General features: G+C 62.4%; 192 protein-coding genes, 5 tRNA genes and 1 other RNA gene. 115 read left to right on the top strand and 83 right to left on the bottom strand.

The features are described from left to right. The 6 genes from acs (JQ863_RS13915) to JQ863_RS13890 form a co-directional block, all read right to left on the bottom strand. Positions 1-1,941 (bottom strand): acetate--CoA ligase (acs, locus tag JQ863_RS13915; protein ID WP_204114752.1); only part of this gene is annotated, 1,941 nt, incomplete at its 3' end. 124 nt (positions 1,942-2,065) lie between these two features. Then, on the bottom strand, positions 2,066-2,821 hold the full coding sequence (locus tag JQ863_RS13910) for an ABC transporter ATP-binding protein (protein WP_204114751.1): 756 nt from the start codon (positions 2,819-2,821) through the stop codon (positions 2,066-2,068). Positions 2,822-2,833: 12 nt separating this feature from the next. Then, on the bottom strand, positions 2,834-3,589 hold the full coding sequence (locus JQ863_RS13905; RefSeq protein ID WP_204114750.1) for an ABC transporter ATP-binding protein: 756 nt from the start codon (positions 3,587-3,589) through the stop codon (positions 2,834-2,836). Positions 3,590-3,601: 12 nt separating this feature from the next. Continuing rightward, complete coding sequence (locus JQ863_RS13900; RefSeq protein ID WP_204114749.1) at positions 3,602-4,804, bottom strand: branched-chain amino acid ABC transporter permease; 1,203 nt, start codon at positions 4,802-4,804, stop codon at positions 3,602-3,604. Positions 4,805-4,807: 3 nt separating this feature from the next. Beyond that, positions 4,808-5,830, bottom strand: a complete 1,023-nt coding sequence (locus tag JQ863_RS13895; protein WP_204114748.1) for a branched-chain amino acid ABC transporter permease — start codon at positions 5,828-5,830, stop codon at positions 4,808-4,810. A gap of 103 nt (positions 5,831-5,933) precedes the next feature. Next, on the bottom strand, positions 5,934-7,286 hold the full coding sequence (locus tag JQ863_RS13890) for a substrate-binding protein (protein ID WP_204114747.1): 1,353 nt from the start codon (positions 7,284-7,286) through the stop codon (positions 5,934-5,936). 219 nt (positions 7,287-7,505) lie between these two features. On the opposite strand from JQ863_RS13890, the gene JQ863_RS13885 reads away from it, so the two are divergent. The 5 genes from JQ863_RS13885 (at position 7,506) to JQ863_RS13865 (ending at position 13,329) form a co-directional block, all read left to right on the top strand. Beyond that, positions 7,506-8,804, top strand: a complete 1,299-nt coding sequence (locus JQ863_RS13885; protein ID WP_204114746.1) for a helix-turn-helix domain-containing protein — start codon at positions 7,506-7,508, stop codon at positions 8,802-8,804. 98 nt (positions 8,805-8,902) lie between these two features. Continuing rightward, positions 8,903-9,271 (top strand): response regulator transcription factor, encoded by a 369-nt coding sequence (locus JQ863_RS13880; RefSeq protein ID WP_204114745.1) that lies wholly within the window; start codon positions 8,903-8,905, stop codon positions 9,269-9,271. Next, entirely contained in the window at positions 9,271-9,534 is a 264-nt protein-coding gene (locus JQ863_RS13875) for a hypothetical protein (RefSeq protein WP_204114744.1), read from the top strand. The genes JQ863_RS13880 and JQ863_RS13875 overlap by 1 nt, the downstream gene beginning before the upstream one ends. Further along, complete coding sequence (locus tag JQ863_RS13870) at positions 9,534-12,224, top strand: ATP-binding protein (protein WP_204114743.1); 2,691 nt, start codon at positions 9,534-9,536, stop codon at positions 12,222-12,224. Before JQ863_RS13875 ends, JQ863_RS13870 begins: the two co-directional genes overlap by 1 nt. A gap of 67 nt (positions 12,225-12,291) precedes the next feature. Then, positions 12,292-13,329, top strand: a complete 1,038-nt coding sequence (locus JQ863_RS13865) for a flagellar motor switch protein FliM (RefSeq protein WP_204114742.1) — start codon at positions 12,292-12,294, stop codon at positions 13,327-13,329. Between the two features lie 52 nt (positions 13,330-13,381). Here the strand turns inward: JQ863_RS13865 and JQ863_RS13860 are convergent, their stop codons facing one another. The 4 genes from JQ863_RS13860 to JQ863_RS13845 form a co-directional block, all read right to left on the bottom strand. Further along, complete coding sequence (locus JQ863_RS13860; protein WP_204114741.1) at positions 13,382-13,807, bottom strand: protein tyrosine phosphatase family protein; 426 nt, start codon at positions 13,805-13,807, stop codon at positions 13,382-13,384. Positions 13,808-13,904: 97 nt separating this feature from the next. Continuing rightward, entirely contained in the window at positions 13,905-14,339 is a 435-nt protein-coding gene (locus JQ863_RS13855) for a YeeE/YedE family protein (RefSeq protein WP_204114740.1), read from the bottom strand. Then, entirely contained in the window at positions 14,339-14,764 is a 426-nt protein-coding gene (locus tag JQ863_RS13850; protein WP_204115166.1) for a YeeE/YedE thiosulfate transporter family protein, read from the bottom strand. The genes JQ863_RS13855 and JQ863_RS13850 overlap by 1 nt, the downstream gene beginning before the upstream one ends. Before the next feature lie 95 nt (positions 14,765-14,859). Then, the gene (locus JQ863_RS13845; protein WP_204114739.1) at positions 14,860-15,723 is read right to left on the bottom strand and encodes an MBL fold metallo-hydrolase; all 864 of its coding nucleotides are present in this window, start codon (positions 15,721-15,723) and stop codon (positions 14,860-14,862) included. Positions 15,724-15,856: 133 nt separating this feature from the next. On the opposite strand from JQ863_RS13845, the gene JQ863_RS13840 reads away from it, so the two are divergent. From JQ863_RS13840 to JQ863_RS13830, 3 genes are all read left to right on the top strand, one after another. Continuing rightward, positions 15,857-16,186, top strand: a complete 330-nt coding sequence (locus JQ863_RS13840) for a TraR/DksA family transcriptional regulator (RefSeq protein WP_204114738.1) — start codon at positions 15,857-15,859, stop codon at positions 16,184-16,186. Between the two features lie 29 nt (positions 16,187-16,215). Beyond that, complete coding sequence (locus JQ863_RS13835) at positions 16,216-16,425, top strand: hypothetical protein (protein ID WP_204114737.1); 210 nt, start codon at positions 16,216-16,218, stop codon at positions 16,423-16,425. A 182-nt stretch (positions 16,426-16,607) separates the two neighbouring features. Continuing rightward, positions 16,608-18,707, top strand: coding sequence for a 3-hydroxyacyl-CoA dehydrogenase NAD-binding domain-containing protein (locus JQ863_RS13830; protein WP_204114736.1), 2,100 nt, complete (start codon positions 16,608-16,610; stop codon positions 18,705-18,707). A gap of 56 nt (positions 18,708-18,763) precedes the next feature. Here the strand turns inward: JQ863_RS13830 and JQ863_RS13825 are convergent, their stop codons facing one another. After that, positions 18,764-18,979, bottom strand: coding sequence for a hypothetical protein (locus JQ863_RS13825; protein WP_204114735.1), 216 nt, complete (start codon positions 18,977-18,979; stop codon positions 18,764-18,766). Positions 18,980-19,137: 158 nt separating this feature from the next. Between JQ863_RS13825 and JQ863_RS13820 the strand changes: the two genes are divergently transcribed. From JQ863_RS13820 to JQ863_RS13805, 4 genes are all read left to right on the top strand, one after another. Beyond that, the gene (locus JQ863_RS13820) at positions 19,138-19,401 is read left to right on the top strand and encodes a DUF2312 domain-containing protein (RefSeq protein ID WP_204114734.1); all 264 of its coding nucleotides are present in this window, start codon (positions 19,138-19,140) and stop codon (positions 19,399-19,401) included. Positions 19,402-19,601: 200 nt separating this feature from the next. Continuing rightward, positions 19,602-19,754, top strand: coding sequence for a hypothetical protein (locus JQ863_RS13815; protein ID WP_204114733.1), 153 nt, complete (start codon positions 19,602-19,604; stop codon positions 19,752-19,754). Continuing rightward, a complete protein-coding gene (hemP, locus tag JQ863_RS13810; protein WP_204114732.1) occupies positions 19,751-19,909 on the top strand; it encodes a hemin uptake protein HemP in 159 nt (52 codons plus the stop codon). Before JQ863_RS13815 ends, hemP begins: the two co-directional genes overlap by 4 nt. After that, a complete protein-coding gene (locus JQ863_RS13805) occupies positions 19,906-20,397 on the top strand; it encodes a hypothetical protein (protein ID WP_204114731.1) in 492 nt (163 codons plus the stop codon). The genes hemP and JQ863_RS13805 overlap by 4 nt, the downstream gene beginning before the upstream one ends. Positions 20,398-20,415: 18 nt before the next feature. On the opposite strand, the gene JQ863_RS13800 is transcribed toward JQ863_RS13805, so the two are convergent. Further along, the gene (locus JQ863_RS13800; RefSeq protein WP_204114730.1) at positions 20,416-21,291 is read right to left on the bottom strand and encodes a hypothetical protein; all 876 of its coding nucleotides are present in this window, start codon (positions 21,289-21,291) and stop codon (positions 20,416-20,418) included. An 87-nt stretch (positions 21,292-21,378) separates the two neighbouring features. Here JQ863_RS13800 and JQ863_RS13795 point away from each other — a divergent pair, with 87 nt between their 5' ends. The 5 genes from JQ863_RS13795 (at position 21,379) to JQ863_RS13775 (ending at position 26,029) form a co-directional block, all read left to right on the top strand. After that, entirely contained in the window at positions 21,379-23,052 is a 1,674-nt protein-coding gene (locus JQ863_RS13795) for an ABC transporter permease (RefSeq protein WP_204114729.1), read from the top strand. A gap of 47 nt (positions 23,053-23,099) precedes the next feature. Next, positions 23,100-23,175 (top strand) — tRNA-Thr (locus tag JQ863_RS13790). A gap of 167 nt (positions 23,176-23,342) precedes the next feature. Further along, positions 23,343-23,840 (top strand): flavin reductase family protein, encoded by a 498-nt coding sequence (locus JQ863_RS13785; protein ID WP_204114728.1) that lies wholly within the window; start codon positions 23,343-23,345, stop codon positions 23,838-23,840. 102 nt (positions 23,841-23,942) lie between these two features. Further along, positions 23,943-24,881: a bifunctional enoyl-CoA hydratase/phosphate acetyltransferase gene (locus JQ863_RS13780; protein WP_239113289.1), complete on the top strand. Its 939-nt coding sequence runs from the start codon at positions 23,943-23,945 to the stop codon at positions 24,879-24,881. Then, a complete protein-coding gene (locus JQ863_RS13775; RefSeq protein ID WP_204114726.1) occupies positions 24,878-26,029 on the top strand; it encodes an acetate/propionate family kinase in 1,152 nt (383 codons plus the stop codon). Before JQ863_RS13780 ends, JQ863_RS13775 begins: the two co-directional genes overlap by 4 nt. 154 nt (positions 26,030-26,183) lie before the next feature. Here JQ863_RS13775 and JQ863_RS13770 read toward each other — a convergent pair whose 3' ends face one another. The 7 genes from JQ863_RS13770 to acs (JQ863_RS13740) all read right to left on the bottom strand — a co-directional run bounded on the left by JQ863_RS13770 (position 26,184) and on the right by acs (JQ863_RS13740) (position 34,913). Continuing rightward, positions 26,184-27,596, bottom strand: a complete 1,413-nt coding sequence (locus JQ863_RS13770; RefSeq protein WP_204114725.1) for a 3'-5' exonuclease — start codon at positions 27,594-27,596, stop codon at positions 26,184-26,186. 3 nt (positions 27,597-27,599) lie between these two features. Next, on the bottom strand, positions 27,600-28,118 hold the full coding sequence (locus JQ863_RS13765; RefSeq protein ID WP_204114724.1) for a hypothetical protein: 519 nt from the start codon (positions 28,116-28,118) through the stop codon (positions 27,600-27,602). A gap of 71 nt (positions 28,119-28,189) precedes the next feature. Beyond that, positions 28,190-30,016, bottom strand: a complete 1,827-nt coding sequence (locus JQ863_RS13760) for a DUF294 nucleotidyltransferase-like domain-containing protein (RefSeq protein ID WP_204114723.1) — start codon at positions 30,014-30,016, stop codon at positions 28,190-28,192. A 123-nt stretch (positions 30,017-30,139) separates the two neighbouring features. Beyond that, positions 30,140-31,924 (bottom strand): sodium:solute symporter family protein, encoded by a 1,785-nt coding sequence (locus tag JQ863_RS13755; protein WP_204114722.1) that lies wholly within the window; start codon positions 31,922-31,924, stop codon positions 30,140-30,142. Between the two features lie 15 nt (positions 31,925-31,939). Next, on the bottom strand, positions 31,940-32,197 hold the full coding sequence (locus JQ863_RS13750; protein WP_204114721.1) for a DUF4212 domain-containing protein: 258 nt from the start codon (positions 32,195-32,197) through the stop codon (positions 31,940-31,942). 63 nt (positions 32,198-32,260) lie between these two features. Further along, complete coding sequence (locus JQ863_RS13745; RefSeq protein ID WP_204114720.1) at positions 32,261-32,944, bottom strand: adenylate kinase; 684 nt, start codon at positions 32,942-32,944, stop codon at positions 32,261-32,263. Next, a complete protein-coding gene (acs, locus tag JQ863_RS13740) occupies positions 32,937-34,913 on the bottom strand; it encodes an acetate--CoA ligase (RefSeq protein WP_204114719.1) in 1,977 nt (658 codons plus the stop codon). Before acs (JQ863_RS13740) ends, JQ863_RS13745 begins: the two co-directional genes overlap by 8 nt. A 402-nt stretch (positions 34,914-35,315) precedes the next feature. Here acs (JQ863_RS13740) and JQ863_RS13735 point away from each other — a divergent pair, with 402 nt between their 5' ends. The 4 genes from JQ863_RS13735 to JQ863_RS13720 all read left to right on the top strand — a co-directional run bounded on the left by JQ863_RS13735 (position 35,316) and on the right by JQ863_RS13720 (position 38,991). Then, positions 35,316-36,065 (top strand): TSUP family transporter, encoded by a 750-nt coding sequence (locus JQ863_RS13735; RefSeq protein WP_204114718.1) that lies wholly within the window; start codon positions 35,316-35,318, stop codon positions 36,063-36,065. Positions 36,066-36,168: 103 nt separating this feature from the next. Beyond that, complete coding sequence (gene dusA, locus JQ863_RS13730; protein ID WP_338055524.1) at positions 36,169-37,158, top strand: tRNA dihydrouridine(20/20a) synthase DusA; 990 nt, start codon at positions 36,169-36,171, stop codon at positions 37,156-37,158. A 14-nt stretch (positions 37,159-37,172) separates the two neighbouring features. Then, positions 37,173-37,997, top strand: coding sequence for a sulfite exporter TauE/SafE family protein (locus JQ863_RS13725; protein WP_204114716.1), 825 nt, complete (start codon positions 37,173-37,175; stop codon positions 37,995-37,997). Between the two features lie 130 nt (positions 37,998-38,127). Further along, positions 38,128-38,991 carry a calcium-binding protein gene (locus JQ863_RS13720; RefSeq protein WP_204114715.1) on the top strand — a complete coding sequence of 288 codons (864 nt, stop codon included), beginning with the start codon at positions 38,128-38,130 and terminating at the stop codon, positions 38,989-38,991. A 6-nt stretch (positions 38,992-38,997) separates the two neighbouring features. On the opposite strand, the gene JQ863_RS13715 is transcribed toward JQ863_RS13720, so the two are convergent. From JQ863_RS13715 to ccmI, 3 genes are read right to left on the bottom strand one after another with little or no spacing between them, the layout of a single operon-like run. After that, positions 38,998-39,246, bottom strand: a complete 249-nt coding sequence (locus tag JQ863_RS13715; RefSeq protein ID WP_204114714.1) for a DUF1289 domain-containing protein — start codon at positions 39,244-39,246, stop codon at positions 38,998-39,000. Beyond that, a complete protein-coding gene (gene ruvX / locus JQ863_RS13710; protein WP_204115165.1) occupies positions 39,243-39,674 on the bottom strand; it encodes a Holliday junction resolvase RuvX in 432 nt (143 codons plus the stop codon). Before ruvX ends, JQ863_RS13715 begins: the two co-directional genes overlap by 4 nt. Positions 39,675-39,727: 53 nt before the next feature. Then, on the bottom strand, positions 39,728-40,957 hold the full coding sequence (gene ccmI / locus JQ863_RS13705; RefSeq protein WP_204114713.1) for a c-type cytochrome biogenesis protein CcmI: 1,230 nt from the start codon (positions 40,955-40,957) through the stop codon (positions 39,728-39,730). Positions 40,958-41,152: 195 nt separating this feature from the next. On the opposite strand from ccmI, the gene JQ863_RS13700 reads away from it, so the two are divergent. From JQ863_RS13700 to rarD, 12 genes are all read left to right on the top strand, one after another. After that, the gene (locus tag JQ863_RS13700; RefSeq protein WP_204114712.1) at positions 41,153-42,400 is read left to right on the top strand and encodes a sarcosine oxidase subunit beta family protein; all 1,248 of its coding nucleotides are present in this window, start codon (positions 41,153-41,155) and stop codon (positions 42,398-42,400) included. Beyond that, entirely contained in the window at positions 42,400-42,759 is a 360-nt protein-coding gene (locus JQ863_RS13695; protein ID WP_204114711.1) for a hypothetical protein, read from the top strand. The genes JQ863_RS13700 and JQ863_RS13695 overlap by 1 nt, the downstream gene beginning before the upstream one ends. Further along, positions 42,753-43,082: a sarcosine oxidase subunit delta gene (locus JQ863_RS13690; protein ID WP_204114710.1), complete on the top strand. Its 330-nt coding sequence runs from the start codon at positions 42,753-42,755 to the stop codon at positions 43,080-43,082. Before JQ863_RS13695 ends, JQ863_RS13690 begins: the two co-directional genes overlap by 7 nt. Then, on the top strand, positions 43,079-46,090 hold the full coding sequence (locus tag JQ863_RS13685) for a sarcosine oxidase subunit alpha family protein (RefSeq protein WP_204114709.1): 3,012 nt from the start codon (positions 43,079-43,081) through the stop codon (positions 46,088-46,090). Before JQ863_RS13690 ends, JQ863_RS13685 begins: the two co-directional genes overlap by 4 nt. After that, on the top strand, positions 46,083-46,649 hold the full coding sequence (locus JQ863_RS13680; protein WP_204114708.1) for a sarcosine oxidase subunit gamma: 567 nt from the start codon (positions 46,083-46,085) through the stop codon (positions 46,647-46,649). The genes JQ863_RS13685 and JQ863_RS13680 overlap by 8 nt, the downstream gene beginning before the upstream one ends. Positions 46,650-46,755: 106 nt before the next feature. Further along, positions 46,756-47,172 (top strand): hypothetical protein, encoded by a 417-nt coding sequence (locus JQ863_RS13675; RefSeq protein WP_204114707.1) that lies wholly within the window; start codon positions 46,756-46,758, stop codon positions 47,170-47,172. Positions 47,173-47,329: 157 nt separating this feature from the next. Further along, on the top strand, positions 47,330-47,749 hold the full coding sequence (locus tag JQ863_RS13670) for a hypothetical protein (protein ID WP_204114706.1): 420 nt from the start codon (positions 47,330-47,332) through the stop codon (positions 47,747-47,749). Further along, positions 47,734-48,174, top strand: a complete 441-nt coding sequence (locus JQ863_RS13665; RefSeq protein ID WP_204114705.1) for a hypothetical protein — start codon at positions 47,734-47,736, stop codon at positions 48,172-48,174. The genes JQ863_RS13670 and JQ863_RS13665 overlap by 16 nt, the downstream gene beginning before the upstream one ends. Positions 48,175-48,290: 116 nt before the next feature. Continuing rightward, positions 48,291-48,716 (top strand): hypothetical protein, encoded by a 426-nt coding sequence (locus JQ863_RS13660; protein WP_204114704.1) that lies wholly within the window; start codon positions 48,291-48,293, stop codon positions 48,714-48,716. Positions 48,717-48,744: 28 nt separating this feature from the next. Continuing rightward, on the top strand, positions 48,745-49,206 hold the full coding sequence (locus tag JQ863_RS13655) for a hypothetical protein (protein WP_204114703.1): 462 nt from the start codon (positions 48,745-48,747) through the stop codon (positions 49,204-49,206). A gap of 107 nt (positions 49,207-49,313) precedes the next feature. Next, entirely contained in the window at positions 49,314-49,913 is a 600-nt protein-coding gene (locus JQ863_RS13650) for a superoxide dismutase (protein WP_204114702.1), read from the top strand. A gap of 65 nt (positions 49,914-49,978) precedes the next feature. Continuing rightward, positions 49,979-50,905 (top strand): EamA family transporter RarD, encoded by a 927-nt coding sequence (gene rarD / locus JQ863_RS13645; RefSeq protein ID WP_204114701.1) that lies wholly within the window; start codon positions 49,979-49,981, stop codon positions 50,903-50,905. Here rarD and JQ863_RS13640 read toward each other — a convergent pair. Continuing rightward, positions 50,848-51,399, bottom strand: a complete 552-nt coding sequence (locus tag JQ863_RS13640; RefSeq protein WP_204114700.1) for an LOG family protein — start codon at positions 51,397-51,399, stop codon at positions 50,848-50,850. The genes rarD and JQ863_RS13640 overlap by 58 nt on opposite strands. A gap of 99 nt (positions 51,400-51,498) precedes the next feature. Here JQ863_RS13640 and JQ863_RS19475 point away from each other — a divergent pair, with 99 nt between their 5' ends. Beyond that, a complete protein-coding gene (locus JQ863_RS19475; RefSeq protein ID WP_239113288.1) occupies positions 51,499-53,145 on the top strand; it encodes a LysM peptidoglycan-binding domain-containing protein in 1,647 nt (548 codons plus the stop codon). Positions 53,146-53,242: 97 nt separating this feature from the next. Continuing rightward, positions 53,243-55,063, top strand: a complete 1,821-nt coding sequence (locus tag JQ863_RS13630) for an ABCB family ABC transporter ATP-binding protein/permease (RefSeq protein WP_204114699.1) — start codon at positions 53,243-53,245, stop codon at positions 55,061-55,063. Between the two features lie 6 nt (positions 55,064-55,069). Here JQ863_RS13630 and JQ863_RS13625 read toward each other — a convergent pair whose 3' ends face one another. The 3 genes from JQ863_RS13625 to JQ863_RS13615 all read right to left on the bottom strand — a co-directional run bounded on the left by JQ863_RS13625 (position 55,070) and on the right by JQ863_RS13615 (position 61,186). Next, a complete protein-coding gene (locus JQ863_RS13625; protein WP_204114698.1) occupies positions 55,070-55,873 on the bottom strand; it encodes a GNAT family N-acetyltransferase in 804 nt (267 codons plus the stop codon). Between the two features lie 145 nt (positions 55,874-56,018). After that, entirely contained in the window at positions 56,019-59,948 is a 3,930-nt protein-coding gene (locus JQ863_RS13620) for an efflux RND transporter permease subunit (RefSeq protein ID WP_204114697.1), read from the bottom strand. Then, positions 59,945-61,186 (bottom strand): efflux RND transporter periplasmic adaptor subunit, encoded by a 1,242-nt coding sequence (locus tag JQ863_RS13615; RefSeq protein WP_204114696.1) that lies wholly within the window; start codon positions 61,184-61,186, stop codon positions 59,945-59,947. Before JQ863_RS13615 ends, JQ863_RS13620 begins: the two co-directional genes overlap by 4 nt. A gap of 194 nt (positions 61,187-61,380) precedes the next feature. Between JQ863_RS13615 and JQ863_RS13610 the strand changes: the two genes are divergently transcribed. The 4 genes from JQ863_RS13610 to JQ863_RS13595 all read left to right on the top strand — a co-directional run bounded on the left by JQ863_RS13610 (position 61,381) and on the right by JQ863_RS13595 (position 66,024). Continuing rightward, a complete protein-coding gene (locus JQ863_RS13610; protein WP_204114695.1) occupies positions 61,381-62,052 on the top strand; it encodes a hypothetical protein in 672 nt (223 codons plus the stop codon). A gap of 47 nt (positions 62,053-62,099) precedes the next feature. Continuing rightward, positions 62,100-63,401: an outer membrane protein assembly factor BamB family protein gene (locus tag JQ863_RS13605; RefSeq protein WP_338055523.1), complete on the top strand. Its 1,302-nt coding sequence runs from the start codon at positions 62,100-62,102 to the stop codon at positions 63,399-63,401. Positions 63,402-63,449: 48 nt separating this feature from the next. Then, positions 63,450-64,904, top strand: coding sequence for a ribosome biogenesis GTPase Der (gene der, locus JQ863_RS13600; protein WP_204114694.1), 1,455 nt, complete (start codon positions 63,450-63,452; stop codon positions 64,902-64,904). A gap of 136 nt (positions 64,905-65,040) precedes the next feature. Continuing rightward, positions 65,041-66,024 carry a fatty acid desaturase gene (locus tag JQ863_RS13595; protein WP_204114693.1) on the top strand — a complete coding sequence of 328 codons (984 nt, stop codon included), beginning with the start codon at positions 65,041-65,043 and terminating at the stop codon, positions 66,022-66,024. A gap of 125 nt (positions 66,025-66,149) precedes the next feature. Here the strand turns inward: JQ863_RS13595 and serS are convergent, their stop codons facing one another. Then, entirely contained in the window at positions 66,150-67,442 is a 1,293-nt protein-coding gene (serS, locus tag JQ863_RS13590) for a serine--tRNA ligase (RefSeq protein WP_204114692.1), read from the bottom strand. 227 nt (positions 67,443-67,669) lie between these two features. Between serS and yajC the strand changes: the two genes are divergently transcribed. From yajC to JQ863_RS13545, 10 genes are all read left to right on the top strand, one after another. Next, positions 67,670-67,954 carry a preprotein translocase subunit YajC gene (gene yajC, locus JQ863_RS13585; RefSeq protein WP_204114691.1) on the top strand — a complete coding sequence of 95 codons (285 nt, stop codon included), beginning with the start codon at positions 67,670-67,672 and terminating at the stop codon, positions 67,952-67,954. 35 nt (positions 67,955-67,989) lie between these two features. After that, positions 67,990-69,651 carry a protein translocase subunit SecD gene (gene secD / locus JQ863_RS19470; protein ID WP_239113287.1) on the top strand — a complete coding sequence of 554 codons (1,662 nt, stop codon included), beginning with the start codon at positions 67,990-67,992 and terminating at the stop codon, positions 69,649-69,651. Between the two features lie 3 nt (positions 69,652-69,654). After that, positions 69,655-70,623 (top strand): protein translocase subunit SecF, encoded by a 969-nt coding sequence (gene secF, locus JQ863_RS19465; RefSeq protein WP_239113286.1) that lies wholly within the window; start codon positions 69,655-69,657, stop codon positions 70,621-70,623. Then, positions 70,616-71,365, top strand: coding sequence for a sulfite exporter TauE/SafE family protein (locus tag JQ863_RS13575; RefSeq protein WP_204114690.1), 750 nt, complete (start codon positions 70,616-70,618; stop codon positions 71,363-71,365). The genes secF and JQ863_RS13575 overlap by 8 nt, the downstream gene beginning before the upstream one ends. 6 nt (positions 71,366-71,371) lie before the next feature. Continuing rightward, on the top strand, positions 71,372-71,737 hold the full coding sequence (locus tag JQ863_RS13570; protein ID WP_204114689.1) for an Mth938-like domain-containing protein: 366 nt from the start codon (positions 71,372-71,374) through the stop codon (positions 71,735-71,737). A gap of 60 nt (positions 71,738-71,797) precedes the next feature. Further along, positions 71,798-72,415, top strand: a complete 618-nt coding sequence (gene ccmA, locus JQ863_RS13565) for a heme ABC exporter ATP-binding protein CcmA (RefSeq protein ID WP_204114688.1) — start codon at positions 71,798-71,800, stop codon at positions 72,413-72,415. Continuing rightward, on the top strand, positions 72,412-73,068 hold the full coding sequence (gene ccmB, locus JQ863_RS13560; protein WP_204114687.1) for a heme exporter protein CcmB: 657 nt from the start codon (positions 72,412-72,414) through the stop codon (positions 73,066-73,068). The genes ccmA and ccmB overlap by 4 nt, the downstream gene beginning before the upstream one ends. A gap of 85 nt (positions 73,069-73,153) precedes the next feature. Next, positions 73,154-73,906 carry a heme ABC transporter permease gene (locus JQ863_RS13555; RefSeq protein WP_204114686.1) on the top strand — a complete coding sequence of 251 codons (753 nt, stop codon included), beginning with the start codon at positions 73,154-73,156 and terminating at the stop codon, positions 73,904-73,906. Continuing rightward, on the top strand, positions 73,903-74,055 hold the full coding sequence (gene ccmD, locus JQ863_RS13550) for a heme exporter protein CcmD (RefSeq protein WP_420826274.1): 153 nt from the start codon (positions 73,903-73,905) through the stop codon (positions 74,053-74,055). The genes JQ863_RS13555 and ccmD overlap by 4 nt, the downstream gene beginning before the upstream one ends. After that, positions 74,048-74,587 (top strand): DsbE family thiol:disulfide interchange protein, encoded by a 540-nt coding sequence (locus JQ863_RS13545; protein WP_204114685.1) that lies wholly within the window; start codon positions 74,048-74,050, stop codon positions 74,585-74,587. Before ccmD ends, JQ863_RS13545 begins: the two co-directional genes overlap by 8 nt. A 3-nt stretch (positions 74,588-74,590) precedes the next feature. On the opposite strand, the gene JQ863_RS13540 is transcribed toward JQ863_RS13545, so the two are convergent. The 3 genes from JQ863_RS13540 to acnA all read right to left on the bottom strand — a co-directional run bounded on the left by JQ863_RS13540 (position 74,591) and on the right by acnA (position 77,944). Beyond that, on the bottom strand, positions 74,591-74,881 hold the full coding sequence (locus JQ863_RS13540; RefSeq protein WP_204114684.1) for a CcdB family protein: 291 nt from the start codon (positions 74,879-74,881) through the stop codon (positions 74,591-74,593). Continuing rightward, positions 74,869-75,123 (bottom strand): type II toxin-antitoxin system CcdA family antitoxin, encoded by a 255-nt coding sequence (locus tag JQ863_RS13535; protein WP_204114683.1) that lies wholly within the window; start codon positions 75,121-75,123, stop codon positions 74,869-74,871. The genes JQ863_RS13540 and JQ863_RS13535 overlap by 13 nt, the downstream gene beginning before the upstream one ends. A gap of 136 nt (positions 75,124-75,259) precedes the next feature. After that, positions 75,260-77,944 (bottom strand): aconitate hydratase AcnA, encoded by a 2,685-nt coding sequence (gene acnA, locus JQ863_RS13530; protein WP_204114682.1) that lies wholly within the window; start codon positions 77,942-77,944, stop codon positions 75,260-75,262. Positions 77,945-78,149: 205 nt separating this feature from the next. Between acnA and JQ863_RS13525 the strand changes: the two genes are divergently transcribed. Further along, positions 78,150-78,848, top strand: a complete 699-nt coding sequence (locus tag JQ863_RS13525) for a DUF1223 domain-containing protein (protein WP_204114681.1) — start codon at positions 78,150-78,152, stop codon at positions 78,846-78,848. On the opposite strand, the gene JQ863_RS13520 is transcribed toward JQ863_RS13525, so the two are convergent. The 6 genes from JQ863_RS13520 to purB form a co-directional block, all read right to left on the bottom strand. After that, the gene (locus JQ863_RS13520; protein ID WP_204114680.1) at positions 78,849-79,745 is read right to left on the bottom strand and encodes a lysophospholipid acyltransferase family protein; all 897 of its coding nucleotides are present in this window, start codon (positions 79,743-79,745) and stop codon (positions 78,849-78,851) included. Then, entirely contained in the window at positions 79,742-80,614 is an 873-nt protein-coding gene (locus tag JQ863_RS13515; protein ID WP_204114679.1) for a DMT family transporter, read from the bottom strand. The genes JQ863_RS13520 and JQ863_RS13515 overlap by 4 nt, the downstream gene beginning before the upstream one ends. 44 nt (positions 80,615-80,658) lie before the next feature. After that, positions 80,659-81,714, bottom strand: a complete 1,056-nt coding sequence (locus tag JQ863_RS13510) for a flagellar motor switch protein FliG (protein WP_204114678.1) — start codon at positions 81,712-81,714, stop codon at positions 80,659-80,661. Between the two features lie 76 nt (positions 81,715-81,790). Then, the gene (locus JQ863_RS13505) at positions 81,791-82,333 is read right to left on the bottom strand and encodes a tetratricopeptide repeat protein (RefSeq protein WP_204114677.1); all 543 of its coding nucleotides are present in this window, start codon (positions 82,331-82,333) and stop codon (positions 81,791-81,793) included. A 179-nt stretch (positions 82,334-82,512) separates the two neighbouring features. Continuing rightward, the gene (locus JQ863_RS13500) at positions 82,513-82,677 is read right to left on the bottom strand and encodes a hypothetical protein (protein WP_204114676.1); all 165 of its coding nucleotides are present in this window, start codon (positions 82,675-82,677) and stop codon (positions 82,513-82,515) included. Positions 82,678-82,754: 77 nt separating this feature from the next. Further along, complete coding sequence (purB, locus tag JQ863_RS13495) at positions 82,755-84,062, bottom strand: adenylosuccinate lyase (RefSeq protein ID WP_204114675.1); 1,308 nt, start codon at positions 84,060-84,062, stop codon at positions 82,755-82,757. Between the two features lie 83 nt (positions 84,063-84,145). On the opposite strand from purB, the gene JQ863_RS13490 reads away from it, so the two are divergent. From JQ863_RS13490 to JQ863_RS13480, 3 genes are all read left to right on the top strand, one after another. Next, the gene (locus tag JQ863_RS13490; protein WP_204114674.1) at positions 84,146-84,499 is read left to right on the top strand and encodes a hypothetical protein; all 354 of its coding nucleotides are present in this window, start codon (positions 84,146-84,148) and stop codon (positions 84,497-84,499) included. 74 nt (positions 84,500-84,573) lie between these two features. Continuing rightward, a complete protein-coding gene (locus tag JQ863_RS13485; RefSeq protein WP_204114673.1) occupies positions 84,574-85,131 on the top strand; it encodes a hypothetical protein in 558 nt (185 codons plus the stop codon). Between the two features lie 9 nt (positions 85,132-85,140). After that, on the top strand, positions 85,141-85,458 hold the full coding sequence (locus tag JQ863_RS13480) for a hypothetical protein (RefSeq protein ID WP_204114672.1): 318 nt from the start codon (positions 85,141-85,143) through the stop codon (positions 85,456-85,458). A gap of 28 nt (positions 85,459-85,486) precedes the next feature. Here the strand turns inward: JQ863_RS13480 and JQ863_RS13475 are convergent, their stop codons facing one another. Together JQ863_RS13475 and dddP are read right to left on the bottom strand one after the other, a co-directional pair. Then, positions 85,487-86,707, bottom strand: a complete 1,221-nt coding sequence (locus tag JQ863_RS13475) for a bifunctional alpha/beta hydrolase/OsmC family protein (RefSeq protein ID WP_204114671.1) — start codon at positions 86,705-86,707, stop codon at positions 85,487-85,489. Between the two features lie 92 nt (positions 86,708-86,799). Further along, complete coding sequence (gene dddP, locus JQ863_RS13470) at positions 86,800-88,140, bottom strand: dimethylsulfonioproprionate lyase DddP (protein WP_204114670.1); 1,341 nt, start codon at positions 88,138-88,140, stop codon at positions 86,800-86,802. A gap of 120 nt (positions 88,141-88,260) precedes the next feature. Between dddP and JQ863_RS13465 the strand changes: the two genes are divergently transcribed. Next, positions 88,261-89,010, top strand: coding sequence for a heme-dependent oxidative N-demethylase family protein (locus JQ863_RS13465; RefSeq protein WP_204114669.1), 750 nt, complete (start codon positions 88,261-88,263; stop codon positions 89,008-89,010). 72 nt (positions 89,011-89,082) lie between these two features. Here JQ863_RS13465 and glnA read toward each other — a convergent pair whose 3' ends face one another. Next, a complete protein-coding gene (gene glnA / locus JQ863_RS13460; RefSeq protein ID WP_204114668.1) occupies positions 89,083-90,489 on the bottom strand; it encodes a type I glutamate--ammonia ligase in 1,407 nt (468 codons plus the stop codon). Positions 90,490-90,532: 43 nt separating this feature from the next. Beyond that, positions 90,533-90,871, bottom strand: coding sequence for a P-II family nitrogen regulator (locus JQ863_RS13455; protein ID WP_204114667.1), 339 nt, complete (start codon positions 90,869-90,871; stop codon positions 90,533-90,535). Between the two features lie 171 nt (positions 90,872-91,042). Here JQ863_RS13455 and JQ863_RS13450 point away from each other — a divergent pair, with 171 nt between their 5' ends. From JQ863_RS13450 to JQ863_RS13425, 6 genes are all read left to right on the top strand, one after another. After that, the gene (locus tag JQ863_RS13450; protein WP_204114666.1) at positions 91,043-92,692 is read left to right on the top strand and encodes an NAD(P)H-hydrate dehydratase; all 1,650 of its coding nucleotides are present in this window, start codon (positions 91,043-91,045) and stop codon (positions 92,690-92,692) included. Positions 92,693-92,775: 83 nt separating this feature from the next. Further along, positions 92,776-92,860, top strand: a tRNA-Leu gene (locus tag JQ863_RS13445). Positions 92,861-93,088: 228 nt separating this feature from the next. Continuing rightward, entirely contained in the window at positions 93,089-94,177 is a 1,089-nt protein-coding gene (locus JQ863_RS13440; protein ID WP_204114665.1) for a porin, read from the top strand. Between the two features lie 185 nt (positions 94,178-94,362). Further along, the gene (tig, locus tag JQ863_RS13435; protein ID WP_204114664.1) at positions 94,363-95,697 is read left to right on the top strand and encodes a trigger factor; all 1,335 of its coding nucleotides are present in this window, start codon (positions 94,363-94,365) and stop codon (positions 95,695-95,697) included. Positions 95,698-95,834: 137 nt separating this feature from the next. Further along, complete coding sequence (gene aqpZ, locus JQ863_RS13430) at positions 95,835-96,527, top strand: aquaporin Z (protein ID WP_204114663.1); 693 nt, start codon at positions 95,835-95,837, stop codon at positions 96,525-96,527. Between the two features lie 42 nt (positions 96,528-96,569). After that, the gene (locus tag JQ863_RS13425; RefSeq protein ID WP_239113285.1) at positions 96,570-96,989 is read left to right on the top strand and encodes a DUF1330 domain-containing protein; all 420 of its coding nucleotides are present in this window, start codon (positions 96,570-96,572) and stop codon (positions 96,987-96,989) included. A 70-nt stretch (positions 96,990-97,059) separates the two neighbouring features. On the opposite strand, the gene rplI is transcribed toward JQ863_RS13425, so the two are convergent. Genes rplI through rpsF form a run of 3 tightly spaced genes read right to left on the bottom strand, consistent with a single transcriptional unit; the run spans position 97,060 to position 98,305 of the window. Next, the gene (rplI, locus tag JQ863_RS13420) at positions 97,060-97,686 is read right to left on the bottom strand and encodes a 50S ribosomal protein L9 (RefSeq protein ID WP_204114662.1); all 627 of its coding nucleotides are present in this window, start codon (positions 97,684-97,686) and stop codon (positions 97,060-97,062) included. Between the two features lie 11 nt (positions 97,687-97,697). Further along, the gene (rpsR, locus tag JQ863_RS13415) at positions 97,698-97,925 is read right to left on the bottom strand and encodes a 30S ribosomal protein S18 (RefSeq protein WP_008328567.1); all 228 of its coding nucleotides are present in this window, start codon (positions 97,923-97,925) and stop codon (positions 97,698-97,700) included. Positions 97,926-97,951: 26 nt separating this feature from the next. Then, positions 97,952-98,305: a 30S ribosomal protein S6 gene (rpsF, locus tag JQ863_RS13410; RefSeq protein ID WP_204115160.1), complete on the bottom strand. Its 354-nt coding sequence runs from the start codon at positions 98,303-98,305 to the stop codon at positions 97,952-97,954. A 296-nt stretch (positions 98,306-98,601) separates the two neighbouring features. On the opposite strand from rpsF, the gene JQ863_RS13405 reads away from it, so the two are divergent. The 24 genes from JQ863_RS13405 (at position 98,602) to JQ863_RS13290 (ending at position 118,471) form a co-directional block, all read left to right on the top strand. After that, positions 98,602-99,096 (top strand): hypothetical protein, encoded by a 495-nt coding sequence (locus tag JQ863_RS13405; protein ID WP_204114661.1) that lies wholly within the window; start codon positions 98,602-98,604, stop codon positions 99,094-99,096. A 141-nt stretch (positions 99,097-99,237) separates the two neighbouring features. Next, positions 99,238-100,176 carry an ACP S-malonyltransferase gene (gene fabD, locus JQ863_RS13400; RefSeq protein ID WP_204114660.1) on the top strand — a complete coding sequence of 313 codons (939 nt, stop codon included), beginning with the start codon at positions 99,238-99,240 and terminating at the stop codon, positions 100,174-100,176. A 69-nt stretch (positions 100,177-100,245) separates the two neighbouring features. After that, the gene (gene fabG, locus JQ863_RS13395; protein WP_204114659.1) at positions 100,246-100,983 is read left to right on the top strand and encodes a 3-oxoacyl-[acyl-carrier-protein] reductase; all 738 of its coding nucleotides are present in this window, start codon (positions 100,246-100,248) and stop codon (positions 100,981-100,983) included. 257 nt (positions 100,984-101,240) lie between these two features. Beyond that, positions 101,241-101,474 (top strand): acyl carrier protein, encoded by a 234-nt coding sequence (locus tag JQ863_RS13390; RefSeq protein ID WP_204114658.1) that lies wholly within the window; start codon positions 101,241-101,243, stop codon positions 101,472-101,474. A 156-nt stretch (positions 101,475-101,630) separates the two neighbouring features. Then, positions 101,631-102,890, top strand: coding sequence for a beta-ketoacyl-ACP synthase II (gene fabF, locus JQ863_RS13385; protein ID WP_204114657.1), 1,260 nt, complete (start codon positions 101,631-101,633; stop codon positions 102,888-102,890). Then, positions 102,890-104,047 (top strand): endolytic transglycosylase MltG, encoded by a 1,158-nt coding sequence (mltG, locus tag JQ863_RS13380; protein ID WP_204114656.1) that lies wholly within the window; start codon positions 102,890-102,892, stop codon positions 104,045-104,047. Before fabF ends, mltG begins: the two co-directional genes overlap by 1 nt. Positions 104,048-104,218: 171 nt before the next feature. Continuing rightward, entirely contained in the window at positions 104,219-104,635 is a 417-nt protein-coding gene (locus JQ863_RS13375; protein WP_204114655.1) for a hypothetical protein, read from the top strand. Continuing rightward, on the top strand, positions 104,562-105,842 hold the full coding sequence (locus JQ863_RS13370; protein ID WP_204114654.1) for a DNA-packaging protein: 1,281 nt from the start codon (positions 104,562-104,564) through the stop codon (positions 105,840-105,842). The genes JQ863_RS13375 and JQ863_RS13370 overlap by 74 nt, the downstream gene beginning before the upstream one ends. A 108-nt stretch (positions 105,843-105,950) precedes the next feature. Beyond that, complete coding sequence (locus JQ863_RS13365) at positions 105,951-107,129, top strand: phage portal protein (RefSeq protein ID WP_204114653.1); 1,179 nt, start codon at positions 105,951-105,953, stop codon at positions 107,127-107,129. Continuing rightward, complete coding sequence (locus JQ863_RS13360; RefSeq protein ID WP_204114652.1) at positions 107,122-107,349, top strand: GTA head formation protein, RCAP_rcc01685 family; 228 nt, start codon at positions 107,122-107,124, stop codon at positions 107,347-107,349. Before JQ863_RS13365 ends, JQ863_RS13360 begins: the two co-directional genes overlap by 8 nt. 17 nt (positions 107,350-107,366) lie before the next feature. Beyond that, positions 107,367-107,921: an HK97 family phage prohead protease gene (locus tag JQ863_RS13355; RefSeq protein WP_204114651.1), complete on the top strand. Its 555-nt coding sequence runs from the start codon at positions 107,367-107,369 to the stop codon at positions 107,919-107,921. 33 nt (positions 107,922-107,954) lie between these two features. Further along, entirely contained in the window at positions 107,955-109,133 is a 1,179-nt protein-coding gene (locus JQ863_RS13350) for a phage major capsid protein (RefSeq protein ID WP_204114650.1), read from the top strand. Positions 109,134-109,288: 155 nt separating this feature from the next. After that, positions 109,289-109,882 (top strand): head-tail connector protein, encoded by a 594-nt coding sequence (locus JQ863_RS13345; RefSeq protein WP_204114649.1) that lies wholly within the window; start codon positions 109,289-109,291, stop codon positions 109,880-109,882. Beyond that, positions 109,879-110,232 carry a head-tail adaptor protein gene (locus JQ863_RS13340; RefSeq protein ID WP_204114648.1) on the top strand — a complete coding sequence of 118 codons (354 nt, stop codon included), beginning with the start codon at positions 109,879-109,881 and terminating at the stop codon, positions 110,230-110,232. Before JQ863_RS13345 ends, JQ863_RS13340 begins: the two co-directional genes overlap by 4 nt. Next, positions 110,229-110,648, top strand: a complete 420-nt coding sequence (locus JQ863_RS13335; RefSeq protein ID WP_204114647.1) for a DUF3168 domain-containing protein — start codon at positions 110,229-110,231, stop codon at positions 110,646-110,648. Before JQ863_RS13340 ends, JQ863_RS13335 begins: the two co-directional genes overlap by 4 nt. Positions 110,649-110,662: 14 nt before the next feature. Further along, positions 110,663-111,076, top strand: coding sequence for a phage major tail protein, TP901-1 family (locus tag JQ863_RS13330; RefSeq protein ID WP_204114646.1), 414 nt, complete (start codon positions 110,663-110,665; stop codon positions 111,074-111,076). 2 nt (positions 111,077-111,078) lie between these two features. After that, positions 111,079-111,393: a gene transfer agent family protein gene (locus JQ863_RS13325; protein WP_204114645.1), complete on the top strand. Its 315-nt coding sequence runs from the start codon at positions 111,079-111,081 to the stop codon at positions 111,391-111,393. Next, positions 111,393-111,599, top strand: a complete 207-nt coding sequence (locus JQ863_RS13320; protein WP_204114644.1) for a rcc01693 family protein — start codon at positions 111,393-111,395, stop codon at positions 111,597-111,599. Before JQ863_RS13325 ends, JQ863_RS13320 begins: the two co-directional genes overlap by 1 nt. After that, complete coding sequence (locus tag JQ863_RS13315) at positions 111,592-112,251, top strand: phage tail tape measure protein (RefSeq protein WP_204114643.1); 660 nt, start codon at positions 111,592-111,594, stop codon at positions 112,249-112,251. The genes JQ863_RS13320 and JQ863_RS13315 overlap by 8 nt, the downstream gene beginning before the upstream one ends. 13 nt (positions 112,252-112,264) lie before the next feature. Next, the gene (locus JQ863_RS13310) at positions 112,265-112,897 is read left to right on the top strand and encodes a DUF2460 domain-containing protein (RefSeq protein ID WP_204114642.1); all 633 of its coding nucleotides are present in this window, start codon (positions 112,265-112,267) and stop codon (positions 112,895-112,897) included. Then, entirely contained in the window at positions 112,897-113,781 is an 885-nt protein-coding gene (locus JQ863_RS13305; protein ID WP_204114641.1) for a DUF2163 domain-containing protein, read from the top strand. The genes JQ863_RS13310 and JQ863_RS13305 overlap by 1 nt, the downstream gene beginning before the upstream one ends. Further along, on the top strand, positions 113,778-114,221 hold the full coding sequence (locus tag JQ863_RS13300; RefSeq protein WP_204114640.1) for an NlpC/P60 family protein: 444 nt from the start codon (positions 113,778-113,780) through the stop codon (positions 114,219-114,221). The genes JQ863_RS13305 and JQ863_RS13300 overlap by 4 nt, the downstream gene beginning before the upstream one ends. 3 nt (positions 114,222-114,224) lie before the next feature. After that, on the top strand, positions 114,225-118,145 hold the full coding sequence (locus JQ863_RS13295; protein WP_204114639.1) for a baseplate multidomain protein megatron: 3,921 nt from the start codon (positions 114,225-114,227) through the stop codon (positions 118,143-118,145). Continuing rightward, positions 118,142-118,471: a DUF7742 family protein gene (locus JQ863_RS13290; RefSeq protein WP_204114638.1), complete on the top strand. Its 330-nt coding sequence runs from the start codon at positions 118,142-118,144 to the stop codon at positions 118,469-118,471. The genes JQ863_RS13295 and JQ863_RS13290 overlap by 4 nt, the downstream gene beginning before the upstream one ends. Here JQ863_RS13290 and JQ863_RS13285 read toward each other — a convergent pair. Then, positions 118,440-118,745, bottom strand: a complete 306-nt coding sequence (locus JQ863_RS13285) for a TraR/DksA family transcriptional regulator (RefSeq protein WP_338055522.1) — start codon at positions 118,743-118,745, stop codon at positions 118,440-118,442. The two genes, JQ863_RS13290 and JQ863_RS13285, sit on opposite strands and share 32 nt — an antisense overlap. A gap of 115 nt (positions 118,746-118,860) precedes the next feature. On the opposite strand from JQ863_RS13285, the gene cysE reads away from it, so the two are divergent. After that, the gene (gene cysE / locus JQ863_RS13280) at positions 118,861-119,664 is read left to right on the top strand and encodes a serine O-acetyltransferase (RefSeq protein WP_204114636.1); all 804 of its coding nucleotides are present in this window, start codon (positions 118,861-118,863) and stop codon (positions 119,662-119,664) included. Between the two features lie 225 nt (positions 119,665-119,889). Here cysE and JQ863_RS13275 read toward each other — a convergent pair whose 3' ends face one another. The 10 genes from JQ863_RS13275 to JQ863_RS13230 all read right to left on the bottom strand — a co-directional run bounded on the left by JQ863_RS13275 (position 119,890) and on the right by JQ863_RS13230 (position 128,752). After that, positions 119,890-120,489: a potassium channel family protein gene (locus JQ863_RS13275; RefSeq protein WP_204114635.1), complete on the bottom strand. Its 600-nt coding sequence runs from the start codon at positions 120,487-120,489 to the stop codon at positions 119,890-119,892. Positions 120,490-120,500: 11 nt separating this feature from the next. After that, positions 120,501-121,805 carry a pyruvate dehydrogenase complex dihydrolipoamide acetyltransferase gene (locus JQ863_RS13270; RefSeq protein WP_204114634.1) on the bottom strand — a complete coding sequence of 435 codons (1,305 nt, stop codon included), beginning with the start codon at positions 121,803-121,805 and terminating at the stop codon, positions 120,501-120,503. After that, positions 121,805-122,059 carry a hypothetical protein gene (locus tag JQ863_RS13265; protein WP_204114633.1) on the bottom strand — a complete coding sequence of 85 codons (255 nt, stop codon included), beginning with the start codon at positions 122,057-122,059 and terminating at the stop codon, positions 121,805-121,807. Before JQ863_RS13265 ends, JQ863_RS13270 begins: the two co-directional genes overlap by 1 nt. A 13-nt stretch (positions 122,060-122,072) precedes the next feature. Next, positions 122,073-123,440 carry a pyruvate dehydrogenase complex E1 component subunit beta gene (locus JQ863_RS13260; RefSeq protein ID WP_204114632.1) on the bottom strand — a complete coding sequence of 456 codons (1,368 nt, stop codon included), beginning with the start codon at positions 123,438-123,440 and terminating at the stop codon, positions 122,073-122,075. A 1-nt stretch (position 123,441) separates the two neighbouring features. Further along, the gene (gene pdhA, locus JQ863_RS13255; protein WP_204114631.1) at positions 123,442-124,458 is read right to left on the bottom strand and encodes a pyruvate dehydrogenase (acetyl-transferring) E1 component subunit alpha; all 1,017 of its coding nucleotides are present in this window, start codon (positions 124,456-124,458) and stop codon (positions 123,442-123,444) included. A 115-nt stretch (positions 124,459-124,573) separates the two neighbouring features. Then, the gene (locus JQ863_RS13250) at positions 124,574-124,876 is read right to left on the bottom strand and encodes an FtsB family cell division protein (protein WP_204114630.1); all 303 of its coding nucleotides are present in this window, start codon (positions 124,874-124,876) and stop codon (positions 124,574-124,576) included. 141 nt (positions 124,877-125,017) lie between these two features. Then, positions 125,018-125,599, bottom strand: coding sequence for a retropepsin-like aspartic protease family protein (locus tag JQ863_RS13245; protein ID WP_204114629.1), 582 nt, complete (start codon positions 125,597-125,599; stop codon positions 125,018-125,020). A 31-nt stretch (positions 125,600-125,630) separates the two neighbouring features. Further along, positions 125,631-126,248, bottom strand: a complete 618-nt coding sequence (locus JQ863_RS13240) for a MarC family protein (RefSeq protein WP_204114628.1) — start codon at positions 126,246-126,248, stop codon at positions 125,631-125,633. Between the two features lie 73 nt (positions 126,249-126,321). Next, positions 126,322-126,840 (bottom strand): hypothetical protein, encoded by a 519-nt coding sequence (locus JQ863_RS13235; RefSeq protein WP_204114627.1) that lies wholly within the window; start codon positions 126,838-126,840, stop codon positions 126,322-126,324. 70 nt (positions 126,841-126,910) lie between these two features. Then, positions 126,911-128,752, bottom strand: a complete 1,842-nt coding sequence (locus JQ863_RS13230; RefSeq protein WP_204114626.1) for an ABC-F family ATP-binding cassette domain-containing protein — start codon at positions 128,750-128,752, stop codon at positions 126,911-126,913. Positions 128,753-128,912: 160 nt separating this feature from the next. Between JQ863_RS13230 and ndk the strand changes: the two genes are divergently transcribed. Then, complete coding sequence (gene ndk, locus JQ863_RS13225; RefSeq protein WP_204114625.1) at positions 128,913-129,335, top strand: nucleoside-diphosphate kinase; 423 nt, start codon at positions 128,913-128,915, stop codon at positions 129,333-129,335. 88 nt (positions 129,336-129,423) lie between these two features. Here the strand turns inward: ndk and JQ863_RS13220 are convergent, their stop codons facing one another. After that, positions 129,424-129,756, bottom strand: a complete 333-nt coding sequence (locus JQ863_RS13220) for a TfoX/Sxy family protein (RefSeq protein WP_204114624.1) — start codon at positions 129,754-129,756, stop codon at positions 129,424-129,426. Between the two features lie 253 nt (positions 129,757-130,009). Between JQ863_RS13220 and JQ863_RS19550 the strand changes: the two genes are divergently transcribed. Continuing rightward, positions 130,010-130,138, top strand: coding sequence for a hypothetical protein (locus tag JQ863_RS19550; RefSeq protein WP_275411536.1), 129 nt, complete (start codon positions 130,010-130,012; stop codon positions 130,136-130,138). 40 nt (positions 130,139-130,178) lie between these two features. Next, positions 130,179-130,691 carry a hypothetical protein gene (locus tag JQ863_RS13215; protein WP_204114623.1) on the top strand — a complete coding sequence of 171 codons (513 nt, stop codon included), beginning with the start codon at positions 130,179-130,181 and terminating at the stop codon, positions 130,689-130,691. A gap of 149 nt (positions 130,692-130,840) precedes the next feature. Here the strand turns inward: JQ863_RS13215 and JQ863_RS13210 are convergent. Both JQ863_RS13210 and JQ863_RS13205 read right to left on the bottom strand, forming a co-directional pair. Further along, positions 130,841-130,915: transfer RNA gene (locus JQ863_RS13210), tRNA-Asn, on the bottom strand. 80 nt (positions 130,916-130,995) lie between these two features. Further along, positions 130,996-131,910, bottom strand: coding sequence for an MBL fold metallo-hydrolase (locus JQ863_RS13205; RefSeq protein WP_204114622.1), 915 nt, complete (start codon positions 131,908-131,910; stop codon positions 130,996-130,998). A 50-nt stretch (positions 131,911-131,960) separates the two neighbouring features. On the opposite strand from JQ863_RS13205, the gene JQ863_RS13200 reads away from it, so the two are divergent. Further along, positions 131,961-133,274, top strand: coding sequence for an ATP-binding protein (locus JQ863_RS13200; RefSeq protein WP_204114621.1), 1,314 nt, complete (start codon positions 131,961-131,963; stop codon positions 133,272-133,274). Positions 133,275-133,283: 9 nt separating this feature from the next. Here the strand turns inward: JQ863_RS13200 and JQ863_RS13195 are convergent, their stop codons facing one another. From JQ863_RS13195 to JQ863_RS13170, 6 genes are all read right to left on the bottom strand, one after another. Continuing rightward, positions 133,284-136,484: a 2Fe-2S iron-sulfur cluster-binding protein gene (locus JQ863_RS13195; protein ID WP_204114620.1), complete on the bottom strand. Its 3,201-nt coding sequence runs from the start codon at positions 136,482-136,484 to the stop codon at positions 133,284-133,286. Between the two features lie 120 nt (positions 136,485-136,604). Further along, entirely contained in the window at positions 136,605-137,564 is a 960-nt protein-coding gene (locus tag JQ863_RS13190) for an alpha-L-glutamate ligase-like protein (protein WP_204114619.1), read from the bottom strand. Then, on the bottom strand, positions 137,564-139,093 hold the full coding sequence (locus JQ863_RS13185) for a UUP1 family membrane protein (RefSeq protein ID WP_204114618.1): 1,530 nt from the start codon (positions 139,091-139,093) through the stop codon (positions 137,564-137,566). Before JQ863_RS13185 ends, JQ863_RS13190 begins: the two co-directional genes overlap by 1 nt. A gap of 15 nt (positions 139,094-139,108) precedes the next feature. After that, entirely contained in the window at positions 139,109-139,684 is a 576-nt protein-coding gene (locus tag JQ863_RS13180; protein ID WP_204114617.1) for an ATP-dependent zinc protease family protein, read from the bottom strand. 87 nt (positions 139,685-139,771) lie between these two features. Beyond that, positions 139,772-139,848: transfer RNA gene (locus tag JQ863_RS13175), tRNA-Ile, on the bottom strand. Next, entirely contained in the window at positions 139,839-140,828 is a 990-nt protein-coding gene (locus JQ863_RS13170) for a LysR family transcriptional regulator (RefSeq protein ID WP_204114616.1), read from the bottom strand. The genes JQ863_RS13175 and JQ863_RS13170 overlap by 10 nt, the downstream gene beginning before the upstream one ends. Positions 140,829-140,927: 99 nt before the next feature. Here JQ863_RS13170 and JQ863_RS13165 point away from each other — a divergent pair, with 99 nt between their 5' ends. The 4 genes from JQ863_RS13165 (at position 140,928) to rnd (ending at position 144,934) form a co-directional block, all read left to right on the top strand. Further along, the gene (locus JQ863_RS13165; protein WP_204114615.1) at positions 140,928-141,911 is read left to right on the top strand and encodes an MBL fold metallo-hydrolase; all 984 of its coding nucleotides are present in this window, start codon (positions 140,928-140,930) and stop codon (positions 141,909-141,911) included. 126 nt (positions 141,912-142,037) lie between these two features. Then, positions 142,038-143,084, top strand: a complete 1,047-nt coding sequence (purM, locus tag JQ863_RS13160; protein WP_204114614.1) for a phosphoribosylformylglycinamidine cyclo-ligase — start codon at positions 142,038-142,040, stop codon at positions 143,082-143,084. Beyond that, the gene (gene purN / locus JQ863_RS13155; RefSeq protein WP_204114613.1) at positions 143,081-143,674 is read left to right on the top strand and encodes a phosphoribosylglycinamide formyltransferase; all 594 of its coding nucleotides are present in this window, start codon (positions 143,081-143,083) and stop codon (positions 143,672-143,674) included. Before purM ends, purN begins: the two co-directional genes overlap by 4 nt. Positions 143,675-143,776: 102 nt before the next feature. Continuing rightward, the gene (gene rnd, locus JQ863_RS13150) at positions 143,777-144,934 is read left to right on the top strand and encodes a ribonuclease D (RefSeq protein ID WP_204114612.1); all 1,158 of its coding nucleotides are present in this window, start codon (positions 143,777-143,779) and stop codon (positions 144,932-144,934) included. A gap of 23 nt (positions 144,935-144,957) precedes the next feature. Here the strand turns inward: rnd and JQ863_RS13145 are convergent, their stop codons facing one another. Further along, positions 144,958-145,464 (bottom strand): hypothetical protein, encoded by a 507-nt coding sequence (locus tag JQ863_RS13145; protein WP_204114611.1) that lies wholly within the window; start codon positions 145,462-145,464, stop codon positions 144,958-144,960. Positions 145,465-145,584: 120 nt separating this feature from the next. Here JQ863_RS13145 and JQ863_RS13140 point away from each other — a divergent pair, with 120 nt between their 5' ends. After that, positions 145,585-145,995 (top strand): SufE family protein, encoded by a 411-nt coding sequence (locus JQ863_RS13140; RefSeq protein WP_204114610.1) that lies wholly within the window; start codon positions 145,585-145,587, stop codon positions 145,993-145,995. 36 nt (positions 145,996-146,031) lie between these two features. On the opposite strand, the gene JQ863_RS13135 is transcribed toward JQ863_RS13140, so the two are convergent. From JQ863_RS13135 to JQ863_RS13125, 3 genes are read right to left on the bottom strand one after another with little or no spacing between them, the layout of a single operon-like run. Beyond that, positions 146,032-146,265 (bottom strand): ribbon-helix-helix domain-containing protein, encoded by a 234-nt coding sequence (locus JQ863_RS13135; protein ID WP_204114609.1) that lies wholly within the window; start codon positions 146,263-146,265, stop codon positions 146,032-146,034. Next, positions 146,262-146,435, bottom strand: a complete 174-nt coding sequence (locus JQ863_RS13130) for a DUF4169 family protein (protein WP_204114608.1) — start codon at positions 146,433-146,435, stop codon at positions 146,262-146,264. Before JQ863_RS13130 ends, JQ863_RS13135 begins: the two co-directional genes overlap by 4 nt. Before the next feature lie 49 nt (positions 146,436-146,484). Then, positions 146,485-147,285 (bottom strand): DUF2189 domain-containing protein, encoded by an 801-nt coding sequence (locus JQ863_RS13125; RefSeq protein ID WP_204114607.1) that lies wholly within the window; start codon positions 147,283-147,285, stop codon positions 146,485-146,487. A gap of 803 nt (positions 147,286-148,088) precedes the next feature. Between JQ863_RS13125 and JQ863_RS13120 the strand changes: the two genes are divergently transcribed. Continuing rightward, positions 148,089-148,868 carry a hypothetical protein gene (locus JQ863_RS13120; protein ID WP_204114606.1) on the top strand — a complete coding sequence of 260 codons (780 nt, stop codon included), beginning with the start codon at positions 148,089-148,091 and terminating at the stop codon, positions 148,866-148,868. 314 nt (positions 148,869-149,182) lie between these two features. After that, entirely contained in the window at positions 149,183-150,367 is a 1,185-nt protein-coding gene (locus tag JQ863_RS13115; RefSeq protein WP_204114605.1) for a hypothetical protein, read from the top strand. Positions 150,368-150,596: 229 nt separating this feature from the next. Here the strand turns inward: JQ863_RS13115 and fumC are convergent, their stop codons facing one another. Beyond that, positions 150,597-151,991, bottom strand: a complete 1,395-nt coding sequence (gene fumC / locus JQ863_RS13110; RefSeq protein WP_204115159.1) for a class II fumarate hydratase — start codon at positions 151,989-151,991, stop codon at positions 150,597-150,599. A 219-nt stretch (positions 151,992-152,210) separates the two neighbouring features. Here fumC and JQ863_RS13105 point away from each other — a divergent pair, with 219 nt between their 5' ends. Next, a complete protein-coding gene (locus JQ863_RS13105; protein WP_239113284.1) occupies positions 152,211-152,780 on the top strand; it encodes a hypothetical protein in 570 nt (189 codons plus the stop codon). A gap of 4 nt (positions 152,781-152,784) precedes the next feature. Here JQ863_RS13105 and JQ863_RS13100 read toward each other — a convergent pair whose 3' ends face one another. Beyond that, entirely contained in the window at positions 152,785-153,255 is a 471-nt protein-coding gene (locus JQ863_RS13100; RefSeq protein WP_204114604.1) for an SRPBCC family protein, read from the bottom strand. Between the two features lie 124 nt (positions 153,256-153,379). On the opposite strand from JQ863_RS13100, the gene JQ863_RS13095 reads away from it, so the two are divergent. Further along, complete coding sequence (locus JQ863_RS13095; protein ID WP_204114603.1) at positions 153,380-154,264, top strand: LysR family transcriptional regulator; 885 nt, start codon at positions 153,380-153,382, stop codon at positions 154,262-154,264. Here JQ863_RS13095 and JQ863_RS13090 read toward each other — a convergent pair. From JQ863_RS13090 to ssrA, 4 genes are all read right to left on the bottom strand, one after another. Then, the gene (locus JQ863_RS13090) at positions 154,261-154,731 is read right to left on the bottom strand and encodes an SspB family protein (protein ID WP_204114602.1); all 471 of its coding nucleotides are present in this window, start codon (positions 154,729-154,731) and stop codon (positions 154,261-154,263) included. The genes JQ863_RS13095 and JQ863_RS13090 overlap by 4 nt on opposite strands. 81 nt (positions 154,732-154,812) lie before the next feature. After that, on the bottom strand, positions 154,813-156,066 hold the full coding sequence (gene chrA / locus JQ863_RS13085) for a chromate efflux transporter (RefSeq protein ID WP_420826273.1): 1,254 nt from the start codon (positions 156,064-156,066) through the stop codon (positions 154,813-154,815). Between the two features lie 61 nt (positions 156,067-156,127). After that, on the bottom strand, positions 156,128-156,820 hold the full coding sequence (locus tag JQ863_RS13080; protein ID WP_204114601.1) for a hypothetical protein: 693 nt from the start codon (positions 156,818-156,820) through the stop codon (positions 156,128-156,130). Between the two features lie 215 nt (positions 156,821-157,035). Continuing rightward, positions 157,036-157,389, bottom strand: a transfer-messenger RNA (tmRNA) gene (gene ssrA, locus JQ863_RS13075). A 105-nt stretch (positions 157,390-157,494) separates the two neighbouring features. On the opposite strand from ssrA, the gene JQ863_RS13070 reads away from it, so the two are divergent. Continuing rightward, the gene (locus JQ863_RS13070; RefSeq protein ID WP_204114600.1) at positions 157,495-158,382 is read left to right on the top strand and encodes a hypothetical protein; all 888 of its coding nucleotides are present in this window, start codon (positions 157,495-157,497) and stop codon (positions 158,380-158,382) included. A 19-nt stretch (positions 158,383-158,401) separates the two neighbouring features. Here the strand turns inward: JQ863_RS13070 and JQ863_RS13065 are convergent, their stop codons facing one another. Further along, positions 158,402-159,034, bottom strand: a complete 633-nt coding sequence (locus JQ863_RS13065) for a M23 family metallopeptidase (protein ID WP_204114599.1) — start codon at positions 159,032-159,034, stop codon at positions 158,402-158,404. 57 nt (positions 159,035-159,091) lie between these two features. Beyond that, on the bottom strand, positions 159,092-159,841 hold the full coding sequence (locus JQ863_RS13060) for a FadR/GntR family transcriptional regulator (protein ID WP_204114598.1): 750 nt from the start codon (positions 159,839-159,841) through the stop codon (positions 159,092-159,094). A gap of 83 nt (positions 159,842-159,924) precedes the next feature. Here JQ863_RS13060 and JQ863_RS13055 point away from each other — a divergent pair, with 83 nt between their 5' ends. The 15 genes from JQ863_RS13055 to JQ863_RS12985 all read left to right on the top strand — a co-directional run bounded on the left by JQ863_RS13055 (position 159,925) and on the right by JQ863_RS12985 (position 174,126). Beyond that, the gene (locus JQ863_RS13055) at positions 159,925-160,737 is read left to right on the top strand and encodes a DUF2182 domain-containing protein (protein ID WP_204114597.1); all 813 of its coding nucleotides are present in this window, start codon (positions 159,925-159,927) and stop codon (positions 160,735-160,737) included. Positions 160,738-160,740: 3 nt separating this feature from the next. Continuing rightward, the gene (locus tag JQ863_RS13050; RefSeq protein ID WP_204114596.1) at positions 160,741-161,451 is read left to right on the top strand and encodes a DUF1326 domain-containing protein; all 711 of its coding nucleotides are present in this window, start codon (positions 160,741-160,743) and stop codon (positions 161,449-161,451) included. A 5-nt stretch (positions 161,452-161,456) separates the two neighbouring features. Then, positions 161,457-161,972, top strand: coding sequence for a DinB family protein (locus tag JQ863_RS13045; RefSeq protein WP_338055521.1), 516 nt, complete (start codon positions 161,457-161,459; stop codon positions 161,970-161,972). Between the two features lies 1 nt (position 161,973). Continuing rightward, positions 161,974-163,065: a dimethylsulfoniopropionate demethylase gene (locus tag JQ863_RS13040; protein WP_204114595.1), complete on the top strand. Its 1,092-nt coding sequence runs from the start codon at positions 161,974-161,976 to the stop codon at positions 163,063-163,065. A 70-nt stretch (positions 163,066-163,135) separates the two neighbouring features. Then, positions 163,136-164,128, top strand: coding sequence for an acryloyl-CoA reductase (gene acuI / locus JQ863_RS13035; protein WP_204114594.1), 993 nt, complete (start codon positions 163,136-163,138; stop codon positions 164,126-164,128). 63 nt (positions 164,129-164,191) lie between these two features. Further along, positions 164,192-164,611 (top strand): HIT family protein, encoded by a 420-nt coding sequence (locus JQ863_RS13030; RefSeq protein ID WP_204114593.1) that lies wholly within the window; start codon positions 164,192-164,194, stop codon positions 164,609-164,611. Positions 164,612-164,614: 3 nt separating this feature from the next. Then, positions 164,615-165,514 carry a DMT family transporter gene (locus JQ863_RS13025; RefSeq protein ID WP_204114592.1) on the top strand — a complete coding sequence of 300 codons (900 nt, stop codon included), beginning with the start codon at positions 164,615-164,617 and terminating at the stop codon, positions 165,512-165,514. Between the two features lie 64 nt (positions 165,515-165,578). Continuing rightward, positions 165,579-166,814 carry an aminotransferase class V-fold PLP-dependent enzyme gene (locus JQ863_RS13020; protein ID WP_204114591.1) on the top strand — a complete coding sequence of 412 codons (1,236 nt, stop codon included), beginning with the start codon at positions 165,579-165,581 and terminating at the stop codon, positions 166,812-166,814. Positions 166,815-166,889: 75 nt separating this feature from the next. Continuing rightward, positions 166,890-168,098 carry an SAM-dependent methyltransferase gene (locus tag JQ863_RS13015; RefSeq protein ID WP_204114590.1) on the top strand — a complete coding sequence of 403 codons (1,209 nt, stop codon included), beginning with the start codon at positions 166,890-166,892 and terminating at the stop codon, positions 168,096-168,098. Continuing rightward, positions 168,098-168,538, top strand: a complete 441-nt coding sequence (locus tag JQ863_RS13010; RefSeq protein ID WP_204114589.1) for a TrgA family protein — start codon at positions 168,098-168,100, stop codon at positions 168,536-168,538. Before JQ863_RS13015 ends, JQ863_RS13010 begins: the two co-directional genes overlap by 1 nt. A 3-nt stretch (positions 168,539-168,541) precedes the next feature. After that, complete coding sequence (locus JQ863_RS13005) at positions 168,542-169,669, top strand: NUDIX domain-containing protein (RefSeq protein WP_204114588.1); 1,128 nt, start codon at positions 168,542-168,544, stop codon at positions 169,667-169,669. A gap of 62 nt (positions 169,670-169,731) precedes the next feature. Further along, the gene (locus JQ863_RS13000; protein WP_204114587.1) at positions 169,732-170,763 is read left to right on the top strand and encodes a cysteine synthase A; all 1,032 of its coding nucleotides are present in this window, start codon (positions 169,732-169,734) and stop codon (positions 170,761-170,763) included. 6 nt (positions 170,764-170,769) lie between these two features. Then, complete coding sequence (locus JQ863_RS12995) at positions 170,770-173,229, top strand: DUF3772 domain-containing protein (RefSeq protein WP_204114586.1); 2,460 nt, start codon at positions 170,770-170,772, stop codon at positions 173,227-173,229. Continuing rightward, complete coding sequence (locus JQ863_RS12990; RefSeq protein WP_204114585.1) at positions 173,226-173,942, top strand: alanyl-tRNA editing protein; 717 nt, start codon at positions 173,226-173,228, stop codon at positions 173,940-173,942. Before JQ863_RS12995 ends, JQ863_RS12990 begins: the two co-directional genes overlap by 4 nt. A gap of 94 nt (positions 173,943-174,036) precedes the next feature. Beyond that, positions 174,037-174,126 (top strand) — tRNA-Ser (locus tag JQ863_RS12985). 405 nt (positions 174,127-174,531) lie between these two features. Here the strand turns inward: JQ863_RS12985 and JQ863_RS12980 are convergent. The 8 genes from JQ863_RS12980 to JQ863_RS12945 form a co-directional block, all read right to left on the bottom strand. Continuing rightward, complete coding sequence (locus JQ863_RS12980; RefSeq protein WP_204114584.1) at positions 174,532-174,885, bottom strand: hypothetical protein; 354 nt, start codon at positions 174,883-174,885, stop codon at positions 174,532-174,534. Between the two features lie 231 nt (positions 174,886-175,116). Beyond that, the gene (locus JQ863_RS12975; RefSeq protein WP_204114583.1) at positions 175,117-177,447 is read right to left on the bottom strand and encodes a phospholipase D-like domain-containing protein; all 2,331 of its coding nucleotides are present in this window, start codon (positions 177,445-177,447) and stop codon (positions 175,117-175,119) included. After that, positions 177,444-178,997 carry a hypothetical protein gene (locus JQ863_RS12970; protein WP_204114582.1) on the bottom strand — a complete coding sequence of 518 codons (1,554 nt, stop codon included), beginning with the start codon at positions 178,995-178,997 and terminating at the stop codon, positions 177,444-177,446. Before JQ863_RS12970 ends, JQ863_RS12975 begins: the two co-directional genes overlap by 4 nt. Positions 178,998-179,069: 72 nt before the next feature. Next, a complete protein-coding gene (locus JQ863_RS12965) occupies positions 179,070-179,456 on the bottom strand; it encodes a hypothetical protein (protein ID WP_204114581.1) in 387 nt (128 codons plus the stop codon). Beyond that, entirely contained in the window at positions 179,456-180,775 is a 1,320-nt protein-coding gene (locus JQ863_RS12960) for a recombinase family protein (protein ID WP_204114580.1), read from the bottom strand. Before JQ863_RS12960 ends, JQ863_RS12965 begins: the two co-directional genes overlap by 1 nt. Continuing rightward, positions 180,772-181,188 (bottom strand): DUF2924 domain-containing protein, encoded by a 417-nt coding sequence (locus JQ863_RS12955; RefSeq protein ID WP_239113283.1) that lies wholly within the window; start codon positions 181,186-181,188, stop codon positions 180,772-180,774. Before JQ863_RS12955 ends, JQ863_RS12960 begins: the two co-directional genes overlap by 4 nt. Before the next feature lie 56 nt (positions 181,189-181,244). Then, positions 181,245-181,463 (bottom strand): hypothetical protein, encoded by a 219-nt coding sequence (locus JQ863_RS12950; protein ID WP_204114578.1) that lies wholly within the window; start codon positions 181,461-181,463, stop codon positions 181,245-181,247. A gap of 369 nt (positions 181,464-181,832) precedes the next feature. Beyond that, a protein-coding gene (locus tag JQ863_RS12945; protein ID WP_204114577.1) for an IS3 family transposase occupies positions 181,833-182,959 on the bottom strand; the annotation gives its coding sequence in 2 pieces (ribosomal slippage) (positions 181,833-182,695 and positions 182,695-182,959; 1,128 coding nt in all). Positions 182,960-183,258: 299 nt separating this feature from the next. Between JQ863_RS12945 and JQ863_RS12940 the strand changes: the two genes are divergently transcribed. Then, complete coding sequence (locus JQ863_RS12940) at positions 183,259-183,489, top strand: hypothetical protein (RefSeq protein WP_204114576.1); 231 nt, start codon at positions 183,259-183,261, stop codon at positions 183,487-183,489. Positions 183,490-183,561 lie beyond the last annotated feature (72 nt).

Genomic DNA, 183,561 nt, shown 5'->3' with positions numbered 1-183,561 from the left:
GTTCATCCTGTTCTCGATGAGGTCATCGACGACGGCGGGTTCTGCGAGGGTTGAGGTATCGCCAAGGGCGCCATAGTCGTTTTCGGCGATCTTGCGCAGGATGCGGCGCATGATCTTGCCCGAGCGGGTTTTCGGCAGGCCCGGCGCCCATTGGATCAGGTCGGGGGATGCGATGGGGCCGATCTCGGTGCGGACCCAGCTGCGCAACTCCTTGCGCAGCTCCTCGGTCGGTTCGACCCCGTTCATCAGCGTGACATAGCAATAGATGCCCTGTCCCTTGATGTCATGCGGATAGCCCACGACCGCGGCCTCGGCCACTTTCGCATGCGCCACCAGCGCCGATTCCACCTCGGCCGTGCCCATCCGGTGACCCGAGACGTTGATCACGTCATCGACCCGGCCGGTGATCCAGTAGTCACCGTCCTCGTCCCGGCGGCAGCCGTCGCCGGCAAAGTAATAGCCCTTGTAGTCCGAGAAATAGGTCTTCTCGAACCGCTCATGGTCGCCCCAGACGGTGCGCATCTGGCCGGGCCAGCTATCGGCGATGCACAACACGCCCTCGACCCCGTTGCCGGTGATCTCGACCCCCGATTGCGGGTCCAGCACCACGGGTTTCACCCCGAAGAACGGCTTCATCGCCGCGCCGGGTTTGGTCGCATGCGCACCCGGGAGCGGCGTCATCATGTGGCCGCCGGTCTCAGTCTGCCACCAGGTGTCGACGATCGGGCATTTGCCCTTGCCGACGACGTCATTGTACCAGTTCCAGGCCTCGGGGTTGATCGGTTCGCCGACCGTGCCGAGGATTCGCAGCGAGCTTAGGTCGCATTTGGTTACGAAATCGTTGCCCTGTCCCATCAGCGCACGAATGGCGGTCGGCGCGGTGTAGAACTGGTTCACTTTATGCTTCTCGCAGACCTGCCAGAAGCGGCTGGCATCCGGGTAGGTCGGCACGCCCTCGAACATCACCGTGGTGGCGCCATTGGCGAGCGGGCCATAGACGATATAGCTGTGCCCGGTGACCCAGCCGACATCCGCGGTACACCAGAAAATGTCGCCGTCCTTGTAGTCGAACGTGTACTGATGCGTCATCGCGGCATAGACCAGATAACCACCCGAACAATGCACCACACCCTTGGGCTGCCCCGTCGAACCCGAGGTGTAGAGGATGAACAGCGGGTCTTCGGCACCCATCGGGCGGGGCGGACAATCCGGCGCGGCGGTGTCCATCAGCGCCTTGACGTCCACGTCCCGGCCATCGACCCATGTGGTCTGATCGCCGGTATGCTTGACCACAAGGCAGCGCACCTTTTCGGAACAGTGCAACAGCGCCTGATCGGCATTGGTCTTGAGCGCCGTCTTGCGGCCCCCGCGCGGGGCGGTGTCCGCCGTTATCACCACTTTCGCGTCACAGCCGTTGATCCGCGCCGCCAGCGCGTCAGGCGAAAAGCCCGCAAAGACAATGGAGTGGATCGCGCCGATGCGCGCACAGGCCAGCATCGCATAGGCCGCTTCGGGGATCATTGGCAGGTAGATGATGACCCGATCCCCGCGCATGACGCCCTGCGACAGAAGCACATTGGCCATGCGGCAGGTTTTTTCGTGCAATTCGCGATAGGTGATGTGCTGAGCAGGGGCGTCCGGGTCATCTGGTTCCCAGATGATGGCGGTCTGGTCACCGCGTGTGGCCAGATGACGGTCGATGCAATTGGCCGAGACATTCAAAACACCATCCTCGAACCACTTGATGTCGATATTGCCTGGTTCGAAACTGGTGTTCTTGACCTTTGTGAAGGGCTCTATCCAGTCAATGCGCTGCGCTTCCTTGGCCCAGAACCCCTCGGGGTCGGTCATCGAAGCGGCATACAAGTTTTCATAGGTCGCCGCGTCCGCATAGGCATTGGCCACCATGTCGGCCGAAGGCGGATAGGTCTTGTCAGCCATGTCTCATCTCCCTTTGGTCCCGGTTGCGATCCGGGCGTCTTTTCAGTGCAAACGCGCCAGAGGCCGGATGACCTGTGGCGCGTCCTGGATTTTGGTCCGGTGGCAGGGCGGGGCCCCGACCAGGTCAGATGGCCAGATATTCGGCGCGCAGCTCGGCGTTTTCAAGCACTTCTGCGGCACTGCCGTCAAAAACGATCCCGCCGGTATCGAGGATCACCGACCGGTCGGCCAGTTCCAGTGCGCGCACCGCGTTCTGTTCGACCAGAATCGTGGTGATGCCCTGTTCCTTGATGATGCGCAGCGTCTTTTCGATCTCATCGACGATCACCGGGGCGAGACCCTCATAGGGTTCGTCCAGCAGCAGCACCTTGATGTCCCGCGCCAATGCCCGGGCAATGGCCAGCATCTGCTGTTCCCCACCCGATAGCGTCACGCCTTCCTGCTTGCGGCGTTCGCCGAGACGCGGGAACAGTTCGTAAAGACGTTCCAGCGACCAGCCAATCGGCGGCGCGATCTGGGCCAGTTGCAGGTTTTCTTCGACCGTCAGGCCGGGAATGATGCAGCGATCCTCGGGCACTAGCCCGATTCCGGCGGCGGCGGCCTCGTGGCTTTTCATCAGGTGCAGGGGCTGGTGATCCAGCCAGATTTCGCCATGGGTGACCTGAGGATTGTCCATCCGCGCGATCGACCGCAGGGTCGAGGTCTTGCCCGCCCCGTTGCGGCCCAGAAGCGCCAGGATCTCACCCTCGTGCACGTTGAACGAGATGTTCTGCACGATGTAGCTTTCGCCGTAATAGCTTTCCATGTTCCAGACGGACAGGAAGGCGGGGGCGGTTTCGGCCAGGTTATGGCCCTTGGAGAAGTCCGGTTTTACATTCATCTGAAGTTCTCCTTACGCTGTCTCGCCAAGATACGCTTCGCGCACTTTCGGATGGCCCTTGATGTTTTGCGGCGTGTCCTCGACCAGCGGGGTGCCCTGCGCCAGCACGGTGATCCGCTCGGCGAGCGAGAAGACGACGTGCATGTCGTGTTCGATGATGGCGATGGTGATGTCGCGCTGGTCCTTGATCTCTTTCAGAAGATCAATGGTGTTGTTGGTATCGGCGCGCGCCATGCCTGCCGTCGGTTCGTCGAGCAGCAGCAGGCGCGGTTCCTGTGCCAGGCACATGCCGATTTCCAGCCGCCGCTTGTCACCGCGCGACATCGAGGCGGCATGCATGTGGCGCTTGTCGGCCATGTTCATGTCGACTAGCATCGCCTCGGCCGCTTCCACGATGTCCTTTTCCTTCATCATGTCGCCGATGGCGTTCATCTGGAAGTGACCGTCGCGCTTGGCGAAGACCGGGATCATCATGTTTTCCATCACCGTGAGATCGCCAAAGATCTCAGGGGTCTGGAACACGCGAGAGATGCCCATCTGGTTGATTTCGTAAGGTTTCCGTCCCAGCACCGACTGGCCGTCGAACATGACGGAGCCGGTGTCGGGGATCAGCTTGCCCACGAAACAGTTGAGCAGGGTGGATTTGCCAGCCCCGTTGGGGCCGATGATGGCGTGGACGGTGTTTTCGGCCACGCTGAGGTTGACGTCGCTCAGCGCTTTCAGTCCGCCGAACCGCTTGCTGACGTCCTTGACTTCAAGAATTCCCATCTTTCCGTCTCCTTACTCTGCGGGTTCGATTTTGGCTTTGTCGGTCTCTTCCGACTTGCCACGAGACTTGATCCATTTGCCAAGGCGTTGACCACCTTCGACAAGACCACCGGGCAGGAAGATCACGACCAGCATGAACAGGATACCCAGGGTGAGGTGCCAGCCCTTGCCGACGAAGGGGTGGATGATGAAGACGACGAAGTCCTCCATCCCGTCAGGCAGGAACGCAAACCACTGGTGCAGGACCGCATCGTTGATCTTCGAGAAGATGTTCTCGAAATACTTGATGAAGCCCGCGCCCAGGACCGGGCCGATCAGGGTGCCGGTGCCGCCGAGGATGGTCATCAGCACGACCTCACCCGACGCGGTCCATTGCATCCGTTCCGCACCGGCCAGCGGGTCCATCGCCGCCATCAGGCCACCGGCAAGGCCGGCATAGGCGCCCGAGATCACGAAGGCCGCCAGCGCATAGGGGCGCGGGGAAAGGCCGGTATAGTTCAGGCGGGTCTGGTTCGACTTGATCGCGCGCAGCATCATGCCAAAGGGCGAACGGAAGATGCGGATCGACAGGTAGAAGACAACCATCATCACCACGGCGCAGAGATAGTAGCCCGCGTTGAAGCTGAAGCTCCAGGCGCCGATGTCCAGATCATAGGTCGCGCGCATCGACAGGCCAAAGAGGTGCGGCAGGTCGGGCAGTCCGGCGCGGTGGAACATCTGCGGATCGTCGGCATAGACCTGAAGCCCGGTTTCACCGTTGGTCAGGTTGAACTTGGGGTTCGACAAGACCGAATAGGCCAGCGCGAACATCATCTGGGCAAAGGCCAGCGTCAGGATCGAGAAGTAGATACCCGAGCGCCGCAGCGACACATAGCCCATGGCCAGCGCAAAGATCGACGCGATGATGACCGCAAGGATGACCGCCGGGACGACGTTATAGGTGAACAGCTTGAACACCCAGACCGCCGCGTAAGAGCCGATCCCGAGGAAAGCGGCGTGACCGAAGGACAGGTATCCGGTCAGGCCAAACAGGATGTTGAAGCCGATGGCGAAGATGCCGAACACCACGAAACGCTGCATCAGGTCCGGGTAGCCGGCGTTGAACTGCGCCAGGGCGCTGTCGGCGGGGAAGGGGTTCAGGATGAACGGTGCAAACAGGGTCAGCACCGCCACCACGATCAGGAGTGTGGAGTCTTTTTTGTTCAGTCCAAGCATGTCTTATTCCTCCATCACACCTTTGCGGCCCATCAGTCCGCGCGGGCGGGTGAGAAGCACGATGATTGCGACAAGGTAGATGATGATCTGGTTGATGCCGGGGATCGTGGTCGTCGCCCAGGTGGTCGAGGCGAAGCTTTCAAGGATACCCAGCAGGAAGCCGGCCAGCACCGCACCGGGCAGAGAACCCATGCCGCCGACGACCACCACGACGAAGGACAGGACAAGGAAGTCCATCCCCATGTGATAGTTTGGCGGGTTGATCGGCGCATACATCACCCCCGCAAGACCGGCCACACAGGCGGCGATCGCGAACATGATGGTGAAGCGGCGGTCGATGTTGATACCCAGCAGTCCGACGGTCTCGCGGTCGGCCATACCAGCGCGCACGACCATGCCGAAGGTGGTGAATTGCAGGAAGGCAAACACGGCGAAGATGATCAGCGCGGCAAAGCAGAAATAGACGATCCGCCAGATCGGGTAGGGCAGGTCCAGCCCGAACCACGCGCCCAGGTTGGCAACGCCCAGCAGGGCATCCGGCGGCGGGGTCTGGATCGGGTTGGCGCCGAAGTAATATTTGACGATTTCCTGAAGCACGATGGCCAGGCCGAAGGTCACAAGGATCTGGTCGGCATGCTCACGCTTGTAGAAATGCTTGATCAGCCCGCGTTCCATGAGAAGGCCCAGCGCGATCATGACCGGGATGGCCAGCAGGATGGACAGCGGCACCGCCCAGTCGATGATCGAGGCTCCGATCTCGGGGCCGAACCAGGCTTCGACATAGGGGGTCTCGACCTTCAGGGGGTTGCCGAGGAAGTCCTTCTTCGTCTCGTCGATGGTCACGAAGCTGAGTTGCAACACCTTTGACAGTGTCACCGCGCAGAAGGCGCCCAGCATGAAGATTGCGCCATGCGCAAAGTTCACCACGCCCAGCGTACCGAAAATAAGTGTAAGACCCAGCGCGATCAGCGCATAGGCCGAGCCCTTGTCGAGCCCGTTCAGAATCTGAAGGAGGATCGAGTCCATGTTTCCCACCTGTCACGTTTGGATTGCGATCTCGCGGACTGGTTCCGCGGATGTCGCGATGCCGACCGCGCGTTGGCGCGGTCGGCGGGATGGCGTCCTTTGATCAGGCGCCGGGGTTGCACTCACCCAACGAGGCGTCGTCGCCACCGAACATCGGGTGGTTCGGCTCGTACGAGACCTGAGCGGCCGGGGTGACTTCGACGATTTCCAGCGTGTCGTACTGGTTGGTCGGGTTCTCGGCACCGCGCACAACCAGAACGTCCTTGAAGCACTGGTGATCTTCTGCACGATAGAGCGTCGGGCCGTTGCCCAGACCGTCGAACTCGAAGCCTTCCAGCGCTTCGACGACACCGCAGGGGTTGAAGGTGCCTGCACGCTCGACCGCGTCGGCATAAAGCAGAACCTGTGCATAGCAGGTCTGTGCCGAGTTGGACGGCGGCTTGCCGTACTTCTCGCCGAACGACTTGACGAATGCCGCCGAACCTTCGTTCTGCAGCTGCCAGTTGTAGTTCATCGAACCGAGAACGCCCTTGATGTTCTCGCCCGCACCGGCGGCCATCAGTTCCGAATAAAGCGGAACAATGATCTTGAAGTCCTTGCCGTTCACCTGCTTGTCCAGCAGACCGAACTGAACCGCGTTGGTCAGCGAGTTGATCATGTTGCCGCCGTAGTGGTTCAGAACCAGCGTGTCGGCACCCGAGTTCAGGATCGGCGCGATGTAGGACGAGAAGTCGGTCGATGCCAGCGGGGTCATCACGTTGGTGACGGTATCCCAGCCCATCGCCTCGGTCGCGGCCTGGATCGACTCCTGCTGGGTCCAGCCCCAGGTGTAGTCGGCGGTCAGGTGATAGGCGCGACGATCGGTGCCCATTTCCTTCGCCAGCACCGGTGCCAGCGCAGCGGCGGACATGTAGGCGTTGAAGAAGTGGCGGAAGCCGTTTTTCTTGCGGTCCTTGCCGGTGGTGTCGTTCGAGTGGGTCAGGCCGGCCATGAAGATGACGCCAGCTTCCTGGCAGAGGCCCTGCACGGCAACAGCCACGCCCGAGGACGAGCCGCCGTTGATCATCACGGCGCCGTCTTTTTCGATCATCGACTTGGCCGATGCGCGCGCGGCGTCCGATTTGGTCTGGGTGTCGCCGGTCACGAATTCGACCTTCTTGCCCAGGATGCCGTTCCCCTTCAGCGCCTTCGAGGTGAAGGTGTTGAGGCAGCCGCCATCGCCCATGCCGTTCAGATGCTCGACCGCAAGCTGTTGCGCCAGCAGTTCGTCGTTACCCTCATCCGCGTAAGGACCGGTCTGGGGCACGTTGAAGCCCAGGGTCACGGTGCCGCCGGTGGGTTCGTTGGTGAACGCCGCAGCCGACTGCGCGGTAAAGATGGTGGGCAAGGCAAGGCCTGCGCCAGCCACGGTGCCGGTTTTCAGCACCCCGCGACGAGTGAAATTCGATTTGGACATGTAATCCTCCCGTTTCGTGAAACGCGTTTGCGGGCTCCTCTTCCCGCAAGCGCACGCACTTTTGTGCAAAAGCATTATCGGGCAGGGTCAGAAAACTTCGCAACAACTGCCTTTTGCGAAACAATTTTTTTGTAAAGCAATCGACAGCGTGTAAAAGGGTGTTGTAAATTACTTGTTCTCGCACCGCAGAAAGCCCTTGAAAAGGCCAAGGAAAACCAGATGGCACGCGACACATTGACAGGCAGCCGTATCCGCGAACGCAGGATCATGGCTGGCATCCGCCAATCCGATCTTGCCCGTGATGTCGGGATCTCGGCCTCATATCTCAATCTGATCGAACACAACCGCCGCAGAATCGGCGGCAAACTGCTTGTCGACATCGCGCAGGTGCTTGAGGTTGAGCCGTCTCTGCTGAGCGAAGGCGCTGAGGCCGCGCTGATCGCGACCCTGCGCGAGGCTGCCGCCGACGCGATGGCCGCCGCGCCGGAACTGGACCGGATTGACGAGTTCGCGGGCAGATTTCCCGGCTGGGCGCAGATGATCGCCGACACCCACCGGCGGCTTGGCACGCTGGAACGCACCGTGGCGACGCTGACCGACCGGCTGGCGCACGATCCGCATCTGGCGACCTCGATGCATGAGGTGCTGTCGATGGTCACCGCGATCCGCTCGACCGCCGGCATCCTTGCTGACACCAAGGAAATCGAACCCGAGTGGCGCAACCGCTTTCACCGCAACCTGAACGAGGATAGCCAGCGCCTTGCCGAAAGCTCGCAACAGCTGGTCAGCTATCTCGACGGGGCCGGGGATGCTGGGGCCAGCCTGACCCTGCCGCAGGAAGAGGTCGAGGCGATGCTGTCGGTGCGCGACTATGACCTGCCGTTTCTCGAAGCGGCCGATTTCGACGCCGACGCGTTTGTCCGCGACTGCGCCGAGCTGACATCGGATTCATCGCGCACCATGGCGGCCCAGACCCTGCGGCGGCTGCACGGTGATGTTCAGGCCATGCCCGGCGACCGCCTGCACGAGACACTTGCCGAGGTCGGCGACGACCCCCTGGCGATCGCGCGGGCCTTCCGGGTTGGACTGGCGGCGGTGTTCCGGCGGCTGGCAGTCACGCCCGAGTCGGCGCTGCCGCGTCCCGTGGGGCTGGTGATGTGCGATGCGTCCGGCACGCTCTTGATGCGGCGTCCGCTGGAAGGGTTCCCGGTGCCGCGTTTCAGCGCCGCCTGTCCGAAATGGCCGCTGTTCCAGTCGCTGACCCGGCCCGCGCGACCGATCCGGCAGCGGGTCGAGGTCACGGGCCGCGATGCGCTGCAGTTTGACTGTTTTGCCATCTCCGAGCCAGTTGGCCGCATCGAATTCAACGCCGATCCGCTCTATCACGCGTTCATGCTGGTCATGCCCGCGTCGAAGCGGTCCGCGAATGCGCGCGAGGTCGGTTCGACCTGCCGGGTCTGCCCCAGCCGCACCTGCGAAGGCCGGCGCGAGCCATCGATTCTGGTTGACGGGATATGACCTGCGGCCTGATTTGACTTGGCTTTCTGGCTTGGGTGGATAAGATCGCGAAACGCGAATGTCTCAGTCTGGCATTTGCATGGGGAGGAATAGGCTGCATGACGAAACGTGTGCTTCTGATCGAGGATGAACCGAACATCATCGAAGCCATCAGTTTCATCCTGTCGCGCGACGGCTGGGAGGTTGCGACGCATTCGAATGGCCATGATGCCATGGATGCGGTCCGTCGCCGGTCGCCCGACCTTGTGATCCTTGACGTCATGTTGCCGGGCAAAAGCGGGTTCGAAATCCTGCGCGAATTGCGTGACGATCCCGAAACCGACGGGCTGCCGGTGCTGATGCTCACGGCGCGCGGCCAGAACAAGGACCGCGAAATGGCTGAGAAAGCCGGTGCCAGCCGCTTCATGACCAAGCCGTTCTCGAATTCTGATGTGATCGAGGCGGTGCGCGACCTGGTCGCGGGCTGATGGCGCGGCAGAAGGCGATATTCGTCGAAAGGCGCAGCTATCGCCGCCGCCGCATGATTGACGGGCTGCGCCTGTTGCCGTTCGTGGGGCTGTTTCTGTGGTTTGTGCCGTTGCTCTGGACCGACGCGGGGCCGGACGGGGTCAGCACCGCGGATGCCATCATCTTTATCTTCGGCATATGGGTTTCGCTTGTGGCGGCGACGGCCTTTCTGACGCGACGGGCCTTGGGCGAAGACGACAATCCCCCGACCGGTGACCTGTGATGGCCACGCTTAATGTCCTTGTCGCGGTCTGTCTGGCCTACGTGGCGTTCTTGTTCGCCGTGGCCTTTGCCGCCGAGCGTGCGGCCCTGCGCGGGCGCACGAATTGGTTGCGGTCCCCCATCGTCTATACCCTGTCCCTGTCGATCTACTGCACCGCATGGACCTTTTACGGTGCGGTCGGTTATGCCGCCCGGTCGGGGCTGGAATACCTGACAATCTATATCGGCCCCTCGCTGGTCATGTTCGGATGGTGGTGGATCCTGCGCAAGCTGGTCAGGATCGGGCGCAGCCAGCGCATCACCTCGATCGCCGACCTGATCTCGTCCCGCTATGGCAAGTCGAACCTTCTGGCGGTTGGGGTCACGCTTCTGGCGGTGATCGGCACCACGCCTTATATCGCGCTGCAGCTTCAGTCCGTGACCCTGTCTTTCGAGGTTTTCGCCGATGTGCAGTCGGGCGGGGAAGAGATCGCCGGGCAGGGGTCCAACGCCCTGTTGGTGGCGCTGGGGCTGACCCTGTTCACCATCATCTTCGGCACCCGCAACCTGGATGTGAACGAACGCCACCACGGGGTTGTCATGGCCATCGCGGTCGAGGCGGTGGTCAAGCTGTTTGCACTGCTGGCGGTTGGGGTCTTCGTTGTCTGGGGCATCGGGGGCGGGTTCGCCTCAACGCTTGAGCGGATCGACGCGTCGGAAATCGGCATGTGGCAAATGTCGGGTGACCGCTGGGCGTCGCTGATATTCCTGTCGGCCGCCGCCTTCCTCTGCCTGCCACGCATGTTCCAGGTCATGGTGGTCGAGAACGAGGACGAGGGCCACCTGCGCACCGCATCCTGGGCGTTCCCGGCCTACCTGATGGTAATGAGCCTGTTTGTCGTCCCGATTGCCGTCGTCGGGCTCGAGTTGCTGCCCACCGGGTCGAACCCCGACCTGTTCGTGCTGACCCTGCCGCTGGCGACGGGGAATGAAGGGCTGGCGATGCTGTCCTTCCTCGGCGGATTTTCGTCCGCGACCTCGATGGTGATCGTGGCGGCGCTGGCGCTGGCAACGATGGTGTCGAACCATATCGTGATGCCGATCTGGTTGTCGGCCAATGGCAGTGGCGTGCAGATGTCCGGCGACGTGCGCAACGTGGTCATCATGGCGCGGCGCGTGTCGATCGGGGCCGTGGTCGGGCTGGGCTATCTCTATTACCAGTTCTCGGGCGGTGGCACGGCGCTGGCGTCGATCGGCCTGATTTCCTTTGCTGGCGTGGCCCAGTTCCTGCCTGTCCTCTTGGGCGGCATCTTCTGGCGCGGCGCAACCCGCCCCGGCGCCTTTACCGGGCTGACGGTCGGATTTCTGGTCTGGGCCTATTCGCTGCTGCTTCCCAGTTTCGGCACCGGGGCGATGCTGTCCGAGCAGATCATGACGGCAGGCCCGTTCGGCATCGGTTGGCTGCGGCCGCAGGCGTTTTTTGGCATCGAGGGGCTGGACCCGCTGGTCCACGCCATTTTCTGGTCGATCTCGCTGAACACCTTTGCCTTTGTCGCGGTATCGCTGATCACCTTCCCGTCGCCGCTGGAGCGGTTGCAGGGCGCACAGTTCGTCAATGTCTTTGAACACAGCCAGGGGCCGCGCAGCTGGTCCGGCAGCGTCGGCCAGTCCGAGGACCTGATGATCATGGCCCAGCGCATCATCGGCGCACGAGAGGCACAGGCCCTGTTCGAACGCGAGGCCCAGCGTCAGGGCGTGTCCGGCTTCCTGCCCGAACCCAGCCCGGATTTCCTGCACGCGCTTGAGCGGGAACTCTCTGGTTCGGTTGGGGCGGCCACGGCCCATGCGATGATCGGTCAGATCGTCGGCGGCGCCAGCGTTTCGGTCGAGGACCTGATGGCGGTGGCGGATGAAACCGCGCAGATGATGGAATATTCCAGCCAGCTGGAAGCCAAGTCCGAAGAACAGGCGCGCACCGCACGGCAGTTGCGGCAGGCCAATGAAAAGCTGACCCAGATCTCGGTCCAGAAGGACAACTTCCTCAGTCAGGTCAGCCACGAATTGCGCACGCCGATGACCTCGATCCGGGCGTTTTCGGAAATCCTGCGCGACAGCGACAAGCTGAGCGAGGCCGAGAAGGTCAAATATTCCTCGATCATCCATGACGAGGCCGTGCGCCTGACGCGGCTTCTGGATGACCTTCTGGACCTCAGCGTGCTGGAAAACGGGCAGGTCAACCTGAATGTGCAGAAAGGCATGTTGTCGGACCTGCTGGATCATGCGGTTGCCACCGCGCTGACCGGCAGCGGCATCGACAGCCTGAAGGTCACGCGCCGTCGCGCATCCGAGGCGGTGGCGCTTCACACCGATTTGGAACGTCTGAGCCAGGTCTTCATCAACCTGATCGCCAATGCGCAGAAATACTGCGATGCCGATCAGCCGGAATTGACCATCGAGGTGGGCCGGACCGATGAGACGCTGGTGATCGACTTCATCGACAACGGCGCGGGGATCACCAAGGAAGAACAGGCGGTGATCTTTGAAAAATTCAGCCGCGTCGGGGCGCAAAAGGCCAAGGGCGCGGGGCTTGGCCTGGCGATCTGCCGCGAGGTGATGGCGCGTCTCGACGGGTCGGTCCAGTATTTGCCGGGGCAGGGTGGCGCGGCCTTCCGGGTGACGCTGCCTGACCGGGTGGCGCTGGCGGCGGAGTGACCCCGTCAATAATTTGATAACCACCAGGACCTAGTCTGGCCGCAATTGAGTCAGACAGGTTTTTGCAATGTCCGTCCTGAGAAAACGGCTGGAGGTGGTCGGCAGCGGCGCGGCCCCCCGTGGCATGACCCTGGACCGGGCCTTGCGGCTGGCGGCGGGACGGGCGTTTCGCGCAGATGGCGGGCCGGGGGTACAGGTTGCCGGGGTGACAAGCCGGGCCTGCGATGCCGAGTCCCTTGCCGACGTCTGCCCAGGCACCGCGCTTCTGGCGGTCCTTGACGGGGCCGGTGGTCAGGTGGGCGCGGTTGCGATGTCAGCGCCGCTGGTTCATGCGCTGGTGGGCTTCCAACTGCTTGGCACGATCCCGAAGGCAACCGCAGACGGGCGCAGGGTCACACGGGTCGAGGCGGCGCTGGTCGCGCCCCTTATCGACGGAATTCTGTCCCGGCTGGTCACGGCATGGGACGATGACGATGCGGCCCGCCCCGGCTGGCTTCTGGATTATCGCTTTGGTGCGATGGTGCGCGATCCGCGCGCCTTGGCCCTTGCGTTGGCTCCCGGTGGAGGACAGCTGTTCCGCCTGTCCTGTGTGCTGGGTGAGGGTGAGGCGGAGGGCGAGGTGCTTTTCTTCCTGCCGGACTTGCCGCGCGCCGAAGACAGGCAGAGGGACGAGGATACCAGGTTCCCGGATGCGGTGCGCGCGGCCCCCCTGGTCATGACCGCGATCCTGGCGCGGGTGTCGCTGACGCTGGACGCGGCGCAGGATCTGGCCGTCGGACAAGTGCTTGAGTTGCCACCGGACGCAGCTGCAACCGCTCGCCTTGCCCCGCGCGGAGGCGGATCGGGACTGCGTGTAAAACTGGGCAAAATCAGCGGCATGCGGGCCGTGCGCCTGTTGCAGGATGTTGGGACAGACGGCGACGCAGAGGCGTCTGGGCAGCAACCGTTTGATGGCCCGCCCGGGGCCGACCGCGCCACCGTCGCACCAGCCCCGGCAAGCTTTACCGGAGCGCCGGTCGGCGGGGACGCGGGCAATGACACCCAGGCGGATCTGCTGACCGTCAGCCCACAGCCACCGACGTCGGCATTTGCATCATCCCAATAAGAAAAGCCGGCGCAAATCGCACCGGCCTTCTGTCAATTTCAAACCCGGGGCATCAGCCCTGGGCCAGAGCCTCAAGTCGGGGACGCAGCCCGCCAAGGTCATAACCGCCCGCCGCAGCCGCGCCCAGAATGTCATCCACCGGCATTTCGGCGGCGTGGATCAGCGACCATGCCACGGTGCAGCGCGTGCCGCTGGCGCAATAGGCAAGAACCTTGCCGTCCGCGCTGTCCATCGCGTCTTTCTGACGTCCAAGGTTCTCGGCGTTCATCGTGTCATGCGTCAGCGGGATCGCGACGAAGTCGATGCCCTCTGCCGCCGCGAGGTCCGCCATGACCGACGCATGATGGCTGGGCGGGATCTCGGCATCCGGCCGGTTGCAGATGATGCGGGTGAACCCCGCCGCCTTGATCGCGGCAATGTCGGCCGGGTCAATCTGGGGCGAAACGAAATAGCTGGGCGAGATCTGACGAATATCCATGATCGATGCTTACTGTGACGGCTCTGCGCTGTCCAGCGTCCTTAGTTGAGAGGGAAGGGCGGGGCCGGACCCTCCGGCCCCGTCGTGGATCAGGTGGTTATTCTGCGGGCACCGCGCGATCAACCCGCGCGCGCACCGCAGGTGCCGCGAACATGCCGGCAAGCATGGCGGCGAAGAACACCCAATGCGGCCAGCCGCCATAGGACAGTGACGCCACCGCCGGACCGGGGCACAGCCCCGCCAGTCCCCAGCCCATGCCGAACAGGACCGAGCCAACCACCAGGTTTCGACCCAGTTTCGGTTCCGGTGGGGCGGGGAAATCACCACCGACCAGTGGTTTGCGCCCCTTGGTGAAGGCCCAGGCGATGGCCATGGGAATGATCGCGCCGCCCATCACGAAGGCCAGCGTGGGGTCCCAGTTGCCAAAGACATCCAGCCAGCCCTGCACCTTGGTGGTGTCGGTCATGCCCGAGACGAACAGCCCCGACCCGAACAGCCCCCCGGCGATGAAAGCAAGGATAAGACGTTGCATCAGATCACCCCCAGGATGTGGCGGAACAGGACCACGGTCAGGCCGCCTGCCATGATATAGAAGACAGTGGCGACAATGCCGCGCAGACTGAGCCGCGAGATGCCGCAAACGCCATGACCGGAAGTGCAGCCATTGGCGATACGGGTGCCGATCCCGACCAGCAACCCGGCGGCGACCAGCACTGCGACATTGGTCGTGGCATGGGTTTCAAAGGGTCGGTAAAGCGGATGCAGCACGATCGGCAGCAGGAAGACGGCGGCCAGGAAGACCAGCCGCTCGGCGGCGTTTGAGCGGCCCGAGCCATCGACAAGCCCGCCAATGATGCCGCTGGCGCCCATGATGCGGCCGTTTCCCAGAAGAAAAACGGCTCCGCCAAGGCCGATCATGAGGCCCCCGATCAGACCCCAGATCCAATCGATTGGAATAGATGACATTTTCGCGTTTCCTTATTCGTTCAGTGCGTGATGTTCTGTTGATTGTGTCCGTCCCGGTTTTTTGCCGCCGGGCCCGGCACTTGGTCTTACAGCTTGTTGACCGGCACCTTCAGGAACACGTCGCCCTTTTCATCGGGTTCGGGCATCTGGCCCGCGCGCATGTTCACTTGCAGGGACGGGATAATCAGCTTGGGCATGGCCAGCGTCGCGTCGCGCTCGTCGCGCATCTTGACGAACGCGTCCTTGTCCTTGCCCGAGCCGACATGCACGTTGGCCGCTTTCTGTTCGGCAACCGTGGTCTCCCAGGCATAGTCGTCGCGGCCCGGTGCCTTGTAGTCGTGGCCGACAAAGATGCGGGTCTCGTCCGGCAGGGCAAGGATCTTCTGGATCGAGTTATACAGCACCTCGGACGATCCGCCGGGAAAGTCGCAACGCGCGGTGCCGAAATCGGGCATGAACAACGTGTCGCCGACAAAGGCCGCGTCACCGATCACATAGGTCAGGCAGGCAGGTGTGTGGCCGGGTGTGTGCAGCACGTCGCCGCGCATCTGGCCGATGTGGAAACTGTCGCCTTCCTTGAACAGCGCATCGAACTGGCTGCCGTCACGCTGGAACTCGGTGCCTTCATTGAAGACCTTGCCGAAGGTGTCCTGCACGATGGTGATATTCTCGCCAATGCCGATTTTGCCGCCGACCTGTTCCTGGATATAGGGCGCCGCCGACAGGTGGTCGGCGTGAACATGGCTTTCCAGCAGCCACTCGACCTTGAGGTTGTTGTCTTTCACATAGGCGATGACTTCATCCGCCGAGGCCGTGTCGGTGCGGCCCGAGGAATAGTCGAAGTCCAGCACGCTGTCGATCACCGCGCAACTGCTTGAATTCGGGTCTTTTACCACAAAAGAGATGGTGTTCGTGGCATCGTCGAAAAAGGCTTTTACTTCGGGTTTCATCAGGAATCCTCCATTTGTTGGAGATCATATAACGTTTTTTGCATATGTTGCAAGTGGCAGTCATGTTTGACCAAGGTCAAGGTTGTGTTTTGTCCGCCGTGTCATAATTTCTGTCACAATCAGAGGATACCACATGAAAGACGTTTCGACATACAGGGCGGCGCTGCTCAAGCGTTTGTCCGAACTGGATTCGCGCCTGCATGCAATCGAAGCGGAGTTGGATGCCGAGCATTCCAAGGACTGGGAAGAACTGGCCGTCGAAAGGGAAGGCGACGAGGTGTTGGAACAGCTGGGCCAAAGCGGACAGGATGAAATTCTGCGCATTCGTGCAGCACTTGCCCGCATTCGTGACGGAGAATTCGGCATTTGTGCGCGTTGTGGAGACGATATTTCGGCGGAACGTTTGGCCGTCGTGCCCGACGCCCCATTATGCAAGAACTGTGCGACCGAGGTGGCGCAGTAACAAAAGGATTGAGGAGGACCCTTTTGCTCATGGATATTTTGTTGAACAAAGCCTTTGAACTGGAAGCCCGGATTGCCAATGCGACCGGAGATACCCGGTATCAGCTTCATCAGGACCTGCACCGCACGCTTGAGCGCATCAAGGCCGACGGCGGGCGGGTTCCGGCCCGGCTGCGTGATCTCGATTTCGAACTGGTTGATGAAGAACTGGAAGGTATGTTCGACAACATGCCCGTCTGACGTCCGCGCGGCCTGACAGCAGGAAGCCTGCACTCCAAAAAAAACACGCCCGCGCATGGCTCGCAGGCGTTTTTTCTTGCGTCTTCATCGTCCCGACGGTTGCGCCACACCCGCGCGGGGGTAAAGTTTGGACAGGGGAAGCCGTCCATCCGGTCTGGCGCGGCGGACGACAGGAGGACAGCATGTCGGATGCGGTAATCTATCAGGTCGAAGGTGATGTTGCGGTCCTGGCGGTGAACAATCCGCCAGTCAATGCCTTGTCGCATGCGGTGCGGGTCGGGCTTGTGGAAGGGTTGGACCACGCGCTTGCCGATGACACTGTCCGCGCGATCATGTTGATCGGGATGGGCCGCACCTTTCCGGCCGGGGCGGATATCCGCGAGTTCGTGTCCGCCCCAAAGGACCCCTGGCTGCCCGAGGTGTGCAACCGGCTGGAGGCCGCATCCAAACCGGTCATCGCGGCCGTTCACGGCACCGCGCTCGGCGGCGGGTTCGAGGTGGCGCTGGGCGCGCATTACCGGATCGCCGATGACAAGGCTGCTTTTGGCCTGCCCGAAGTCACGCTGGGCATCCTGCCCGGCGCAGGCGGTACCCAGCGCGCGCCGCGACTGGGCGGCGCCGAGGTCGCGCTTGACCTGATGCTGTCGGGACGCCCGATGAAGGTGACCGACAAGCGCGCCGGGGTGTTCTTTGACAGGGTGGTCAGCGGCGATCTGCGACAGGCCGCGCTGGAGTATGCCGCCGAGATCATCGCGGACGGCGCCAATCCGCGCCCGACGCGGGACATCACCGACGGTTTTCGCGACGCGGCGGATTACCAGTCGGTCGTTCAGGACAAGCTGGCCGAGGTGTCCCGCCGCCCCGAGATCGCGCCGGTCGAAATCGTGCGTTGCGTCGAGGCCGCGGCCCTTCTGCCGTTCGACACCGGAATGGCATTTGAACGCGCGGCGTTCGACACGCTTGTCGCCTCGGACCATTCTGACGCGCTGCGCCACATATTCTTTGCCGAGCGAAAGGCCGCGAAACTGCCGGAGCTGGCACAGGGCACCGCACGCGACATCGACAGGGTCGGCATCGTCGGTGGCGGCACGATGGGGGCAGGGATCGCCGCGGCCTGCCTGTCGGCGGGGCTGCGGGTTATGCTGGTCGAACGTGACGGGACCTTGCTGGACAAGGGGCTGAGCCGCATCCGCGATATCCTGGAACGCGATGTCCGGCGCGGGCGGCTTGGAATTGACCGGTTCGAGGACCACCTGTCGCGTCTGCAGGGGCGAGATGACCTTGTGGCCATGGCGGATATGGACCTCGTCATCGAGGCGGTGATCGAAGAGATGGACGTCAAGCAACAGATCTTTGCCCAGCTTGACGGCATTGTCGGTGAAAACACGGTGCTGGCGACCAATACCTCCTATCTTGATATTAACGAAATTGCCTCGGTGCTGGAGCAGCCCGAGATGCTGGTCGGGCTTCATTTCTTCTCACCTGCCCACGTGATGCGGCTTCTGGAGGTCGTGGTGGGGGAACGGACCGGGGCGGACGCGGTGGCGACAGGTGTCGCGCTGGCCAAAAGGCTGGGCAAAATCCCGGTGCGGTCCGGGGTCTGTGACGGGTTCATCGGCAACTCGGTCTTTGCCGCTTATCGCGCGGTTTGTGATTTCATGATGGAAGACGGTGCCTCGCCCTACGAGATCGACAAGGCAATGCGCAGCTTTGGCATGGCGCTGGGCCCGTTTCAGGTCAGCGACCTTGCCGGGCTGGATATCGCATGGGCGCGGCGCAAGCGGCTGGCGCCGACCCGCGACCCCGCCGACCGCTATGTCGTGGTGGCGGACCGGCTGTGTGAACGGGGCTGGTTCGGACAGAAAACCGGACGCGGTTATTACCGCTATCCCGATGGCGCGCGCAAAGGCGAACCCGACCCCGAAGTGCTGGCCATCATCGAAGCCGAGCGCGCAGTGGCCGGCATTGTGCCGCGCAGCTTTTCGGTCAAAGAGATTCAGCGCCGCGTGCTGGCGGCAATGGCCAACACCGGGGCGCGGCTTCTGCGCGAGGGAATCGCGACCCGGCCCGGCGATATCGACACGGTGCTGGTCCACGGCTATGGCTATCCGCGCTGGCGCGGCGGGCCGATGAAAACGGCGGATCAGGCGGGGCTATTGGCGCTCAAAGCCGACCTTGAGCGTTTCGCGGCGGAATATCCGCGTTTCTGGCAGGTCGAGCCGGTGTTCGACGCGCTTCAGCGCGAAGGCCGCCATTTCAGCGATCTCGACAGAGAAAGCTGAGACGGGAAAGCTGAGACGGGAAAGCTGAGGCCGGAACGCGCAAGGCGGGGCAGAGGTCAGGCCAGGAAAATCCCCAGGATCACCACCATCAGGCCGATGACCGACAGAAAGAGCGAGCCCAGGTTCAGCGGCATTGCCTTTTGCACCGCGACGCGCAATTCCTCGTCCGTCAGGCCGGATTTGCGCGCCTTGTTCACCTTCACGATGGACAGGATCAACCCGCAGAGCCCCAGAAACGAGATCATCGCACCGCCCCAGATCATCCATTGCATCGGTCTTTTCCTTGTCCCGCAAAAGCTTTGGCCACCGCCCTAGGCCAGAACGTACCGATTGGCAAGGCGGGGGCCAAAACCGCGCTTGCCGCGCCGTGGGGCTGCGGCTAGGTTCCGGTCCGAACAAAAGACCAAATGCCAGCCCGGAAAGAGACAACATGAGCGACGAGTATTCCCCCGATTCCAGCTATCGCGTGACCGCCGACGAACTGCGCCAGTTCATCGAACGGTTCGAACGGCTGGACATGGAGAAAAAGGACATTGCCGACCAGCAGAAAGAGGTCATGGCCGAGGCCAAGGCCCGCGGCTATGACACCAAGGTCATGCGCAAGGTCATCGCGCTGCGCAAGCGCGACCGTGACGACATCGCCGAGGAAGAGGCGGTGCTGGAAATGTACAAGGAAGCGCTTGGCATGAGCTAGGCGACGTGACCCGGTCACAGATCGGGTCGACCGCGCAGGCGGTCTGCTGGGCGGCTCCGAAAGGGGCCGCTTTTTCTTTGCCTGCTCAAAACCGCCGATCACATAACCTGACTAAAATTGTCGGATTGACATAACTGAGTGAATCGCTCAGGTTATAGGAGGCAGGTGAACACGCCTGCAACGCAGCAAAGGAAAACGCCATGACCGCTTCAGATGGGATCAATCGCACAGACAGGGACCGTGACGGGCTGCGCCTGTCCGACATGCTGACCGATATCCCGCTGTCCAGCGACTGGTGCCTTGAGATGCTTTTGAACAGGATCGCGAACAGACAAGAGGAGCGGCAGCGATGAGCGCGACACTTCACCCGGCTTCCACCACCACATCGGTACCGGCATGGGTTGCCGAAGACCTGACACAGGGCGGCAACCTTGCCCAGATCCGCCTTGGCAACCAGGAATACTTTCTGCGCATCACCCGCGCCGGCAAGCTGATCCTGACGAAATGAGTGACGGTTTCGGGGCCTCCGCGCGCGGGCAGAAACGCGGCGCGGCGCCGGTCGGGTTTCTGTCAGAGCTTGGGCCTGTCGAGCAGGGCGCGGTGCGTGCCCTGCGCGCCTGGAGCGATGGGCGTGCCGGACTGGAAAACCTTGGCCGGGACATCACCCGGACCGCAGGCGTGGCCCATGCCGATATGGTCCTCCACGCGCTTTCAAACCTGTGTGACCTGTGCGCCCGCCATGGCCGCCGTCCGCTGATGCGTCACCATTCCGCCTGTGCCTGCCTTGGGGCGGATGAAAGCTGTTTTGCCCATTTCGTCGCAGCCGCCGCAGACGGTCAGCGCGAGGATGCGATGTTGCTGGCAACGCTTCTGGTGCGCCCGGATTTCGCACCCAGTCTTGTCGGTCTGGCCGAATACCTTGGCAATGCGCTGCGCCTGGCGGCAAGCGTCCCGCCGCACACCCATCACACGGACAACGTGGTCAAACTGCACTGACCGCTACGCGGTTTCCCGTCAGGGCGTGATCAGGTTCACGCCTGGCATCCGCTCGATCTGATAGACGTCCTCGTCATAGATATCGGTCAGCGTCTCGACGAACTCGTCAGTCCAGCCGGGCAGGTCAAGTTCCTCTTCCAACACATCCTCAAGCGCGAATTTGTCAAGGAAGGCGGCGATCACGCGGCGTTTCTGGACCTCGGTCATACCGGGGTGGCTGTCGAGATAGGCGCGATACCGCGTCATGCCCTCTTTGGACATGATTTCGGCCAGAAGCGCGTCAACACCTTCCAGCTTGACCATCGGATCGACGCCGCTCATTTCGCGCATCAGCTGGTCCCAGATCATCGGTGTATCTTCGTTGCACCAGATCGTGAGCGAAATGGTCGGCAGGTTCTCGCGCAGGCGCGTGACCAATTCCGACCATCGCAAGGCCGTCGGGACCGACCCGTCCGTCAGAGTATCCAGTGACTCGGCCGGGCTGCCGCGCAACAGTGCCGGAAGCAGTGTCGCCGGGTTGCGGATGCCCATGAACATCTCGACCGAGTCGCCGGGAAACAGGCTGCAGAAATCGGCCAGCCGCCCCTCGGCCACGGGATAGAACTTGTTGTCCTTGATCGCGATCTTCGGCACGCCAAAGAAGTTCTCGTTGGAAAACACCACCCGGTCCGGGTCCGGCAGGGTGTTCACCTCGTCCAGAAAGGTCTGCATCACGCCATCGGCCAGCGGCGCCGCCTGGACGTCATGCAGCAGGTCGCGCAGGCGTCGGCGGTATGATTTGGGGCGGGGCAGGGACACGCCCTGCGTGGCCAGAAGATCACGGTTCATCTCGAGGCAGTTCAGAAGCCTGTCCTCGTCTGTGAAATGCGCCCCGGTATGAAGAACGACCTGCATGGTGATTTTTGTCTTTGCCCTTATGCGATCGTGACCATTATAGCTTCGATTCTGGACAGCGAAACCAGATTCAGGCATGGGGACGTTATGACCCAGACCGATTTGCAACAGAGCGCTGCGCAGAAGTCCAAAAACCGCTGGCCCCGGCTGCGTCTTGACCCCTGGTCGCTGGGCGCGGTGTTGATTGCCGCCGTCGTGGTCGCGCCGATTGTTGCAGTGTTTTTCATGGCTTTGACGCCGACCGAAAACATCTGGCCGCACCTGTTGTCGACGACCCTGCCGCGTTACCTGAAGAACACGCTTGTGATGATGATCGGGGTCGGATTCTTTGCCGCCTGCATCGGCACCGGCGCGGCCTGGCTTGTCAGCCGCTACCGTTTTCCCTGGGTCGGGTGGCTGGAGTGGGTGCTGCTGCTGCCCCTGGCGATTCCCGCCTATGTCGGGGCTTATGCGCTGGTGGATTTCCTGGAATATGCCGGCCCGGTCCAGACCTTCCTGCGGTCGCTGTTTGGCTGGGAAACCGCGCGTGACTACTGGTTCCCCGAGATCCGCTCGATCGGGGCCGCGGTCATTGTCCTGACGGCGGCACTGTTTCCCTATGTCTATATTCTTGCCCGCGCCGCCTTCCGCGAACAGTCCGGCGAGGCGGAAGAAGTCGCGCGGTCGCTGGGTGTCGGCGCCATTGGCCGCTTCCTGCGCATCGGCCTGCCGCTGGCCCGCCCCGCCATCGCTGCGGGTGTGGCGGTGGTGATGATGGAAACCGTGAACGATTTTGGCACTGTCGATTATTTCGCCGTGCAGACACTGACCACGGGCATCTTCTCGGTCTGGCTGGAAAGCAACAACGCCGGCGGTGCGGCGCAGCTGTCGTCCGTGGTTCTGGTCCTTGTCGTGCTGCTGGTGACGCTTGAAAAATCCTCGCGCCGGCGGATCAAGTTCTTCTCGCTCTCGTCGCGCCACCGCCCGGTTCAGAAAACCCGGCTGACCGGGTTTGCCGGGTGGTCGGCGACGGCGCTGTGCCTGTTCCCTTTCCTGGTCGGCTTTGTCCTGCCGATGGGGGTCATCATGTCCCATGCGGTGGAAAACGCCGAGCGCTGGCGCGACACCGAGCTGGTCGCCGCCCTGTGGAATACGATAACCGTTGGCGGCATCGCCGCGCTTGTGACCGTGACGCTGGGGGTCTTTCTGGTTTATGGCGTGCGGCTGTCCGGGCGAACCTTGCCGCGCCTTCTGATGCCGTTGACGACGATTGGCTATGCCGCGCCTGGAGCGGTGCTGGCGGTCGGCATCCTGATCCCGCTTGCCGTGATCGACCACAAGCTGGCCGATTTCATCGAATCCATCACCCATGAACGCGCCGGCCTGATTCTGACCGGCAGCGCCTTTGCGCTGGTGCTGGCCTATTGCGTGCGTTTCTTCGCCATTGCGCAGGGCGCAGCGGACGGGGCGCTGGGACGGGTTTCTCCCAGCCTTCCGATGGCGGCCCGCAGCCTTGGCCGCACGCGGGCACAAACGCTGCGGCAGGTCTATTTCCCGCTGATCCGCGGCTCGGTCGGCTCGGCCCTGTTGCTGGTCTTTGTCGATTGCGTCAAGGAACTGCCCGCCACCATGCTGCTGCGCCCGTTCAACTATGACACGCTGGCAACCCGCGTGCATGACCAGGCCAGTCTGGAGAATCTCGGCGACGCCAGCCCGGGCGCGGTGCTGATTGTTCTGGTCGGTCTTGTCGCGGTCGGACTACTGGCGCGCGCCAACCGCTAAATCACCTCTTGCAGTCGACCGACCTTTGCGATTAAACGCGCCCCAGTGCCCCTATAGCTCAGCTGGTAGAGCAACTGATTTGTAATCAGTAGGTCCGCGGTTCGAGTCCGTGTGGGGGCACCATCTTCTTTCCGCCGCATTGGAACGCAAAGCTATCCCCCGGATTCACGTGGCGTGATCACGGGATGCACGGCGGTTCGGTCCAAGAAAAAGCTGGAAATCTCTTGCGTGCGGGCCAGAATGACGTAAACGCGGTGGTTCAACCGTGATCGAGAGCGCAGGACAGGCAGATGGGCACGAGTTTCCGGCCGACCCCGGAGCATTCCACCGAATACCGCGAGGCTTTGGGCTGTTTCGCGACCGGTGTGACCATTGTTACTGCAACGGCCGAGCGGACTCCGATCGGCATGACCGCCAATTCCTTTTCCTCGATCTCGCTGACGCCGCCGCTGGTGCTGTGGTCTCCTTCGAAAACCTCGTTGCGCTATCCCTATTTCGCCGAGGCGCGCCACTTCGCTATCCACGTCCTGCGCGAGGACCAGCGCCCGCTGGCGGAAGAATTCGCCCGGCGCGGGGATGCGTTTGACCAGCTTGGCTGGGAGTGGGACCAAAACGGCGTTCCGGTGTTTGACGATTGCCTGACCCGGTTCGATTGCCGCACTACCGCGATCCACGAGGGCGGCGACCATGTCATCATGGTGGGTGAGGTCGAAAACGTCGTCCTGAACGACGGCAGCCCGCTTGTTTTCGCGCGGCGGTCCTTCGGGCGTTATTTGCCCGGCGCTTGACCCGACGTCTTCTGAACGGGGCTTGAGCCGCCGTCATGCGGCTGACATAGATTGGGTCCATTGCCATTGACCGACGCCTCTGTCCCGACAGGAGACCTGATTTTGACCGCACCGACGCCTTTTTCCGGCTTTGACGATATTCTTGCCGCCACCGAACATCTTGATCCGATCCTGACCGCCATCGTGCATCCCTGTGACGAAGCCTCGCTTGCCGGGGCACTGGTGGCGCGGGACAGGGGGCTGATCACGCCGATCCTTGTTGGTCCCGCCACCAAGATCATTTCTACGGCCGAGGCCGCGGGGCTGGACCTTGACCATCTTGAGATTGTCGATGCCGCCCATTCCCATGATGCCGCGGCCCAGGCGGTGCGGCTGGTGCGCGAAGGCAAGGCCGAGGCGATCATGAAAGGCGCGCTGCACACGGATGAGGTCATGGCCGAGATCGTCCACAAGGAGCGCGGGCTGCGCACGGGGCGTCGGATGAGCCATGTCTTTGTGCTGGATGTGCCGACCTATCCCAAGCCCCTGTTGATCACCGACGCCGCGATCAACATTTTCCCCGATCTGGAATGCAAGGCCGACATCGCCCAGAACGCGATCGAACTGGCCCATGCGCTTCAGGTCGAACTGCCCAAGGTGGCGATCCTGTCGGCGGTTGAGACGATCTATCCCAAGATCCCATCGACGGTCGAGGCGGGCGCTCTGTGCAAGATGGCCGACCGGGATCAGATCAAGGGGGGGCTGCTGGACGGGCCTCTGGCCTTTGACAACGCGATTTCGAAACGTGCGGCCAAGGCCAAGGGGATCAAATCCGACGTCGCTGGCGACGCGGATATCCTGCTGGCGCCTGACCTTGAGGCGGGCAACATGATCGCCAAACAGCTGATGTATCTTGCCGGTGCGGACAGCGCCGGGATTGTCCTTGGCGCACGGGTACCGGTGATGCTGACCAGCCGGGCGGACGGGACGCTGTCGCGGGTGGTGTCGGCGGCGCTGGCGCAGCTGTTCGTGCGCCACAAGCTGAAACAGGTGACACTGTGAGCGGGGATGCGATCCTTGTCCTGAACGCGGGATCGTCCTCGGTCAAGTTCGCGGTCTATGGCGAGGGTGCCGCGCCGCTTGTGAAAGGCCAGATCGAGCGGATCGGAAACGGCCCGCGCCTGTCGCTGGCCGGAGAGGACAGGGAATTGCCTCTGGCGGCGGATGCCGGGCATGACCAGATCATCGGTTGGCTTCTCGATCACCTTGGCGCGACCCATCCGACGCTCTCCATCAGCGCGGCAGGGCACCGGGTGGTGCATGGCGGGCAGGCATTCGACCGGCCCGCACGGGTGACGGATGACGTTCTGGTGGCGCTGGAAGCGCTCGCGCCGCTGGCCCCGGCGCATCAGCCGCATAACCTCGCGGGTATCCGCGCGGTGGCGGCCAAATGGCCCGACGTACCGCAGGTTGCCTGTTTTGACAGCGCCTTCCACCGCACCCAGCCACGGCTGGCGCAGATGTTCCCGATCCCGCGCGACCTGACCGATCAGGGGGTGCTGCGCTATGGGTTCCACGGGCTGAGTTATGACTTTATCGCGTCGCAACTGCCCGACCACCTTGCAGCGGCCGAGCGGGAACGCGTGCTTGTGCTGCATCTTGGCAATGGCGCGTCGATCTGTGCGATGCGTGATCTGCAAAGCGTGGCAACCACCATGGGCTTTACCGCGATCGACGGCTTGATGATGGGGCGGCGCTGCGGTCAGATCGACCCCGGCGTGATCTTCCACCTGGCCCGCGAGGGGCGCAGCGTGGGCGAGATCGAGGCGCTGTTGAGCAAGGACTCGGGCCTGCTTGGGGTTTCGGGCCTTTCAAGCGACATGCGCGACCTTCTGGCAAGTGACGACCCAAGGGCGAAGGAAGCGGTGGACCTGTTTGTCTATTCAGCCGCGCGTCAGATCGGATCGCTTGCGGCTGCGCTGGGCGGTGTGGATGCCATCGTCTTTACCGGCGGCATCGGCGAAAACGCTGCCCCTGTCCGCGCCGCCATCACCCAAAGCTGCGGCTGGCTGGGGGCGGAACTGGACGGCGAGGCCAATGACGCGGGCCGCGCACGGATCAGCAGTGCGGCATCCCGTGTTGCGGTTCTGGCGCTGAAAACGGACGAAGAGGGGGTCATTGCCTGCTATACCCGCGCGATGGCGGCCTGAAAGCCTGATGTCTTCCCAGAAATCCCTGAGCCCGGATCGCAACGCGATCCGGTTCGCGCCCGACCCCGCCCCCCAAGGCGGGCGCGATACGCCCACCCTCGGAGCCGGGCGCGAACTCACGCTGAATACTGGCAGTTTCTGCCGTCGGAGTTCTCTAATTCAAATCCTCAAGCAATCGCCCGTGTTTGCGGGTCTGCGCGACCACCTCGCCAAAGGTGCGGAAGCCCCGGCTGTCCAGCATCGGCAGCATCTTGCACAACACCTCGGCGGTGGCCTGCGCGTCGCCAAGCGCGGTGTGACGCAGCTGTGGCGGGATCACAACGCCAAGGCGGGCGCAGAGCGCATCCAGCGTATGAGTCTCGCTTGCGCCGAACAGGACGGCGGACAAAAGGACGGTGTCGATCACCGGATGATCCCACGTCAGCCCGGCCTGCTTGCCGTAACGGTGCATGAAGGCCATGTCGAAAGGCGCGTTATGGGCCACGATGACCGCGCCGTTGCAGAAGTGGTGGAACCGCTGCGTGACCGTCAACGGGTCAGGCGCATCAGCCACCATCATGTCGGTCACCCTATGCACCTTGGTCGAGGACGTGGGGATCTTGATGCCGGGGTTGACCAGCTGGTTGATCGCCTCTCCGGGCACGATCCGCCCGTTCACGACCCGCACCGCGCCCATCTGCACGATCTCGTCCTTGTGCGGCAACAGCCCCGTTGTTTCGGTGTCGAAAACCGCAAAATCCAGACCCATGATCGGGGTCTCGGCGATCTCTTGCGCCGCTTCGCGGTCCATCAGGTCGAAATCGAAGATCACCGGGCGCGAAGCATCGGGGGCAAAGGTCGCGTGCGCGTCGTCGATGATGATCATGTAACCCGGTGCGTGGCCAAGGGGTTTCAGGCGTGCGTCAAAGCTGAACCGGTCTTCCTTGCCCTTGACGGTAAAGGCAACATCCTTGCCGGTCTTCACCAGCTTGGCATGGGCCTTCAGGATCGGATCGCGGCGCAGGTAGTCGAAGATCGAGGCATTCAGGCGCGGCGGGCCGACCTGCGACAGAGCCTCGCCCGCCTGCGCATCGTAAAGCACGATCTGGTGGTTCGGGTTCACCAGGATCATCGCGACGGGGATTTCCGACAACAGTGCAGTCAGCCGTTCCTTTTCCCCGGCCAGCCGTGCGGTGGCTTCGGCCACGGCCTCTGCCGTCATCTGGGTCGATTGCGAAAGCTGGGTCGAAACGGCTGTGGCGGCCGGAGCCAGATCGCCAAGGTAACGTGCGGATTTCTCGTCAACCGAGACCTCGACCCCGGCATGGGCGCGGGTGCGCATGGCGGCGGCCAGCCGTTCAATCGGTTTGGCGAGGTTCTCGTCGAACAACAGCCACACGCCAGCGGCCAGCGCGACGATGCCGAAACCGGCGATCAACCCTGCCAGAAGGAAACCGCTGGCGGGGTCGGTGGCCTGCGCGCGCTGGTAGCCGATCCAAAGCGCCAGCTCCGCGACAGCGGCGCCGCCGATGCCCAAGAGGGCAAAGAACAGGAAGATGCGGATGCGAAGACTAAGCGACGTGAGCATGACCTATCCCCTGCACATGGTTGAAATGATCGGGTCGTCCGACCCCGCGGCCACAAATGTCGCGCCTGCGACGCTGCCGTCTTCTCCAAATGTCACGCCTTCGGTCAGGACCGCACGGGTGCCAGCCGCGCAATTTGCCACGACCGGCACCTGCGCCACCTGCTGCCAGCGGCCAAAGTAATAGGTGTTGGCAAGGCGTAGGTCAGGCTGGGCGTCATGGGTCTGCATGGTGCCGATATCGACCGCGACAAACCGGTCCACGAAGGGCGACACATAGGTCCAGGGGCGATAGATTGCTGTGTTTTCAACCGTTTGCGCGATGGCAAACCCCTCGGGCAGGCTGTTCTTGTTGCGGGTGAACCAGCCGTATTCACTGCTGATCGTCGCCACCAGCATGGCCGCCCCCGCCGCGACGGGGATCAACCAGCGGGGCAGGCGGCCGCCCAGTCCCCGGTTCAAAAGCATCATCAGACCACCCGCAGCGACCCCTGCGATGAATGTGCCGATCAGTTCAAGGAACATCTCATTCCTCCCTTTTCATAGCGGCCCCGAAGGGCAGGGCGGCCCGGTCTCCTCCTGACCGGGCGCCCGCGTCAACTTAACATGCCGCGCCCGTGGCCAATGGCGGATTGCAGGCTTTTCACAACGACGAAGGCGTCGCGCAGATGGCTGCGTTCAAAATCCGAGAGCGCGCTGGGGGCGAGGAAATTGTCCGGCTTCTCGGACGCTTTCACCAACGCGGCCTGATGCTCCAGCCGGGTTTCGGCGATCAGGTCATAGGCATCCAGCAAGTCTTGCCCGCCGTTTTCAGACAGAACCCCTGCCGCCACCGCCTCTTCCAGACGGGCGCGGGTGTTGACAGCTGTCAACTTGCCCTGAAGCGCATAGATGCGGCCAAGGTCGACGATGGGCACAACCCCGTTGTGCTTGAGGTCGATCTGGTTCTTATGTTCGCCCGAACGGATCGTCGCGAACCCGCGCAACAGGCCCAATGGCGGCTGATGTTTTAGCGAGTTCGACACCATATGGGCGACAAAGATCGAGTTCTCGGCAGCTGCGGTCAATGTGCTGGTTTGCAGGTCGTCAAACAGCGCCTCAGAACCACCGATGGGCCGCAGGTCGAACATGACCGAGGCCAGCATTTGTGCCTCGGGGTCGGGTTTGTTGATCCACTTGGCGAAATAGGACTTCCACACCGACAGGGGCTGACACCAGCGCGGGTTCGTCGCCATCATGTCGCCGGGACAGTAGAAATAGCCGCAGACATCCAGCCCGTCGCTGACGAATTTCGCCAGTTCCGCGAAATAGCCCGTGCGCTGGTCGTCTGTCACCGCGTCATCAAGGATCAGGCAATTGTCCTGATCGCTGACCCCGGTCTGTTCCTGTCGCCCTTGCGACCCGCAGGCCAGCCACAGATAGGGCACCGGGGCAGGGCCGAGTTTCTGTTCGGCCAGTGCCAGAAGGCGGCGTGTGGCGGTATCGGCGATGTCGGTGATCAGCCGCGTCACGACCTCGTGGCGGTTGCCGCCTGCCACCAGTTGCACCAGAAGGCGCGGGATGCGGGCGGTGACTTCGGCCATCTGTTGGGCTGTGTCCGCGCGGGCGATCTCGCTGACCAGTTCCGCCGATGATACCGCCTGAAACCGGGTCAGGTCGGTCTGGGTGACGATGCCAACCAGCTTGCCGCCTTCGACGATGGGGATATGGCCGATGCGCCGCTCCATCATGGCGTGCAGCACGTCCGAACCGATGGCGCTGGGGGCCAGTGTGATTGGATTCGCGGTCATGATGTCGGAAACCGGGGTGGTGACGGGCAGCCCTTGGGCCAACACCTTGCCCGACAGGTCGCGGATGGTGACGATCCCGGCCAGCGCGCCGTTCTCGACCACGCAGAGCGACGAGATATGTTTGTCCTGCATGGTCCGGGCCGCGTCCTGAACAGTCGCGGCAGGGGCGCAGGTCGCCGGGGAGCTGGCCATCAGCGTTTCGACCCGGCTGGTAGCAAGATCGTTGCCCTTGGGTTTCACGCCGCGCGCACGGCTGAAGAACCGGCGCATTGGCGCGTGGGCCTCCATCAGGCGGAAGAACTCAGGCGCGGGCAGTTCCAGCAACACCGCGTCCGTCTCGGCCTCGGCGCTGACGGCGGCAAAACCGTCACGCTGCAGCCCGCGTTCGCCGAACGAGTTGCGCATGCCCAGATGCGATACCGGATCGCCCTGCGCGTCGCGGGTCACCACGGCACCTTCATGGATCAGATAGAGCGCCGCGATGCGGTCGCCGATGGCAAAGATCACTTCGCCCGCTGAAACCCGGCGGGGCCGGAACAGGGGGGTGATGTCGCGCTGGGCGTCCTCGGGCAGGGCATCATAGGGATGCACCGACTTCAGGAAACGCAGGATCTGGTCTTGTTCAAGCGGCATCGGGGTGACCTTGGGAATTGAAACGTCCCGCCCGGCATGCACCGGACGGGACAGATTTGGAAGAGGGCGGGCCGTCGCAGTTGACGGCCCGACCGGATCGCTTGGCCAGATGATCTGGCCCGATCACTTGGCCTGCGCAGCGCCGGCCCCTTTCGGGATACGGACGCTTTCGACCAGTTCGTCGATCTCTGCCGGGATCGGCTCGGATGCTTTCGACACGGCGAAGGCAACGGCGAAGTTGATCAACGCACCGACCGCGCCGAACGAGGTCGACTTGATCGTGCCCAGAAGCGGGTCGGCATCGTCGAACCGGTTGGTGTCGGGGATGAAGAACCAGCCCTTGTGCAGGAAGATGTAGATCAGGGTCACGATCAGACCTGCCAGCATACCGGCCACGGCACCCTTGTTGTTCACCTTCGAGAAGATGCCCATCATCAACGCCGGGAAGATCGACGCAGCGGCCAGACCAAAGGCAAGCGCCACGGTCTGCGCGGCGAAGCCCGGAGGGTTGAGACCCAGGTAGGTCGCCACCACAATGGCCACGGCCATTGCGATACGCGCCGACAACAGCTCTCCTTTTTCCGAGATCGACGGGTTGATAGCACCCTTGATCAGGTCATGCGACACAGCCGACGAGATAGCCAGAAGCAGACCCGCCGCCGTCGAAAGGGCCGCTGCCAGACCACCGGCGGCCACCAGCGCGATCACCCAACCCGGCAGGTTGGCGATCTCGGGGTTGGCCAGAACCAGGATGTCGCGGTTGAAGTTTGTCAGCTCATTCTCGCTGCCCCAGCCCGCGGCTTCGGCCTTGGCTTTGACGTCGGCATTCTTGTCGTTGAAATACGCAATCTTGCCGTCACCGTTCTTGTCTTCCCAACCCAGAAGGCCGGTTTTCTGCCAGGTCGCCATCCAGTCATAGCGCGCGTCGTTTTCCATCATCTCGACGGAAACCGGTTCCCCATCGGTGCCATTGGGCCACATCATTTCCGAGATGTTGAGCCGTGCCATGGCGCCCACGGCCGGGGCCGTCAGATAGAGAAGCGCGATGAAGACCAGCGTCCAGCCCGCCGACCAGCGTGCCGAGGCAACGGTGGGAACGGTGAAGAAGCGCATGATGACGTGGGGCAGGCCGGCGGTGCCGATCATCAGCGACAGGGTGAACAGAACCATGTTCAGCGTGTCGGCGTGATGTTCGGTATAGGCGGCAAAGCCCAGCTCGGTCACGATCTGGTCCAGCTTGGCCAGAAGCGGCTCACCCGATGCGGCGTGATCGCCGAACAGACCCAGACCCGGGATCGGGTTGCCGGTCAGCTGCAGCGAGATGAAGATCGCCGGGATGGTATATGCCACGATCAGAACGACATATTGCGCAACCTGCGTATAGGTCACACCTTTCATGCCGCCGAACACTGCATAGGCAAAAACCACACAGGCACCGATCAGAAGGCCGGTGGTGTTGTCGACCTCAAGGAAGCGGCCAAAGGCCACGCCAACGCCGGTCATCTGGCCGATCACATAGGTGGTCGAGGCCACGATCAGGCAGATCACTGCAACAAGGCGTGCGGTCGGCGAATAGAAACGGTCGCCGATGAACTCGGACACCGTGTATTTGCCGAACTTGCGCAGGTAAGGCGCCAGCATCAGCGCCAGCAGCACATAGCCGCCGGTCCAGCCCATCAGGAAGGACGAGTTGTCATAGCCGGTGAAGGCGATGAGACCTGCCATCGAGATGAACGAGGCCGCCGACATCCAGTCCGCGCCCGTTGCCATGCCGTTAACGACGGGGTGAACACCCCGGCCAGCCGCATAGAATTCCGAAGTCGAGCCCGCACGGGCCCAAATAGCGATACCGATGTAAAGCGCGAAGCTTGCACCGATAAACAGCCAGTTAAGTACAAACTGATCCATCTGTCCCTCAGTCCCTTATTCTTCTACGCCATGCTCGGCATCGAGCTTGTTCATCCGCCAGGCATAGAAAAAGATCAGTGCCAGGAAGACCAGGATCGACCCTTGCTGGGCGAACCAGAAGCCAAGGTCGCTGCCGCCGACGGCAATGCCGGACAGCATCGGGCGCAGCAGAATGCCAAACCCGAAAGAGACCAGCGCCCAGATGACGAGGCTGATCTGAATGATGCGCACGTTGGCTTTCCAATATGCGTTGTTGGATGAGTTTTCGGCCATTTGGTCGTCCCTCTTTTTTCCGTTTCCTCCAAAGCGGGCCGGGTGGCCCGCCGCTCCTTCCCTTTACGCGGTTGCCGTTTCGACAATCGCGCGAAGTGCGCCCGCGACGCGGTCGATCTCGCCCATGGCGTCGACCGATTGCAGGCTGCCCTTGCCCTGGTAATAGGCAATGAGCGGTGCCGTCTGCGCGTGGTAAGCCTCAAGTCTGCTGGCCACGGTTTCGGCGTTGTCGTCGGCGCGGCGTTTCATTTCCGTGCCTCCGCATTTGTCGCAGACACCGTCTTTGACAGGCTGCTTGAACGTGTCGTGATAACCTTCGCCGCAAGACCCGCAGGTGTAGCGGCCCGAAATTCGGGTCACCATGGCGGCGTCCTCGACTTCGAGGCTGATCGCGGCGTTGATCTTCTGGCCGGATTCCTCCAGCAGCCCGTCCAGCGCCTCGGCCTGAACCGTTGTGCGCGGGAATCCGTCAAGGATCACGCCCTTGGCGCAATCCTCATCACCCAACCGGTCGCGCAGGATGGCGATGACGATCTCGTCCGAGACAAGGCCGCCCGCTTCCATCACCGCTTTCGCGGCCTTGCCAGCCTCGGTGCCGGCGGCAACGGCGGCGCGCAGCAGGTCGCCGGTCGAGAGTTGCACAAGGCCGAATTTCTCTTCCAGCATACGGGCTTGCGTGCCTTTCCCGGCCCCGGGCGGGCCGAGCAGGATCAGAACGGGCGCAGTGGTCTTGGCAGTATCAAGCATCGGCTTTGCCCCTGTTCATCCTGTTCTCGATGAGGTCATCGACGACGGCGGGTTCTGCGAGGGTTGAGGTATCGCCAAGGGCGCCATAGTCGTTTTCGGCGATCTTGCGCAGGATGCGGCGCATGATCTTGCCCGAGCGGGTTTTCGGCAGGCCCGGCGCCCATTGGATCAGGTCGGGGGATGCGATGGGGCCGATCTCGGTGCGGACCCAGCTGCGCAACTCCTTGCGCAGCTCCTCGGTCGGTTCGACCCCGTTCATCAGCGTGACATAGCAATAGATGCCCTGTCCCTTGATGTCATGCGGATAGCCCACGACCGCGGCCTCGGCCACTTTCGCATGCGCCACCAGCGCCGATTCCACCTCGGCCGTGCCCATCCGGTGACCCGAGACGTTGATCACGTCATCGACCCGGCCGGTGATCCAGTAGTCACCGTCCTCGTCCCGGCGGCAGCCGTCGCCGGCAAAGTAATAGCCCTTGTAGTCCGAGAAATAGGTCTTCTCGAACCGCTCATGGTCGCCCCAGACGGTGCGCATCTGGCCGGGCCAGCTATCGGCGATGCACAACACGCCCTCGACCCCGTTGCCGGTGATCTCGACCCCCGATTGCGGGTCCAGCACCACGGGTTTCACCCCGAAGAACGGCTTCATCGCCGCGCCGGGTTTGGTCGCATGCGCACCCGGGAGCGGCGTCATCATGTGGCCGCCGGTCTCAGTCTGCCACCAGGTGTCGACGATCGGGCATTTGCCCTTGCCGACGACGTCATTGTACCAGTTCCAGGCCTCGGGGTTGATCGGTTCGCCGACCGTGCCGAGGATTCGCAGCGAGCTTAGGTCGCATTTGGTTACGAAATCGTTGCCCTGTCCCATCAGCGCACGAATGGCGGTCGGCGCGGTGTAGAACTGGTTCACTTTATGCTTCTCGCAGACCTGCCAGAAGCGGCTGGCATCCGGGTAGGTCGGCACGCCCTCGAACATCACCGTGGTGGCGCCATTGGCGAGCGGGCCATAGACGATATAGCTGTGCCCGGTGACCCAGCCGACATCCGCGGTACACCAGAAAATGTCGCCGTCCTTGTAGTCGAACGTGTACTGATGCGTCATCGCGGCATAGACCAGATAGCCACCCGAACAATGCACCACACCCTTGGGCTGTCCCGTCGAACCCGAAGTATAAAGAATGAACAGCGGGTCTTCGGCGTTCATTTCGACCGGGGCCTGATAGTCATCGGCCTCAAGCGCCATTTCGTTATAGTCAAAATCGCGCCCGTCGATCCAGGTGGTCTGATCGCCCGTGCGTTTGACCACCAGACATTTGACCGTGTCCTTGCAGTGCAAGAGGGCGGCGTCGCAGTTCGATTTCAGCGCCGTCTTGCGGCCCCCGCGCGGGGCGGTGTCGGCGGTGATCACGACCTTGGCGTCACAACCGTTGATACGGGCCGACAGCGCATCCGGGCTGAATCCGGCAAACACGATCGAGTGGATCGCGCCGATGCGCGCGCAGGCCAGCATCGCATAGGCGGCTTCCGGGATCATGGGGAGATAGATGATAACCCGGTCGCCTTTGCGCACGCCCATCGACTCCAGGATGTTGGCCATCCGGCAGGTGCGGCGGTGCAGTTCCTTGTAGGTGATATGCTGGGCGTCCTCATTCGGATCGTCCGGCTCAAAAATGATCGCGGTCTGGTCGCCGCGCGTTTCAAGATGGCGGTCGATGCAGTTGGCGCTGACGTTCAGCGTGCCATCCTCGAACCACTTGATATCGATGTTACCCGGCTGGAACGAGGTGCCTTTGACCTTGGTGAACGGCTTGATCCAGTCGATCCGCTTGCCTTCTTCGCCCCAGAACCCCTCGGGATCCGCAATCGACGCGGCATAAAGCCTGTCATAGGTCGCAGCATCCGCATGGGCAGCTGCCGACAATTCGGCAGAGGGCGGATAGGTTTTGCTGGTAGCTAGATCAGATGACATCAATGTCCTCCCAAAACGTCTGACTTCAACGAGACGGCCCGAAATGCGCGGTTGGCGCGGGGTGTCCGGTTAAGGAAAGATCATAAGGGGGAGTGAAAATATTGAAATAAGGCACAGAAACGTAACAAGTTTTTTGTAAATTCGTTTCCCCAATTATAGGGTTGATTGTAAAAAAATTCGCTTTATTGGGAAAAACCGTTGATTTACGGGGTCTTAGTGTTTGACAGGTTTTGCGGTCGATGTGACGTAACGTTTCTTGTTAGCGATAACCCGTCGGCATACCCAGAACCGGGTAGGGTGTGACAAAAGGTTTCAGTATGCTGTTGTATACAATCATCAAGGCGATTCTGCCCGTTTGCACGGCGGAGCGCACAGAATCACGGCAAGGGGCCTGAAAAACGCATGACAGAATGGCTGATATCAGACAGCGGCCTTGCCGTATGGCAATTCTGGACGCTGGTCCTGTCTTCCTTCGGCGGCTCTCTGATCACGGCCGTATTCGGCATTGGCGGCGGCATCCTGGTTCTGGGGATCATGGCCAGCGTGATGCCCCCGGCGGCGCTGATCCCGATCCATGGCATGGTGCAGCTGGCGTCCAATGCGGGGAGGGCGGCGATCATGTGGCGCCATATCCGTTTTGATACATTGGGCGCCTTCTTTGTCGGCGCTGTGGGCGGCGCGTTTCTTGGCGGTGCGATCTCGGTCGATCTGCCGGGGTGGGTGGTCCAGATCGGTGTCGGCGGATTCGTGTTGTGGAACCTCTATGTGCGCCCCCCGGCATGGCTGGGGCGCTGGCCCGTGGTGACCGGGGCCATCTCAAGCTTCCTGTCGATGTTCTTCGGCGCGACCGGCCCCTTCGCGGCGACCTTCGTGCGCGCGCTGAAACTGGGCCGACGCGAGCATGTGGCCACCCATGCGGCGCTGATGACGATCCAGCACGGGTTGAAGTCGCTGGCCTTCGGGCTGTTCGGATTTGCCTTCGGGCCGTGGCTTGGGCTTTTGCTGGCCATGGTTGCCGCCGGGTTCGCCGGCACGATCGTCGGACGGGTGGCGCTTGAGAAGATGACCGATCACGGGTTTGGCCGGGCGTTGAACATCGTCCTGACAGTGATCGCGGTCCAGCTGATCCTACGGGGATTCATGGCAATGTGATTCTGCTGCGGGGCAGGGAAACCTTGTTTTTGAACCCCCAGCCGATATATGGGTCTCTCGCCCCGGACCCCGCCGTGCGGGGCTTTGAACCAAAGGCAGACCGGTGACACCAGACGCAAGACTTTCCGTGGCCCCGATGATGGACTGGACAGACCGGCATTGCCGGTATCTGCACCGCCTGATGTCGCGCCACACTCTGCTTTATACCGAGATGGTCACCTCTCCGGCGCTGGTGCGCGGGGGGGCGTTGCATCTGCTTGAGTTCAATCCCGAGGAACATCCCGTGGCGCTGCAACTGGGCGGGTCGGACCCGTCGGAGCTGGCACAGGCGGCGCGGCTTGGGGCGGATGCGGGGTATGATGAGATTAACCTCAATGTCGGCTGTCCGTCTGACCGGGTGCAATCGGGCACGTTTGGCGCGGTCCTGATGAAATCCCCCGACCTTGTTGCCGAGTGCTGTGCCGCGATGATCGCCGCCAGCCCGGTCGAGGTCACGGTGAAATGCCGGATCGGGGTCGATGACCAGGAACCGTCCGAGGTTCTGCCCGCCTTCATCGAAACCGTGCGTGCCGCCGGGGTCACGCGGGTCTCGATCCATGCGCGCAAAGCCTGGCTTCAGGGGCTGTCGCCAAAAGAGAACCGCGATATTCCGCCGCTGGATTATGAGTTGGTGCATCAGATGAAGGCAGCGTTCCCAGAACTTCATATCTCGATCAACGGCGGGATCGGGTCGCTGGACGAGGCCGAGTCACACCTCGCGCGCGGGCTGGATGGTGTTATGGTGGGGCGGGCGGCCTATCACACGCCGACCGACATCCTGGCCGAGGCGGATGCGCGCATCTTTGGCATGGATGTTGCCCCCGCAGATCCCGTTGAGACCTGCCACCAGATGCTGCCTTATATCGAACGGCACCTTGGCGCGGGCGGCAAGCTGAACCAGATCACTCGTCATATGCTGGGGCTGTTTGCGGGAAAACCCGGCGCGCGGGCCTGGCGGCGCACACTGTCCGAAGGGGCAAGCCGCAAGGGGGCGGGGCCGGAGCTTGTCGAGGCCGCGTTGACCCATGTAACCACGGCGCGGGACGCCGCTTGAGGAAAGGGCCGTAGATGCCTGATATTTCGTTGCTTTTGCCGATGCTGGCGCTGCTTCTGGTGATTGGCGCGCTGGCTGGCGTGCTGGCGGGGCTTCTGGGCGTCGGGGGCGGGATCGTTCTGGTCCCGGCGTTTTTCTATGCTTTCACCTATCTCGGCTACGAGGGGCCGCAGCTGATGCAGGTCTGTCTTGCGACCTCGCTTGCGACGATCATCGTGACCTCGATGCGCTCGGTTCTGAGCCACAACAAGAAAGGCGCCGTGGACTGGGAAATCCTGAAATCCTGGGCGCCCGGTATCGTCGTCGGAGCCATTGTCGGCGTGATCGCCGCCTCGGCGCTGCGTTCGACCACGCTGCAGGCGGTGTTTGGTGTGCTTGGCATCGTGATTGGCCTTTATCTTGGCTTCGGCAAATCCGAATGGCGGCTGGGCGATGCCATGCCCAAGGGGCTGCGCCGCGCCACGCTCAGCCCGGCGGTCGGCTTCCTGTCGGTGCTGATGGGGATCGGGGGCGGCAGTTTCGGTGTGCCGCTGATGAGCCTTTACAACACCCCGATCCACCGCGCGGTGGCGACGGCGGCGGGGTTTGGCGTGGTGATCGCGGTGCCGTCTGTCATCGGCTTTCTGTTCCTTGAAATCGACCCGGTCACCCGGCCGCCTTATAACGTCGGGGCCGTCAATCTGGTGGCGTTTGGCATCATCGTTGCAATGACGCTGATCACCGCCCCGTGGGGGGTAAAGCTGGCCCATGCGATGGATCCGAAACCGTTGAAACGGGTCTTTGCGGTGTTTCTGACGCTGGTTGCGCTGAACATGCTGCGCAAGGCATTTGGCTTGTGATTGGCATCCAGTGCGCAACAATCGGAGCGGTGAAGCGGGACTGTCCCCGTATTGCCATGAATTACAACAAGTTCTTGAAATAAGGCTAAAATAAGGCAATGTTCGGCCGGGAATCTGCCGGGATGTTGCTATGATCGAGCTGTTTTTTCTTTTGGGTTTCGGCCTGCTGTTTGGCGGGCTGAGCCTGGTTTCCGGCTCGGATGACCCAGATGGTATTGCCGCGTCGGGAACCGAGGATGACGATTACCTTGAAGGGGGCGCAGGCAATGACACACTGGTTGGCCGCATGGGGCCGGACCTTCTTGTCGGGCTTGAAGGGGACGACATTCTGGATGCCGGCAATGGCGACGACACATTGGATGGCGGCGCGGGATCGGATGTTCTGATCGCGGGGCAGGGGACGGATCTGTTGCTTGGCGGCGGCGGGGCGGACATTCTGTTTGGTGAAGAGGGCAATGACACGCTGGATGGCGGCGGCGGCAATGATGATCTTCTGGGCGGCGCCGGTGATGACACGCTGCTGGGGCGCGGCGGTGACGACTATCTGTTTGGAGACCTTGGCGCGGACCTGATCAAGGGCGGCAATGGCAATGACTTTCTGGAAGGCTATGTCGATGACTCCGGCGACAACCTGCCAAATGCCGACGATCTTCTGGACCCTGACTCGCTGGTTGGCGGGGCTGGCGATGACCTGCTTGCGATGGGCAGCGGTGACACGGCGGAAGGGGGCGAGGGTGCTGATACCTTCCTGACCGGAATCTGGGCCGAGGGCACGACGTCGCCCTATATCACCGATTTCAACGAGGTTGAGGACCAGCTGGTTATCCTGGTGCCCGACAACACCCCGCAGGGCGCAGTCGATATCACCCAGGACCCGGACAATGCTGACACGGCCTTTGTCCTTTATGACAACGAGATCGTGGCCCGCCTGGAAGGGGCCTGGGGCCGGATCACCACGGACCAGATATCGGTTGTCGAAACGGCCTTTGGCTGACGCGCGTCAGCTTCCGCCGATTTCCTGCTGATGGCGCGAGGCCCGGCCGCCGCGCCGTTTTTTCAGCTGCGGGGCGCGGTTGGGCAGGGCGGCCATGACGACGCGGCGTTCCTCGTCCGTCATCTTTGACCAGCGGGTGATTTCGTCGATCGTGCGGTAGCAGCCGGTGCAGATGCGCTCAACGGGATGCACGACGCAGACCTGCACGCAGGGGCTGTCGATCTCGTCGCGTTTCCACACCTGGTCCTTGCTCATGTCGCGTTCCTCAAATGCCCCAACCGGTCCAGCAGTCCCTGCAGGATATAGGACGCGGCAACGTGGTCGATAACCTCTGCGCGACGTTTTCGGGTCGTATCCGCCTCAAGCAGGGCACGTTCGGCGGCGACGGTGGACAGGCGCTCGTCCCAGAACCCGATCGGAATGGCGATCAGCTGCGACAGGTTGCGGGCAAAGGCGCGGGTCGATTGGGCGCGCGAGCCTTCGCTGCCATCCATGTTCCTTGGCAGGCCAAGGACAAGCCCGCCAATTGAGCGCTGGTCGATCAACTCGACCAGCCGCGCCGCGTCGACTCCGAATTTCTTGCGCTTGATCGTTTCCAGCGGCGTAGCGACCGACTGGAACGAATCCGACACCGCGACCCCGATGGTCTTGGTGCCAAGGTCCAGCCCCATCAGCGCCTGCATCCGGGGCAGGGCGGCGGCAAACTCTTCGGCCGTGTCGAAGATCGGCGCGTGGCTCAAGGCGAGACCCCGGCGTCGCGGGCCGCTTCGCGCAGGGTGTGGATCGCGCTGGCATTGCCGTCAAAGACGGTCTTGGCCTCTTCCCAGACGGTTGTTGCCTTGTCGCGCTCGCCCAGCACCCCATAGGCCGAAATCAGCCGCGCCCATTCCTCGGGGCTGCCACCTTCCTCGGCCAGCCGCTCGGCCAGTTGCGCAACCATGCCGCGGATCATCTCTTCGCGGTCCTCGGCGGACATCTCGCCAGCGGCCTGCATGTCCTCGGCGGAGGGTCCGGGCGCGCCGGGCATGGGCGGCGGTGTATAGTCGATGCCCGCAATCCACGCGAGGTCCTCGATCCGGGCGCGGATAGGCATGATCCAGGGCGCATCCGCCGGACCTTCGGCCAGAAGGCGGCTCCAGATATTGAAGGCGAGGTCGGGCCGGTCGTTCTGCAACAGCATCAGACCCATGTAATAGCGGGCAAGCGGCAAGGTGTGGTCACGGTCCAGCGCGGCCCGCAATGCCTCTTCCGCCTCGGGCGAGACATAGCCCTGCGCCGCGGCGATCAGCAGGTTGGCGTGCAGAAGATAGTCCTCGGCGGTCGCGTTATCGCCATTGATGCGGATGACCTGTTCCTGTGCATGGGCGGCGGCTGAGAAATTGCCAAGATCAGCCTCATGCCGGGCCAGAAGCATGTGGCCCTGAAGATCGTCGGGGCGTTCCTCGACCTTGGCCCGAAGCTGTTTCATCAGCTCTTCGAACTCGGGGCTGACTTCGATGTCCGGGCCGCCATCTGCAGGCAGGTTGGCGACATAGGTCGCCTGGTCCGCGCGGGTGGCGTGTTTGGTCTTGGCGTCGGCAATCCGGCCTTCCAGCGGCATGTCGCGATACCCGGGCTGACCAAGGATCATGTAGAGGCCAAACCCACCCGCAACCAGGACCACTGCCGAGAGGCCGGCAATCAGAAAGGCAAAAGGCGTGCGTGCCCGACCTGCGTCGTCACCCTGTTTCAGCGCGGCATCGGCGGCGAGAATCCGGCGCGAGATCTCAGTGCGGACGCGCGTCGCGTCTTCCTGGCCGATGACACCACGGGCAAGGTCGCGTTCGACTTCTTTCAGCTGGTCCTTGTAGACCTGCAGGTCATATTTCGCGGGATTTTCGCCCAGCGACGCTCCGCGCACCAGGGCCAGCGTGATCAGCACTATCGCCGTCAGCACAATCCCGGCCGCCACGATCCAGAACACCATTCGGGACCTCCTTCATTCCTGCCTTTTCATGTAACCCTCATGGCGCGGGGGCAAAAGGGCAAAACGCCGCGGCGATGCCCGATGTCGCAACCGTGATGCAATTGGACGGTTTGATCCTTTCGCCCATCGCGCCGGAACGCCATTAAAGTGGTGCCGGACCCCGCGACCGGAATCACTGCCCGAAAAGGATATCCCATGCGCCGATATTCAGCTTTTGCCATCGCCCGCGAAGCCGCCCGATACCATACGGGCTGGGAACGTGCATGGGCGTCACCCGAGCCGAAGAAGAAATACGACGTCATTATCGTCGGGGCCGGGGGGCATGGGCTGGCGACTGCGTTTTATCTTGGCAAGAATTTCGGCATCACCAATGTCGCGATCATCGAAAAGGGCTGGCTGGGCGGCGGCAATACCGGGCGCAACACGACGATCATCCGGTCGAACTATCTGCAGGACTCGTCCGCCGCGATCTATGAAAAGGCGCGGTCGCTGTACGAGACCATGTCGCAGGATCTGAACTATAACGTCATGTTTTCCCCACGCGGGGTGATGATGCTGGCCCAGACCGAGCATGAGGTGCGCGGCTATCAGCGCACAGCCCATGCCAACGCGCTGCAGGGTGTAAAGACCGAGTTCATCGGGCCAGAGCGGGTCAAAGAGCTGTGCCCCATCATCTGCATCGACGGGCCGCGTTACCCAGTTCTGGGGGCGCTTTGGCAGGAACGCGGCGGCACCGGGCGGCATGACGCGGTGGCCTGGGGCTATGCGCGGGCGTGCAGCGACATGGGCATGGATATTATCCAGAAATGTGAAGTGGTTGGCGTGCGGTCCTCAGGTGGCAAGGTTGTCGGCGTCGACACCACCAAAGGGCCGATTGACTGCGACAAGCTGGGGCTTGTGGTCGCTGGCAACTCTGGCGCGCTGGCGAATATGGCCGGGTTCCGGCTGCCGATGGAATCGGTGGCGTTGCAGGCGCTGGTATCAGAGCCGATCAAACCCTGCATGGATGTCGTGGTGATGGCGAACACCGTACATGGCTATATGTCCCAGTCCGACAAGGGCGAGATGGTGATCGGCGGCGGTACCGACGGGTTCAACAACTATACCCAGCGCGGGTCTTTCCATCACATCGAGGAAACGGTCAGGGCGCTGGTCGAGACTTTCCCGATCATCTCGCGCCTGAAGATGTTGCGCCAATGGGGGGGGATCGTGGATGTCACCGGCGACCGTTCTCCCGTGATCGGCAAGACGCCCCTGGGCAATTGCTTCATCAACGCGGGCTGGGGCACCGGCGGGTTCAAGGCCATCCCCGGCGGCGGTTGGGCCACGGCGGAACTGATCGCCAAGGGCGAACCGGGGCCACTGGCGGCGGAGTTCGGGATGGAACGGTTCATCGAAGGCCGCTTCATCGACGAAAGCGTGGCAGCGGGGGTGGCGCATTGATGAAATCAGTTAAGGACATCGGACTCCATTTTTTGGTTTCTTCACCCATTTGGCTCTATGGAGCGGTAAGCGCTTTCTTAGTGCACAACTCAACGCCGCAAGCTTTTCAACGATTCGGCACAATCGCTATTGCCGTTGGAATTGTTTTGCTCGGCCTTTCTGCCAAGGCACTTTTAACTGAAATTGAAAAGCGGGCTGGCGTAGAAAGCTCGAGTCAGGTTCCAACGCGATACCTTAGATTTCACGCGAGAGAGCTGGCCGCTGCTGAGATCTTTTTAGTTGTTTTGGGTACAATTCAAACTGGTTACGGCGATCTTTTGCATTGCTGGCTTAATGGGAAAGGCTGGGCACAATGCTAACCCTTCAATGCCCCTATTGCGGCGTCTGGGCCGAGGAAACGGAGCTTCATGCTGAAGGCGAGGCGCATCTCAAGCGCTTTGGTCCCGGTTCGGATGATGCCGATTTCGAGAGCTATCTGTTCATGCGCGAGAACCCCAAGGGCGTGCATTTCGAACGCTGGCGGCACAGCCATGGCTGCGGCAAGTTCTTCCATGCCGCGCGCTGCACCATGACATTGAAGGTCTTTGGCACCTATCCGGCGCAAACCCTTGAACCGCCGCAGGACATCAAGGACCGGATTTCCGAGACATATCCCGGCTGGACGTGGAGGAACTTCAAATGAGCACGCGTCTTTCAACCGGCGGCAAATACCTCAACCGCTCCGACCAGCGGCGGTTCACCTTCAACGGCAAGCAGTTCACCGGCTATGAGGGCGATACGCTGGCCTCGGCGCTTCTGGCCAATGACCAGATGCTGATGGGGCGGTCGTTCAAGTATCACCGCCCGCGCGGGGTGGTGGCTTCTGGTGCCGAGGAACCGAACGCGCTGGTCAATCTGGGCACCGGCGGCACGTTCGAGCCGAACCAGCGCGCCACCACGACCGAGCTTTTCGACGGGCTCACAGCCACCAGCCAGAACCACTGGCCGTCGCTGGAGTTCGATATCGGCGTGGCGAATAACGCGATGGCGCGGTTCTTCCCGGCGGGGTTTTATTACAAGACCTTCATGGCGCCGCGCGCGGCGTGGAAACATGTGTTTGAACCGATCGTGCGGCAGTCGGCGGGTCTGGGGCAGGTGCCCAAGGACCGCGATGCCGACACATACGAGCATTTCTATGCCTTCTATGACGTGGTGATCGTCGGCGGCGGTGTTGCCGGATTGCAGGCGGCGCTGGCGGCGGGATCGGCGGGGGCCAAGGTTCTGCTGATGGAGCAGACCGCCCATTTGGGTGGACGCGCGGTGATCGACGGCGGCGAGGTTGATGGCAAACCGGTGGACGCATGGGTTGCCGATGCGGGTGAGACGCTGGATGCGATGCCCAATGTCACCGTCCGCCTGCGGATGATGGGGGCAGGGGTCTATGACCACGGCTATGTGCTGGGCTACGAGCGGGTCCGCGATCATGACCCGATGGCGGAAGGCCCGCGCCACCGGCTGTGGCGCATTCGCACGCAGCAGATCGTTACCGCGACAGGCGCCATCGAACGGCCTCTGTCCTTTGCGGGCAATGACATCCCCGGCGTGATGCTGGCCAGCGCGGTCCGGGATTATGTCGATGGCTATGGTGTCTCGCCCGGTGATCGCACCGTGGTCGTGACCAACAATGACGACGCTTATCGCACCGCGATCTCGCTGAAAAAGGCGGGGCTTGAGGTTCCGGTGATTTTGGATGCCCGTGCCTCGGGCGGCGGGGCGCTGGCGGATGAGGCCAAGGGCTTGGGCATCCGGGTTGAGACCGGCAAGGGCATCGCCAAGGTCAAGGGCGGCAAGCGCGTGACCGGGGTCGCGGTCTGTGCGCAGGCGGGCGAGGGCGCTGTTCTGGAAGAGATCGCCTGTGACGCAGTTGCCATGTCGGGTGGCTGGTCGCCGGTGGTGCATCTGTGGTCCCATTGCGGCGGCAAGCTGTTCTGGGACGAGGATCAGGCCCATTTCCGCCCCGACCCGAACCGCCCGCCAACCAGTCACGACGGCAAGGGTTTCGTGATCCCGGCGGGATCGGCAAACGGTCCGATGGATCTGGCCGAGGTCATGGGTGACGCGCATGCGGCGGGGCTGGCGGCGGCCAAGGCGCTGGGCCTGAAGTCGGGCAAGGCGGCCGCACCCAAGGTCGCGCCGCAACCCGAGGCGGCGATGGAACCCGTGTGGCTGATGCCGCAGGGCGCGGGGCCGAAACTGCGCATGAAGGCGTGGCTGGATTACCAGAATGATGTCAAGGTCTCGGACGTGCGGCTGGCCGCGCAGGAGGGCTATGAAAGCGTCGAACACACCAAGCGCTATACCACGCTGGGCATGGCGACGGATCAGGGGAAGCTGAGTAATATCAATGGTCTGGCGGTGCTTTCTGATGCGCTGAACCAGCCTATTCCGGCCACCGGAACCACCACCTTCCGCCCGCCTTATACCCCGATCAGCTTTGGCGCGATCGCGGGTGAGGCGCGGGCGGACACGTTCCAGCCGCTGCGCAAGACGCCGATCCATGACTGGCACGAGGCGCAGGGGGCGTTCTTTGAGCCTGTCGGCCACTGGCGGCGGCCCTATTGCTTCCCGCGTCAGGGCGAGACCCACAGCGATGCCGTGAACCGCGAGATCAACCAGACCCGCAAGTCGGTCGGCCTGCTGGACGCGTCAACGCTTGGCAAGATCATCGTCAAGGGCCCGGATGCGGGGCGGTTCCTCGACATGCTTTACACCAATATGATGTCGACGCTGAAACCCGGCAAATGCCGTTATGGGCTGATGTGCAACGAAAACGGCTTCCTGATCGATGACGGCGTGGTGGCCCGGATCGATGAGGACACGTTCCTGTGCCACACCACCACCGGCGGGGCCGAGCGGATCCACGGCTGGATGGAAGACTGGCTGCAATGCGAATGGTGGGACTGGAAGGTCTTTACCGCCAATGTAACCGAGCAGTTCGCCCAGATCGCCGTGGTCGGTCCCAACGCCCGCAAGGTGCTGGAAAAACTGGGTGGCATGGATGTGTCGAAGGATGCGCTGGCCTTTATGGAGTGGAAGGACGGACAGCTTGGCGGGTTCGACTGCCGCGCCTATCGCATCTCGTTCTCGGGTGAACTCAGCTATGAAATCGCTGTCCCGGCCAGCCAGGGCCGCGCCTTCTGGGATGCGCTTCTGGTTGCGGGGGAAGAGTTTGGCATGATGCCCTATGGCACCGAGGCGCTGCACGTGATGCGGGCCGAGAAGGGGTTCATCATGATCGGGGATGAAACCGACGGCACGGTGATCCCGCAGGATCTGGGGCTGAACTGGGCGATTTCCAAGAAGAAAGAGGACTTCCTTGGCAAACGCGCACAGGAACGCCCGCATATGACGGACCCGAGCCGCTGGAAACTGGTCGGGCTTGAGACGCTGGATGGCTCGGTCATTCCCGATGGCTCATATGCGATTGCCGAGGGCACCAACGCCAATGGACAGCGCAATACCCAAGGCCGCGTGACCTCAACCTATTATTCGCCGACGCTGGAAAAGGGCATCGCCATGGGGCTGGTCCTTTATGGCCCCGACCGGATGGGCGAGGTGATCGAGTTCAACAAGGTCGACGGCAGCACGGTTGCGGCGCGGATCGTCGATCCGGTGTTCTATGACAAGGACGGGGAGAAACAGAATGTCTGATCTGAAAAGCGCCCTTCCCGGTGCCCGTTTCGACGGCTTCGCCACTGTCGAGGAAACCGGGCTGCGGGGCATGGTCACACTGCGCGGCGACCTGTCGTCAAAGGTGCTGGCCAAGGCGGTCAAGGCAGCGGTCGGGGCGGGGATGCCGCAATCCGGGCAAGTGTCGCGTGGCGACAAGGGGCTGGTGGCGTGGATGTCGCCGGACGAGTTGCTTCTGGTGGTCGCGCATGATTTGGCGGGAGACATCGTGGTCGCCCTGAACGACGCGCTGAAGGGCGAACACGCGCTGGCGGTGAACGTGTCAGACGCGCGCGCGGTGTTCCGCATCGCGGGCGATCATGCCGCCGAAGTGCTGGCCAAGCTTGCCCCGGTCGACCTGTCCGACGCGGCCTTCCCGCCCGGCAGCTTCCGCCGAACCCGGCTGGCGCAGATCCCGGCGGCGTTCTGGCGCAATGAAGACGGCAGCTTTGAGCTGGTCTGCTTCCGGTCGGTTGCGGACTACGCCTTTGGTATTCTGTCCAAATCCGCTATGAAAGGCAGCCGCGTCGGGGTCTTGTGACGGGGTTTGTGACGGGCTTCTGTCGGGATCGCAAACTTGTGATATTGAACGTGATCGCCCGCGACTTATCCTGATCGGGCGAGACGTTCATACTCAGGAGACCCCTATGAAGTTCCGCATTGCCTTCCTTGCCGCAGCGTCGGCGCTGCTTGCGTCCGGCGCGATGGCCGAGACCTATGAATGCAGCTTCCCGCGTGCCGCGCCGATCAGTTCAAACCATATCCTGCCCAACCAGGTCACTGCAACGATCAACGGCAGCACCGCGACGGTGATGGACCCTGTGATCCAGATTGTAGCCGGACAGCCGATCGAAGCGCGCGTGACCAGCAACACCGACCGCCGCATCACGATCAAGTGGGAGCTGCGAGCGGACAAAAGGGTGTTCTATGCCCTGTCGATCTATCCCGCCAAGGGCAATTCCGCCAAGATCGAGTTGAACAACCCCAAAACCGAAGAATACCGCGAAAACCGCTATGGCAATGAATTCCAGGGCGCCAGCGGGCAATGCGCCCGCCGGGGATAAGCCGTTGACGGGGCGGGGCGCAGATATTTGGTGCCTTGCCCCCGGTTTTTTGCCATTCTGGTGCAGGTGGCCGACCATTATGGCCGCCTGACCTCCATTTGTCCTGTCGCGCTGCCCTTGGTGTGGAAGCGTGGCCCGTTTTGAACAGGATTGAACAATGAGATTTGCACTTGCCCTGGCTGCGGCCGGCACTTTCGCTTCATGGTCGTCCGTGGCGCTGGCCCAGACCTATATCTGCAATTTCCCGCGCGCCGCGCCGCTGGATTCCCAGCATATCCTGCCCGATCAATCGACGGTCACGCTGGATGCGTCCGGCGAGACGGCAACCGCCCATGACCCGGTGATCGAGATTGTGCATGGCGGCCCGATCGAGGTGCGGGTTTCACACAACACCGACAAGCGACTGACGGTGAAATGGGAGTTGGAGCGCGATAAGCGGGTGTTCTACACCCTGTCGATTTATCGACCCGCGCTGAATGCCGATATCCAGCTGGACAATCCGCCCAGTGTCGGCAATGGCGCGCCGAAATATGGAAATGACTTTCAAGGGGCCAAGGGACAATGCGTAGAAAGATGATGACAGCCAATGACTTGACCAAGGGGGCGCGGCGCATCGGGGCTGCCGCTGCGCTGTGTGTTGCGGGGGCAGGGTTTGCCTCGGCCCAGACGTTCGACTGCCAGTTCCCCCGTGCGGGCGGCATGGTGCCGCAACAGGTTACGGTGACGGTCAATGGCGACAAGGCGACGGTGATCGACCCGATCATCCAGCAGGTGCATGGCAAGGCGATTGCAGCCCGGATTTCAAATGACACCAACAAGCGTCTGACGGTGAAATGGGAGCTGCGGCTGAACAAACCGCTGTTTTACACGATCTCGATCCTGAAACCGGATTTGCGTGCGAACCTCGACCTGAACAACCCGGTCATGGATTTTGATTGGGTGCAGACGAATGAATATGGCTATACCACGCAAGGGTCGCGCGGCGGGTGCAGACAGCGTTGAATTGTCGCAAATTCGGATAATTCAAAATATTTAGTCGCACTAGGGTTGTATTGTCGGGCGATTTCCTGAAGGTTGCGTTTAGACCTGAAGAAAGACCTCGGTGAAAGTACAATCCAATGAAAATAAACTATCTTGCCGCGATTGCTGGCGCCCTGGCCCTTGCCCCGGTTTCGGCAATGGCCGCTGCGACGACGTATAAATGCGAATTCAAGTCAAACACGACTTACGGTGGTATCCCGCCCGAGGCCTATTATGCTGTTGATCTTGAAACAGGAGAGGCCGCTGCCCTCGACTGGTCGATCCAGGAAGAGTTCGGGGAGGCGATCAACGTGTCCTTCAAACAGGCTAGCGCGAAACGGGTGCAGTTGAAATACACGCTCAACAAATTGCCGGGCCGGAACGAAAACGGCGCAAAGACCGACATCAAGGTAAGCTACACGGTCAGCCTGAACGTTCGCGACAAAAACGCCAAGATCAGGGGCATCCTGCACGGCTCTCATAACGAGTTCGCGGGCTCGGGCCCGTGTGTCGTCGTCAAGTAAGCAACCAGAACCAGCAGTGAGATTGAACATGAAGATTGCTTCGAAAACGGCAATTTATGTTGCCAGAGTTGCACTGGCTGCGTGTCTGATTGTACCGGCATCGCAATCAATGGCCAAGGAACAAACCTATTTCTGCAAATTCAAGCCCAATCGTGTGACCGGCTGGATTCCAGAACAGGCGGGGTATCTGATCGACATCGAAAACGAAACGGCAATGGTCAGCGATCAATTCACGCATTACGCACACAAAGGCGCGGTCAAGGCCAATTATAAACGTGCCAGCGAAAAACGGGTTGAGCTGAAATACACAATCAAAAACCTGCCAGCACGGTCGCAGACCGGGGAAACCACCAAGCTGTCGATCACCTATCTGGTGAGTCTCAACATTGCCACCGGCAAGGCCAAGATGCGGGCGACGATGCATCATCCCACCGGATACGACGGAAATGCAGGCAGTGGCAGCTGCGAGATCGTCAAGAACAAGCGCTGATGGGACGGGGTTTGCCCCGGCCTTTTGCCCTTGTCCCCCTTGACCTTACGCGGCAAGGGCAGCATGTAACGTGTAGGAAACGCAACCCCAACCAACAGGTGTGAACGATGGCTTTTGAACTTCCCGATCTCCCTTATGCTCATGATGCGCTGGCCGATCTCGGCATGTCCGCCGAAACGCTGGAATACCACCACGACCTGCACCACAAGGCTTATGTCGACAACGGCAACAAGCTGATTGCCGGGACCGAGTGGGACGGAAAGTCGATGGAAGAGATCATCGTCGGCACCTATGACAAGACCGCCGTAGCGCAGAACGGCATCTTCAACAACATCAGCCAGCTTTGGAACCACAACCAGTTCTGGGAAATGATGGGGCCGGGCGGCAATGCAATGCCGGGTGAGCTGGAAAAGGCGCTGGTCGAAAACTTCGGCTCGGTTGACGAGTTCAAGTCGCAGTTCGCCGCCGCCGGTGCCGGTCAGTTCGGTTCGGGCTGGGCATGGCTGGTGAAGAACGCCGATGGTTCGCTGGCTGTCACCAAGACCGAAAACGGCGTGAACCCGCTGTGCTTTGGCCAGACCGCATTGCTGGGCTGCGACGTGTGGGAGCATTCCTATTACATCGACTTCCGCAACAAGCGTCCCGCTTACCTGGATAACTTCCTGAACAAGCTGGTAAACTGGGAAAACGTCGCATCGCGCATGTAACCCCGGTTTTCAGACCCAAGGTTGGCCCGGCGTTTGCGCCGGGCCTTTTCGTTTGAGGCGACGCCATGACCGACACGCAAAAAGGCATCCTGGCCCTTGTCGCGGCCTGCACCATCTGGGGGCTGGCGCCGCTTTACTGGAAGCTTCTGGCGCATATCCCCGCGCCCGAGGTGCTGGCGCATCGGACGTTCTGGTCTGCGGTTACCTTCGGTGGCCTGATCGCAGTTCAGGGCCGCATCGCCGAGTTTGCGCGCGCGTTGGGTCAGGGACGTCAGGTGCTGGTGATCCTGATCGCGGCGCTTTTGATTTCCTTCAACTGGGGGCTGTTCATCTGGTCGATCGCCACGGGGCAGGCGACCGAGGCGTCTCTGGGCTATTTTCTGTTCCCGCTTGTGGCGGTTCTGGCGGGGCGTCTGTTGTTTGGCGAAAAGCTGCCCCGGGCGCAGTGGGCATCGGTTCTGCTGGCGGGGTTTGCCGTTCTGCTGCTGGCCGTCGGGTTGGGCGCTGCCCCATGGATCGCACTCAGCCTGTCCATCAGCTTTGGCTTTTATGGCGTTGTGAAGAAAGGGCTTTCCCTGGGTCCGGTCCTGTCGGTGACAGGTGAGGTCGTGCTGCTTGCCCCGCTTGCCATCCTTTACCTTGTGGCGGTGTCGGGGATCAGTGTCGATAGCTATCCGATGCGCGACTGGGCGATCCTGTTCACCACCGGCGTCGTCACGGCGACCCCGTTGGTCTTGTTTTCCTACGCGGCGCGGCGGGTGCGGCTGGCGACGGTCGGGCTGGTGCAATACATCAACCCCAGCCTGCAGTTCTTCTGTGCGTTAGTCATTTTCGCCGAGCCGTTCGGCATCTGGCACATGATCGCCTTTCCGCTGATCTGGCTGGCGCTGGCGGTCTATTCCTGGTCGGCGTGGCGCGAGGATCGCAGGGCGCGTCAGGCAAAGGCGCGGCGCAGCCTGGCTTCCAGCGCATCGACATCCGCCACGACCTGAACAAAACCCTTGAGCGAGGCATCGGCGAAGCCCTGGTCGATCACATGATCGACCAGACCGACAAGCGGGTTCCAGTATCCTTCTGTGTTCAAAAGGAAAATCGGCTTCTGATGCAGCCCCAGCTGACGCCATGTCAGCACCTCAAAGAACTCATCCAGTGATCCGGCGCCACCCGGAAGGACCACGATTGCGTCCGAGTTCATGAACATGACCTTTTTGCGCTCGTGCATGTTCTCGGTGACGATGAAACGTGTCAGGTCGGTCTTGCCAACCTCCCATTTCAGCAGATGCACCGGGATCACCCCAAACGTGTCGCCGCCCGCGGACTGGGCGGCATTGGCAACTGCCCCCATCAGCCCGACGTCTCCGGCCCCGTAAACCAGCCGCCAGCCGTTTCCGGCAAGCCGGGTGCCGAAGTCGGTCGCAGCGGCGTGATAGGCGGGGTGGTCGCCGTTTCGGGAACCGCAAAAGACGCAAATCGAAGGCTGTGGCATGGAATCCCCTAACGTGTTCAATGCTGTTTGCCTCAGACCTAGCCGTATTGATTACGCCGCTCAACCAAGATAACCGCCTGTGACGGGGGAATTACTGACATGAGCAAAATGGCATCTGGTCTGGGTGGAAACACAATCCTACTTGTCGGAGGCGCGGCGGTTGTAACTGTTGGTGTTGCAGCGGCAATTTTCAGCGGGGTTTTTGATCCGAAACAGCCGGAGGCCCCCGTGCCCGTCGTGCAGGCGCCCGCCACGGCAACCCCTGAAGCCGTGACGCCAGAAGCCACGACGCCTGAACCCGCAGCACCCGAAGCGCAGGAAGAACCCAAGGCGCCGGAACAGGCTGCGGCCCCGGTTGAACCGTCGTCCGACCCGCAGCCCGAGGCCGCGCCGGACCCGATCTATCCCACCTTTGACGTGGTGCGCGTCGATCCCGATGGCAATGCGCTGATCGCGGGCAAGGCGGCTGTCGATGCCTTGATTTCAGTGCTTCTGGACGGGGTTGAGATCGCCTCGGCGACGGCCGATGACGCGGGCAAGTTTGCCGTGTTCCTGACTGTCACCCCCAGCGAAAACCCGCGTGTCCTGTCTCTGGTGCAGCGCCGCGCAGAGGGCGACCTTGTGTCCAAGGAAACCATCATCGTTGCACCTGTCGCGCCGGCGCAGCCTGTTGAGGTGGCCAAGGCCGAACCGACGGAAGACGCCACGCCGCCCGCCGCCGAAACACGTGTAACACAACCTGAGGCCGCTGGGGAAACCCCGGCGACCCCGGAAGAAACACCTTCGGAAACTCCCGTCACAGTAGAGCCCGCCGCTTCCGAGGCGCCGAAAGCACCTGAGGCACCAGAGGCGCCCAAGCAGGCTCCGGCGGTCATTCTTGCCGATGAAAGCGGCGTGAAAGTGATCCAGCCCCCGGCCGCGGACCCTGCGTTGAAGACGATCGTGACGGTGGACAGCATCGCTTACACCGATACCGGTGTGGTCGAAGTGTCAGGTCGTGGCGTACCGGGCGGTTTCGTGCGGGTCTATCTCGATAATACCCCAACTGCCGAAAGCGCGATTGACGCTGATGGCCGTTGGATCGCCGACCTCGTCGATGTTGCGCCGGGGCTGTACCGCATGCGCGTGGATGAGCTGAACACCGATGGCACGGTCACCAGCCGGGTCGAAATTCCGTTCCAGCGTGAAACCCAGGAAAAGGTGGCGGATGCTGTTGCCGCCATGACCCCGGCAGCGCCGGCGGAGGATGCCGTGGCGACGACGACCGACGAACCGGTCGCAGACGCCAAGCAAGAGACCACGGAAGTAGTGGCCTCGCCGCAACCCGCCGTGGACACGGCAAAAGCGGCGGATCCGGCGCCTACAGACACGCCGGCAGAAACGCCGGTAGACGCGACCGCGGAAACTGCGGAAGAGCCCCCCGTCAGCGAAAGCCCGGCACAAGTCGCCGAGGCACAGCCTGCCGTGTCTGGCACCGCGTCCACCGATGAAGCGCCAGCCGCGCAGCCCGAAACTCCGGTTACGCAGCCTGCCGAAACCGCCGAAGCCGCGCCCACAACCGCAACAGACGCGCCGCGCGTGCGGATTGTCACGGTCCAGCCCGGCAATACGTTGTGGGCCATTGCAAGCGACCACTACGGTGACGGCGTCTTGTATGTGCAGGTTTACGAGGCCAATGCAGACAAGATCCGCGATCCCGACCTGATCTATCCCGGCCAGATTTTCGAAATTCCGGCTGCCGAGTGATCCTCTTGTCGCAGCCGCGACAGGAAAATGCGGCCCTGCACTGGCGGTTCCCGTGCAGAGTGACTAGGTCTTGGGTCATGCAAGGAAAAGCGCGCCCATGAGAGCGGTCCGAACAGCCAACAAGGAAGAGCTTGAACGCCACGCACGGCGGTCGGGCTGGCAGATCATCAGGAAGGTCGGGCCATATCTCTGGCCGGCAGATGAACCTTGGGTGAAACGCCGGGTGGTTCTGGCGCTGCTGGCGCTTCTGGCGTCGAAGCTGATCACCGTTTTTGTCCCGATGCTGTACAAGGCCGCCGTCGATGCGCTGGCGGGCGAAGGCGTGCCACCTCTGGCGCTGGGCGCGGTGGGGCTGACCGTGGCCTATGGCATGGGCCGCCTGATGGCGAACGGGTTTCAGCAATTGCGCGACGCGATCTTTGCGCGGGTCGGGCAACGCGCGCTGCGGGCGCTGGCGCTTGAGACCTTCATCCACATTCACCGCCTGTCGATGCGCTATCACATCACGCGCAAGACCGGCGGTCTGAGCCGGATCATCGAACGCGGTGTGAAGGGCGTCGAATTCCTGCTGCGCTTCATGCTGTTTTCAATCGGGCCGCTGATCCTTGAATTGTTGCTGATCGCGGTGATCCTGTTCTGGATGTTCGATGCCTCCTACCTTGTCGTGGTTGCGGTCACCATCGGGGCCTATGTCTGGTTCACCTTCACGGTCACTGAATGGCGCGTGAAGCTGCGCCGCGAGATGAACGATCAGGACACCGAAGCCAACCAGAAGGCCATCGACAGCCTTTTGAACTTCGAAACCGTCAAGTATTTCGGCGCCGAAGCACGCGAGGCGCGGCGCTATGACGAGTCGATGGCAGGCTATGAGAAAGCCGCTCTCAAGACCTCGTATTCGCTGGCTTTCCTGAATTTCGGCCAGTCGTTCCTGATTACCTCGGGCCTTGTGATCGTGATGGTTCTGGCGGCGCTGGGGGTCGAGGCGGGGCATCTGACGGTGGGCGATTTTGTCATGGTCAATGCCTATATGATCCAGATCACCATGCCGCTGAACTTCCTTGGTACGGTCTATCGCGAAATCCGTCAGAGCCTTGTTGATATGGGTGAGATGTTCGACCTTCTTGAACAGCCCCCCGACGTGACCGACAAGCCCGACGCGGCGGCGCTGAAGGTGGATGGCGGCCGGATCGAGCTGCGCGATGTGCATTTCGGCTACGAAACGACGCGGCCGATCCTGAAGGGGGTGACGCTGACTATCGAGGCCGGGCAGAACGTGGCAATTGTTGGCGCGTCGGGATCGGGCAAGTCCACCATCGGGCGGCTCTTGTTCCGGTTCTACGACGTCAATTCCGGTGCGCTTCTGATCGACGGGCAGGATGTGCGCGATGTGAGCCAGCAAAGCCTGCATGACTCGATTGGCGTCGTGCCGCAGGACACGGTGCTGTTCAACGACACCATCCTTTACAACATCGCCTATGGCCGCGACGGGGCCACGCGGGACGAGATCGAGGATGCGGCGCGCGCGGCGCAGATCCATGATTTCATCATGACGCTGCCTGAGGGCTATGACACCAAGGTCGGCGAACGGGGGCTGAAGCTCTCGGGTGGTGAAAAACAGCGGGTCGGGATTGCCCGGACTTTGCTGAAGAACCCGCCGCTGTTGTTGCTGGACGAGGCGACATCGGCGCTGGATACCGAGACCGAGCAGGGCATCAAGGAAGCGCTGGCGCGGGCGGGTGAGGGGCGCACGGTGATCACCATTGCCCACCGGCTGTCGACGATTGCCGAGGCTGACCGGATCGTGGTTCTGGAAAAGGGCGAGATCGTCGAGGAAGGCACCCATGCCGAATTGCTGGCGCGGTCCGGGCGATATGCGCAGCTGTGGCAACGTCAGCAGGCGGATGACGAGGCGGCCTGAGACGGCCTAGAACCCTTTTAATTCAAGGTCAGGATACGCCGGGTTGCGGCGTTCGAGATAGGCCATGCCGGGTTCGTCCAGCGCCATCCTGAACAAGGCGGTCGCAACAAGCGGCAGGGGCGCGCCATAGGCCTTGGACAGTTCGGCAAGAGTTTCTTCCTGTTCCAGAATTCCCTCGGCAACAGCGGCCCCGGCGCGCCGGGCGGCAATGCCGACGGCCTCGGGTTTGGACATGTCGTCGGCTTGTCCAAGCCGCCAGAGGTCATATTCGAACATCGCCCGGCACCGATCAGGCCGATACTCATCACGCAATGACCGGCGTCCGGTTTCGGTCATTCCGCAGCGGCGCAGGATCTTGCCTGACGCCTCGTTCACGTGGTCCCAGTAGACCGCATAGACCCCTCCGGCATCCGGCAGTGACCAGAAGGCGTGGGTCAGGGCGTCTGCGGCCTCGGTCATCACGCCCTGGCCGTGGAAGGCCGATCCAAGCGCATAAAAGAACTCGCCCGCCCAGACCCCTTCCGGGGCTCGGTCCAGGTAAAACCCTGCTGCCCCCATGATCCGGTCCGGTGCATGAAGCGGCGAGATCGCGAACAGGCCAAGACCGCCCTGCTGCCAGATATCGCGGTCACCGTCCTCGGCCATCAGATCGGTCCATTTAGCGGCTTCTTTCAGCGCATCGCCGGGGCGCCTTGTGTCATGGGCCAGCGTCGCCACGACCTCGGGGTCCGAAAAGATCACCTTGGCGATGTCATCGGTGTCGGCGCGGCGCAGCGGCCTGAGGCGTAGGGTCTTGGTGGTCAGGATCATCATGCCCCCCTTGATCGCTTCCCGGCCTGTCTGAAGAGGGTCGGTGCGGGCCGGGGCAGGGACATCCTACACCGGGTTGCGGTCCCGGTGTAGGTCCGTCTTGTCGCGCAACTCTGGTCCTGAGGAGGCGGCGACAGATAAGGCGCTATTCGGCGGCGCGGATGGTGCCGTCGCCGGGGCTGTCCTTGTCGTCGCCTTCGTCGCCATCCTGATCCTGTTCTGCGCCGTCACGCATCTTGACCACGGCCTGAACATCGGTGGCGTTTACCACGGACATGTCATCCTCGTAGTCGGTGGCGCGTTCCGGCAACAGGTCGTCATCCCACAGGATCGTCGGCGAGGTAACACGCCCCGCCGCACGGCTGAGCGCCCAGTCCTGTGCGGCGCGGCTGGACTGACCCATGGACAGCTTGGCCAAAAGCATGGCGAACCAGTGGACATAGGTGCCGAACCAGACCCGCAGCGCAAGCATGGACGGGGTAAAGACCAGCGTCAGGACCGTTGCGATGCCAAGCCCGAACACGACGGCCGTGGCAAGCTGTTTCCACCACAGCGAGGTCGGTGAATCAAACGAGTAGCCACCGTTGATGAAATCGAGGCTCAGCCCGTACATCATCGGTGCAAGACCAGCCATGGTGGTGATGGTGGTCAGCAGAACCGGGCGGATACGGGCCTGTGCGGTGCGAATGATCGCCTCGATCCGCGGCATGTAACGGCTGTATTCCTGATAGGTGTCGATCAGAACAATGTTGTTGTTCACCACGATCCCCGCCAGTGCCACGATCCCGGTCCCGGTCATGATGATCGAGAATGCCTGATCCATGACCAGCATCCCGATCAGGACGCCTGTGGTGGACAGCACAACCGCCAGGAGGACCAGCACCGAGTTATAGAAGCTGTTGAACTGCGCCAGAAGGATAATGAACATCAGCCCCAATGCGCCCATGAAGGCCGACATCAGGAAGGCCTGGCTTTCGGCCTCGTCTTCCTGGTCACCGGTCCATTCCCACTCTATCCCTGTGGGCAGGGGCTTGGTTTCAAGCCATTTGGTCAGCGTGGCGATCTGTTCGCCCGGGGTGACGGCAACCAGTTTGCTACCTTCCGTCGCAAATTCTCGCGCAAGTCTTTCCCGGTCTTCAGAAGCAATAATCGTGTAAGGATCACCAGCGCTGTTTGTAACTCCGAGATAACCATCGTCGCCATAGACAGGTAGGACCTTTCCTTCAAACTCTTTTACATAGCCCAAGGTTTCGCCGTCTTTCGTCACCTTGAACAGCCCGGACATCACACCCGCCTTGATGTCGAAATACCGTTTCTGTTCGACGCGGTTGATCTCGGCCAGCTTCTCGACCGGCTTGCGGGTGATGAAGTTCGAGAGCGGCACCAGCCCCTCGGCGGTGCGGACCTTGAGGTTGTCGAGCGTCGACAGCACGCGGTCCTCTTCCGGCAGGCGCACGCGGATTTCGATTTCCTCTTCGGAACTGTCAACGCGCATCGTGTCCAGAAGGATGCCGCGCGTTACCAGCTGAACCATGCCACCCACGGTGGCCACGTCCGCGCCGAAACGACCGGCGCGGGCCACGTCGACGTCGATCTGCCAGTCGATACCGGGCAGGGGAAGCGTGTCTTCGATCAGGGTCAGGCCGGGCGTTGCCTCGTATTGTTCACGCACGATCCGCGCCGAAGACAACAGGTCTTCCCAGTCATCGCCCTTGACGCGCAGATGCACCGGTTTGGCCGATGCGGGCCCACGCGACGCGGCAAGGATTTCGATCTTGGTGCCGGGCAGCTGTTCAAGCTCGGCGGTCAATTCGTCGATGACCTTGTCGCCATCCCACTCCAGGTCCTTGACGGCGCGGGTGACGGTATAGCCGATCACCGGAATGGTGAACCAGTCCTCGCGGGCGTCGGGGCGGTCTTCCCACGGAATGGTCTCAAGCTGGATCTGGCCAATCGTGTCCTTCGGGGCCTGGGCGCCGCCGGTATTGCTGTTCAGCCCGCCTTCGCCGGCAAAGGCAAACGCGGTCTGGACACCGGGATGGCGCAGCACGATTTCCTCGGCGCGTTTCAGCAGCGCATCCTTTTGCTCAAGGCTGTGGTTGCCGCGCGCGCGGACATAGACGATGGCCTGTTCGGGTTCGGATTCGACGAAGAACTCGACGCCTTTGTTGTTCTCTCCGAAATAGCCGAAAACAACGAATACGAAGGCGATGACCGCGGCAATCGACACCAAAGGCATGATCGGGTTGCCAGCGATCAGCTTGATGAACCATCCAAAGGGCGACAGGCGGAATCCGGATTTGATCCGTTTTTGCCGACGCTCGATCCGGGCTGCATCCAGCGTTATGGACGCGGCAAAGGCGGCCAGAAGGAAAGGCAAAAATTGCAAAGCGTAAAGTGCCGGAGTGGCAAAAAACGCCCACCAGTTCTCAGCAATGAAAGCGCGTACAACGGCAATGGCGGGAACATAGTCGGGGTTGATCCCGGTCATGGCGCCAACAAATAGAGCCCAAAGTGCAAGTGTCACGAGCGCCGCGCGCACGAACCAGGGTGTATGCGCCCGCAGCCATTCCGAAGCGACGTGGAACTTGCGGCTGAGGCGGCCCGAGACGCCGCCCAGGACCGGCAGATAGATCAGTGCCACAACCAGAGAGGCCGACAAAACGAAGATCAGCGTGACGGGCAGCATCCCCATGAACTCACCCGGCACACCGGGCCAGAACAGCATCGGCAGGAAGGCGCAGAGCGTGGTCGCGGTCGAGGATACGATGGGCCAGAACATGCGCTTGGCGGCCTCGACATAGGCATGCATGGGGCCGGTGCCTTCCTCGATCCGCTTGTCGGCGTATTCGACGACAACAATGGCCCCGTCGACCAGCATCCCCACGGCAAGGATCAGGCCGAACATCACGATGTTGGAAATGGTGATGTCCATGGCCGCCAGCAGCGCGAAACACAACAGGAACGAGGTCGGGATGGCAAAGCCGACCAGCAGCGCGGCCCGGCTACCAAGCGCCGCCAGCACGACGATCATCACCAGCGCGATGGCGGTCAGAACCGAACCCTCAAGCTGGCTGACCATAGAGCCGACGATGCGGCTCTGGTCGTTCGAGGTGCCGACTTCGACGGCGGCCTTCAACTCGTCCGGCCAGTCGGCGGCGGCCTTGTCGACCTCTTGTTTCACCAGTTCGGCGGTGCCGATCAGGTTGAACCCCTTGCGCTTGACGACCTGCAGCGCGACCGTGTTCTCACCGTTGAAACGGGCGGTGCCCTTGCGGTCTTCGAAGGTCAGGTTGATTTCCGCAAGATCGCCCAGCGTGACCACACGGTCGCCGTTTGTCTTGACCGGAAGGGTGTAGATGTCGCGCGCTTCGCTGAAAGAGGATGGGATCTTGACCGCGAACTTGCCGCTTGATGTCTCGATCTCGCCAGCGGCGATCAGCTGGTTGTTGTTCTGGACAACGGTGATCAGCTCTCCGGCCGTGACGTTATAGGCCTCAAGGCGCAGCGGGTCGATAATGACCTCGACCATCTCGTCGCGGTTGCCGGCAATCCCGGCCTCAAGCACCGCATCAAGACCTTCAAGACGGTCCTGCAACTTCTTGGCGACCTGCGCCATCGTGCGTTCCGGCACGTCGCCAGTCAGGTTCACGATGATGATCGGGAATTCCGAGAAATTGATCTCGTTGATCGTATATTTTTCAAACCCGTCCGGGAACTGGCCCTCGGCGGTGTTCATCGCCTCGCGCACGTCCGCCATGACTTTGGACTTGTCCCAGCCGAACTCGAACTCAAGGAACAGCCCGGCATAGCCTTCCGCGGCGGTGGACCGCATTGTCTTCAGCCCGTCGAGATCCGAAAGCTCGGTCTCCATTGGCCGGACCAGCAGAGATTCACTGTCGACCGCCGAGATGCCGGGGAAGGGCACCGAAACGAAAAGAGCCGGAATTTGAATGTCCGGCTCACCTTCTTTGGGCAGGTTCCAGTAGGCGTATCCGCCCACCAGCAGCGAGAGCGCGATAAACGCCAGCACCATCCGCGCGCGATCGGCGGCCCAATCTACCATGCCGATCATTTGGTCAGCCCTTCGAAACTGGGTGCAACGATGACCCCGTCGGTGACGTATTCCTGTCCGACGACAATGACATCCACCTGTTCCGGCAATCCGTCGACCCAGACGCCGTCAGCACTGTCGCGGACCAGTTCAACGGCTGCGAACTGTGCGGTGTTGTCCGCCGCGACCACGCGAACCCCAAGTGTGCCGTGGTCGTTCAGTGTCAGGGCAGATTGCGGCACCAGATGGGCGGTGGCGCCATCGGACTGGATGGCGATTTCCGCAGTCTGGCCATCGCGGATGCGCAGATCGGTGTTGGGGGCGTCGATCTCGACCATGAAGGTGCGTGTCACCGGGTCGGCGGATCGGGCGATGAAGCCGACCGTGCCCGTGACCACGTCGCCATTGGCCATCCGCGCCCCGGCCGACGCGCCGAGGTTCACCCGGTTCACTTCGGTTTCCGGCACGAACCCGACGATCTTGATCGGGTCCATCTGCATGACCGTGCCGCACAGCGAACCGGGCTGCAGAAGGCTGCCCAGTTCGGCTGTGTCGGTTTCCAGCACCCCGGAGAAGGGGGCGGTAATGGTCAGTCGCCCGATCTCGCGTTCGGCGGCGGCAACGGCGGCCTCTGCCGATTCGATCCCGGCATTTGCCGAGCGCAGCCCGGATTGTGCCGACTGGACCGACGCAAGCGCGGCCTGAACAGCGGCCTCTGCCGATGCAACACGGGTTTCCGAGGCATAGCCGCCTTCGGACAGTTTGTTGGCCGCGTTCTGGTTCAGCCTTGCTTCGCTCAGGCGGGCTGTCGCCTCCACCAGACGGGCCTGCGCTTCGGGGACTTTTGCCTGCGCTTCTTCCAGACGAGCGTTTGCCTCAGCCAGCGATGCTTCGCGGGTGCCGAGTTCAAGCTGGCACAGCACTGCGCCCTCATCGACGGACGCGCCCTTGCGCAGCGGTTCCGAAATGACCCGCGCCGATGTTTCGGCGCGCACCTCGACCGAACGTGCGGCGCGTGTTTCACCGCGCAGGACAACCGCCGAATCGATCTGGGAAGCGGTCGAGTGGATCGCGATGACCCCCACGGCGGGCACCGCATCGCTTTGCGCCACCTCCTCGGTCACGGTGGCGACGGTTTCGGTGGCTTGCACCGATCCCGCGTCCGCCGAGGCAAACGCCATCAGCGTGTCACGCTCAACCACGACATAGAATAGGAACGCCGTCACCAGAATAGCGGTGATCATCGGAATGGGACGCATGCGGGCTGTCCTTTGTCTGTCCTGTGCTTGCCAAGCCAAATAATACCTTGGACAGCAAATGCAACGGCTTTGAGGCAATTTCTGAACCGATTAGTTCAGTTTTGGGGCGCTAAGGTGACAGTTTGTGCATTTCTCCGCCTCTTGAGGGCTTTCTGGCTTTGCCGTAAGAGGAACCAAATCAAAGGGGAAACGGCGTGAGCGACACCGACAGTTTCATTGAAGAAGTCACCGAAGAGGTCCGCCGCGACAAGCTGTTCGCGACGATGCGGAAATACGGCTGGATCGCGGTCCTTGCCGTTGTGCTGATCGTCGGCGGGGCCGCGTTCAACGAATACCGCAAGGCGCAGACCCGCGCCGCGGCCGAGGCCGCAGGCGATGCAATCCTGACGGCCCTGTCCGAAAATGACCCCGCGGCCCGGATCGCGGCGCTGAAGGCGGTCGATGTCGAAGGGGCCGAGGCCGACATGGTCGCGCGGTTCCTGGCCGCTGCCCAGCAAGCGGCGGATGGCGACGGGGCAGGGGCATCGGAAACACTGATGACGATTGCCAACGGCGGCAGCGATATCCCCGAGTTCTATCGCCAGATCGCACTGTTCAAGGCCATCGTTGCGGCAGGCACCGCGATGGACCAGGCGGAACGCCGCGTGGCGCTGGAATCGCTTGCCGTGCCCGGCGCGCCGCTTTCGCTTCTGGCGCAGGAACAACTGGCGCTTCTCGACATCGAGACCGGCGACGCAGGCGCCGCACTTGAGCGTTTGCAGCGTATCGTCGCCGATGCCTCCGCGACGCCGGGCTTGCGTCGCAGGTCAACACAGTTGATTGTGGCATTGGGCGGTGAGCCGGCAGGCAACACGCCGTCGCAATAAACCCGGAGAACGGGAACGAAGTCGGGCAACCCAGGGGGGCGGACGCAGTGACGATCAGGAATTGGGTGTTTGCCCTGACAGCCACGGCCATTCTTGTCGGGTGCGGCGACAAAGAGGTGATCCTTCCCGGCAAGCGGGAAGAACTTCGCCCGAACCAGTCTGCCGAAATCGTAAACCAGGATCGCGCGATCAGCCTGCCGGGGCAGGTCAAGAACGCCGAATGGACCCATCGAATCGGCACGCCGAAATATCGCACCCGCAACGCCGCCCTTTCGGCGCGGCCGACGCTTGCCTGGAGCGCGTCGATCGGCAAGGGCGAGGGCAAGCGCAACCGCATCGTGGCCGATCCGGTCGTGGCGGGTGGGCGCATTTTCACCATGGATTCGGAATCGACGGTTACCGCGACGTCTCCGTCCGGACAGACGCTGTGGCAGAAAAGCCTGGTGCCGGTGCGTGACAAGCCGTCGGAATCCGCGGGCGGTGGCATCGCCTTTGGCAATGGCAAACTTTATGTCGCGTCCGGATTCGGTCATCTGAAGGCGCTGGATCCAGCCACCGGAAACGAGATCTGGGAACAGCGGTTGCAGGCGGTCGGCAGTGGGTCGCCCACGATTTACGGTGACAAGGTCTATATCGTGGCAGGCAACGATACCGCCTGGGCGATCAATGCCGAAACCGGCAAAACGGAATGGCAGCTGGGCTCGGTTCCCAATATCGCCGGGTTGCATTCGGCCTCGGCGCCGGCGGTGGATGACCGACTGGCGATCTTTGCATTTGGCTCGGGCGAGTTGCAGGCCGCGTTCCGTCGCGGTGGCGTGCGCCTTTGGGATGCCGGGGTGCAGGGGCAGCGCGTCGGTTATGCCTCGGGGACGGTTGGCGACGTCTCGGGCGATCCTGTAATCGACGGCCGCCGCGTCTATGCCGCCAATTACTCGGGCCGCACTGTGGCGCTGAACATCGACACGGGCGAACGTCTGTGGACGGCCAACGAAGGTGCCATCAGCCCGGTCTGGCCAGCGGGCGGCAGTGTCTTTCTGGTCTCGGACCGCAATCACCTGATACGGCTCGACGCCGGGTCGGGTGAGCCGATCTGGTCGGTCGAACTACCGCTGTTCAAGAAAGACAAGCCGCGCAAGCAGGCGGCGGTCTATGCCCATTTCGGCCCGGTCCTTGCGGGCAGCCAAATCATCGTTGCCTCGTCAGACGGCCTGCTGCGGGTCTTTGACCCAAGGTCCGGGGCGCTGGTCCACAGCGTCGAGATCCCCGGAGGTGCCGCAACCGGCATGGCTGTCGCGGGCGGCACGCTTTACGTTGTCGGGTCCAACGGCCAATTGCACGCTTTCCGTTAAGCGCGGAATGGTGTATCGGGGCGTCCTTATTCGTCTCGGAGAAGTTCAATGAGCTTTACCCTCGCCATCGTGGGGCGCCCGAATGTGGGCAAATCCACACTGTTCAACCGCCTTGTCGGTAAGAAGCTCGCGCTGGTCGATGACCAGCCGGGCGTCACGCGCGATTTGCGCGAAGGCGAGGCGCGGCTGGGGGATTTGCGGTTCACCGTGATCGACACCGCCGGGCTGGAAGACGCGACCGACGACAGTTTGCAGGGCCGCATGCGCCGCCTGACCGAACGCGCGGTGGACATGGCCGACATCTGCCTGTTCATGATCGACGCCCGCGCCGGGGTGACGCCAATGGACATGATGTTCGCCGAAATCCTGCGCAAACGGTCAGCTCATGTGCTGTTGGCGGCCAACAAGGGCGAAGGCGCGGCTGCCGATGCCGGTGTCATCGATGCCTGGTCGCTTGGCCTGGGCGAGCCGATCCGCCTGTCCGCCGAACATGGCGAGGGGATGAACGACCTCTATGTCGCGCTGATGCCGCTGGCCGATGAATATGCCGAGCGCGCCGATCAGGACGCGCCCGAGATCGAGATCGACATCGAAGATGACGAATCCGAGGGCGCCGCGCCCAAACCGACAAAGGCAAAGCCGCTGCAGGTGGCCGTGGTTGGCCGTCCGAACGCGGGCAAGTCCACGCTTATAAACAAGATCATCGGCGAAGACCGTCTGCTGACCGGCCCCGAGGCGGGGATCACCCGCGACTCGATCTCGTTGCGGACCGAGTGGGGCGGCACCCCGATGCGCATCTTCGACACCGCAGGCATGCGCAAGAAGGCCAAGGTGCAGGACAAGGTCGAGAAACTGTCGGTCTCGGATGGGCTGCGCGCTGTCAAGTTCGCCGAGGTTGTCGTGGTGCTTCTGGACGCCGCGATCCCGTTTGAACAACAGGACCTGCGCATCGCCGACCTTGCCGAGCGCGAGGGGCGGGCCGTGGTCGTTGCCGTCAACAAGTGGGACGTCGAGCCCGAGAAGCAGCAGAAGCTGCGCGACCTGAAAGAGGCGTTCAACCGCCTGTTGCCGCAATTGCGTGGCGCGCCGCTGATCACCGTTTCGGCCAAGACCGGGCGGGGGCTTGACCGGCTGCATGACGCCATCATCCGCGCCTATGACATCTGGAACCGCCGCGTCACCACGGCGCAGCTAAACCGCTGGCTGACAGGCATGCTGGAACAGCACCCGCCCCCCGCGCCGCAGGGCAAGCGGATCAAGCTGCGCTACATGACCCAGGCCAAGACCCGCCCGCCGGGGTTCGTGGTGATGTGCAGCCATCCCGACAAGATGCCCGACAGCTATTCGCGCTATCTTGTCAACGGCTTGCGTGAGGATTTTGACATGCCGGGAACGCCGATCCGCCTGACCATGCGCGGACAGGGCGACAAGAACCCCTATCAGGGCAAGAAGAAATCCGGGCCGTCCAAGCTTAGGAAGCATATCAAGGGCCGGCGGGACTGACCCCGCCGTTCTCCCGCTGATCCTGCGACCATTTGGTTTTTCCCCGTTTCGCGGTAAACTCTATGACATTCTGGCCCTGTCACGGGGCTGTCATACATTTGCAGTTTGTTCGCCGTAACAACGGGGGTGGGTCGCGATGGATATTCGTGAGCGACTTCAGCAATTTGCCGAGAAAGACGACCGCATTGGCGCGATTGGCCTGTTCGGGACTCTGATTGCATATGCCGTGACCTTGTGGGCGGCGATTGCCTTTTCCGGGCTTTGGTGGGTGTGCATCCCGGCGATGCTTCTCAATGGCTGCACCGCAGTGCGCCTTTACGTGTTGCAGCACGATTGCGGCCATGCCTCGTTGTTCCGCGCCCGGCGCCACAATGACTGGGCCGGAGAGATTCTGTCGCTGTTCACCTTCGCGCCCTACGCCGCCATGCGTCATAACCACAACCTGCACCATTCCCACCTCGGCAACCTCGACCATCGTGACACCGGCGAAATCCACACGATGACATTGCGCGAATGGCAAGAGGCGGGCATCTGGACGCGCCTGACCTACCGCCTTTATCGCAACCCGTTCATCCTGATCCCGGCTGGCAGCCTGTTTACGTATTTCATCCGCTACCGCTGGCCCAAGAACACAGGGCGGATCGGTGCCCGCGCAGTGATGCTGCACAACATGGCTGTCGCGGCCTTCATGGGTTTTCTATATATTGCAGGAGGTTGGCAGGCGATCCTGATCTGGTTCCTCGCCTCGTTCTTCGGCGGGATGATCGGTGTCTTCATGGTTTATCTTCAGCATAACTTCGAAGACACCTACTGGGACCGGCGACCGGGGCTTGATCCGCGCCTTGCGGCGCTTCAGGGGTCATCTGCGCTGGATCTGGGATGGGTCATGGACTTGATTTCGGCCAATATCGCCTATCACGACATCCACCATTTCAACGCCCGCATCCCGCACTACGCCTTGCGCCGCTGCCATCAGGCGATCCGCGACGAATACGGGTTGCGGGTGATCCGCTGGCCCGAGGCGCTGCGGTCCTTCACGCTGAAACTGTGGGACGAGGAGCAGGAGCGGCTGGTGCCGTTTCCTTCCGCACCCGAACGCCGGGCGGCGCCGGTGGGTTAGGGTATTTCTGACCAGCAAAAAGCCGCTTTTTTCTGGTTCCAAATACCCTGGGCCCGAGCGCAGCGAGGGCTACGCCCAACCGGGGTGATGTCAGCTCTGCTGACGTCCGCCCGGGCGGGAGCGTCTCAGGCCAGATTGCCGTCCGCGGTCAACAGGGTCTTGCCGCCAAGATAGGGCGCCAGCGCATCCGGCAGGCTGACCGAGCCATCTGCATTCTGGCCGTTTTCCAGAACCGCTATCAACGCGCGGCCCACAGCCAGGCCGGAGCCGTTCAGGGAATGCACGAATTCCGGTTTGCCGCCATCTGCGGGGCGGAAGCGGGCGTTCATGCGGCGGGCCTGAAAATCGCCGGTGGTCGAGACCGAGGAGATCTCGCGATAGGTGTTCTGACCGGGCAGCCATGCCTCGATGTCGAAGGTGCGGCGCGCGCCGAAACCCATGTCGCCGGTGCACAGGACCACGGTGCGGTAAGGCACGCCCAGTTTTTCAAGGATGCCTTCGGCGCAGCCCAGCATGCGCTGTTGCTCGGTGTCGCTTTCATCGGGGTGGGTGATCGACACCATCTCGACCTTCTCGAACTGGTGCTGGCGCAGCATGCCCGAAGTGTCGCGCCCGGCGCTGCCTGCTTCGGAGCGGAAGCAGAGCGTGTGGCTGGTCATGCGGATCGGCAGGTCTTTTTCGTCCAGAACGTCGCCGGCGACGGAATAGGTCAGCGTGACTTCAGAGGTCGGGATCAGCCACCAGCCATTGGTGGTCTGATAGCTGTCATCGCCGAATTTCGGCAGTTTGTCCGTGCCATACATGGCCTCGTCCCGCACCAGCACGGGCGAGTTCACCTCTTGCAGGCCGTTCTCGTCGACATGGGTGTCGATCATGAATTGCGCCAGTGCGCGGTGGATACGTGCGACGGCGCCTTTCAGCACGACAAAACGCGCGCCCGAGAGTTTGGCGGCGGTGTCGAAGTCCATTGCGGCGGCGACGCCAGCGATCTCGTAATGCTCTTTCGGGGTGAAATCGAAAACGCGCGGGGTGCCCCAGCGTTTGATCTCGGCATTGTCGGCCTCATCCGCGCCGTCCGGCACGTCATCGGCGGGCAGGTTGGGGATACGGGCCAGCATGTCGGTCAGCTTGGCGTCCAGTTCCTTGGCTTCGGCCTGCATCGCGGCGACCTCGGCCTTCTTGTCGCCGACAAGGGCGCGCAGGCGTTCGAATTCGGCCTCGTCGCCCTTGGCCTTGGCTGCGCCAACGTCCTTGGCGGCCTTTTTCTGTTCTGCCTGGGCTTCCTCGGCGGCCTGGATCTTGGCGCGGCGTTCCGCGTCGAGGGCCAGGATCGACGGGGACATCGGCGCGTCGCCTCGGCGGGCGAGGGCGGCGTCAAAAGCGGCCGGGTTTTCGCGGATCGCGCGGATGTCATGCATGGGAGTCGTCCTTGGCAAGTGAATCACATCTGGCGGGCTATATGGCGCATTTTTCGGCCATACGTAAGCGGGCGCGCGCCTGTGCATCCGTGATATGTGGTTTTGTCGCCCTTTCCGGCGGGGGCGCGGACGTTTCACGCCTTGCCAATACCGGCCCGCGCCCATAGGTTCCCCACCAAATTTGACCTCCGGGCAAGGACGCCCGGCCAGACGAAGGAAAACCGCTCATGGAAGCCATTGGCCAGTTTTTGCCGCTTATCCTGATCTTCGCGATCATGTACTTCCTCCTGATCCGTCCGCAGCAGAAGAAGGTGAAAGAGCATCAGGCCATGGTCGATGCACTGCACCGGGGCGACCGCGTCGTCACCCAGGGCGGTATCATCGGCAAGGTGTCGAAGGTGAAGGAAGACGGCGAACTTGAGGTCGAGATCGCCGAAGGCGTGAAGGTGCGCGTCGTCAAGGCGACCATCGCGCAGGTTCTGGCCAAGACCGAACCGGCGTCGAACGCCTGATCGACCAAGAATAAGAACCAAGCGGGCAGGACATCATGCTGCAAATCGATACCTGGAAACGGGTCCTGATATGGGCGGTCTGCGCCCTTGGGCTGTGGATGGCTCTGCCCAACGCGTTCTATGCGCGGGTCGAGACGCATAACGACGCGGTGGCCGCGATCGAGCTGGGCAATACCAGCGCCGAGATGCAGGAAAAGGCCAGTATCTGGCCCGACTGGATGCCGTCGTCGTTGGTGAACCTTGGCCTTGACCTGCGCGGCGGGGCGCATCTTCTGGCCGAAGTTCAGGTGCAGGATGTCTATGACACCCGCGTCAAGGCGATGTGGCCCGAGGTGCGCGATCTTCTGCGTGAGGAACGCGCCACGATCGGCACCATACGCCTGCAGGATTCCGAGCCGGGTGAACTGCGCGTCAAGGTTTCGCAGCCCGAGAATATCGCGCGCGCGGCCGAGGTTCTGCGCGGTCTGGCGCGGCCCGTGGTGTCGCTGACCGCGGCGGGGCAGTCGGACCTTGTGATCGGGGTCGATGGGGACGAGGTCACGATCAAGCTGTCGGATGCCGAGAAACAGGCCACCGATGAGCGCACCGTGCAGCAGGCGCTTGAAATCATCCGCCGCCGGATCGATGAGGTCGGCACGCGTGAGCCGACGATCCAGCGCCAGGGCGCGGATCGTATCCTGATCCAGGTGCCGGGCATCGGCTCGGCGGCCGAGTTGAAGGACATCATCGGCACCACAGCACAGCTGACCTTCCAGCCGGTTGTTGGTCGCGCCAGCAGCGCCGATGCCGCCGCCGGTCCGGGCAACGAGGTTCTGCCGTCGCTGGATGAAGAAGGCACATTCTATATCGTCGAAGCCGCGCCGGTTGTGACCGGCGAGGAACTGGTCGACGCGCAGCCGTCGTTCGACCAGAACAACCGGCCCGCCGTGTCCTTCCGCTTCAACCCCACAGGCGCGCGGAAGTTCGGCAATTACACGGCGGAAAACATCGGGTCGCCCTTCGCCATTGTGCTGGACGGCGAGGTCGTGTCGGCCCCCGTCATCCAGGCCCATATCGCGGGCGGGTCGGGCATCATCACAGGCCGGTTCTCGGTCGAGGAATCGACCAACCTGGCGGTTCTGCTGCGGGCTGGTGCGCTTCCGGCGGGGCTGGAATTCCTTGAGGAACGGACCATCGGGCCGGAACTGGGGCAGGACAGCATCGACGCCGGGAAAATCGCCTGTATCGTCGCCTTTGCCGCTGTGCTGGTCTTTATGGTTCTCAGCTATGGGCTGTTCGGGGTTTTTGCCAATATCGCGCTGATGATCAACGTCGGGCTGATCTTTGGTCTGTTGTCGATGATCGGCGGCACGCTTACCCTGCCGGGTATTGCCGGGATCGTTCTGACCATCGGTATGGCGGTGGACGCCAACGTGCTGGTGTTCGAGCGTATCCGCGAGGAACTGAAGACGGCCAAGGGCCCGGCGCGCGCCATTTCCCTTGGCTATGAAAAGGCGCTGTCGGCCATTGTCGACGCCAATATCACCACCTTCATCACCGCCGTGATCCTGTTTGCCGTCGGCTCTGGCCCGGTACGCGGTTTCTCGATCACACTGGGACTGGGTATCATGACCTCGGTCTTTACCGCGATCTTCGTGACGCGGCTGATGATCGTGATCTGGTTCGAACGCCGCCGTCCCAACACCATCGAGGTATAAGCCATGCGTCTGAAACTTGTTCCGTCCGAGACCAACTGGGATTTCTTTTCGCGGCCATTGCTGTGGCTTGGCATCTCGGCGTTGCTTATCCTTCTGGCCCTCGGCAGCTTCGGCGTGCGCGGGTTGAACTATGGTATCGACTTCCGGGGCGGCACCACGATCCGCACCGAAAGCGCCGAGACCGTAGATGTCGCCGCCTATCGTGCGGCGCTGGCCGAACTGGGGCTGGGCGATATCTCGATCACCGAAGTGTTCGACCCGAATTTCGACGAAGACCAGAACGTGACCATGGTGCGCATTCAGGCGCAGGACGATCAGGAGTCCGTCACCGCCGAGCAGATTCGCGCGGTGGAAGATGCGCTGAAGGCGGTTGCGCCGGACATCAAGTTCGTGTCGGTCGAGTCGGTTGGCCCCAAGGTTTCGGGTGAATTGATCCAGACTGCGGTGATTGCCGTTTTGCTCGCGATTGCGGCGGTGCTGGTCTATATCTGGCTGCGCTTCGAATGGCAGTTCGCGCTGGGGGCGGTTGTGGCGCTGGTGCATGACGTGGTGTTGACCATCGGCGTCTTTTCCGAGCTTCAGATCAAGTTCGACCTGGCCATCATTGCGGCACTTCTGACTATCGTCGGCTATTCGCTGAACGATACGGTTGTGGTCTTTGACCGCGTCCGCGAGAACCTGCGCAAGTACAAGAAGAAGGACCTGAAAGAGGTTCTGAACCTGTCGATCAACGAAACCCTCAGCCGGACCGTCATGACCTCGTTCACCACGCTTCTGGCGCTGATCGCGCTGTTCGTGCTGGGCGGAGACGTGATCCGCGGGTTCGTCTTTGCCATGATCTGGGGGATCATTGTCGGGACGTATTCGTCGGTCTTCGTGGCCTCGGTGATCCTGTTGAAACTGGGGGTCAAGCGGGACTGGTCGAAGCCCGACAATACCGCCGGCAACCAGTTCGCCAATATCGATGCCTGATGTCTTCAGCCAGGTCTGGGCCCTTGACGGGTTGGTCTGGCTGATTGCCGCTGCCTTTGTCGCCGGCACGGTGCGCGGTTTTTCCGGCTTTGGCACGGCGATGATCTACCTGCCTATCGCGGCGCAGGTGATCGATCCGATCTGGTGCATTGCGACGCTTGCGGTGATGGACATTTTCGGCCCGCTTCCCAACATGCCCTCGGCCCTGCGCAACGGGCACCCACGTGACCTTGTGCGGCTGGGGATCGCGGTCGTGGTGACCATTCCTATCGGCCTGATTGTCCTTTTTGCCATTGACCCTGCGGTGTTCCGGGTGGCGGTTGCGCTGATCTCGCTGGCGCTTCTGGCCTGTCTGGTCGGCGGCGTGCGTTACAAAGGAGAGGTCACGCGATCCATGGTTTTCGGCATCGGCGGCGCGGCGGGGCTTCTGGGGGGCGCAACCGGCACGCCCGGTCCTCCGGTGATCCTGTTTTACATGGCGCGGCCGATCCCGGCCTCGGCCATCCGCGCCAATGTCATGGCCTTCCTGTTCTTTTACGACGCGATTGTCCTTGTCATGCTGGCGCTGCGCGGCGCCTTGACCGCCAGCATCGTGGCGCTTGGGCTGGTGCTGGCGGTGCCGAATGTGCTGGGAAATCTTCTGGGGGCTGCTATCTTTCGTCCCGAGCGTGAACGGGCCTACAAGATCGTGGCCTATCTGATCATCGCGGCGTCGGCATTGTCGGCGCTGCCCATCTGGTGAGACCACATGCAACTGAGCGAGATGTCCTTTTCCGACGCCACCCCGATCGACAGCTATGGCCCGGGGTTCTTCCGCGTCGGCGGTGCGATCATCGAAGGCGGCGCGTTGATCCATCGTGACGGTGCTTCGGTCTGGCAGGGGCTGGACGACAGCGCCGCGCTGGTGGCGCTGGCAGGCAAGATCGACGTGGTGCTTCTGGGCATGGGGGACGAGATCGCGCCGGTGCCGTCGGCCCTGCGCGAGGCATTGCAGGAGGTCGGGATCGGGATCGAACCGATGAAGACGCCGACGGCCTGCCGCACTTATAACGTGCTTCTGGCCGAGGGGCGCCGGGTCGCCGCTGCGCTGGTGCCGATGCCTGTCGAAAGCTGACCCGGAAAGCTTGATCTAGGTCACTGTCACACCGTCCCGAAACAGGGTAAGCCAAGCCTCATGAAGTTGACTGTCACCGATCTTGGCATTTCGCGCGGGGGGATCCCTGTGCTTGAGGGGCTGAATTTCACGCTAGAGCCGGGCCGGGCGCTGGTGTTGCGCGGGCCGAACGGGGTCGGCAAGACCACGCTGTTGCGCACCGTGGCCGGGTTGCAGCCGCCGATTGGCGGAACCGTGGATTGCCCGCCGGAAACCATCGCCTATGCCGCCCATTCCGACGGGCTGAAGGCGATGTTGTCGGTGGTCGAGAACCTGCGCTTCTGGTCCGAGATTTTCGGCACCCGCGACATTGCCCCCGCCTTGGCCGCGTTCGAGCTTGAGCCACTGGCCGACCGGCCTGCGGGTGCGTTGTCGGCGGGGCAGAAACGCCGGCTTGGGCTGGCACGCCTTCTGGTCACCGGGCGACCGATCTGGATATTGGACGAGCCGACCGTGTCGCTGGACGTCGCCTCGGTCGAGATGTTCGCCAACGCGGTGCGCACCCATCTTGCGGGCGACGGCATGGCGCTGATTGCGACCCATATCGACCTTGGTCTTGTGGCCGAGATTTTCGATGTCGGGCCGTTCCGGGCCAAGCCGCGCGAAAGCGCCGACGGATTTGACGAGAATTTCCTATGATTGCGCTGTTGCAGAGGGATATGAAACTGGCCTTCCGCGCAGGCGGCGGGTTCGGGCTGGGGCTGGCGTTTTTCCTGATCGTGACGGTCATGGTGCCATTTGGCGTGGGGCCGGAAAGCAGCCTTCTGGCAAAGATCTCGCCCGGAGTCCTGTGGATCGGCGCGCTTCTGGCCTGCCTGTTGTCGCTGGACCGCATCTTTGCGCTGGACTGGGAGGACGGGTCGCTTGACCTGCTGGCCACCTCGCCGCTGCCGCTGGAAGGGATCGTCAGCATCAAGGCGCTGGCGCATTGGCTGACCACGGGCCTGCCGCTTTGCGTGGCCTCGCCGCTGTTCGGCCTGCTCTTGAACCTGCCGGGGCAGGGCTATCTCTGGCTTGTCACCTCGCTGGTGCTGGGCACCCCGGCGCTGAGCGTGATCGGCACGTTTGGCGCGGCGCTGACTGTTGGGATCAAGCGGGGCGGCCTCTTGCTGTCCTTGCTGGTGCTGCCGCTATATGTGCCGACACTGATCTTCGGCGCGGAACTGGCGCGGCGCGGGGCCGAGGGCATGGACACCACCACCCCGATGCTGATGCTGGCGGGGATCACATTTGGCGCGATCGCGCTGTTGCCTTTTGCCAGCGCGCTGGTCTTGCGGGTGAACCTGCGGTGAGGCACTTAACGCATATCAAGGCAGTCCTGCGCACTCTCTGACATGTGATGTGCAAGACGACCAAAGGACGGATAGGAAACGCGACATGGCATCCATCTGGGAATACGCGAACCCGGTAAAGTTCATCCGCACTGCCGACAGGGTCTTGCCCTGGGCGATGGGGATCGCTGGCGTGACGCTGGTGGTCGGGCTGTTCTGGGGGTTCTTCCTGACCCCCGACGACTACCGGCAGGGATCGACGGTCAAGATCATCTATCTGCACGTGCCCTCGGCGCTGATGGCGATCAATATCTGGTTCATGATGCTGGTCACTTCGCTGATCTGGCTGATCCGGCGCCACCATGTTTCGGCGCTGGCGGCCAAGGCCGCAGCGCCCGTGGGCGTGGTGATGACGCTGATCGCGCTGTTTACCGGCGCGGTCTGGGGACAGCCGATGTGGGGCACCTGGTGGGCCTGGGACCCGCGCCTGACCTCGTTCCTGATCCTGTTCCTTTTCTACCTCGGCTACATCGCGCTGTGGGAGGCGATCGACAACCCCGACACGGCCGCAGACCTGACCGCGGTCCTGTGCCTTGTCGGATCGGTATTCGCGATCCTCAGCCGCTATGCGGTCAACTTCTGGAACCAGGGCCTGCACCAGGGCGCGTCCGTCATGAGGGCAGGGGCGGTGACGGGCACGGATACCGAGGAAAAAGTATCAAACGTCTTCTTCTATCCGCTGGCCTTTTGCATCCTTGGCTTCGTGTTCCTGTTCATCGCGCTGGTCTTCCTGCGCACACGCACCGAAATTCACAAGCGCCGCACCAAGGCGCTCTTGGCACGGGAGAGGCTGGGATGATGCCTGATCTGGGAAAATACGCCTTTGCGGTGCTGTCGTCTTATGGCGTGTCGCTGTTTTTGATCCTTGGGCTGCTCTGGATGTCTGTTCGTGCAGGGCGCAAGGCGCGGGCGGAATTGCAGAACGTGGAGGCGCGCAAGAATGGCTAAGGTTTCACCAATGATGCTGGCGCCGCCGCTGATCTTTGCAGGTATCGCGGCGATGTTCCTGTTCGGCATGGCGCGGGAGAACCCGAACGAGTTGCCGACCGCGCTGGCGGGCAAACCCGCGCCGGGGGTGCAGGTGGTGCAACTGGGCGAGATGACACCCTTCATCGATGCCGACCTGCGTGATGGCAAGATGAAACTGGTGAACTTTTGGGCCAGCTGGTGCGCGCCCTGCCGGGTCGAGCATCCGACCCTGATGCAGCTCGCCGCCGAGGGGATGCCGATCTATGGCGTCAACTACAAGGACAAGCCCGAGAACGGTATCAAGTTCCTTGCCGATCTGGGCGATCCCTTTGAAAAGGGCGGAGCCGATCCAGAGGGCAAGATGGCGCTGAACTGGGGGGTTTATGGCGTGCCTGAAACCTATCTTGTGGATGGCGACGGCAACATTATCACACGCGTCGCCGGTCCTGTGACCCAGCGTGAACTTGAGACACGGCTGCGGCCCGCGATGGCGGAAGCGGGCGGGAACTGACCCTCAGACTCCTGCCATCAACACATCTATCGCCCTCGTGATCCGATCGCCCTGATCGGTCACCGTTCCGGTGCGGCGCAGACTGGCGCGCTGAACGGCTGCGATCAGCCGTGTCGCAAGGATCAGGTGCTGCCCGCCGTGATGAATGCTGGGGTTCAACAAGCGCACCGCTGGATAGTCGTGCAAAAGCGGTATCACGACGACGGCCGGGTCAGGCGGCAACAGGTCGCTTTCGACCACGACCATCGAGACGCCCTTATATTCGGCTACGTCAAAGCGACTTAGTCTTTCCAAGATGTGGCCCCAGGCGCTGCGATGATCTCGGCCAGCGGATGGCCGTGCTGCTCATGCCAATCGGCCTGCGCCGCAAAGGCGTCAGCGTTTTCAGCCAGCCACGCCTTGCGGCGCTTTTCGGCGACTGCGGCCTGCACCGCCGCTTCGGCGATGGCCGAGACATTGATGCCAAGCTCTTTGGCTTGGTCCAGCGCATCAGCATCAATCGTGAGTGAAGTTTTGCGTTTTTGGGCGGTTGGCACAGGAATACTCCGTCTTTATACCGCAAAACTATACCGCAGCAGATACGTGCGCAATGCCCATCCTGACCCTGGGCGCGGATCAACCCAAAAAGCCCCGGTCATTTGACCGGGGCTTTTCCTTCGTCCTTGCAGGCGCCTACGCCTTTGCCAGATCGCGCAGCACGTAATGCAGCACGCCGCCATGTTCGACATATTCGATCTCGATGGCGGTATCGATGCGGCACTTGAGGGTGATCTCTTTCACGGTTCCGTCCGCATAGGTGATCGTGCAGGGCACCTCTTGCAGCGGCTGGATCGTATCAAGACCGGTGATCGAGACCGTCTCATTTCCTTTCAGACCAAGGGTCTTGCGGGTTTCGCCTGCGGTGAATTCAAACGGGATGACACCCATGCCCACAAGGTTCGAGCGGTGGATGCGCTCAAAGCTTTCGGCGATCACGGCTTTCACGCCCAACAGCGCTGTGCCCTTGGCGGCCCAGTCGCGGCTGGACCCGGCGCCATATTGTTCACCGCCGAACACCACCAGCGGCGTGCCTTGTGCCTGATAGGCCGTGGATGCGTCAAAGACGCTGGTCTGCTGACCATCCGGGCCAAGGGTGTAGCCGCCTTCGACGCCGTCCAGCATTTCGTTCTTGATGCGGATATTGGCGAATGTGCCGCGCATCATGACCTCGTGATTGCCCCGGCGTGAACCGTAAGAGTTGAACTCGCGCGGCGGCACCTGATGTTCCAGAAGATACCGGCCGGCGGGGGTGGATTCCTTGAATGACCCGGCGGGCGAGATGTGGTCGGTGGTGATCATGTCGCCAAGGATCAAAAGCGGCTTGGCGCCGATGATGTTTTCGATCTTGCCCGGCTCCGGCCCCATGCCCTGGAAATAGGGCGGGTTCTGGATATAGGTCGAGGATGCGGGCCAGTCATAGACCTCGCCCCCCGACACCTCAACGCTGCGCCATTTGTCGTCGCCCTTGAAAACATCGGCATATTTGGCCTGGAACGCTTCGCGGGTGACGGTTTTCTCGACCAGCGCCGCGATTTCGGCATTGGTGGGCCAGATGTCTTTCAGATAGACGTCCTTGCCATCCGGCGTCTGCGCCAATGGCTCGGTTGTCAGGTCGATATCCATCGTCCCCGCCAGCGCATAGGCCACCACCAAAGGCGGCGAAGCCAGGTAGTTGGCGCGCACGTCCGGGCTGATCCGGCCTTCGAAGTTGCGGTTCCCGGACAGGACCGACACGCCGACAAGGTCGCCCGTTGCGATGGCTTCGGACAGTTCCTTCTGGATCGGGCCAGAGTTGCCGATACAGGTGGTGCAGCCATAGCCGACAAGGTTGAACCCGATCTTGTCGAGGTCATCCTGCAGCCCCGCTGCCTCAAGGTATTCGGTCACCACCTGCGACCCCGGCGCAAGAGAGGTCTTGACCCACGGCTTGCGGTTCAGCCCCAGCGCGGCGGCCTTGCGCGCCACCAGCCCGGCGCCGATCATCACGTAGGGGTTCGAGGTGTTGGTGCAGGAGGTGATAGACGCGATCACCACATCGCCCGACGACAGGGTGTAATCCTCGCCCGCGACGGGGACTTCCTTGTCCATCGGGCGTTTGAAGGTCGATTCCATCTCGCGGCGGAACGCCTCTTTTGCATTAGTGAGCGGAACGTAATCCTGCGGACGTTTCGGACCCGAGATCGCCGGGACGATGCTGGCCATGTCCAGCTCCAGCGTGTCGGTGTAGATCGGCGCGTAATCCGCCCCGCGCCACATGCCGTTTTCCTTGGCATAGGCTTCGACCAATGCGATGCGGTCTTCATCCCGGCCGGTCTGACGCAGATAGCGCAGGGTTTCGCCGTCGATCGGGAAAAAGCCGCAGGTCGCGCCGTATTCCGGTGCCATGTTCGCAATCGTGGCGCGGTCGGCCAGCGGCAGGTGATCCAGCCCGTCGCCATAGAACTCGACGAACTTTCCGACGACGCCCTTGGCGCGCAGCATCTCGACCACTTTCAGCACAAGGTCGGTGGCGGTGGTGCCCTCGACCATCTCCCCGGTCAGCTGGAAGCCCACGACCTCGGGGATCAGCATCGAGATCGGTTGACCCAGCATGGCGGCCTCGGCCTCGATCCCGCCGACACCCCAGCCCAGCACGGCGAGGCCGTTGACCATGGTGGTATGGCTGTCGGTCCCGACCAGCGTGTCCGGGTAGGCGACGGTGGCGCCGGACTGGTCGGTATCGGTCCAGACGGTCTGGGCCAGGTATTCGACATTGACCTGGTGGCAGATCCCGGTGCCCGGCGGCACGACGCGGAAATTGTCAAAGGCCGACTGGCCCCATTTCAGGAAAGTATAGCGTTCGAGGTTGCGTTCATATTCGCGGTCGACGTTCATCTGGAAGGCACGCGGGTTGCCGAACTCGTCGATCATGACCGAGTGGTCGATCACCAGGTCCACCGGCACCTGCGGGTTGATCTTGGCCGCCGACCCCTTGAGCCCGACAATCCCGTCGCGCATCGCGGCAAGGTCAACCACCGCCGGCACGCCGGTAAAATCCTGCATCAGCACGCGCGCCGGGCGATAGGCGATCTCGCGCGGGTTCTGCCCGCCATTGGCGCCCCATTCGCCAAAGGCGCGGATATCGTCCAGTGTGACGGTCTTGCCGTCCTCGAACCGCAGCATGTTTTCCAGCACGACTTTCAGCGCGGCGGGCAGGCGGGCAAAGTCGCCCAAGCCTGCGGCCTCGGCGGCGGGGATGGAATAATATGCGACGGACTGGTCGCCGGCCGTCAGTGTTTTCCGCGTCTTTGCGCTGTCCTGTCCAACGAGAATGGGCATGTGAAATCTCCCTTGTTTTACAATTCTCAGGGTGTGTTGGCCTCAATTCTGACGGGTTGCGTCGACCCGATCAAGGGGCTGCACCAGAGCTATGACCTTGGGGCGGAATTTCAATCCTCACCGTCGGTTCAGCATTAGTTGATTGGTTATTTCAAAACGGACCGCCTAGAACGGAAGGAACGGTTCAAAGGGGATATGACCGATCATGAAGCGACTGATCCACCTAATCGCGGTTTTCTGGACACTGGGCACCCTGGCTGCATGGGCGGATGACCGGCCCGTCGTGGTCGAGCTTTATACCTCGCAAGGGTGTTCGTCCTGTCCGCCGGCGGATGCCTATCTGCGTCAGGAACTGGCGGGGCGTGACGATGTGATCGCCTTGGCGCTGCATGTCGATTATTGGGATTATATTGGCTGGAAAGACCTGTTCGCCGATCCCCGCTATACCAAGCGTCAGAAGGGCTATGCCCATGCCGCCGGGCAACGGTCGGTTTATACGCCGCAGATGATTGTCGGTGGCAAAGACCACGTGGTCGGCAATCACCCCGAAAAAGTCGAGGCGCTGATCCAGAAGCACAAGAAAATGGATCGCAAGGTTGACCTGACCCTGGAAAAGGTCGGGGGCAAGGTGCGTGTGTCGGCTTCGTCCAGCAGCTATCGCGGCCCGATGGTGGTGCAGCTGGTGCGCTATGAGCCGGGCAAGAAAGTGTCGATCAAGCGGGGCGAAAACGCAGGCAAGGTGCTGAGCTATGCCAATATCGTGCGTGAATGGCACCAGTTGGCGGAGTGGAACGGCGACCGCCCCTTCACGATCGAACGGGCGATGGATTCGGCGGGCCCGGTGGTTGTGATCGTGCAGGAACGCGGCTTTGGTCCGATCCTCGCGGCCGCGGCGCTGCGCTGATCAGGCGGCCTTTGGATCGACTTTCCAGCGGCGGTGAATCCAGAACCATTGATCCATATGTAACCTGACAAGCTGTTCCAGCCCGTCATTTACCTGTTGGGTCATGGTGACGGGGTCGGTATGGGCGATCTCGTCCTGCATCACGATCTCGAAATCCAGCCCGTTTGCAGCGCGCAGCCCGTAGACCGGGATCATGGCCGCGTCGAACTTGAGCGCAAGCTCGGCGGTGACAAGGCTGGTTGCGGCGGGTTTGCCGAAGAAATCCAGCTTTTCGCCCGCCCCAAAGTGCAGGTCCGTCAGAATGCCCAGCACGCCGCCGCCCTTGAGGTGGCGCACCATCTCGACCATTCCCTTGCGGCCCTGTTCGAACATGGGTTTCCCGGTCTTTTCCATCGCCGCTACGTAATGGGTGTTGAAATAGGCGTTCGACATGCGCCGATAGAGCCCGCCCATCATGTGACCGCGGTGCATCAGCGCGGCGCGGGCAGCGGTGTAGTTGCCCATGTGCCCGGTCACGAGAATGACGGGACGGCCCGCGGCGCGGGCGGCTTCCAGCTTGGCCAACCCCGGCCCGGTGACGGGCGCGCGGATGGCGCGGTCGACCATCTCCTGGCCCGAGTAGATCTCGATCAGCGTGCGCCCGGCATTGTCGGGCACCGCGCGGGCCAGGCGTTCGACCTCGGCTTTCGGCAGATCCGGCAGGACATAGGCGAGGTTGCGGCGCACGCGCCTGCGCCAACCCGCAATGGGGGCGATCACATGCGACACCAGCCAGCCCATCATCGGAACCCGCTTTTCGTATGGGATCAGCAAGGCAAAGCGGATCAGCCCGACGATAATCAGGTTCGACGTGTAATGCGCGATGCGCGTCGAAAGGGGGGGGGTGTCGGCGCTCATGTGTGGGATCGTTTGCCAAATGTCTCGCGGTGCCAGACATAGAGACCCGCACCCGCAATCACAAGTGCGCCGGATATGGTCAGGGCATCCGGGATTTCGGCAAAGAACACCAGCCCCCAGACCGTTGCGAATATCAGCCCGCAATAGGCAAACGGCGCCAGCATGCTGGCTTCACCCGCCGACAATGCGCGGATCAGAAGTAGCTGCGCGGTTGTGCCAAAGACGGTCACAAGCGCCATCAGCCCAAGGGCGGGCATGTCGGGCGTTTGCCAATAGGCGGGCAGGGCGGCGGTCAGGATCACGGTACCGAAGGCCGAGGTGTAGATCATCGAGGTCCATACGTCCTCATTCTTGCCGACATAGCGGGTGGTCAGCGAATAGGCGGAATAGAAACACGCCCCAAGAAGCGCGAACAGCGCATCCGGGGAAAAGGCCGTGGCGCCGGGGCGGATCACGATCAGCGCGCCGATCATGGCGACGGCGATCCCGGCGATGCGGCGCGGACCAAGGCGTTCGCCCAGGATCAACCCGGCGCCCAGCGTGATCAGAACCGGGTTCACGTTCATCACCGCCGTCACCTCGGCCAGACCGACACGCGAGATGGCAATGAAAAAGCTGCCCGTGGCGCAGAACAGAAAGACCGAGCGCAGAAGCTGTAGCCAGACATAGCGTGTTTTCAGCACCGACCGAAACCGGGGTGACACCAGGATCATTACGACCAGCATCTGACCGGCGTAGCGCGTCCAGAGCGTGGGAAGGACGCCGATCCGGGGGGCCAGCGCCTTGACCGCCGCATCCATCAGCGAAAAACACAGGACGGCGCCGATCATCAACAGGATCGCGCGGGAGTTTGGGCCAGAGGTGCTCATGCCGTCACTTAGGGCCGGGGCTTGCGGAAAGTAAAGCCGCGCGTTCAGTTATCTTCAGGCTGGATCAGGCTGATTTCGCCGGCGTCCTCAAGCCGCCGGATGGCAGCGATGACGGTATTGGCAGCGGCCTCACCGTCTTTCATCGGGATGTCGCCCAACTCGGCGGTGTCTTCGCGCAATTGTTCGGCCAGGCGCTTCGACGTGTTGCCAAGAAGAAACTCAGCCGCATCCGCCAGGTCGCCCGACAGGGCAAAGGCAAGCGCAGTCGACAGGGCGTCGGGGTCGGCCTCGCGCAGGATGCGCGGCACGTCGGCGGGGGCAATGCGTGCCGGGATGTCGCCGAAGGTGAAGATCGCCTTGCGCACGTCATCGGCAAAAGGGGCATCGGTCTGCTGCAGCCCGTCAAGCAGGGACTCGCGGACTGCGGCGGGCGAGAAGTTGAGGATTGCGCCTACCCGGGCGGTGGCGGGATCGGCAAAAGCGCTTGGCGGTCTTTCATCCAGCTGCGAAGCCAGCGTCAGCCCGATCCGATCCACGGCCTCGGGCGTGATATTGGCCGTCTGACCAATGGCATAGGTGATGCGCCGCGCGGTGTCGCCCGGAATGGCCTGCAACAGTTCGGCCGCCTTTGTCACCTCAAGCTTGGACAGGATCACGGCGGCGATTTCGGTGCTTTCGCTGTCGATCAGGTCGCGCAGATCGTCGACCGGCAGGGCGCGCAGGCGGGACCAGGGATCGCCGGAGGCGCGCACCCCCGCTTCCTTGCGCAGACGGGCCGCGGTCAGTGGGCTGATCCGGCCTTCCAGCACGTCCAGCGCACCGCCGATACCATCCGGGAAGGATAGGCCCACCGCTTCCAGTTCCTGCACGAACTCGATCACCACGCGCGACAGGGTTTCACGATCCACATAGCGCATGGATCCCATCAGGTGGGTCAGATCGCCCTGTAGGTGGTCCGGCAGGTTGGCAACCGGCACCTCGGCCCCTTCGTTCAAAAGGAAACGCACGATGATCGCGGCCTTCTGGCGGCGGCTGAGGCGGCTGGTCTGAAACGCAACCGGCGGCGCCTGTGTCAGCGCCGCCGTTTCTGTCGTGGTCATGGCGGAACCTTCCCGGTCTGGTCCCGGTGATCTAACCGCCGAACGGTGAAGAAAGTTTCAACACCGTTTGACTTGGTCAGTAGTTATGGGTGCGGCCGGTTCGGATCGCCTCGGCCAGCGAAACTTCGGGCCAGCTGCCCGCGCCGCCGCGCATGCGGATCTCCAACAGCTGGGTCTGGGCAAGGTCCAGCCTGCCCATTTCAACCAGCGCCTGCCCCATGTAGGAGCGCACCAGAAGGTTGTCCGGGTTGGTCGCCAGCGCCTTGTTGTAATAGCGCATTCCAGCGTCGACATCGCCCATCTTGCGGGTGGTGAAGCCCCAGTAGGTCATTACGCGGTCGTCCGTCTGGTCCTTGATCGAGGACAGGATGACCTGGGCGTGTTCGTATTTTCCAGCGTAGGCCAGTTCCCGCACGGCGTCGATTTTCTGGTCCAGCGACAGGCTGGATTTGTCCGGCTTCACGCATTTGCCCGCATCGGCGTCCCAGACCTTGCCAAACAGGCAGGTCTTGGTGCCGGTGGTCGGCGCCGGCGCGTCTCCGCCATCGCCCCCAGCGGCAAAGACTGGTCCGGCAAGGGCGGCAATTGCGACGATGGACAGGGCTTTCTTGGCAATCATGGTGAACTCTCTGAATGTGTTTTCGTTCGATGGCCCGAGGACGTGCGCCCCAAAACGGAAAGGAGCAATCGGGCGGTTCTTGCTTGTCAAAGGGGAATACGCTGGCGCACAAACCCTGGATCAAATTGTCCAAAAAGAAAAACGGCCCCCGCGTTGGATGCGGAAGCCGGAGGGCTGACTCAACTTGTGGTCTTTGGCACGCAGGTGCGGCTTGTGCTGTCCCAGACCGTGCCCGCCTTGCAGGATGCCGTCTGGTCAAAGTGATCGGGGCCACACCCCATCGCCATTGCCGAGACCGGAGCCAGGGCGAGGAGAAAGGCGCAAATCAGCGACTTGGTTTTCATGTCATATCTCCCTGTTGTCCGGGAGATCGTATCACGAAGGTCCGATTTGCGCCAAATCACGTAAAGATGAGCGGCGCTCAGGCCTCGCCGAAGACGCGTTTGAAGATCGTGTCGACATGTTTGGTGTGATAGCCCATGTCGAACTTTTCGTTGATCGCATCGACACCCAGAGCGGCCACGACTTCGTCGTCTGCCAGCAGCAGCTCGCGGAAGTCCAGACGCTCTTCCCAGACTTTCAGCGCGTTGCGCTGGACCATGGCATAGGCGTCTTCGCGGCTGACACCGGCCTGGGTCAGGGCCAGAAGCACGCGCTGCGACATCACGAGGCCGGGGAACTTGTTCATGTTGTCGAGCATGTTGTCGGGGAAGATCAGCATCTTGTCGACCACGCCCGCCAGACGGTTCAGGGCGAAGTCCAGCGTGACGGTGGCATCGGGGCCGATGCCGCGTTCCACGGACGAATGCGAGATATCACGTTCATGCCAGAGCGCGACATTTTCCATCGCCGGGATCACGGTCATGCGGACAAGGCGCGCAAGGCCGGTCAGGTTTTCGGTCAGGACGGGGTTCTTCTTGTGCGGCATCGCCGACGAGCCCTTCTGACCCATCGAGAAGAACTCGGCCCCTTCCAGAACCTCGGTGCGCTGCATGTGGCGGATTTCGACGGCGATGTTTTCGATCGACGAGGCGATCACGCCCAGCGTGGCAAAGAACATGGCGTGGCGGTCACGCGGGATCACCTGGGTGCTGATCGGTTCGGGGCGCAGGCCCAGCTTTTCGCAGACATGTTCCTCGACCGCCGGGTCGATGTTGGCGAAGGTTCCCACCGCACCCGAGATCGCGCCGGTGGCGACCTCCCAGCGGGCCTTTTCCAGACGGTTCTTGTTGCGGTCCATCTCGGCGTAGAAGCGCGCGAAGGTCAGGCCCATGGTGGTCGGTTCGGCGTGGATGCCGTGGCTGCGGCCGACGCGTACAGTGTCCTTGTGTTCGAACGCACGTTTCTTCAGCGCCGCCAGCACCTTGTCCATACCGTCCAGAAGGATATCGGCGGCGCGGACAAGCTGCACGTTCAGACAGGTGTCCAGCACGTCGGACGAAGTCATGCCCTGATGCACGAAGCGGGCCTCTTCCGAGCCGACATGTTCGGCCAGGTGGGTCAGGAAGGCGATGACGTCATGTTTGGTGACGGCCTCGATCTCGTCAATGCGGGCGACGTCGAATTCGACATCCTTGGCCTTCCAGACCGCATCGGCGTTTTCACGCGGGATCACGCCCAGATCGGCCATGGCGTCGCAGGCGTGGGCCTCGATCTCGTACCAGATCTTGAACTTGGTGGCGGGTTCCCAGATGTCGGTCATCTCTTTGCGGGCATAGCGAGGGATCATGTCACGGCCTTCGTGTGATTTACGGGGATATCGCGCGCGGTTTAGACTGCGGGCGCGAAAACAACAAGGCAGGAGCGGCGGATATGCTTCGATTTGCCCTTATTTCATGTGTTTTGTTAAGCGGCACGACTGCGCCGGTGTCAGCCGGGGACTGGCGGGTGCTGGACGATGCGGGCATCGCCGGCAGTTTGGCGGGCAAGACGGTGGAATATTCCGGTGCCAGCCAGTCCTTCTATGTTTCGGGGCGCACACTATATGACTCGGGACGTCCCAGCTGGGGCTATTGGGAAACACGCGCGGGTCGTTACTGCAGCCAGTGGCCGCCGGCAGACGGGTGGGCCTGCTATGGGGTAGAGGCCGACGGAAAGGGCCATGTGCGGTTCATCGGTGAAAGCGGTCATGTGACCGAAGGAAGAATTGTCGGCACGGCCGACTAACAGTGCCCGGTCCTGTGGACATCCCTTGGCGGTGGCGGGCAAAGTGGCAATATTCGAACGAAAGGATTTTGCAGATGACACGACTGAGGCGGGGCCTTGCGGTCCTGGGTCTTTTGGCGGGTATGAACGCGGCCCCGGCGCTGGCCGAAGTGCCAATCACTTACCTGGAAGGCAATAAGCCCGTTTTTACAATTGATGTGCCGGATTTCTGGTACATGCGATCCGGTGGCGACCGGGTGCTGAATGATCCCAAGCATGGCGAGGACAGGCCCGTCAGCCGGGTGATCGGGCTGGAGCCGGTGGATCGCGACGGCGTCTGGATGGGTTTTGTTGTGCCCGATGGCGTGACCACGCTGGAGGAGGCCTATGAATACCTGCAATATGTCGGGCCGTCGTTGTTGTCAGATGCCGAGATCGCCGAGGCCTATTCCCGCCGTATCGGTGGGCAAAAGGCTGTCGTGGCAAATGGCACCGGTCGGCGCGGCGGGCGGACCATCAACTTCACCGCCACCGTCATCGACCTGCCCGGGCCGCATGTGGCCGTCGCGGTGGCCATTGTCGAACCCGGAGCCGATCCCGGACGCGTGGCACAGTTGAACGCCGTGTTCGATTCGTTCCGAGTTGTGCGGTAGGAGATAGACATGGCCAGGACTTTGAAAACCCGCGTGGGACTTGCCGCTGCGCTTGTCGCGATACTTCCGCTTGTGGCCGCCTGCAACGGCCCCTCCGGGAGTGCCAGCACAGGGGTCTATTACGACTCGTTTCTATGGAACGACTATTACTGGAACCGGCCTCCGGGGAACCGACCGATTCAGCCCAAACCCGGCAATCCGATCGAGCCGCCGCCGCCGACGGTTGGCCCACCACCTGTGACACGCCCGCCCAACCCGGATTTCCCGGTCACGCGACCCTTGCCCGCGCCCCGGCCAACACCCCGTCCGATGCCACGGGCGCGCTGAGCGTAATCAAGACAAGAACTGGCCGGGATCAATCAGCCCCGGCCAGTCTCGTTTCGACCTTTGCGCCACCTTCCAATGTGCGGTGGACCGGGCATTTGTCGGCGATTTCCAAAAGCTTTGCGCGCTGATCTTCATCCAGCGCGCCTTCAAGCCGGATCACCCGGCGAAACAGGTCGACCTTGTTTCCCACCCGCGCCCCGGCATCCTGCGCGTGGACCTTGTCATGACAGACATCGACCTCGACATGGGTCAGGGGCCAGCCCTTGCGCCGGGCATACATGCGAATGGTCATTGAGGTGCAGGCCCCAAGCCCGGCGGACAGGAACCCATAGGGGGACATGCCCCGGTTGGTGCCGCCATAGGCCTCGGGTTCGTCGGCCAGCGCGTGGTGGTTGGGGCCTGAATTTACATCCTGAAGGAACCCCTTGGGGTCCGCTTCGGACGCACGCACGACCCCTTCGGGCGCGCCAATCGGCGGGGCCGGGGGCACGAGGTCGAGATAACGCGCACTCCAGGCGGCGATGAGTTCGGCGGCGTATTCTGCATCCTCGGCCCGCGAGACCAGGTGATCGGCATCATCCAACGTCACAAAGCTTTTCGGGTGTTTGGCCGCCATGAAGATGTCAGCGGCGTTCTGGATTCCGACGGTTTCGTCGCGGGGGGCGTGCATCACCAGCAACGCGCCGCGAAACTGCCCGATGGCATCGCTGAGCGAGGCTTCGGTCACGTCGCGCACGAAACTATCGCTGATGCAGAACCTGCGCCCGGCCAAAGAGACCGAGGCGCGACCCTGTTCCTTGATCTCGGCCAGGTGGTCGGAAAAGTTTTCAATCACGTGGCCGGGATCGAACGGGGCGCCGATTGTCACCGCCGCGCGCACGGACCCGATCCTTGGGGCGACGCCCAGAACTGCGGCCCCGCCCAGCGAATGCCCGATCAGCATATCTGGGGTCATGCCCTGTTCCGACAGCCATGCCGCTGCTGCCTGCAGGTCTTCCAGGTTCGAGGTGAACCCGGTGTTGGCGAACTCGCCCTCGGAATGGCCAAGCCCGGTAAAATCGAAGCGCAGGACCGCAAACCCCATCGCGGCCAGGCGCCCGGCGATACGTCGCGCGGCGGCAATGTCCTTGCCGCAGGTAAAGCAATGGGCAAACAGCGCCGTGGCCAGCCGCGGACCTTCGGGAAGGTCCAGCCGCGCGGCAAGCAGTTGGCCATCATGTCCGGGGAATGTGATGCGTTGGGTCGGCATGGCGGGCTCCTGTCGGTTTCCCGACAGGATGGGCGCTGGGCGTCAAAAACCCAAGGGGCGGAACCGGGCTGTCACGCGATGTTGAGAACGCGTCAGCGCCCCATCAGGGCGGCATCAAACGGGTAGGTCGTCAGGTTTTCATAGCCGGTTTCGGTGATCAGAACCTGATCTTCCAGTTTGATCGAGAAATCGCCCCCGACCTCGCCGACACAGGCCTCGACGCAGAGGACCATGCCGGGTTCAAGCGGATAGTCATAGGCGCCCGCCACGGCCCTGTCGGGGTAGGCGACAAGGGGCCATTCATCACACAACCCGACCCCGTGCATCAGGCAGCCGTATTTCTGGGCCTGAAACTTGTCGTCCAGCCGATGCGTATTGGCGGAAAGTTCCGGGATCGTCACACCGGGTTTCAGCATCTCCATGTTGGTCATGATATGCTCGTGGGCGTGTTGCATGGCATAGACCATGTCCGGCCGTGGCGCTCGGTCGCCGATCCACCAGCTGCGCGAGATGTCGATGCAGATCCCGTATGAGCCGATCAGGTCGGTGTCGAAGCTGATGATCTCGTTTCTTTGGGTGATGCGCGGGCCGCATTCCTGAAACCACGGGTTGGTGCGCGGGCCCGAGGCCAGAAGCCGGGTTTCGATCCATTCACCGCCGCGCCGGATGTTTTCGGCATGAAGCACCGCCCAGATGTCATCCTCGGTTGTCTGTCCGTCACCGACATTGGCGCGGGCGAAATCCTCCATCGCGGCGACGGCGGTTTCGCAGGCATGGTGGGCGCAGCGCATGGCAAGGATCTCGTCGGAGCCTTTGACGGCGCGGGCCTTCTCGGTCACTTCCTCGCCTTCCATGATCTGAAACCCCTGCGCCTCAAGCGCGCGCAACCCGTGCAGCATGATCTTGTCCACGGCAAGCCGGGTGTTGCCGGGGCTATGTTCCTGCAAAAGCACGCGCACCTCGTTGGCAAAGACATCCGCCTGCACATCGACCTTGTCGCCCCGGTCGAAATAGAACAGGTCCGCGCCCGACCGCTGTTCCCGCACCAAGGAGTTGAATTTGCTGAGAAAGGGAGAGTTCTTGTAGTCCCAGATCACCATATAGCCATCGGCACATAGCAGCACGGCGCGGAACGGGTTGTGGGTGTTCCACAACTGCATGTTGGTGCTGTCGGTGGCATAGCGGATGTTCAGCGGGTCAAACATCAAAAGCCCGCCATATCCGCGATCCACGATATGCCGCGTCAGCCGTTCCCAGCGATAATGGCGCATGGCGGCAAGGTCGGGCAGGACCAGTCCGGCGACCTCCCATTCCTGATAGGCGAGCGCGGTGGGGCCGATCTCGATCCGGTCGCCAGTGTTGTCCGTGCCGTCGCCCAGTTTTGCGCCCTTGGTCGGGTCGATCTTGCGGGTGTCGCGGTAATGCGTGTCCATGCGGGCCCTCCTGCTGTTCCTGCCATGGTGTTGGCGGGCGGGGTGGGGCGTCATGCACAAAAGCGACCATCGGGTTCGGTTTTGGAGTGCAGGCGCGGGATGTGATTGCTAGTCAGGGGCATGACATTGATCCTGCATGACACCATCCCCTATGACCCGCTGACGCCGCGCCCCCTGCCGGGGATCGCGCCGCTGGACCCGGATGACTGGCTTCTGATCGACGAAGCCTATGCCGGGCAGATGGCAGAACGGGTGCGCTTGATCGCCGAACGCCCCGAGGCGGTGCATGCGATGGACCCCGAGGCATTGCCCGCCGCGCAGGAATTGCTGGAGTTCGCCCTGTCCGAGATCGCGCGGCTTGCGCCCATAGGGTTCGAGAGGGCGGGAGATCAGATCACCACCCCGGACGGGCGCGCGGTCGCAATTGACCGTGACCATCCTTTGCAGGTTTTGGGGGTCATTCTGCAAGATGACTTCTGCATCTTGCAAAAACGCGGCGACGAACATGTCCTGACCGGCGCGATCCTGTGTTTTCCGGCAAGCTGGACGCTGGCGCAGAAGGTCCTGAAACCGCTTCTGGCGATCCATGTCCCGGTCGAAAGCTATGACGACAACATCGCCCGCCGGGTGCAGCGGCTGTTTGACGGCGTGCGGGTGGGGCGCCCGATCTGGCGGTTCAACGCGCTTTGGTATGACGATCCCGCGCTGCATCAGCCCCGGCTGGAAGGCGACGCGCGTCCGATTTGTCGACCCGGCCATCCCCGTTTCATGCGCAGTGAGCGGCAGGCGATCATGCGTCTGCCTGAAAGCGATGCGGTGGTCTTCTCGATCCACACCTATCTGTTGCCCGAGGCGGCGCTGGCGGTCTGAAATCGACCTGACCAGCAGGCAAAAGAAAAGGGCGCCCGAAAGCGCCCTTTCCCGAAACTCTCCGAAACCGGATCAGCAGCTGTAGTACATGCCGAATTCGACCGGGTGCGGGGTGTGTTCGTAGGTTTCGATCTCTTCCATCTTGAGGTCGATGTAACCCTGGATCTGGTCCTTGGTGAACACGTCGCCTGCCAGCAGGAAGTCCATGTCCTTTTCCAGCTCTTCCATGGCTTCGCGCAGCGAACCACAGACGGTCGGGATGCCGGCCAGTTCCTCGGCGGGCAGGTCATAGAGGTTCTTGTCCATGGCTTCGCCCGGATCGATCTTGTTCTGGATGCCGTCAAGACCGGCCATCAGCAGTGCCGCGAAGCACAGGTAGGGGTTCGACGACGGATCGGGGAAGCGGGCTTCGACGCGCTTGGCTTTCGGCGATTCAGTCCACGGAATACGGACACAACCCGAGCGGTTGCGGGCCGAATACGCGCGCAGAACGGGCGCTTCGAAACCGGGGATCAGACGCTTGTAGCTGTTGGTCGACGGGTTGGTGAAGGCATTGAGCGCTTTCGCGTGCTTCAGGATGCCGCCGATGAAATACAGTGCTTCCTGGCTCAGGTCGGCGTATTTGTCGCCTGCGAACAGCGGCTTGCCGTCTTTCCAGATCGACATGTTCACGTGCATGCCGGTGCCGTTGTCGCCTGCGATCGGCTTCGGCATGAAGGTTGCCGATTTGCCATAGGACTGGGCAACGTTGTGGATGACGTATTTGTATTTCTGCAGCTCGTCGGCCTGTTTGGTCAGGCTGTCGAAGATCAGGCCCAGCTCGTGCTGGCACGAGGCCACTTCGTGGTGGTGCTTGTCGACCTTCATGCCCAGACGCTTCATGGTCGAGAGCATTTCCGAGCGGATGTCCTGTGCATCGTCGATCGGGTTCACCGGGAAATACCCGCCCTTGACGCCCGGACGGTGGCCGGTGTTGCCCATTTCATATTCGGTATCGGTGTTCCACGACGCGTCCAGCGCATCAACTTCGTAGGATACCTTGTTGATCGAGTTCGAGAAACGCACGTCGTCGAACAGGAAGAATTCCGCCTCGGGGCCCATGTAGGCCACATCGCCGATGCCCGACGATTTCAGATAGGCTTCGGCCTTCTGCGCGGTGCCGCGCGGGTCGCGCTCATAGGCTTCGCCGGTGTCGGGTTCGACAACCGAGCAGTGGATGCAGAGGGTTTTCTCGGCATAGAACGGGTCGACATAGGCGCTGGTGGTGTCGGGCATCAGTTTCATGTCCGATGCTTCGATCGATTTCCAGCCTGCGATCGACGAACCGTCGAACATGAAGCCTTCTTCAAGGAAGTCCTCGTCGACCTGATCGGCCATCACGGTGACGTGCTGAAGCTTACCGCGCGGGTCGGTGAAACGGATGTCGACGTATTCTACGCCTTCGTCCTTGATCTGCTGGAGAACTGCGTCTGCGCTCATTCCCTGGTTCCTTCTGTCTAGAGATGTAGTTTGAATTCGTGGCTTAAAGCGCGTCCGAGCCGGACTCGCCGGTGCGGATGCGGATGGCCTGTTCGATGGTCGAGACAAAGATCTTGCCGTCGCCGATCTTGTCGGTCTTGGCAGCGTCCACGATGGCCTCGATCGCGCCGTCGACCTGGTCGTCGTCAAGAACGACCTCGATCTTCACTTTGGGCAGGAAGTCCACGACATACTCGGCGCCGCGATAAAGCTCGGTATGGCCTTTCTGACGGCCAAAACCCTTGACTTCGATGACGCTGAGGCCCTGAACGCCCACATCCTGAAGCGCTTCCTTCACTTCGTCGAGCTTGAAGGGTTTGATGATCGCTTCGATTTTTTTCATGTGTGACTCCCTCACCAATGGTGCTTGCACCGCTCAGACCACTTCTCTTGTCGGTCCACAATTGGCTAAGGTGACGCGGGGTGGCGCGGGGCGGTGGATTCCTGCCGGCTGCACAAAAAATGGGCATATTGCGCGAAATTCGCGCTGAATTGAATCGCAAAGGATCACAAAGTGACCGAATTACTCACTGCTGCCCAAATGCGCGCCATAGAAAAGGCGGCGATTGATTCCGGCGAGGTGACCGGGCTGGAGCTGATGGAGCGGGCCGGGCGGGGCGTGGTCGAAGCGGTGTTCGAGGAATGGCCCGAACTGGCAAAAACCTCGCATCGCGCCGTGGTTTTGTGCGGCCCCGGCAACAACGGCGGCGACGGGTTTGTCGTGGCGCGTCTGTTGAAGGAGTGGGGCTGGGAGGTGGAGGTTTTCCTCTACGGGGATGCCGAAAAGCTGCCGCCGGATGCAAAGGTGAATTATGAGCGGTGGGGGGAGATGGGGGAGGTCAAGCCACTTGCCGTTGATCAGCTGGTCCGGTCCGAGGCAAACGTCTCTGGCGCTGAAATTCTCGTCGTCGACGCATTGTTTGGAACCGGACTGGTACGACGGTTGAATGACGAGATTTGCCACATCATGAGCATTGCGGCCGCAACAGATTCATTTGCTTTCTCCAAATGGGTGTTTGTCGACATGCCAAGTGGCGTTTGCGCAGACAGTGGAAGAGGGCTTCGCGCTTTTGATCCACCGTTGCCGGAATGCGCGATCACGGTAACGTTTCACCGTCAAAAACTCGGCCATCAACTGGCCGATGGTCCTTCTGAGTGCAGGTTGGTCGTGGTCAAGGACATTGGTCTCAACAGTTCACCCGGGGCTTCAGCCCCGGTTCGCCCCCGACCCGCCCCCCAGGGCGGGGGCGAAATCGCCCCCACCCCCGGGCCGGGGGCGAACCTTGGTGTAACAAGTACATCTGACCCGATTCTGGCGGTGGACGCACCTGACGATTCTGTTTTCAAGAACGGTGACCACAAATACTCCCACGGCCACGCGCTGATCCTGTCGGGCGGCGCAGGCAAGACCGGCGCGGCACGGCTGGCGGCGCGGGGGGCGCTGCGGATCGGGGCGGGGCTGGTGACGCTGGGGGTGCCGCATGAGGCGCAGGCCGAGGTCGCGGCGCAGATCACGGCGCTGATGATGTGCGAAGTGGGCGATCCAGGTGCGTTGAGCCATGTGTTGCAGGATGACCGGATCAACGCGCTGTGCCTTGGCCCGGGAATGGGACTTGAACCTGCGCGCGATCTGGTGCCGGTGGCATTGCAGCAAAAGCGCGCAACGGTGCTGGACGCCGACGCGCTGACGGGGTTTGCCGATGCGCCCGAAGTGCTGTTCGATATGCTGCACGAAGACTGCGTGCTGACCCCGCATGAAGGCGAGTTCAAGCGGTTGTTCCCCGACATCCACGCTAGGCTGATAGCACCAGCCACCACGGGGCCGGCCTATTCCAAGGTCGACGCCACCCGCGAGGCCGCTGCTCGCGCGGGCTGCACGGTGTTGTTCAAGGGGCCGGATACGGTGATTGCCGATTTGACCGGCGCGTGCAGCATCAACTCGGCCCATTACGACCGCGCCGCGCCGTGGTTGGCGACGGCCGGGGCAGGGGATGTGCTGGCCGGGTTCATCGCCGGACTTCTCGCGCGCGGTTTCGTGCCGATGCAAGCCGCCGAAATCGCCGCCTGGCTGCATGTCGAATGCGCGCGGACCTTCGGACCGGGCCTGATCGCCGAGGACCTGCCCGAGATTCTGCCCCGCGTGCTGCAAGAGCTTGCGACCTAAACGGTTGCGAACAGAATTGTCGCCCCGCGCCGGAATTTTCCTCTCGCATCCCGATTTCAGCTTTGCTATGCACCGCGCACCGTGCGGGTGTGGCGAAATTGGTAGACGCACCAGATTTAGGTTCTGGCGCCGCGAGGCGTGGGGGTTCAAGTCCCTCCACCCGCACCACTTTTTTTCCCGGAAAATTGCAAATCATGTCGCGGCGTTTTGCCTCGGGGTGTTTGGGCGTGCGCAGAGGAATGCGAAAATGCGTGCCGGGCAAGGTTCGGACGGGAAGCCACACCAGCCGGAAAGCTGTTCTGCTGAGATTGCAATTTGGGATTGGCGGATCATATTCTTTGGCCAGAGCGCGACTCGATCCAGAGTCGGATATTAGCTGAGATGGGAAGCTTTGAAATGAAACGTATTTATGCAGGTTTGGCGGCGCTGCCGCTGGGTATTGGCATGGCGCAGACCGCTGCCGCGGAAGATGGGTTCCGGTTTTACGGATTTGTGAACCCGGCCATTGTCAGCTTTGACGACGGCGCAACCACCACGACCGAATTCGCCGACAGCAGCCACGCGCCGTCGCGGATCGGCATCTGGTGGGAACGTCCGATGTCGAGCGCGACATTCAAGTTCAACTTTGAAACCGCACTTGGTTTCCGTGGCACGTCGTCGATCAGCCAGACCACCACGCCCGATATCTGGGACTGGGACAAGACCAAGCTGCGCAAGATCGACGCGATCTTTGAAACTTCGACCGCGGGGACCTTCTCGGTCGGTCAGGGGTCGATGGCCACGGACGGGGTCACGAATTCCGATCTCTCGGGCACGTCGCTGACCACCTATAACGCCATTGGCGACTCCGCGGGCGGGTTCTTCTTCCGCACCAGCGGTGGCGCGCTGTCGACGGTCAAGGTCGGGTCGGTTTATCCGAACTTCGACGGCTCTCGCAAAGGCCGGCTGCGGTATGACTCGCCCGATCTGGGGGGGCTGACCCTGTCGGCGTCTGTCGGGACCGAGATCCTGTCCAGCGGCAACGACGACGTGCTTTATGACGTGGCCGCCCGCTATGCGCGCGAGTTCGGGTCGATGAAATATGTCGCCAGCGCCGGTGTTCTGTGGAACGACATGGATGGTGGCGGCACCACGCACCAATATGCCGGGACATTCTCGGCGTTGCATATGCCCTCGGGTTTCAACGTCACCGTTGCCGCCGGTCAGAACAGCGCGGATGCCTCTTACATCTACGGCAAGCTTGGGGTTCGGCGTGACTTCTTCGCGTTCGGCACGACAAGCATCGCGGTCGACTATTACATGGGGCAGGACAATGTGAGCGCCGGTGACGAAAGCGACGCGGTCGGGATCGGCATTGTCCAGGAGATCGACAGCGCCGACCTGGAGGTTTACTTCGGGTTCCGTCAGTACGGCTATGCCGACACCACGGCAACGACCTATCAGGATGCCAATTCCTATCTGTTCGGTGCGCGCTGGAAGTTCTGAGCCGACACTGAAACGCACATCAACCGGGGGCGTCTGCGCAGGCAGGCGCCCCTTTGATTTGGTCGGTCCGTCAACAGGCACAAAATCGCGTCATTGCCCCTTGCGCCCATGCGCGGCGGGCAATAGAAGGGCGCAAATTTGTATCCGCGCGGGGACCCGCGCGCCGTAACCTATGGGGAAATGACATGCAGGTCACCGAGACTTTGAAGGAAGGTCTGAAGCGCGGTTATTCGATCACCGTGACCGCGGCCGAGCTGGACGCGAAGGTCAATGAAAAGCTCGTCGAGGCCCAGCCCGAGATCGAGATGAAGGGCTTCCGCAAAGGCAAGGTGCCGATGCCGCTGCTGAAGAAGCAGTTTGGCCAGCGTCTGCTGGGCGAAGCGATGCAGGAAACCATCGACGGTGCGATGAACAAGCATTTCGAAGACACGGGTGAAAAGCCGGCGCTTCAGCCCAAGGTCGAAATGAAGAATGGCGAAGAGTGGAAAGAGGGCGACGACGTCGAAGTCGAGATGTCCTATGAAGCGCTTCCCGAAATCCCGGAAGTGGACCTGAAGGGCATCGCCCTTGAGAAGCTGGTCGTCAAGGCTGACGACGCCGCCGTTGATGAGGCGCTGGCGAACCTGGCCGAGACTGCGCAGGACTTCAAGGCCCGCAAGAAAGGCTCGAAAGCCAAGGATGGCGATCAGGTCGTGATGGATTTCGTCGGCAAGGTCGACGGCGAGGCGTTCGACGGCGGTTCGGCGGAAGATTTCCCGCTGACGCTGGGGTCGGGTCAGTTCATCCCCGGTTTCGAGGAGCAGCTGGTTGGCGTGAAAGCCGGTGAGGAAAAAGAGGTCACCGTGACCTTCCCGGCGGAATACGGTGCCGAGCATCTGGCCGGTAAAGAGGCCGTGTTCTCCTGCACCGTGAAAGAGGTCAAGGAACCCGTTGCCGCCGAAATCAACGACGAGCTGGCACAGAAGTTTGGGTCGGAAGACCTGGACGGTCTGAAAGCGCAGATCCGCGAGCGTCTGGAAGCCGAATACGCCGGTGCCGCACGTGCGGTGATGAAGCGTCACCTGCTGGACGAGATGGACAAGCTGGTGTCGTTCGACCTGCCGCCGTCGCTGGTCGAGGCCGAAGCTGGCCAGATCGCGCATCAGCTGTGGCACGACGAGAACCCGGACGTGCATGACCACAACCACGACACCATCGAGCCGACCGAGGAACATACCAAGCTGGCCGAGCGCCGCGTGCGTCTGGGTCTGCTTCTGGCCGAGCTGGGGCAGAAGGCCGAGGTCGAAGTGACCGACGCCGAGATGACCCAGGCCATCATGAACCAGGCCCGTCAGTATCCGGGACAGGAACGCCAGTTCTTTGAGTTCGTGCAGCAGAACGCCCAGATGCAGCAGCAGCTGCGCGCGCCGATCTTTGAGGACAAGGTCGTGGACTATGTCTTTGAACTTGCAAAAGTTTCCGAGAAGGAAATCAGCAAGGACGATCTGGAAAAGGCAGTCGAGGCACTCGACGACGAGTAATCGGCAGTAATACCGCCGCTTCCTTGTGAAGCTGCGTCGGGGTCGTCCTTCGGGGCGGCCCCTTTTTGTTGAAAAGAGTCGACGCAATCAACTTTTGGTGGTGAAGTCTGCGCATTACAAACGACAGGAGATTTGAAATGCGCAATAAACTGTTGGCCGAGGTCGTCGGCACATTCTGGTTGGTATTGGGGGGCTGCGGCAGCGCGGTTCTTGCGGCGGGTGTCGCGGATGTCGGGATCGGCTGGCTGGGTGTCAGCCTGGCCTTTGGTCTGACGGTCCTGACCATGGCTTATGCGGTGGGCCATATTTCGGGCGGACATTTCAACCCGGCTGTCACGCTGGGGCTGGTTGTGGCGGGACGCCATGACGCCAAGGACATGGTGCCCTATTGGGTGGCGCAGGTCGTCGGTGCGGTGCTGGCTGCGGTGGTGCTTTATGTCATCGCGACGGGTGCGGCGGGCAGTACGGGCGTCGGGGGTTTTGCCTCGAACGGATATGGCGATGCGTCGCCACAGGGCTTTTCGATGATGGCCGGTCTGGTGACCGAGATCGTGATGACCGCGTTTTTCCTGATTATCATCCTCGGGGCCACGTCCAAGGGCGCGCCCGCCGGATTTGCGCCGATTGCAATCGGCTTGGGGCTGACGCTGATTCACCTGATCTCGATCCCGGTGACCAACACGTCGGTCAACCCGGCGCGCTCGACCGGGGTGGCGCTGTTTGCCGATGGTCCGGCGCTGGGGCAGTTGTGGCTGTTCTGGGTGGCACCGCTGATCGGGGCGGCGCTGGGGGCGATCATCTGGAAGGCGCTCTCGACAACGGGCGACTGAGGCGTTTCACTGCGGGGCAACGTTCCAACAACGGAGGCTGCGTTGCCCTATACCGCCTTTGATCGCGAAACCTTCGATGCATTCCGGGCCAATGACCGTCCCGGACCGATCCACATGCTGAACCTTGTGAAGCTGCGCGAGGCGGCTGAATACCCGGACGGGCGACAGGCCACTGGTGCCGAGGCCTATGCCGCCTATGGCCAGGAATCCGCGCCTGTTTTCAAGCGCTTGGGTGGGCGGATCGTTTGGCGCGGCAAGATGGAACTGATGGTCATCGGCCCCAAGACGGGCGAGGAATGGGACCTGTGTTTCATCGCCGAATACCCGTCTGTCGGCGCCTTTGCCGACATGCTGAAAGACCCGGACTATCGGGCGGCGATGGTGCATCGGCAGGCGGCGGTTGCGGAGTCTCGTCTGGTGCGGATGGCGCCGGTCGACACGGGCGGCAATTTCGGCGAGTAACCCGGCCCCGACGCACAAAAAAACCGGCGCCCGATGGACGCCGGTTTCAAATGTCTGAAGCAGTGAAAGATTACTCTTTCGGCTCTTCTTCGCCCTCGTCGTCGGACTGAACGACCTCGGCCAGATCGTCGTCGTCGGATGCAGCGGCACCGATGTCGTCGAACAGTTCGGCGATCTCGAACTCGGCGGCGGCTTCTTCTTCCGCGGCCAGTTCCTGGATCGACTTGCCCGATGCCTGAAGCTCGGCCTCTTCGGCCGAACGGGCAACGTTGACCTGGATGGTCGCGTCAACCTCGGGGTGCAGGCGCACGGTCAGGTCGTGCAGACCCAGTTCCTTGATCGGCGCGGTCAGGATCACCTGTTTCTTGTCGATGGTGAAACCAGCTTCGGTTGCGGCGTCTGCGGCGTCACGCGGGGTGACCGAGCCGTAAAGCGCACCCGAATCCGATGCCGAACGAATCACGATGAACTGCTGTCCGTCGAGCTTCTCGGCCAGGGCCTCGGCTTCTTTCTTGGTTTCGAGGTTACGTGCTTCAAGCTGTGCTTTCTGCTCTTCGAACTGCGCGATGTTGGCTTGCGACGCGGTCAGCGCCTTGCCCTGCGGCAGCAGGAAGTTACGGGCATAGCCCGGCTTGACGTCGACGACTTCGCCCATCTGGCCAAGCTTGGCCACACGTTCCAGAAGGATAACTTGCATGTGCTTTCTCCTTACTTGACGGCGTAGGGCAGCAGCGCAAGGAAGCGGGCGCGTTTGATGGCACGGGCCAGTTCGCGTTGCTTCTTGGCCGATACTGCGGTGATGCGGCTGGGCACGATCTTGCCACGCTCAGAGATGTAGCGTTGCAGCAGTTTCGTGTCCTTGTAGTCGATTTTGGGTGCGTTGTCGCCCGAGAAGGGGCACACCTTGCGACGGCGGAAAAACGGTTTTGCAGCCATGGTTTAGTGTCCTTTCCTCAAGCTGATTAGCGACGTTCGCGACGGTTGTCGCGTTCTTCGCGTTTCTGCATCTGGATCGACGGACCTTCGGGGTGTTCGTCAACCTTGATGGTCAGAACACGCATCACGTCGTCATGCAGGCGCATCAGGCGTTCCATTTCCTGAACGGCGCCTGCGGGGGCGTCGGTTTTCAGGAAGGCATAGTGGCCTTTGCGGTTCTTGTTGATCTTGTAGGCCATCGTCTTGACGCCCCAGTACTCGCTGTCGACGACCTTACCGCCGTTGTCCGCGAGGACGGTGCCAAAATGTTCGATGAGACCTTCAGCTTGCGCGTTGGACAGGTCCTGGCGCGAGATGAAAACATGCTCGTAAAGCGGCATGTGCACTCCATTCATTTTCAGGCGCATTTCAAAGAGCGGGGCCATGTGCCTTTCGCGCCCCGCCCACGAGAGACTGCGCGGTTCAGATATTTGCGAAAGGATGCGGCTGTATAGCGGATTCTCGCCGGGTCGCAACCCCTTAAAACTCAAGGGTTGCAGGGGCGTCGGGGCAGGGTGCTGGTGGGCGGAAAACCGCCTCCACCGCTTTTCCCCGGACCTGCCGCATTCTTGCCCGAATCCGGCGGCACCTTGACCCCAAGTCAGGTCGAGTAAGCAAGGCAAAAGAGGTCGCGAAGATGGCTGCCGCAACAGATTACATTCACAACAACCAGTCGCTCAGGGATCCCTCCCTGGTGCAGAAACACTCTGCGCCGGTCCGGGCGGCGGCTGTTCTTTTCGGGTTCGGGTTCATCTGGGCAGGCGCGGGCCTGTGGCTGGTGCCTGGGCTGGGCATGGAAGCAGAGATTCTGCTGACCAAGATGTTCCTGTCGATCCTCATGGTCACCGCCGGTGTCGGCATGACCCAGATCGCCACCGAGAAACCGCACCGGTCGCTGCACTTCGATGCCCAAAGCCGGCAGTTGCACGTGACAGAATCGCTGCCGCGTGGCCGCAGCCATGTCATCAAGTCGATCAACTACGAGGAAATCGCCCGGGTCGACGTCAACGATCAGCGCATGGTGATCTATGGCGATCACGGTGAGGAGCTGACGCAGCTGCTGCTGGATGGTCCCGAAGCGCGGCTGGATGCCATCGCGCATCTGCGCAGCCAGTCCCTGTTTCCCGGCTGACAAGATCGTCACCGCTTGAATGGGCTCGCCACTTGTGCGGGCCTTTTCCGTTTCGACCTATGCCAGGCTGGACGCTAGGTCATTGCGCCGGGCAAGGGGGCGGGGTATTCCCGTGGAAACAGAACAAACATGGGGACTGGCATGAGCCGTGCATTTGTATTTCCGGGACAAGGGGCGCAGACGATTGGCATGGGCAAGGCACTGGCCGACGCCTATCCGCAGGCCAAGGCGATCTATGACGAGGTCGACGAGGCACTGGGAGAGAAGCTGTCGACCCTGATCTGGGAAGGCAGCCAGGACGAGTTGACCCTGACCCAGAACGCCCAGCCCGCACTGATGGCAACCTCGCTGGCGGCGATGCGGGCGCTGGAATCGGAAGGCGTGACCATTGCCGAAGCGTCGTTTGTGGCGGGGCATTCGCTGGGCGAATACTCGGCGCTGGCGGCTGCGGGGGCGATTTCGGTTGCCGACACCGCGCGTCTGCTGCGCACGCGGGGACAGGCGATGCAGGCTGCGGTGCCGGTGGGAATCGGCGCGATGGCGGCGCTTCTGGGGCTGGATTTCGAGACCGCGCGCGACGTGGCCGCCGTTGCTTCGGAGGGCGAGATCTGTCAGGCGGCAAATGACAACGATCCGGGGCAGGTCGTGGTCTCGGGTCACAAGGGGGCGGTTGAGCGCGCAGTGGAGTTGGCCAAGGAAAAAGGCGCCAAGCGCGCCGTCATGCTGCCGGTCAGCGCGCCGTTCCATTGCGCGCTGATGGGGCCGGCTGCGGAAGCCATGGCCGAGGCCCTGAGCCAGGTCGACATCCAGCAACCCGCCGTGCCGCTGGTGGCCAATGTCGTGGCCGAGGCGGTGAACGATCCGACGACGATCCGGGCGCTGCTGGTCGATCAGGTCACCGGGTCGGTGCGCTGGCGCGAGTCGGTGATGTTCATGGCCCAGCAAGGGGTCGACGAGATCTGGGAAATCGGTGCGGGCAAGGCCCTGTCGGGCATGGTGCGGCGCATCGACCGCGCGATTTCCTGTCAGGCCATCGGCACGCCGGAAGATGTCAAGAACATCGCGGCCTCGATGCGCTGATCGCCGGCTGGAACCTGAGTAATTGCGAAGAATTGAAAGGCGGGGCGACTCGTCATTGAGGAGAGAGACATGTTTGACCTGACAGGCAAGAAGGCACTGATCACCGGGGCGTCCGGGGGCATCGGTGGTGCAATCGCCAAGGCGCTGCACGGGGCGGGCGCGGAAGTCACGCTTTCGGGCACCCGGATCGAGCCGCTTGAAGCGCTGGCGGCGGAACTGGGCGACCGCGCCCATGTGGTGACCTGCAACCTGAGCGACGGCGCGGCGGTGGATGCACTGCCGAAACAGGCGATCGAGAAAATGGGCGGGCTGGACATCCTGGTCAACAATGCCGGGATCACCCGCGACCAGATCTTCATGCGCATGTCGGACGAGGAATGGCAGTCGGTGCTGGATGTGAATCTGACCTCGACGATGCGGCTGTGCCGGGGCGTGATGCGCCCGATGATGAAGGCGCGCTGGGGCCGGATCGTGAATATCTCGTCCATCGTCGGGGCGACCGGGAACCCCGGTCAGGCGAACTATGCCGCGTCCAAGGCGGGCATGGTCGGTATGACCAAGTCCATCGCCTATGAGGTGGCAAGCCGCGGCATCACCGCCAACGCGGTTGCGCCGGGCTTCATTGCAACCGCGATGACCGACAAGCTGACCGACGACCAGAAGGACAAGATCAACGTCCAGATCCCGGCGGCGCGCATGGGCACGCCCGAGGAAATCGCCGCAGCCGTGCTGTATCTTGTCAGCGAAGAGGCAGGCTATGTCACCGGTTCGACCTTGCATGTGAACGGCGGTATGGCCATGCTGTGACCGGGTTGGCCGCGCGGATGCGGCCTTCTCTTGTTTTCCCGCCAGCAGTCCCCACATCGGGTCGGGCGCGAAAGCGTTTGCCTTGGCAGGCGGATATGCTATAGGCCACGCAGATTTTCCGGGGGTGCCGTCGCGTGCGCCCGGGTGACCGGGTACCCGGACCTAAGAGCCGCCCCTTGGGGCAACAACCAGATCCGTTGCACGAAGCGGCGGAAAATCACAGGGCCGCAAGCGCCCATGACGAATGAGGAAAAGACATGAGCGACGTCGCAGACCGCGTGAAAAAGATCGTTGTGGAACACCTTGGTGTGGAAGAGGACAAGGTCACCGAGACCGCCTCGTTCATCGATGACCTGGGCGCAGACTCCCTGGACACCGTTGAGCTGGTGATGGCTTTCGAAGAAGAGTTCGGCATCGAGATCCCGGACGACGCGGCCGAAACCATCCAGACCTTCGGCGACGCCGTCAAGTTCATCTCGGAAGCTTCCTGAGACTGAACCGGTCAGACCGGATTTATAAAGCCCCCGCCCATCGGCGGGGGTTTTCTTTTTGCCGTGACGGGATGGGCGGAAACAGGCACACAGGCTTGCCGACGTGGGCCAAGTCGCGGTAAGAGCAGGCAAAGATCAAGAGGAAAGGGCAGGCTTATGCGTCGTGTCGTCGTTACCGGACTTGGATTGGTTACTCCGCTGGCATGTGGGGTCGAGGAAAGCTGGACGCGCATTCTGGACGGGCAGTCAGGGGCTGGTCCGATCACCCGGTTTGACCCGTCCCGCGTCACCACCAAATACGCGTGCGAAGTCAAATATGGCGATGGGTCGGACGGGACATTCAACCCCGATGACTGGATGGAACCGAAAGAGCGCCGCAAGGTCGATGATTTCATCCTTTATGGCCTCGCTGCCGCGGAACAGGCGGTGAAGGATGCCGGGTGGACGCCAGAAGACGAGGAATCGCGCCTGCGCACCGGTGTCATGATCGGGTCGGGGATTGGCGGTCTGAACTCGATTGCCGAAACCACGCTGTTGATGCACGAAAAAGGCCCGCGCCGCGTGTCGCCGTTCTTCATTCCCGGCGCGCTGATCAATCTGATCTCGGGTCAAGTGGGCATCAGATACGGTTTCAAGGGTCCGAACCATGCGGTTGTCACCGCCTGTTCGACAGGCGCACACGCCATTGGCGACGCTGCACGGCTGATCAAATATGGCGATGCCGACGTGATGGTGGCAGGCGGGGCCGAGGCCGCGATCTGCGAGATCGGGATTGCCGGGTTCAACGCCTGCAAAGCGTTGTCTACCAAACGCGAAGATGACCCCAAGGCCGCCAGCCGCCCTTATGACGCCGACCGTGACGGGTTCGTCATGGGCGAGGGCGCCGGGATCGTTGTCCTGGAAGAATACGAACACGCCAAGGCGCGTGGCGCCAATATCTATGCCGAGGTGCTGGGCTATGGCCTGTCCGGGGACGCCTATCACATCACCGCGCCGTCGGAAGATGGCGAAGGCGGCGAGCGGTCGATGCGGGCGGCGCTGAAGGATGCCGGGCTTGAGCCGAAGGACATCGACTATATCAACGCGCATGGCACCTCGACGATGGCGGATGTCATCGAATTGGGGGCTGTTGAGCGCATGATGGGCGATGCGGCAGGCAAGGTGACGATGTCCTCGACCAAGTCGATGACTGGCCACCTGTTGGGTGCGGCGGGCGCGATCGAGGCGATCTTTTCGATCCTCGCGGTTCGTGACCAGGTTGCGCCGCCGACGATCAACCTTGACAACCCGGCCGTCGAAAGCCCGGTTGACCTGGCACCGAACAAGAAGGTCGAACGTGAAATCAACGTCGCCCTGTCCAACTCGTTCGGATTTGGCGGCACCAATGCGTCGGTGCTGGTCGGAAAGGTTCGCTGATGTGGCGAAACATTGCGTCCAACGCGCTCACGCTGCTCATCGTGATCGTGTTCCTTCTGGGTGGCGTCGTCATCTGGGGGCAGCGTGAATACACCGCAGAAGGGCCGCTGACAGACGCGATCTGCGTGCGTGTGGATCGCGGTGCGACCATGTCAAAAGTGTCGGCCCAGCTTGAGCGCGATGGCGCGATCACCAACGGGGCGATCTATCGCATCGGGGCGGACTACACCGACAAGTCCAGCCAGTTGAAAGCGGGCGCGTTCCTGGTGCCGGCGGGTGCGTCGATGCAGCAGATTGCCGATATCCTGACCCGCGGCGGTGCCAGCACTTGCGGCACCGAGGTGGTCTATCGTGTCGGCGTGACGCGGCAGGAAATCCAGGTGCGAGAGCTTGACCCCGCAACCACGCGGTTTGTCGAGATCGCGGCCTTTGACCCCAAGGCTGAAGGCGTTGAGCCGCCAGCCAAGTTCTTCGAGGTCGTGGCAGCCGCCGATACGCGTTATCGCCTGTCGCTGGCCGAAGGCGTGACAAGCTGGCAGGTGATGGATGCGCTTAATGCAATCGAGTTCCTGTCGGGCGAGATCGAATTGCCCGCCGAAGGCACGTTGGCACCGGATTCCTATGAATTCCGCAGGGGCGACAAGCGCAGCGATCTGATCGCCCGGATGCAGGCAGCGCAGGCGGCGCTGGTGGCCGAAGCCTGGGCCAACAGGGTTGATGATCTGCCGCTGCAGTCCCCCGAAGAGCTGGTGATCCTGGCCTCGATCATCGAAAAGGAAACCGGCGTGCCGGAAGAACGGCGTCAGGTGGCAAGTGTCTTCGTCAACCGCCTGAAGCAGGGCATGCGGCTGCAGACAGACCCGACGGTGATTTATGGCGTCACCAAGGGGCAGGGAGTTCTTGGCCGTGGCCTGCGCCAAAGCGAATTGCGTGGACGTACCCCGTGGAACACCTATGTCATCGACGGGTTGCCGCCCACGCCGATTGCCAATCCCGGCAAGGCCAGCCTGATGGCGGCCGCCGATCCCGATACGACGGACTTCATCTTCTTTGTTGCCGATGGCACCGGCGGTCATGCCTTTGCCGAAACACTGGAAGAGCATAACCGCAACGTCGCCAAGTGGCGCGAGATCGAGGCACAGCGGGCCAACCAGTAGGGCTGCGTGTTAAGCCCTTGTTAAGGCGCGAAATCTTGACTTTGCGTACGGTCTGACGTAGACATATCTCACGCTGGAAGAAGCGTATGACGGCCCTCGGGAACCTCCCCGGGGGCCGTTTTCGTTTCTCTCGTCGCCGGAGGGCTCATGGCATGAGAGGCGACAGGACATATGACGGTTAGGAAGCTCCCGAGCGATATCGCCGGGTTGGATGAGCGGCTTTCGCGGCTCAAACGTCAACTTTGCAAAATCTATGAGGACCTCGAGCGGCTGGATCAACGCATCCGCCAGGGTGAGATGGCCGACATCAAAGGGTCAGAGAAGGTGCTGGGCGATCTGCGCGGCTGGCTTGGCCGCACCTATGACGCCGAGTCCCTGATTGAACAGCGTGAAAAACAAAAGATCGGAATTGCCCATGACTATGCCATTGACCTTGAGGCGGCAAAAGCTGCGGTTGAGCTTCGACTGGATCGTCTCTGGCGGGCCGGGGCGACACCGGACGCTGCTGGAGGGGATGACCGAGAACGAACTTCTGGCGCTGCCGTATTTGTTCGATCTCTGGGCACACGCGCACCAGATGCCCCCTGACGGAGACTGGAAAAGCTGGGTAATCCTTGGCGGACGCGGGGCGGGCAAGACCCGTGCCGGGGCGGAATGGGTGCGGTCCATGGTCGAAGGCGCCAGGCCGATGGACCGGGGGCGGGCGCGGCGGCTGGCCCTGGTGGGGGAAACCGTCGATCAGGTGCGCGAGATCATGGTCTTTGGCGAAAGCGGCATCCTGCAATGCTCTCCGCCCGACCGCCGTCCGGCATGGGAGGCCGGGCGCAAGCGGCTGGTCTGGCCCAACGGGGCAACGGCAGCGGTGTTTTCCGCCCATGACCCTGAATCGCTGCGCGGACCGCAATTCGACGCGGCCTGGGCGGATGAACTGGCCAAGTGGAAGAAGCTGCGAGAGACCTGGGACATGCTGCAATTCGGGCTGCGTCTGGGCGATCACCCACAGCAATGCATCACCACGACCCCGCGCAATGTCGATGTTTTGAAGGAACTCCTGGCGCTGCCCGGCACCGTGACCACAACCGCCGCGACCGAGGCAAACCGGGCGCATCTGGCGGACAGTTTCCTTGCCGAAGTGCGCGCGCGCTACGACGGCACGCGGCTGGGGCGGCAGGAGTTGGACGGGGTGCTTCTGGACGACGTCGAGGGTGCGCTATGGACCACCGCGATGATCGAGGTGGCGATCGCGGCTGAGCCGCCGGACCTGGACCGGGTCGTGGTCGCGGTCGACCCTCCGGTCACCGGCCACGCCAAGTCCGATGAATGCGGGATCGTGGTTGCCGGGGTATCCATGCGCGGCGCGCCGGTGGACTGGCGCGCGCATGTTCTGGCCGATTGTTCGGTTCGGGGGGCGAGCCCCTCGGTCTGGGCGGAAGCTGCGGTTGAGGCGTTTCACCGCTTCGACGCGGACCGGATCGTGGCCGAGGTGAATCAGGGGGGCGACCTCGTGCAATCGGTCATCCGGCAGATCGACGGGGTGGTGCCGTTCAAAGCGGTGCGCGCGAGCAAGTCGAAATTCCTGCGCGCCGAGCCGGTCGCCTCGATCTATGAGCGCGGCAGGGTCAGCCATGCCCGGGGACTGGGTGCGCTTGAGGACCAGATGTGCCGGATGACGGCGGCGGGCTATCGCGGCAAGGGCAGCCCCGACCGGCTGGACGCGCTGGTCTGGGCCTTGACGGAATTGCTGGTCGACCCGGCCAATAAACGTGTGGCGCGGCCGGGCATTCGTTCGGTCTGACCCACCGCACGGTGGTCACGCACGGGTTTAACTTCTTTCACCGATAACCGTTTTCACCGACGGGGCGACAGTGGCCCGGTCGGATGGGCAAAGCAGGAGCGAGACGCGATGGTATTCGATTTCTTTCGGCGGCAGCAAAACGCACCCGAGGCCAAGGCAAGTGCCGCTGGCCCGGTTGTGGCGCATATGAGCGCAGGCCGCGTCGCCTGGAGCCCGAGGGACACCGTGTCGCTGACGCGCACCGGATTTGCGGGCAATCCGGTTGGGTTCCGCTGTGTGAAGCTGATCGCCGAGGCATCGGCGGCGCTGCCGCTGGTCCTGCAGGACCGGGAACAGCGTTATGAGGCGCATCCCCTTCTTGGCCTGATCCAGAGCCCGAACCAGATGCAGGGCCGCGCCGAGTTGCTTGAGGCGCTTTATGCCCAGCTTTTGTTGACCGGGAACGCCTATGTCGAGGCGGTTGGCGGCGAGGGCGCGGCGCCGGTGGAACTGCATGTGTTGCGGTCGGACCGGATGAACGTGGTGCCGGGGGCGGATGGGTGGCCCATCGCCTATGACTACAAGGTCGGCGGGCGCACGCATCGGTTTGACCTTGGGGCCGGGCAGGTGGTCTGCCACATCAAGAATTTCCACCCGCAGGACGACCATTACGGATTCTCGCCTTTGCAGGCGGCGGCGATGGCGCTGGATGTCCACAACTCGGCGTCGCGCTGGTCCAAGGCGCTGTTGGACAATGCCGCGCGGCCCTCGGGAGCGATTGTCTATAAGGGCGTCGAGGGGCAGGGCGCCTTGCCCGCCGAGCAATATGACCGGTTGGTGAGCGAGATGGAAAGCCATCATCAGGGCGCGCGCAATGCCGGTCGGCCGATGCTGTTGGAAGGCGGGCTGGACTGGAAGCCGATGGGGTTTTCGCCCTCGGACATGGAGTTCCAGAAGACCAAGGAAAGCGCCGCGCGCGAGATCGCGCTGGCCTTCGGGGTGCCGCCGATGCTGCTTGGGATCCAGGGTGACGCGACCTATGCCAATTACCAGGAGGCGAACCGGGCGTTCTATCGCCTGACGGTGTTGCCGCTGGCGACCCGTGTGGCGGCGGCCTTGGCGGACTGGCTGGGCGGGTTCACGGGTGAAAACCTGGTGCTGAAACCTGACCTTGACCAGGTCCCGGCGCTGGCGGCGGAACGTGATGCCCAGTGGTCGCGGGTGGCGCAGGCCGATTTTCTGACCGAAGCCGAAAAGCGCGCGATCCTGGGTCTGCCCGCATCCGGCGGGGACGGTGCGGATGCGTGAACAGAAATACGGGTTCGAGAAGTTCGACTGCGCCCCGGCGCTGCGGCTTGAGGCGCATGAAAGGGTCGCGAAGCTGCAATTCGATGCGCTTGAGGCGCGGCTTGACCGGATTGAGACCTCGATCGAGCGGATGGAGCGGCGGCTGTGGCTGACGGTCTATGGCGTCGTCGGGGTGATCCTGGCGCAGGCATTCCAGTCGCTTCTGAACGCGGCACCATGAGAAACGAGGCAAGGGATATGACGATGGACAGTGGTTTGGAAACCAAGTTCGCCCGGTTTGGCGAAGGGTTGGACGTCAGAGACGGCCATGTGATCGAAGGCTACGCCTCGCTTTTCGGGGCGGCGGATCAGGGCGGTGACGTGGTGCAGAAGGGCGCTTATGCGGCCTCGCTCAAGGCGCTGATCGCGGCGGGGCGCAAGGTCAAGATGCTTTGGCAGCATGACCCCGCCCAGCCCATCGGCATCTGGGACGAGGTGCGTGAGGACGCCAATGGCCTGTGGGTCAAGGGCCGGCTGCTTGAGACCGTCGAGAAAGGCCGCGAGGCAGCAGCGCTGATCGGGGCGGGCGCGATTGACGGGCTGTCGATCGGCTATCGCACCAGGAAGGCGACGAAAAACGACAAGGGCCAGCGGCTCTTGCAGGAACTGGAGCTTTGGGAAGTGTCGCTGGTGACTTTCCCGATGCTGCCCAGTGCGCGGGTGGCCGCGAAGGGTGAAGACCCTGACGGGGACGCGATGCGTGAATTGGCGGCGGCCTTTCGGGACGCCCGTCAGGAGCTTGGGCAGCTTTAGCCCGGGCATAACCTTAGATCGAGGACCATGATGATGGGTACATCCGAGACCAGGTCTCGGGGCGGAGAGGCTTTGTCTCCTGGCTCTGAGCTGAAGTCGGCCGTGACGGGTTTCATGACCGATTTCAAAGACTTCAAAACCGACCTTCATACACGACTTCAAAAACAGGAAGAGCGACTGAACATGCTTGATCGCAAATCGCACACCATGCAGCGCCCGGCGCTGGCTGCCACCGACCTTGACGCACCGCACAAGAAGGCCTTTGACGCATATCTGCGCTCGGGCGAGGATGACGGGCTGCGTGGCCTCGAGATCGAGGGCAAGGCCATGTCCAGCGCCGTCAACAGCGACGGCGGCTATCTGGTCGATCCGCAGACCGCCGACACGATCCAGTCGGTGCTGGCCTCGACCGCGTCGATCCGCGCCATCGCCAATGTGGTGAACGTGCAGTCGACCTCGTATGACGTGCTGATCGACTCGACCGAGGCAGGCGCGGGCTGGGCGGACGAGACCTCGGCCACCACCGAGACCGGCACGCCGAGCATCGAGCGCATCACCATCCCGCTGCACGAATTGTCGGCCCTGCCGAAGGCGTCGCAGCGCCTGCTGGACGACAGCGCGTTTGACATCGAAACCTGGCTGGCGGGCCGTATCGCGGACAAGTTCGCCCGCGCCGAGGCTGCGGCTTTCATCAACGGTGACGGTATCGACAAGCCGACCGGCATCCTGACCCATGCCACCGTCGACAATGACAGCTGGAGCTGGGGCAATATCGGCTATGTTCCGACGGGTGTGGACGGCGATTTCGACGGTGGCGAGGCGCTGATCGACCTGGTCTATGCGGTGGGCGCGCAGTATCGCGCGAACGGCACCTTCGTAATGAACTCGAAAACTGCAGGTGCGGTGCGCAAGCTGAAGGATGCCGATGGCCGTTTCCTGTGGTCGGACGGTCTGGCCGCGGGCGAACCTGCGCGTCTTCTGGGCTATCGCGTGATGATTGCCGAGGACATGCCCGATATCGCCAGTGGTGCCGACGCCATCGCATTCGGTGATTTTGCTGCCGGCTATACCATCGCCGAACGCCCCGATCTGCGCGTGCTGCGCGATCCGTTCAGCGCCAAGCCGCATGTTCTGTTCTACGCCACCAAGCGCGTTGGCGGGGATGTCAGCGACTTTGCCGCGATCAAGCTTCTGCGCTTCGCGATCTCGTAAACCACGCGGTCGTGAGGGCCGGGTTCGCGCCTTGCGGACCCGGCACCGGACGCGCGCCGGAACCCTTGTTGTCCAGCTGTCCCCTCCGTTCGAGCAGCCAGGGGGCGCGCGTTCGATCCATTGGCCGGAGGGGCCGAAATTCTCGGAGTTTTTCCATGATGTTAGTCGAAGAAACCCCGGTGCCGACCACGGCCCTGCCGGTTGCGGAATTGAAGGCGCATTTGAGACTGGGCAGCGGGTTTGCCGATGACAGTCTGCAAGACAGCGTTCTGGAAAGCTTCCTGCGCGCTGCGCTGGCGGCGATCGAGGCCCGGACCGGCAAGGTCCTGCTGGAACGCGCCTTTGCCTGGTCGCTTGAGGCGTGGCGCGACGATGCCGCCCAGCCTCTGCCCGTGGCCCCGGTCAGCGACATTTCCGAGGTGACATTGGTCGATCGCAACGGGACGGGCACGGTGGTTGCCCCCAGCGCCTATCGCCTGGTGCAGGACCTGCATGCGCCGAAACTGGCGCCGATGGGATCCTGCCTGCCGACGATCCCGCACCGGGGACAGGCCGAGATCCGGTTCTCTGCCGGGTTCGGGGCGGAATGGGGCGCGATCCCCCCGGACCTTGCACAGGCGGTGCTTCTTCTGGCGGCGCATTACTACGAGTATCGCGAGGACACCGGGTTGAAAGGGGGCTGCATGCCGTTTGGCGTGACCAGCCTGATCGAACGCTATCGCCCGATGCGTCTGGGGTTCACGACATGAGCCGGGCCAGAACCCGCCACCCGCAGCTGAACCGCCGGCTGGTGCTGGAAGAGTCACAGCAGTCGCCGGACGGCGCCGGGGGGTTTGCCGAAAGCTGGACCGCGCTGGGCGAGGTCTGGGCCGAGGTCCAGCCGCGCACCGGACGCCAACAGGATGGCGGCGCGGTTCCGGTCGGTTCGGTCAGTTATCGGATCACCCTGCGCGGCGCGCCGTTTGGCTCTCCGTCGCGGCCCCGGCCTGACCAGCGGTTCCGCGAGGGTGCACGGGTGTTCCGCATCCTTGCGGTGGCCGATGGCGACCCGGCGGACCGCTATGTCACCTGCTTTGCCAATGAGGAGACCCCGACATGAGCTATGGCGTTTCTGCCGCGCTTCAGGCGGCGATCTATCAGGCACTTTCCGCTGATCCCGAGGTCACGGCCCAGCTGGGCAGCGCGGTCTTTGACGCCATGCCGCAAGGCACGGTGCCGGACCTGTTCGCGATCCTCGGCGCCGAGACGGCGCTGGACCGCTCTGACGCGACGGGGGCAGGGGCCGAACACAAGGTCGAGATCTCAGTCATCAGCACGCAGGCCGGGTTTTCGGCGGCGAAATCCGCCGCTGTCGCGATCTGTGACGCGCTGGTCGATGCCGACCTGACACTGACGCGGGGTCGGCTGGTTTACCTGCGCTTTGACCGGGCCACCGCCCGGCGCGAGGCACAGGCCAGCCGCCGCCGCATCGATCTGCGCTTTGTCGCGCGGGTCGAGGACAACCAGGACACTTAACCGGAGAAAATGACATGGGTGCCCAATACGGAAAAGACCTACTGATCAAGGTGGACCTGACCGGGGACGGCCAGTTTCAGACCATCGCGGGGCTGCGTGCCACGCGGGTCAGCTTCAACGCGGAATCCGTCGATGTGACATCGCTGGAAAGCCAGGGCGGTTGGCGCGAGCTGCTGTCGGGCGCCGGCGTGCGGTCGGCGGCGATCTCGGGCTCTGGCGTGTTCAAGGACGAGGATACGGATGAACGCGCGCGCCAGATCTTCTTTGACGGCGAAACCCCGGATTTCCAGGTGATCATCCCCGATTTCGGCACGGTCGAAGGGCCGTTCCAGGTCACCGCGATCGAATATGCCGGCAGTCACAACGGTGAGGCGACCTATGAACTGGCGCTGGCCTCGGCCGGGGCGCTGACCTTCACGGCGCTGTGATCATGGCGAACCCGCATAGAGGTGAAGTGGCGCTGGTGATCGATGGCCAGCGTCACGTGATGAAGCTGACGCTGGGCGCGCTGGCCGAGCTTGAGGCTGGATTGGACAGTGACAGCCTGGTTGCGCTGATCACCCGGTTTGAAGAGGGGCGGATCGGGTCGCGGGACGTGCTGGCGCTGATCGTGGCGGGGCTGCGCGGCGGCGGCTGGCGCGGAACTGCAGGCGATCTGACCGCAGCCGAGATCGAGGGCGGGCCGCTGGCGGCGGCACGGGCGGCGGCGCAGCTTCTGGCGCGCGCCTTTGGCGAACCCGCCTGATGCCGCGCTTTGACTGGGGTGCCCTGATGGCCGCAGGGATCGGCGGGCTGGGCCTGCGCCCGGCAGAATTCTGGGCGCTGACCCCGGCCGAATTGCGGCTGATGCTGGGCCGGTCCGCTGGTCCGCCCCCGATGTCCCGCCACCGGCTGGACGATCTTTTGAAACAACATCCCGACCCCGAAAGAGGAGCGAAGGAAAATGGCTGAGTTCGACGGGCTTGATGCCCTTGATACACAGGTTGACGCGCTTGAGGTCAGCCTGGGCCAGACCGTCGGAGTCATGGCCGGTTTCGATGCCGAGCTGCGCCGCATGCGCGAGTCGCTGGCCGCCACGGGGCAGGATCTGCAAACCGTGGAAAAGGGGCTCAGCCGGGGCCTGAAACGCGCCTTTGACGGGCTGGTCTTCGACGGCATGAAACTGTCCGAAGCGTTTGCGACGGCGATGCGCTCGATGACCGACGCGGCCTATCGCGCCGCGCTGAACCCGGTGGCGGATCATGTCTCGGGCGCGGTTGTGGGCGGTCTGGGCGATCTGGTGCGGGGCATCCTGCCCTTTGCCGATGGCGCAAGTTTTTCCCAGGGCCGCGTCATGCCCTTTGCCAATGGCGGTATCGTCAGTGGCCCCGTGACCTTCCCGATGCGCGGGGGCGCCGGGCTGATGGGGGAGGCTGGACCAGAGGCGATCATGCCTCTGGCGCGTGGCGCCGATGGCAAGCTGGGGGTGCGCGGCGCGGGGGGCGGCACGGTCAACGTGGTGATGAATATCCAGACGCCGGATGCCGACAGCTTCCGCCGCAGCCAGGGCCAGATCGCCGCCCGCATGGGCCGGGTTCTCAGCCGTGGCCAGCGCAACACCTGAAGGAGGGCAGAATATGCAGTTTCACGAGGTCAGATTTCCGGCATCGCTCAGTTTCGGTTCGATTGGCGGGCCGGAACGGCGCACCGATGTCGTCACCCTTGCCAACGGGTTCGAAGAGCGCAACACGCCCTGGGCCCATTCCCGCCGCCGGTTCGATGCCGGGCTGGGCATGCGGTCGCTGGACGATGTCGAGACGTTGATTTCCTTTTTCGAGGCGCGGCGCGGGCAGCTTTTCGGGTTCCGCTGGAAGGACTGGTCCGATTTCAAATCCAGCCGCGCCAGCGCCGAGCCGGATTTCCGCGATCAGGTGATCGCGCGGGCGGATGGGGTGGCGACGGCCTATCCGCTGGTCAAGCTCTATCGCTCGGGTGCGTTCGACTATACCCGCCCGGTCCAGAAACCGGTCGCAGGCACGGTGCGGATCGGGGTCGAAGGGGCCGAACTGCAAGAGGGCGTGCATTTCGAGGTCGACACCGTCACCGGCCAGATCGACTTTGCCAATCCGCCTGCCGAGGGTCAGGAAATCACCGCCGGGTTCGAGTTTGATGTGCCGGTCCGTTTCGACACGGATCGCATCCAGACCAGCGTGGCCTCGTTCAAGGCGGGCGATGTGCCCAATGTGCCAATTGTGGAGATCCGTGTCTGATGGCGATCAACGATGACTTGCAGGCCCATCTTCAGGGCGGGCTGACCACGCTGGCGCGGGCCTGGGCGGTGACGCGGGGCGACGGGGTGACCTTTGGGTTTACCGACCACGACCGGGCGCTGTCCTTTGACGGGATCACCTTCAGCGCCGACAGCGGGCTGACTGCCGGTGCGCTGGATCAGGCGACCGGGCTTTCGGTCGACAATACCGAGGCACTGGGCATCCTGAACCACGCCGCTGTCACCGAGGCCGATATCGAGGCCGGCCGCTATGACGGGGCCGAAGTGGTGGCCTGGCTGGTCAACTGGGCCGCGCCTGACCAGCGCATGGTTCTGTTTCGCGGCACGATCGGCGAGATCACCCGTTCAGGCGGCGCCTTCCGGGCCGAGCTGCGGGGCCTGTCCGAGGCGCTTAACCGTCCGATGGGGCGGATTTATCAGAAACCCTGCACAGCGGTTCTGGGCGACAAGACGTGCAAGGTTGATGTCGGTCAACCGGGCTACTGCCTCAACATCGAGGTGGAGGACGTTGAAAATGAACAGGTATTTCGGTGGTCGTCGCTTGCCGGCTTTGACCCCGGCTGGTTTCAGCGAGGCCGTCTTGAAGTGCTGTCGGGCGCAGGAAAGGGGTTGACCGGCCCGATCAAGGGAGACCGGTTCGAAGACGGTGCGCGCGTGGTTGACCTGTGGCACCCTCTGCGCGCCGCAATTCAAACCGGCGACACGGTGAAACTGATGGCGGGCTGCGACAAGCGGTTCGAAACCTGTCGTCTGAAGTTCCTCAACCATCTGAACTATCAGGGGTTTCCCGACATCCCGGGTGAGGACTGGATGATGAGCTATCCGCGCAAGGATGGGCAGAATTCCGGGGGCAGCCTGCGATGACCTGCATTGCCGACAGGGTGGTGGTCGAGGCGCGCGGCTGGATCGGCACACCCTATTGCCACCAGGCCAGCACGCGCGGTGCGGGCTGCGACTGTCTGGGCCTGTTGCGCGGGGTCTGGCGCGCGATCTTCGGACAAGAGCCGGAAGACGTGCCTGCCTATAGCCGCGACTGGTCGGAACCGCAGCGCGACGAACGGCTGTGGCGGGCGGCAGCACGCCATCTGACCGAGGTCGACCCGCAAACAGAACAGCCCGGAGATGTCCTGCTGTTCCGCATGCGCAGCGGCGCGGTTGCGAAACATGTCGGTATCGCCGCTGAGGTTGGACACACCCCGACCTTCATCCATGCCTATGGCGGTCACGCGGTTACTGAAAACGCGCTGACCGCCCCCTGGCGCCGCCGTATCGTGGCGCGTTTCCGTTTTCCTCAAGAGGTTTGAAACATGGCAACCATCGTCCTTTCAGCAGTTGGCGCGGCCATTGGCGGCTCAATCGGCGGAACTGTCGCCGGGCTCTCGTCGGTTGCGATCGGGCGTCTTGCGGGCGCGACGCTGGGCCGGGTGATCGACCAGTCGGTCATGGGCACAGGCAGTCGCGCAGTGGAAACCGGCAAAGTCGATCGGTTCCGTATCACCGGCGCTGCCGAGGGCAACCCGGTGGCACGCGCCTATGGCCGGGTGCGGCTGGGTGGTCAAGTGATCTGGGCATCGCAATTTTTGGAGACCTCCTCCACCAGTGGCGGCGGCAAGGGCGCATCGCGCCAACCCCGGACCACGACGTATAGCTATTCGGTATCGCTGGCCATCGCGCTCTGCGAGGGCGAGATCGCCCATGTCGGACGGATCTGGGCCGACGGGGTCGAGGTCGCGCCATCCTCGTTTGACATGCGGGTCTATACCGGGTCCGCCGACCAGCTGCCCGACCCCAAGATCGAGGCAGTCGAAGGCGCTGGCATGGCACCCGCATATCGCGGCACCGCCTATGTGGTGTTCGAGTCGCTGGACCTGGGCCGTTTTGGCAACCGCATCCCGCAATTCAGCTTCGAGGTGATCCGCCCCGCGCCCGCCGGGCAGGAAGGTGCCGACAGCGATCCCGCCCGCGCGGTCAAGGCCGTGGCGCTGATTCCGGGGTCAGGGGAATATGCGCTGGCCACATCGCCGGCCTATGTCCAGGCAGGGGCGGGGGGAACGCGGGTTGCCAACGTGAACTCCCCCTCCGGGCAAAGCGATCTTGAAACCTCGATCAACAGCCTGCGCGGCGAGGCCCCCAATTGCGGCGCGGCCTCGCTGGTGGTCAGCTGGTTCGGCAATGACCTGCGTTGCGGGTCCTGTGACATCGCGCCCAAGGTCGAAAACGCCTCGGGTGATGCCGAGGACATGGGCTGGCAGGTGGCAGGCCTGACGCGGGAAACCGCGCAGACCGTGGCACAACTGGACGGCGCGCCGGTTTATGGCGGCACGCCCGACGATGCCTCGGTGATGGCGGCGATCCGGCACATCCGGGACGAAGGGCTGGACGTCATGTTTTATCCCTTCATCCTGATGGAGCAGCTTGGCGGAAACGGTCTGACGGACCCGTGGAGCGGGGCAGCGGACCAACCGGTATTACCGTGGCGCGGACGGATCACCCTATCTGCCGCGCCGGGACAGGCCGGGTCGCCAGATGGCACCGCAACGGCCGAACAGGAAGTTGCCGATTTCTTTGGCACCGCCACGGTGTCGGATTTCAGCATCTCCGGCGGAAATGTCGGCTATTCCGGCCCGGCCGAGTGGCGCTATCGCCGCTTCATCCTGCATCAGGCGGCGCTCTGTGCGGCGGCGGGGGGCGTGTCGGCCTTCTGTATTGGTTCCGAAATGCGCGGGCTGACCCAAATCCGCGGCGCGGGCGGCAGTTTCCCGGCGGTCGCGGCGCTGCGCCAGCTGGCGGCGGACGTGCGCCAGATCCTCGGCCCTGACTGTCAGATCGGCTATGCCGCCGACTGGTCGGAATATTTCGGCTATCACCCGCAAGACGGGTCTGGGGACGTGTACTTCCACCTTGATCCGCTGTGGTCGGACGACAATATCGACTTCATCGGGATCGACAATTACATGCCGCTGTCGGACTGGCGCGACGGGGCGGACCATGCCGATGCGGGCTGGGGGTCGATCTATGACCTTGACTATCTCAAGGCCAATATCGCGGGCGGCGAGGGGTTCGACTGGTACTACCATTCCCCCGAGGCGGAAGCGGCGCAGATCCGCAGCCCGATTACCGATGGCGCCTATGACGAACCCTGGATCTACCGGGTCAAGGACATCCGGTCGTGGTGGCAGAACAGCCATCACAACCGGATCGACGGGGTGCGCGAGGAAACCCCGACCGAGTGGCAGCCGCAATCGAAACCGGTCTGGTTCACCGAGATCGGCTGCGCCGCCATCGACAAGGGCACCAACCAGCCCAACAGGTTCCTCGATGCCAAATCCTCGGAGAACGGCGTGCCGCGTGCGTCGAATGCGCGGCGCGACGACTACATCCAGCACCAGTATCTGAAGGCGATGGCCGAGTTCTGGGGCGATGCCGCCAATAACCCGGTTTCGACCGAATATGACGGTGCGATGGTCGACATGTCGCGGGCCTTTGTCTGGGCCTGGGACAGCCGCCCGTTCCCGTTCTTCCCCAACAATCGCGCCTTGTGGAGCGACGGGGCAAATTTCGCCCGTGGCCACTGGATCAATGGCCGGATCGCGTCGCGGTCGCTGGCGTCCGTGGTGACCGAAATCTGTCACGCCTCCGGGTTGACCCGGATCGACGTGACCGACCTGCGGGGCATGGTGCGGGGTTATGCCGTGGCAGAGGTCGCCGATGCCCGCGCCGCGTTGCAGCCGCTGATGCTGGCCCATGGCTTTGACGCGATCGAGCGGGACGGTGTGTTGAAATTCATCATGCGCGACGGCACGCCGGCCACGGTTCTTGATCCTGACCTTCTGGCCGTGGTGCCGGAGCTTGACGGCATCACCGAACATACCCGCCAATCCGAGGCCGAGACCGCCGGCCGCGTGCGGGTCGGATTTGTCGAGGCCGAGGCGGATTTTGAAATCCGAGCCGAAGAAGCGGTGCTGCCCGATGAGGCCACCCATGCCGTTACGGGAACCGAGTTTCCGCTGGCCATGACCCGCGCCGAGGGGCGGCAGCTGGCCGAACGCTGGCTCGCGGAATCGCGCCTTTCGCGGGACAGCCTGCGCCTTGGCCTGCCGCCGTCGCAATTGGGGGTGGGGGCGGGGGACGTGATCTCTCTGCCGGAACAGGGGCGCGCGGCGCTTTACCGCGTCGACCGGGTCGAGCAGGGCGCGATGCAGGTGCTTGAGGCGGTGCGGATCGATCCCGCCAGCTATCAGGGGTCCGATTACGAGGACGTGCCGGGCGCGCTCCGCGGGTTCGTCCCGCCGGTTCCCGTGACGCCGGTCTTTCTGGACCTGCCCCTGATGACCGGGGACGAGGTGCCACATGCGCCGCATTTGGCCGTGGCCGCTACCCCGTGGCCGGGCAGCGTGGCGGTTTATGGATCGGACAGCGATTCCGATTACACGCTGGAAACGCTGGTTCAGCGGCAGGCGGTGGTGGGCACCACGGCAACCCCGCTTTTTGCCGCCCGTCCGGGGCTGTTCGACCGTGGCGAGCCTCTGGAAATCCATCTGTCGAACGGCGAGTTGCAAAGCGTCAGCCGGGCCGCACTGTTGAACGGCGCCAACCTGATGGCGGTCGGCGACGGCAGTTCCGGCAATTGGGAGCTGTTCCAGTTCGAATCCGCCGAACTGGTGGGACCGGGGCGGTGGTGGTTGTCGTCGCGCCTGCGTGGGCAGCTTGGGACCGATGCGCTGATGCCCGATGTCTGGCCCGCCGGATCTCGTGTTGTCCTGATCGACGCCGCCGTCGGCCAACTGCCGCTGGCAACGAACCGGCGCGGATATGCGCGCCACTATCGCATCGGCCCCGCGGCCCGCGCCTTTGACGATCCGTCCTATCGCCATCGGACCGAGGCGTTTGACGGCATCGGATTGCGCCCGCTTTCGCCCTGTCACCTGAGGCTCACGGGTACAGGCGGGGACCTCGATCTGTCATGGATACGCCGCACCCGGATCGACGGCGATGGCTGGGATCTGTCCGAGGTGCCGCTGGGCGAAGAGTTCGAAAGCTATGTTATCCGCGTGACGCGTGACGGCGACCTGTTGCGCGAAACGACCGTTGCCACCCCGACCTGGACCTATCCCTTTGCCGACCGGCTGGCCGATGGCACTGACAGCGGCGCGTTCACCCTGGAAGTCGCACAGGTATCGGCCCGTTACGGTCCAGGTCCTTTCGCGGTGATCGGGGTCGGTGCATGAGGCTGGTCCTGCATGGCGATCTGGTGGCGGCGGCGCGATACCTGCTGCCGCTGCCGGACCCTGTGCGCCGCAGCGCCTGCCGCAGACTGATCGACCACGCCCACGCCGCCCATCACTTCACCCGCCGCACCGGGCGCTGCCATCCTTTGTGGGGGGACGGGTCACTGATTTCGGCGGCCATGCGCCACGGCCTTGCCGCCGAGCCCAGCCTGCGCGACAGCGACTATTGCGCCTGCCTTGAAATGGTCCTGCACGAGATTGTCCGCTGGCGCACAGAGCGTCAATATACTCGCGTCACCCGGCCGCGCAGGCAATACACCGCGTGACCGAGGGGTCGAATTCCAGCCGTTTCACCGCGATTTCCTCGCCGCAATCTTCGCACCAGCCGAACTCATCCGTCCCGATCCTCTCAAGCGCCGATTGAAGCGCCAGCCGCTTGGCGTCGCGCCTGACCTGCTGGGCCTTGGCCATGGCCTGTGCCTGCAACGCGTCCATCCGGCTGAGCCGCCCGACCGCCTGCTGATCCAGTGTGACCACCGACTGTCCGTCCTGTCCCAGACCGTCTTCGCGGTCGATTTCGGCCAACTTTTGGCGGATCAAGTCCCTGAATCGCGTCTTTTCGGTTGCATTCATTTTGGTGATGACCGGGGCCAAGGGTTTGAATTGGCGTCTATCTGACTATGTAGTATGGTCGAGGGCAAGAGAGGATGGACCCATGGCCGAAACACGCGCGAAACTGACCGAAATTGATCCGGTCTGGCAACGTATCACCTCCGAGGCGCATGAAGCGGTTCGTGATGAACCCCTCATGGGCGGTCTGGTTCATGCCTGCGTCCTGCACCACAAGACGATGGAACGGGCGCTGTCCTATCGGTTCGCGGCCAAGCTGAACTCGAACGAGATGTCTATGGTCATCCTGCGCGAAATCGCGGATGAGGCCTATGCCGCCGACCCGTCGCTGCTCGAAGCGGCGCGCGCGGATCTGGTGGCCGTCTATGAGCGCGACCCCGCCTGCCACCGTCTGTCGCAGCCGATCCTTTACTTCAAGGGCTATCAGGCGGTGCAGGCGTATCGCATCGGTCATTGGCTGTGGACCCAAGGCCGGTATGACCTGGCTTATTTCATCCAGATGCGCACCTCTGAAATCTTTGGCATCGACATCCACCCCGCTGCACGGATCGGCAAGGGCATAATGATCGACCACGCCCATTCCATCGTGATCGGTGAAACCGCCGTGGTGGGCGACAATGTCTCGATGCTGCATTCGGTGACACTTGGCGGCACCGGCAAGGAAGAAGAGGACCGTCACCCCAAGATCGGCGATGGCGTCCTGATCGGGGCCGGGGCCAAGGTGCTTGGCAATATCAAGGTCGGCCATTGCAGCCGCATCGCCGCCGGGTCCGTGGTTCTGGAAGAAGTGCCGCCCTGCAAGACCGTCGCCGGTGTTCCCGCAAAGATCGTCGGCGAAGCGGGCTGCGACCAGCCTTCGGTCAGCATGGATCAGCGGTTCAAGGGGTAAAGCGCTGTCAGGCGGGGATTTTCCGCCTGACCAAACCGCTTGGCACTATTTGCAATAGGTTTACCTTCACGATATATGTCAGAGGCAGAAGAAAGGAGGATGTCATGAGCTTGCGCCAAGCAATTCAAAAATACAAAGTGAATGCTGCGCTGACCGGCATCTCTTTCATTGGTCTTGTCGTTTTGGCACAGGCCGCGATTCTGGGCTGAGCCCAATTCTGGTCAATCAGCGCTTGTTGCCAAGGTCGATCAGCAGACCGACGACCATCCCAAGAAACCCATATCCGATCAGCGCCTCTATTCCGGCAATGGTGCGCATCCGCACGACCGGTTGGAAGTCACCATAGCCCAGAGTTGTGAAGGTCACGGTGGAATAGTAAAGACCGCTAACGAACCCCTGATCCAGAGAGACCACCGGCGCGCCGGATGTGACCGGCAGCCAGTCGGCCACATGGCTGGTCCCGATCGGTGTCAGAAACCTGGGATCGGACAGCATGACGCCGCTGGTTCCCGGGCAAAGCGGCGCGGTACAGAGAATCCCCTCGGCCCGATAGAGAAGCGCGAAGAACAGGATCAGCGCGATGCCGCTGACGAAAATCGCCAACCAGACCAGCCGGTCGTCGACCGAATGGTTGAAATGCGACCGGAAGATCGAAAACAGCGCAACACAGATCAGCGCGAGCCCGGGATAAACCGATGGGACTCCAAATATGCTGTTGGAGAGGATGTTTTCTGCCCCGAACCCGGCAAACAGCGCGGCCAGGCACAGGAAACATGCCGGCGCCAGGCAATTGACAACGGTTGGCCAGATATGGTGCTGGGGCATGCCGTGTGCCCTTATGCCAGCATCGCCATCGGGTTTTCCAGGTTGTCGACAATCGCCTGCAACAGTTCGGCCCCCAGCGCGCCGTCGATGACGCGGTGATCAACCGACAGGGTCACCGACATGACCGTGGCCACGGTGACTTCTCCGTCCTTGCCAACCACGGGTTTCTTCACGCCTGCGCCAACCGCAAGGATCGCGCCGTGCGGCGGGTTGATGACCGCGTCGAAATTGTCGATGCCGAACATGCCAAGGTTCGAGATCGCAAAGCTGCCGCCCTGGTATTCATGCGGGGCCAGCTTGCGGTCGCGGGCGCGGGTGGCGAGGTCTTTCATCTCGGCGGAGAGGGCCGACAGGGATTTCTGGTCGGAATCCCGCAGAACCGGGGTGAAAAGACCGCCTTCGATAGCAACGGCCACCGCGACATCCGATGGTTTCAGCTTCAGGATACGGTCACCGGCCCAGACCGCATTGGCATCCGGCACCTGTTGCAGCGCCAGCGCGCAGGCCTTGATGATGAAGTCGTTGACCGACAGCTTCACCCCGCGCTTTTCCAGTTGCGCGTTCAGATCGGCGCGGAAGGCCATCAGCGCGTCCAGACGGATATCGCGGCGCAGATAGAAATGCGGGATCTGCTGCTTGGCCTCGGTCAGCCGGGCCGCGATGGTCTTGCGCATGCCGTCCAGCTTGACCTCTTGGAAGTCGCGGTCGGCATAGATCTTGGCCACCGCGCCCGCATCGACGGTCTGCGGTGTCGGGGCAGGGGAAGCGCCCGCTTTCGGCGCCTCGGCTGCCGCGGCGGGTTTCGCCTGACCGGGCTGCGCCGCTTCGACATCGGCCTTGATGATCCGCCCACGCGGGCCGGACCCTTCCAGCGCGGCTAGGTCGATGCCCTTCTCCGCCGCGATCCGCCGCGCGAGAGGCGAGGCAAAGACCCGGTCGCCGCTGGCCGCTTTTGGTGCAGCGGGGGCCGCAGCAGGCGCGGCAGGGGCAGGCGCGGGTGCGGCTGCGGGGGCGGTTGTCCCGGCGTCCGCAGGGGCAGGGGCCACCGTCGCGCCAATGTCGTCGGCGCTTTCGCCATCTTCCAGCAGAACCGCAATGGGCGTGTTCACCTTGACGCCTTCGCTGCCCTCGGCAACCAGGATCTTGCCGACGATCCCTTCATCGACGGCCTCGAACTCCATCGTGGCCTTGTCGGTCTCGATTTCGGCGATGATGTCGCCTGACGCGACCTCGTCACCTTCCTTCACCAGCCATTTCGCCAGCGTGCCTTCCTCCATCGTGGGCGACAGGGCGGGCATGAGGATTTCTGTGGGCATCAGGAGTCCCTCCTCACATTAATTCGATCAAACGGTTTTCTAAGGACCCCACCTGCAAGTTTGGATTTGTAAGCTTGCAAAATCTGGTCAATGTTTGCCTCAACCCAGGCTTGGCGCTCTTCGTCCGAGGAGTTGTCTCCCACTTCATCGTCCAACAACTCTTTCGAAATCAAAACCCAGTCCTTTTCGCCATCTCCTACGATTGGGAACTTTAGTCCTTTGCCGCCATGGCTCTGAAACTCTGGTTTCTTCATTTCCTAGCCTCCCTCAGCGATAGGTGACTTGTTTCACCGCCGCGATCACCTCATCCGTGGTGGTCAGCGCCAGTTTCTCAAGGTTGGCGGCGTAGGGCATCGGAACATCCTTGCCGGTGCAGTTGATGACCGGCGCGTCAAGGTAATCAAACGCGCGCTCCATGATGACCGCCGACAGGTGGTTGCCGATCGATCCGACCGGGAAACCCTCTTCCACGGTCACACATCGGTTGGTTTTCATCACCGAAGCCAGCACCGTGTCATAGTCGATGGGCCTGAGCGTGCGTAGGTCGATCACCTCGGCGTTGATCCCGTCTTCTGCAAGCTTTTCAGCGGCTTCCAGCGCATAGCTCATGCCGATCCCGAAGGAAATGATGGTCACGTCCGACCCCTCACGCCAGATCCGCGCCTTGCCAAACGGCACCGTGTAATCGGCGATATCGGGCACGTCGAACGACCGGCCATAAAGGATTTCGTTCTCAAGGAAGATCACCGGGTTCGGGTCGCGGATCGCGGATTTCAGCAGCCCCTTGGCGTCCGAAGCCGAATAGGGCATCGCCACCTTCAGCCCCGGTATCTGGGCATACCACGCGGCATAGTCCTGTGAGTGCTGCGCGCCAACCCGCGCCGCCGCGCCGTTTGGTCCTCGGAACACCATCGGCGCCCCCATCTGACCGCCCGACATATAAAGCGTCTTGGCAGCAGAGTTGATGATCTGGTCAATCGCCTGCATCGCGAAGTTGAAAGTCATGAACTCGACAATCGGCTTCAGCCCGCCAAAGGCCGCGCCAACACCAATCCCGGCGAACCCATGTTCCGTGATCGGCGTGTCGATCACCCGTTTCGAGCCGAACTCATCCAGCAATCCCTGGCTGATCTTATAGGCGCCCTGGTATTCAGCGACCTCTTCGCCCATCAGGAAAACGTCTTCGTCGCGGCGCATTTCCTCGGCCATGGCGTCGCGCAACGCCTCGCGCACGGTCTGCTGCTTCATCGGCGTGCCCTCGGGCCAGTCGGGGCTGGTGTCCGGTTTCGGCGCGTCGGGTGGGGCGGACTTGGCTTCTGCGGGCGCAGAGGCAGGCGCGGCGGTGTCCGGGGCAGGGGCAGGGGCCGAGGCCGCGACATCGCCGACCTCTTCGCCGTCTTCCACCAGAACTGCAATCGCCGTGTTCACCTTGACGTTCTCGGTGCCTTCGGCGACCAGGATTTTGCCGATCACACCTTCATCGACCGCTTCGAACTCCATCGTCGCCTTGTCGGTCTCGATCTCGGCGATGATATCGCCCGAGGACACGGTATCGCCCTCTTTCACCAGCCATTTCGCCAGCGTGCCTTCTTCCATCGTCGGCGACAGGGCGGGCATCAGAATTTCGGTTGCCATGTCACTGCACCTCCGCTTCTGCATAGATATCGGTCCACAGCTCGGACACATCCGGCAGCGGGCTTTCCTTGGCGAAATCGGCGGATGCGTTGACGACGGCCTTGATCTCTTTGTCGATGGCCTTCAGATCGTCCTCGGACGCATGTTTTCCGGTCAGCAGCATGTCGCGGACCTGATCGATCGGGTCACGTTCCTCGCGCATCTTCTGCACTTCCTCGCGGGTGCGGTATTTCGCCGGGTCCGACATCGAGTGCCCGCGATAACGGTATGTCTTCACTTCCAGAATATACGGCCCCTTGCCGGCGCGGCAGTGCATGACCGCTTTTTCGCCGGCTTCCTTGACCGACAGCACATTCATGCCATCGACGATTTCTCCGGGAATACCAAAGGCTTCGCCGCGATGGTAAATGTCCTTGGTCGAGGTCGAGCGCTGTTGCGCCGTGCCCATGGCATATTGGTTGTTTTCGATCACGAAGATCACGGGCAGTTTCCACAGGGCGGCCATGTTGAAGGTCTCGTAAACCTGCCCCTGGTTTGCCGCGCCGTCCCCGAAATAGGTGAATGTCACGCGGCCATTGCCCTTGTACTTGTCGGCAAACGCCAGCCCCGCGCCCAGCGGCACCTGCGCCGCGACAATGCCGTGACCGCCGTAAAAATGCTTCTCCTTCGAGAACATGTGCATCGAGCCGCCCTTGCCCTTGGAATAGCCCCCGATGCGGCCCGTCAGTTCGGCCATGACGCCGTTGGGGTCCATGCCGCAGGCCAGCATATGGCCGTGATCGCGATAGGACGTGATACGCTTGTCGCCCTCCTCGGCGGCGGCCTCAAGCCCGACGACAACCGCTTCCTGCCCGATATAAAGGTGGCAGAAACCGCCGATCAGACCCATGCCGTAAAGCTGGCCGGCCTTTTCCTCGAACCGGCGGATCAGCAGCATGTCGCGGTAATACTGTGTCAGCTCTTCGCCCGAAACGTTTGATTTCGCGGCAGCTTTCTGGGTCGTTTTTTTCGCAGCCATCCGACGCCCTCCCGATGCTTGGATAGTTTAGCGTTAAACTAGTCGGGACTCAGGATAGCCAAGCCGAACCCGCAATGCGACCCCTATTTCGGTCGCAGGCCAGCGAGAGAGGGGATCAGCGGATGACGATCTCGTCCGAGCGGATCAGCCCCAGCACGTCACGCGCCTGCTGGTCCAGAAGATCAAGGTCAAGATATTCGTCCGACAGCCGCTCGGTCAGGTTTTCCATCCGCGCGACCTCGGTCTGCAATTCGTGCAGCTCGTTCATCAACGCGGCTTTCTCGGCGCGGATCTCGATCCGGCGGAACAGGCCATAATCGCCCTGAACGGCGGCAAACATGAAATAGATCGCAAGCGCGAAGGCGGTCCCGAAAAATACGAGCGCACCAAGGGCGGGTCTGGATCTCTGGGTTGTCATATCTGCCTCAAATCGCCCGTTTTCGGGTCTGATGACACGAGTATGACACAAGTGATTCGCGCTGTGAATCCCTTAAGAGTCAACGGCTTCCAAAAAGGTGCGGAATTTTGCCGATTTTTGCCGCCCGCGTTCCAGCGCCGTTCAGGGCGTCAGGATCAGGCGGTTCCCGGCGATGGTGATCTGGGAAAACCGCTGCAAATAGCTCATGCCCAGAAGCGATGTGTCCATGTCGCCACCATTCACACGCGCAGGCATGTTGCGGTCCACGACGCCGCCAAGCTGGACCTCGGAAAGCGTTACCGGGGCGGTGCGCACCTCGCCATTGGCGGTCATGGCGCGACCGACAAACGGAAGCTGGTCGGGGTCCAGCCCGACGCGGCGCGCATCCCGTTTGGTCAGCACGATGTCGCTGGCGCCGGTGTCGACGATAAAGGGGATGGGGGTGCCGTTGATCTCGACGTTGATGTGGTAATGCCCATCCATGCCACGCGGAATTTCGATCCGTCCCTGATCGCTGACCACCGCGTTCAGGGGCCGCGCCGCGCCGCGAATGTCGTCCCACATGGCAACGGCGGCCACCACGCCAAGAAAGATCAGCCCCCATGCCAGCGCCTGTTGCATAGTCTTGCCAAGGCTTTGGCGATGGTTGGTGACAAACCAGAACACCACAGCCGCGCCCAGAAGCACCAGATAGGTCAACCTTCCGTAGTCATACGCGTTCATGCCGCTCTCCTCTCATGGACCTATATGGGGATCAGGCGACGAAACCGAAATCCCTGAGGCCCGTCAGGATGAACTGCACCGCAAGTGCCGCCAGCAGCATACCCAGAAGGCGGGTGGCGATATTGATGCCGGTGCGCCCCAGAAGCCGCTCCAGCATCGGCGCCAGCAGGAAAAAGGCCAGAACCACCAGAAGCACCGCCGCCGCCACGCCCAGCACCATGACCGACCCCATCAGCGACGGGTTTTGCCCGGCCAGAAGGATCACGGTCGCAATCGACCCCGGTCCGGCAATCAGCGGCAGGGCAAGGGGAAAGATCGACGGATCCGGGGTTTCCTCTTCCTCGGCCTGATCCTCGCGGCGCTTGGTGCGGCGTTCAAACAGCATGTCGAGCGCGGTCAGGAACAGCAGAACCCCACCCGCGATGCGGAAGGCGGGCATCGAGATGCCGACAAAGCCAAGCACGCTTTCGCCAAAGAAGGTAAATACCGTCAACAGCGCCAGCGCCGTCGCACAGGACCGCAGCGCAATCGACCGCCTTTCGGCGACGCTTGCGCCCTGTGTCAGCGCGACAAACAGCGGCATCAGCCCAATCGGGTCGATGATCACAAAGAGAGTGACAAAGGCGGTGATCAGAAAGGAGATGTCCATGTCTCCACCCCTAGTCGATTGCGCATCCCGATCAACCGTTTTCTTGGCGTTGCCCGCGCCCCGGACAAAGCGGTCAGCTGTGTTCTACAAAGGTCACGTCACCCGATGGCAGATGCAGCACCCAGGATTTCTTGTCACCCGCGACCGTATAGGTGCCCTGTTGCAAGGGGCCGAAGAACTGCGCAATCGTGATCGTATTGCCAGCGCCGGTCGTGAGGGCGCTGCGCCGTTCCCGCGTGGTCATATGGGTGCCCGTGTCGGTATAGGTGCCGATGCCTTCGCTGTCGAACTGCCCGTCCAGCGACCAATGATAGGTATAGCTGCCATCCGCCCGGATCAGCCATTCCTCGCGCCAGGTGCCGCTGGTATCGGCCTCGAACCGCTCCCACAGGCCAAACAGCGTGCCCGCCCCGCTGATCCGGGTCAGCACCCAAAGCGGGTTGGTGCCGGGAAAGGTGGCCGTCTTGTCGTCGGACGAGATCGTATAGGGCCAGGGTTTGCCGAGGATCCACAATTCCGCGTCAGAGGTGATTTCGACGGGCCGGGAACCACCGTTGTTCCAGGTGCCGACAAGGTCAGGGTCGATGGTCATCAAAACGTCTCATGCAAATGCGCGATGAGGCAAGCCTATCGCCCATAAATGGCGAAGGCCAGTTCTGGCCTTATTCCGCCCCTTCAAGCCGCTCCAGCGCGTCCATCCACAGCGCTTCGGCGCGGTCCAGCCCTTCGATCACCTCGGCATGTTTCTTCTGCCAAAGCGCGATCTCATCCTGTTTGTTGCCGTCATAAAGCGCGGGATCGGCCAGCTTCGCGTCCAGCTTCTCGCGCATCTCGGTCAGCTTGCCGACGCGCTCCTCGCATTTGCGGACCTCGGCGCGCAGGGCCAGAACCGCGTCGCGCGACGCGCGTTTGGGCTTTTCCGGCTTTGCCTTCTGCACCGGCTTGTCGGCGGCCAGCAGCATCTCTCGATAGCTTTCCAGATCGCCCTCGTAAGGCGCGACCGACCCGTTTGACACCAGCCACAGACGGTCGGCGGTCATCGAAAGAAGGTGCATGTCGTGGCTGACAAGGATCACCGCCCCGCCATAATCGGTCAGTGCTTCGACCAGCGCCTCGCGGCTTTCGATATCCAGGTGGTTGGTCGGCTCGTCAAGGATCAGAAGATGCGGCGCATCCAGCGTCGCCAACAGAAGCGACAGCCGCGCCTTCTGCCCGCCCGAAAGGTCGCCGACCAGCGTTTCCGCCTGATCCGCCATCAGCCCGAACCCAGCCAGGATCGATCGGTGCTGCCCCGGCAACAGGTTTGGCCGCTCGCGCCGGACGTGATCCATCGGCGTTTCATCGACATGCAGCTCATCCACCTGATGCTGCGCGAAATAGCCGATTTTCAGCTTCGAGGCCCGCACCATCTGGCCATCCATCAGCGCCAGCCGGTCACTGAGCAGCTTGGCCAGCGTCGACTTGCCCTGACCGTTCTTGCCCAGAAGCGCAATCCGGTCGTCCTGATCGATGCGCAAATTCAGCTTCTTCAGAACAGGGGTGCCGTCATAGCCCACTGACCCGCCCTCGATCCGAATGATCGGCGGCGAAAGCTCGGTGGGTGAGGGGAAGGAAAACGCGCGCAGCGCGGCCTCTTGCGGCGACGAGATCGGCTGCATCCTGGACAGCGCCTTCAGCCGCGACTGCGCCTGTTTCGCCTTGTCCGCCTTATAGCGGAACCGATCGACATAGGATTGCAGATGGGCGCGGCGGGCTTCCTGTTTCTTGGCCATCGCCTCGGCCTGAGCCAGCCGCTCGGCGCGTTGACGGGCGAATTGGTCATAGGGCCCCTGGTAGAAGGTCAGCTTCTTGTCCTCAAGATGCAGGATCGCACCGACCGCCCGGTTCAGTAGACCCCGGTCGTGGCTGATGATGATGACCGTATGGGGGTATTTCGCCAGATAGCTTTCCAGCCACAGCGCGCCCTCAAGATCAAGGTAGTTGGTCGGCTCGTCCAACAGCAGAAGGTCGGGCTGTGAAAACAGGACAGCGGCCAGCGCCACCCGCATCCGCCAGCCGCCCGAGAAATCCGAACAAGGGCGCGACTGGTCGGCAAAGTCGAATCCCAGCCCCTTCAGGATCGCGCTGGCGCGGCCCTCGGCGGACCACGCGTCGATATCGGCCAGCCGCGTCTGCACCTCGGCGATACGGGTCGGGTCGGTCGCGGTCTGCGCTTCGGCCAGAAGTGCCGCGCGCTCGGTATCGGCGGCCAGCACCGTATCCAGCAGCGAGGTTTCCGATGACGGCACCTCTTGCGCCACCCCGCCGATCCGGGCGCGGGACGGCAGCGAGATCGCGCCCGATTCCAGCGCCAGTTCGCCCCGGATCAGCCGGAACAGCGTGGTCTTGCCGGTGCCATTGCGCCCGACCAGGCCGACCTTGTGGCCTTCGGGAATGGTCGCCGACGCGCCCTGAAACAGGGGGCGTCCGGCCACGGCATAGGTGATATCGTCGATCCTGAGCATGGGCGACGGGCTGACGGACCGCCCCGGTCTTGTCAACAGGAAAGCGCAGCCCGGCGGGGGATGTTGCGCCTGGCAAATGTCGCCAAAACTCTCTTTATCCCCCCAAGGCGCCATGCTAAGGGCAGCGCCAGATTGTTTTCTTCAAGAAATGAGGCCCAAAATGGCAACTGAACGCACCCTGTCGATCATCAAACCCGACGCCACCCGCCGCAACCTGACCGGCAAGATCAACGCCAAGTTCGAAGATGCCGGCCTGCGCATCATCGCACAAAAGCGCATCCACCTGACCAAGGCACAGGCCGGCGTGTTCTATGCCGTCCATGCCGAGCGTCCCTTCTATGACGAACTGTGCGAATTCATGGCCTCCGAGCCGGTTGTCGTGCAGGTGCTGGAAGGCGAAGGCGCAATTGCCAAGAACCGCGAAGTCATGGGCGCCACCAACCCCGCCGACGCCGCACCGGGCACCATCCGCGCCGAATTCGCTGAATCGGTTGGCGAAAACTCGGTCCACGGCTCGGACGCGCCGGAAACCGCCGCAGTCGAGATCGCCTATTTCTTCTCGGGCCTCGAACTGGTCGGTTAACGAGTTGGAAGTGGGGGCCAGCCTCCACACCGCCTGATCACGTGGGGGCCAGCCCCCACACCCCCGAGGTATTTCGGGCAAGAGGAATTCAGGGGCGTTTTTCGATGACCCCGATCCTGTCGAGGGCCGCTTCGAATTCGGAGCGGCCCTTGTCATGTGACCGCGCCTTGATGGCGTCGAACCGCTTGCGCAGCTCTGCCTTTTCGCGACCCTTGCAATCGTTCCAGGGCCGGCCCTGCAGCCCCATCACAAGCACATAATAGCCGATGAAATGCGGCCTGGTTCCGGTTTCCAGAAGCCGGGCATAGGCCGCGTCCGCGCCCAGATCGCGCAGCATTTCAGCCGAGGTGATGCCCGCTCGGGCGCAGGCGGCCTCGTAGGCGGGACCAAGGTTGCGGATCGAGGAAACAGGGGTGGTCATGGCGCCAGCATATCCCGCGTCGATCCGGGCGTCATCCGCTCAGATCATCGCCCAGTCGTCAAAAAGCGGTTTCTTCGGCTCGGGGCGCGGGTGCACGCGCTTTTCCGACGGCTGTTGCGGCTTTGAAGGCCGCGGCGGTGGGGGTGTTTTGCCTGTGTCGGGCATCTTTCCTGCTCCTGTTCATCGGTCTACAGGGCCTGCCCGGACGCGCCGGGCGGGGCGCTGTGGTCATGGGGGCAGGTCACCAGCATTGATGCTGCAAGGATTTATCGACCCCGATCTGTTCGAACTGCGGCGGCTGGCACATTCGGTCACGAACAAGATCACGCCCGACGATCTGGCCAGCTTACGTCGCTTTGCGGACAAGCTGGTACCACGTTGAACAAGCCGACATAATGCAGCGGACAACAAGAGGCGCAGTGATGACCGACAAATCAAAATGGACAGTGGAACAAAAACGGCTCAATCTTGAACAGGCGTTGCGGACGCATGAACGCAATGACGCGATGATGGCGGACAGCCGAAAATTTGCCATTGAGGCGGCCAATGTTGCCATTCGAGCGATGTTGTTGATCAATGGTGGTGCGGTCGTTGCCTTGCTTGCATTCATTGGTACGCTCGAAAGCGGCAACCATGAAGCCGTAGACGTAAAGCAATTCGTTTCGGCATTGCGGTGGTTCGCATACGGCGTGGGTTTGGCGGCTGTGTCGGCTGGACTAGCTTATCTCGTCAACATGCTGGATACCGACATTTTGCAGTCACGCGATTACACTTGGGATCACCCCTATGTTGTTGAGCAGCCAAAGCAGGCTTGGTTGATTAGGATTAGGGTTGTTCTTCATCTACTCGCAATTGCCTTGGCTGTGATGACGCTGACCTCATTTTTCCTAGGTATTAACGGGGTTGTGGATGCTGTTGTCAGTCTTGGCCTGTAAGCAATCCCAACAATCAGTAGGCAAGTTCAGTTTGATTTGCCCAAATTCACGCAGTGATTTGCCTACCATTTGCCTATTTATACCCAAAGCAAGCATGGTGCTAGAGATCAAAAAACCCCTCTAAGGATTTGACCTTAAAGGGGTTTTTATGGCTCCGGCGGTAGGGATCGAACCTACGACCAATTGATTAACAGTCAACTGCTCTACCGCTGAGCTACGCCGGAACACGGGCGCTGATATAGCCCCAGATTTTTGAGAGGTCCAGAGGGTTTCGACACTTTTTTGAAGTTTTTGTGTGACCTTTTCAAAGGCGGCGGAAAACCGCATCGGATTCAAGGGTTTGCTCGGGGGCGGTCAGTTTTCTTCCTGTCAAATCAACAAGATGGGCAAAGACATTGCGCGTGGCGGCGCCGATCAGGGCAGGGGGTGTTTCGGTGTAGATCCGCGTCGCCAGATCAAAGGCGCGGGCCGGGCCGTCGGCAAGTGCGGCAAGGATTTCCGCCTCGCGCGTTTCCCGGTGGGCGATCAGCCAGTCCAGCCGGTCCAGCGGGGTCTCGATCGGTGCGCCATGGCCGGCATGAAACACCGTCCAGTCGCCATCGCGCAACATCCGGCAGGACGCCATGAAATCGGTCAGGTCGCCATCGGGGGGCGAGACCAGCGAACTGGCCCAGCCCATGACCAAGTCCCCGGTAAAACAGATATCTCCCATGGCAAAGGCCAGGTGGTTGCCGAAATGCCCCGGTGTGTGCAGGGCGGTCAGAGTGACGTCCCCGACCTGCACCCGATCACCATGCGCCAGCCTCTGGTCGGGGGTGAACCCGGCGTCCACCCCCTCGCCACCGCCGGCAAGACCGCGCTCGGCCAGGTCCTGCATCACCGCGCTGCGACCTGAGAACGCGTCGCCAAAGGCCAGAATCGGCGCGCCGGTGTGATCGGCCAGCGGGCGGGCCAGCGGCGAGTGGTCCAGATGCGCATGAGTGACAAGGATATGGCTGATCCATTCACCCGGACGCAGCACCGCGAGAATCGCCTGAAGATGGGCAGGGTCGTCTGGGCCGGGGTCGATGACGGCGATGTCGCCCTGTCCCACCAGATAGGTGTTGGTGCCGCGAAAGGTCATGGGGGACGGGTTCGGCGCCAGAACACGGCGCACGCCATGTCCCAGGTCTTCGGGCAATCCCGGAGTGGGGTCGAATTTCAGGATCTCTGCGTCCATAGGGCGTCCTTGGGCTTTTCTTCGTGCCATGGACGTTGCATCCTTTGGCCATGACATTCAACTGGCTCAAACGGTACATGCCACGCGGACTTTACGGGCGGGCGGCGCTGATCCTGATCCTGCCCGTGGTGACCCTGCAACTTCTGGTGTCGGTTGTGTTCATCCAACGCCATTTCGAAGGCGTGACCGAGCAGATGTCGCGGACTGTGTCCCGCGAACTTGATCTGTTTATCAATGAGTTATACGTCGAAGGTAATGTGTCCGCCCCGCGCGGCGACATTGAAAGGCTGGCGCGGCGGCTGGGGTATGACATCACGTTCGACGTGCCGATCGAATATGCGGATTCGCGACGGTGGTACGATTTCTCGGGTCTGGTCGTGATCCGCACGCTGCGCGATCTGGTGCCCACCATCAGTGCGGTGCAGCTGCCGGACGACCGGCAGGTCGTGGTATTTGCCAATTCGCAGATGGGGCCGGTACGGATCGAGGTCGCGCGTGAGCGGATGTCTGCCTCCAATCCGCACCAGCTTCTGGTCAACATGCTGGTGTTTGGCGCGCTGATGACGCTGATCGCCTTCGTCTATCTCAGGAACCAGCTGCGCCCGATCACCCGGCTGGCAGCGGCGGCTGAGGCTTTTGGGCGCGGGCGCAACGTGCCTTACACGCCGTCCGGCGCGGTCGAGGTGCGGGCTGCGGGCAATGCCTTTCTCGACATGCGCTCGCGCATCGAACGGCAGATCGAACAGCGCACCATGATGTTGTCCGGGGTCAGTCACGACCTGCGCACGCCGCTGACGCGGCTGAAACTGGGGCTGTCCCTGCTTGAGGATGAGGACCGCGAACCACTGGAACGCGATGTCGAGGACATGCAGCGCCTTCTGGATGAATTCCTCAGCTTTGCCCGCGGTGCCACCGAGGGCGAACCCGAGATGACCGACCCGGCCGATTTCGTTGCCCAGATCGTCGAGGACAGCGCGCGGGCCGGGTTGCCGGTCAGCATCGCCAAGATCGAGGGGCAGGGAAAAATGCCGCTGCATCGCGTCGGCATCCGCCGCGCGGTCGAGAACCTGATCAACAACGCGGTGCGCTATGGTGAGCGGGCCGAGGTCTCGGTCCGGCTCAGCGACAAATCCCTGCGCATCCGGGTGGATGACGACGGGCCGGGTATCCCGGCGGATCGGCGCGACGAGGCGCTGAAACCTTTTGTGCGGCTTGATCCGGCGCGCAATCAGGACAAGGGGTCGGGCGTGGGGCTGGGCATGGCCATTGCCGCCGATGTCGCGCGCGCCCATGGCGGCGTTCTGCGCCTTGGCGAAAGCGACACGTTGGGCGGGTTGCGGGCCGATATCGTGATCGGGCGCTAGGTCCTGGCCCTATAGGTCGATCTCGATCACCCCGTCTTTTTCTGCGGCCCGGCTTTGGCACAGGATGATCGACGTTTCCCGCTGCGCCTTGGACAGGACAAAATCGCGGTGTTCGACGTCGCCCGACACCAGCCCGCATTTGCAGACGCCGCAGATGCCATCGGAGCATTTCACATCGACGTGGATGCCGTTTTCGCCAAGAACATCAGTCGCGGTTTTATCCTTTGGAACAATAAGTTCCCGGCCATCCTTCAGGCGGATGGTAAAGTCGTGGTTGACCCAGTCAGGGGTCTCGGGGACGCTGAAATACTCAAGGTGGCGGGCCTCGTCCGGGAAACCCTGCCGTTCGGCCGCCGCAATTACCCCGTCCATGTAGCGATCCGGCCCGCAGGTATAGACATGCCAGCCGGGTTGATAGCCGGTCAACACCTGATCCAGATCGGCGCGGCTGCCCTGATCCGAGAAATGCAGATGCACGCGATCCGCCCACGGCATCGCCGCCAGATCGTCAAGGAACCCCGCGCCGTCCTTGCGGCTGGCGGAATAGTGCAGTTCGAATTCATGGCCCAAAGCGTGCAGACGGTGGGCAAAGGCGATCATCGGGGTGATGCCGATGCCGCCGCCCATCAGGAAGGTTTTGGTCGCGCTCTCGTCCAGTTCGAAATGGTTGATCGGCTTCGAGATAAAGATCCGCCGGCCCTCGTTGAAAATCCGGTGCATCAGCTTCGATCCGCCGCGCCCCTGATCCTCGCGCAGCACGCCGATCTGGTATTTTGACCGGTCCGCCGGGTCGCCCGACATGGAATATTGCCGCAGGAATTCCGGCGCGACCACGATGTCGAGATGTGCGCCAGCGGTCCACGCGGGCAGGGGGCTGCCGTCCGGGGTGCGGAACTCGTACTTGGTGACGTCGGCGGTCATTTTCTCGGCCCTGGAAATCACCACCTGCACCACCGGCGCGTCGCCGGGCAGCTTGTATTCATGGATATGGCCGCGTTCTCCGCGATCCAGCCGCAGCTTGTATTCCTCGGCAGTAATCATCGCCTGATATGCCTCGATCCCCTTTTCGCGGTCCATCGGGAAGGGATAGGGCCACGGGTGCGGCGCCAGCGGGGCGGGATAGACGGCCAGAGTCTGATCCTCGTATTTCAGGTCCAGATCGGGTTGCAGTCCGCGTTCATTCACGGGATGTTCCGTGGGCTCGTAATTGCCCTCGGGCTGCAACTCCAGGTCCCACCACCATTTCTTGACCGGGTTCAGCCCGCCGTTGCCGACCTTGTCGTCAAGTTTCGCCAGCATCGGCGCGGCTGCGGGGATATGCGACGCCGCCCAGCGGAAGGGCGCTTCGGCAAAGAGCCCCTCCAGGTTCCACGGGCAGGTCTTCATACAGCGCCCGCACATCGCGCCGCCAAGGGTGCCAATGCGATAGGTGGCGCATTTCTGGCTGTCGGATTTCCAGATCTCATAGCCGTTGAACATCAGCTTCGGACCCGCCGTGATCGCCCCCGAGGGGCATTCGCGGGCGCATTTGTTGCAGTTCTCGCAGAAGTTCTGCAGACCGAAATCAATCGGCCTGTCATGGGCCATCGGCATGTCGGTGGTGACGACACCGGATTTGAGGCGCGGGCCAAGGTAGGGGTTCAGGATGACCTCGCCGATGCGGCTGACTTCCCCAAGGCCGGAAAGCAGCAACAGGGGCGGTTGCAGGACCTCTCCATCCATTACGGAATGCGCTTTAGCTTTGTATCCCAAGTTCCTGATTTGCTTGGCAATAACTCCACCCAGAAGCGAGAATCTCAGATAGGCGCGCATGGATTGGGCGACGCTGATCCAGTCGTCCCCGCTGGCGCCTTCCATGGTCTCGTACCCCTGATCCACGATCATCGAGATCGCCTGATCATGGGGCGGGTCGATCGGGTTACCGGTGGCGTCATGGGAATACCAGGCCCAGTCCGGGCAACGCGAAATGCCCACGGCGTCAATGCCAAGGAAATAGCTGGCCGCCTTGACGTTCTGCGCGTTCTTTTCGGCATCCGAGGGGCGGCGGCCATGGGCGCTTTCGCCATCCTGCAACAGCACGAACGCCCCCAGCGCGCGGCGCTGCGCCATCGAAGGGGCCGCTTTGCGGGCGTAATAGCCGCCCGTGGCGTTCTGCTGGTTAGCCTTGCCCATGTCGCCAAACTGGGCGCGGGCGAACATGTCGGCGCGTTTGGGGACACGGGCGACGTTGGGCTCGTCGATGAAGGTCGTCGGCGTTTCGACCCGTTTCAACCGCTCAAACGGGTGCGCCCCGTCGACATAGCGCCGCTTGCGATAGGGGTCGCGGGTGAAGGCGGATTTCGCGTGCCCCTTGCCCAGCCACCAGCCCGGCCCGTGGGTCTGGAAATAGGGCTGTTGGGCCGAGAGCGGCATATCCGGGGCAAGGGCAAACGAGGTGGTGACAACGGCCACCCCGAACCCGGTGCCCAGGAAGGGCGCGACCAGCTGGCCATTCTCGACCCAGGCCAGCCCCGCCGCCACCGCCGCCTTGTTCAGGTCGATATCGGTCGATGTCAGGCTATGGCTGCGCGCGCCATGCCCCAGAAGCCGCAGGTAGTTGCCGATGACACAGGCGGTTTCCGTGGCGCGCAGGCAGGCGCGGTGGCCTTGCGCGTCGATGATCCAGTCCGCGCCGGGTTCGGTGGGCGACGGATCGCGGTGATGTTCATAAAGATAGACGATGGCGTGGGTATGGCCCTCGATGCCCGACGGCGGGGCCTCCATCGAGTCCTTCAGATCGGCCATGATCATGTCGATCCCGGCGGCCAGCGTCTTGGTTTGGCGGGTCTTCAGATCATGCGCCAGACGGTCGATGTCGGGGTTGCGGCGCGGGGTGTCCAACATCATCTCGGGGGTCAGACGGCAGATGCCGACCATCGACGCGTCGTTGAAATAGCCAAATGATTTCAAGTGATTGGCGCGTTCTGTTAAACTATCCGGCGTGACCGATGGCACCTTGTTCACCAGCCCGTCGCGGATCGCGTCCATCATCGCCTGGTATTCACCCATCGCATTGACCAGCGAATGCGGCGTGTCCATCCGGCGAAAGTCCAGATCCGCCATCGGCGGCACGGTTGACAGGTCAGGCTGATTGCCCCGCACCAACCGCTCCAGCGGGTACGGGCCCAGATGCACCGGCCTGTTCTTGTCCGAAAAGAAACGCATCCCCATTGCGTCATGTCCTCCCATCTGCCCGATGAACCCGGGTCTGAATGTTGCAGAGAGGTAAACCTGTTAACAACCAAACCGCAACCCCCGGATGGACCGGGGAAGCGCAGGAAGAGGCGGGTGTCAGAGGGGGGCGATATGCTCTTTCGCCCAGGCCGCGCGGTCATCGGGGCTGGATGGGGCGGACCCGGTGGTCAGCAGGGCCTCGACCGCGTCGATCCGGGGCCGCATGCCGCGTCCGTTGGCGATCTGCACCGCCAGGCCGGGACGGGCGTTCAGCTCAAGGATCTGTGGCCCTTTCTGCCGGTCCAGCACCACGTCGACCCCCATGTAACCCAGCCCGGTGGCTGCAAAGCAGCGCGCCGACAGTTGGGTCAGGCGGTCCCAGCCGGGCACGGTGATCCGGGTCAGGTCGGCCCCGGTGTCGGGATGGGTGGTGACGGGTTTGTCGAACTGGACCGCACGCAGCGCGCGGCCCGTGGCGATATCCAGGCCAACCCCGACGGCCCCCTGATGCAGGTTTGCCTTGCCATCCGATGCCGCGGTCGACAGCCGGGTCATCGCCATCACCGGGAAGCCCTTGTAGACGATCACCCGGATATCCGGCACACCTTCGAAGGAATAGCCTTCGAACACCGGGTCGAAGTCGATCATTTCCTCGATCATGGCGACATCGTTCTTGCCACCAAGCGAAAACAGGCCGGACAGGATGTTGTTCACGTGGCGGGCCAGTTCGTCAAAACCAAAGGCAACGCCCGAGGGCCGCAGATAGGCCTCACCGTCGCGCCCGGCGACCACAAGGATGCCCTTGCCGCCGCTGCCCTGCGCCGGCTTGATGACAAACCGCTTGTGCGGTTCAAGAAACGCAGGCAGGTCGCGCAATTGCCCGGTTAGCCGCACGGCACCGATCAGCGTCGGCGCATCAAGCCCATGCTCGGCAAGCACGCGCTTGGTAATCAGCTTGTTGTCCACCAGCGGGTAAAGGTGGCGGGGGTTGTTCTGGGCGATCAGTTCGACATTGCGGCGGTTCATGCCGACGATACCGGCCCGCCGCAGCGCAAAGGGGGATGCGAAGCGGATCATCACTCGCCCCGCGACAGGGGTTCGAACCGGCGCAGTTCGGACAGCCGGAAGCCGGTGTACTGGCCGATGACAAGGATCACCGCCAGCACCACCAGCAACAGCTCGGGATAGGCGAAGGTCAGATAGGCGATCTCGCGGTTGGTCATGGCAAGATAGGCCAGAATCGCAGTTAACAGACTGCCGCCGCCCTGAACCAGAACGTCCCACATGGCCTCTTCCTCGGCCAGAACGGACATGCGTTCGATTGTCCAGGCGATGATGATCATCGGGAAGAAGGTCACCGACAGCGCCGCCTCGACCCCCATGCGATAGCCGATCACCGACAGCATCAGATAAAGCGTGATCACCACGATCAGAACCGCGGCGATCCGTGGCACCAACAACAGGTTGAGCGAGGTCAGATAACCCCGGATCACCAGCCCGACCCCGACCACGGTGACAAACAGGATCAGGCCCGTCAGCAGCTCGGTCTGGACAAAGACCAGCGCGATCAGGACCGGCATGAAGGTGCCCGATGTCTTGAGCCCGACAAGGTTACGCAGCACCACGACGACAAGCGCGCCAATCGGGATCAGCAGCAGCATGGAAAACGTGTTCTGCACATCCACCGGCAGCGAAAACAGCGAGAAGTTGATCAGCGCGACGCCCTTTGACTGCCCCTGTTCGATGGCCAGCGAGCGCGACGAGATCTGGTCGCGGATCACCGAGAAGGTCAGCGACGAGTCTTTTGCGCCATCGACCTGGAACAGGAATTCGTCCCCGGTTTGCCAGGGCAGGAAATTGTCGGGCATGCCGACGCTGCCCGCCACCGGGTCGATCACCTGCCAGCGGGTGCCGTCCCAGATCTCGATCACCGTGGCAAGCGATTGCTTTCGCTCACTTTTGTCAAGACGGATACCCCGGACCACGGCCGCGTTGATCTCAGCCGACTGCAAAAGGCGGACGACAAGCGCGGCGCGGTCTGCGGTCTTGGCCTTGTCGCCGGCAAGGGTCGTGACCGCCGGGTCGGTGATGTCGTTGAACACCCGGTTCGTCAGGCGCAGGGCAAAGCCGGTGTTGTCGGCGCTATAGCGAAACGCGTCTTCGAGAATGTCGTTGGCGGCCTCGACATCGGCTTCGGCGAAGGGCGCGGGGTCCGGCAGCGCGTCGGGGGCAGGGCGTTTCGCCACGACCCCGCCCGAGGCATAGACGCGGGCCTGGTAATAGAGCCGGACATCCCCCTGCGGCGCGCGCGCTTCCCAGACACCCCGGCGGAACCCGTCGGACTGTTCGACATAGAAGCCAAAGCCGCGCGGGGCCGAGCCCTGATCCACCACATAGAGCGACTGCGTCATGCCAGGCAGGTTGACCTGGGCGCGGACCGGCTGGCCGTCTGCGGTGAACCGCAGCTGTGCCTGCACGGTCCAGACCTGTTCCTGTTCCCCCGGTGTCAGCGGAAATTTCAGCACGACGACCTTATAGGCGGTCAGCCCGAAGCCGATCAGAAGCAGGACGGCCACCATGAGCCTCAGTTGCAGCTTTGCGCTCATGTCAGTGACTCCCGATTACTGCTCGTTTTCTGCGGCGCCATGCAGATAGGCGCGCGACACGTCGACAACCGCGATGCCGTCAAGGTAGTTGCGCCCGATCAGCACCGGAAACTCGAAGTTTGACCTGTCGGTCAGGTTGACCTCGATCTTGCGCGGCACTCCGCCGATCGACACGGTCATTTCGATCACCGGGCGGCGTTGCATGTCTTCGGTGCCGCGTTTGCGAATCTGCACGATCCGCGCAATCGGCGCCTCGTGCGGGACTTCGGTGTCCAGCAACTCGTTGCGCAGCGTGAACCGCACCCAGTCCTGCCCGTCCCGCTCGAATTCCTCGATGTTGATGGCGTGGACCGATGTCGTCGTGGCCCCGGTGTCAATACGTCCGCGCCAGTTGGTCCCCAGGGTCGGGAAGGCGACCAGTTCCGCCTCGCCCAGAACCAGGTATTCGCCGACCTCAAGCCGATCCTCCAGCACCAGCACCTCGGGCAGGGATTCGGTGTTGGCGGGCGCAGCGGCAAGCCCGGCCAGGGCGGTCAGCGCGGCGGCAAGCAGGGTCCGGCGAAAGGGGGGCAAATGGGAAAGACGGGACATGAATTCTCCGGTCATGCAAATGGCATCTCGAGTCGCGGCGACTCTGGCACAGTTGCGGTGGGAAGCAAACCTGAGGCTGGTGGAAGGTGGTAGGCCCGGCAGGACTTGAACCCGCAACCAAAGCGTTATGAGCGCTCTGCTCTAACCAATTGAGCTACAGGCCCGCCTGAGCCTCGTGTCTATCAGAGCGAAAGGCGTGGTCAAGCGGTTGTGACGCTTTTGTCCGGGGCAGGGCGCTGGGCAGCACCGAGACCCCGTTGAGGCGGGCAAGGTGGGGCAGCAGGATCTCGACAAAGGCTTCAACCTTGCGCGCCCGGCCCGTGCGTTCTGGATAGACCAGGAACAGGTCCTTGTCCTCGGGCGACCAGCCGGGCAGCACCTGTTCCAGTTCGCCGGTTTCCAGCCGGTCCCAGATCAGGAATGTCGGCGCCTTGGCAAAGCCCGCGCCGGCCTGAAGCGCCTGCAGCACAAGGTCGGGCAGGCGCGCGACCATGGTGGTGCGGATCGGGGCCTGAACCACCTGTCCGTCCCGTTGCACCGTGGTCGCAATGGCGTCGTTTTCGGCGCGGTAGCCGAAATAGTCCAGCTTGATCAGATCCTGCGGCGTCTGTGGCCGGCCAACCCGGTCGAGGTAGGCCGGCGTTGCCACCAGAACGCCGTGAATCACACCGATCCGGCGGGCAATGGTGTTTTCATGCCCCATCGTCCCTGCGCGCAATGCAAGATCATAGCGCTCGGCGACGATATCGACCACCGCGTCGTCCGGCGTCAGCTCGATCTGCAACTCGGGATAGCGCCGCGCGGCCTCCATCAGCACCGCGCCCATCATGGTCTGCGCCAGGCCGACATTCATCGTGACGCGCAGTGGGCCTTTGACCTCATCGGCAAGCGCGGCCAGATCATCCAGCATCCGGTGATGCGTCGCCAGCATGCTGCGCGCGTGGGTCAGGACAACGGTGCCCGCCTGTGTCGGCGTCACCCCGTTGCGGCCGCGCCGCAACAGGGGCGCGTTGTAATGCGCCTCAAGCGCGGTGATCTGCTGGCTGAGCGCGGGCTGGCTGATGCGCCGCACCTTGGCCGCGCGGGTCAGCGACCCGGTTTCGACGGCGGCGACAAGGCTTTCCATGAAAGCGAGGTGATCCATAAGAAACCCTTATGTCAGGAATAGGAAAGTCAAAGCTGTTTGCGAAAAGAATAAAGGCGCATCTGGTGGCGGGCAATCACATAATGAAAAGGATTGATTATGCAACTATCACGCCGAACCGCGCTTGGATCGCTTCTGGCCGCCCCGGTGGTGCTGACCGCCGGACGGGGCATCGCCGCTGACGACATGTCGACCCCGGCCAGCCCACCCACGGGGCAGGTGCCGGGGATATACCGCTATGCGCTGGGCGACATTACCGTCACCTCGATCCTTGATGGCTATGGCGCGGGGCCTGCCGACATGGTGATCGGGTATGAAGACGCCGCGGCCCGCGCAGCCCATGACGCCGCGCATCACCCCTTCGTGCCGGGGCAGGTCACCACGCCGGTCAATGCCTTCATTTTGGAAACGCCACAGCATCTGGTGGCGATTGACACCGGCATGCCGGGCTTTGCGGGCCAAACCTATGGCGCGTTCCAGCGGCTTCTGGCGGCGGCGGGTTACCGCCCCGAGGATTTCGACGCACTCCTGATGACGCATCTGCACACCGATCACGTCGGCGGTCTGCTGGATGCCGACGGCGCGCCCGCCTTCGCCAATGCCGAACTGGTGGTGGCGGCCGAAGAATGGGCCTTTACCCATGATGACGCGGTCTTTGCCTCTCTGCCGGAACAGTTCCAGCAGTATTTCGCCCTGTCGCGCAACATGGTGGCGCCCTATGCCGGGCGCCGTCGCGAATTCAGCGGCGAGGCAGAGGTCCTGCCCGGCATCGCCGCGCTGCCCCTGCCGGGGCATACACCGGGGCATACCGGGTTCGTCCTCTCCTCGGGCGGGCGGCAATTGCTGATCTGGGGCGACGTGGTGCATGTGCCTGCGGTGCAGTTCAGCGAACCGGGCTGGGCCGTGGTCTATGACGCCGATGTCGCCACGGCGGTTGCCACGCGCCAGCGGCTTCTGGATCAACTCAGCACCGACGGGATCGAGGTCGCGGGCATGCACCTTGATTTCCCCGCCATCGGCTTTGTCGACCGCACCCCGTCGGCCTATCGCTGGGTGCAATCGCCCTGGCAGTATTCCGGCTGATGCCGTCCTGACGCATTCGGGGTGCCCGGACGGTCGGGCGCCCCGGTTTTCCTGCGTTCTTTCGCGGTTCCATTTGCCATCCCCATAGGCTAAAGCAGCGCCAATATTTGCGAAGGAGCCTTCAGGATGAGCAACGGCAAGAACGGCATCACCTATGCGGATGCGGGCGTGGATATCGATGCGGGCAATTCGCTTGTCGAGCGGATCAAACCGGCGGCCAAACGCACGGCGCGCTCGGGCGTCATGTCCGGGCTTGGCGGGTTCGGCGCGCTGTTTGACCTGAAGGATGCCGGATATACCGATCCGATCCTCGTTGCCGCAACGGATGGCGTCGGAACGAAACTGCGGATCGCGATTGATACCGGCAATGTCGACTCGGTGGGTGTCGACCTTGTCGCCATGTGCGTGAACGACCTTGTCTGTCAGGGCGCGGAGCCGCTTTTCTTTCTCGACTATTTCGCCACCGGCAAACTTGAGACCGAACAGGCCGCGCGCATCATCGAAGGAATCGCGGCGGGCTGTTACCAGTCGGGCTGCGCCCTGATCGGGGGTGAGACCGCCGAGATGCCGGGCATGTATCCTGCCGGTGATTTCGACCTTGCCGGTTTTGCGGTCGGCGCGATGGAACGCGGCAGCGACCTGCCGGCGGGTGTGTCCGAAGGTGACGTTCTGCTTGGGCTGGCCTCGTCGGGTGTCCACTCCAACGGCTACAGCCTCGTGCGCAAGCTGGTCGAGGTTTCGGGCCTTGGCTGGGATGACGACTGCCCCTGGGCCGAAGGCAGCCTTGGTGCCGCGCTGCTGGCCCCGACGCGGCTTTATGTCAAACAGGCGCTGGCGGCGGTGCGGGCAGGGGGCGTGCATGGCCTGGCCCATATCACCGGCGGCGGTCTGACCGAGAACCTGCCGCGCGTGCTGCCCGATGGCTTGGGCGCAGAGATCGACCTTGACGCATGGGATCTGCCCGATGTGTTCAAATGGCTGGCCGCGACCGGCGGCATGTCCGAGGGCGAGATGCTGAAAACCTTCAACTGCGGCATCGGCATGATCCTTGTCGTCAAGGCAGAGCAGGCCGCCGCGCTGACCGAATTGCTGGCCCAGATGGGCGAAACCGTGACCCGGATCGGCACCGTGTCCAAAGGCGAAGGCGTGGCCTATTCGGGCAGCCTGCTGTGAAGAAACGGGTCGCCATCTTCATCTCGGGCGGCGGGTCGAACATGGTCCGGCTGGTCGAGGACATGGCCGATCCCGACCACCCGGCGACCCCGGTCCTTGTGCTGGCCAATGACGCCGACGCGGGCGGGTTGGCCAAGGCTGCCGACATGGGCGTGCCAACCGCCGTGGTCGACCACCGCCCCTTCAAGGGCGACCGCCGTTCCTTCGAGGATGCGATCCAGTCCGAACTGGACAAGGTGCAGCCCGATCTCTTGTGCCTTGCGGGGTTCATGCGGGTTCTGACCGAAGGGTTCGTCGCGCCCTGGGATGGGCGGATGCTGAACATCCACCCCTCGCTGCTGCCGAAATACAAAGGTCTGCACACCCATGCCCGCGCGCTTGAGGCGGGGGACCATGAACATGGCTGCACCGTGCATCTGGTGACACCGGCGCTGGATGATGGCCCGATTCTGGGTCAGGCACGGGTGCCTGTTCAGCCCGGCGACACCGCCGACACGCTGGCGGCGCGGGTGCTTGAGCAGGAACACCGGCTTTATCCGGCCGTTCTGCGCCGCTTTGCCGCTGGCGAAACTGCACCGCTTTATCTGTGACCTTCGGCCTCCGGCCCGGCGCGGCATTTGCATTTGCGCGCCGTTGCGGTATGGCTGGCATGAGGGCTGAAGCAACAGAACAAGAACCGATCAGAGCCGTATATGAGAACCATCACCACGACCGAGGACCTCGCGCAATTCTGTGAAGACGCGCGCAAACACGATTACGTCACCCTCGATACCGAGTTCCTGCGCGAACGCACCTATTACTCGAAGCTGTGCCTGATCCAGATGGCGATGCCCGGCGACAGCGACGACAACGCCGTGCTAGTCGATCCGCTGGCGGGGGAGTTGTCGCTCGAACCCCTCTATGACCTGTTCCGCGATACATCCGTGGTCAAGGTGTTCCATGCGGCGCGTCAGGACCTCGAAATCTTCTTTGTCGAGGCCAAGGTGTTCCCCGAACCGCTGTTTGACACGCAGGTCGCGGCCATGGTCTGCGGCTTTGGCGAGCAGGTGGGATACGAAACACTCGTGCGCAAGATCGCGCGGCAGAGCTTGGACAAGTCCAGCCGCTTCACCGACTGGTCGCGCCGTCCGCTGACCGAGGCCCAGAAGAAATATGCGCTGGCCGATGTGACTCACCTGCGCAAGATCTATGAATACCTTGCCGCCGAGTTGGACAAGACCGGCCGCGCCCGCTGGGTGCAGGAGGAATTGCAGGTCCTGACCAACCCCGAGACCTATATCATGCGGCCCTCGGAAGCCTGGCAACGCGTCAAGACCCGCACCAACACGCCAAAGTTCCTGTCGATCGTGCGCGAACTGGCCCGGTTCCGCGAGGGCTATGCCCAGTCGCGCAACATCCCCCGCAACCGCGTGTTCAAGGATGACGCGCTGATCGAGCTGGCCTCGACCAAGCCGCAATCCATGTCCGATATCGGCCGCTCGCGCCTGTTGCTGCGCGAAGCCCGCAAAGGCGAGATCGCCGATGGCATCCTTGCCGCCGTGAAAGCAGGGCTGGAATGCCCGCCGGATCAGATGCCGCGGGTGGACAAACCGAAGGACAAGCAACAGGTGAACCCCGCGCTGGCCGATCTTCTGCGGGTTCTCCTGAAAGCCAAGACCGAGGATTCGGGTGTCGCGGCACGGCTGATTGCGCCTGCGGCGGATCTGGATGCCATCGCGTCGGGTGACCGGGACGTGCCTGCGCTGTCAGGCTGGCGGCGTGAAGTGTTTGGCGACGACGCGCTGCGCCTCTGCGACGGCAAGATCGCGCTGGCCGCCAAGGGCAGTTCCGTCGAGATCGTTCCGCTCTGAACGCAGGGCGCAACCGCGCCCGATTATCTGCGTGATTGCAATGCGTTGCGTGCGCCGACAACCTTGATCGTGCGCACGCCTTCCAATTGCTGGTTGGTCAGGCTGTGGGCCACCGTCACCTCGCGCGCAATTTCCGAGCCCCCGCCCGCAGGCGTGCCGGGGTTGATCGCCAGAAGCTGATAGGTCAGCACGCCCTGGATCGGCACCCCGTCGTTTTCGGGCTGCAGCTTGACCGAATGTGATCCGAGATAGTCCGACACACCGGTCACCCGGATCAGCGCGCCGCCCTTGACCCGCTCGATCCGCAGTTCCTTGACCTGGCCAACGGGCACGCCGGGATAGGGCGGGGGCGGCTTCTTGGCGAACATGCCGGTGTTTGATTTCTGCGGCACCAGGGGGTTGGTATTCTCGTCGATCACCTCGACCTCTTCGCTGCTGCCGAACCAGTTGAACGGGTTCCAGTTCGACTGGCTGAAGCCACAGCCGCCCAACGTCGCAACAACCAAAAGCGCAAGACCGGTTTTCCGCATGTGCCCACCTCAAATTCCTTGCCCCTTGGGTAGCCCATCCCCAGCCGTTTGAAAAGCGCCTTGGCGGGGCTGGACCTTTGCGCCGTAGCCCACTAACTCAGGGCAAAAGGGGAAAGAACCATGGCCACCGAAGCGTTTGAAGAGATTGTCGAGGATTTCGAGTTCATCGAGGACTGGGAAGACCGCTATCGCTACGTGATCGAACAGGGCAAGGACATGACCCCGCTGGACGATGCGCTGAAGGTGCCCGCCACCAAGGTCGAGGGCTGCGCCAGCCAGGTGTGGCTGCATGCCACGATCGAGGACGGCGTCTTTTCCTTCGACGGAGACAGCGACGCGATGATCGTGCGCGGGCTGATCGCGCTTTTGCGCAAGCTTTACAACGGGCTGTCTTTGGCTGACGTGGTGGCCGTCGATGCGCGTGCAGAGATGGCGCGGCTGGGGCTGAACGAACACCTGTCGTCGCAACGCTCAAACGGTCTGCGGGCGATGATCGAACGTATCCGGGAAACCGCCGCCGCCGCGCTGTGAAGCCGCCTGTGGCGGCTGCCTGCGGCGCGAGTATTTCTACAAGAAAGAAGGCGTGGCGCGGTTTTTGTAATGCGCCAGTACATACAGCCTGATGGCGGTGGCAAGGCCGGTTTCAAGGTCGCGTTTTGCATCAATATCGGCGGCCAAGGCATTGATCGGGCGACCTTTTTCCTCGGCAATGTCACGGAAAGCCTGCCAGAACTCCTCTTCCAGCGAGACGGATGTGCGATGGCCTTTCAGGGTTAATGAGCGTTTGATGGGGCGGCTCATTCCCGCTCTTTCCCGTCAAGGTCGCGCCGGGCTTTGTCGGCCCTGGCCTTTTCCAGATCCTTCTGCGCCTTCGTGCGCCCGAACTTGACCGCGTTTTCGTCGGCCCTCGCTTTCCTGTCGGCGCGGGCCTTTGTCTTGCGGAACTGGTTGAGGTTGGTGACGTTCTTCATGGTCGCAGGGTATGCGGCGGCGGCGGGGTTGCCAATCCCGAACCGGGGGTCAGGCGTCCACCGGAGGCACCGCGCGTTGATAAAGGTGCCAGGTCGTGTGGCCCAGGATGGGCAGGGTGAAGATCAGCCCAAGGAAGGCCGGGATCAGCGACAGAAGCATGGTGACCGAGATGATCGCGGCCCAGGTGAGCATGGTTTTCGGGTTTTCGGTCACGACACGGATCGAGGTCAGCATCGCCGTGACGAAGTTCGTGTCCCAGTCCAGAAGCATCGGCATGGCCACAACCGTCAGCGTGAACAACGCCGCCGACAGGATTGCCCCGGCGCAGGTGCCGACAAACAGGAAGGTCCAGCCCGCCGGCGTGAAGAATACCGTGTGCAGGAATCCGTCGACGTCCGAGAACGACGCGTCCTGCAGGATGATCGCCAGCCACAGCCGGATTTGGTACATCCAGACCCAGAAGACGAACAGGGTGACAAAGGCCATCCAGCCCATCTCGCGTTTACGCTGGTTGGCCATGACCGTCAGGATGTCGGACCAGCCGAAATCTTGGCCCATCTGTCGCCGCCGCGAGATCTCGTAAAGCCCGGCGGCGGCAAAAGGCGCGACCAGAGGGAAGCCGACAACGGCGGGAATGATCATCCAGATCTTGCCAAGCCAGACCAGGCTCCAGACCAACAGAATGCCGAAGACCGCATAAAACAGGCCGAAAAAGCCGCTCATGACGGGGCGCGCGAGGAAATCCGAGAACCCGGCCTTCAGCGAGGCGCGGATATCCGAGGCCGTGACCCTATTGACCTGCGGCACCCCTGAATCCGGCGGCGTGGCGCCTTTGGTGTTGGATGTCATGGCGGCATATCCTCTCAAAGCATGGCATCGCCGCGCCATGGTTTTCGGTCAGTTCACGGCGAAACAGATCGGCCTTGCCTCAAGAAGGATGGCACGGGGCAAGAGGTCAGAGCAAGGCCGGGGTATCGCGGGCAGACGACGGGCCTAAAGTCAAACCGCGGCACATTGTCAAAGGCTTGTGGCGTTTGCTTCACGTTGACACGGTAAGGCAATGCAATCCCTGCCGCGCGTTGATCCAATACACCGCACAGCTTTTTTGCAGTGCCAGAGGCGGAGGCGGCACGAGGATGTTGATGGCAAAAAGGGTGCTTATCGAATCGCGTGCGGCACAAAGACTTCGCAACCAATGAGGGAGCCTCACGTCTATACTCAACCTTAGTGGGAATGATTGTAAGAAACCCAAAAGCGTTTTCGGCAATTTCTTGTGAAGCTCGCTGGAAATTCGCGCTTACGTTGAAAAACTTCTCATTCCGCAGATTCGACCGATCAAAGAAATTCGCCGTGTTAAGATGCAGTTATCTGAATTATTCTCTGGAGGTTAGTTATGCTCCTTCGCTTTTTTAGCAACGGCGCCTTTTTTTCGTCTGTGTCTACGATGGCAATTTTGGCATCCGTCGCAGCATTTTCGTCAGCAACTCAAGCTCATTCCCAACAAGTGGCGGACGACTGTGATCGGTATTTGAATGTCGATACCCGTCGGGAGATGCAAGCGAAGTTGGAAACTTTGATTGAACAAGATCCAGACAATGCCTGTATTCCACTCATTGTAGCCCGGCTCGGAACTGCGCCGATTGCGTATGTAGATGATGGTCAAGGTCAAGGTCAGGGGCAGGGTCCGAGACGGAATCCTGGTCAAGGCCAAGGCCAAGGTCAAGGACAAGGTCAGGGTCAAGGACAAGGTCAAGGACAAGGTCAGGGTCAAGGACAAGGTCAGGGTCAAGGTCAGGGCCAAGGCCAGGGTCAAGGACAAGGCCAAGGTCAGGGCCAGGGACAAGGTCAAGGACAAGGCCAGGGTCAAGGTCAGGGCCAAGGACAAGGTCAGGGTCAGGGTCAGGGCCAGGGACAAGGCCAGGGTCAAGGTCAGGGCCAAGGACAAGGTCAGGGTCAGGGCCAGGGTCAAGGCCAGGGTCAAGGTCAGGGTCAGGGCCAGGGACAAGGTCAAGGACAAGGCCAGGGTCAAGGTCAGGGCCAAGGACAAGGTCAGGGTCAGGGCCAGGGTCAAGGTCAGGGCCAGGGACAAGGTCAAGGACAAGGCCAGGGTCAAGGTCAGGGCCAAGGACAAGGTCAAGGCCAAGGTCAGGGTCAAGGACAAGGCCAGGGCCAAGGACAAGGCCAGGGTCCAAATACGGATAACAACGGAACCAATGGAGGTGACGGTACCGGCGGCGGGAACTCCGAAGGCAATGAGAACTCCGGAAACGATGGAGACGGTAACGGCGGTAACGGCGGCAATGGCGGCAACGGCGGCAACGGCGGTAACGGCGGCAACGGCGGTAACGGCGGCAATGGCGGTAACGGCGGTAACGGCGGCAATGGCGGTAACGGCGGTAACGGCGGCAACGGCGGTAACGGCGGCAACATAAACAACAGCAGCAACGGCTTAGATCGCTGAATCCACCGTCAATTTGGCGGCGGTCGTGAAAGCCGCTTGGCCATGAAAGCAAAAGGGCTAGCTGATCTTTCGGGTTTGGCTAGCCTTTTTTAGCGGCAACCCAGTGTGTCTTGTTCGTCGCTTCGAAAGACTGCGCCCCCAATGGCCCGCAAACACATTCGACCGACGCAATTGATCTGGCGGCACGTCGCTGAAAGGTCATTAGGCAAAAGCGCCTTGGCCCGTGGCAAGCCTTGTCATTGCAATCGTTCATGCAATCGGTGATCCTTCTGAAGCGCGACGGACATGGACAAGCCCTTCAACAAAAAGAATCTTCGAATGAAAAACGGATTAGTCATCTCAAAAATCAGGCGGTCTTTGCTGGCCTTGCCGATTGGTCTGATTGCGGGCCTTTGGGCGGAAACCGCAGTCTCTCAAAGCCCTTATGAACCACGTGAAGTGTGGGATCGGACCGCTGAAACGTTCAACATGTCGTCTTTTTCATACATGGATCGTAACGAAAACGGCGACTATGATTTGGGGGACCAGCCACTGGCGGGCATTGTTTTTGTTCTCGCCAAAGATGGTGTCGAGCGTTGGCGCGCCACGGCGAATGAAAACGGGTTTGCCAATTTTCCGGGATCCCGTGTCGTGCCTGGCACCGCGCTTTATGAACTGGGTGATTACACATTTGAGGCCCTGATCCCGGAAGGCTGGACAGTCACATCCAATAACACGCTGCAAACCCGGCGCTTCATCGATGTCCCCGGAGCAAGCATGGGGGGCGGGCTGGTCGAGATGATGGAACCCGTCGGACTTGTCCCGCAAAAATCAATCAGTGGCGTTCTGGAGACCGAAGACAAATTGATGATCTCGGGCCCAGATTTCCCATTGCAGGAAGTGGCGCGTGACGGGAACAAGTTTGAAGTCGTGGTCCCCAGGCGCGGCACCTATGTCCTGACGGCGGGCGACGTGTCACGTACCGTCGAGATTGCCGAGTTCCCTGTGACCCTGGGTACGCTGAAACCTGGTTCCGGGATGGAAGGCGCGCAATCGACGCTCACCTTCGATGATATTTCTGCCAACTGGCTCAGGAAAGTTCCATCCGGGTACGGTGGCTTGAAGTGGTTCAATATCAATAGCATCAAAAACTCATTTCCGAGCGGCAGCAGAGGGTATGTCAACGGGGCTACTTCGGGAAGCTTTGTGGCATATACAAGTTCGGGCCACCCGGCGAGCATCTCGCATCCCGATGGCTTCGACTTTGTTCAGGTGAATCTTGCCGTTGCATGGCCGCCTGCCCAGGGTGAAACCGCAATCTTCGAGTTTTGGCGCGGAGATGAGAAAGTCGCGACAGATCATGTGCAACTGAGCGCATATGCTCCGGTCGTTTACGCACCGCACATGTCCAATGTCACAAAGGTCAGGGTACACACGCTGCACTATTGGCAGATGGTGATGGATGATCTTGTCGTTGGCGTTCGACAATAAGCCGAGGCAAGAATTTTCGGGGCGTCGGGAATTGGATCGCAGTCGCGGATAAAGGGGCTGCGTGGTTCCGGGAATTGTCAAAACTCAGGGGGCCAGGCCCGGTCAAATGTCCTTGGATCAGGATCTGTTCTTCCTGCATTCCTGACGTCGGACACTGGGCCAGGTATTTGGACCACAACCAACAAAAAACGGGGGCGCGATGGCCCCCGTTTTCAGCATTTGCTTATGATCAGTCTTTCGGACCGATCATCTGTTCGGGGCGCACGACCTTGTCGAAGGTTTCTTCGTCCACAAAGCCAAGCGCGATGGCCTCTTCCTTCAGCGTGGTACCGTTCTTGTGCGCAGTTTTCGCGACCTTGGTGGCGTTGTCATAGCCGATCGTGGGGGCCAGCGCGGTGACCAGCATCAGCGATTCCTGCATCAGCTTCTGGATGCGCGGCTTGTTGGCCTCGATCCCCATCAGCATGCGGGTCGTGAAGCTGTCGGCGACGTCGCCCAGAAGCTGGATCGATTGCAACAGGTTGTAGGACATCATCGGGTTATAGACGTTCAGCTCGAAATGGCCCTGGCTTCCGGCAAAGGTCATCGCGGCATTGTTACCCATTACATGGGCGGCGACCTGGGTCATGGCTTCGGCCTGGGTCGGGTTCACCTTGCCCGGCATGATCGACGAGCCGGGTTCGTTTTCCGGCAGGATCAACTCGCCCAGCCCCGAACGCGGGCCGGAGCCGAGGAAGCGGATGTCATTGGCGATCTTGTACATCGCGCCCGCAACCGTGGCCAATGCGCCGGACATGAAGACCATGGCGTCATGGGCGGCCAGAGCCTCGAACTTGTTGGGGGCGGTGACGAAGGGCAGGCCGGTGATTTCCGCCATGTTCGCGGCCACGGCCTCGCCCCATCCCTTCTGGGTGTTCAGCCCGGTGCCGACGGCGGTGCCGCCCTGCGCCAGTTCATAGATGCCGGGCAGCGCCGCTTCGACGCGCTTGATGCCCTGACGGATCTGGTGCGCATAGCCCGAGAATTCCTGTCCCAGCGTCAGCGGGGTCGCGTCCTGCGTGTGGGTGCGGCCGATCTTGATGATGTCCTTGAACTCTTCCGCCTTGGCTTCCAGCCCTTCGGCCAGCTTGGTCAGGCCGGGCATCAGCACGTCGCGCACCGACATCGCGGTGGCGATGTGCATGGCGGTGGGGAAGGTGTCGTTCGAGGATTGCCCCATGTTGCAGTGATCGTTCGGGTGAACCGGGTCTTTCGAGCCGATCACGCCGCCGAGAATCTCGATGGCGCGGTTGGCGATCACCTCGTTGGCGTTCATGTTCGACTGGGTACCGGACCCGGTCTGCCAGACCACCAGCGGGAAGTTGTCGTCGAACTTGCCCGCGACCACTTCGGATGCGGCCTGGATGATGGCGTCGGCCAGTTTCGCGTCCAGCTTGCCTGTGGCCTTGTTCTGCATCGCGCAGGCCTGCTTGATCACACCCAGCGCGCGCACGATGGCGACGGGCTGTTTTTCCCAGCCGATGGGAAAGTTCATGATCGAGCGCTGGGTCTGTGCGCCCCAATACTTGTCGGAAGGAACTTCCAGCGGTCCAAAGCTGTCGGTTTCGGTGCGGGTCTGGGTCATCGTGCAGGCTCCGTGCAGTAGATGGGGCAGAAGGTTTGCGTGTTTCATACCCCAAGCGCGGGAAAGTGCAATGCTGTATACCGTGGAATACCAAGGACTGCGGGCATTGGACGCGGCCCGGCCAGAGGAATGACGCCGAAATGTTCACTTCTTCGTGCAAGGGCCATTGATTTGCCCCGCCGGACCGCTAGGCTGACGCCATATTGAAGGAGTTTTCCGATGACCAAAGCCATCGCGCGTCCCATGTCCAACCCGGTCCTGTCACGGCTCTTGCTGGCGTCCGTCCTTTGGCTGTTCGGTGCGGCGATGGTGCTGGCAAGTGACGCTGTCGAACGGTTTGTCGGCAGCTATTCCGGCACCGCCGAACTGGTCAGCGCCGACGGCAAGGTCGAAACCCGCGACATGGGGGTCAAGATCGAGAGGACGAAGAAAGGGTTTATCGTGACCTGGAGTTCGACCACGATCAAATCCGATGGCCGGCGCAAGGAAAAGGAATACTCGGTCGAGTTTGAGCCGACGGACCGTGACGACATTTTCGCCGCCGCCATGCAGCGCAACATGTTCGGCCATGCCGAGCAGCTGGACCCGATGAAGGGCGACCCCTATGTCTGGGGCCGGATCGTCGGGGACACGCTGACCGTCTATTCGCTCTATATCAACGAAAACGGCGGTTATGAAATGCAGCAATATGACCGCACCCTGACGGATGGCGGCATGAACCTTGAATTCCTGCGGGTCCATGACGGGTTCCCGCAGAAATCCGTGGTGGCGTTCCTGGCACGTCAATAGGCGGTCAGGCGGCGCGCATGATCTCGACGCCGTCTTCGACATAAGCCTTGTTTGCGTCCAGCAACCGGCCCAGAAGCTTGCGGAACTGCGGCTTCATCATCGGCACCATCATCCGCCCGATCAGCCCGAATTTCGGCACGAATTCCATCCTGAACGTGACCTCGGTCCGGTCTGGTCCGGTTTCCTGCATCTCGATCGTCGCAAAGGTGTCGCGCACCGGCAGGGTGCCGTTGAAGATCTCGATCTTCATGCGCCGGTTCGGGACATAGTCGATGATCCGTTCCTGGATGAAGTTCCTGCCGTCGCTGAGGTCGCATTGACGCTCGGCGCCAAGGCCGGTGGGCTGCGACTGGTTCACCAGATAGGACGCCGACAGGTTCGGGTTGAACTTTTCGATATGGGCATAGTCGTCCCAGCTTTCCCAGACCTTGGCGACGGGGGCGTTGATGACGCGTTTCAAGATGACGTGTGGCATGGCTCTCCTCCTTGCTGTGGTCCTGAAATAGGTGGCGCGGATACAAGACGAAATGCCGAAAACCGTTACAGGGTGGGGTGAATATGTTACATTCGGGCACCCGATCCCCTGGTAAGGACAGATCATGGACTGGACCGGATTTCCCTATTTCCTTGCCGTTGCCCGCGCCGGCAGTCTGCGCGGCGCGGCCGTGGTCACCGGCGCGACCCACGCCACCGTTGACCGGCAGGTGCGTGCGCTTGAGGCCGCATTTGGCGCGCCGCTGTTTCACCGCACCCGCAGCGGCATGGTGCTGACCCCGGCGGGCGAGGCGCTGTTGCCGATGGCGGAAACCGCCGAGGATGCCGTCATAGGGGCGCAGGCGCGGCTTCTGGGGCTGGACCGACAGCCCAAGGGTGTCATCCGCGTGTCGGTGCCGCCGGTTCTGGCCTATACGATCCTGCCCGAAATCCTGTCAGGCTTCAGCACACGTCATCCCGGTATCGAGCTTCAGATCGGCGTCACCAACCGGTTCGAAGACCTTGCCCGGCTTGAGGCCGATGTCTCGGTACGGGTGGCATACGAGGTGACGCAGGACGTGGTGGGCCGCAAGGTGGTGCAGACCGGGGTCGGGATCTATGGCGCACGGACCTATCTGGACCAGCACCTGCCCAACGCTGGTCCGCAGGGCGAAGGGCTGGACTGGGTGTCATGGGCCGAGAACCCGGATGTGGCGCGCTGGATCACCAAGACGCCTTATGCGCGGGCACGGGTGCATCACATGGCACGCGAAGTGGTGATGCAATACCAGATGATCCGGGGCGGCATGGGATTTGGATACCTGCCCGCGCTGATGGCGGCCCGTGACCCTGACCTTGTCGAGATGCCCGGCACCGAAGTGGAACCGAACCGCTGGATCTGGCTGCTATTGCATTCCGATCTCAGGCGCACGGCGCGCGTGCGGCTGTTCGTCGACTATCTCGCCGAGGCGCTTGTGGCGCGGAAAGCGGAAATCGCGGGGCGGAATTAGCGGCGGAAACTGTCGAGGCTGACAACCTCGGCCTCGGGTTTCTGGGTATCCTCTTCGACCTCGATATCGTCCGGGATTTCGTCACCGTCGTCGGGATCGTCATCATCGTCGCTGTCCTGCGTTTCAAAGCGCAGGCCGAACTCGACCGACGGGTCCACGAAGGTCTTGATCGCGTCATAGGGGATATAGAGCGGTTCGGGCGCGTCACCGAAGTTCAGGGTGACGGAAAACCCGTCATCGGTGACTTCGAGGTTGTCATACCAATGCTGCATGACCACCGTCATCTCGCCCGGATAGCGGTCTTTCAGCCAGTCCGCCATTTTCACGTCCGGGTGATGGGTGTCGAAGGTGATGAAGAAATGGTGGTCACCCGGCAGGCCATCGGCCTCAACGTCACTCAGCACGTCCTGTATCAGCTTGCGCATGGCGCGATGCATCAGGTTGCCATAGTCGATCATGCTGGACATGAGGGGCCTCTCTTTGCTTGCGCTCAAGCCTAAGAAGATTCGCAGGGAAACGAAAGTGGGGCCGGTGGAAAAACTTGCGTCTCAGAGCAGTCCGGCCAGAAGGCCAAGCCCCAGCATCAGACCAAGCAGCCGGATCATCGACAGGCGCACAAGGAAGCCCCCGGCAAGCGCCGCGCCGACCAGCACAAGGGCGCGCGGATCAAGCGTGGCCCAGTCCGGCACCGGGCCAAGCGCCGTCATCTGCGTGCGGGCAAACAAGAGGTGTATGGCAAACCACAGCGACAGGTTGGCAATCACGCCCACCACCGCCGCCGAAATCCGGTCCAGCGCCGCCCGCAGGCGCGGTTGCGCCAGCAGGATCTCGACATGCGGGGCCCCGGCGAAGACCCAGAGGAAACAGGGCACGAAGGTACACCACAAGGCCAGCACCCCCGCCACCAGCGCCAACCCCGCGCCGCCCTGCGCCTGACCGGCCAGCGTGGCGACAAACTGGGTGACAAGGATAAGCGGGCCGGGCGTGGTCTCGGCCAGCCCCAGCGCGTCCATCATCTGCGCGGTGGTCAGCCAGCCGTGATCGCTGGCGACGGTCTGCACCATATAGGCCAGCACCGCATAAGCACCGCCGAAAGTGACCACCGCAAGGGTCGAGAAGAACGTGGCGATCTGCAGCAGGAAGCTATGGCCGCTCAGCGCGACATAGGCGACCGGCAAGGCCCAGAGCGCGCCCCAGAACAGAACGGTGCCTACGGTGCTGCGCCAGCTGGCGCGATGCGCGGGCGTGGCGTGTTGGTCGTCGCGGCCCCCCATGACCGCCCCGGCCAGCCCCGCAATCAGGATCACCAGCGGAAAGGGCAGGGCGCCGGTAAAAAGCGCAGCAAGGCTAAAGAGGGCGATCAGGCGGTTGGGCCAGCCGTGCAGCACCTTCTTCCACAGTTTCACCAGCGCCGTCAGGATGATCGCCACCACCGCCGCCTTGACGCCCAGAAACCCATCCTGCACCAGCGGCAGCGGACCGAACCGGACATAGAGCGCGGCCAGAAGGAAGATGACCGCCGCACCGGGCAGCACGAACAAAAGCCCCGCGATCAAACCGCCCGGCCAGCCGCGCAGCTTCCAGCCGGAATAGGTTGCCAGCTGCATCGCCTCCGGCCCCGGCAGCAACATGCAGAACGACAGCGCGCCAAGGAACTGCTTTTCCTCCATCCACGGCCGGTCCTCGACCAGTTCCTTGTGCATCAGGCTGATCTGCGCGGCAGGGCCGCCGAAGGACAACAGCCCGATGCGGCCATAGACGCGGACCATGTCGGCAAGGGTTGGTGTCTGGGTCATCGACATGGCATGGGTGGATCATGACGGGTGTGCGTGTTCAAGTGCTGATTGCCCTGATCTGGCGGGCTCAGAAGGTGAACAGCACACCCAGCTCGATAAAGGGATAGCCTGGACCGATGCTGTTTTTCAGCTGGCCTTCTTCGGTCACGATGTCATCGGGATCAACGGGATCTCCGGCGATGACCGTGATGTTGGTGGTCAGCCCGTCGGTAAAGATATAGCCGGCAGTGCCCACGAAGGTCGTGTTCTTGCCCATCGGAACATCGAACCCAAGCGCCAGGATCGGCGCGACCTCGCGGGCGAAAGTGGCTTTGGCCTGGATGGTCGTGTTATAGACGTCGTCCCCGACGGTCAGCGGGCCGCTGGCGTCTCCGGTCAGGCTTGACCCAGAGAGGAAGGCCCCGAAGGTCAGCCGGAAATTCGAGCCGCCGATGAAATAGTCACCCAGAAGCGACACGCCGGCGATCCTGGCGTCGACGGTATAGTCAATGCCGGATTCGTTTTCGCTGCCGCGGATGCGCGGGGCCCGCCCGACCACGCCCCGCAGCCGGAACCTGTCGTTGACCTGATAGGCAACCTGACCGGTAATCCCGACTGTCGACAGGCCAAGGCTGAAGGACCAGGGGCTGGAGTCATTGGTGACGGGAAGCGGGGGCTGCATGGCGTCCTCGGCGATGGCAGCCATCGGCGCGGCTATCAGCCCCGTCGTCAGCCCGGTCATCAACGCAGTCACAAGCGCCGGTCCTGTGATCTTGGCCATGATATCCGTCCCTTCCACCCTGATTTGGCAGCAGTGAAGCACAGTTGCCCTTATCCGGCCAGAAATTCCTGATATCAAAGCGCCGGCATTGCAGGGTTGTTGCACCAAACCCCTTTGGCGCATGTGCGGCGCAGAGGCGTCTTGCCGGGATGCGGAAGCTGGTTTGGAGGGGAAGTGCAGGCTTCCGTTGCCATGTGCCTGAATGAGTGAAAGGAAGTGCCGGATTCTGTTGCCAGGCTCCGGCGGGCCCCGCCTCACGCGGCTAGGCGAGAGGGCTTAGTTTTCGGTGTTAGGCACTGCTTACGCAGCGACTGCTACCGGAGCACGATTGTCATTTGCAATTGTACTGTTTGGACCAATAACGGTGGTACCCCGCCGAGACAAAGCTAACCCCTTTAGACGTCCGTCGATCCTATTTCGGCCCCATTTGCCCTCAAATGAAGGGGTTTTGGTGGAGCCGCCGGGTACCGCCCCCGGGTCCGATCCGCTTATTACGAGCGCGTTTATGTCCATAGTCCCCCGAAGGGAACGCTCAATATGTAAGCAAGGACGGCGGTGGGCGCAAGGGGAAGCAGGCGGAATGCCGCGTGCGTCAGCCGGACATATTGCGCTTGGCGCGTGAACCGGGCTATTGGCTTTGCCATTCGTGGATTTTCTGCTGTTTGGACATTGTTTTGCGTGCGTTTCTTGCCACAACCCTGATTGCCGTTTCACCCGCCATCGCCGCATTGCCTGCGGCGGCGGATTCGCTTCACTGGGGCGTCTCGTTCGAGGCCGACGGGCTGGCGGCCCTCGGGGTGGATGATGCCGGTTCGGGCCGTAAGTTTGCCTTTGGCGATTTCGACCTGGCATTGCGCCGGGGGGATTTCGGTCTGACGGCCGGTGTCCTTGGCGTCGTCGGCAAAAAGCACGAAAGCTATGGTGCGCTGTTCTGGCAGGGGGCATCCGGCTGGAAGATCGAGGCGGGCATCCCGCGCCCTGCCTATGATGCGGTGGTCAACGGCGCGCTGATCGGGGCGCTGCCCCGCGCGGCGCTGGACCGGATCGACGAAACCCACTCGTTCCTGACCTTCGCCACCATGACCGAAAAGAAATTCATTCCCTTCGGTGTCACGGTCCGGGGTGATGTTGGGGGCGCAGAGGTTGCGGCGTCGGTGCATTACGAGCCCGACCACGAGGTGACTGCCGCCAGCGTCGCCGGGGCCTTCGCCCGAGGTGCTTTCCGTCTGGAAGGCGCGGTCGAGGTGGTCGAGGACAGCGGGACAGAGGTCAACGGCAAGGTGAAACTTGCCGCCGATCTGTCCCCGGTCATCCTGTCCGTCGCCGCCTTCAACGCCGATGCCAACGGCGGCGGTTCAATGGTCGAGCTGGCGGCGTCATGGCAGGCCACAGACCGCTTTTCCTTCACCGCGTTTCACGACATGCGCGACGGTGGTGCATGGCCCAACCGCACCGGCCTCAGCATGCGGGCCGATTTTGAACGCGGTATTTCGCTGACGGCTGCGGGGATGCACGAGGGTGACGATACGCTGGTCGGGGCCTATCTCGGCTGGCGGTTCTGATCGGGTCAGGGAAGGCAGTTCAGCGGCACGGCACCGGATAGGTGAAGCCCGCCCCGGTTCCCGCGCTCTGGCGCGCGGGGTCAAAACAGGTCACCCGGCCCACGCCGTCATACCAGCGCAGGTTGGGGTCGGTTGGTTCGATCCAGCCATTGTCCCATTTCAGGAACAGTTCGAAATGCAGATGGGTCAGTCCGCCTGAAAACGTGCCCGAGTTGCCCATGCCGCCGATCTGCTGCCCCCGCGCGACGTGGTCGCCCTCGGTCACGTCCCGGCTGGAGAGATGCAGATAGCGGGTGCGATAGACCCGGCCTTTTGCATCCGGGGCATGGTCGATCTCGACCCGTTGACCATAGCCCGGCTCGAAATAGGATTTCACCACCACGCCCGGCGCGGCGGCAAGGATGGGAAACCCCTTGGGGCCGCGAATGTCGATGCCGATATGATCGCCTTCCTTGCCCCGCGCTTCGTTGTCATGGGTCAGGCGGCGGAACTGCTGGAAGATTGACGGCGCATTGGCCGGGACTGTCACGGCAGGCGGGTCAACCGCCTCGGTCGAATAGGCCGCCGACACGCCGTATTCGGTCTGGGCACAGGCACCAAGACCAAGAAGAACCGCAAGTGCGGCAAGGGCAGGGGGCGTGAACGGGCGCATGGGGACTCCTTTCCGGGGCGCACCATGCGCCGAGGTCCGCAGAGGTGCAAGGCAGGATCAGGTCGCGTCGGTGCCGTGCCGCGCCGCATCCCGCGCCGCCATCGCCTGTTGGCCCAATGTCAGCGTATAGGCTGTGAGTTCCGCCAGCGCCGCATCCGCCGCGCCCGCGTCCCCGGCCTCGATCGCGTCGGCAATCCGGGTGTGCAGCGCGATGATCTCTTCCCGCGACCGGGCGGTGAAGGTGATCATGTTCATCAGGGGCTGCATCGCCTCGACCGCGCCCGCAAGCTGGTAGGACAGGACCGGGTTGTCGGCGCCATCGACCAAGGCGCGGTGGAAGGCGACGTCGCTGTCGCAGAACACCTCGTCTGAAAGGCCCGGCTGCCCCTGCCGGTGGATCTCGGCCCGCATGGTCGCCAACTGGTCAGGGGTCCGGCGCTGGGCTGACAGCGGCGCGCAGGCCCGTTCCAGCGCGTAACGCGCTTCGCAGGCGGTCTCGAAATCCACCGCGTTCATCGACAAAAGAAGGGTCGAGGTTGTGATATGCTGGGCGTATGCGTCCTGATAGCGCAGGCGGCGCACGAAGGCGCCCCCGGTCGCGCCGCGCTGGGTGCGAATCAGGTTCTGCGCCGCCAGCCGTTTCAACGCCTCGCGCACGGTGGGGCGGCTGACCTCGAACTGGTCGGCAAGCTCGGCCTCGCTGGGCAGGCGTTCATCGACGATCATCTCGCCCGAGATGATGGCGTCGCGGATCGCCTTGGCGATCTGGGCCGACAGGTCGGCGCGGGATTTTGGATCGATTTTCATTTGTCAGACATTTATTGTTTGCGGCAAGTTTAAATGTCTGACATTAAAGTGTCAAAGGACGAGTCGCGTCTTGGGGAGGATACATGCTGCGCGTCGATATGATCTCGTTTAGGGCGGTCTTCTGGCTGGGGTTCTTTGGCGCGATCCTTGCGGCCTGGTGGTATCTCTACGCGATGGCGACCGGCATGGGGGTTGACCTGATCGGACGCCCCGGACCGATGGCCGAAGCCATGCGCCAGATGGATCCGCGCATGCCGATGTACATGCCGATGGCCAATTTCTGGCCCTTGTTCCTGATGTGGTCGGTGATGATGGCGGCGATGATGCTGCCGACGATGGTGCCGACGCTGCAGACCTATCAGGGGCTGATGAAAAGCGTCCGGGGAAACGGCGCCGGTTTTGCGGGCTGGGTTGGCGTGCTGGCGGGCTACCTGATCGCGTGGATCGGCTTTGCCGCCGTGATTGCCGGCGCGCAGCTGGCGCTGCTTTACGGCGGCGTGATCGACATGCTGGGGATCGCCAAATCCCCGTGGGTTGGCGGCGGGCTGCTGATCGCGGTGGGCGCGTTCCAGTTCACCCGCGCCAAGGAGGTCTGCCACGGCGTCTGTCACAGCCCGATGATGTATTTCATCGGCAAATGGCGACCCGGCGGATTGGGCGGGCTGCGCATGGGGCTGGGGCTTGGCGCATTCTGCGTCGGCTGCTGCTGGGGGTTCATGGCACTGGGATTTGTCGGCGGGGTGATGAGCCTGTTGTGGATGGGCCTTGCCACGCTGTTCATGGTTTTGGAGAAACTGCCCGAGATCGGCCATCGCGTGATGAAGCCGATGGGCGTTATGCTGATCGCGGGGGGCGTGGTGATCCTCGCCGCGCCGCAATTGTTTTACGGAGGATAGGACATGGCGATCAAGAAACGGCCCGAGGCCGAGAAACTGCCGGTTTCACAGCGTATCGACAACCGGCTGGACAATCCGCGCCGCCGCCGCATGACCCCCACCGAATGGGAGATCAAGGGTGAGCTGTTCATGAACTGCTCGTGCGAGGTGGTCTGCCCCTGCGGGATCTCGCTGGGCAAGCACCCGCCCACATACGGCTATTGCCAGACGTGGTTCGCACTGCAGATCGACGAGGGCCATTTCGAGGGCGAAGACCTGTCGGGGCTGAACTGTGCGCTGCTGATCGACATTCCCGGACGCATGGCCGAAGGCGGCTGGCGCGTGGCGGCCTATGTCGACGACAGCGCCAGCGGCAAGGCCTATAACGGGCTGTTGCAGATCCTGTCGGGTACGGCGGGCGGCAACACCGGGGTCTTCAACTTCCTTGTTTCGGAAATCATCGGGGCGGAGCGCGAAAAGGTGCTGATCGAACGCGATGGCCGCCGCCGCAAGATCACCGTGGGCCGCAAAATCCGCGGCGAGATCGAAATGATCCCCGGCAAGAACCCCGACGTGCCGGTGTCGATGGAAAACACGCAATACTGGATGGGGCCGACGATCTACCCGGCGGTCGGGCTGAAATCCAAGGTCATGGACTATGGCTGGGTCTGGGATTTCGAGGGCAAGTCGGCGGATATCATCCCGATCCACTGGACCGGCCCCGGACGGGTCTGACGGAGATGGCCGCGATGATCTCTCCCGAGTTCTGTCGCACCATGGCGCGTTACAATGCCTGGCAGAACCGTCAGATTCAGACCGCCTGCGCGGGGATGACTGAGACCGAGTTGCGCACCGACCGCGGCGCGTTTTTCGGCTCGATCCTGGCGACGCTGAACCACCTTTTGTGGGGTGACATGATCTGGATGAGCCGTTTTGACGGCGGCCCGGCCCCCAGGGGCGGGATCAGGGAAAGCCCCGATCTGTGCCCGACTTTCGCGGTCTGGAGCGCGGACCGGTTCCGCATGGATGGCCGCATAAGGCAATGGGCCGGGGGGCTGCATAACCTCGATCTTGCCGGAGATCTTGTCTGGTTCTCGGGCGCGGCGGGGCGCGAGGTGTCAAAACCCGTTGCCCTGTGCGTCACCCATATGTTCAACCACCAGACCCATCATCGCGGGCAGGTCCACGCGATGCTGACTGCCGCCGGGCAAACCCCCGGCGACACCGATCTGTTCCTGATGCCAGAGGAGGTCTGAAATGGCGTCGATCTTCCCCTCGACCCGCGTGCGCCGCACGCCCTTCAGCGACGGTGTGAACGCCGCCGGGATGACGGTCTGTTCGGTCTATAACCGCATGATCCTGCCATCGGTCTTTGCCAGTGAGGAAGAGGATTACCACCACCTGAAACGCCATGTTCAGGTCTGGGACGTGGCTTGTGAACGGCAGGTGGCGGTTCAGGGGCCGGATGCGCGGGCGCTGATGGACCTTCTCAGCCCGCGCGACCTTGACCGGATGGCCGATGACCAGTGTTTCTATATGCCCGCCATCGACCGCAATGGCGGCATGCTGAACGATCCGGTCCTGGTAAAGCTGGCCGAGGATCACTATTGGATCTCGGTCGCCGATAGCGATTACATCCTTTACGTGACCGGGGTGGCGGATGCCTTGGGGCTGGATGTGCGGGTCTGGGAACCCGATGTCAGCCCGCTGGGGGTGCAGGGGCCGAAATCCGACGACCTGATGGCGCGGGTCTTTGGCGACGCGGTGCGCGATATCCGCTTCTTCCGCTACAAGCGCCTGCCGTTTCAGGGGCGCGACCTTGTGATCGCGCGCTCGGGCTACTCCAAGCAGGGTGGGTTCGAGATTTATATCGAAGGCTCGGACATCGGCATGCCGCTTTGGGACGCGCTGTTTGCCGCTGGTCAGGATTTGAACGTGCGGGCGGGTTGCCCCTCGACGAAAGAACGGGTTGAAGGCGGCCTGTTGAGCTATGGCAATGACATTCGTCAGGAAAACACCCCGTTCGAGGCGGGCTTGGGCAAATTCGTCAATTCACCGCGCGACTATATCGGCAAGGCCGGGCTGATGGCGCGGGCGGAACCGGAACGGCAGATCCGCCCCGTTGAAATTCACGGCGACCCGATCCCGGCCATTGACCGGGCGTGGCCGTTGATGGCCGGTGGCAGGAAGGTTGGTCAGGTGACATCGGCAAGCTGGTCGCCGGATTTCAAGACCAACGTGTCGATCGGCATGGTCGACCGCAGCCACTGGGCGCCGGGAACCACGCTTGAGATCGAAACGCAGGACGGCATGCGCAGGGCAACCGTCCGGGAAACATTCTGGACCTGAGCCCTGTTGCCGCGCCGGGACGCCTCCGGCGGGAGTATTTGGGCAAGAAAGAAGATGAAGGAGAGAGATGATGTTCAACGCTTTGGTTGTGCGCAAGGATGAAGACAGCGGCAAGACGTCGGCGGCGGTGGAACAGCTGACGCTGGATGACCTGCCCGCGGGCGAGGTGACGGTGGCGGTCGAATATTCGACCGTGAACTACAAGGACGGACTTTGCATCGGGCCGGGTGGCGGGCTGGTGCGGAAATACCCGCATGTGCCGGGGATCGACTTTGCCGGGACCGTCGAGGCGTCTTCGGATGAGCGCTACAAGCCCGGCGACAAAGTGGTCCTGACCGGCTGGCGCGTGGGCGAGGCGTATTGGGGGGGCTATGGTCAGAAAGCACGCGTGCGCGCCGACTGGCTGGTGCCGCTGCCCAAGGGGATCGATACGCGACAGGCGATGGCGGTCGGCACGGCGGGGTTCACCGCGATGCTGGCGGTGATGGCGCTTGAGGATCACGGGTTGAAACCGGGGCACGGGCCGGTTCTGGTCACCGGTGCGGCGGGGGGTGTCGGCTCGGTTGCGACGGCGATCCTCTCGGCGCTGGGCCACGAAGTTGCCGGTGTGACCGGGCGGCCCGATACTGCCGACTACCTGAAATCGCTGGGCGCGACCCAGATCGTGGCGCGCGAAGAGTTGAACGAGACCACCAAGCGGCCCCTGGAATCCGAAACATGGGCGGGTTGTGTCGATGCGGTCGGCGGCGCGATGCTGGCGCGGGTGCTGGGACAGATGAAATATGGCGCCTCCGTCGCCGCCGTTGGTCTGGCGGGGGGCGCGGGGCTTCCGGCCACTGTCATCCCCTTCCTGTTGCGCGGGGTGAACCTGTTGGGGATCGACAGCGTCATGCAGCCCTATGACAACCGCCTGCGGGCGTGGGAGCGGATCGCGGCGGATCTGCCGATGGACAAGCTTGAGGCGATGGTCCAGCCCGCGACCCTGGCCGATCTGCCCAAACTGGGGGCGGATATCCTGCAAGGCCAGGTCAAGGGCCGTGTCGTGGTTGACCTGGGCGCCTGAACGGACCAGAAACGGGGCAGGGCGGTCACGGGGCCGCCCTGTTTGCCGGTTCAGGAGCGTGACATGGCCTATGACAGTGACAATATCTTCGCCAAGATCCTGCGCGGGGAAATCCCCTGCGAGAAGCTTTACGAGGACGACGACACCTTTGTTTTCATGGACATCATGCCGCGCGCCGATGGCCATTGCCTTGTCATTCCCAAGACGCCCTGCCGCAACATGCTGGACGCCAGCCCGGAACAGCTGGCCGCCTGCCTGAAAACGGTGCAGATCGTCAGCCATGCCTGCCTGACCGCGTTTGATGCCGAAGGTATCACGCTGCAGCAGTTCAACGAACCGGCGGGCGGACAAGAAGTCTATCACCTGCATTTCCACATCCTGCCGCGTCACGAAGGCGTCAAGCTGCGCCCGCCGGGGCAGATGGCGGATTTTGCCGTCTTGAAAACCCATGCGGACAAGATCCGCGCGGCGCTGGCTGGCTAGGGCTTGGCGCTGAACCCGCCTTCGACGGGGCTGGCTTCGGCCCTCGTGCTGGTGTCCTCGGGCGTCTGGGGGCTGTTCTGGCTGCCCCTGCGCCACCTTGAGGACAGCGGGGTCGACGGGGTCTGGTCGGCGTTCCTGCTGAACATGCCTGTTGCGCTGGTGCTGGCGGTTGTCGTCGCGCTGCGCTGGGACGTGAACCGGGCCGAGTTCCGCCATGCCGCCGCGATCGGCTCGGTCGTGGGGCTTGGCATGGGGCTTTATGCGGCCGGGCTGATCTATTCCACGGTCTTGCGGGCGACCTTCCTGTTCTATCTCGTGCCGGTCTGGGCGACGCTGATCGGCATCGTCTGGCTGGACGAGAAGGCGGGGCTGCTGCGCTGGGCGGCCATTGCGGTGGGCCTGGGGGGGCTTTTGCTGATCATCGGGCAGGGCGGCGGGCAGGTGCCGATGGGGATCGGCGATGTCTTTGCCTTCTTTTCCGGCATCTTCTGGGCCATCGGCGCGGCGATGATCAAGCGCTTTGATACCGTGCGGGTCGAGGGCATGGCCCTGTTCCAGTTTCTTGCCGCAGGCTTTTCGGCGCTGCTTCTGGGCGCGGTGGCCGGCGTGATCGGGCCGCCTGACCTGAGCGCCATGATCGCGGGGCTGCCCGTGGCCGCCGCAACCTCGATCCTTGCGCTGGGCCCGTCCGTCATCGCGATTTTCTGGGCGCAGAAATTCCTGTTTCCCGGACGTGCGGGGCTGTTGATGATGTCCGAGGTGCTGGTGGCGGCGCTTTCGGCGTCGATCCTGTTGCCGGGTGAGCGGATGCAGGGGCTGGAATGGGTCGGCGCGGGGCTGATCGTCGTCGCCTGCCTTGCCGAGGTGCTTCTGGCCCCGTCGGACAAGCCCCACGGGAATTGACGCTTGCAGCCGCCGCGCCCCTGTCGCAGGTTTCAATCCAAGAAACGGGCAGGGAGGGGCAGCCATGACATCGCAGCGGACATTGGACCTGGATTTTGTGCGGGCGCAGTTCCCCGCCTTTGCCGAGCCATCGCTGCAGGGGCAGGCGTTCTTTGAGAACGCGGGCGGGTCCTATGCCTGCAATCCCGTGATCGACCGGCTGACCCGGTTCTACACGGAACGCAAGGTGCAGCCCTATGCGCCCTATGCCGCGTCGGAACTGGCCGGGGCCGAGATGGACGAGGCCCGCGCACGGCTGGCGGCCTGGATGGGGGTTGATGGCGACGAAGTGTCCTTTGGCCCCTCGACCACCCAGAACACTTACGTGCTTGCGCAGGCCTTCCGCCAGTGGATGCAGCCGGGGGAGGCCATCATCGTCACCGATCAGGACCACGAGGCCAATTCCGGCCCCTGGCGACGGCTGGCCGATGAGGGCATCGAGATCCGCGAATGGAAGATCGACCCGGTCACAGGGCACCTTGACCCCGCCGATCTTGAGGCGCTTCTGGACGACAAGGTGCGGTTGGTCTGCTTCCCGCATTGCTCGAACGTGGTCGGAGAGGTCAACCCGGTCGCCCGGATCACGGCGCTGGCCCATGGCGCCGGTGCCTTTACCTGCGTGGACGGGGTCAGCTATGCGCCGCATGGCATCCCCGATGTGCGGGCGCTGGATGCCGATATCTACCTGTTTTCCGCCTACAAGACCTATGGCCCACACCAGGGCGTCATGGTGATCCGCAGATCAGTGGCGCAGCTGTTGCCGAACCAGGGCCATTATTTCAACGGTGACAGCCTGACCAAGCGGTTCACCCCCGCAGGCCCGGACCACGCGCAGGTGGCGGCGATGGCGGGCGTGATCGACTATTTCGAGGCGCTGGCGGACCACCACGGTCTTGATACCGGGGAAGCTGCTGGCACCGCTTCGGCCGTGCATGACCTGTTGCGTGCGCACGAGACGTCCCTGTTACAGCCGGTGTTGGACTTTGTCGGGCAACGGAATTCGGTCCGTCTGATCGGACCGGGGGACGCCGCCCTGCGCGCGCCGACCGTGGCGATGGAATGCAACGCGCATGCCGAGGCGCTGGCCGCCCGGCTTGCCCACCACGGGATCATGACGGGGGGCGGTGATTTCTATGCCGTGCGTGCGCTGTCGGCGATGGGGGTAGACATGCAGAAAGGGGTGCTGCGGGTCAGTTTCGTCCATTACACCTCGCCCGGCGAAATCGACCAGCTTTTGACCGCGCTGGATGCGGTTCTTTGAAGAAAAAAGGAAATTCTTGCCCGATTTTCATTTTGGACTAGCATCAGACCGACAACCGACGAAGGGAAACGCCGGATGATCCTGACGACGACCGAAGGTCAAGACAATCTGCCGCGCTATTTTGCGCAGGTCTTTGAAATGGCGAAACAGGTCAATACGGGCCGTATCGACTTTGTGATGCCCGATGGCCGCCGGTTCCGCGCCGAAGGACGCGCGCCCGGTCAGGTCTGTGAACTTGCGATCCACAACCCTGACAGTTTTGCCCGCCTGATCCGCGAAGGCGACCTGGGGTTCTGCGATGCCTATATCGACGGCTGGTGGTCTACGCCCGACTTGCAGGCCTTTCTCGATTTCCTGATGGCGGACAATGACTCGCTCTACGAGGGGTTTCCGGGCATGTTCCTGGTGCGGGTCTATGAGCGCATGCGCCATTGGATGAACCGCAACACCAAGGAGCAGGCGAAGAAGAACATCTCGTATCACTACGATCTGGGTAATGAATTCTATGCCCTGTGGCTGGATGAGACGATGACCTATTCCTCGGCCATGTTCGAGACCGGACAGGAAAGCATGGAGGCCGCCCAGACCGCGAAATACAAGTCCATCGTGGACGGGATCGGGGCGCAGCCGGGGGATCACGTTCTGGAAATCGGCTGTGGCTGGGGCGGGTTCGCCGAATATGCCGCGCGGGAACGCGGCGTGCGTGTGACCGGGCTGACCATCTCACGAGAGCAATTGAAGTTCGCCTCGGAACGCATTGAAAAAGCTGGGTTATCAGATCTGGTAGAGTTCAAGCTTCAGGACTATCGCGACGAACAGGGCGAATATGACGGCATCGCCTCGATCGAGATGTTCGAGGCGGTCGGCGAAAAATACTGGCCGGATTATTTCCAGACCGTGAAACGCTGTCTGAAGCCTGGGAAACAGGCCACGCTTCAGATCATCACCATGCATGACGACCGCTTTGACGCCTATCGAAAAGGCGTTGATTTCATTCAGAAATACATCTTCCCCGGCGGCATGCTGCCCAGTCCCACGGTGTTGCGGCAGGAGGTGGAAAAGGCCGGGCTGCACGTCGCGGGATCGGTCGAGTTCGGCGAAAGCTACAGCCAGACGCTCAGGCGCTGGTATGATACGTTCAACGGCAAATGGGATCAGGTCGCGGCGCTTGGCTTTGACGACAGGTTCCGGCGCATGTGGAATTTCTACCTGACCTCTTGCGCCGCGGCGTTCCATTGTGGAAACACCGATGTAACGCAAATCACGATCCAACGGCCCACCTGATGTTCACCGCCGCCAAATTGATTGCCGCCCTGTTCATGGGGGCGCTTGGGATCCTGGTCTCGGAGCAGATCAAGCCGCTCTTGCCCGAGGGCGCCGACCCCGGTCACATGTCGCTTGTGAACTTCTGCATCGGCGCGGTGTTCGGGTGGCGGATCCTGGGCGCGCGGGCCGGGCGCAGGACGGTGGACGGGATCAACAACGGCCTGACCACGGTGGTCGTCATGGTGCTGGTGGCGCTGTTCATACAAGGCATGAACGAGATGCTGCGCCGGGCCTTGCTCAGCTATTACGACAGCCCGGTCGAGGCGATGAAAGTCGCGCTGGACCTTGGCCTGCGATATGGCGAATACCTGTTGGTCCCGAAAATCGCTGGCACCCTGATCGGGGGCGCGGTTCTGGGCGGGATCGTGACCGAGTTCGTGGCCCGCCGCTGGAGATAACCCATGACATCCCTGTTCTTTTACGGCACGTTGCGACACGCGCCGCTGTTGGCGATCGTGCTGGGCCGCGATCCTGCGTCGCTTGGCGCGGACCCCGCAACCCTGGCCGACCACGCGGTTCTTGAGGTGCCCGGAGAGCCGTTTCCCCAGATCGTCGAACGCGCCGGGGCGGTGGCCTTGGGATTGCTGGCGCGTAACCTGACGGAGGAGGAGATCGCGCGCCTTGATTTCTATGAAGGCGGATTTGGCTATGAAACCCGCGACGTGACGCTGGTGACACCGACGGGGATGACGCAGGCCGGGGTCTATTTCCCGGCGCCGGGCCTGTGGCCGCAAGGCGGGGCGTGGGACCTTGCTGCATGGCAGGCGCAATGGGGCGAGATGACCTGTCATGCCGCAACCGAAGTCATGAGCTACTTTGGAGAGCGGTCAGCCGATGAGGTCGCTGTGATGTTCCCGATGATCCGCATGCGCGCGATGCAGAAGGTTCTGGCGCAAAACGGGCCAGAGGCCCTGTCGCCCAGCGGGTTCGGGCGCGGTGACGTGCAACTCTCTGGCCATCACCGCCCCTATGCCAGCTATTTCACCATGGAAACGATCACCGCCACGCATCGCAGCTTTTCCGGCGGGCAAAGCCCCCAGATCAAGCGCGAAGTCCTTGTGGGCAGCGATGCCGCGATCCTGCTGCCCTATGACCCGGTGCGGGACCGGGTTCTGTTGATCGAACAGTTCCGCGCCCCGGCCTTCCTGCGCGGCGACCCGCGCCCGTGGCTGATCGAGCCGATTGCAGGCCGCATTGATCCCGGTGAAACCCCCGAGGATGCCGCCCGCCGCGAGGCGCAGGAAGAGGCGGGGCTGACGGTCTCGGCGCTGCACCGGGTTTCGTCCTGTTATGCTTCGCCGGGCAATGCGACCGAGTTCTATCACATCTTCATCGGCATCACCGATCTGCCCGACGACGTGACCGGCATTGGCGGTCTTGATAGCGAGGCCGAGGATATCCGGTCATGGCTGTTCGACTTTGACACGTTCAACGGGCTTCTGGACGGGGACAGGCTGAATAACGCGCCGTTGGTCGTGGCCGGGCTTTGGCTTGCACGGATGCGTGATCGCCTGCGGAGCGGTGCTTGAGTTCCCCATCGCCGCGCCCTACACAGGGTGAAACAGACAAATACCGAAAAGGGCATGCCGTCATGCGTATTGCACAAGACCTCGCCGCCGCCGTCGGCAACACTCCTCTCATTCGCCTGCGCCGCGCCAGCGAAGAGACAGGGTGTGAAATCCTTGGCAAGGCGGAATTCATGAACCCCGGACAGTCGGTCAAGGACCGCGCGGCGCTTTATATCATCAAGGATGCGCTGGCACGGGGCGAACTGAAGCCGGGCGGCACCATCGTCGAGGGCACCGCGGGCAATACCGGCATCGGGCTGGCGCTGGTTGGCGCGTCGATGGGGTTCAAGACGGTGATCGTGATTCCTGAGACCCAGAGCCAGGAAAAGAAGGATATGCTGCGTCTGGCGGGCGCCGAGCTGGTTCAGGTTCCCGCGGCGCCATATAAGAATCCGAACAACTATGTGCGGTATTCCGGGCGTCTGGCGGCAAAACTTGCCGAAACCGAACCTAATGGTGCGATCTGGGCAAACCAGTTCGACAACGTGGCCAACCGGCAGGCCCATGTCGAGACCACCGGACCGGAAATCTGGGAACAGACCGGCGGCAAGGTCGACGGTTTTGTTTGCGCCGTCGGATCGGGCGGTACGCTCGCGGGTGTGGCCGAGGCATTGCAGCCCAAGGGCGTGAAGATCGCGCTGGCCGACCCGATGGGCGCGGCGCTTTACAGCTATTACACCACGGGCGAGTTCAAGGCCGAGGGCACCTCGATCACCGAGGGCATCGGGCAGGGGCGGGTGACGGCGAACCTGGAAGGGTTCACGCCGGACATGAACTATCAGATTCCCGACGAAGAGGCGCTGCCGGTTGTCTTCGACCTGTTGCAGGAAGAGGGGCTTTGTCTTGGCGGGTCTTCGGGCGTGAACGTGGCCGGCGCGATCCGCATGGCGCGGGAAATGGGGCCAGGCCACACCATCGTGACGGTTCTGTGCGACTATGGCACCCGCTATCAGTCGAAACTGTTCAACCCGACCTTCCTGCGTGAAAAGGGTCTGCCGACCCCGGATTGGCTGGGCGCGGGTCCGGCGTCGATCCCCGGCGTGTTCGAGGACTGATCGCGGATGGCGGCGCTGCGAGGGTTCCTTGTCATCGTCCTGTCGGTGCTGTGGCTGGCAATTGCCCCGGCACCTGCCATCGCACAGGAACAGGACGCGATCTCGGCCATTGAATACGGCCAATGGGAAACCCTTGCGCGGCGCGCCGAACTGTCCATCGAGACCGGCAGGGCGTCTGACATTTCGCTGGAAACGCTCAGGGCGCAGCTTGACGACTGGCGCCAGCGTTTCAACGCGGTGCAATCGGCACAATCGGTCAAGGTGCGGTCGCTGCGCTCGCAGTTGAACGCGCTTGGGCCGGCCCCGGAAGGCGGCGCGCTGGACGAGTTTGCCGACGAACGCACGCGGTTGCAGTCGGAACTGGCCGCTGCGGAAGCCCCGCAGAAAAAGGCAAACCTGGCCTTTACCGAAGCGGAATCGCTGATCTATTCACTGGACACGCTGTTGCGGGCGCGGCAGGCCGAGACCCTGTTCAAGCGCACCAAGACTCCGATCAATCCAACCCTCTGGCCGGCCGCGATCGAAGCGGTGGCGAAATCGGCCGAACTTCTGTTGCAGGAACTGGCGTCGACCTTTTCCAACAAGGACGCCCTGCAAGAGGCCAAGCGGAACCTGCCAATTTTCCTGATCCTGCTGCTGCCGGGCCTGGTTCTGGTCACGCGCGGGCGCCATGTCGCCGATCGCTTCCTTGAACGTTTGACCTCGGATCAGATTGTCGGGGTGCGCTGGTTGCTGGCCTATCTGTTCTCGCTGGGTCAGATCATCCTGCCGCTGCTCGGTCTGGTGCTGATTACGGCAGCGATCTATGCCACCGGGCTGCCGGGGCTCAGGGCCGATGCGCTGTTGACGGACCTGCCGCTGGCTGGGGGGTATCTGCTGCTTGCGATGTGGCTTGGCGCACGGGCCTTCCCCAAGAACCCGGCGCTGCGCCCCTTGCTGGATCTCAGCCCGGAGAAACGGACCGAGGGCCGTCTGATGGCCTTTGTCCTGGGCTGGGTGCTGGTGTTCCACGTCTATCTTGATGAAATGGCGAAATACGATGACTGGAGCGACGAGGTCCGCGCCGTCATCTACCTGCCGCTGATCGTGGTCGGGGCACTGGGCATTGCGCAGATTGGCCGGCTTTTGATGCTGCACGCGCGCCATGATGCGGGGGACGAGGAACAGGAAAGCTCGGAAAGCCGGTATCTGGACAGCATCGTGTCGATTGGCGGCCGGGCGGTCATGGCAATCGCCGTGATTGGCGTCGGCCTGTCGGTCATCGGCTTTGCGCGGGCGTCCCAGGGCGTCATCATCCCGATGATCCTGTCCTTGCAGCTGGTCACCTTCCTGGCCCTGCTCCAGCGCCTTCTGAGCCTGATCTACGGCCTGTTCGCGCGGGATGAGACCAAGGTTCAGGATTCGCTGCTGCTGGTCTTTACCGGGCTGGCGCTGTTTGTGCTGGCGCTGCCGCTTCTGGCGCTGATCTGGGGTGCGCGCCTGTCGGATCTTCATGAAATCTGGACCCGCATCACCTATGGGCTGCAACTGGGCGACGTGCGGATTTCGCCGATGGACGTGCTGGTCCTGGTGATGGTCTTTGCCATCGGTTACGCGGTGACGCGGCTGTCGCAGGGGATCATCCAGAACACGGTTCTGCCGCGCACCCGCATCGACAAGGGCGGACAAACCGCCATCGTGTCGGGGCTTGGCTATATCGGGATCTTCCTGTCGGCGATCATCGCCATCACCAGTGCCGGGATCAACCTGTCCAATGTCGCGCTGCTGGCCGGTGCGCTTTCGGTCGGTATCGGTTTTGGCCTTCAGACCATCGTTCAGAACTTTGTCTCGGGCATTATCCTCTTGATCGAGCGCCCAATCACCGAAGGCGACTGGATCGAGGTCAATGGTCAGATGGGCTATGTGCGCGATATTTCCGTCCGCGCCACCCGGATCGAGACCTTCGACCGCACCGACGTCATCATCCCCAACGGCGACCTCGTGTCGGGCTCGGTCACGAACTATACCCGTGGCAACACGATTGGCCGCGTCATCGTGCCGGTGGGGGTCGCCTATGGCACTGATCCCCGCAAGGTCGAGCGCGTTCTGCGCGAGATCGCCGAGGCGCATCCGATGGTGCTGGTCAATCCGCCGCCCAACGTGGTGTTCCAGGGCTTCGGTGCGGATTCGCTGGATTTCGAGATCCGCGCCATCCTGCGCGACGTGAACTGGATGCTGACGGTGCGGTCGGAAATGAATTTCGAAATCGCGCGCCGGTTCGAGGAAGAAGGGATCGAGATCCCCTTCGCACAGCGCGACGTCTGGATCAGGAACCCCGAGGCGCTTGTCGGCGGCAAGGCGGCCGAACCCGTCAAGCCGGACCCGCGCGAGCCCGCCCCGGAGATCACCAAACCGGTCGAGATGACCGAAGCCGACATGGACAACGCCCCGGATGGCGACGGCGATGCCGATGGAGATGCACGATGACCGAAATGCTGTTCCGCGAGGATGCCTATCTGCGCAGCGCAGAGGCCACCGTCATCGCCCACACGCCCGAGGGCGGGGTGGTGCTGGACCAGAGCCTGTTCTATCCCACCGGCGGCGGTCAGCCCGGCGACAGCGGGCGGCTTGACTGGACCGGCGGCACGCTCAACGTCGCGACAACGGTGAAATCCGGCGATGACATCGTGCTGGTTCCAGCCGAACCCACGCCGTTGCCCGCCATCGGCGCCGCGGTCACGCAAGAGATCGAGTGGAACCGCCGCTTCCGCCACATGCGCATCCACACCGCGTTGCACCTTCTGTCGGTGGTGATCCCGCTGCCCGTCACCGGCGGTTCGATCGGCGCCGACAAGGGGCGGCTGGATTTCGACATGCCCGACGCGCCCGAGGACAAAGAGGCGCTCGAGGCGGCGCTGGTCGACCTGATCGACCGCGATCTGCCGGTCACCGAAAGCTGGATCACCGATGCCGAACTGATCGCCAATCCCGGCCTCGTGAAAACCATGTCGGTGCAGCCGCCGATTGGCGCGGGCAGGGTGCGCCTTGTCAGGATCGGCGACGACGACACGCAGATCGACCTGCAACCCTGCGGCGGCACCCACGTCGCCCGCACCAGCGAGATCGGCCGCATCCGCCTTGGCAAGATCGAAAAGAAGGGCCGCCAGAACCGCCGCGTGAACCTGCATCTGGACGACTGAAACCGGGCCGTTTCGCCCGGAAACACCGCCGAACAGGAATTTCCTGCAATCCCCCTTGCAAATGCCTCCTCCCCAAGGCTAAAGAGCGCCCTACGGAGCGGTGGCCGAGTGGTCGAAGGCGCACGCCTGGAAAGTGTGTAGGCGGGAAACCGTCTCCAGGGTTCGAATCCCTGTCGCTCCGCCACCATCACCATTGCGAAACTTGAATAGCCCCCGGCCAGCGCCGGAATTTTCCCTGTTTTCAAAGGGGTTTGCGTGATGGGTGCGAACCTCTGAGACGGGCCGCTCCCCCATTTCGGTCTCTGAGCCGCCCCCGGTCTCTGGTCGAGCGAACCTCGCGCAATTCGGTTCGGTGTGATTTTCGTAATCGTTTTCAATGACATGAGCCTCAACCCCGCCAAAACTTCGCCCCCTGTCTCCAATGCCTGCGAGCGGAACATGGCCCGAACAAACAGGAGGCGTAGTGGGTGGGACTGCTGGTAGTCCAATTCGTGGCAGTAAGGGGGTCCAACGATAAAAGGGCGCGCCATGGCGCACGCCCTTTCCAAGTCTTTGCAGTGTGTGCGAGCATGCCGGCCCGGTTTCGGTTTCACTCCTCTGGAGCGAAGCCGACATAGGTGCCAAAAAATGAGGGGGCTGGAACGTACCCGGCGAACTTGACGGCACCATGCATTTTGACCTGGCTGGTCAGTCCATCGATACCGTGTTCCGGCAGGTCGAGATCATCGTTCTCCGCACCCGCTATCCCGAGAGCGGAGTCGAAACGCGCGCTTCGGTATTCAAAGGCCTCGTCATGGGCGACAAAAAGCGTGTGAGGGCACGCCGAATAGTATTCCTCGCCTTCGTGGGCCTTTTGGGGGTTCATGACTTCTTGGCCACAGAATGGACAGTGAAGCGTTGCGGTATGAGGGACTTCAACACAAGCGATTGCTTTTTCAGTCATTGTTTTTCCTTGTGATCTCGCTGAATTGGCTTGTTGTCCCGGATGCCTATCTCAAATTGGAGCGCAACTTCAATGCATTAACGCAATCGTGCGAAGCCGATGTTCCCGGTTGAAAACCGTTTCGGGATCTTGCGCGAGCCCTTGAACTACGCCCGCCGCTGGACGCCCATGTCTCGCTGACGCCAACGACCTTTCAGGCGAGCTTTCATTGAAGGCAAAGTTAAAACTTCCTCACGAAAAGAGGTAACCAAACCTCGTCTCCAGCTTCTCTTCGAGGCCAGCCAAAGAGGCTGAGTCGGAATCGTTGCCCTTTGAGATGGCTTTGACTTGCGTATCGATGTCGGCGGCTATCTCTTTGAGTTTCCTTTGAATCGGAGCCAGGGCGGGACTGGCGGAAGCGCCCTTGACCGCCGCGCGCGCAGCAAATCTGGCTGTGGCGAGATAGTCGAGAACGCGGGTGTGTTCGGCTTCATCCGCTTCTACATCGAGCAACTGGAGAGCGCGGATCGTGCCGAAGTGCTGCAAGAGCAGACGGCCGATCAGGCGGGGCCACTCGGTACCATCCTTTGAGTTCAGCGTGAGCACCTGATGCGCACGCGATGCGCCCGATATCGGCACCGCGCTTGCCATGACAACCTGGAGCAAGGCGCGCAGTCTGACGAGCTCGGCAGTGGTGATCCTTTTTTCCTTCAACGATGCGGTCCGCTTTTCGAATGATTGAACGGCTTCCAGGAACTTCCTAGCTGTCGCCTTTGCGCGTGCGCGCTGCGCAGATTTTTCTTGCTTGGTAACAGAGTGATCGTGACTTTCCGCCGTATTCTCGTCGTCTTGCGAAGGCTCGGTCGTGCGAAGATCCGTGGAGGCATCCTGCATCAAGGCGCGTTCGTCCGTCTCTGAAAAATCTTCGGATACCAAACCCACGAGACGGTTCAAGCAGGCGTTGATAACGCTGGCTGCGGTTTCTCCCCGGCCAGCGACCCAATGGGGACGATGTTGATTCTGCTCAAGAGCACGATTTCGGGCTTGCACGAATGCTTCATATGGAAGGACCTTGTGGTCTTTTTTTTCCGTGTCGGTCGATGTTTCTTTCGCGTGCGGTTTGCTCTGGGCAGATATTTCATTCTGAGAAGAATCGTCGAGCATCTCCAATTCGTTCAACGCCTCGAGAATGGTCAGGTCCTCCTGCTCCAGCTCTTCCAGTTCATCAATAATCCTGCGTTTACGCCCCCGCTGTACGGGACGCGTTGAAGAGGCCAGCACATCGAGATCTATCACGAATGACGGCGCGGAGCGGGTGCCGTCCGTCGCCACGACCACCGCGAGCCGAGGGCGCGGCATATCGGGATCAATTTCCCAGTTTTTGCCCGAGGCGGCACCGATCTCGAGAACCTGGCCTGTCTCCGACTCGTCCCGGTCGAGAAGCCGTATTTCACGTGCGTCGAAGGCGCCGTGCACCGACGGCCGCCATGTCAGTCTACGCGCGTGCAACTCGAATGTGCCCGCATCGGCTGGAGCGGGCGGGGAAGAGAGCGCAGTTGCCCTTTGATCTTTCGGCGGAAGGTCCGAAAATTGCAGGGGGTGGTCCTCATATTCCTCCAACCCAAGCGTGGTCAGCGCTGCGCCGCGGGTGACGCGCTTGTAGACCCCTGCCTCGGCATTGCCTTTGGATGCCTCGGGCCCGAGCAGCGCCGGAAACGAGCAGTTCATGCTGCCTGATATGACGTGATCCCAAGTCGCTCCTAGTGCGAGGAAAAGTTTCGCGTGGACGAACCTCGAGGACCCATCAACTGCGGCATTGAAAAGCCTCAACTTGTCATGCCGCGTCACGCTCTCCACCGGGAATTGCCCCGCCGAAGGCTGCACAAGCAGATCGGTTTCAGGATTTCCAAGAGCGACGCGAAGCCGCGCGAGGCCTTCCAGCCCTTCATCCCAGAACGGCGAAATCACGATCAGCCGTTCGATCGGATCCCCTCCAATCGCCTCCACCATCTGCCCAAGGATGGCGTCGTCTGGCCGGTCGATGATTAACTTCAAATCCTCCAGATTTTCACTTGTTTCATCAAGATACGCCGTTTGCAGCCATCGCGACTGCCTGAATGCACGCTCGAGCGCGGAAGGAAACCAGGGATCGTCGCTGGGAACGCGACCCGCGATATAGCGCAGAGCCTGCCCGAAAATGTGCAAGTATTCTGGCCGCTCGGCAGTATATGGAATGTCGGCAATCAGTTCCCTATTTCCGCCCAGCCCCAGGCCCGTGAGGTTGGCCGAACCAATCAGCAAGCGGCCCTTTTCCGCCCCGCTCAGCAACGTGATTTTGGGATGGAACGCGCCTGGTACGGAAATCTTGACGACATGATAGAGCGTGCCGGCAAAGCGCGGCGGACCGAATTCTTCGAAGCTGGTGTTTACCATGCGCTGATCTGCCAACACCGAAATATTCCGGCACCCAGCGCCCCTCAGGCGCGGGAACGGCACATCCTCGAACGCCTGAGCTGAAAAGGCGTAAGTCGTCAAGAACGCGGAGTCATATCCGCTTTCTCCAAAAACGTCGTAGTATTTCATTGCCGCTCGATTTCACTCAAACCCAAAGTCGTCGGTCCGTCATCGTTCAGCAATTTTGCGTCTCTCAGGAACTGGACCGCCTGGTCGATCCGCGGACTGCTCGGGGAAACCGTGAAGCCGGCGCGGTATCGCAGCATGCCGTCGTCCGGCTCCATCAGAAAGGTATAAGCCCTTTGATTGCGGAATTTTCGCGACGCAACCCACTGATGCCGTTTTATGATCCTTTCGGAAATGATTGCGCTCAAGGCCGCCCCAGTCGGACGGTCCAGGAGGTCCTCGAAGTAGCGCAGCTCCGTGGCGTATGAACGGAAGTGGTCCGCCGCCCGGAGCCACCGCATGGTCTCGGCTCGATAGTCTTCGCGCTTGGCCCATAGCGCGCCGATCAGTTCGAGCGCGGCGCGGATTTCGTCCGCGTCCTCACTCGTCTTCTCGGCATCCAAGAGTCTGGCCTGCGCATTCCTGGCGGTCGTTTCCGGCGTGGCTTCTGCGGGAAGGGCGGTAAGCGTGTCGGACCACGATTTTGTCGCATCGATTCCGGAGCACTCGGCAATGTCTGCCACAAGCGTGGCTAGAGGTTGGCGATTGAAAGGAGCGCGGTTCAGGATGCGCAACCCGGCCGACAAAATACCCTCATAGGCCAGACGCATGAGGTCGCTTGCCTGATACAGAGACCAGAGCCCCAAAACCTCGTTGTCGTCATCGGGGCGGTCACGATCATTCGTTTCGAACCATGCCCATTTGGCGTCTTCTGCACTGGGCACCCGACCGAGGGCTTTGGATAGTTCCAGAAGCTTGAGCAGAGTTTGGCGTCGAAGGGCGTCGGACGCACCGGCATTCTGTTGCCTGCCGGTCAATATCGCGACGAGGGCTTCCTGCTCCGGGCTCCCTTCGCGGATGCGAGATGGCTTTAAGGGAGCGAGCCGATCCAAGTCTCCAACGGTGACGCGACCTGCTTCGACCGCGGCAAGGAATACTTCGGCCAGATCGCCCAATTCGTTCCGCAGCGCTTCCGCCAGAGGCATGGCCGCGTTCAAGCAATATGGAACCGGAAGATCGGGATCATCCATGCGGATGAGATTCATTTCGCGCAACTGGCTGGCGTAAATGCCGCCAAATGCGCCCCCCTTGTTCTTCAGGTAACGATTGTCAGGACTTGCATCGGGAGCGGCGCCGTCCGCGAATTCGATGATCTGGTCCATACTCGGGTCGCTGCCGATGCCACTCACGACGCGCAAAGCCCATTCGATTCCAGCGACACCAGGTTCATAGTCGCCACGTGCGCATGTCAGCGCCAAAAGGGCCTCGGCACGCCGCTGGAAGATCCGGAAATCTTCCAAAGCGGTGCTTCCGCTTCGGCGCGCGTAGGCGTCGAGAAGCCAAGGGAAGAACGAATAATAGCGCAAACGTAGAGTGATGGTGCTGATTCCAGGCAAGAGAGATTGATAGACGACCTCAATCGGGCGTTGCATCCCCAACGGATCAAGGCCTGTGACCTGGCCGAGTTCGGTCCATTGGGGAAAGCCAGGTTCAAATTCATTCTGGTCTAGCAATTTGATCTACTCCACTCGTCACGTGCAACTGAGAGTAGAACTTGGAGACGGTCATTGGAATAGTTATTGGTTTCAATCACCCCCAAACACCCGCGCCACCTGCTCCTCCCAAGGTAGCGAGGCGATCAGGCACAGATCGTAGATCGTGATCGCGCAAGGCTCGCGGCCGACGACGAGGCGTTCCAACACGTCGGGTGCCAGCCAGGCGAGGCGCGTGAGGCGGCTGAGGTAGCGGTCGGAGAGGCCTTCGTCGGCGGCGAGATCGGTGATCGTGGCGATCTCGCCGTTCTCCAGCATCTTCCGCCAGCGCCACGCCCGGCCGATGGTCCGCAGGAGGCGGGGATCCTGACCGGTGGGCGATGCGGCCTCCATGTCCTTGGGCGGCAGGATGCGCGGGCGGCCGCCGCGTTTGCGCAAGGTGAGCGGCACGTGGACGCGGATCGTGTCTTGCGCGGGCATCAGGCGGCGTCCTCTGCTTCGGGCGTCAACAGGCTGGCCAAGGCGCCGAGTCCGTCATGGCGCAGGTCGATGTCCATGCCGTCCTCGCCAACCGTGACCCGTGCGACCAGCAGTTGCACGACGCGCGCCTGTTCGGCCGGGATCAGCGCGGCCCACATGTCATCGAACTGCGCGAGGGTGGCGACGACGGTGTTTTCGTCGAGATCTGGGCGCTCTTTCTTCAGAGCCCGCGCTGTCCGTGCCACCACCTCGGGCGTGCGCAGCATGCGCCGCACCTCGGCGATCACCGCCTCCTCGACCATCGCCGCCGGAAGCCGCTGTGGACCACGCAGCTCCGCCTTGGAGCGGCCGCTGATCACGTCCATCGAGGTATAGTAGCAATAGCGCTTGCCCTTGCGTTTCGTGTGGTGCGGCGTCATCGCGGCGCCGGTCTGGGTGAAGATCAGCCCGCGCAGCAGGGCTGGCGCGGCGGCCCGGGTGCGTCCGGCGCGGGCATGGGTATTTCCCTTGAGAACGGCATGAACAGCATCCCACAACTCGGGGCTGATGATCGCCTTATGCGCGCCGGGATAGACCGCGCCCTTGTGGGTGATCTCGCCGCGATAGATGCGGTTGTGCAGGAGCTTGTAGAGCGCGCCCCTGTCGATGGGACGGCCGCGCTTGGAGCGGATGCCGCGCGCGTCCAGTTCGCGCACCACTGAGGCGGTGGTCTCTGACCGCGCGAAGAGTTCGAAAATGGCGCGCACGTTCTCGGCCTCGGCCGGGTTGATGACCAGCTTGCGGTTGATGGCGTCATAGCCGAGCGGGACGAACCCGCCCATCCACATGCCCTTCTTCTTCGAGGCCGCCACCTTGTCACGGATCCGTTCGCCGATCACCTCGCGCTCGAACTGGGCGAAGCTGAGCAGGATGTTGAGCGTCAGCCGGCCCATGGACGTGGTGGTGTTGAACGACTGGGTGACGGAGACGAAAGTCACGCCGTGGCGGTCGAAGATTTTGACCAACTTCGAGAAATCCATCAGCGCGCGGCTGAGCCGGTCGATCTTGTAGACGACGACAACGTCCACCAGCCCGTCCTCGATATCGGCGATCAGCTGCTTCAGCGCCGGGCGGTCGAGCGTGCCGCCGGAAAAGCCGCCGTCATCGTAGCGTTCTCGCAGGCAGGCCCAGCCCTCGGCGCGCTGGCTGGCGATGTAGGCCTCGCAGGCCTCGCGCTGCGCATCAAGGCTGTTGAACTCCATGTCGAGCCCTTCCTCGGTGGACTTGCGGGTGTAGACGGCGCAGCGCAGGCGGCGCGTGGGCGTTTGTCGCGTGGTCATTTCACCCCTCCCGTCCGGTCGAGGCCGAAGAAGCGCCAGCCGTTCCAGTTCACGCCGGTGATCGCGCGCACGGCGGCCGAGAGCGACTTGAAGCGCCGCCCCTGCCATTCGAACCCGTCCGCCAGCACGGTGACGACATGCTCCTCGCCCTCCCATTCGCGCACCAGCTTGGTGCCGGGGGCGGGCTTGCGCGGGTCCGAGACCATGCCGCCCAGCTTGCCGGCGGCGACCTCCTCGGCCAGCACGTCGAGCGTGCGCCGGGTCTCGCGCCCCAGCCCGCCAAGGGCCAGTTCCTGGATGCGGTAGCCCTGCCGAAGCTCGAGATTGCCGCGGCTGGCATTCGGCGCGGGCGCATCGAACAGCTCCTCCCGTTTCTCACGCAACTGCGCCACGCTCATCGCCCGCAGGGCCATGGGCTCGGCCAAGACGTCGGACCGTCCCGCCGCACTTTCATTCGATCGAGTGTTCCTCATTCCTCGCCTCCAACTCGGTTTCGCAACTGCCTCCGACGACGGCGTCTGAGGGCGAGAATGTCCAGTGAACTGTCTGGGTCGGTGGGAGAATTCTCGTGCGTGGTCAGCGGGTTGGCGCGCGAAACGGCGCCGGCGAGAATCTTGGCCAGTTCAGCGAGCCGCTGGTTGGTGGTGAGCGTTTCGGCGGGCGGCGCGAAGGACAAATCGTCGGACATGGGGAGCGAACCTCCTGAGGCAGTTTGCTCCGTGTTCGCCGCCCGAGGGGGAGGATTTCAAGGGAAATCAGAGGGTTGTCGTAGGGGGCGTAGATGCGAGTGCGCAATCGAGAGCGATGTCGGAAGTGAAACCCGATGATAGACTCACTTCAACCGCCAGCGGTATTCACGTCGTACGAGACGTGCAAATGAGTTGCAGTTTTGAACCAGCGGAAAACGATATGTCAGAGACAGAATATACTTCGAACCAGGAGGAACGGGATCCGGTACCGGGCATCGACTATGTCGTACGTCTGGAAGCTCTCGAATCCATAGAGAGAGACCGGATCCTTCAATGAGCAGCCTCATCTGACTGGTCCAATTTGATTGTTAGTGCATGATCGGCCTGTGATCCATCGGGATGATGGTTTCCGGGGTCGGTGGGCGATAACCCAATGCACTGTGGGGCCTTTTTGTGTTGTAGTGTTTCCTCCATTGCTCGATCAGGATTTGTGCTTCTCGCAAGCTGTAGAAGATCTCGCCGTTGAGCAGTTCATCCCTCATCCGCCCGTTGAAGCTTTCGCAATATCCGTTCTCCCAAGGAGACCCTGGTTCGATGTAGGCGGTCTTGCCCCCAACAGCAGCGATCCAGCCCCGAACCGCCTGGGCAACGAACTCGGGGCCATTGTCGGAACGTATGAAGACAGGAGTGTTACGCAGGATGAACAGGTCTGTCAGAACATCAATCACATCTGTCGAGTTCAGCTTGCGCTTCACCTTGATCGCCAGGCATTCCCGGCTGTGCTCATCCAGAGTGTTCAAGGTGCGGAACGCCTTCCCATCATCTGTCCGACAATGAACGAAGTCATATGACCAGACATGGTTTCGATACTCAGGCCGCAGCCGGACGCATGATCCGTCATTCAGCCAGAGCCGCCCCTTCTTCGGTTGTTTTGCTGGAACCTTCAGCCCCTCTCGTCGCCATAGTCGTTCGACACGACCATCACTGACCGACCAACCCGCCTCCCTGAGCAGAGCCGCTATCCGACGATAGCCGTAGCGGCCGTACTGTCTGGCCAGTTCGATCATGTCAGCGACCAACCGGTCCTCATCTGCACGCCCTCTCGGAGCATGCCGCTGTGTCGAACGATGTTGTCCCAGCACGCGGCAGGTCCTGCGCTCAGACACTTTGAACTGGCTGCGCACATGATCGATGCAAGCGCGACGACAAGCGGGGCTCAGAAGTTTCCCTTCGCAGCTTCCCTCAAAATCAGCTTGTCGAGCGTCAGGTCCGAAACCGCACGTCTCAACCGCTCATTCTCCTTCTGAAGTCGCTTCAATTCCTTCAGCTGATCCACGCCCATTCCACCATACTGCTTGCGCCAGCGGTAATAGGTCTGTTCAACAACACCTATCTGTCTGATCGCGTCCAGACGGGGCATGCCTTGCCCCATCAACACTTCAACCTGCCGCAACTTCGAGACAATCTCTTCGGGCTTCGGTCGCTTGTTTGCCATTCTTGGTCCTCCGTTTCCTAAACATAGCGGTGGACCAGTTCAGTTGGGGAGGCTCAAAGCCGTCAGGCTGAAAATCCGCCAAATCCGAAGGACGTCAAACCCGCTTCATCTCAGTGGCTTGGAACGCTTGGAAATAGAACCACTATTCCCTGCGCGCTCCAAACCCCTGATGTTTCGCGGGTTTGGCGCCAGTGGTGCAGGATGAATGGGTCCTGACCCTAGCGAGACAGATCGAATTAATCTGCCAGCACCCCTTTGTCACTTTACACATTCAGAAATTGCAATTAATGATTGCAATAATGAAACCTGTACCTGCCCAGCTGTCGCGCCGCGACCTCCTGACAACGGCCGCGGCTTTTGCCGCGATGTCGGCCATGCCGACATTGGCCAGTTCGAAAATCGCCTTTGATAACGGTGCAAAACTGACAACCGTGTCTGACGGGCACCTGATCCTGCCGCGCTCGATGATCTTTGGCGACATGCCGCAGGCAGAGCTGGACGCGATCCTGCTCAGGCACGGTGCCGGGTAGTGCCCCGTGGGGTGGTGTAAGAGGCCGCGCGCGAAGCCCTTGGCGTAGCGCAGCGCGCGGCCGGGCTGGCGG

It is taken from the genome of Shimia biformata, from assembly GCF_016888515.1.
Taxonomy (GTDB): domain Bacteria; phylum Pseudomonadota; class Alphaproteobacteria; order Rhodobacterales; family Rhodobacteraceae; genus Shimia_A; species Shimia_A biformata.
This window is presented reverse-complemented; position numbering and strand designations above follow the sequence as displayed.

What these genes read in the sequence shown, in the direction of transcription:
- JQ863_RS13910 (WP_204114751.1), bottom strand. Translation starts at nt 2,821, where the DNA reads ATGAATGTAAAACCGGACTTCTCCAAGGGCCATAACCTGGCCGAAACC.
- JQ863_RS13905 (WP_204114750.1), bottom strand. Translation starts at nt 3,589, where the DNA reads ATGGGAATTCTTGAAGTCAAGGACGTCAGCAAGCGGTTCGGCGGACTG.
- JQ863_RS13900 (WP_204114749.1), bottom strand. Translation starts at nt 4,804, where the DNA reads ATGCTTGGACTGAACAAAAAAGACTCCACACTCCTGATCGTGGTGGCG.
- JQ863_RS13895 (WP_204114748.1), bottom strand. Translation starts at nt 5,830, where the DNA reads ATGGACTCGATCCTCCTTCAGATTCTGAACGGGCTCGACAAGGGCTCG.
- JQ863_RS13890 (WP_204114747.1), bottom strand. Translation starts at nt 7,286, where the DNA reads ATGTCCAAATCGAATTTCACTCGTCGCGGGGTGCTGAAAACCGGCACC.
- JQ863_RS13885 (WP_204114746.1), top strand. Translation starts at nt 7,506, where the DNA reads ATGGCACGCGACACATTGACAGGCAGCCGTATCCGCGAACGCAGGATC.
- JQ863_RS13880 (WP_204114745.1), top strand. Translation starts at nt 8,903, where the DNA reads ATGACGAAACGTGTGCTTCTGATCGAGGATGAACCGAACATCATCGAA.
- JQ863_RS13875 (WP_204114744.1), top strand. Translation starts at nt 9,271, where the DNA reads ATGGCGCGGCAGAAGGCGATATTCGTCGAAAGGCGCAGCTATCGCCGC.
- JQ863_RS13870 (WP_204114743.1), top strand. Translation starts at nt 9,534, where the DNA reads ATGGCCACGCTTAATGTCCTTGTCGCGGTCTGTCTGGCCTACGTGGCG.
- JQ863_RS13865 (WP_204114742.1), top strand. Translation starts at nt 12,292, where the DNA reads ATGTCCGTCCTGAGAAAACGGCTGGAGGTGGTCGGCAGCGGCGCGGCC.
- JQ863_RS13860 (WP_204114741.1), bottom strand. Translation starts at nt 13,807, where the DNA reads ATGGATATTCGTCAGATCTCGCCCAGCTATTTCGTTTCGCCCCAGATT.
- JQ863_RS13855 (WP_204114740.1), bottom strand. Translation starts at nt 14,339, where the DNA reads ATGCAACGTCTTATCCTTGCTTTCATCGCCGGGGGGCTGTTCGGGTCG.
- JQ863_RS13845 (WP_204114739.1), bottom strand. Translation starts at nt 15,723, where the DNA reads ATGAAACCCGAAGTAAAAGCCTTTTTCGACGATGCCACGAACACCATC.
- JQ863_RS13840 (WP_204114738.1), top strand. Translation starts at nt 15,857, where the DNA reads ATGAAAGACGTTTCGACATACAGGGCGGCGCTGCTCAAGCGTTTGTCC.
- JQ863_RS13835 (WP_204114737.1), top strand. Translation starts at nt 16,216, where the DNA reads ATGGATATTTTGTTGAACAAAGCCTTTGAACTGGAAGCCCGGATTGCC.
- JQ863_RS13830 (WP_204114736.1), top strand. Translation starts at nt 16,608, where the DNA reads ATGTCGGATGCGGTAATCTATCAGGTCGAAGGTGATGTTGCGGTCCTG.
- JQ863_RS13825 (WP_204114735.1), bottom strand. Translation starts at nt 18,979, where the DNA reads ATGCAATGGATGATCTGGGGCGGTGCGATGATCTCGTTTCTGGGGCTC.
- JQ863_RS13820 (WP_204114734.1), top strand. Translation starts at nt 19,138, where the DNA reads ATGAGCGACGAGTATTCCCCCGATTCCAGCTATCGCGTGACCGCCGAC.
- JQ863_RS13815 (WP_204114733.1), top strand. Translation starts at nt 19,602, where the DNA reads ATGACCGCTTCAGATGGGATCAATCGCACAGACAGGGACCGTGACGGG.
- hemP (WP_204114732.1), top strand. Translation starts at nt 19,751, where the DNA reads ATGAGCGCGACACTTCACCCGGCTTCCACCACCACATCGGTACCGGCA.
- JQ863_RS13805 (WP_204114731.1), top strand. Translation starts at nt 19,906, where the DNA reads ATGAGTGACGGTTTCGGGGCCTCCGCGCGCGGGCAGAAACGCGGCGCG.
- JQ863_RS13800 (WP_204114730.1), bottom strand. Translation starts at nt 21,291, where the DNA reads ATGCAGGTCGTTCTTCATACCGGGGCGCATTTCACAGACGAGGACAGG.
- JQ863_RS13795 (WP_204114729.1), top strand. Translation starts at nt 21,379, where the DNA reads ATGACCCAGACCGATTTGCAACAGAGCGCTGCGCAGAAGTCCAAAAAC.
- JQ863_RS13785 (WP_204114728.1), top strand. Translation starts at nt 23,343, where the DNA reads ATGGGCACGAGTTTCCGGCCGACCCCGGAGCATTCCACCGAATACCGC.
- JQ863_RS13770 (WP_204114725.1), bottom strand. Translation starts at nt 27,596, where the DNA reads ATGCTCACGTCGCTTAGTCTTCGCATCCGCATCTTCCTGTTCTTTGCC.
- JQ863_RS13765 (WP_204114724.1), bottom strand. Translation starts at nt 28,118, where the DNA reads ATGTTCCTTGAACTGATCGGCACATTCATCGCAGGGGTCGCTGCGGGT.
- JQ863_RS13760 (WP_204114723.1), bottom strand. Translation starts at nt 30,016, where the DNA reads ATGCCGCTTGAACAAGACCAGATCCTGCGTTTCCTGAAGTCGGTGCAT.
- JQ863_RS13755 (WP_204114722.1), bottom strand. Translation starts at nt 31,924, where the DNA reads ATGGATCAGTTTGTACTTAACTGGCTGTTTATCGGTGCAAGCTTCGCG.
- JQ863_RS13750 (WP_204114721.1), bottom strand. Translation starts at nt 32,197, where the DNA reads ATGGCCGAAAACTCATCCAACAACGCATATTGGAAAGCCAACGTGCGC.
- JQ863_RS13745 (WP_204114720.1), bottom strand. Translation starts at nt 32,944, where the DNA reads ATGCTTGATACTGCCAAGACCACTGCGCCCGTTCTGATCCTGCTCGGC.
- acs (WP_204114719.1), bottom strand. Translation starts at nt 34,913, where the DNA reads ATGTCATCTGATCTAGCTACCAGCAAAACCTATCCGCCCTCTGCCGAA.
- JQ863_RS13735 (WP_204114718.1), top strand. Translation starts at nt 35,316, where the DNA reads ATGACAGAATGGCTGATATCAGACAGCGGCCTTGCCGTATGGCAATTC.
- JQ863_RS13725 (WP_204114716.1), top strand. Translation starts at nt 37,173, where the DNA reads ATGCCTGATATTTCGTTGCTTTTGCCGATGCTGGCGCTGCTTCTGGTG.
- JQ863_RS13720 (WP_204114715.1), top strand. Translation starts at nt 38,128, where the DNA reads ATGATCGAGCTGTTTTTTCTTTTGGGTTTCGGCCTGCTGTTTGGCGGG.
- JQ863_RS13715 (WP_204114714.1), bottom strand. Translation starts at nt 39,246, where the DNA reads ATGAGCAAGGACCAGGTGTGGAAACGCGACGAGATCGACAGCCCCTGC.
- ruvX (WP_204115165.1), bottom strand. Translation starts at nt 39,674, where the DNA reads ATGCAGGCGCTGATGGGGCTGGACCTTGGCACCAAGACCATCGGGGTC.
- ccmI (WP_204114713.1), bottom strand. Translation starts at nt 40,957, where the DNA reads ATGGTGTTCTGGATCGTGGCGGCCGGGATTGTGCTGACGGCGATAGTG.
- JQ863_RS13700 (WP_204114712.1), top strand. Translation starts at nt 41,153, where the DNA reads ATGCGCCGATATTCAGCTTTTGCCATCGCCCGCGAAGCCGCCCGATAC.
- JQ863_RS13695 (WP_204114711.1), top strand. Translation starts at nt 42,400, where the DNA reads ATGAAATCAGTTAAGGACATCGGACTCCATTTTTTGGTTTCTTCACCC.
- JQ863_RS13690 (WP_204114710.1), top strand. Translation starts at nt 42,753, where the DNA reads ATGCTAACCCTTCAATGCCCCTATTGCGGCGTCTGGGCCGAGGAAACG.
- JQ863_RS13685 (WP_204114709.1), top strand. Translation starts at nt 43,079, where the DNA reads ATGAGCACGCGTCTTTCAACCGGCGGCAAATACCTCAACCGCTCCGAC.
- JQ863_RS13680 (WP_204114708.1), top strand. Translation starts at nt 46,083, where the DNA reads ATGTCTGATCTGAAAAGCGCCCTTCCCGGTGCCCGTTTCGACGGCTTC.
- JQ863_RS13675 (WP_204114707.1), top strand. Translation starts at nt 46,756, where the DNA reads ATGAAGTTCCGCATTGCCTTCCTTGCCGCAGCGTCGGCGCTGCTTGCG.
- JQ863_RS13670 (WP_204114706.1), top strand. Translation starts at nt 47,330, where the DNA reads ATGAGATTTGCACTTGCCCTGGCTGCGGCCGGCACTTTCGCTTCATGG.
- JQ863_RS13665 (WP_204114705.1), top strand. Translation starts at nt 47,734, where the DNA reads ATGCGTAGAAAGATGATGACAGCCAATGACTTGACCAAGGGGGCGCGG.
- JQ863_RS13660 (WP_204114704.1), top strand. Translation starts at nt 48,291, where the DNA reads ATGAAAATAAACTATCTTGCCGCGATTGCTGGCGCCCTGGCCCTTGCC.
- JQ863_RS13655 (WP_204114703.1), top strand. Translation starts at nt 48,745, where the DNA reads ATGAAGATTGCTTCGAAAACGGCAATTTATGTTGCCAGAGTTGCACTG.
- JQ863_RS13650 (WP_204114702.1), top strand. Translation starts at nt 49,314, where the DNA reads ATGGCTTTTGAACTTCCCGATCTCCCTTATGCTCATGATGCGCTGGCC.
- rarD (WP_204114701.1), top strand. Translation starts at nt 49,979, where the DNA reads ATGACCGACACGCAAAAAGGCATCCTGGCCCTTGTCGCGGCCTGCACC.
- JQ863_RS13640 (WP_204114700.1), bottom strand. Translation starts at nt 51,399, where the DNA reads ATGCCACAGCCTTCGATTTGCGTCTTTTGCGGTTCCCGAAACGGCGAC.
- JQ863_RS19475 (WP_239113288.1), top strand. Translation starts at nt 51,499, where the DNA reads ATGAGCAAAATGGCATCTGGTCTGGGTGGAAACACAATCCTACTTGTC.
- JQ863_RS13630 (WP_204114699.1), top strand. Translation starts at nt 53,243, where the DNA reads ATGAGAGCGGTCCGAACAGCCAACAAGGAAGAGCTTGAACGCCACGCA.
- JQ863_RS13625 (WP_204114698.1), bottom strand. Translation starts at nt 55,873, where the DNA reads ATGATCCTGACCACCAAGACCCTACGCCTCAGGCCGCTGCGCCGCGCC.
- JQ863_RS13620 (WP_204114697.1), bottom strand. Translation starts at nt 59,948, where the DNA reads ATGATCGGCATGGTAGATTGGGCCGCCGATCGCGCGCGGATGGTGCTG.
- JQ863_RS13615 (WP_204114696.1), bottom strand. Translation starts at nt 61,186, where the DNA reads ATGCGTCCCATTCCGATGATCACCGCTATTCTGGTGACGGCGTTCCTA.
- der (WP_204114694.1), top strand. Translation starts at nt 63,450, where the DNA reads ATGAGCTTTACCCTCGCCATCGTGGGGCGCCCGAATGTGGGCAAATCC.
- JQ863_RS13595 (WP_204114693.1), top strand. Translation starts at nt 65,041, where the DNA reads ATGGATATTCGTGAGCGACTTCAGCAATTTGCCGAGAAAGACGACCGC.
- serS (WP_204114692.1), bottom strand. Translation starts at nt 67,442, where the DNA reads ATGCATGACATCCGCGCGATCCGCGAAAACCCGGCCGCTTTTGACGCC.
- yajC (WP_204114691.1), top strand. Translation starts at nt 67,670, where the DNA reads ATGGAAGCCATTGGCCAGTTTTTGCCGCTTATCCTGATCTTCGCGATC.
- secD (WP_239113287.1), top strand. Translation starts at nt 67,990, where the DNA reads ATGCTGCAAATCGATACCTGGAAACGGGTCCTGATATGGGCGGTCTGC.
- secF (WP_239113286.1), top strand. Translation starts at nt 69,655, where the DNA reads ATGCGTCTGAAACTTGTTCCGTCCGAGACCAACTGGGATTTCTTTTCG.
- JQ863_RS13575 (WP_204114690.1), top strand. Translation starts at nt 70,616, where the DNA reads ATGCCTGATGTCTTCAGCCAGGTCTGGGCCCTTGACGGGTTGGTCTGG.
- JQ863_RS13570 (WP_204114689.1), top strand. Translation starts at nt 71,372, where the DNA reads ATGCAACTGAGCGAGATGTCCTTTTCCGACGCCACCCCGATCGACAGC.
- ccmA (WP_204114688.1), top strand. Translation starts at nt 71,798, where the DNA reads ATGAAGTTGACTGTCACCGATCTTGGCATTTCGCGCGGGGGGATCCCT.
- ccmB (WP_204114687.1), top strand. Translation starts at nt 72,412, where the DNA reads ATGATTGCGCTGTTGCAGAGGGATATGAAACTGGCCTTCCGCGCAGGC.
- JQ863_RS13555 (WP_204114686.1), top strand. Translation starts at nt 73,154, where the DNA reads ATGGCATCCATCTGGGAATACGCGAACCCGGTAAAGTTCATCCGCACT.
- ccmD (WP_420826274.1), top strand. Translation starts at nt 73,903, where the DNA reads ATGATGCCTGATCTGGGAAAATACGCCTTTGCGGTGCTGTCGTCTTAT.
- JQ863_RS13545 (WP_204114685.1), top strand. Translation starts at nt 74,048, where the DNA reads ATGGCTAAGGTTTCACCAATGATGCTGGCGCCGCCGCTGATCTTTGCA.
- acnA (WP_204114682.1), bottom strand. Translation starts at nt 77,944, where the DNA reads ATGCCCATTCTCGTTGGACAGGACAGCGCAAAGACGCGGAAAACACTG.
- JQ863_RS13525 (WP_204114681.1), top strand. Translation starts at nt 78,150, where the DNA reads ATGAAGCGACTGATCCACCTAATCGCGGTTTTCTGGACACTGGGCACC.
- JQ863_RS13520 (WP_204114680.1), bottom strand. Translation starts at nt 79,745, where the DNA reads ATGAGCGCCGACACCCCCCCCCTTTCGACGCGCATCGCGCATTACACG.
- JQ863_RS13515 (WP_204114679.1), bottom strand. Translation starts at nt 80,614, where the DNA reads ATGAGCACCTCTGGCCCAAACTCCCGCGCGATCCTGTTGATGATCGGC.
- JQ863_RS13510 (WP_204114678.1), bottom strand. Translation starts at nt 81,714, where the DNA reads ATGACCACGACAGAAACGGCGGCGCTGACACAGGCGCCGCCGGTTGCG.
- JQ863_RS13505 (WP_204114677.1), bottom strand. Translation starts at nt 82,333, where the DNA reads ATGATTGCCAAGAAAGCCCTGTCCATCGTCGCAATTGCCGCCCTTGCC.
- JQ863_RS13500 (WP_204114676.1), bottom strand. Translation starts at nt 82,677, where the DNA reads ATGAAAACCAAGTCGCTGATTTGCGCCTTTCTCCTCGCCCTGGCTCCG.
- purB (WP_204114675.1), bottom strand. Translation starts at nt 84,062, where the DNA reads ATGATCCCTCGCTATGCCCGCAAAGAGATGACCGACATCTGGGAACCC.
- JQ863_RS13490 (WP_204114674.1), top strand. Translation starts at nt 84,146, where the DNA reads ATGCTTCGATTTGCCCTTATTTCATGTGTTTTGTTAAGCGGCACGACT.
- JQ863_RS13485 (WP_204114673.1), top strand. Translation starts at nt 84,574, where the DNA reads ATGACACGACTGAGGCGGGGCCTTGCGGTCCTGGGTCTTTTGGCGGGT.
- JQ863_RS13480 (WP_204114672.1), top strand. Translation starts at nt 85,141, where the DNA reads ATGGCCAGGACTTTGAAAACCCGCGTGGGACTTGCCGCTGCGCTTGTC.
- JQ863_RS13475 (WP_204114671.1), bottom strand. Translation starts at nt 86,707, where the DNA reads ATGCCGACCCAACGCATCACATTCCCCGGACATGATGGCCAACTGCTT.
- dddP (WP_204114670.1), bottom strand. Translation starts at nt 88,140, where the DNA reads ATGGACACGCATTACCGCGACACCCGCAAGATCGACCCGACCAAGGGC.
- JQ863_RS13465 (WP_204114669.1), top strand. Translation starts at nt 88,261, where the DNA reads ATGACATTGATCCTGCATGACACCATCCCCTATGACCCGCTGACGCCG.
- glnA (WP_204114668.1), bottom strand. Translation starts at nt 90,489, where the DNA reads ATGAGCGCAGACGCAGTTCTCCAGCAGATCAAGGACGAAGGCGTAGAA.
- JQ863_RS13455 (WP_204114667.1), bottom strand. Translation starts at nt 90,871, where the DNA reads ATGAAAAAAATCGAAGCGATCATCAAACCCTTCAAGCTCGACGAAGTG.
- JQ863_RS13440 (WP_204114665.1), top strand. Translation starts at nt 93,089, where the DNA reads ATGAAACGTATTTATGCAGGTTTGGCGGCGCTGCCGCTGGGTATTGGC.
- tig (WP_204114664.1), top strand. Translation starts at nt 94,363, where the DNA reads ATGCAGGTCACCGAGACTTTGAAGGAAGGTCTGAAGCGCGGTTATTCG.
- aqpZ (WP_204114663.1), top strand. Translation starts at nt 95,835, where the DNA reads ATGCGCAATAAACTGTTGGCCGAGGTCGTCGGCACATTCTGGTTGGTA.
- rplI (WP_204114662.1), bottom strand. Translation starts at nt 97,686, where the DNA reads ATGCAAGTTATCCTTCTGGAACGTGTGGCCAAGCTTGGCCAGATGGGC.
- rpsR (WP_008328567.1), bottom strand. Translation starts at nt 97,925, where the DNA reads ATGGCTGCAAAACCGTTTTTCCGCCGTCGCAAGGTGTGCCCCTTCTCG.
- rpsF (WP_204115160.1), bottom strand. Translation starts at nt 98,305, where the DNA reads ATGCCGCTTTACGAGCATGTTTTCATCTCGCGCCAGGACCTGTCCAAC.
- JQ863_RS13405 (WP_204114661.1), top strand. Translation starts at nt 98,602, where the DNA reads ATGGCTGCCGCAACAGATTACATTCACAACAACCAGTCGCTCAGGGAT.
- fabD (WP_204114660.1), top strand. Translation starts at nt 99,238, where the DNA reads ATGAGCCGTGCATTTGTATTTCCGGGACAAGGGGCGCAGACGATTGGC.
- fabG (WP_204114659.1), top strand. Translation starts at nt 100,246, where the DNA reads ATGTTTGACCTGACAGGCAAGAAGGCACTGATCACCGGGGCGTCCGGG.
- JQ863_RS13390 (WP_204114658.1), top strand. Translation starts at nt 101,241, where the DNA reads ATGAGCGACGTCGCAGACCGCGTGAAAAAGATCGTTGTGGAACACCTT.
- fabF (WP_204114657.1), top strand. Translation starts at nt 101,631, where the DNA reads ATGCGTCGTGTCGTCGTTACCGGACTTGGATTGGTTACTCCGCTGGCA.
- mltG (WP_204114656.1), top strand. Translation starts at nt 102,890, where the DNA reads ATGTGGCGAAACATTGCGTCCAACGCGCTCACGCTGCTCATCGTGATC.
- JQ863_RS13375 (WP_204114655.1), top strand. Translation starts at nt 104,219, where the DNA reads ATGACGGTTAGGAAGCTCCCGAGCGATATCGCCGGGTTGGATGAGCGG.
- JQ863_RS13370 (WP_204114654.1), top strand. Translation starts at nt 104,562, where the DNA reads ATGACCGAGAACGAACTTCTGGCGCTGCCGTATTTGTTCGATCTCTGG.
- JQ863_RS13365 (WP_204114653.1), top strand. Translation starts at nt 105,951, where the DNA reads ATGGTATTCGATTTCTTTCGGCGGCAGCAAAACGCACCCGAGGCCAAG.
- JQ863_RS13360 (WP_204114652.1), top strand. Translation starts at nt 107,122, where the DNA reads ATGCGTGAACAGAAATACGGGTTCGAGAAGTTCGACTGCGCCCCGGCG.
- JQ863_RS13355 (WP_204114651.1), top strand. Translation starts at nt 107,367, where the DNA reads ATGACGATGGACAGTGGTTTGGAAACCAAGTTCGCCCGGTTTGGCGAA.
- JQ863_RS13350 (WP_204114650.1), top strand. Translation starts at nt 107,955, where the DNA reads ATGGGTACATCCGAGACCAGGTCTCGGGGCGGAGAGGCTTTGTCTCCT.
- JQ863_RS13345 (WP_204114649.1), top strand. Translation starts at nt 109,289, where the DNA reads ATGATGTTAGTCGAAGAAACCCCGGTGCCGACCACGGCCCTGCCGGTT.
- JQ863_RS13340 (WP_204114648.1), top strand. Translation starts at nt 109,879, where the DNA reads ATGAGCCGGGCCAGAACCCGCCACCCGCAGCTGAACCGCCGGCTGGTG.
- JQ863_RS13335 (WP_204114647.1), top strand. Translation starts at nt 110,229, where the DNA reads ATGAGCTATGGCGTTTCTGCCGCGCTTCAGGCGGCGATCTATCAGGCA.
- JQ863_RS13330 (WP_204114646.1), top strand. Translation starts at nt 110,663, where the DNA reads ATGGGTGCCCAATACGGAAAAGACCTACTGATCAAGGTGGACCTGACC.
- JQ863_RS13325 (WP_204114645.1), top strand. Translation starts at nt 111,079, where the DNA reads ATGGCGAACCCGCATAGAGGTGAAGTGGCGCTGGTGATCGATGGCCAG.
- JQ863_RS13320 (WP_204114644.1), top strand. Translation starts at nt 111,393, where the DNA reads ATGCCGCGCTTTGACTGGGGTGCCCTGATGGCCGCAGGGATCGGCGGG.
- JQ863_RS13315 (WP_204114643.1), top strand. Translation starts at nt 111,592, where the DNA reads ATGGCTGAGTTCGACGGGCTTGATGCCCTTGATACACAGGTTGACGCG.
- JQ863_RS13310 (WP_204114642.1), top strand. Translation starts at nt 112,265, where the DNA reads ATGCAGTTTCACGAGGTCAGATTTCCGGCATCGCTCAGTTTCGGTTCG.
- JQ863_RS13305 (WP_204114641.1), top strand. Translation starts at nt 112,897, where the DNA reads ATGGCGATCAACGATGACTTGCAGGCCCATCTTCAGGGCGGGCTGACC.
- JQ863_RS13300 (WP_204114640.1), top strand. Translation starts at nt 113,778, where the DNA reads ATGACCTGCATTGCCGACAGGGTGGTGGTCGAGGCGCGCGGCTGGATC.
- JQ863_RS13295 (WP_204114639.1), top strand. Translation starts at nt 114,225, where the DNA reads ATGGCAACCATCGTCCTTTCAGCAGTTGGCGCGGCCATTGGCGGCTCA.
- JQ863_RS13290 (WP_204114638.1), top strand. Translation starts at nt 118,142, where the DNA reads ATGAGGCTGGTCCTGCATGGCGATCTGGTGGCGGCGGCGCGATACCTG.
- cysE (WP_204114636.1), top strand. Translation starts at nt 118,861, where the DNA reads ATGGCCGAAACACGCGCGAAACTGACCGAAATTGATCCGGTCTGGCAA.
- JQ863_RS13275 (WP_204114635.1), bottom strand. Translation starts at nt 120,489, where the DNA reads ATGCCCCAGCACCATATCTGGCCAACCGTTGTCAATTGCCTGGCGCCG.
- JQ863_RS13270 (WP_204114634.1), bottom strand. Translation starts at nt 121,805, where the DNA reads ATGCCCACAGAAATCCTCATGCCCGCCCTGTCGCCCACGATGGAGGAA.
- JQ863_RS13265 (WP_204114633.1), bottom strand. Translation starts at nt 122,059, where the DNA reads ATGAAGAAACCAGAGTTTCAGAGCCATGGCGGCAAAGGACTAAAGTTC.
- JQ863_RS13260 (WP_204114632.1), bottom strand. Translation starts at nt 123,440, where the DNA reads ATGGCAACCGAAATTCTGATGCCCGCCCTGTCGCCGACGATGGAAGAA.
- pdhA (WP_204114631.1), bottom strand. Translation starts at nt 124,458, where the DNA reads ATGGCTGCGAAAAAAACGACCCAGAAAGCTGCCGCGAAATCAAACGTT.
- JQ863_RS13250 (WP_204114630.1), bottom strand. Translation starts at nt 124,876, where the DNA reads ATGACAACCCAGAGATCCAGACCCGCCCTTGGTGCGCTCGTATTTTTC.
- JQ863_RS13245 (WP_204114629.1), bottom strand. Translation starts at nt 125,599, where the DNA reads ATGAACGCGTATGACTACGGAAGGTTGACCTATCTGGTGCTTCTGGGC.
- JQ863_RS13240 (WP_204114628.1), bottom strand. Translation starts at nt 126,248, where the DNA reads ATGGACATCTCCTTTCTGATCACCGCCTTTGTCACTCTCTTTGTGATC.
- JQ863_RS13235 (WP_204114627.1), bottom strand. Translation starts at nt 126,840, where the DNA reads ATGACCATCGACCCTGACCTTGTCGGCACCTGGAACAACGGTGGTTCC.
- JQ863_RS13230 (WP_204114626.1), bottom strand. Translation starts at nt 128,752, where the DNA reads ATGCTCAGGATCGACGATATCACCTATGCCGTGGCCGGACGCCCCCTG.
- ndk (WP_204114625.1), top strand. Translation starts at nt 128,913, where the DNA reads ATGGCAACTGAACGCACCCTGTCGATCATCAAACCCGACGCCACCCGC.
- JQ863_RS13220 (WP_204114624.1), bottom strand. Translation starts at nt 129,756, where the DNA reads ATGACCACCCCTGTTTCCTCGATCCGCAACCTTGGTCCCGCCTACGAG.
- JQ863_RS19550 (WP_275411536.1), top strand. Translation starts at nt 130,010, where the DNA reads ATGCTGCAAGGATTTATCGACCCCGATCTGTTCGAACTGCGGCGGCTG.
- JQ863_RS13215 (WP_204114623.1), top strand. Translation starts at nt 130,179, where the DNA reads ATGACCGACAAATCAAAATGGACAGTGGAACAAAAACGGCTCAATCTT.
- JQ863_RS13205 (WP_204114622.1), bottom strand. Translation starts at nt 131,910, where the DNA reads ATGGACGCAGAGATCCTGAAATTCGACCCCACTCCGGGATTGCCCGAA.
- JQ863_RS13200 (WP_204114621.1), top strand. Translation starts at nt 131,961, where the DNA reads ATGACATTCAACTGGCTCAAACGGTACATGCCACGCGGACTTTACGGG.
- JQ863_RS13195 (WP_204114620.1), bottom strand. Translation starts at nt 136,484, where the DNA reads ATGGGGATGCGTTTCTTTTCGGACAAGAACAGGCCGGTGCATCTGGGC.
- JQ863_RS13190 (WP_204114619.1), bottom strand. Translation starts at nt 137,564, where the DNA reads ATGATCCGCTTCGCATCCCCCTTTGCGCTGCGGCGGGCCGGTATCGTC.
- JQ863_RS13185 (WP_204114618.1), bottom strand. Translation starts at nt 139,093, where the DNA reads ATGAGCGCAAAGCTGCAACTGAGGCTCATGGTGGCCGTCCTGCTTCTG.
- JQ863_RS13180 (WP_204114617.1), bottom strand. Translation starts at nt 139,684, where the DNA reads ATGTCCCGTCTTTCCCATTTGCCCCCCTTTCGCCGGACCCTGCTTGCC.
- JQ863_RS13170 (WP_204114616.1), bottom strand. Translation starts at nt 140,828, where the DNA reads ATGGATCACCTCGCTTTCATGGAAAGCCTTGTCGCCGCCGTCGAAACC.
- JQ863_RS13165 (WP_204114615.1), top strand. Translation starts at nt 140,928, where the DNA reads ATGCAACTATCACGCCGAACCGCGCTTGGATCGCTTCTGGCCGCCCCG.
- purM (WP_204114614.1), top strand. Translation starts at nt 142,038, where the DNA reads ATGAGCAACGGCAAGAACGGCATCACCTATGCGGATGCGGGCGTGGAT.
- rnd (WP_204114612.1), top strand. Translation starts at nt 143,777, where the DNA reads ATGAGAACCATCACCACGACCGAGGACCTCGCGCAATTCTGTGAAGAC.
- JQ863_RS13145 (WP_204114611.1), bottom strand. Translation starts at nt 145,464, where the DNA reads ATGCGGAAAACCGGTCTTGCGCTTTTGGTTGTTGCGACGTTGGGCGGC.
- JQ863_RS13140 (WP_204114610.1), top strand. Translation starts at nt 145,585, where the DNA reads ATGGCCACCGAAGCGTTTGAAGAGATTGTCGAGGATTTCGAGTTCATC.
- JQ863_RS13135 (WP_204114609.1), bottom strand. Translation starts at nt 146,265, where the DNA reads ATGAGCCGCCCCATCAAACGCTCATTAACCCTGAAAGGCCATCGCACA.
- JQ863_RS13130 (WP_204114608.1), bottom strand. Translation starts at nt 146,435, where the DNA reads ATGAAGAACGTCACCAACCTCAACCAGTTCCGCAAGACAAAGGCCCGC.
- JQ863_RS13125 (WP_204114607.1), bottom strand. Translation starts at nt 147,285, where the DNA reads ATGACATCCAACACCAAAGGCGCCACGCCGCCGGATTCAGGGGTGCCG.
- JQ863_RS13120 (WP_204114606.1), top strand. Translation starts at nt 148,089, where the DNA reads ATGATGGTCAAGGTCAAGGTCAGGGGCAGGGTCCGAGACGGAATCCTG.
- JQ863_RS13115 (WP_204114605.1), top strand. Translation starts at nt 149,183, where the DNA reads ATGGACAAGCCCTTCAACAAAAAGAATCTTCGAATGAAAAACGGATTA.
- fumC (WP_204115159.1), bottom strand. Translation starts at nt 151,991, where the DNA reads ATGACCCAGACCCGCACCGAAACCGACAGCTTTGGACCGCTGGAAGTT.
- JQ863_RS13105 (WP_239113284.1), top strand. Translation starts at nt 152,211, where the DNA reads ATGACCAAAGCCATCGCGCGTCCCATGTCCAACCCGGTCCTGTCACGG.
- JQ863_RS13100 (WP_204114604.1), bottom strand. Translation starts at nt 153,255, where the DNA reads ATGCCACACGTCATCTTGAAACGCGTCATCAACGCCCCCGTCGCCAAG.
- JQ863_RS13095 (WP_204114603.1), top strand. Translation starts at nt 153,380, where the DNA reads ATGGACTGGACCGGATTTCCCTATTTCCTTGCCGTTGCCCGCGCCGGC.
- JQ863_RS13090 (WP_204114602.1), bottom strand. Translation starts at nt 154,731, where the DNA reads ATGTCCAGCATGATCGACTATGGCAACCTGATGCATCGCGCCATGCGC.
- chrA (WP_420826273.1), bottom strand. Translation starts at nt 156,066, where the DNA reads ATGTCGATGACCCAGACACCAACCCTTGCCGACATGGTCCGCGTCTAT.
- JQ863_RS13080 (WP_204114601.1), bottom strand. Translation starts at nt 156,820, where the DNA reads ATGGCCAAGATCACAGGACCGGCGCTTGTGACTGCGTTGATGACCGGG.
- JQ863_RS13065 (WP_204114599.1), bottom strand. Translation starts at nt 159,034, where the DNA reads ATGCGCCCGTTCACGCCCCCTGCCCTTGCCGCACTTGCGGTTCTTCTT.
- JQ863_RS13060 (WP_204114598.1), bottom strand. Translation starts at nt 159,841, where the DNA reads ATGAAAATCGATCCAAAATCCCGCGCCGACCTGTCGGCCCAGATCGCC.
- JQ863_RS13055 (WP_204114597.1), top strand. Translation starts at nt 159,925, where the DNA reads ATGCTGCGCGTCGATATGATCTCGTTTAGGGCGGTCTTCTGGCTGGGG.
- JQ863_RS13050 (WP_204114596.1), top strand. Translation starts at nt 160,741, where the DNA reads ATGGCGATCAAGAAACGGCCCGAGGCCGAGAAACTGCCGGTTTCACAG.
- JQ863_RS13045 (WP_338055521.1), top strand. Translation starts at nt 161,457, where the DNA reads ATGGCCGCGATGATCTCTCCCGAGTTCTGTCGCACCATGGCGCGTTAC.
- JQ863_RS13040 (WP_204114595.1), top strand. Translation starts at nt 161,974, where the DNA reads ATGGCGTCGATCTTCCCCTCGACCCGCGTGCGCCGCACGCCCTTCAGC.
- acuI (WP_204114594.1), top strand. Translation starts at nt 163,136, where the DNA reads ATGTTCAACGCTTTGGTTGTGCGCAAGGATGAAGACAGCGGCAAGACG.
- JQ863_RS13030 (WP_204114593.1), top strand. Translation starts at nt 164,192, where the DNA reads ATGGCCTATGACAGTGACAATATCTTCGCCAAGATCCTGCGCGGGGAA.
- JQ863_RS13020 (WP_204114591.1), top strand. Translation starts at nt 165,579, where the DNA reads ATGACATCGCAGCGGACATTGGACCTGGATTTTGTGCGGGCGCAGTTC.
- JQ863_RS13015 (WP_204114590.1), top strand. Translation starts at nt 166,890, where the DNA reads ATGATCCTGACGACGACCGAAGGTCAAGACAATCTGCCGCGCTATTTT.
- JQ863_RS13010 (WP_204114589.1), top strand. Translation starts at nt 168,098, where the DNA reads ATGTTCACCGCCGCCAAATTGATTGCCGCCCTGTTCATGGGGGCGCTT.
- JQ863_RS13005 (WP_204114588.1), top strand. Translation starts at nt 168,542, where the DNA reads ATGACATCCCTGTTCTTTTACGGCACGTTGCGACACGCGCCGCTGTTG.
- JQ863_RS13000 (WP_204114587.1), top strand. Translation starts at nt 169,732, where the DNA reads ATGCGTATTGCACAAGACCTCGCCGCCGCCGTCGGCAACACTCCTCTC.
- JQ863_RS12995 (WP_204114586.1), top strand. Translation starts at nt 170,770, where the DNA reads ATGGCGGCGCTGCGAGGGTTCCTTGTCATCGTCCTGTCGGTGCTGTGG.
- JQ863_RS12990 (WP_204114585.1), top strand. Translation starts at nt 173,226, where the DNA reads ATGACCGAAATGCTGTTCCGCGAGGATGCCTATCTGCGCAGCGCAGAG.
- JQ863_RS12980 (WP_204114584.1), bottom strand. Translation starts at nt 174,885, where the DNA reads ATGACTGAAAAAGCAATCGCTTGTGTTGAAGTCCCTCATACCGCAACG.
- JQ863_RS12975 (WP_204114583.1), bottom strand. Translation starts at nt 177,447, where the DNA reads ATGAAATACTACGACGTTTTTGGAGAAAGCGGATATGACTCCGCGTTC.
- JQ863_RS12965 (WP_204114581.1), bottom strand. Translation starts at nt 179,456, where the DNA reads ATGCCCGCGCAAGACACGATCCGCGTCCACGTGCCGCTCACCTTGCGC.
- JQ863_RS12960 (WP_204114580.1), bottom strand. Translation starts at nt 180,775, where the DNA reads ATGACCACGCGACAAACGCCCACGCGCCGCCTGCGCTGCGCCGTCTAC.
- JQ863_RS12955 (WP_239113283.1), bottom strand. Translation starts at nt 181,188, where the DNA reads ATGGCCCTGCGGGCGATGAGCGTGGCGCAGTTGCGTGAGAAACGGGAG.
- JQ863_RS12950 (WP_204114578.1), bottom strand. Translation starts at nt 181,463, where the DNA reads ATGTCCGACGATTTGTCCTTCGCGCCGCCCGCCGAAACGCTCACCACC.
- JQ863_RS12940 (WP_204114576.1), top strand. Translation starts at nt 183,259, where the DNA reads ATGAAACCTGTACCTGCCCAGCTGTCGCGCCGCGACCTCCTGACAACG.